We start from the raw sequence: 226,112 nt of genomic DNA, 5'->3' as shown, positions 1-226,112 counted from the left end.
CGGAAGTCCAGCGGCCCCTAGCTACCGTTGTAATCGGGGGAATACTGTCCTCAACTGCGTTGACCCTACTTATACTTCCTGCGTTATATCACTGGGCACACCGTAAAGATGAAGAGGCAGACAGCGAAAAACAAGAAATAGTATAGCAGTTTGTTTTTAAAGCCCGCTGCTGATCCTCATTAGCGGGCTACTTATATCAATGATGACGGATATGTAATCTTAATGCCACCGTATTGATAGCTTCGTATTGATACTCTAATGCCAGTATTTAATATGAGGTGTCGAAATGAAAATCGCACAAATTTACGCTCTTGTAGGAGCATTGATTCTTTCTTCCACTGCATTGGCTGAGGGTGGTGGAGACCGGACTTTTGCTAGAGCTACTCAAGCTACCGAGCAGGCTATGGAGAAGTTTTTAGCCAAAGAGCTGAAAAAAACTCCTCCGAAAATGTCAGGCGGTGATAAGGGCCAGATTAGTAAGTAAATGTAGTGGTGCTACACATAAGCCCCGCCCCGATTCCGGTTGCGGGGTTTTTATTGACATGTGAGGTGCAAAAAGTGAAGACTATTAATTCTGTGATTTTTATTGTGGTCGCTGCGATCTCTTCAAGCGTATTTGCTAAAGATAGTGACAAGGTTTTTGAAAAAAGAATGAGTGCCAACTCCGTAGCTATGGAGCAGTATGCGATTAGGCATGGAAAAAATATTCCCGTAGCTAAGCAATATAAATACGGAATGAAATTAGATGTTGTGAATGTAGTTAGCATGGTGCGACCAGCGGAAGGGTGCGGGGTGATGCCCGCAGCTATGACATACGAAGACTCTGAAGGAGTACTGAATACAGTCAGATACACAGTGGCCGGAACATGCCGTAAAGGTGGTTAGCCTCTACGCTCTTGGCATAGGGGCTCATCTTTTTGACGTGCGTCATAAGACATAAAATGTGGGGGGGTGTTTACGGCAGGCATAAAAAAGACGCCCCGAAGGGCGTCTTAAAATACATCGTATTTAGATGAGTAATCTAAAAGTGGATGCGGAGCTTCAACTTGACAGCAGTGAGCTTCAGGTTTTTGCAAGGGTGTTACTTACCTGTAGCAATCTGGCCAGATGCGCTAGCAGATTGCTATAAACTCCAGTTTACTATAAGTTACTTAAGCTAACAGGAAGATGATTGAAAAATTACATTTTTGAAATTTTTCAGCAAAAACGTAATGTTCGTCTAGGATGATTCATCCTGCGCAGATCTTAAAGAATAGCTAATGGATACTCAATAATCACACGAACCTCATCCAGATCCGACTCAAATGTGGTTGCACGAGTATTAGCTTGCCGTAGGCGCAAAGACATATCTTTCAAGGTGCCTGTCTGAACGACATATTTTACTTCGATGTCACGCTCCCAACGTTTCTGGTCGGTAAGTGGGTTTCCATCCGCATCGCGTCTCATGTACGTCGTATTAGCGTTAGAGTAATCAGCATCAGTGCCACGACCGTAACGCGTCATAAACGACAAGCCAGGCACACCATACGATGTCATGTCGAGGTCGTAGCGAACCATCCAAGAGCGTTCTTTAGGTGAGTTAAAATCACTGTACTGAATTGAGTTATCAAGAAAGATCGAGTCCGACTGACGCAGGTAATCGAAGTCATTATTGCCATTATTTCGCTGATGGGATAGTGCAAGTGTGTGTGCGCCATACTTCACGCCTATTTTCCCGCTCCATATGTTATTGTCGAAATCGCCAAGTAATTTTTTCCCTTCGTCGACTGCTTTATAATAGTTAAGGCCTCCGAATACGGAAAGCTCATTTGACAATGAGTAGTTTAGCCCGGTGCCAGCATAGTATTGATTCCAAGCGTCCTTGAGGCGACTGGAATAAAGACTAAGGGTGACGTTTTTGTTTAAGTTATAATCACCACCAAAGTAGCCTACCCAAGGCGAGTTAACAGGCCCGGCATAGAAGGTCGCAAAGTTGTCGCGCATGTTGCTCGAAACTGGCTGGCTCATGGCATGTAGGCGACCGCCCTGAACGGTCAAGCCTTCAATGCTAGTATTTGTTGCTGTGACACCAGTGAAACTTTCCGGTAGTAGTCTTGAGTCGCCAGCAGCCACAACTGGGGTGGATGGGAATACGTCGCCGACTTTTACTACGGTGTCAAAGGCGCGAATTTTTGCCGCACCTCCCACTTTTGTATATTCGTCCCTTGCCTCTCCGTTGCTATTTACTGGAAGGACATCAAATGAACTACGGCCGCCATTACGGCCGCCACCCGTGTCGAGTTTTATTCCAATCATAGCAAACGCATCCACTCCGACACCGATTGTGCCCTGGGTAAATCCAGACTCGAATTTAGTAATAATAGCGTTTGCCCATGCTTCGGAATATCCATTGCCTGTAGGGCTTGACTCACCGTTACGATGTTCGCGATTGAAGTAGTAGTTGCGGTTAAGAACGGTAAGACTACTATCCTCTATAAAGCCGCCGTTTTTTTCTTCCGCATTCACCATGGACGGCACAGAGCTGACAACCATTGCCATAGCGGCTATCGAAAATTTTGTATTGTTAATCATTAATCACTCCTTCGGTTCGGCAGAACTAGAAAGCTCTTCGGCTGGAATTGTTGTTTGAAGGAAGCTGGTCGCGCCTCCTGTATCATCGCCGAGTTGTATCGTTGCAATCTGTAGATAACGGGGGCATGTCTGAGAAATTACAATTTTGTAATATTAGGCGGCTTTCTTGAAATGTTGACGCGCGTACCGTGCGATCAACCGTTTACGGTTCTCAGTTTTTACAATGCTAGTTGCTACACCGTGCTCACTTAGCGACCAGAAATCTCTAATTCGCACGTGAGAGGTGCGGATGCGCGGTGCTCGACCAGCTATAAGCGCATGGATAAAATTAGTTTAGCCCCCCAGCCTTGGAGCCAGCACTAAGTAAGGAATCAAGGAAGTGTTGGATGAATGATTTACCTGAGACTTATCGTAGTCTTTCCTTACGGCTGGCCCAGCCGTAATGCCCATCGTCTTCATGGGGCACGGCTTTGTCGATGCCTGAACTCCCGCCATCCCGCTGAGAGGAAGCGCTAAGGGAAACTCCGAACAAGTCCTTAGATGTGCTGAAATACAGCCTCACCACCTGACCCGAGCCACGCATGAGCCAGATGAGCTATTCCGACTTTGAATACGCCGGCAAGCGCAAGCAAACCCGCCGTGAACGCTTCCTTGCCGAAATGGATCAGGTGGTGCCCTGGTGCGGTTTGTTGGAGTTGATCCAACCGTTTTACCCGAAGGCTGGTGGTGGCCGTAAACCTTATCCGCTGGAGACCATGTTGCGCATCCATCTGCTGCAAAACTGGTTCTCGCTGAGCGACCCGGCCATGGAAGAAGCGCTTTATGAAATCACTCCCATGCGTCAGTTCGCCCGTCTTACATTAAGCGCGCCGATCCCTGAAGACACCACGATCATGAACTTCCGGCACTTGCTGGAGAAACATAAATTGGCGCCTGCGATCCTGGCTGTCATCAACGGTTATTTGCAGGAAAAAGGTCTGTCCCTGCGCCAGGGCACCATCGTCGATGCCACGATCATTCATGCTCCCAGCTCAACCAAGAACGAGGAAGGCAAGCGTGATCCTGAGATGCATCAGACCAAAAAAGGTAACCAATACTACTTTGGAATGAAGGCTCATATCGGCGCTGATGTGGAATCAGGGCTGGTTCACCACGTCCACGGCACAGCCGCGAATGTGGCCGACGTAACCCAAGTTGCGGAGCTGCTACATTGCGAGGAAAACGCAGTCTATGCGGATGCCGGTTACACCGGCGTCGAGAAGCGTGATGAGCACAAAAATCGTGAAGTGATCTGGCAGATCGCGGCGCGACGTAGCACTTATTCACGACTGAATAAACGCAGCATTCTCTACAAGGCCAAGCGCAAGATCGAGTACTGTAAAGCCCAGACGCGGGCCAAGGTCGAACATCCATTTCGGGTGATCAAGCGCCAGTTTGGTTATGTGAAAGTGCGCTTTCGTGGGCTGATGAAAAACACCGATCAACTGACCACGCTGTTTGCTCTGTCGAACCTTTGGATGGCTCGAAAACAGCTGATGGGTATGGGCGTGTAACGCGGGGAGCGGGGCTGAAAAGCCCCGGCGAAGCAATGCAGAGGGCCTTTCTGCGCTAAGCAGCGCTGAAAGTCGTTGTCGTTTCGACTAACAGCCCGCACACCGCGAGTTGATCGGAGTTTCCTAAGCTGATCATGAATATGATGCAAAACCGCAGATAGTGTTTCATGGGCTGAAGTGTAGCCGGTGAAAATGCACCCAACAATTCACCCTTGGGTCTTCTTTGTTGGCTGCCACTAACCCCTATTCCGCGCTCATTTCCATTACCGGACTTAAGGTGCCTAGCCACGCGACGAGGCAAATTATGACGATCGCCATTGTAAATTCCAGCGTCATGCTGCGGCGCAATGCATTAACTGCAACAGAATATTCTCCGTTGCGAACTGACTTTTCTAGTGCCGGGCTTAAGTGGAAGCGGTTGAGCGCGGCTAACACGATCATTCCGGCAAAGAGCAAGATTTTCAAAAATAGAAGTTGGCCATAAGTACTGAGCATCACTTCATCGAGGTTTGGTCCAACGATAAATAGGTAATTGACTATTCCAGTGATGCTTATGATTGCCACAATCACTCCGCCGGCCGACTCAAAGCCAGTCAATACCCGAGCAAGAATTTGTGCTTCCTGCTCGCTTTTGAGCGATTTTAAACGCAGTAGTAGGGCAAATGCCGCTAGAGCACCTAACCATCCACCGGCGGCCAAAAGATGGAAAATATCACTGATAAAATGCCAGTAGCGTCGACTGCCCTCATCCATGGCACCGTGCCCTGTCCATGCTAACGTCGCCAACGCAATCGCTCCGCATACAGTGACCATCCAGAGACTGAGTGTCGGAAATCTTTTATTCAGCGCTACGCCAATAATTGCCATAACCAAGGCAGCTATGCGGACCATCCAGGTCAGTCCGACGTCAGTCCCCATGAGGACCATTTGAAAAATATGGTGATGTAGTTCCATGAACCCCGATACACCGCTCATTGCTTTCGCAAGCAACAACATTGCTGCAAGGGATAGAGCTACACCTACAACAGAAGTACCGTAAAGAAGCGACTCAAAATTCAAGACCGTGCCCGATACTCTTTCTTTTCCCCTAAGGCTGTACAAGCCGAAAATTGCCAATCCGAATAACAGCATCAGGTCTAAATAAAGAGCAAAGCGAACCACAATATTTATTGAGTCGCTCATGAATCATTTCACTTTGAATGAGAAGTTACCGGTGATCGGATGAGTGTCCGAGGAGACGGCACGCCATTCGACTTTGTAGGTGCCTGTGGTCAAAGGTGCTGCCGGTGTAATCACCATCGTTTTCGGATCACTGCCACCAGCGACGCTGGCCTTAACACCCATCGGGGAGTTCGGCATCCCAGGCATATCGGTCATGATCAGTTTTGCACCTGAAAACTGAGTAGTTAGATTTTCAGAAAAGTGCAGCTCAATTTTCGAAGGGGCCGCCGCATCCGAGCCTTCTACCGGAGTAGAAGAAAGGAGCTTTGGATGTGCTTGAACTACAGCACTCAGAAGTAAGCCCGCAGTAAGTGCAACAGCTACGGTCGTAGTTTTAAGGAATGACATGCAGACTCCTCACAGCAAGAGCTGTTGGTTCGAGGTTTGTTTGGGAATATCTAGTTTTTTACTTTTCGACGCTTGTTAAAACCACTGGCGAATACCTAGCAGGTTCAGTGTCCTATGGCGGAACGAACAGGAGGAGCTCACAAGAATCTCCACGTCACAGCGCAAGTACACGATGCCACATGAATGTAATCTGTTCGATTACATTTCAGTCAGCTTGGGGCGGGTTTTTGGCTACTGGATGGCGCGGATAATGGGCCTAAATACGCCCCCTCTTCGAGGCGTATCAAGAGCTCTAACTCATTCAAAAAAGGGCCTTTAAGCTAATCCCATACTGCGTGGTTGAATATCTGCAGCTTGTTGCGTAATTGCATGGAATTGACCACCTATTTGCATTCGACTTGACCAGTTGTTTGCATGGGATCTGACCAGCGCACGGGGAAGTCCTGATCGGCAGAAATCGGCCAAAAGCAGACTGTCCTCCATCGCGGGAGTAGTTCAAAAGCATGTCGAAAACCTTGGCGTAGATTTCAGCATTTCATAAGCCCAAAGCCTAGCTAGCCTGATCATCCTTTTTCATGGGTATAGTAGAGGAGCAGCCGTGTCGCGAACCGGCGAGGCACTTCTGCTTCTGCACGTAAGCTTGAGCAAGACAGGCCGATTTGCTGAGAAAAAGCACAACATACATGCACTACCAGTCTATCTAGCACTACATGTTGTATTTGCCCGTTTCGATGCTACCTTCTACTAGGCAGGCAACTCACTAGTAGAGGTGTTCCATGGCAGGCAAAAATCAGCACGTCGTGAAACGTGATGAAGGCTGGGCGGTTCGGGGTGAGGGGAATACTAAAGACACCTCCCACCATCGGACTCAAAAGGAAGCTGCTGACGCGGCTCGTCAGATAGCTCAAAACCAAAAAAGCGAGGTGCTCATCCACGGCCGGGACAACCTGATCCGTGAACGAGACTCCTATGGCAACGACCCCCATCCTCCCAAGGGCTGATTACGACCTCATAGCGTCTCCGGAAGGAGGCGCATCCTGGGCTTCAATAAGGTATTCGGTATGAAGATCGTAACGGTGGTTCACGTGCACCTGAACCGAATCGGTTCTACCCGTGGCGGGTTTGGAAGTCATAAGCGACTGACCACCTATGCAGAAACATCTGATGCAGAAATCGAAACCCTTCGAGATCTAGTGATTTCGATTGCCGAACAAAATGGTGAGGCACCTGGGTCTCTGAACGACCTTCGCCATGAACGGCAAAGCGGCCACCCTCCCCAGGTTAAGGTCTTCAACATTCATTCGCCCAGCACTTTATTCAGCGAGCCCTATGCATATTGCGAAGCCTTTCCAGCGCTCAAGGCTGACAACCGGATCTTCAAGCTAGAAGAACTGCCAAGCTGAGACACGAAGGGTTCATTGTTGCTTATCCTCCATCCGCCTGCTGGCCACGCTCAATTCTTAGGAAAGCTTGCGCCCGATTCGGAACAAAGCGTCCTCCAGCCACTGGTTGAAAACGCCCTGTGACGCTGGAATCAGCAGTTTTCTTTCCTCAATGTTTTTCTCACTGCGGTACGGCATGGACATCGACGATGCCGGGGTGGTTGGCGGCTCGGCGTAAACTTGGTGAGAAATTCCGTAGATCCCCAGCTGGAACCAGCCTCCCTTACCTCGGCTAATCAAACTAAAAGCTTCTTCCGCAAAGCGTTTTAGCCGGCTGGGCGAGATGTAGTAGGAGGCAAAATATTCGCCGTCCTTTGCTGGGGCTGCCAGAGGAATAGAGAGCCAGCTCATCCCATTATCGTGATGCCGCCAAGAGGCCTCCGCATCGAGGCCGGTGATGTCTCCCTCGTTAAATGACTTGTAACCACCCTTGATAGAAACCAAGCCCGCCTGAGAAAGCTTGAGGAAGAATTCATCATGCTGGGAGTGTATGGAACGCAACGTACCCGAGAGAATGGGCTGCGGCAGAAACACGAGCTCAAGGCGATCTTCACGAGGCCGGCTATTCCAATTTCGGCTGTTGCTACGATTCTGCAGGTGCTGAACGAACTCCTGTTCGGAAATGGCGCTGCGACTGGCTGCAAGTTGGCTTAGCCCCTGGATGATTTTGTCTGAGAGATCGCGATCACCTGTGAAGGTGGAACGGAAAAGGCCGTCGACGTAATCGGAAACCTCCCAGTGAAAGCGCTTTTGATCATCCTCGACCGGAACCTCTTCCAGAAAAGCCAGGATGGGTTTATTGGCAGCTTTGGCGCGATGGAACTCCTGCTGAGTGACGGACTCACCTGTGTGGGTTTTGAAGCCGAAGTCCGCGCCAAGAATCAGCACCACTACGTCGGCCTGGTCAACCTCAGTCATGCATGCGACTTCAGAGGAATAGGGTCTTGCACCAAAATCCTCACACATCACCGGGATGTGCCCCAACAGAGAAACTGCTTTTTTGGCGGCCGCACGATAGTGCTCAAAATTACGTACTACAGAGCTGATAAACACGTTCATAGCAGTCCTCATCACTTAGGCCACATCCGTTTCGCCTCATCATACCGGCCGCTTTGCTCGAAATGACAGTAGCCGAAAAAAAGCTAGCCGCTTAATAGCCCCCCGATTCCGTAGATACTGACTGCTTTTGGCCGATTGTGTTGAAAAAGTCGGTTTTCTGAAATGGCTAGAAGATTGACCGGTGAAAGCACCTTCCCAGCGCGCTGCTACGTGAAATCTGAGTCCGCTAACCTCAGCCGAAAGCGGAGATTTCAATCACAGACGCATGCTTTTCTGCTGCGAAAACTATGGCCGATTTCTGCCGGTCAAGGCCCACCCCGTGGGCTGGTCAAAACTCATGCAAACAACTGGTCAAGTCGAATGCAAATGGCTGGTCAAGAGGAATGCAATTCGCCAGCTTGTCTCAGGCCTTTTTTTCGTCTGCACTAGGAAGCTCTATATGGAATGCCGTTTTCCCATTAGATGACGTACACCATATCTTTCCGTCATGCGCCTCGATTATCGATCGGGTGATCGATAAACCTAGCCCGGCGTTGCTTGGGCTCCCTTCTCTACGCGCAGGGTCCACTCGATAAAATCGATCGAAAAGCTTTTCAAGATGCTCAGGCGCAATGGACTCTCCAGGATTTTCCACTACGACCAATACCGACGTTCCTTTTTGTTGGATATCGACATTGATGCACTTCCCTTCAGAGGTATACCTGAGCGCATTTGATAGCAGATTAGAGATGGCTCGGTGCAGCATTAGAACATCGCCTCGGACGCTACCCCGCCCTGAAACCGTGAGGCCAATCCCTCGCTCATCAGCTAGTAGAGAGTAGTACTCCTGTAATTTCTCCACTATCTCTACTAGGTCTATCGGTTTCTTCTCGTGTGAAATCAGACCGTTGTCTGATTTTGCCAGAAAAAGCATGTCATCAATCATCCGACTCATACGCTTCAAGTCATCAAGATTTGAATACAAATTGTCTTCGTAGTCCTCAATATTTCTTTTTCTAGAAAGCACTACTTCTGTGTGGGTCATCAAATTGCTGACCGGCGTCCGTAACTCGTGAGCGATGTCCGCGGAAAAATTCGATAAACGGACAAATGCATCATCCAGCCTGGATAACATTGCGTTGAACGACAGCACCATCTGCTGAAGCTCTTTAGGAACAGATGCTAAGGGAATGCGCTCCTTAAGGGATTTAGCTGACATTGAAGCAGTGACCCGAGTGACTTGACGTATAGGCCGCAGACCACTGCTCGCGACCATCCAACCCAAGGCAGCACTGATCAGTGCGCTGATCACCAGCCCTATCCAAAACCACCGCTCAAGTGTCTCGAAGAAAGACATATGCTGAGTCACATCAAAGATCAACATAACGGTTAATGGCCTGTCTTGCCCCGTCACGATCACTTGTGCAGTCACTCCACGGAACATTTTCTCCTGCTCCCGCCACTCCCAGACGTTGCTGTTCGGGATCGTACGAAATTCCTCTGGAACATCGATCGAGCCGGGATCAGCAAACAGTAACTTCCCGTCACCATCGATTATTATGGCAGTCAAATCACGGTGAGCACCAAGCAGCGCCTCCAGCTCAGGCTTAACATCACTGAATTGATCGATGCTATTCAATCCAGTCAAAATTCTCTGAGTAGAATGGAGCTTTTCGCTTAGTGCCTGTTGATCCAGCATCTTGAAGTGATGCTGGCTAAGGTTATTGAAGCTGAGGCCGGCAATAGTGAGCACCGCCGTTACAGCCAGCATGAACATCAGACTCATACGGCTCGTCAGAGACATTCGCTTCATTTCGACTCCGAATCAGGAGAGTCGAGCATGTAACCCATACCTCGCGAGGTATGAATCAGCTTGACCTCAAAATCGTCATCGATTTTGGCTCTCAGTCGCCTGATCGCCACCTCGATAACGTTGGTATCGCTATCAAAATTCATGTCCCAAACTTGGGAAGCGATAAGCGATTTTGGCAGCACCTCTCCTCGACGACGCAGCAACAGCTCAAGCAAAGCAAACTCTTTAGCTGTCAGATCTATACGTTTACCTCCACGGATGGCCCGACGCTTAAGCAGGTCCACTTCCAGATCGGCCAATTTCATATAGGTTTGCGAGGGAGCGCTGCTACCCCTACGCAGCAGCGTTCTAACGCGAGCCAAAAGCTCAGAAAAGGCGAAAGGTTTGATCAGGTAATCATCTGCCCCGAGTTCAAGGCCCTTCACTCGATCTTCGACGCGGTCTCGCGCCGTGAGGAAGAGCACGGGAACATCCTTCCCGGATGCACGTACCTTCTGGAGGACTTCCCAGCCATCCAGCCCAGGCATCATGACGTCGAGAATCAGCAGGTCATAGGCTTCGCTCAAGGCGTGCTGAAGTGCCTCTTTGCCATCGGTAAACCGATCAACATTGAACCCCGCCTCGGTGAGTCCTTGCTGCAAATAGATGCCTATTTTTGGTTCGTCTTCAGCAACAAGAAGTCTCATAGGAGTGGCTCTCAAGTAATTATGAAACGGAGTCTGCAACGAAAAACACAAGCCAAGCAGCAACTGACAGAAAAGTAATATTGGCTTCAGGTATATGTCAGCGACCGCTGTCTATGGTCAAAAATGAGCATTTCCCTAATGCTCAGCCGACTCTTCAGCATGAAACGTATTTGGAGCCGGAAAACAATTCCAAAAGGAGCGGCACCATGAATCGCTTAAAAGTTCTTATTCTTGTGAGCTCGCTACTCGTCTCGTCTTCTCTATGGGCTGAAAGTGGCGGAGACCGGGTTGTCGAGCGTATGGAAAACCTGCGCAACAAGGCTGAAGCTGTGCTTATACAAGCTGAAAGAGCTCCTGAAGGGCAGCGTCATGTCCACATGGCCGAGCATATGAATATGCTTGGGGAGATCATGAGTCAGCTCCATCAAGATCACCCAGACGCATCGATGTCACCTCAGCAGCACCTCGCTTGGATGGAAAAGCACGACAAAATAGTTGATGACGTTTTGAGCCAAATGCAGCGTGAGCACAAATTGATGCTTTCTGAAAACCATCAGTGACCAACCGAGTCTCATTGGGGGTTTGTTAACCGCTCCGCTGAACACGGCGTTACCTGGGCGCCGTGTTTTCTTTTGAAAACTGACAGAAATGTAGTGTTCAGGTCAGTTAACTAGCAGCTCATCCCCTTTAGCATAGCCAGTGATTCCCTCTTACTCTCGAGGTCACCATGAAAGCTAAGCTCATTACCCCTGTTATTGCGGCAATCACCCTAATCTTCGGTGCTACGGCGATCGCCAGTGTTGGTCATGGTAAAGAGGACATCGGCCAGCCCGGTGTCTCTTCTAAGGTTACCCGTACGGTGGAAGTGGAGATGGGTGATGTTTTCTTCAAACCTAAAAGCATCGACGTCAAACCGGGTGAAACGGTCCGATTCGTCCTTCGCAATGAGGGTTCGCTGCTGCACGAGTTCAACATCGGCAAAGCCGCTGCTCATGCGGCACACCAAAAAGAAATGGCGAACATGTTCCAGAACGGGGCGCTAAGCCCCACCGGGGCCGGGAAAATGATGAGCGACATGGGCCATAGCATGGGAGGGATGAAGATGGTCGAAATGGAACACAACGACCCGAACAGCGTGCTGATCGAGCCAGGCGCAACCAAGGAGCTGATCTGGACCTTCAACAACACCACTGGGCTTCAATTTGCTTGCAACGTGCCGGGGCATTATCAATCAGGGATGGTCGGTCAGATTGACCTGAAGTAGGCCATAGTTGGCTGCAAACCACGCGTCGACGAAAGCGTTGACGCGTGATAATCAACCGGCGCTCGATCCGCGCAGATCACGTTACCCTGGAAGAGTTGCGGGCCCCATTGGAGGCCATAGTGAGGAGGCGCTGAATTAGACTGGTCGAAACTCGATCGTCAGATGGCTGACCTCGTGAACCGACTTGAGACGTTCACGAATGCTGTCGGCATTCGCAGTGGCCTCACCAAGGACGCTGACGATTGCCGCATGGGCTTGCGGCCCAATCTGCCAGACGTGTAAGTCCGTAATGGTGGCATCCCCCGGTGTCTCAACCAGTTCACGGATTTCCTCGGCAACGTGTGCATCGGTCTGATCCAGCAGTACACCTGCAGTGACTCCCATCAAGGTCCATGCCCACCGCGCAATAACGATGGCGCCGACGATGCCCATGACCGGGTCCAGCCACACCCAGCCGAGATAACGGCCGGCGAGCAGTGCCACAATGGCCAGAACCGAAGTCAGCGCGTCCGCGATGACGTGGACGTAGGCCGATTTCAGGTTGTTGTCGCTCCCGTGATGGGCATGACCATGATCATCATGAACGTGCCCATGACCCAGCAGCAGGGCGCTGGCAATGTTGACGATCAAACCGGCAATCGCGATGAGCGTAGCGGTGCCGAACTGCACGTCCGTTGGCTGGAAGAGGCGCATGACAGACTCAGCGCCAATTCCCAGGGAGACCATGCCGAGAATCAACGCCGAGGCAAACCCGCCCAGGTCTCCAACTTTTCCGGTACCGAAGCTGTAGCGCTGGCTGAAAGCGTGGCGTTTTGCATATCTGTAAGCAACGGCCGCTATGCCCAATGCCACGGCATGGGTTGCCATATGAAAGCCATCGGCCAGCAACGCCATCGAGCCAGTGATATAACCGGCGGTGATCTCGCCAACCATCATCACAACGGTAAGAGCCACAACCCAAAGCGTACGCTTGGCATTATCGTCGTGTGCTGAGCCAAGGAATACGTGGTCGTGGGTGTGTTTGATGTTGATGCCGCTCATGAGTGATTCCTGAAGGCGTTTACTTGGAGTAACGGCGAATGGCTTCAAGAAGCTCTTCCACGCCCTTACTACGCTCTTCCTCACTGAGAGCAGGGTTCGCAACATGCTCACGCGCATGCTCCTCGATGATTTCCTCCATCAAGCCGTTCATGGCACCGCGAGTGGCGGCAACAAGATGCAGTGTTTTGGCGCAATCGAGATCCGATTCCAACGCTCGCTCAACCGCTTGAAGTTGTCCGGCGATACGTTTTACACGCTTGAGAAGATCATCTTTGTTTGCTGCGATATGGCCCATGGGATACCTCTCCTACCTATACGTCGCACATGATAGGCATACCCCCTATACCTATACAAGGTTCACAGGCGTATGGGGCATTAAAAAACAGTGACAGGAAAGAGAGGTTCAAATCTGAGTGATGAAGCAGAGGGCCTGAAATGTTTACTTCTGGCCGCTCTCTGCCGGCCATGGCCTAGATGCGTACTGGTCGGACCCGATACAAATCGGCTGCTTAGGTCAAATGAAAACGGTTGGTCAAGTCTGTGTAATTATCCATCAATGACGCTCACAATTTGAAACAGACAACTATTGACATTGCCATAGTGTCAACCTTGATGCTGCCGGTGCGGTGAAAAGAGACCGCTCAGCACGAGAGGAATAACCATGTTCATCTTAGATGTATCAGGCATTGGTTGCGGCGGTTGCGTCAGCAAAATCACTAAAGCAATTCAGTCATTGGACAACAAAGCTACGATTTCCGTGGATCGGTCCGCCGGAAAGGTGAGTGTTGAAAGTAGCGAAAGCTCAGAGCAAATTCGTAAAGCTGTCGAGGCGTTAGGTTTTCCTTCCCAAATCAGCACTTGAATGCTGACACCTACCCTTGGCCCATAGTCAGCGCCCCTTATGCAGATGGCTCACAAGACCCTGCGCTACTAATCTCCTCGCAGAGCTTTGAGCAAACCTTTGAATGCACCATTCAAACGAGTAAAAGCGGCATCGAAACGTATCCCATTTCCTGTGTATTTTGCGACCTCAACCTGCTGATCGACAGTATTTTGATCGATGGCAGGTTGAACCGGAGTGCTGTAAAGCAAACCGCTTCCGTAAATATCACTTGCTGAATCTTTTCCGGCAATATGTTTTACATTTGGCGTTTTCATAGAAAACGTATTAGCAAGGTTTTCTCTATTCTGACTTGCAAGCACAGTAGAGAAGTCCACATCTCGAGCCTTGAAGTTCGGCGTATCGGCGTTTGCGATATTATTACTCAGGATTTCAGCTCTTTGACTACGATAAAATAACGCTCTTTCTGATGTGCCAAGTGCTTTCTCAAAGTTAATGCTCACACTCAATCACCCTTGATGGCTCAATTTTTTTCCAGGAACAACTAATACTTTGATTTTGCCGCAGTGCATCTAGGTTCATACACGAAGCTCCGGCATAGAAATCTAAAAACGACTTCACCTTGAAAGCACCTAAACCAAATCAATTACCCACCTAAAGCTGAGGCTAAATAAACAGCCGTGCGACTCGAAAAGATCGATACTTTACGTATTGAATAGCGTATTCCTCAAGAGAAATATGCCAACCTGACACAACTGTAATATTCAGCTAAGGCTTCTGACAGGGCATGAGCTTTATAGTCCTATTGAGCCTTAAGCTCTCCCCTAAGAATCATCGTTTGATGTGGATTTAGGGATTACCAATACTCCCAGAGGACACTAAAATGAAATCCATCAAAGCTTTGTTCATCATTGCAGCCCTAACCGTCTCTTCTTTTGCTATGGCTGAAGGCGGTGGTGATCGGACGTTCGCCCGCATGGAAGTAGCTAGGAATAATTCAATGGAATCGTATCAAGTAGCCCAACAACAGAGCACCCAGCCCCCGATCGCAGAAAGCAAAGTCAAAGCGATGGGCCACAAGAATTGCTGAATAGCTTACTGCGCATCAAAACTGACAGAAATGTAATCACTGTGATGGTTCAAATGTGGCAATTTCTGAGCTCGCTTGCCGTAAACACTCGTTTTTAGTGACGGCGAGCTAAGCTCATTCGGGCGCATCCCCCCCGAGAGAGTTCCTTCAACCTGTTGAGCAACTCATTGGTTGTTTCGCACGGCTTCCCTTTTTCACTGATCGGACGTAAACGGCATGAATTCCAAAACCTCTAGGCGGACATTCGTTAAAGGCCTGGCCGCTGGTGGCGTTCTCGGCGGCCTTGGTCTGTGGCGCACTCCTGTATGGGCAGTGACCAGTCCTGGTCTGCCGAGCATTCTCACCGGTAACGAATTTGATCTGTTTATTGGTGAAACCCCTGTAAATATTACTGGCTCGCCGCGCACAGCCATGACCATCAATGGTTCGTTGCCCGGACCTTTGCTTCGTTGGCGCGAAGGCGAAACGGTCACACTGCGTGTGAAAAACCGCCTAGACCAAGACACGTCGATTCATTGGCACGGGATCATTCTGCCCGCCAATATGGACGGTGTACCGGGGTTGAGTTTCCATGGCATCGCGCCCGACGGGATGTACGAGTACAAATTCAATGTGCATCAAAACGGCACATACTGGTACCACAGCCATTCAGGCTTGCAGGAACAGGCAGGCGTATACGGTCCAATTGTCATCGACTCTAAAGAGCCTGAACCTTTTCAATACGATCGCGACTATGTGGTGATGTTGACTGACTGGACCGATGAAGATCCTAGTCGTGTCATGGCCAAGCTCAAGAAGCAATCGGACTACTACAACCACCACAAACGTACCGTGGGCGACTTTATCGGCGACGTCAGCAAGCAAGGTTGGTCTGCTGCTGTGGCCGACCGCAAGATGTGGGCTGAAATGAAAATGAACCCCACTGATCTCGCAGACGTCAGTGGGGATACTTACACCTATCTCATGAATGGCCAAGCGCCTAACGGTAACTGGACCGGTATTTTCAAGCCGGGCGAGAAGCTGCGCCTGCGCTTTATCAACGGTTCAGCTATGAGCTATTTCGACGTTCGCATCCCTGGTTTGAAAATGACCGTTGTGGCGGCTGACGGTCAACATGTCAAACCAGTCAGCGTCGATGAATTCCGCATCGCCGTGGCAGAAACGTATGACGTGATCGTAGAACCTACCAGCGAAGAGGCTTACACCATCTTTGCCCAGTCCATGGATAGAACCGGTTATGCACGTGGAACCTTGGCAGTTCGCGAAGGTTTGAAAGCACAGGTACCTGCGATCGATCCTCGGCCGCTTTTGACCATGGATGACATGGGTATGGGCGGTATGGAGGGCATGGACCATGGCGGCATGGCTGGTATGGGCGGCGATATGAAGCAAGGTGAAATGTCAGGCATGGCTGGCATGGATCACAGCAAGATGACGGGGATGAACCAAAGCGACATGACCGGCATGGACAGCGGTGACATGTCTAACATGGCCGGCATGGATCACAGCAAGATGGCGGGAATGGACAAAGGCGACACGTCCAATATGGCCGGCATGGACCACAGCCAGATGGCTGGGATGAGCGATATGAGTGGCGAAATGCAGGCCCATCCAGCATCCGAAACCAACAACCCCTTGGTTGATATGCAAGCCATGAGCCCTACGCCAAAGCTAAACGACCCTGGCATAGGTTTGCGGAATAATGGTCGTCGAGTCCTCACCTACTCTGATTTGAGAAGCACTTTCCAAGACCCTGACGGCCGCGAGCCCAATCGCACTATTGAACTTCATCTGACCGGTCACATGGAGAAGTTTTCGTGGTCCTTCAACGGAATCAAATTTTCAGACGCAGAGCCGCTTCGTCTGAAGTATGGGGAGCGTCTTCGGATCACCCTGGTGAATGACACCATGATGACCCATCCCATCCACCTTCACGGCATGTGGAGCGATCTTGAAGACGAAAATGGCAAGTTCATGGTGCGCAAGCACACAATTGACATGCCACCAGGTACTAAGCGCAGTTATCGAGTCACCGCTGATGCCTTAGGTCGCTGGGCCTATCACTGCCACCTACTTTTCCATATGGAAATGGGCATGTTCCGTGAAGTACGGGTTGATGAGTAAAGGAGACGATCTGTGAGCACATACGTAAATCGTAATAAATCGCTGGTGGGTTGCCTCTTTGCCGTTGGTCTGATGGGCGGACTCTCTTCTGTGGTGATGGCAGGAGAAGATAGTAGTGATCATTCATCTACTGCGAAAGCAACTAACAAACCTGCAACTACGGCAAACGAAACTAAGCCCGATCACGGTTCAATGGACCACAGCAAGATGGGGTCTATGGATCACAGTAAGATGAGCATGGACGACGGGGAAATGGAAGGTATGGAAAGCATGGATGGAGGAGCGACCGCCACGAGTCGAACCCCGATCCCTGTACTTACCGACGCTGACCGTGCAGCCGCCTTTCCAGATGTGGCAGGTCATGGTGTCCACGACAAACAACTCAACTCCTTCATGCTGCTGGATAAGTTTGAGTACCAGGATGCTGATAACGGTAGTGCACTGGCTTGGGATGCGAAAGGATGGATCGGCGGTGACGTTGACCGATTGTGGTTGCGCTCGGAAGGCGAACGTACCAATGGTGTAACGGAAAGCGCTGAACTCTCCGCACTTTGGGGACACGCCATCGGTCCGTGGTGGGATGTCGTCACCGGCGTACGGCAAGACTTCAAGCCCGGGTCGCCACAAACTTGGGGAGCGCTCGGTATACAGGGCATGGCCCTGTATAACTTTGAAGCCGAAGCCACTGCCTACATCGGTGAGAACGGTCAGACCGCTGCTCGATTTGAGGGCGACTACGACATTCTGCTGACCAATCGCCTGATCTTGCAGCCTACAGCCGAAGTAAATTTATACGGGAAAAATGATCCTCAGCGTGGCATTGGGTCTGGATTGGCTAACACCGAAGTAGGGTTGCGATTGCGTTACGAGATTGTTCGCCAATTTGCCCCCTACATTGGAGTTAGCTGGAACCGCTCCTACGGCAAGACGGCCGACCTGGCGAGCGATGAAGGAGAAAGGACCAGCGAGGCTCGATTTGTTGCCGGTATTCGGATGTGGTTCTGAGTGCATGACATGAAAAACATTGACCTCTGCTGGTGTGTTCGCCGCAATAGTAGCTGCCGGTAAGGTGCTCCCTCTGGATATCTTCATGCAGATGCAGCCGAAGAGGTAACCGAAGCAGAGGACCATCATGGCGAGAGACAGCGACTACGGTGAGGTAGCAGCACCTTCTCAGGATGAAAGTACCCAACATACCCATCCTTAGGGGGGCGAGGCTTCACATGACGCGTCTTCAACTCCGACCGCTTAGCCAAAAAATCATACCCATGCTGATGGGAAGGAACATACCCATGCGAAATAACATTTTTCGTCCTGGTCGGGCACTGCGCCTCGCTGCACTCTCGGTTCTGTTTATCAGTTCCGCAGGTCATGCCACAGAATTGCTGACGATCAACGTCCATCGTGACGCTAACTGTGGATGCTGCAAGAAGTGGATGGAGCACCTTGACGCCAACGGTTTCACCGTCGTTGATCATGTAGAAACCAACATGAGCAGAGTCAAGAAAGACTTGGGTGTTATTCCGCGTCTCTCGTCATGCCACACCGCTATGATCAACGGAAAATTTGTTGAAGGCCATGTACCTGCAGAGCAAATAGTTGCTTTGATCAAACGCGACGACCTTATCGGGATTGCTGTACCTGGCATGCCGACAGGCTCACCTGGCATGGAGGTCGGTGGAAAGAAGGATGCTTATCAGGTCATTGGCCTGAGCAAAACAGGTATTAACCAAGTGATTGCCGAATACCCGGCAAACTAGTTTTCAAACTTTCCTTAATTCTTGCGTGGTCACTGCCCTTGATCATGCAAGTGACGGAGTGCTTACTCTAATGAGCTATCAAAATTGAGACGGACTCCTCACTGGCTATAACCACCCACCTGTAAGTTGGCAAAAAGCTATTAAGCATTTGTAGTCGTATGGGTGACACACCATAAAAAAGGCGCCACTAGGGCGCCTAAACCATCTCCACAACCAAAGGAGAAACACAGAGATGGGGTGTATCTGGTAAGCGAACATTTGTTGCTAGCTAGTGTTCGTTAATGGAGTGGCAGTGGTTACTCAACAACAAATCGAACCTAATCCAAATAAGATTCGAAAATGTCTGCACTCGTCGTTACTTGGCAACCATTAAACACATGCGCTCCAGAGAACCTACCATGGCTACCTTAGTCTATCCTCCGCGTGGGCAGTTAGTACCCATAACCCTGTACTCTACAGTGTTGAGCTTGCCAGCCGAATCTTCAAAGGTCATACGCGAAGGCGCAACAGCACAGTTTATATTAGCTTGCGTTATACTGACGACCTTATGAATATCTAGGTCCATACCATATTTATAATGAACAATTTCAGGGTTAGACTTCCCGTTTTTCAAGGCGTACTGCTCCATCGCCTGTTGGTTTTCTTGCATCATCCGACCGTAAACGCGATCACCACCTCCTTCAGCTATTGCCAAAGACGACAAGGCCAATATTGAAATGGTAAAAAATGCTTTAAATACTTTCATGATTGTCTCCTAGTGCTCACTTACTTCTGACTAGAGGATAACGAATCATACCTTTCAGAAAGCTGCCGCGAATATTACTTATGTGTCAGGCATTGTGAGCCCGGCTCCTGGCTTGCAAGGTGTCTAGAGAATCCGGGGCGATTCAGACAGTTGCTACCGCACCGGTGGGTAGAGCTCCATCGCATTGATCAAATGGGCGTAACCCACTAGATTTCCCATTTTTTCCCCTGTCGCTGACTAGATTTTCTTAACCGCGCCAAGATTTTCTTAAAATGTGCGCCGAACACTCAGAAAATATTAACCGAAAATGGCCGCGCAACCACTATTTTGGGGCTTTCCGCTTATTGGCGGTAAGCGTCCCGCAATCACACCTTACCGCATTGCGCTTTCTGGACGACCTGGGCTTTGAACGTTTTGGGATAAGAGCTACGTTGGCGCATGGAAATCCTAGCGATAAGGGTGATTGCGTTCGCTTAAAAATACGCGGACACAATCGCCCTTAATGCTGGAGTTCGGTAGGTGAGTTCGCCGGACGGTTACTGCTATGGGGCATCTCAGCCAGAACGCAGTCACTGAGTGCGAGCTACCCAACTGAGCTGGGAGTTGAACTGCTGAAAAGCACGGTTATTGGTAGAAGGCTGCCGACCCGTAGAACTCAAGTGGAGTATAATCTTCCTCTTTCCTTCGAAGCTGACGGATTAAATCAAATTCTCTTCCAGTTTTGGAGGCAAGGTCGTCTGCGATCTCTAATGTAGACCTCCTAATTGCAAGCATCGCCATCTTATAGGCGTCGAAATAAGAGTTCCCAGCCGCCAAATTGAAAGCTAGATAAGCTCCGAACGCTGCTGCTGGATAACCCATGACAGGCCATAGATGGGAAATTGTCGCTTGATCTGCGCTCGCTAAACCTGGGGCTATACCGATTTTTGGTAGAAAACCGCGTTCCTCAAATCGCGCTCCGTCACAAATGTTTAGAAATGCTAATCGCCGTTTATCCATGACTGGAGCCTGCTCCCATAGATCCTCAAGCGAAACGGATAAATTATCCCCGATGTGCATTTTCACATGTTTAGGAGACCAGTGATCAAACTCGCCGTGGGATGCGACCCAAATAATATCGTACTTAGGGTCTTTATAAGCGTCGATGAAGCTTTGTTGCGTGGCTTCGGTGAAGCAGACCACTTTTACGGTGGCTCCGGCAGATTCAAAGATGTGCTTAATTACTTCGGCCTCAAGTTCTTCTGTAAGACTTCCGCCACCACACCAAATCAAAACATTTTGCGGTTTTCTGTCAGATTTTGGAGTGGATAACGATGAGGTTAGCGGCCATGTTTCACCCCACACTTTGAGCTGTATCGCTTGCAGCGGGGTACACTCAGTATCAAGAATCAACTGGTATAAAGGTTTGGCGTTGAACGGAAATGGAGAAAAGCAATAGCTTCTAGTTAGGGCTGTTTCGTATTCTGTAGAATTCCCATACTTAGGGATTCCTATTCTATTTGGAATTGTTAGACCAGAGTTGTCGGAATAAGCGATGGTTTTTGCCACGCCTAAAAAATGGTTGCTCGATTGTACCAGTTGCTCGATAAAGGTCTGAGTATCACGCTCAATGAATATTTTCTCGTCGCCTAAAGCTGCGAGATAGCCATGCTCACCGAACGGAATAGATATGTACAGATCTTGTGCATTGATATTGGAATTGGCTGTCAGTAACTGGTGCCACAGCAGTAAACCGTCAAGCGTGACGTGGGTTTTACCGGCGTTCAAGCTGTTGACGACAAACGGCAAAATTGAGCCGCTCCGCATTGCTGCATCACGAAAGAAATTAATTCCGTCAAGCTTTGACTTATAGAAACCTTGGACAAGGTTTATCTTTCTGAGAAGTGCGGATGGGTCTCCATCCTTATTGCCTGCATAGATAGTGGCTAGCAGTTGCAGCTTATGCGGCTCAGCGAGGTTTTCATTGAAGTCGGCGAGTGCCTTTGCTGCCCACTCATGCGATGCTTTGCTTGAGAACGCACTTGCTGTAGTAGACAAGGTGTAATAATGAACGGCACGGACTTCATCTGGTAGAGTATTTTTGCCAGCGACAGACTCTAGGTATGGAACGAAAGTCTTGGCCAAGTCAGGCGCTTCTTTTGCTGCCCAGCATGCCATTTGACTTCCAAGATTTGCTTCGTCAATGTAAATGTATTCCGCAGGCAGATTCATCGTGTCTGCAAAAGTCGATGCGGCGAAGGGCCATAGCTCGCGTGCTATATTGTTCATGGCTGTTCGCTCGCGAGCGTAGTAGTAGAAGGCGCTGAAAAATTTCACCATCACCGGCACAAACCCTGGCCAGGTTCTTACCACCGCTGATGAATAGAAGTCAAAGATTCTCCCCAGATGTAAATTTTTTGAGTGACTGTCTCTGGTGTCTTCTGATAACGCCCATCCAATCCAGCTCCCCATATCAGTTAGTTCATATATACGGTATGACGCGTGAAGTGTTTCGGTAGCAAAAATGAACTGGTAATAGTGGGACAATAGTCTGTCTTCGGCAGGGGCACTATTTTGCTGATCAATTATAAGGCAGATTATGCGTCGGACTTCTGCATGCGAGATGGATGAAGCTAAAGTGGCGTCACGGAAAACTTTGTCAAAGTGCTCATGCAGAATCGCTAGGCTTTGTTCGAGGTTCAATACATTGCTTCCTTCTAGTCTGCATTGATCAATTTATGTATCCGTTGGCCTCAGTCGGACTGCTCCTCTCTATGGGCACTGTCAATGTCGAGCGCCTAAACTGGCTGTGGATGTTTTGGCCGCTGTCAATCCTACCTGCAATCGGCAGGATTTATGTCAACCTTTGCCCCAATCATTGACAGTCAATCCAGTTCTGTAAGTATCGGGCGGTAGCCCCGGTTTCGCGGGGGATTTCGGTGTCAATGGTGATTGGACATAGGTGATATAAGGCACTACTGGCCCGACGACCCGTTGGTGGCCGAACCGACAGCCCGGATCAAACCGCGTAAACCTTGAAGCTCGGCCCCTGACCCCATAGATGCGAGCTGTTGTCTTTAAAAGCTCGCTCCTACAGATGCAGATATAGGGGCGCTCAATCAATCGGTAACAGAAGCCGTCCCAGCACCGGCAGGTGGTCGGAAATGGTCAGGGTATCTTCCTGGCGCACATAGCCTTCGATGCGTTGCAGTTTCGGGCTGTAGAACAGGTAGTCCAGGGTGCGGTCAGGGGCTTCGGCACGCGGGTCGTTGGGGAAATGGGTCAGCCACAGTTCACGGTCGATGCCGGTGGCTTCAGGGTTGCTGGGGATCATCGGGTACTTTTCCCACAGCAAGTGCAATTCACTGTCCGGCGAATAACCCGCTCGCAGTTCGGCGGGCAGGCGCAAAAACTGGCCAATCGGCAACAGGTTGAAATCACCGCCAATCAGCCAGGGCGTGCCCTGGCTTTCGAATTTGTCGAGCAACACACCGGTGGCCTGCATTTGAAGGAGCAGGTTGCTGTTGTCCAGGGTCGGGGCATCGAACTGGGTGTTGATGGCAACAATTTGCCCGCCGTCGTTAAGCGGCAGGTAGTTAACCAGCAGCGCAGGTTTTGGCTGGAACTGACGGCTGATGATATTGGCTTCGGCCACGGGCAGTTGCAGGCGCTCGGCGTGTTCGATCTGGTAACGGCTGAGGGTGACCAGTTTGCGCCCGACACTCCCCAGAATATGCCAGTCGGGGACGAAGTCGGCCTTCCAGGTAAAGGCCTGGGTGCTGCAGGGGTATAGATCGACCAGGCGCTCCTGCAGCAGCGCGAGCTGGTCTTGATAGCCACTGGCCTTGGCGTTTTCATCGAGCTCTTGCAGCAGTACCAGATCGGGCTGCTCATCGCGTATCACCCGCGACACTTCATCCAGGCTGAAAGCCATGTCTTCACGGGTCGGGCGCAGGTCCGGACCGCTGCCATCAACCAGGTTGTACCAGAACACATAACGTTTGCCTGCCAGGTACTGGACATTCCAGGTCATAACCTTGAGCGCCTGGCCCGGTACTAGCACCGGGGCTGTGGCCGGGCAGACGAGTGCCAGCACCTCTTTGGCATCGGGTCGCCACGTAACGCTGTAAATCAGACTCGCCAGCGCGGCTGCAAGCAGCAGCAAACCTGACAGGATGGGGCGTAATAAACGTGGCATGGGCTCGGCTTAAGACGTAGCGGGAATTGCCGAGGATACCGGACAGCAGTCCGGCACCCAAGGAGAGGTATATAGCGAATCGTCCCTCTTACTTGTCGGATGGTTCGCCGATGAGCATAAACAAGCGATACAGCACGACAGACAAAAACAGCTGCAAAAAGCTGTTGGCACTTTCCAGGGCCAGAGCGAGCAACGGGTTATCGTCCTTTTGGAACAGCGAGAAGCTCAGCTCCTTGAGCATCATCAACGGCCCGAGTACCGCCAGCAAGCAGACAAAAATCCGCCAGAAGTGCCCGCGGCTCATGGCGAAGCTCGATTTCAGGGCGGCCAGTGGTGGATCACCGCGCAATACCAGGCGGTATTCGGCAAACGCAAACACCACGGTCAGAAAAATCCCGGGAACGAAAAACATCGATAGCCCGAGCACAATCAGCAATGTGCTGATGGCCGCGAGCAGGGCGAATCTGGGCCACAGCGTCAGTGCCTGGGCCAGCAGCTCACGATTGCGCGGGCTTTCGCCACGGCTGCGGGCGTCGAGAAACAGAATCAGCGCGCCGGTGTACAGCGGATACAGAAGCAAACCCACGAGCAGGCCATAGCCGGGCGATGGGTCGGGGCCCACGGCGTTATCCACCATGAGCTGCAGCACGGCCTCAAGGATCACCAGCGGCAAGCACAGCGTCACGATTTGTCCCAGATTGCGCTGGAAGAAGTACAGGGAGTCGCGAATAACAGTCAGCGGATTCATTGTCAGGTATCAGCAGTCAAAAGCGGTGCGTCACTTTAACCGATGCCAGGCGATGGAGAGCAAATGTAAACGTTCTTGTTACGACCCGCCCGGTGTTTGTGAGCACGCCGGGCGGTTTATCCGCGCAAGTCCTCGACAGGCTGGCATACTGCGGCCTTGTTTTTCAGCAGCTGCCCGATTGCCTGGGCACCATGGGGTTTGCCGGTGAAAAGAATTGCGGTCTTCGCAGATGTGCAGAACCTCTATTACACAGTTCGCCAGGCTTATGGCTGCCACTTCAATTACGCGGCGTTGTGGGCTGACATCAGTCAGCGCGGTGAAATCGTCGAGGCCTATGCCTATGCGATCGACCGGGGTGACAGCAAACAGCAGCAGTTTCAGCAGATCCTGCGCAACCTCGGTTTCACGGTAAAACTCAAACCCTACATCCAGCGCAGCGATGGCTCGGCCAAGGGCGACTGGGACGTGGGTATCACCATCGACATCATGGATGTTGCGGCCAATGTCGATGAGGTGGTGCTGGCTTCGGGTGACGGTGATTTCGATCTGCTGCTCGAACGCATTGCCAGCAAGCACGGGGTTGAAACCGTGGCTTATGGGGTGCCTGGCCTTACCGCCAATTCATTGATTCGTGCTGCTGGCCGTTATGTACCGATAGAAGGCAGCTTGCTGCTCAAGTAATTTCCATTTTTTACAGGATTGACCCGGTTTGGAACGCATCGCCGTAATTGACTTTGAAACCACAGGTATCTCCCCGAGCAGCAGCTGCCGGGCGACCGAAATTGCGGTGGTGATTCTTGAACAGGGGCGCATTGTCGAGCGTTACCAGAGCCTGATGAACGCGGGTGTGCGGGTGCCGGGCTTCATCGAGCAACTGACCGGCATCAGCAACGCCATGTTGCGCACGGCGCCATCTGCGCAGCAGGTGATGAACGAGGTCAACGAGTTCGTCGGCACCACGCCTTTGCTGGCCCACAACGCCGCGTTCGACCAAAAATTCTGGGACTTCGAGATGGGGCTCATCAAGCGCACCCGCTTGCAGAACTTTGCCTGCTCGTTGCTGCTGGCCCGGCGTTTGATGCCGGCGGCGCCCAATCACAAGCTGGGCACCCTCACCACCTTCGCCCAGTTGCCCCATACCGGCCAGGCTCACCGGGCCATGGCCGATGCCGAAATGGCAGCCAACCTCACGACCCATCTGGCTGAGCAACTGCGTCAAAAGCACGGCCTGCGAGAGTTGAGCCACGATCTGTTGCGCAGCCTGCAAAAAATTCCTGCCGCCAAAATCAACGAACACCTCAAGCGCTGTCGCGGGTTCTGAAGACCAGGGCCTGTGTAGGCGCGAGCTTGCTCGCGAGCCTTTAGCAGCGGCCCTGTCGCGGCCAAAAGTGTACGGCCACTTTTGGCCGGTTCTGTAACTTAATATTGCCCCCGGCTTTGGCTAAACTCCTCCATCCCCTGCCTTTGCCTTCGAGCTGCCTCCATGCCTGCCGCACGTCGTTTCCCGCTACAACTGATCGGTGCCTTTTTTGCGTTGTATGTGATTTGGGGTTCGACCTATCTGGTCATCCGTATCGGCATCGAGTCCTGGCCGCCGCTGATGATGGCCGGGGTCCGCTTTCTGGTGGCAGGCAGCTTGATGTACGGCTTCATGCGCTGGCGCGGGGCGCCCGCACCGACCTTCGTGCAGTGGCGCGCAGCCGGCATGATCGGTTTTCTGTTACTGGCGTGCGGCAACGGCGGGGTGACGCTGGCGGAACACTCCGGGGTCGCTTCGGGCGTCGCGGCGCTGGCCGTGGCCACCGTGCCGTTGTTTACATTGCTGTTCGGTTATTTCTGGGGCGCCCGCAATACCCGTCTGGAATGGGCCGGGATTGCCCTGGGACTGATCGGTATCGGCATGCTCAACCTGGGTTCCAACCTGCAGGCCAGCCCGATAGGCGCCGCGATGATTTTGTTTGCCGCAGCCGCCTGGGCATTCGGTTCGGTGTGGAGCCGGCACTTGCCGCTGCCGGCCGGGCCCATGGCCAGTGCCGCCGAAATGCTGGTGGCGGGCGCCGTGCTCTTGATTGGCAGCCTGTTGAGTGGCGAGCGCATGACCCAGATGCCCACTGCCGCAGGCTGGGGCGCATTGCTCTATCTGGTGTTCTTCGGTTCGATCATTGCCTTCAGTGCCTACATGTACCTGCTGAAAAACGTACGCCCGGCGGCGGCCACCAGTTACGCCTACGTCAACCCGGCCGTGGCGGTGATGCTGGGCATCGCATTCGCCGGCGAGACCATAGGTTTCGAGGAGTGCCTGGCGATGGCGGTCATCATCAGCGCCGTGGTGTTGATCGGTTTGCCGCAGTGGCGCAAGCAGAAACCGGTCTGAATTAGGGTAAACTGCGCGCCATTGCAACTTATGCACCCCTGCGCTGACCTTTTTCGACGGTATCCCCATGACATTCGCCACCCTTGGCCTGATCGAACCCTTGCTGCGCGCTCTTGAGACGCTCGGCTACAAGACCCCAACCCCGGTTCAGGCCCAAGCGATCCCCGCAGTGCTGGCTGGCCGCGACCTGATGGCCGCCGCCCAGACCGGCACCGGCAAAACGGGCGGTTTCGCCCTGCCGCTGCTGCAGTCGCTGACCATGGAAGGTCCGAAAGTTGCCAGTAACATGGTGCGCGCCCTGGTACTGGTGCCAACCCGCGAACTGGCCGAACAGGTTCACGAGAGCATCCGCCAGTACGCCGAGCATTTGCCGTTGAGCACCTATGCGGTCTACGGCGGCGTCAGCATCAACCCGCAAATGATGAAAATGCGCAAAGGGGTTGATGTCCTGGTGGCCACTCCGGGTCGTCTGCTCGATCTCTATCGGCAGAAGGCGATCAAGTTCACCCAGCTGCAAACCCTGATCCTCGATGAAGCGGATCGCATGCTCGACCTGGGCTTCTCCGAAGAGCTGCGGGATATCTACCGCGTATTGCCGAAAAAGCGCCAGACCCTGCTGTTTTCGGCAACCTTTTCTGATGCCATCCGCCTGTTGGCCGAGCAGATGCTCGACAACCCGCTGAGCATCGAAGTCAGCCCGCGCAACGTAGCGGCCAGCAGCGTCAAGCAATGGATCATTCCGGTCGACAAAAAGCGCAAGCCGGAGCTGTTCCTGCATTTGCTGCGCACCCAGCAATGGAAGCAAGTGCTGGTGTTTGCCAAGACCCGTAACGGTGTCGATGAACTGGTGGGCAAGCTGCAAGGCCTGGGCATCAACGCCGACGGCATTCATGGCGACAAGCCGCAGGCCACGCGTCAGCGTGCGCTGGACCGGTTCAAGGCCAGCGAAGTGCAAATCCTGGTCGCGACCGATGTTGCCGCCCGTGGTCTGGATATTGAAGACCTGCCGCTGGTGATCAACTTCGACATGCCGATCGTGGCCGAAGACTACATCCACCGCATTGGCCGCACTGGCCGTGCCGGTCAGAAGGGCGAAGCGATTTCGTTTGTCTGCGCCGATGAAGTGAACATGTTGTCGGCGATCGAGATGCTGACCCGTCAGACCTTGCCGCGCCATGAACAACAGGACTTCGAGCCGGAGCACCGCGTGCCCGAGACTGATGCAACCGGTCAGGTGATCAAAAAGCCGAAGAAGCCGAAAAAACCGAAAACCTCAGGCGGTGGCGGCAAGCGCAACCTGGGTAAATGGGTCGACAGCGGCGAAGCTGCACCGGTTGAACCTTCGGTCAAACCCGTGCGTAAAGTCCCTGTGTTCAATACCGGCCCGCGCAAGCGCAAGCCGTAAGCCAAACCCGCTTGTCCGCGACGCCATCGCGGGCAAGCTCGCTCTCGCAAGCGTCAGGCTTTGAGCCAGCTCAAAAGCCCCAACCCTGCGGCCCTGCCACTGGCAAAACAGCCTGTGAGCAAATAGCCGCCGGTGGGGGCTTCCCAATCGAGCATTTCCCCCGCGCAGAACACCCCCGGGATGGCTTTAAGCATCAGGTTTTCATCCATCGCTTCAAACCGCACGCCTCCCGCGCTGCTGATGGCTTCGTCCAGTGGACGGGTTTTTATCAGGTTCAGCGCCAACCCCTTGATTGCCTGAGCCAGCCTCTGCGGGTCGGCAAAGCACTCGGCCGGCGCCAATTCGCGCAGCAGCGCGGCTTTCACCCCGTCTATCCCCAGTTGACTGTGCAGATGCTTGCTCATGGAGCGCGAGCCGCGAGGTTTGGCCAGTGCTGCGGCAACTTTATCCACAGGCTTGCCCGGCAGCAGATCGATCAGGATGGTGGCCACCCCCTGTTGATTGATCGCCTCACGAATCGGCGCCGACCAGGCGTAAATCAGGCTGCCTTCAATGCCGCTGGCGGTAATCACGCACTCACCCAGACGCGGGGTGCTGTTTTGCAGGGCAATCGCGATGTTCTTCAGGGGGGCTCCGGCAAACTTGCTGCGCAGCACTTCACTCCAGCCCGCCACATCAAACCCGCAGTTGCTCGGCTGCAGCGGCGCCAGTTCCACCCCGCGCCCGGCCAGAAGCGGCATCCACGCCCCGTCCGAGCCCAGGCGAGCCCAACTGCCGCCGCCCAGCGCCAGTAACACCGCATCAGGCTTGAGTTGCTGCTCACCTGTCGGGCTGTCGATCCTTAACTGGCCATCGGCATGCCAGCCCAGCCAGCGATGGCGGGTGTGGATAACTACCCCGGATTCGCGCAGACGCTTGAGCCAGGCGCGCAGCAATGGCGCGGCTTTCATATCGGTGGGAAATACCCGGCCTGAACTGCCGACAAAGGTTTCGATGCCCAGGTCGTGAATCCACTGGCACAAGGCCGTAGCATCGAAGGCCCGCAGCAGCGTAGCCATTTGCGGGGCGCGCTCGGCGTAACGTGACAGGAATGCCGGGTAGGCTTCGGAATGAGTGATGTTCATGCCGCCGACACCGGCCAGCAGGAATTTGCGTCCGACCGAGGGCATGGCGTCATACAGATCGACCCGCACCCCGGCCTGGCTCAGCACTTCAGCGGCCATCAGGCCTGCGGGCCCACCGCCGATAATGGCGACGTGGCGGGAAGGGGAGGTGGTGGGCTCTGTCATGGCGGGGCTGCAAATCGGCGAAATAAGTCGCGCATTCTACCTGACTAATGTCCATATGCCCTGCAAGACCGCTGCCCCTGCAGGGGTTGGGTTGGCCTTGTGGGCGCTGGCTTGCCAGCGATGGCATCGATGCCGGGATAGAGCCAATTGCGTCGCCTGCATGGCTGGCAAGTCGGCGCACACAGAAGATGGATGTTGTCTGTATGAAAAACATACAGCTCTCTGCAGCCCATAGACTACGTGGCCTGCAAGAGCTTTCACTCAGGTTATCCACAGGCAGTTCCACAGGCATTGTGGGTAATTAGTAGCAGCCGGAAGACAGCCAGACCTTTTGTGCACTGTGGTGCAGGATCCCGTGGCGTCGGGCCAGGGCTTTGCGATCTTTGCTGTAACCGCCGCCTATAACACCGACGACTGGAATATCCCGTCCCAGGCAGTGGCGCATCACGCTCTCATCGCGCGCGGCGACGCCGGCATCGGTCAGCTTCAAATAGCCCAGGGCATCGTCCTTGTGCACATCGACACCGGCGTCGTACAGCACCAGATCGGGCTGATACAGCGCCAGCAGGTAATTGAGCGCGTCATCGACCACTTGCAGATATTCGGTATCCCCCATGCCCATGGGCAGGCCAATGTCCCAGTCGCTTTGTGCCTTGCGTGCCGGAAAATTCTTTTCGCAGTGCAGGGAAACGGTAATTGCATCCGGCGTATGTTCAAGAATCCGCGCCGTGCCATCGCCCTGGTGTACATCGCAATCGAAGATCAATACCCGGTTTACCCGGCCGCTTTCCAGTAGATAGCGGCTGATGACTGCCAGATCATTGAAGATGCAGAAGCCCGCGGGGTGGTCGTAGTGGGCGTGATGAGTGCCACCTGCCAGATGACAGGCCAGCCCGTGCTCAAGGGCCTGTTCGGCCGCCAGCAACGAGCCGCCGACCGCGCGGATGGTGCGGCGTGCCAGCGCTTCACTCCAGGGCAGGCCCAGGCGTCGCTGGTCTTCGCGGGCCAGTTCACCGGCCATGTAACGCTCGATGTAGGCGCGGTCATGGGCGAGGGCGAGGATATCCACAGGGCACAGTTCGGGGCGCAACAAATCGGCGTCGCGGGTCAGGCCGGACTGGACCAGGTGATCGCGCAGCAGGCGGAACTTGTCCATCGGGAAGCGATGTTCCGCCGGGAACTCAGGGCTGTAGTCATCGTGGTAAATCAGAGGTAAAGGCATGGGATTTCGCACCGAACGAGCGTTTGATATTAACAGCGCTGTACACTGCGAGGTATTCGAAAAGCCCGGTAACAAATCGGAGATAACAGATGGAGCAGATTAAAGAGCTCGAAAGTGCCCGTTTGCGGTTACGCCCGTGGCGTGACACAGATTTGCCCGAGTTCGCTGCGATGTCTGCCGACCCTCAGGTGATGCGCTATTTTCCTGCGCCCTTGAGCCGTCTGGAAAGTGCCGCGCTGATAGGCCGGATTCGTGGTCACTTTGCCGAATACGGCTACGGATTGTGGGCGCTGGAGCGCAAGGATACCGGGGCCTTCATCGGTTTCACCGGGTTGTTCAATGTCAATTTTGCTGCACCTTTCACGCCGGCCGTGGAAATTGGCTGGCGCCTGGCCCCGGAACACTGGGGCCTGGGCTATGCCAGCGAGGCGGCCTGGGCGGCGCTGCGGTGCGCCTTTGACCGATTGGCACTGGATCAGGTGGTGTCATTTACCAGCCAGTTGAACCTGCCGTCGCAAAAGGTCATGCAGGCGATCGGCATGCAGCACGATCCGGACGGTGACTTTGAACATCCCCGGCTGCCTGAAGGGCATCCGCTAAGGTCACATGTGCTGTATCGCATTACGCGGGCACAGTGGCTGGAAACCCTGCACGGCTAGGCAGGCCGAGAGCGGCGAAAGCCAGAATTTTGTTGTCCGGCGTAGCCAAGGCTACCCCGGTATTGCTCTGTGTGAGGAGAATCCGAATGAGCCAAGTGTTGGAAGATCTGGTCAATTTACTGACCCTGGAACCGATCGAAGAGAACCTCTTTCGCGGTAGCAGTCAGGACTTGGGCTTTCGCCAGTTGTTCGGCGGTCAAGTGCTCGGACAATCGTTGTCGGCCATGAGCCAGACAGTCGAAGATGCGCGGCACGTGCACTCGATGCACGGCTACTTTTTGCGCCCGGGGGATGCCGGGTTGCCGGTGGTCTATCAGGTGGACCGGGTGCGCGATGGCGGCAGTTTCAGCACGCGCCGGGTGACCGCGATCCAGAAGGGTCAGCCGATTTTCACCTGTAGCGCTTCATTCCAGTACGACGAAGGCGGCTTTGAGCACCAGACTCCGATGCCCGATGTGGTGGGCCCGGAAAACCTGCCTTCGGAACTCGAAATGATTCGTCAGCGTGCGCATCTGATCCCCGAATCGATGCGTGAAAAGTTGCTGTGCGCCAAACCCATCGAATTTCGTCCGGTGGTGGGCGAAGACCCGTTCAACCCCAAGATCACCGACCCGATCAAGTACGTCTGGTTTCGTGCCGATGGCGCACTGGCTGACTCGCCGGCGCTGCACAAATACCTGCTGGCCTATGCCTCGGACTTCGGTTTGCTGACCACCTCGCTGCTGCCCCATGGCAAAGGCGTGTGGCAAAAGGACATGCAGGTAGCCAGCCTTGATCACGCGCTGTGGTTCCACCAGGACCTGCGTGCCGATGACTGGTTGCTGTACGCCATGGACAGCCCGTGGGCGGGAAATTCACGCGGGTTTTCCCGGGGTAGCGTCTTTAACCGCGCCGGCCAGCTGGTTGCGTCTGTCACACAAGAAGGTTTGATTCGTCATCGTAAGGACTGGGCATGACACTCAAGGAAGTAAAACACTGGGTTTTTGATATGGACGGTACTTTGACCGTCGCGGTGCATGACTTTGACGCGATTCGTCGGGCGCTGGACATCCCTGTGCAAGTGGATATTTTGACCCACCTCAACGGCTTGCCTGCCCACGAGGCGCAAGCCAAGCACGCCTGGTTGCTGGAGCACGAGCGTGAACTGGCACTGGCCTCAACCCCGGCACCCGGGGCGGTAGAGTTGGTGCGCGAGCTGGCGGCCCGCGGTTGTCGCCTGGGAGTGCTGACCCGCAATGCCCGGGAGCTGGCGCATATCACCCTGGAGGCCATTGGTCTGGCCCCGCTTTTTGCGCCGCAGGATGTTCTGGGTCGCGACAATGCTGCGCACAAACCCGACCCCGACGGCCTGTTGCAACTGGCCCGGGCATGGGAGGTGGATCCGTCACAGATGGTGATGGTGGGGGATTATCGTTTTGACCTGGATTGTGGTCGTGCGGCGGGCAGTAAAACAGTACTGGTCAACGTGCCCGAAAATCCGTGGCCGGAACTGACCGACTGGCATGCGCGGGACTGTTTCGAACTGCGCAAGCTTATCGCCTGACCCTGTAGAAGCGAGCTCTTCGCGGCCTCGTTGAAAAGCTCGCGAGCAAGCTCGCTCCTACAGATGCAATTGCAGCCTCCTGCATGGGGTGCCTTCCGGTCTGGACGGTGAGGGCTGGGATCTGCCGCATGTTTGCACTGCACAACCCCTGTAGGAGCGAGCTTGTCTCGCGAGCTCTTCGCGGCCGCGTTGAAAAGCTCGCGAGACAAGCTCGCTCCTACAGATGCAATTGCAGCCATCTGCATGGGGTGCTTTCCGGTCTGGAGGGTGAGGGCTGGGATCTGCCGCATGTTTGCACTGCACAACCCCCCCCTGTAGGAGCGAGCTTGCTCGCGAGCTCTTTGCGGCTTGAAAAGCTCGCGAGCAAGCTCGCTCCTACAGATGCAATTGCAGCCATCTGCATGGGGTGCCTTCCGGTCTGGAGGGTGAGGGCTGGGATCTGCCGCATGTTTGCACTGCACACCCCCCTGTAGGAGCGAGCTTGCTCGCGAGCTCTTTGCGGCTTGAAAAGCTCGCGAGACAAGCTCGCTCCTACAGGTGCAATTGCAGCCATCTGCATGGGGTGCTTTCCGGTCTGGAGGGTGAGGGCTGGGATCTGCCGCATGTTTGCACTGCGCAACCCTTGTCTCGCGAGCTCTTCGCGGTTACAGGTTTATGGGGAGGAAGATTGCTCGCCGAACAACACCTTCTGCCCATCGGGGGAGGTGAACATCCGGTCGCCGTTGTGCCCGACCCCGGGCACTTCTATCAGTCGCTGATTGAGCCCCTGCGGATGGCGCTGGGTCAGATACTCGAAGTAATTCTTGCCCCGCACCAGCCTGAACGCGCCCTGGGCCTCGGCCTCGCAACCCTTGTCGAGGGCCGGGTGGTTGGGGTCGATGTCTTTGGCTCCGAGCAAGTAGGTAATCTCACGTCCGACATAGGCCTGTTCCAGTTGCTCGGGGCTTTCTCTCCGGGCGTAGGCTGGCAGGTGCTGGAGCCCGTATTTCCAGCTATTGAAACCCGGGCAACTGGCCGGATCGAAGGTGGGGATCGGTCGCTGCGCATTGAAATAGGCGTAGGACGAAGGGTTGGCAATCACATAGCGCAGCTTGATCCCGTGCTCCTGCAACGCTTTGCCAGCACGGGTTGTCAGTGCGTAGCGCTGCACCACTTGCGCGCCTCCCGAGTGTCCGGCGACCACTATCTCGCGCAGGGCCGGATAGCGTTTACCATCAGCAAGACGCTCCAGGATCTGATCCAGCGCCGCATAAGAACTGAGGGGCGCAGGACTTGTGGCGGGTGCGCCGGCCATCCAGTCATTGGCGTGCCAGCGCAATATATCGGCGGGCAGGCTATGGCGGGCAGTGTCGCTTTCATTCAAAAACTGCGGGGCGATGATCAGGGTTGTGGATAACTGTCCGGCCCGGGTCGCCGCCTGTTCAACGCTGTGCAGGTAGGTCTGGGCATTGCGCAAACGGCCATGGATCACAATCAGGGCCCGCTGCACCTGGGGGAGCGGCTGTTGCCAGTCCTGGCTCAAGCCCAGCGCCAGTTGTGCGGTGCCGATTTGCAGATGCTCGGGGCTCAGTTCCCTGACCCCCTGTTCTGCAGCCCGTGCCGCCGTGCAGACCAGCAGCAGCCCGAGCATCGAAACCATCAGGCGCGAGCCCATTTACAGCCTTGCTGCCGAAAAGGTGTCGCACTGGTTGATATCACCTTGGGCGAAACCGGTCTTGAACCACTTCACCCGTTGCGCCGACGTGCCGTGGGTAAAGGAGTCCGGCACTACACGGCCCTGGCTTTGTTGCTGCAGGCGATCGTCGCCGATGGCATTGGCGGCGTTCAGGGCTTGCTCGACATCCCCCGGCTCCAGCCAGTTCAGGCGCTTTTGCGCATGGTTGGCCCAAACCCCCGCCAGGCAGTCGGCTTGCAGTTCCTGGCGCACCAGCAATCCACCTGCACCCTCCATGCGCTGGCCTTGTTGACGGACCATTTGCATTTTTGACGAGATACCCAGCAGGGTCTGCACGTGATGGCCTACCTCGTGGGCGATCACATAGGCCTGGGCGAAGTCGCCACCGGCCTTGAAGCGCTGGGACATTTCCTGGAAGAAACTCATGTCCAGGTAAACCTTTTGGTCCGCCGGGCAGTAAAACGGCCCGGTGGCTGCCGAAGCAAAACCGCAGGCTGAATTCACCTGGCCGCGAAACAGCACGAGGGTCGGGTCTTTATAGGTACGACCGGCCTGTTGAAAAATCTGACGCCAGGTGTCCTCGGTATCGCCCAGCACCGCGCGCACGAAGTCGGCCTGTTGATCATTGGCCGGCGGCGCATGCCCGGCTTGCTGGGTGACCTGGGGCGAGGATTGCTCGCTGAGCTGGCCACTGAGTTGCCCAAGGATTTGCATCGGGTCCTGGCCGGTCAACAAGCCGAACCCGACAATCACCACCACCGCCATCAGGCTCAGGCCTTTGCCGCCGCCAATGCGCATCCCGCCGCCCCCGGTGCTTTGATCGCGCACGTCTTCCACGTTGTCGCTGCGTCGGCCTTTTTTCCAAAGCATGGGGCAATCCTCTGATAAATCCTGTTGATAGTGTTGTTGCTGAGCCGGGGCTTCGCCAGACCGGTTGTCAGACGCCTTTCAAGAGCGCAAGGAGTATGGCAGTTACCGCGCCAGGCAAGGTAAAAGCAGGTGTCGGCACGGGTGACAGATTAGCCCGGCCCGGCAAAAAGACCGCCAGTGCCTGAATAGAGTTCCGGGCCCCGCGCTGAAGTGGTTGAATACCGCCTGTCCTCGCCCCGGAGTTGTCAGCCCTGTGAACATTGATACCCGCATCAAATACCGGCACCTGGTGTGCTTTCTGGAGATGGCACGTCAGGGCAGTCTGGCGCGGGCGGCGGATGTGCTGGCGGTGAGTCAGCCGGCCATGTCAAAAACCCTCAAGGAGCTGGAACAGCTACTGACGGTCAGCTTGTTTGTGCGCAGCAAAACCGGGGTCAGCCTGACCGAAGCCGGTGTGGCCTTCCTGCGCTATGCGACGCCCTCGGTGCAGGCCCTGCGCGAAGGGGTGAATGCCTTGCGCGGGGGCGAATATGCGGGCGGGACGGTACGCCTTGGCGTGTTGTCGACCGTTGAAAGCCTGCTGATACCCGAACTGGTGAGCCGCCTGCATGCGCGGCACTCGTCGCTGGTGGTGAGTGTGGTGACGGGGCCGAGTGCCTACCTGTTATCGCAACTGCGGGTGGGAGATGTCGATCTGGTGGTGGGGCGGATGACAGATAGTCCGGAAATTCAGGGGATGAATTTCGAACACCTTTACAGCGAATCCATGACCCTGGTGGTGCGCGCCGGCCATCCGCTTACGCAATTGCCGCTGGATCGCAGTCGGCTGGAACACTATCCGCTGGTACTGCCGCTGGCCAATACCACCATCCGCGCCTTTGCCGACAGCCTGTTCGTACAGTGCGGTATCAGCCAGTCCCGTCAGCGTCTGGAGACCCTGTCGATTACCCTGAGCCGGCGTTATGTGCTGCACAACGATGCGGTCTGGATAGCGCCGCTGGACGCTGTGCGCCTGGATCTGGCGAGTGGTGAACTGCAAGAAGTCGACCTCGGCCAGCGCGAACCCGGGGGCTCGATCGGTATTTGCAGCAACGCCCATGTACCAATGTCGGTGGCGGCACAGGGCTGTGTCGAGGTGCTGCGGGAGCTGGGGCAGGCCTACTGCGAGGGTATTTATCCATAACCGTATGGTTATGGGTTGAGTCTGGCTTTTCAGTAGTCCTTGCCTGCCTGTTGTTTGAAAATGACCACTATATGCCTGCCCCCCGCCCTGGCTTTTGTCGGAGCGAGGGAGGGGCCTGGCCTTTATAAAAACAACAGGAGATCGACATGTCTGATGCAGACAGCCGGCGTTTTGTCATCCGTGACCGCAACTGGCACCCCAAAGCCCTGACCCCCGATTACAAAACCTCCATTGCCCGTTCGCCGCGGCAGGCGCTGGTGAGCATCCCGCAATCGGTCAGTGAAACCAGTGGCCCTGACTTTTCCCACCTGCAACTGGGCAAGTTCGACAACGACCTGCTGTTGAACTTCAACAACGGCGGTTTGCCGGTGGGCGAGCGGATTCTGCTGGCGGGTCGGGTATGCGACCAGTATGGCAAGCCGATTCCCCACACCCTGGTCGAGCTCTGGCAAGCCAACGCCGGTGGCCGTTATCGCCACAAGAATGACCGTTACCTGGCACCCCTTGACCCCAATTTTGGTGGCGTGGGTCGTACCCTCACCGACAGTCAGGGCTACTACAGCTTCCGCACCGTAAAACCGGGGCCCTATCCTTGGCGTAACGGCCCCAATGACTGGCGTCCGGCGCATATCCACGTTTCCATCAGTGGCCCTTCCATAGCGACGCGCCTGATTACCCAGCTGTATTTCGAGGGTGATCCGTTGATCCCTATGTGCCCGATCGTCAAGTCGATTGCCAATCCTGACGCCGTGCAAAGCCTGATTGCGCGGCTGGACATGGGCGCGGCCAATCCAATGGATTGCCTGGCGTATCGCTTTGATATCGTGCTGCGCGGTCAGCGCAAGACTCACTTCGAAAACTGCTGAGGAGCCCGTCATGCCTATCGAACTGCTGCAGGAAACCCCATCGCAAACGGCTGGCCCTTATGTGCATATCGGTCTGGCACTGGCCGCGGCCGGCAACCCGGCACGGCCCGTGGAAATCTGGAGCGAAATGGCCAAGCCCGGCGCCCCGGGCGAGCACATCTTGCTGCTGGGCAACGTGCACGATGGCAATGGCCACCTGGTGCGCGACTCCTTTCTGGAGCTGTGGCAAGCCAACCATGAAGGGGTCTACGACGAAGACTTTGACTCGGAAAAGGCCTTCAACAGTTTCGGCCGTACCGCCACCACCTTTGATGCCGGTGAGTGGACGCTGAACACCATCAAGCCGGGGGTGGTGAACAACGCAGCCGGCGTGCCCATGGCGCCGCACATCAACGTGTCGTTGTTTGCCCGGGGCATCAACATCCACCTGCAAACCCGCCTGTACTTCAGCGATGAGCCTGAAGCCAATGGCAAATGCCCGGTGCTCAACCTGATTGAGCAACCGCAACGTCGCGAAACCCTGATCGCCCGGCGCTGCGAAGTGGACGGCAAACCGGCCTACCGGTTTGATATCTACTTGCAGGGGCCAAACGAAACGGTGTTTTTCGACTTCTAAGGCCCGGTAAACAACACACTCCCTGCAGGAGCGAGCTCTTGAAAGCCCGCTCCTGCACAATAGTGTTCAGGCCCGTGTGCGACGTTGCTGCAAGGCAGCTGCCAGACCGCTGATGCAGATAATAGCGATGCCGATACGGGTGGTGAAGTCTGGCGTGTGATCAAAAAGCAACCAGCCCAATATTCCGGAAAACACGATCTGGCAATAGCTGAATGGCGCCAGCAGTGCCGGGGCGGCGACGCGAAAAGACTGGGTCAACAGCAAGTGCGCGGTCATGCCGAATGCGCCCAGGGCAAGCATTTGCAGGCCGTGGGCCAGAGTCGGGGTATGCCAGAAGAACGGCACCAGCGCACTCATCACCAGCACATTGAATAGCCCGGCAAAGAAATTACTGGTGGTGGGGCTGTCGTACAGGCTGAGTTTGCGGGTGAGAATCTGATAGCAGCTGAAGCACAGCGCTGCCGCCATAGGTAATAACACCGCAGGGGTGAACAGCTCACCGCCTGGATGAATAATGATCACCACCCCGATAAATCCGCAAACCACGGCCAGCCATTGGCCGAGTGAAACTTTCTCCCCCAGCAGGGGCCCGGACAATGCTGCCACCAGCAGCGGCGCCAGAAAGTTGACCGCGGTGTTTTCGGCCAGTGGGATATACAGCAGGCCGTAGGTGAAAAACAGCCCTGAACCCAGCAGGCATATCGCCCTTAGAACCTGAAGCGAAGGGCGCTTGCTGCGTAAGACCCGCAGCCCCGACTGCGGCAGGAAAATCCCCGCCATCAGCAGGGTGTGCACTAGATAACGGGCCCACACCACCATCACTACCGGGTAAAAGCCACTGAGGTATTTGGACAGTGCATCGTGACTGGAGAACAGGGCCGTGGCCGCCACGATCAGCAAGATGCCTTTCAAAGGCTGGTTAACCCCTGAAAGGGGGGTGGGCATTGTCATCGAATACCTCAAGGTGGTGCTGGGTGTGGAGGTCTGGCCCGCTTTTTATACTTGTGGGATTTTTCGCGGAGCCATGAAGTACATCCACACTAACGCAATGAAGTACATCGCCGGAATCATAGTGAACAACAATGTGTAATTGTTGTTGGTGACGGTCAGTACATAGCCGACGAACTGGGTCATGAACATGCCGCCGATGGCGGCACACATCCCGCCAAAGCCGAACACTGTGCCCATCATGTGTTTCGGCGTGTAGTCCATCACCATGCTCCACACGTTGGCCGTCCAGGCCTGGTGTGCGCCGAGTGCCAGGGCAATCGCGCCGACAGCCACCCACAGCTGGCTGGAGCCTGCGGCCATCACCACGCCAATGATGGCGATCGCACATAACAGCATCGACACCAGGCGCGCCTTGACCGCCGCCATGCCGCGCTTGATCAGCACCGAAGACAGAATCCCGCCACCGACGCTGCCGAAGTCAGCAGTGATGTAAATGATGATCAGCGGGATACCCATCTGCGTGACGCTGATCCCCAGATTGTATTGCTGGTTCAGGAAGGGCGGCAGCCAGTACAGGTAGAACCAGAACACTGGGGCCGTCATGGCGTAGGACAGGGCGAATGCCCAGGTGCCACGCATCTTGAGGATGGTGGCAAAAGAAACGGTGGTCTGTTCAGGCTCTTTTTCTTGCTGGATGTAGTTCAGTTCCTCTTTGGACACAGTCGGATGATCTTCAGGGTTGTAGTACTTCAACCCCCAGAAGATCAGCCAGATGCCACCCAGTGCGGCCATGCACAAAAAGGCCGCTTGCCAGCCCCATACATGCAATACCAGTGGCAGCATCATCGGGGTGAACATGGCGCCGACGTTGGTCCCGGCATTGAAAATGCCGCTGGCCACCGCCCGCTCGCTGGCCGGAAACCACAGGCGCGTGGTCTTGACGCAGGCCGGATAGTTGGCCGCTTCGGTCAAGCCGAGAATAAAGCGGCAGATCATGAAGCCGGCAGCCGAGGTGGCCAGGCCATGGGCGCCAGTGGCCAGGCTCCAGAGCAGTACCGCGCAGAAGAACACCCGCTTTACGCCCACCCGGTCAATCAGCCGGCCTTGCAGGACGAAGCCGATGGCGTAGCCCACCTGAAACCAGAAGTTGATGTTGGCGTAGTCCATCGCCGTCCAGCTCATTTCTTTGGCCAGAATCGGTTGCATCACACCCAGGGCGGCGCGGTCGATGAAGTTCAGGGTGGTGGCGAAAAACACCAGCGCGAGCATGCCCCAGCGGGTCTTGCCGATCGCCATGGTGCCGCGGATCTTGTCGCCGATACCCGCGTGTGGACCTTGGGCAGGCTTGGTACGTGCAGTCTGAGAAGGGACCATGGTTGTTTATCCGTTTCTTGGAATTGTTATGTGGTGAAGCTGGAGCAGCAGATTGATGGTGGCGACTGGACAAAAAGTCGTCAATTCGAGATAGGCCATAGTGTTCGATAATCGCCCGCAAAACTAACCGTTTAGTACACAGTGATTGCTCAATAATAGGGCGCCCTTAATAATCAGGCTATTAAGAAATGCTGTCGTTTGCAGGCTGTGCCAATTCAGGGAGTAAAAAATGAAGCGTTCGATTGCCACCGTTTCTTTGAGCGGCACCTTGCCGGAGAAACTGGACGCCATTGCGGCGGCAGGTTTTGACGGGGTCGAGATCTTTGAAAACGACCTGCTTTATTATGACGGCAGTCCGCGCGAGGTGCGCCAAATATGTGCCGACCTGGGCCTGGCCATCAGCCTGTTTCAACCCTTTCGTGACTTTGAAGGCTGCCGCCGCGATCGTCTGGCCCGCAACCTTGACCGCGCCGAACGCAAATTCGATTTGATGCAGGAACTGGGCACGGACCTGGTGCTGGTCTGCAGCAATGCCGCTGCTGACGCCCTGGGTGAGCCGCAGATTCTGCTGGATGACCTGAGCCTGCTCGCCGAACGTGCCGGCGCGCGCAATTTACGCATCGGCTACGAGGCCCTGGCCTGGGGCCGTCACGTCAATACCTGGCAACAGGTCTGGGACCTGGTACGGCAGATTGATCATCCGAACCTGGGGGTGCTGCTCGACAGCTTCCACACCCTGTCGCTCAAGGGCGATCCGAGTGCCATCGCGCAGATCCCGGGAGACAAGATCTTCTTCGTGCAGATGGCCGATGCGCCGGTGCTGGCGATGGACGTGCTGGAGTGGAGCCGGCATTTCCGCTGCTTCCCGGGGCAGGGCGAATTCGACCTGCCAGGCTTTTTGGCGCCGATCATTGAGAGTGGCTACACAGGTCCCTTGTCGCTGGAAATCTTCAACGACGGTTTTCGTGCCGCGCCTACCCGGGCCAATGCCGCCGACGGCTTTCGCTCGCTGCTGTATCTCGAAGAAAAAACCCGTGAGCGTCTGGCTCGCCAGGCCGAACCGGCAACTCTGCTGGAGCCGTTATTCGCGCCGCCAAAGGCGAGCGACTACGACGGCATCGAGTTTCTCGAATTTGCCGTGGATGACAGTCAGGGCGCCCAGTTGACGCAATGGCTTGAGCGTCTGGGGTTCTCCAGGGCCGGTCAGCACCGTTCGAAAAATGTGAGCTTGTTGCGCCAGGGCGATATCAATCTGATTCTCAACGCTGAGCCTTACTCCTTTGCCCACAACTTCTTCGAGGCCCACGGGCCGTCGTTGTGCGCCACGGCGATACGGGTACAGGACAGCACCAGCGCGCTGGCCCGGGCCGTGGCCTACAAAGGTCAGCCCTATCGCGGCCTGGTCGGCCCCAATGAGCTGGAGCTGGCGGCCGTACGGGCGCCGGATGGAAGCCTGATTTATCTGGTGGACCAGGACGCCGCCGGCAACCCCTTGTACCAGTCGGACTTCAACCTCACGCCTGCCCGGGCCGCGTCGGGCGGACTTAAACGCATTGACCACATGGCAATGGCGTTGCCTGCAGACAGCCTCGACAGCTGGGTGCTGTTCTATAAAAGCCTGCTGGACTTCGAAGCCGATGACGAAGTGGTACTGCCTGACCCCTATGGCCTGGTAAAAAGCCGGGCCTTGCGCAGCCGCTGCAGCTCCATTCGCTTGCCGCTGAATATTTCCGAGAACAGAAACACCGCTATCTCACATGCCTTGTCGAGCTATCGCGGTTCCGGCGTACATCACATTGCATTCGAGTGTGACGACCTGTTTGCCGAAGTCAGTCGTGCGAAAGACGCAGGGGTACCGCTGCTGGATATCCCGCTCAACTACTATGACGACCTGGCGGCGCGCTTTGATTTTGATGATGAGTTCTTGAGCGAACTGGCCTACTTCAACGTGCTGTACGACCGTGACGCCCAGGGCGGTGAGTTGTTCCACGTGTACACCGAGCCTTTTGCCGGGCGCTTTTTCTTTGAGCTGTTGCAGCGTAAAAACGGCTATGCCGGTTATGGCGCAGCCAACGTTGCAGTTCGCCTGGCAGCGATGGCCAAATCCCGCAGTGGCGCGGCACGTCAGGCCAAGTTATAGGCCGGGCGACTTCCTTCGACGAACGGGGCAGCCCATAATCGCGGGCATTCCCTGATGGCCGTGAGCCTTTAATGACCCAGATTCCAGAAGTCGACAGCGGTGCCACGGCCCCGGCTGTCGAGCCGCGTAAAAGCCGTAAAAACAACCCGGAGAAGACCCGCGAGAATATTCTGCACGAAGCCCTTGCCGAGTTCGTGGAGCAGGGGTTGGCGGGGGCCCGGGTGGACGCGATCGCGGAGCGTACCAACACCTCCAAGCGCATGATCTATTACTACTTCAGCAGCAAGGAGCAGCTCTACGTCGAAGTGCTGGAGAAGCTCTACGGTGAGATCCGGCACATTGAGGGCCAGTTGCATCTCGAAGAGCTGGCGCCGGTGCCGGCGATTCGCAAACTGGTGGAATTTACCTTCGATCACCATGACCTTAACGCGGACTTTGTACGCATGGTCAGCGTCGAAAATATTCACAAGGGCGAGTACATCAAGCGCTCGTCAGGTATCAAGGCCTTGAACGACACAATCGTGCATGCGCTGGAGGATATCTTGCAGCGCGGGGTTGAGCAGAAAGTGTTCCGTGCGGGGCTCAATGCGCTCGACGTGCATTTGCTGGTGAGTTCTTTCTGTTTTTATCGGGTGTCGAATCGCTACACGCTGGGTGAGATTTTTCAGATCGATTTGTCTGACAGCCAGATAAAACAGCGCCAACGCGAAATGATTACTGACTCGATTTTGCGCTATCTGCAGGCGTGATCGCCGGGCATGCCCGGCAGACTATTGGTAGCCCCTGCCGGGGGGCAGGGGCTACCAATGAGTGATGTAGGCGGTTACCGGCGAACCAGCAATACGCCCGATTCCATGTGGTGGGTCCAGGGGAACTGGTCGAACACGGCGCAACGTTCGATACGGTGGGTATCGTGCAGCTGGGCGATGTTTTCCGCCAGGGTGGCCGGGTTGCAGGAGATGTACAGGATGTTGTCGAAGCGTCGGGTCAGCTCGCAGGTGTCCGGGTCCATGCCCGCACGTGGCGGGTCGACGAAGACGCTGCCGAACTCGTAGCTTTTCAGGTCGATGCCCTGCAAGCGGCGGAACGGACGTACTTCGTTCAGGGCCTCGGTCAGCTCTTCGGCCGACAGTCGCACCAGTGTCACGTTATCCACAGCGTTGTCGCGCAGATTGTTCAGCGCGGCATAGACCGAGGTCTTGCTGATTTCGGTAGCCAGCACCTTGCGCACGCGGGTGGCCAGCGGCAGGGTGAAGTTGCCGTTGCCGCAATACAGCTCCAGCAGATCATCCTGACGTTCGCCCAACGCTTCGTATGCCCAGTTGAGCATCTTCTGGTTGACCGTGCCGTTTGGCTGGGTGAACGCACCTTCGGGCTGTTGATAAGTGAAGGTACGGCCTGCCACTTCCAGCTGCTCGACCACGTGATCACGGCCGATCACAGCGCGTTTACCTTTGGAGCGGCCAATCACGCTGATATCCAGGTCTTTGGCCAACTGCTCGGCAGCGGTTTGCCAGTGCTCGTCCAACGGGCGGTGATAGCACAATGTGACCATCGCATCGCCGGACAGAGTGGTCTGGAACTCTACCTGGAACAGCTTGTGGCTCAAGGCCGAGCTGGCTTTCCAGGCGGCCTTGAGCTGCGGCATCAGTTGATTGATGCGCAGGCTGGCAATCGGGAAGTCTTCGATCAGGATCGGCGTGCGCTTGTCATCCGGCGCAAACATGGCGTAGTGACGTTCGCCCCCTTCGCGCCACAGGCGGAATTCGGCCCTCAGGCGAAAGTGCTTGAGGGGCGAGTCGAACACCTGGGGTTCAGGTGCATCGAAGGGCGCCAGCAGCTCGCGCAGGCGATTGGCCTTGGCTTCGAGCTCAATGGCGTAGGTAGCAGAATCGAACGGCAAAGCACTCATGCGTTAAACCAACCCAGCTTGATCACAAACAGAATCGACAGAATGATCAGCGGTGCATTGAGCTCGCGCGCGCGGCCCGACAGCAGCTTGATCACGGTCCAGGAAATAAAGCCGAAGGCGATGCCGTTGGCGATGGAATAGGTGAACGGCATCGCCAGCGCGGTGATCACCACCGGAGCGGCAACGGTGATGTCGTCCCAATCGATTTCGGCCAGGCCGCTCATCATCAATACGGCGACGAACATCAGCGCAGGGGCGGTAGCGAATGCCGGAACGCTGGCGGCCAGTGGCGAGAAGAACAGCGCCAGCAGGAACATGATGCCGACCACGATGGCGGTCAGACCGGTACGGCCGCCGGCGCTCACGCCTGCTGCCGATTCGATGTAGCTGGTGGTGGTCGAGGTACCCAGCAACGAACCGGCCATGGCCGCGGTGCTGTCGGCGATCAGGGCGCGGCCCATTTTCGGCATGTGCCCGTCTTTGCCCATCAGGCCGGCACGCTTGGCAACGCCGATCAGGGTGCCGGAGTTGTCGAACAGATCAACGAACAGGAAGGCGAAGATCACGCTGATCAGACCGATGTCCAGTGCGCCTTTGATGTCCAGTTGCAGGAAGGTCGGGGCCAGGGATGGCGGCATCGACACCACGCCACCAAATTCGGTGACACCCAGTGCAATCGAAGCAATGGTCACGGCCAGAATGCCGATCAGTACCGCACCGCGCATTTTCAGGGCTTCAAGGCCTACGATCAGGGCAAAGCCCAGAGAGGCGAGAATCACTTTGGGCTGGCTCAGGTCGCCCATGCCCACCAGGGTGGCTTTGTTGGCGACGACGATACCGGCGTTACCCAGCGCAATCAGCGCCAGGAACAGGCCGATGCCGGCGGCAATGGCCGAGCGCAGCGGCAGCGGGATGCTGTTGATGATCCATTCGCGGATACGGAAGATCGACAACAGGAAGAACAGCACCGCCGAAATGAATACCGCCCCCAGCGCCACTTGCCAGGTGTGGCCCATGTGCAGGACCACGGTATAGGTGAAGAAGGCGTTCAGGCCCATGCCCGGAGCCAGGGCAATCGGGTAGTTGGCGATGATGCCCATGGTGGCCGAGCCGATGGCGGCTGCCAGACAGGTGGCGACAAATAACGCGCCTTTGTCCATTCCCGTTTCGCCGAGGATGCTCGGGTTCACGAAGAGAATGTAGGCCATCGCCAGGAAAGTGGTGATACCCGCAAGAATCTCGGTACGCACATTGGTGTCGTGTGCTTTGAGTTGAAACAGCCTTTCCAGCATGCCAGTCCCCGTGGCGCCAAATGCGCCGTGATTAAATCGTTTTCAACAGCAAAGCACAGATTAGGGATCTGTTGATCCTTGGCTGTCGTCCCCTCGGGGCGCGTGTCATGACCAAGCGTCAACAGACCCTGATAGCCTGAGAATTTCTGTCTGTCGGAAAAAGCCGCGCATCATACCAGCAGCTCGGACGTCTGGCTGCTTTGGATGCCCTGCGGCGTCATGTTTTGTTACCTCAAGTGCACAGGCATACTGCGTGCCAGTTATCGGGGGCAAGCCATGAAGTGCACGATCAAACCTGTTTTTGTCTGTTTTAGCCTGTTGCTCAGTGCTGCGTTGAACGCCGCACCGGCGATGCCCTTGAGCCGCGTCGAAATACTCAAGGTGGTATCCGCTTCCTGCGCCGTAGAGGATGTGTCCGATGGTCGCGAACAGACCAAATGCGACCATCAGGCTCCCGGCATCAAGGTGTACGTGCTTGAACGCGGTTATGGCGGCCAGCCCAATGTGAGCCTGGACGGCCAGGAAGTGGATGGCGTTCGCACCCCGGTGTGCAATCAGGGTGAAGGGCTGGTGACCTGTAATGGTGCCGGTACTACGGTGGGCTACCTGTACAGCTTCGATCTGGGTAACCGGCAGGGCGGCTGGTTCCAGTTCAGCAACACCTCCCTGACGCCCCCGCACAATCGGCTTGGCGCCAGGCTGTATATAAAGTAGCCAGACCCATGGCGGCGAAGCTGACCTAAGCTGATAGCTCCTCTGTGCGAGAAAGCCTATGACCTATAGAGCCCTGATTCCTGTCGCTGAAGGTGTCGACGACCTGCAAACCGTGACTTTGATCGATGTTCTGCGCCGTGCCGAGGTCGAGGTGGTGGTGGCCAGTGTCGAGGGCCGGCGCATGTTGACCTGTGCCCGAGGCACGCGCCTGACAGCCGACGGCATGCTGGTTGACCTGTTGGCCCAGGCTTTCGACCTGATTGTGTTGCCCGGTGGTGCGGTGGGCTGCGAGCACCTGGCGGCCCACCAGCCTTTAATGCAAATGCTGGCCGATCAGGCCCGGGCCGGCGGTTTTTACGCCGCCATTGCCGAGGCGCCTGCCCTGGTGCTGCAGCCTGCCGGGGTACTCAAGCAGCGGCGCATGACATGTCTGCCATCGGTCAGTGACCGGCTTTCGGGGTGCAACTTTATTGACCAGCCAGTGGTGGTGGATGGCAACTGCATAACCGCCCAGGGTTGCGGGGCGGCTTTGGCATTTGCTCTCGCGCTGGTCGAGCAGCTCTGCGGCAAGGCGCGATGCAATGCGCTGGCGGCCCGGATATAGGGGTGGCGCCCCAGGTATCAGGGCTGAGCAGGTGGTTTGTCTTCCACCATCCGGTCGCGGTTGGCCAGGCCGGGGAACAGTTTTATCCACAGCCCCGTGACGACCAGGGTGCCGACTCCGCCCAGCACCACCGCCGGCACGGTGCCCAGCCAGTGCGCTGTAGCCCCTGATTCAAATTCGCCCAACTGGTTGGACGCGCCAATAAACAAGCCATTGACGGCACTGACGCGCCCGCGCATTTCATCCGGGGTTTCCAGCTGCACGAACGAGGCACGGATCACCATGCTGATCATGTCGGCCGCGCCCAGTACCACCAGCACCAGCATCGAAAACCAGAACGAGGTCGACAGCCCGAACGCGATGGTGGCGACACCGAATACCCCCACGGCAGTAAACATGATGCGCCCCACCTTGCGCTCGACCGGGAACCTGGCCAACCACAGTGACATCAGCAAGGCCCCGACCGCAGGCGCCGAACGCAACATGCCCAGGCCCCATGGGCCGGTGAGCAGGATGTCTTTGGCAAACACCGGCAGCAAGGCGGTGGCGCCGCCCAGCAACACCGCGAACAGGTCGAGGGAGATGGCGCCGAGGATGTCCGGGCGGCTGCGAATAAAACGAATGCCGGCCAACAGTGAGTCCAGGGTGGCCTTGCCTTTGTTCAGTGCAGTCTGGCGCGCGGGCAGGTTGCTCATCAACAGCGCGGCTATGAGGTACAGCACCACCGTGGGACCGTAGACCCAGACGCTGCCAAACGCATAGAGCAATCCGCCCAGCGCCGGTGCGACGATGGTGGCCGACTGCTGGGCTGCTTGAGCGGCCGCCACGGCCCTGGGGAACAGGGCGATAGGCACGATTGAGGGCAGCAATGCCTGGGTGGTGGGCATTTCAAATGAGCGGGCGCCCCCCAGTAGAAAGGCCAGGACAAAGATCAGCTCGCGGCTGATATGGTCGGTTGCACTGCTGATGGCCAGGGTCAGGGCAATCATGGCTTGCAGCGTCTGGCACAGGGCTGCCACCCGGCGCCGATCATAGCGATCGGCCACATGCCCGGTGTGCAGCATGAACATCACCCGCGGTGCGAACTCGATCAGCCCGACCCAGACCAGATCCATCACATTGCCGGTGAGTTGGTAGACATTCCAGCCAATGGCCACGGTCAGCATTTGAAAGGCGCTGGCGGTGAAGATGCGGGCGAACCAGAAGGCCACAAATGGCCGGTGATGACGTAGCAGGAGCGTTTGACTGGTCATTGAAAGGGTCGGGGCAGAGGGCTGGGGAAATTGAGATTATCATCATTGTGTAACAAATAATGACTCGAATTGGCCAGGCGAAGGGGGCTTGAAACTCTGTTGTCCGGGGCTTTTTCGAGAAAACATTCAATTCCTGCAAGGGTGTATTACTGGCCCTGGGACATCATGTCACGCGGCAACAAACCACATTAGCGCCCTGATGGGAATGGACTACTCTTTCAGCAATGTTTGATCCAGGTCAAAACCCGTTGCGGTTTATCTGGATGGCCAGCCGGCCAGACCCCTTGCGTGGTGGATGAAAAAGCGGACACCGATTCGCTGAGGCCATTATCGGCAGGGAAGTTGGATACAGGCGCCGCTTCTGTGTCCTGAACCACCTGATACCTGATAGAGGAAGACTTATGTTCGGTTTGGAGGCTCTGGATCTCGCCCGAATTCAGTTCGCGTTTACCGTGTCGTTTCACATCATCTTTCCCGCCATTACCATCGGTCTTGCCAGTTATCTCATGGTGCTCGAAGGCATGTGGCTGAAAACCCGTGAGGACACCTACCGCGACCTGTACCATTTTTGGTCGAAGATATTTGCCGTCAACTTCGGGATGGGCGTGGTGTCCGGGCTGGTCATGGCCTATCAGTTCGGCACGAACTGGTCGAGGTTCTCTGACTTCGCCGGAGCCGTTACCGGCCCCTTGCTGACTTATGAAGTACTCACCGCATTCTTCCTTGAGGCCGGTTTTCTGGGGGTCATGCTTTTCGGCTGGAACCGGGTCGGTCGCGGCATGCATATGTTCTCCACGGTGATGGTGGCCCTGGGTACATTGGTTTCGACCTTCTGGATTCTGGCGTCCAACAGCTGGATGCAGACGCCGCAAGGCTTCGAAATCATTGATGGCCGGGTTATTCCGGTGGACTGGCTGGCAGTTATTTTCAACCCTTCCTTTCCTTACCGTCTGGCGCACATGGCCACGGCTGCCTTTTTGGCCACGGCGTTCTTTGTCGGCGCTTCGGCAGCCTGGCACCTGCTGCGCGGCCGAAACACCCCCGCCATTCGCCGCATGCTCTCGATGGCGATGTGGATGGCACTGGTGGTGGCACCGGTGCAAGCCTTTATCGGCGACGCCCACGGCCTGAATACCCTTGAGTATCAACCGGTAAAAATCGCTGCGATCGAAGGTCACTGGGAGAACAAACCCGGTGAAGCGTCGCCGCTGATCCTGTTTGGCATCCCGAACATGAAAACCGAGACTACGGACTACAAGATCGAAGTGCCGTACCTGGGCAGCCTGATCCTGACCCACAGTCTGGACAAACAGATCCCGGCAATGAAGGACTTCCCGGCCGCGGACCGTCCGAACTCGACCATTGTGTTCTTCACATTCCGGATCATGGTTGCGCTGGGCATGCTGATGATCTTTATCGGCTTGTGGAGCCTGTGGCTGCGCAAGACCGGGACACTGTACGAGAACCGCTGGTTCCTGCGTCTGGTGTTGTGGATGGGGCCGTCGGGTCTGGTGGCGATTCTGATGGGCTGGTTTACCACTGAGATAGGTCGCCAGCCGTGGGTGGTGTACGGGCTCATGCGCACCGCCGACGCGTCGTCCAATCACAGCGTTACGCAAATGAGCATCACGCTGGTCCTGTTTGTGCTGGTGTACTTCGCGCTGTTCGGTGTGGGTCTGGGCTACATGATGCGTCTGGTACGCAAAGGCCCGATTACCCATGAAGGCGATACACACAACGAAGGTGGTCCAGGCCAGCCACGCACGCCTGCCCGTCCTCTGTCTGCTGCCCACGAGGGTACGGATGAAGGCCACAGCGACAGCCTGACTAAGGGGAATTGAGTCATGGGTATTGATCTGCCACTTATCTGGGCAATCATCATCATCTTCGGGATCATGATGTACGTGATCATGGATGGCTTCGATCTCGGGATCGGCATCCTCTTCCCCTTTATCAAGGGCGAAAGTGACCGCGATGTGATGATGAACACTGTTGCTCCCGTCTGGGACGGCAACGAAACCTGGCTGGTGCTGGGCGGCGCGGCATTGTTTGGCGCTTTCCCGCTGGCCTATGCGGTCGTATTGTCAGCCTTGTACCTGCCTTTGATCCTGATGCTGCTGGGCCTGATCTTTCGCGGTGTGGCCTTTGAGTTTCGCTTCAAGGCCAGGCCCGAGAAACGTCATATATGGGACAAGTCGTTCATTGGCGGTTCTCTGGTGGCTACGTTTTTCCAGGGGGTGGCACTGGGGGCCTTCATTGACGGCATACCGGTAGTCAACCGGGAGTACGCCGGGGGCGGCATGGACTGGCTCTCTCCTTTTACCGTGTTCTGCGGCCTTGCACTGATCGTGGCCTATGCCCTGCTGGGGTGTACCTGGCTAATCATGAAAACCCAGGGCGACCTGCAACAGCAGATGCACAAACTGGGGCGCCCGCTGGCCCTGGCAGTACTGGTGTTGATGGGCATCGTCAGCCTGTGGACACCCTTGGCCCATTCTGAAATTGCTGCGCGCTGGTTCACCCTGCCAAATCTGTTCTGGTTCCTGCCGGTACCGATTCTGGTGTTGCTCACGATGTTCGGTTTGTTCAAAGCGATTGCCCGCAACGCCAACTACACGCCGTTTCTGTTGACCCTGGTGTTGATTTTCCTGGGCTACAGCGGTTTGGGCATCAGCCTGTGGCCGTACATCATCCCGCCATCAATCACGATCTGGGAAGCTGCCGCACCGCCGCAGAGCCAGGGCTTTATGCTGGTGGGCACCTTGTTCATCATCCCGTTCATTCTGGGTTACACCTTCTGGAGCTACTACGTGTTCCGCGGCAAGGTCACCCACGAAGACGGTTATCACTAGTTAGAAGTGCCGCTGCGGCCTGATGGTCGCAGCCTTTTCCCGAGAGGAGGCCGCAACATGGCTGGCAAGGACTATCTACATGAGGTGCAAGAGGCCGAGAAAAAGCCGTTATGGCAACGGGTCGGCTGGCTGCTGGTGATCTGGACCGCCAGTGTGGCGTCATTAGGCGTATTCGCCTGGCTGATCCGACTGTTCATGACCGCTGCGGGCATGAAAAGCCACTGATGGTCGCCACTCATAAAAAACCCCTCTCCGGAGGGTTTTTTTGTTTGTGGGTAATTCTCTGGCCCGGCCCGGAGTAGGAGCGAGCTCTTTACCAGGCCCATATTGATCACAGAGTGAGCGCGGCCTTCTTGAACAGCGCGCGAGCAATTGAGTGTGGCACGGCTGCTCCCGCTGGGGGCTGTGCTTACTTGCGCGCCTTGAGAATGACGAACTTGGGCGTAGCCGCCACTTGTTCAACACCGCGAAACAGTTTGGCCAGCTTGCTGTGATAACCCAGATGGCGATTGCCGACGATATACAGCGCGCCGCCGACGACCAGGGCTTCCCGGGCTTGTTGAAACATGCGCCAGGCCAGAAAGTCGCCCACCACTTGCTGCTGGTGAAAAGGCGGGTTGCACAGCACGACGTCCAGCGAATCAGGTTCTTGCCCTGCAAGGCCGTCTGCGGCACGCACTATTACCTCACGCTCCCCCAGCGCTGCCTGCCAGTTTTCGCGAGCGGACTGCACGGCCATAAACGACTCATCGACCAGCGTGTACTGCGCATCCGGGTTATTCAGGGCACTGGCGATGGCCAGCACGCCATTGCCGCAACCCAGATCTGCCACCCGGGCCGAGCCCAGGTTTTTGGGAAGGTGGGGCAGGAATGCACGGGTGCCGATGTCCAGCCCTTCACGGCAGAAGACGTTGGCATGGTTGAGCAGCTCGATGGCCGGTTCGTCCAGTAAGTAGCGCGAAGGGTAGGGCGAGGTAAACGGCTCTTTGGCTTCAGGGGTGGCCATCAGCAAGCGGGCTTTTTTCACGGCCAGCGAAGCCTGGACCGGGCCGATATAACGCTCCAGCAAATCACCTGCCGCACGGGGCAAATGCTTGATCATCGCGCCGGCAATCACCTGTGCCCCCGGGGCCAGCTGGCCTTGCAACCGAATGAGTTGCTCTTCGAGCAGGGCCAGGGTTTTGGGTACGCGCACCAGCACACAATCGAAAGGGCCAACCAGAGGCTGGCTGGCGGGGATGACCGTGACGGCATCGAACGCCTGGCCATTGCGCACCAGATTTTTTTCCAGGGCCTGGATGGCGAGGAACGAGTCGCTGCTGCTGGTGACCTGCATATTGGCCACCAGACTGATCGCCAGAGCCCCGAAACTGTCATTGAGCACCAGAACCCGGCTGTTGGCGGGCAGACCCTGTTCGGCCAGATGGTTAAGCAAATACTCGTCCGCAGCGTCGAAAGCCTGTAGCGGCTCGTTTTGCTGTTCTGGTTGGCGGATCAAGCGGAGTTGGGCGAAAGGGCTTTCGAGCACAGGCATTTTTACAAACTCTGGGGAATCAACAGTGGCAACCGGGCCGCAGGGCCACTTCGCAGCACTGGCGTCCGTGGGTTTTACAGATGCAGGCGATTTTACTTTTTTTTGCCGGGGATTACCTGATGCGTTTACCCGGCGGGCAACATCCGCCTGGCAGTGGGTGCAAAGCCAGCACAAACCGTCGGTGTTCCTGTGTCTGTCTTTGCGCGACACTACTGCACTAGCCAATGGAGTGCGACATGACTGCCAGTGCAGAAAAATTTACCCGCCAGACGCTGCTTGAGGTTACCCCGCTGACCCCCGGTCTTTTCACGTTGCGTACCACCCGCGACCCGGGTTTTCGTTTCACTGCGGGTCAATTCGCCCGTCTGGGCGTGACCAAGGCCGATGGCAGCACGGTGTGGCGGGCCTATTCAATGGCGTCCTCACCCCATGACGAGTTCCTGGAGTTCTTCTCCATTGTCGTGCCGGGAGGCGAGTTCACCAGTGAGCTCAGTCGTCTGGAAGTTGGCGATACCCTGCTGGTCGAGCGCCAGGCCTATGGTTTTTTGACCCTGGACCGCTTTGTTGACGGGCAGAATCTGTGGATGCTGGCGACCGGGACCGGCATCGCGCCATTTCTGTCGATCCTGCAAGACTTTGAAGTATGGGAAAAGTTTGAGCATATCGTGCTGGTTTACAGTGCGCGGGAAACCAGAGAACTGGCCTATCAGGCCTTGATTGCCGGTCTGGTTGAGCGTGATTACTTGTCGGAATATGCACATAAATTTACCTATGTGCCGATTGTCACGCGCGAGCAGCATGAGGGGGCTTTAAGCGGGCGAGTTACCACATTGATTGAAAATGGAGCACTTGAAGAGCGGGTGAAGATCAGCCTGACGCCCGAACATTCAAGGGTGATGTTGTGTGGCAATCCGCAAATGATCGATGACACCAGAAAGTTGCTCAAAGCGCGGGGGTTGCAACTAAGCCTGAGTCGCCGTCCCGGGCAAGTAGCGGTTGAAAACTACTGGTAACCGGCCGGCCATAAAAAACGGCGCCCGCAGGCGCCATTTTTTTATCGGATCGTTAAGGTCGATCGTGTTGCGCCTTGAGCAGATCGCGAATTTCGCTCAGCAGCACTTCTTCGGCAGTCGGTACGGGCGGTGCGCTTGGAGCCACAGCCTCTTCACGCTTCAGGCGGTTGATCGCCTTGACGCCCATAAAGATGGCGAACGCGACGATGATGAAGTCGATCACGCTCTGGATGAACTTGCCATACGCCACAACCACGGCAGGTGCATCACCAACGGCGGCTTTGAGGGTAATGGCCAGGTCACTGAAGTCCACACCTCCGATCAACAGACCCAGAGGTGGCATGACTACATCGCCAACGAAGGATGAAACGATTTTGCCGAATGCCGCGCCGATAATGATACCGACGGCCATGTCGACCACATTCCCTTTGACCGCGAAGGCCTTGAACTCACTTATCACGCCCATAGGTTATTCCTTGTTACATATGAAGTTGGTGAGTGCAGTGTAAGTCAGCCTTGCTGATCTTGCCTGCTGTGATGCTTATTGGCTGTTTAATCGACCGGCTCAAGTGCCGATAGTTTTCTAAAAAGCGCGGAAACTTGCGGTCGATACCCCCTCAGATGCCTTAATGCCAGACTTTTATTTCAATCAGGTAGTTGCGACCTTTCTATTTAGAATTTGCTCCCCGGCCCTCTAGCCTTTGGCCAGCGCCCCGATGCGCACCTAATAATCAGAGGACTTACCCATGACCATCCCCCTAGGCTCTGGAGCGTTTTCACAGCGTCGCCTGCTGTGTGTTTTGAGCGCCAGCCTGCTGTCGGTTTCAGTACAGGCCGCCACCTTGACTCGCGACAACGGTGCCGCAGTCGGCGATAACCAGAACTCGCAAACGGCAGGGGCAAACGGCCCGGTATTGCTGCAAGACGTGCAGTTGCTGCAAAAACTTCAGCGCTTTGACCGCGAACGCATCCCGGAGCGTGTGGTGCATGCCCGCGGCACCGGGGCTCACGGCACCTTTACAGTGACCAGTGACATGAGTGATCTGAGCAAAGCCAAAGTATTTGCCGCGGGTGAAACCACGCCGGTGTTTGTCCGTTTTTCGGCTGTGGTGCACGGCAACCATTCGCCGGAAACCCTGCGTGATCCACGGGGTTTCGCCACCAAGTTTTACACCGCCGACGGTAACTGGGACCTGGTAGGCAACAACTTCCCGACCTTCTTTATCCGCGATGCGATCAAGTTTCCGGACATGGTGCATGCCTTCAAGCCCGACCCGCGCACCAACCTTGACGACGACTCACGGCGCTTCGACTTCTTCTCCCATGTACCCGAAGCCACCCGCACCCTGACCGAGCTGTACTCCAACGCAGGTACGCCGGCCAGCTATCGCCAGATGGACGGTAATGGGGTACACGCCTACAAACTGGTGAACGCCAAAGGTGACGTGCGCTATGTGAAATTCCACTGGAAAAGCCTCCAGGGCCTCAATAATCTGGATCCCGCACAGGTCACCCGGGTTCAGGGCCGTGATTACAGCCACCTGACCAACGATCTGGTGGCCCATATCAACAAGGGCGATTTCCCCAAGTGGGATTTGTACGTGCAGGTACTCAAGCCGCAAGATCTGAAAACCTTCGATTTTGACCCGCTGGATGCAACCAAAATCTGGCCGGGGGTACCTGAGCGCAAAGTCGGGCAGATGGTGTTGAACCGCAACCCGGCCAATGTGTTTCAGGAAACCGAGCAGGTCGCTATGGCCCCGGCCAATCTGGTGCCGGGTATCGAGCCTTCCGAAGACCGTCTGCTGCAAGGCCGGGTGTTCTCCTATGCCGATACGCAGATGTACCGCCTTGGTGCCAACGCCATGCAGTTGCCGATAAATGCCCCGCGCAATGGTGTCAACAATGGCAACCAGGACGGTGCGATGAATATCGGTCATACCGTCACCGGGGTGAATTATCAGCCGAGCCGCCTGATGCCGCGCGAAGAGCCGCAAGCTGCGCGTTACAGCGAAATGCCAGTGTCGGGCACCACCCAGCAAGCGAAGATTCAGCGTGAGCAAAACTTCAAACAGGCGGGGGATCTTTACCGTTCCTTCAGCAAAAAAGAGCGTCAGGATCTGATTGAAAGTTTCGGTGAGTCTTTGGCGACAACAGACGATGAGAGCAAACACATCATGCTGTCGTTTCTGTACAAGGCCGACCCTGAATACGGCACCGGCGTGACCAAAGTGGCCAAGGGTGACCTGGGCCGGGTCAAGGCACTGGCCGCCAGACTGGTCGACTGACTTAGTTACCAATCCTGCAGGAGCGAGCTTGTTCGCGAGCACGCTCGCTCCCACAGGGCGGTTAAGGTATGAACCTATGAGAACGCTTTTATCCCTGACTCTGCTTATTGTCAGCGGGCTTGCCCTGGCCGCCGAACCCGATGTACAGGCCGAACTCCGGAACTATTACTTCGATGCGGCGCGCCGTGGTGACGTGGCCATGCTCGATACCTTTATCGAGTCCGGCTACAGCCTCAATGTGCAAGACAGCAAGGGTTATACCGCGCTCATCCTTGCGGCCTACAACGGTCAGGGCGAGGCGGTTGAGCACTTGCTGAAGGCTGGCGCAAACCCCTGTGCCCAAGACTTGCGCGGTAATACAGCCCTGATGGGCGCGATTTTCAAGGGCGAAGTCCGGATTGCCCGCCGTTTACTGGGCACTGATTGCAACCCCGATCAGCGCAACGGCGCGGGGCAGACCGCTGCCATGTATGCAGGCCTGTTTCAGCGGGCCGAATTGCTCAGGGATTTGTCGCGCAAGGGGGCGGACCTGAATGCCGAAGATGCACAGGGCAATAGTGCCGCCCGGCTGGCCGATGGCGAAATCCGTATGCCGCGATCGCACTAATACGGGTGTGCTGGGCTATCATCGCGGTTTTTCCGTGGAGTTCAGATGGCCAAGCCCAAGCGCATATACGGCTGCACCGAGTGCGGCGCAACTTTCCCCAAGTGGGCCGGGCAGTGCGGTGAGTGCGGCGTCTGGAACACCCTGGTCGAAACCATTGTTGAAAGTGGTGCTGCCGCGCCACCCAGCGGGCGCACCGGCTGGACCGGGCAACAAGCCCAGATCAAAACCCTGGCCGAGGTCAGCATTGCTGAAATCCCGCGCTTCTCCACCGCCTCGGGCGAGCTGGACCGGGTGCTCGGTGGCGGTCTGGTGGACGGCTCGGTGGTGCTGATCGGCGGCGATCCCGGTATCGGTAAATCGACCATTCTCCTGCAAACTTTGTGTCATATGGCCTCGCGCATGCCTGCGCTGTATGTCACCGGCGAGGAATCGCAGCAGCAAGTAGCCATGCGCGCCCGCCGTCTGGGCTTGCCCCAGGATCAGCTCAAGGTCATGACCGAGACCTGCATCGAAAGCATCATCGCCACCGCCAAGCTGGAAAAACCCAAGGTCATGGTGATCGACTCGATCCAGACCATCTTCACCGAGCAGCTGCAATCGGCCCCGGGTGGCGTGTCGCAAGTGCGTGAAAGTGCGGCATTGCTGGTGCGCTATGCCAAGTCCAGCGGCACCGCGATCTTCCTTGTGGGCCACGTCACCAAAGAGGGCGCGCTGGCCGGGCCCCGGGTGCTGGAGCACATGGTCGACACCGTGCTGTATTTCGAGGGCGAGTCCGACGGTCGTTTGCGTTTGTTGCGGGCGGTAAAAAACCGCTTCGGCGCAGTTAACGAACTGGGCGTGTTCGGCATGACCGACAAGGGCCTGAAAGAGGTCTCCAACCCGTCTGCGATTTTCCTCACCCGGGCCCAGGAAGAAGTGCCCGGCAGTGTGGTCATGGCCACTTGGGAAGGCACACGCCCGATGCTGGTAGAGGTGCAGGCACTGGTGGATGACAGCCACATGTCCAATCCGCGCCGGGTCACCCTGGGCCTGGATCAAAACCGCCTGGCCATGTTGCTGGCCGTCCTGCATCGCCACGGTGGAATTCCGACCCACGATCAGGATGTATTCCTCAACGTGGTGGGCGGGGTCAAGGTGCTGGAGACCGCGTCCGACCTCGCACTGATGGCCGCCGTGATGTCCAGCCTGCGCAATAAACCGCTGCCCCACGATCTGCTGGTATTTGGCGAGGTGGGGTTGTCGGGTGAAGTACGACCAGTGCCCAGCGGTCAGGAACGCTTGAAAGAGGCGGCCAAGCACGGTTTCAAACGGGCCATCGTGCCTATGGGCAACGCCCCCAAAGAGTCGCCGCCGGGTCTGAAGGTAATTGGCGTGACCCGTCTGGAACAGGCGCTGGATGCATTGTTTGAGTAGCGCTTCAAACAGCGGCAAGCACCGCGCAGGCCTGACTGCGCAAACGGATCAATAGCCAAGCATAAAACCGTAAAAGAAGGCTCTAGACCAAGGTAAGGGGGTGGTCTTTAGAGCTGGGGGCGCTAAACTCCGGTGGCAGTCTTTCTTGTCCAACTGGCCGGAATATAAAAATGAATAATAAAAATAGCCTGCTACGCCACATCCCGTGGCTGGTGCTGGCAATTGTAGGAGCCTGCGCCCTTGGCGTAGTGGCCTTGCGCCGAGGCGAGGCGGTCAACGCCTTGTGGATCGTAGTGGCAGCCGTTGCCATCTACCTGGTCGCTTACCGTTATTACAGTTTGTTTATCGCCACCAAGGTGATGCAACTGGACCCACTGCGGGCGACACCGGCGGTGGTCAATAACGACGGTCTGGACTATGTCCCGACCAACAAACACATTCTTTTCGGTCACCACTTTGCAGCCATCGCCGGCGCCGGGCCTCTGGTTGGGCCGGTACTGGCTGCGCAAATGGGCTATCTGCCGGGCACGCTCTGGCTGATTGCCGGGGTAGTGCTGGCCGGTGCAGTACAGGACTTCATGGTCCTGTTCATGTCCGTTCGTCGCAACGGTCGCTCCCTGGGCGACATGGTGCGCGAAGAGATGGGCAAGGTGCCTGGCACCATCGCGCTGTTTGGCTGCTTCCTGATCATGATCATCATCCTCGCGGTGCTGGCGCTGATCGTGGTCAAAGCCTTGGCCGAGAGCCCGTGGGGCATGTTCACAGTGATGGCCACCATCCCGATCGCGATGTTCATGGGCATTTACATGCGCTACATCCGCCCGGGCCGTATCGGTGAAATCTCGATTGTCGGCGTGTTGCTGTTGCTGGGTTCCATCTGGCTGGGGGGCCAGATTGCGGCCAGCCCGGAGTGGGCGCCGATATTTACCTTCACCGGTACGCAAATCACCTGGATGCTGATCGGCTACGGCTTTGTGGCGGCGGTGCTGCCGGTGTGGCTGGTACTTGCGCCCCGTGACTACCTGTCCACCTTCCTTAAAATCGGCACCATCGTGGCCCTGGCGATCGGCATTCTGGTCACCATGCCCGAGCTGAAAATGCCGGCCCTGACCCAATTCGTCGACGGCACCGGTCCGGTGTGGAAAGGCGGTCTGTTCCCGTTCCTGTTCATCACCATTGCCTGCGGGGCGGTGTCGGGTTTCCACGCACTGATTGCCTCGGGTACCACGCCCAAACTGCTGGATAACGAATGCAACTCCCGTTATATCGGCTACGGCGCGATGCTGATGGAGTCATTCGTGGCCATCATGGCAATGGTTGCCGCGTCGGTCATCGAGCCTGGTGTGTACTTCGCCATGAACAGCCCGGCCGCCATTGTCGGCGGTGATGTGGTGACTGTGGCGCAAACGGTGAGCAGCTGGGGCTTTGCAATTACCCCGGACGCACTGACGGCACTGGCCCATGACATCGGTGAAACCACGGTTCTGGCCCGTGCCGGCGGCGCACCGACCCTGGCAGTGGGGATCGCGCAGATCCTGCACAACGTGCTGCCGGGCGAAAACACCATGGCGTTCTGGTATCACTTCGCCATTTTGTTTGAGGCGCTGTTCATTCTGACCGCGGTCGACGCGGGCACCCGTGCCGGTCGCTTCATGTTGCAGGACTTGCTTGGCAGCTTCGTGCCAGCCCTCAAGCGCACCGAGTCGTGGCCAGCCAACGTGCTGGCAACCGGTCTTTGTGTGGCGATGTGGGGTTACCTGCTGTACCAGGGCGTAATCGACCCGCTGGGCGGCATCAACACCCTGTGGCCGTTGTTCGGTATTTCCAACCAGATGCTGGCGGGGATTGCGCTGATGCTGGCCACTGTCGTGCTGATCAAAATGAAGCGCCAGCGCTACATTTGGGTAACCATGCTGCCAGCGGTCTGGCTGCTGATTTGCACCACCTACGCCGGTTTCATCAAGCTGTTCGACGCCAACCCGGCGGTCGGTTTCCTGGCCCTGGCGAAAAAATACAGCACCGCACTGGATGCCGGCCAAGTGATTGCCCCGGCGAAAAACATCGATCAGATGCAGCACGTGATCATCAATGCCTACACCAACGCCGGTCTGACCGTGCTGTTCCTGTTCGTGGTGTTCAGCATTCTGTTCTATGCCGTTAAAGTCGGTGCCGCGGCCTGGGGGCGTAAAGAACGTACGGATAAAGAAGCGCCGTACCACTCCCTACCGGATGCATGACAGAGGATTGCAAACATGTTCAATGACCTGAGTCGCCTCGGTAAATACCTCGGTCAGGCCGCGCGCCTGATGGTCGGCATGCCCGACTACGACAATTACGTCGAGCATATGCAAACCAAACACCCGGACAAGCCGGTAATGACCTACGAAGCGTTCTTTCGGGAGCGCCAGGAGGCGCGTTACGGCGGCAAGGGCGGGCCCAAGTGCTGTTAATCCGCTAAGGGCGGGTTGTATCTGACTGTGGGAGCGGGTTTGTCCGCGAGGGCATCGACTGTCGATACCTTCGCGGGCAAGCCCGCTCCCACATTTTTTTGTGTTCAACAGGAGACCCGACATGACCTCTCCAATCCCCGTCACCATCCTCAGCGGATTTCTCGGTGCCGGTAAAACCACCTTGTTGCGTCATCTGCTCAAGGCCGAGCACGGGCTGAAAATCGCCGTGATTGAAAACGAATTCAGCGATGCCGGAATCGACACCCAGTTGTTGGGCGATGAGCCGGTGCAAGTCATGACCCTGTCCAATGGCTGTGTGTGCTGCACCATTTACACTGATCTGACCAAGGCGCTGTACCTGTTGCTTGAGCGTCTGGACAGCGGTGAAATCACCTTCGACCGGCTGGTCATCGAATGCACCGGCCTGGCTGATCCGGCGCCGGTGGCACAAACCTTCTTTATTGACGAAGAACTGCGTGAGCGTTATCTGCTGGACGGCATCATCACGCTGGTGGATGCCGCCCACGCCGAGGTTCACCTGAGCCAGACCATCGCCCAGGCGCAAATCGGCTTTGCCGACCGGCTGTTGGTGAGCAAGCGTGATCTGGTGGATGACACCACATTTGATGCGCTGTGCCAGCGCCTGACCCGGATCAATCGCCGGGCGCCGATCCGGGTGGTGGAGCACGGCAAGATTGATCTGGCCGAGCTGCTGGATGTGCGCGGGTTCAACCTGAATGCAGATCCAGGTGGCGGTCTGAATTTGCGCCCGGTACAGCCTGCGGCTTCTGCGGACCGTATTTCCAGCATGGTGCTGCGCACCGAAAAACCGCTGGATATCGACAGCCTCAGCACCTTTATGAACGAGCTGCTGGAAGAGCACGGTAAACAGCTGCTGCGTTACAAGGGTGTATTGAATATTGCCGGTGAAGACCGGCGCCTGGTGTTTCAGGGTGTGCTCAAGCTCTACGGTTTTGATTGGGACACCGAATGGGCCGAGGGCGAGCTGCGCGAAAGCGTGATGGTGTTTATTGCCGATGAATTGCCGGAGGCCACCATTCGCGAAGGGTTTGCACGGCTCTGATCCATCACCGCCGTATATCTGTAGGCGCGGGCTGTTTATGGTTTGAAGAAGCTCGCGAGCAAGCTCGCTCCTACAGGGCGTATCCGCAGAGCGCCCAGAAAAAAGCCCGGCTAGAAAGCCGGGCTTTTTTTCAGCTGTTTGCTATCAGTTGCCGTAAACAGGCAGCTTGGCGCAAATGGCTTTGACCTTCTCGCGAACGGTATCAATAACGGCTTCGTTGTTGATGTCGTCAAGGATGTCGCAGATCCAGCCTGCCAGCTCACGGCATTCTTCAACCTTGAAGCCGCGGGTGGTGACAGCCGGAGTACCGAAACGCAGACCCGAGGTAACGAACGGGGAGCGTGGATCGTTCGGTACGGAGTTTTTGTTCACGGTGATGAAGGCTTTGCCCAGAGCGGCGTCAGCATCTTTACCGGAGATGTCCTGCTTGATCAGCGACAGCAGGAACAGGTGGTTTTCAGTACCGCCCGAGACCACGTCAAAACCGCGCTCGATGAACACCGAAGCCATGGCCTGAGCGTTCTTGACCACTTGTTGCTGGTAAGCCTTGAACTCAGGCTGCAGCGCTTCCTTGAAGCACACGGCCTTGGCCGCGATAACGTGCTCCAGCGGACCGCCCTGGGAACCCGGGAAAACAGCCGAATTCAGCTTCTTCTCGATGTCGGCGTTGGCTTTGGCCAGGATCAGGCCGCCACGTGGACCGCGCAGGGTTTTGTGGGTAGTGGTGGTCACTACGTCAGCATAAGGAACCGGGTTCGGGTAAACGCCCGCTGCAACCAGACCGGCCACGTGTGCCATGTCGACGAACAGGTAGGCGCCGACTTTGTCTGCGATAGCGCGGAAACGCGGGAAGTCGAGGATCTGCGAGTAGGCAGAGAAACCGGCCACGATCATTTTTGGCTTGTTCTCAACGGCCAGACGTTCAACTTCGTCGTAGTCGATCAGGCCATTGGCGTCGATACCGTACTGGATGGCGTTGTACAGCTTGCCCGAGGACGAAACGCTGGCGCCGTGGGTCAAGTGACCGCCGTGGGCCAGGCTCATGCCCAGAATGGTGTCACCGGCCGACAGCAGGGCCAGGTATACAGCGCTGTTGGCCTGGGAGCCGGCGTGCGGCTGAACGTTGGCGTAATCGGCGCCGAACAGTTCTTTTGCACGGTCGATGGCCAGTTGCTCGACGACGTCGACGTATTCGCAGCCACCGTAGTAACGCTTGCCCGGATAACCTTCGGCGTACTTGTTGGTCAGAACCGAGCCTTGAGCTTCCATGACCGCTGGGCTGGTGTAGTTTTCCGAAGCGATCAGCTCAATATGTTCTTCCTGGCGCTGAGCTTCTTGCTCCATGGCGGCAAAAAGGTCGGCGTCGAACTTGGCAAGTGTCAAATCACGGCTGAACATGGCGGTCCTCAAGGATCGGGGGCAGAAAAGGAGGGCATTCTAACCCAATGGGTTTTATCTGGCATATGAAAGCGATTCACGGCGTTCCTGATCAAACTGCAAGCAGGTAACGGCCGCTTCAAATGGGTAATTCATCACTGGCAGTGTGCCGCTGCTTGGCCAGTAACTGTTTCTCTAACTGGTGTGCCGGCAGCGGTCGTCCCAGCAGGTAGCCCTGGACTTCGTCGCAGCCGTGCTCGCGCAGGAAAACCAGCTGTTCGTGGGTCTCGACGCCTTCGGCGATGACCGCCAGGTTCAGGCTGTGGGCCATTGCAATAATGGCCCGGGCAATCTGGGCGTCCTGCTCGCCACAGGGCAAACCGTCGACAAAGGTACGGTCGATTTTCAGTACGTCGATCGGGAATTGCTTGAGGTAGTTGAGCGATGAATAGCCGGTGCCGAAGTCGTCGACGGCAATGCTCAGGCCGAGATTTTTTAGGCTGGCCAGAATTTGCAGCGCCTCGCTGACTTCGCGCATCAGGATGCTTTCGGTCAGCTCGAGCTCAAGACACGCCGGGGGCAGGCCCGTTTCCTTGAGGATGTTGGCAATCCGGTTGCCCAGCTGGCCGTCCGAAAACTGGCGCGCCGAGATATTGACCGAGACTATGGGCACCCGCACCTTGGCCTGATGCCAGTGTTTGAGTTGGCGACAGGCTGCGGCCAGCACCCAGTCACCGACGTCGACCACCAGGCCCAGCTCTTCGAGCACCGGGATAAAATCCCCGGGCGGCACCAGTCCGCGGCGCGGGTGATTCCAGCGCAACAGTGCTTCAACCCCGGTCAGGCGTTTGCCGTCGCCACTGAATTGCGGCTGGTAATAGAGTACGAATTCTTCCTGTTCCAGGGCATGGCGCAAATCGCTCTCCAGTTCCAGGCGTTCCAGGGCGCTGGCGTTCATGTCGGCCTGATAGAACTGGAAGTTGTTCTTGCCGCGCTCTTTGGCGTGGTACATCGCCGTATCGGCGTTTTTCATCAACTGGCTGAGTTCGTTTCCGTCTTGCGGGCTCAGGGCTATGCCGATACTGGCCGTGACGAAGAATTCACGGCTTTCGAGGACAAAGGGTTGTACCAGGCTGGCGAGGATCTGTTCGGCCACGCTGATGGCCCGGTTCAGGGCCATTTGACGGGTTGCCCGTGGTTGCAGGAGCAGGGTGAACTCGTCCCCGCCCATGCGCGCCACGGTATCGTCGTCGTCAACACAGGCCAGCAGGCGGGTCGCCATGTCTTTGAGCATGCGGTCGCCGGCGGCGTGCCCCAGGGAGTCATTGATCGGTTTGAAACGGTCGAGGTCGAGGAACATCAGGACCACCCACGACTTGTTCCGGTCGCCCTGTTGCAGTGCGGTGTGCAGGCGATCCTGAAACAGTGTCCGGTTGGGCAGGTGGGTCAGGGCATCGTAATAGGCCAGGCGGTGGATCCGCTGCTCACTGGCCTTGCGTTCGCTGATGTCACTGAAAAAACACACGTAGCTGGCCAGGTCACCTTCATCGTCCAGCACCGCGGTGATCCCGACCCATGCCGGGTAGTGTTCGCCGCTGCGGCGTTTGAGCCACACCTCGCCCTCCCATGAACGGTGCTGATTGAGTTGCTTGATCACGTAACGCAGATGCGCCTGTTGCTGTTCATCCACGGTCAGCATGCTTGGCAACTGGTCGAGCACTTGCGCTACGGCGTAACCGCTGACCCGGCTAAAGGCCTCATTGGCCTGGACGATATAGCCGGCCGGGTCGGTTATCAGGATCGCCGAGGTCGAGTGTTCGAATACCGTAGCCGCCATTCGCAGGTCTTTTTCTGCGTTGCGCTGCTGACTGATATCGCGGCCAACGCCGAGGATGCCCTCGAACGTATTGCTCTCGTCCCACACCAGTACCAGACGCAGCTCGATGGGGATTTTGCGTCCGTCAGCCCGCAAGCAGTCGAGCAGGAACACCTGGGTTTGCACTTGAGTGCGCAGGGGCGCCAGTTGCTCGGGGGTGTCCAGTGCAGCGCTGACCCGCGCCAGCAGGCTGTAGATACCCGCCAGTTGTTGCGGATTGGCGATGGTCGATTGCCAACCATTGTTGAACACCCATTGCGCGTCGTAGCCCAGCACAGTCTGTACCGACGGACTGACGTAATTCAGGCATAACCTGCTGTCGGTGGAGAAAATCACATCACTGATGCTTTCCGCCAGCATCCGGTAGCGCTGCTCACTGTCGCGCAGCGATTCGCTGGCCTCGATCTGGTCGGTGATGTCTTTGGCAACCCCGACAATCCGCGTTACCTGCTCCCCGGTACCCAGGGCCAGAGCCTGTTCGCGAATCTCAAAACTGCGCCAGACGCCACTGCGATGACGAAAGCGCAACTGGCATTGCAACCGGCGCACATAGTTGCCGTGACGTTGCTGGTGGCGCAGTTCGTGATAGTGCCCGGCGTCGTCGGGGTGCAGCAGCAGCTCCCAGAAATAAGCGCCCATTTGCTTGAGCTCGGCGGCGTTGTAGCCCAGGGTGTGGCCCAGATGGTGATTGCTGAAAATCATCATCTGGCTGGTGACATCCTGCACATACAGGTGGTCCGGCACGGTGCGTACCACGTCGGACCAAAAGCTTTCGCGCTCCTGCAAGGACAGCTCGATCAGCTTGCGGTTGGTAATGTCGGTAATGCTCAGAATGACCGCGTGATAGTCCAGGCGGGTATCGGGCAGACGCAGCACCAGCCATAAATGCTGGTCCCGCCCCCCGGCGTCGGCCAGTTTGATTTCCAGCTCCAGTTGTTGCAGCCGGTTGAGCACGGCCTCGACCAGTTGATAACCAATGGCCGAGCCGGCTTGCGGGGCGCCGCTGATCAGTTTTGACCAGGCGCCGTCCTCGGATTCGACCTCCAGCAACTGCATGGCGACCTGGTTCACTTCGGTGATGCGCAATTGTTCAAACAGCTGGCGCCGATGCTGCGGCTGGTTGTTCAGCCATTGTTTGAGGGCATGGCTGTCCTGGATTTTTTCGCGCTCAAGAAAGCCAGGCAGGCTGGACAGGTCGAGTACGCAAAGCGCGACGCCGGTGCCTTCAAAAATATCGTGATAACGACGCCGGCCTTCGTGCAGCTGGCGCTGGCGGCGGCGCATATTCAAAAGTGCGACCACCGGCAGCATCGAGAACAGCAGGCCGAGCAAGCATTTGCCAATCAGTCCGGGTAGCAGCTGTTGCGTCGCCATCTGGTCATTGAACAGCCCGCGCAACTGCCAGTCGCTGTTGCGCAAGGGGGTCAGCAGTACTGTGTCATCCATGTCCCGGGGATCGGAGCTTGATAGCCGGGTGACAGGAGCGGTACTGGTGCTGAGCACCTGATCCGTCAGGGTGTTTTCGACCTGCCATTGGGGGCGGTTGCTGTTCAGGGTCTGGCGCGTGAGGTTTTGCAGCAGATCCGGGGTCATGCGCAGCAGCCAGTAACCGTTGGTCGTGTCGCCGGTCTGGCGCAACAACAGATAAGCAACGCTGGCATCCCTGTTGTTGCCATAAAAATACCCGGCTGTGCGGCTGTACAACCGGATGTTTTTTATCCAGTCGGCCAGGTAGGCCGCATCGGGGCTGATGCCCGTGCTGTCGAGCAGCACTTCTCCGGCTGGACTCAATAAAGCCAGGCTTTGCAGGGGCGGCAAGGTTTGGCGCAGCCGTTCGAGCAGCTCCTGTAGCTGGAGCGAATCTTTGGGGGGGGCATAGGCAGGCAGCAGGTTGAGGGCGGTTTCGGCCCTGAGTTCCATACTCAGGTTGATGTGGTCGGCCAGGTCTGCGCTGTAATTGATGCTCGACAGGCGCTCCTGCTGGATCGCGTTCCGGAACTGTTCAATCAATAGCCAGAACAGCATTGCCAGCAGCAACAGGACCAGGGTTGCCAGTGCGCCTTTTAACGTGCCGCGCACAGGTGTGCCAAGGAGTTGGCCTGGTTTGCGGGGCAGTGTTGGCGGGGTGACATTGGGCAAGCTGTGATCCTGCGGTTTGGCAAACAAGGCGCGCGCGCACTATAAGCCGGACGCCCAGAGGGCGCCTAGCATGCCTTGGGTTGTGGCAAAGTGCCAGCCCTGTGCTGTGCTCTGGTTTGCCCTGATCAACGCATTCAGGTAGCTTTGCCGGTTATTCGAGCGCCTACACTCAGGCATATACTGTCAGCAGGTATTGATGCATATCAGTCCCTGACTTTTTCCTATTGCCTGATCCGGCAATGCTCGCGCCTTATTCATCAGTCACTGACGCTAGGTTCTCCATGGCTCAATACGTATTCACCATGCATCGGCTGAGCAAAGTTGTTCCGCCGAAGCGGGAAATCCTGAAAAACATCTCCCTGTCGTTTTACCCGGGCGCCAAGATTGGCGTGCTCGGTTTGAACGGTTCGGGTAAATCCACCCTGTTGAAAATCATGGCTGGCGTGGACACCGAGTTCGACGGCGAAGCACGCCCGATGCCGGAATTGAACATCGGCTACCTGCCCCAAGAGCCGCAGCTGGACCCGAACAAAACCGTACGTGAAGTGGTTGAAGAAGCCGTTAGCGTAATCAAGGATGCGCAAGCGCGTCTGGATCAGGTTTACGCTGAATACGCTGACCCGGATGCCGACTTCGACAAGCTGGCTGCAGAACAGGCCAAGCTCGAATCCATTCTGCAGGCAAGCGACGGTCACAACCTGGAGCGCCAGCTGGAAGTCGCTGCCGATGCACTGCGTCTGCCGGCCTGGGATGCCAAGGTTGAACACCTGTCCGGTGGTGAGAAGCGTCGTGTGGCCTTGTGCCGCCTGCTGCTGTCGGCCCCGGACATGCTGCTGCTCGACGAACCGACCAACCACCTGGACGCTGACTCCGTGGCCTGGCTGGAACACTTCCTGCACGATTTCCCGGGTACCGTGGTTGCGATTACGCACGACCGTTACTTCCTGGATAACGTGGCTGGCTGGATTCTGGAGCTTGACCGCGGTGCGGGCATTCCTTACGAGGGCAACTATTCGGGCTGGCTTGAAGCCAAGTCCGATCGTCTGGCTGCCGAATCCAAGCAGCAGTCGGCCCATGAAAAGGCCATGAAAGACGAGCTGGAATGGGTCCGTAAAGGCGCCAAGGCCCGTCAGTCGAAATCCAAGGCCCGTCTGCAACGTTTCGAAGAACTGCAATCGCAGGAATTCCAGAAGCGCAGCGAAACCAACGAAATCTACATCCCGGCCGGTCCGCGCCTGGGTGACAAGGTTATCGAATTCAAGAACGTGTCCAAGGGCTACGGCGATCGCGTGCTGATCGACAACCTGTCGTTCTCCATGCCTAAAGGCGCCATCGTTGGCGTGATCGGCGGTAACGGTGCCGGTAAGTCGACCCTGTTCCGCATGCTGATGGGCAAAGAGCAGCCGGACTCCGGCAGCATCGAAATCGGCGAAACCGTGCAGCTTGCCTGTGTGGATCAGAGCCGCGACGACCTGGATGGCAGCAAGACTGTGTTCCAGGCCATTTCTGATGGTTCTGATGTGATCCGCATTGGTAACTACGAAATCCCGTCGCGTACCTATGTAGGCCGTTTCAACTTCAAAGGTGGCGATCAGCAGAAGTTCGTCAAGGACCTGTCCGGCGGTGAGCGTGGTCGCTTGCACCTGGCCCTGACCTTGAAAGAGGGCGCCAACGTGCTGCTGCTCGACGAACCGTCCAACGACCTTGACGTTGAGACCCTGCGTTCGCTCGAAGAAGCGCTGCTGGACTTCCCGGGCGCTGCCATTGTGATCTCTCACGATCGGTGGTTCCTTGACCGCGTCGCGACTCACATCCTGGCGTACGAAGACGACTCGCAAGCGGTCTTCTTTGAAGGCAACTACACCGAGTACGAAGCTGATCGTAAGAAGCGTCTCGGCGAAGCGGCCAACCAGCCGCACCGTGTACGTCACAAGAAGCTGGCCCAGTAAGGCCGGTTTGCAAGAAACAACGGAGCCCCTCGGGGCTCCGTTTTTTTTGTGCAGACAGGCATGATTTCCGTAGTTGCCTACGAGGAACGAAGGTTGCGCCTGGGGGCGGGTTCCAGTTGGTGCAAAACTGGGTACAAGAATCACTTTTATGGTGCGCAATGACTGCTTTAACTGGACTAATTTATATAAAAGCACCATTTAAATTCATAACTGCGACATTTTGCGCTGTCGCGGTGCTTCATGAGTTGATAAGGTTCTGGGCAATCAGCTTCTAACGACAACAAATTTGCCGAGACTTTTCCATGATCGAATCCGTCGACCACTTCCTTGCCCGCCTGAAAAAACGCGACCCTGACCAGCCTGAGTTCCATCAGGCCGTAGAAGAAGTTCTGCGCAGTCTGTGGCCGTTTCTTGAAGCCAATCCGCACTATCTGACTTCAGGCATTCTCGAGCGCATTTGTGAACCCGAGCGGGCGATTGTGTTCCGCGTGTCGTGGGTCGATGACGAAGGCAAAGTGCGGGTCAACCGCGGTTTCCGGATCCAGATGAACAGCGCCATTGGCCCTTACAAGGGCGGGTTGCGTTTCCACCCGTCGGTGAACCTGGGGGTTCTGAAATTCCTGGCCTTTGAGCAAACCTTCAAGAATTCCCTGACCTCGTTGCCAATGGGCGGCGGTAAAGGGGGCTCGGATTTCAATCCAAAAGGTAAAAGCGATGCTGAAGTAATGCGCTTCTGCCAGGCCTTCATGAGTGAGCTGTACCGCCACATCGGTTCCGATGTTGACGTTCCGGCAGGCGACATCGGTGTGGGGGCACGTGAAATCGGCTTTATGTTTGGTCAGTACAAACGCCTGAGCAACCAGTTTACTTCGGTGTTGACCGGCAAGGGCATGAGCTACGGCGGCAGCCTGATCCGTCCGGAAGCCACCGGCTTCGGTTGCGTGTACTTCGCCCAGGAGATGCTCAAGCGCAGTGGCCAGCGCATTGATGGCAAGCGTGTAGCGATTTCCGGATCCGGCAACGTGGCCCAGTATGCGGCCCGCAAAGTCATGGACCTGGGTGGCAAGGTGATCTCGCTGTCGGATTCCGAAGGCACGCTATTTTGCGAAGCCGGCTTGAGCGAGGAGCAATGGGAGGCGTTGATGGAGTTGAAAAACGTCAAGCGCGGGCGTATCAGCGAACTTGCCGGCCAGTTTGGTCTTGAGTTCCTGAGCGGCCAGCATCCGTGGAACCTGGCCTGTGACATCGCGCTGCCATGCGCCACCCAGAACGAACTGGACGCCGATGCGGCCCGCACTTTGCTCGGCAATGGCTGCGTCTGCGTCGCTGAAGGCGCGAACATGCCCACCACCCTCGAAGCGGTCGACATGTTTATCGAAGCGGGTATTTTGTTTGCCCCGGGTAAGGCTTCCAATGCCGGAGGCGTGGCAGTGAGCGGTCTGGAAATGTCACAGAACGCCATGCGCCTGCTATGGACGGCGGGTGAGGTGGACAGCAAGCTGCACAACATCATGCAGTCGATCCACCATGCCTGTGTGCACTACGGTGAAGAGAACGGCCGGATCAACTACGTGAAAGGCGCCAACATTGCGGGCTTCGTCAAAGTTGCCGACGCGATGCTGGCCCAGGGCGTGGTTTAAGCCGGATCAATCCTGATGATTTCGACCTGCAGATCCCCTGCGGGCCGAAACCACAGCACTTCATCTCCGAGTTGCGCGCCCAGCAGCGCGCGACCCAGGGGCGAGCCCCAATTGATCAGCCCCTGGCCTGCATCGGCCTGATCCTCGCCCACCAGTTGCACCCGTTGTTCATTGCCCGATTCTTCGGCAAAGGTTACCCAACTGCCAATCTGCACCTTTTGCGTTGATGTCGCAGGGGCGACCACGTGGGCGCTTTGCAGCCGCTGGCTGTAGTAGCGCAGGTCGCGCTCAATCTCGGCTAACCGCTGTTTGTCGGCGTCATCGCGGCGGGCGGACTCGGCACTGTGCTGGCGCTGCAATTCGTTGACTTTGGCTTGCAACTGGTCAAGGCCGGCAGCGGTGACATAGTTGGGCTGGTCGCTGATCTGGCGCTCAATCGGCGTATTGGCCTGCTCGGCGGCGGTGTCTTCGTTGACAAATGCGCGGCTCATGGCGGTGTCCCTCCGGGGCTGTAGGCTTTAGAGCCTGCGCCGGAATCAGGGTTCAGACTGGTTTGCCAGGAAACCTGTAGGAGCGAGCTTGCTCGCGAGCTTTTTCAATCCAGCAGCGAACAGCTCGCGAGCAAGCTCGCGCCTACAGTTTTATTTAGTCAGCCAGCTGCAACGCTGCATGCTCTGCCAGCTCCTGCTGGATAAAAGCAGCAATCATGGCGCGGTAGACGCTTTCGGTGACATCGGGGTTGGCTCCCAGCTTCTCTGCCAGGGCGCGGGCCTTGGCGATAACCTGTTCAACCCGCTGTGGCGCTTTCACCGCTGCACTGTCTTTCTTGAAGCCTGCGGCCTGGGAGACATAGGCTCCGCGTTCGGCGATCAGGCTGACGATCTGGCGATCGAGGCGGTCGATCTGCCCGCGCACTTGTTCAAGGGAATCACAGGTGACTGCCATGTTTTTAAACTCCATTCAGTAGTGATACCACTTCAGTTCCAGCATGACTTCGTTCACCGGGGAGCTGAGGTGGCTGAACTCACGTTGTGCGGTCAATCGCAGCCCGAGGTTGCGTGACACTTCCCATTGCTGGTTCAGGCTCAGGCTGCGGCGGATTTCGCCGTTGGTGAAGTAGTCGCCTTTGGCTTCCAGGCTCAGGTTGCCCAGCGGATTGCGCCACAACACACCGGTGTTGAAGCCCGCCGCTGGCGACACAAAGGCCGCGAAGTCGTTGTTGTGCTCTACGCGCAGGGTGCCCAGGGCGAATCCCAGCATATTTTCGCCCAATTGCCAGGTGCCGCCTGCGCCGCCATTGACGTGGCTAACCAGGTTTTCGTCGCCATGCTTGCCGAGGACGCGCTCGAGCCCGCCACCTACTTGCCAGGACCAGGGCTGCAGCAAGTCGTTGCGTGGGGTCAATGAACGGATATTGGCCAGGTCCAGCTGCTGGACCTGCCAGTGATTACCCTCGTACTGACGCAGCTTGAGTTGCAGAATTTCAATCTGGGCACCCAGAGGAAATCCCGGAGCGTTGTCGTTCAGGTCGTGATAGGCCATGCGCAGGCCGTATTCGGCAAACGCCTTGTCGTCCCGGCTACCGGCGCCCAGCTGCCAGGTGCGCGACTCGTGGCCGTTTTCGGGCAGTTCGGGTTTTTCGACCTCAAGCCCGGGCGCGGGATTCTGGTTAATGGCCCGCAGCAGTTCGAAGCTGCGCTGTGAGCGCTCGGTGTCCCGCTCAAGGCCATTGGCCCGGTAGCGTTCAAGGCGATAAGCCGCGTCGATAATCAGCGCCTGACGCTCTTTGGGCAGCGCCTTGAATTGCGGGTTTTGCAGCTGGGCCTGATCGGCGCTGACCTGCAGTACCCATTGCTGTTCTTCAGGATCCAGCACCTTGGCGCGATCCAGCAGTTCACGCTCGCGGGACGGGCGATATTCGATGCTTTCCACCAGCCCGGCTTCCTTTACCGCTTTCACGGTGTCGGTGGGGATCGCGGTCAGCGGGAACTGGCTGGTCAGTTGCAAGCCGGGGCGCGCTACTTGCAGCAGTTCAAGCAAGCGGTATGAACAGTTTTCGTCGAAGAAGAAATAGTCGAACTGGATTTGTTTGAGTTCCCACACATGTTCGACCATGCGCTGGGTTTCTTCGGGTGTCAGATTCAGGCGGTATTCCCACAGGTCGCGGTTCTCGAGACTGCGGTATTCCGAGAGCTTTTCCTGGTAGGGCACCAGGGCAAACAGGCCGGGATAGCCGCCGGCCAAACCTTTCCAGGCATACAGAATACTGTTGTCGGAACCTTCAATGTAGGCGCCGAAGTTGATCGCATAGCTGAGCAGCGCGGTCTTGTTGCTCTGCACGTCGGCCTGGTCGATACGCAACAGGGTGTGGCCGAACATCGACGACGGGCTGTTGAGGTAGGCCGCCGGGAAAATCATCACCGTGCTGTCGGGAGCCACATCTTTAAACCACTGGCTGAACTCTGCGCACTCGGCCTTGGGCAGGTCGGTCAGGTTCAGCTGGGCCTTGAGCCAGCGGGTGCGTGCCGGGTATACGCATTGCGGGTGCTTGTCTCCCAGGTTCAGGGGGGCATACAACGCCGTCAGGGTCGCGCGCAGTTCGGCATCCGGATGCTCGGCGCCGTCTTTGGCGAGAAAGAATTTGTCATCGCTGACATAGCTGCGCCAGCCGCCCAGTTTGCGGGCTTCATAATGGCCCAGGGAGATCCAGAACGGATCGTTGGCCAGCTGCTGCACTCGTTGATCGTCAATATGAGGTGCGGCATACAGCGGGGCGCAGGCACAGAGCGCCAGGTAGGCAAGGCGTTTGAGCATGGTGGGCAACTGTTGTCAGACAAATAGAAGTGAAGCTGGAGAATACCCGCTCCGGGAGGAGCGGGCGGTGCTCATTTGTTACGCAGCAGTTGCGTATTTCGCCAGGCGTGCGTCGCCTTTGAGGATGGCCAGAGTGTTGGTGTGTACATCGTCAGCGGTTACGTCGGCTTTGCTGAAGATTTGCTGGAAGTGCTCGTGGGTAACAGCTGCGAAATGATCGCGGTCTTCAGGGGCCACACCCAGTACCACCGCATAGGTGGTCAGTGCTTCGCCATTGCCTTTGGCCATGTCTTCGGACAGTTCGTTCATCATGCCGTTCATGGCAATCCACGATTTGCCGCCGTAAGTCAGGGCATCCTTGGTCGTACAGCCGTTGGTCCCGGAAGTCATACCGAAGGTAGCGTTACCGGAGGTGCCGTTGGTGGTTGATGCGAGGAAGTGAGCCGGTGTGCCGCGCTGACCTTCAAACAACATGTTGCCCCAACCGCAGTTCGGGCCACCCGGTGCTTGCGCCATGGCATTGAGGGAAACAACAGTAAAGAGAGTACCAAGAAGAATCCGTTTCATAAGCTTTGTTCTCTATGAGTGTGCAACCAATGGACAAGGGTGTCTGGCCCAGAAGCGCCAGAACGGGCCGGTTATTAATCCAGCCGCGTAACAAGTAGGAGTCTAGGCACGATCGGACGGTTCCGTGAAATTTTGTAAAACAATCTTCGATCGGGCACATTTTCAGCCTGTAAATACCGGGCCCTGATTTTTCAAGTGCTATGCGCCTTGCCAGTGGGATACAGCCAGCGCCAGAATGCGTTCATCTGCCCCGCCCGATGTAAGGAAGCCCGATGCCTGATCCTGTAGCTGCCAGCTTGCGTCTAGCGCCTGACGCGCTAACCCGTCCGTTCTCCGCTGAACAGTTCAGCTTCTCCAACACCAATGATCTGGAGCCTTTTCGCGGCATTCTCGGCCAGGAGCGAGCGGTCGAAGCCCTGCAATTTGGCGTGGCCATGCCACGTCCGGGTTACAACGTATTTGTCATGGGCGAGCCGGGTACCGGACGCTTTTCGTTCGTCAAACGCTACCTCAAGGCCGAGGGCAAACGCCTGAAGTCACCCAGCGACTGGGTCTATGTCAATAATTTCGACGAGCCGCGCGAGCCGCGCGCACTGGAGCTGCCTGCGAGCACCGCCGGTGCGTTCATCAGCGACATCAATGGTTTGATCGACAACCTGCTGGCGACCTTTCCGGCGGTGTTTGAACACCCGACTTACCAGCAACGCAAGAGCGCCATCGATCGCGGTTTCAATCAGCGTTACGACCGTGCCCTGGATGTGATCGAGCGTCTGGCGCTGGAAAAAGGCGTGGCGCTGTATCGCGACAGCAGCAACGTGGCCTTTACCCCGATGAGCGAGGGCAAGGCGCTGGACGAGGCCGAGTTTTCGCAATTGCCCGACGAAGAGCGTGAGCGGTTCCACGAGGATATTTCCGGGCTTGAGGAGCGGCTGAACGAAGAGCTTGCGAGTCTGCCGCAGTGGAAGCGTGAATCGAACAATCAGCTACGCCACCTGAACGAAGAAACCATCACCCTGGCGCTGCAACCTTTGCTGGCACCGTTGTCGCAAAAGTACGCCGAAAATGGTGCGGTCTGCGGTTATATGCAGGCCATGCAGGTGTACCTGCTGAAGACTGTGGTCGAGCAACTGGTCGACGACAGTAAAACCGATGCCCAGGCCCGCAAGTTGCTCGAAGAGCAGTACCTGCCGAGCCTGGTGGTGGGCCAGCCCATGAGCGGCGGCGCACCGGTGGTGTTTGAGCCGCACCCGACCTACGACAACCTGTTTGGCCGCATCGAATACAGCACTGACCAGGGGGCGCTGTACACCACGTATCGGCAGCTGCGTCCCGGGGCACTGCACCGGGCCAATGGCGGCTTTCTGATTCTTGAAGCCGAGAAAATGCTCAGCGAACCCTTTGTCTGGGATGCTCTCAAGCGTGCCCTGCAGTCGCGCAAGCTGAAGATGGAGTCGCCGCTGGGCGAGATGGGCCGCCTGGCCACCATCACCCTCAACCCGCAAGTGATTCCGTTGCAGGTCAAGGTCATCATCATCGGTGCCCGCCAGTTGTACTACACGCTGCAGGATCTGGATCCGGACTTCCAGGAGATGTTCCGGGTGCTGGTGGACTTCGATGAAGACATCCCGATGGTCGACGAGAGCCTGGAGCAGTTCGCCCAGTTGCTCACCACCCGCACCTCGGAAGAGGGCATGGCGCCGTTGACCGCTGATGCCGTTGCGCGTCTGGCGACCTACAGCGCACGTCTTGCCGAGCATCAGGGGCGTTTGTCGGCGCGTATCGGTGATCTGTTCCAGCTGGTCAGCGAGGCAGACTTCATTCGCCATCTGGCCAACGACGAGATGACGGATGCCGGACACATCGAGCGGGCGCTCAAAGCCAAGGCCACCCGTACCGGCCGGGTTTCGGCGCGGATTCTTGACGACATGCTGGCCGGGATCATTCTGATCGACACCGATGGGGCGGCGGTCGGCAAGTGCAATGGCCTGACGGTACTTGAAGTGGGGGACTCGGCCTTCGGTGTGCCTGCGCGGATTTCCGCCACGGTGTACCCGGGGGGCAGCGGCATTGTCGACATCGAGCGCGAGGTTAACCTCGGGCAGCCGATTCACTCCAAGGGCGTGATGATTCTGACCGGTTATCTGGGCAGCCGTTATGCCCAGGAGTTCCCGCTGGCGATCTCGGCCAGTATCGCGCTGGAGCAGTCCTACGGTTACGTCGATGGTGACAGTGCCTCGCTGGGTGAGGCCTGTACGTTGATTTCGGCGCTGTCCAAAACGGCCCTCAAGCAGTGCTTTGCGATCACCGGTTCGATCAACCAGTTTGGCGAAGTGCAGGCGGTGGGCGGGGTCAACGAGAAGATCGAAGGCTTCTTCCGTCTGTGCGAGGCGCGTGGTCTGACGGGCGAGCAGGGCGCTATCATCCCGCAAGCCAACGTGGCGACCTTGATGCTGGATGAAAAGGTGTTGCAGGCGGTACGTGATGGCAAGTTCCACGTTTACGCGGTACGCCAGGCGGATGAGGCGTTGAGCCTGTTGGTCGGCGAGCCGGCCGGTGAACCGGATGCCGAAGGTCAGTTTCCGGAAGGCAGCGTAAATGCCCGGGTGGTTGAAAGATTGCGGGCGATTGCCGAGATGATCAACGACGAGGACCTCAAGGAAGCCGAAAAGGAACTACTTGCCGAGGCGCTGGCGGCTAAAAAGCCGGCCTGACGCTGGGTCAACTGTAGAAGCGAGCTTGCTCGCGAGCCTTTCACGGCTTGCACAAGCTCGTTCCTGCAGCGGCCAGGGCATCCGTTTGTCATGGCAGCCTCTCCTGTCAGATTCTTCCTCTATTCTCAATGCAGGACTTCCACTGTCGTCACTGGAATGATGCAGCCCGTAGTGCGTGGCTGATGACAGAATTTACCGAGGGTCGCCGCCATGTCGCGCAACCTTTGTCTTACCCGCCAATGCCTGGGTCTGGTCACCCGTATTGAATGCAGCATTCGTCCGCTGGCAGGCAATACCGGGATGTGGACGCTGTTGTTTGCTGCCGGTCTGGCAGGCGAGCAGCCGACTACGATCAAAGCCCAGGGTCCGTTCCCCGGTCCTTTCGTGGCCGAAACCATTCTGGAATCAATCGTTGAAAGCCTGACGCTGCATGGCTATCGGCTTGCCGATGACCCGCAGATCTGGTGCCTGCACGTGCAGGCCCAGTTGCGCCAGATCAACGGTGGACGCTGTCACGCCTCCCGCTAGACCGCTGAATCAGCGGGGCGGGGTGACTTCGGGGACTTTGTCGAGCTTGACTTCAAATCCGTACTCGACAGGCAGCAGGTCTTTGCGGGCATAGCTTTCGAGCTGGGTGGGCTGTCCATAGAAATAATGCACGTCAAACAGCGCCGGGCCATTGGGTTCGGCGCTATGGCTTACGGCGAGCACTTCCTTGAGGTAGTTGCCGGTGTCGTCTTTGGCGTAAAAGCGCCAGGCCTCGGACGGGAACAGTTTCTGATCAACAACCAGTGCGTTGCCTTTGAGTTCGAGGCCTTTGGGCAGTTGAGCCGTGTTCAGGGGCTGTTTGTCGATGGCGGCGATAAACATGGGCATCGAGCCAATCGCGTAAGCCGGAGTTTCGGGGAACAGATTTAGGTCATAGGTGATGACCCCGGTATGCGGGTCAACATCGAAGGCTTCGATGGGCAGCTCCAGAGGCTCGCTGCGCTTGCCGTTGTCGTCTTCGGCGAAGAAGGTGACAGGTGCGTCAGCCGTATCGGGCAAAGCGCCCAGCAGCTCGTCATTGAAGGTTTGCGGGTGACTGAACTCAAGGGTGGCGGCGCTGGCGTCATCTACGGTCTGGCTGATGACGACGCTTTTTATCAGTTGCTCAGGCTCAAGGCTCGCGTCCTTGAGGTAGTTGACGGCCTGATCGTCATACACCACCACCGACAGCGGCAGGGGTTGAATGTCTTTGCCCACTACCGTCTTGTCGAGCCGGCGCACAGGCAGGTCGAGGTTTTTGCGGGTGATATTGGCCGTGGAGAAGTCGAGCACGCTGATGTCGAGGTTTTCGATATTTCCGTTGAAATACACCTTGCTGTAGTGATGGGTGTGTTTCTGGTCAAAGTCCTGCTGCTCGTTATCCAGCTGTTGTCCGAATGCTTCGCTCCACGCGGTTTGCTTGAGCATCTGCGCCAGTTGCTGCTGATAGAACGCCAGTTGCTCGGCGTTCTCATTGATCGAGCCTGAGCGCGACAGGAACTGCCCGCTGTGGTCGCGGGCCTGGATGATCAGCGGATTGAGCGGTGTATCGCGTACCTCTTCGGCCAGCTCGGCGCTGTTGTTGATATCGACTTCGGCGAAGTTTTTGCCCAATGCCATCAGGGTCACACTGATCGTGCCCTCGGTGCTGGTTTTGCCCACATCCTTGCTGCTCAGGTTGAAGTGGACCACTTTGCCGGGCGCGATCACCTCGACCTTGCCGTGCAGCATCAGGGGCTGAGGTTGCTGAATGTTTTCAGTTTCAATCCCGTCGATATAGGGGTAGGTGACCGTGAGATCGTCCGGGTTGCTCAGATTGGCGCTGGAAGGGCTGAGCTGGATGCCGGGATCGGTTTCAGACCACTCGGTCTGGAAGGGCACCTCTTGCTTGTTGCTCAGGGTTACGGATTGCCATTCAAGTGCATGGGGGAACGGAAACTCGGAATCGCTGTTTGCCGGGAACGGGAACACGGGCTCAAGGTCGGTCAGATAATCGGAGCTGGAGTTTTTACGCACCACAAACAGACCATTGATGTAGGTGTCGCTCAGGGCCTGGCTGCTGGGGTAGTGCTTGAGCAGCGCCAGGTCGTCATCGCCATATTCGGTTTCAATCGGTTTCTCCTCGAGCTTGACCCGGGCCCGTTCGAGCAACAGCAACGAGCCACCCAGATCGGCTACCGCATCCTTGAGTTGTTGGTCCTGAATGGTATCGAGGCTCTTTTCGAATGCGGCGCTGCGCTCTTCCAGGCTGGCCTGCTGGTGTTTGTCGTCAGGCGAGCAGCCACCCGTGATGAGCAAAGCAATTGAAAGCCCGAGACAACCCAAGGGAAATCGCAGATCCATTGTTCAGTTTTCCTGTCCGAAAGCGGTGCTGAGGAGGTCGACACTAGCAGATAATTTATTTAACAGGCTGTTTCAAGGGCTTTATCTCTGACGATTTGTCACTGATATACTCGCGCCCATTTTTTTACTTCCTGTGAGTTTCAATGGAACGCTTTATCGAAAACGCAATGTACGCCTCGCGCTGGATTCTGGCGCCGATTTACTTCGGGCTCTCGCTGGGCTTGCTGGCCCTGGCGTTGAAATTCTTCCAGGAAGTGTTTCATGTAATTCCCAACGTGTTCGCGCTATCTGAGTCGGACTTGATCCTGGTCATCCTGTCGTTGATCGACATGGCCCTGGTGGGAGGGTTGCTGGTAATGGTGATGATTTCGGGCTACGAGAACTTCGTCTCCCAGCTGGACATCGATGACCACAAGGAGAAGCTTAGCTGGCTGGGTACCATGGACTCGACTTCGCTGAAGATGAAAGTCGCAGCGTCGATCGTGGCCATCTCCTCGATCCACCTGCTGCGGGTGTTTATGGATGCACGCAACATCGAGCCGCAGTATCTGATGTGGTACGTGATCATTCATATGACTTTCGTGGTGTCGGCGTTTGCCATGGGCTATCTCGACAAGCTGACCAAGCATTGATTGGTGTCGTGGCGCGCGTTACATGAAGGCGGGCTGCGAAGGCTTTGGGGGCTGTGGTAGTCTGCTCGCCCTTTTTTGGTTCTGGGCGGTTGAGGAACGGCTGTTTTTGCAGCTGGTATTTCTGAATTGCCCTACAGCGGAGCAGTGTTATGTCCGAAGTAAATCTGTCGACCGACGAAACCCGCGTTAGCTACGGCATTGGCCGTCAGCTGGGTGACCAACTGCGCGACAACCCGCCACCGGGCGTTAGCCTGGACGCAATCCTGGCTGGCCTGACCGATGCTTTCGCCGGTAAAGAAAGCCGTGTAGGTCAGGAAGAACTGAGCGCCAGCTTTAAAGTTATCCGCGAGCTGATGCAAGCTGAAGCAGCTGCCAAGGCAGAAGCTGCAGCGGGCGAAGGCAAGGCTTTCCTGGCTGAAAACGCCAAGAAGGACGGGATCACCACCCTGGCTTCGGGTCTGCAATTTGAAGTTGTGACTGCAGGTGAAGGCGCCAAGCCATCCCGTGAAGACACTGTACGTGTTCACTACCACGGCACCCTGATTGACGGCACTGTGTTCGACAGCTCCTACGATCGTGGTCAGCCAGCCGAATTCCCGGTCGGCGGCGTAATTGCCGGCTGGACCGAAGCCCTGCAACTGATGAACGCCGGCAGCAAATGGCGCATCTACGTGCCGAGCGAATTGGCCTACGGCGCCCAGGGCGTTGGCAGCATCGCTCCGCACAGCGTGCTGGTATTCGACGTTGAGCTGCTGGAAGTTCTGTAAGACTTCGGTGCTTTAACGGTGACCGCGGGTTTGCACGCAAGCCTGCGGTCACACAAGGCGCTTCATATTTCCAGTTTGGCGTGATGCTCGTGAGCATCGGTCGTGCCGATCGGGCGCAATGCCCGGGCATAGCAAAACAGAAACAGATTTCGCACCAGTTCTTTGAGCACCACCGGTTCACTTGAGTTGAGTCCGTTGAAATCCAGGTCGCCCTGATCCTGTAGCTCGTTGAGCGCTTCTTCTTCCAGCACCGCACAGACTTCCCCGGTTTCCCGATGCAGGATTCGCAGATAGGGATGTGGACGGTCCAGCCAGGCATCAATTAAATAAGTCATGGTCGTCATCTCCTTGATGAATACCAATGAGAATAATTCTTATTCAATTAATAGCAAGTGCCTATTGGCGGATTTGTTTTCTTTGTGGGTAAAAGCTGCTGCGGGTCAAAGTTGATGGCTTTTTGATGTTGCGCGGAAGTTTTGCGAGGGGAGTGGCACCTTCCTGCGCGGAACGCAGGAAGGAATACAGCAGGATCAGACCTTGCGCACGAACTCTGACTTGAGTTTCATCGGGCCGATACCGTCGATTTTGCAGTCGATATCATGGTCGCCATCGCACAGGCGGATGTTTTTGACCTTGGTGCCGACCTTGACCACCAGGGAAGTACCCTTGATTTTCAGGTCCTTGATCACGGTGATGGTGTCGCCGTCGGTCAGGACAGTGCCTGCGGAGTCTTTGTAGACTTTTACATCGCTGGCTTCTTCGGCGTCGCCGCTGGCGGACCACTCATGGGCGCATTCCGGGCAGATCAGCTGGACGCCGTCTTCGTAGGTGTATTCGGAATTGCATTTTGGGCAGGGTGGCAACGTGCTCACTAAAGCTCCTTAAGAGTCCGGATGGCTAAAAGGCACGCATTATATAGGGTTTTGTTGGTGCGCGGTGGTTAGGGATGTGACGAACCTGTGGGAGCGGGCTTGCCAGCGATTGCATCACCTTGCCATCACTGATGGCTCGAGGTGTATGCATCGCTGGCAAACCAGCTCCCACAAGGTTTAGTGCGTGCGGGCGACCGCGAACTCGCTCAGCTCAACCAGTGCGTCGCGGTATTCGCTGGGCGGCAGGCTTTCAAGGCAGGCAATTGCACGGGCTACATAATCACGCGCCAGTTGTGCGGTGTATTCCAGTGAGCCGGACTCCTCCACGGCAACGCGAATGCTCTCCAGGTCTTCAATGCCACCTTTTTGAATCGCTTTACGAACCAGAGCGGCCTGTTCGGCCGTGCCTTCGCGCATGGTGTAGATCAGTGGCAAGGTCGGTTTGCCCTCTGCCAGATCGTCGCCCACGTTTTTGCCCAGGGTTTCGGCATCGCCACGGTAGTCGAGCAAGTCGTCTACCAGCTGGAACGCCACGCCCAGGTGATCGCCAAAGGTACGCAATGCTTCGCTCTGTTCAGGCGTGGCACCGGCCAGGGCCGCAGCGCTGTGGGTCGAGGCCTCGAACAGCATCGCGGTTTTGCCGCGAATCACTTCCATGTAGGTTTCTTCGGTGGTGCTGGCGTCGCGCACTTTGGACAGTTGCAGGACTTCGCCTTCGGCAATGATGCGGGTGGCTTGCGACAGGATTTTCATCACTGGCATCGAGCCCAGCTCGACCATCATTTCGAAGGAGCGCGAGTACAGGAAGTCGCCGACCAGTACGCTTGGGGCATTGCCCCAGGTTGCATTGGCGGTCTTGCGGCCGCGGCGCATGCCGGACATGTCCACAACATCGTCGTGGAGCAGGGTCGCGGTGTGCAGGAACTCAATGGTCGCGGCCAGCAAGCGCAAGTCGTCGCCTTCGCGGCCCAGGGCCTTGCCGCACAACAACACTAATAAAGGACGAAGGCGTTTGCCGCCGGCCGAAGTGATGTAGTCGCCGATTTTTGAGACCAGCGGGACGCGTGAAGTCAGCTGCTTCTTGATGATGTCGTCGACGGCGCTAAAATCGTCCGCCACCGCGCGGTAGAAAGCTTGGGGTTGCATCAGCGACAGTTGCTCCAGAAGGGTTGCGCGGCATGCTAGGTCGGGGGGCTGGGCCTGTCAAGGCGTGATGGGCGGCCCCTTGCAACCCTGACGTGGCTTGCGTACAATCGCGCACCCTGAACTTCCTGGGCAGCACCTGCCTTACGCAATTGCACTTGGGCCGTTCCAGCCCCATGCAGCCATGCCAGCCAATACCTTTACCTATAAAGAGCTGGGTGAGCAGGATTATCGGAGAAATACCATGTCGTACGCAGTAATCGTTACTGGTGGCAAGCAATACAAAGTAGCACCAGGTGAATACCTGAAGATCGAGAAACTGGAAATCGCCACTGGCGAATCCGTAACTTTTGATCGCGTTCTGTTGGTCGCCAATGGCGACGACGTTAACATCGGCGCTCCAGTTGTTCCTGGCGCCACTGTTGTTGCTGAAGTGATTTCCCAAGGTCGTCACGACAAGATCCGCATCATCAAGTTCCGTCGTCGTAAGCACCACATGAAGCGTATGGGCCACCGCCAGTGGTACACCGAGATCAAAATCACCGGTATTCAGGCTTAATTTCAGCCTAATTCCTCACTAGGAGAATTGACTCATGGCACACAAAAAAGCTGGTGGTAGTACCCGTAACGGTCGCGACTCAGAAGCCAAACGCCTTGGCGTGAAGATGTATGGCGGCCAGGCTATCATCCCGGGCAACATCATCGTGCGTCAGCGCGGCACTCAATTCCACGCTGGCTACGGCGTTGGTATGGGTAAAGATCACACCCTGTTCGCGAAAGTGGAAGGCGTGATCAAGTTCCAGGTTAAGGGCGCCTTCGGTCGTCGCTATGTAAGCATCGTTCCGAAGACTGCAGTCGTCGCGGCGTAAAAGCTTGGTAGCTGGAAGAGCCCTGTCTTGCGACGGGGCTTTTTCGTTTGTGGGGTGAGTCTCTTGCAAAACTGTTTGTATGGGCTGCCGGCGCTGGATTTAACGGTCGTTGATTGAGGTCGCTGCGCTCATTTTTGCAAGAGTCTTATGTCTTGGTTTTTATCGGCTCGTCCTGATGACGAGAGGCGCGTTTTGTTATGAAGTTTGTTGATGAAGTATCGATCAAAGTAAAAGCTGGCGACGGTGGTAACGGTTGCATGAGTTTCCGTCGCGAAAAATTCATCGAGAACGGTGGTCCGAACGGTGGTGATGGTGGTGACGGCGGCTCGATCTATATGGTCGCTGACGAAAACCTCAACACCCTGGTTGACTACCGTTACACGCGTCACTTTGACGCTCAGCGCGGTTCGAATGGCGGTAGCGCCGATTGCACCGGCCGTAAAGGCGAAGACATGATTCTGCGGGTTCCGGTCGGTACGACCGTGATTGACGCAGGCACCCAGGAAATCATCGGCGACCTGACCAAGGCCGGCCAGCGTTTGCTGGTTGTGCATGGCGGCTGGCACGGTCTGGGTAACACCCGTTTCAAATCCAGTACCAACCGGGCTCCGCGCCAGACCACTCCGGGCAAGCCGGGTGAGCAGCGCGACCTGAAACTGGAATTGAAAGTACTGGCTGATGTCGGTTTGCTGGGCTTGCCGAATGCGGGCAAAAGTACCTTTATCCGTTCGGTATCTGCAGCCAAGCCTAAAGTGGCGGATTATCCGTTCACCACCCTGGTGCCAAACCTGGGCGTAGTCAGTGTCGATCGCTGGAAGAGCTTCGTGATCGCGGATATTCCCGGTCTGATCGAAGGTGCTTCCGACGGTGCCGGCCTGGGGATTCGCTTCCTCAAGCACTTGGCGCGTACGCGTTTGTTGCTGCACCTTGTGGACATGGCGCCAGTTGAAGGCACCGACAGCGCTGCAGATACTGCTGAAGTCATCGTCAACGAGCTGACCAAGTTCAGCCCGTCGCTGGCTGAGCGTGATCGCTGGCTGGTGCTGAACAAGTGCGATTCGTTGCCTGAAGAAGAGCACGATGCGCGGGTCAAGGAAGTTGTGGATCGCCTTGAGTGGACCGGTCCGGTGTATGTGATCTCGGCCATTGCCAAGATTGGCACCGAGAAGCTTTGCCACGACATCATGCGTTATCTCGAAGATCGTGCCGATCGTCTGGCCAATGACCCTGCCTACAAGGCTGAGTTGAGTGAGCTTGATCAGCGCATCGAAGATGAGGCGCGTGCCCAGTTGCAGGCGCTGGATGATCAGCGTGCCCTGCGCCGCAGCGGCGTGAAGAGCGTCCACGACATCGGTGAAGATGACTGGGACGAAGAAGATGTTGATGATGAAGATGGTCCGGAAATCATTTACGTCCGCGACTGATTCCTTGCAGTAAACTGAAGCGCCGCTCAATCGAGCGGCGTTTTGGCATCTACGAAACGGTAATCAAAATAATTCCATGGGCAGCGCTCGGTCGTGCTGCTCTCAGGCATAGGTTGGATGATGATGCGGAGCAAGGTGACGGGTGCGCGGCGTTGGGTCGTAAAGATCGGCAGCGCATTGCTGACAGCGGATGGCAAGGGTCTGGATCGCGCGGCGATGGGCGTCTGGGTCGAGCAAATGGTGGCCCTGCACGAGGCAGGCGTGGAGCTGGTGCTGGTATCTTCCGGTGCGGTAGCGGCCGGGATGAGTCGCCTCGGCTGGACAGTCCGACCCAGTGCGATGCATGAGCTGCAGGCGGCTGCGGCCATTGGTCAGATGGGGTTGGTGCAGGCCTGGGAGTCGAGCTTCGCCGAGCATTCCCGGCACACCGCGCAAATTCTCCTGACCCATGATGACCTGTCTGACCGCAAGCGTTACCTGAATGCCCGCAGTACGTTGCGCGCGTTGGTCGAGCTGGGTGTGATCCCGGTCATCAATGAAAACGACACCGTGGTTACCGATGAAATCCGCTTTGGTGATAACGATACGCTGGCGGCGCTGGTGGCCAATCTGGTCGAGGCTGATCTGCTGGTCATTCTGACGGATCGTGATGGCATGTTTGATGCGGATCCACGCAACAACCCGGATGCCAAAATGATCTACGAGGCGCGTGCCGATGATCCGGCGCTGGATGCCGTGGCGGGCGGTACGGGCGGTGCGCTGGGGCGTGGCGGCATGCAGACCAAGTTGCGGGCGGCGCGTCTGGCGGCCCGTTCCGGGGCGCACACCATTATCGTCGGCGGTCGTCTGGAGCGGGTGCTAGACCGCCTGAAGGCTGGGGAGCGCCTGGGTACATTGCTGTCTCCAGAGCGCGGCATGCTGGCTGCGCGCAAGCAGTGGCTGGCCGGGCATCTGCAGACCCGTGGCACGCTGGTGCTGGATGATGGCGCTGTGTCTGCGTTGTCCCAGGGTAATAAAAGCTTGCTCCCTGTGGGTGTCAAAGCGGTGCAGGGCGGCTTCCGTCGCGGCGAAATGGTGGTGTGCGTGGCGGCGGACGGTCGAGAGATTGCCCGTGGTCTGGCCAACTACAGTGCGGGCGAAGCGCAGAAAATAATCGGACAGTCGTCAGATGCGATTGTCGGTTTGTTGGGGTATATGGCGGAACCTGAACTGGTTCATCGCGATAATCTGATCCTGGTCTGATTTTGAGGTGTGGCATGCGCTTGATTAGCGGTTTGTTGGGGGTGATGTTGGCGATGCCGTTGCTGGCTTCTGCCGAAGAAATCGGCACGGTGTCGACGGTGTTCAAGTTTGTCGGGCCCAATGACCGGATTGTGGTCGAGGCTTTCGATGATCCCAAGGTTGACGGGGTTACCTGCTATCTGTCGCGTGCCAAGACCGGCGGCATGAAGGGTGGGCTGGGGCTGGCCGAGGATCGTGCCGAGGCCTCCATTGCGTGTCGTCAGACGGGCGCTATCAGCTTCAAGGGTGACTTGAAGGATGGTGAGGAGGTATTCAAGGAGCGTACATCGCTGGTATTCAAGACCATGCAGGTGGTGCGATTCCTCGACAAAAAGCGCAATACACTGGTTTACCTGGTGTATAGCGACCGCCTGATCGAAGGCAGTCCGCAGAATGCGGTGACGGCGATCCCGATTTTGCCGTGGCCGCACGAGTAACGGCTCTCAATAAAAAAGCTGCGACGGGGTAAAGCCTTTCGCGGCTTTTTTTGTGCCTGCGCAATGCTGGGGCTGTGGTGGTTCTGTAGGTGCTGACGAACGCAGCAGCCGTATATCTTGCGGGCGCTGTGCGCTCGATCGCAGTCTCGCGCAGCTCCTGCAGGCCGGGTCGCTCTGGCATAAAGCGCAGGCGATAAAAAACCGACCCGGAGGTCGGTTTTTTAAAAAGCTTATCGCTTAAGCGGCTGTCGCAAGGTTCAGTGCCTTGACGTGGCCATTCAGGCGGCTCTTATGGCGAGCAGCTTTGTTCTTGTGGATGATGCCTTTATCGGCCATACGGTCGATAACAGGGACAGCCAGAACATAAGCAGCTTGCGCTTTAGCAGCGTCTTTTGCGTCGATGGCCTTAACTACATTCTTGATGTAGGTACGAACCATGGAACGCAGGCTGGCGTTGTGGCTGCGACGCTTCTCAGCCTGTTTTGCACGTTTTTTGGCGGAAGGTGTGTTGGCCACCGTCGAGCTCCTCGAAAGACTTTTGGGAAATAACAAACAAAATAGGCCGCGAATCATGCCGATGACGACAACTCTTGTCAAGGGCGATTGATACGATCCGCTGAGTGGTGGATCGAGGGAGACGGGAGATTTATTTCCGGCGCTTGACCTGTAAACTCGCGAGCTTGGCTCTGTGCTGTTGCGGCGCGCAGTATCGCATAAGTGGGCGCTTTGTTCGCCTGCTCTTTCTCTATAGGCAAAAACTCTTTCAATGAATTTGCTCAAATCGTTAGCGGCCGTCAGCTCTATCACAATGATTTCAAGGGTTCTGGGCTTTGTTCGTGACACCATTATTGCGCGCACCTTTGGTGCCGGAATGGCCACGGATGCGTTCTTTATTGCCTTCAAATTGCCCAATCTGCTGCGCAGGATCTTCGCCGAGGGGGCTTTTTCCCAAGCCTTTGTGCCGATTCTGGCCGAATACAAAAGTCAGCAAGGCGAGGAGGCGACACGTACATTTGTTGCTTACGTGGCCGGACTGCTGACATTGGTACTGGCGATCGTGACCATTTTGGGGATGATCGCCGCGCCTTGGGTGATCTGGGCTACGGCGCCGGGTTTTGCCACCACCCCGGAAAAGTTCGAGCTCACTTCCGATATGTTGCGGGTTACGTTCCCTTATATATTGCTGATCTCGTTGTCATCGCTGGCAGGGGCGATCCTCAATACCTGGAACCGGTTTTCGGTGCCGGCCTTCGTGCCGACTTTGCTTAACGTCAGCATGATTATTTTTGCCCTGTTTCTGACGCCATACTTCGATCCGCCGGTCATGGCCCTGGGGTGGGCGGTACTGGTCGGCGGTTTAGCCCAGCTGTTATTTCAGCTACCGCACCTGAAGAAAATCGGCATGCTGGTGCTTCCGCGGCTCAACCTGCGGGATACCGGGGTGTGGAGGGTCATGAAGCAGATGCTGCCGGCCATTCTGGGGGTCTCGGTCAGTCAGATTTCGCTGATTATCAACACGATTTTTGCCTCCTTTCTGGTCGCCGGATCGGTGTCCTGGATGTACTACGCAGACCGTTTGATGGAGTTGCCGTCTGGCGTGCTGGGTGTGGCGCTGGGTACGATTCTGTTGCCGACGCTGTCAAAAACCTACGCCAACAAGGATCGCCATGAGTATTCGCGAATCCTCGATTGGGGGCTGCGCCTGTGCTTTGTGCTGGTATTGCCATGTTCCCTGGCGCTGGCCATCCTCGCAGAGCCGTTGACCGTGTCGCTGTTTCAATACGGCCAGTTCACTGCACTGGACTCGGCCATGACCCAGCGTGCCCTGATTGCCTACTCGTTCGGACTGCTCGGGATTATTTTGATCAAAGTCCTGGCGCCGGGGTTCTACGCCCAGCAGAACATACGCACGCCGGTAAAAATCGCAGTATTCACTCTGGTCATCACGCAATTGCTCAATCTGGTATTTATCGTGCCGTTGCAGCATGCAGGCCTGGCGCTGGCGATCAGTGTCGGTGCCTGTATCAATGCCGGCTTGCTGTTTTGGCAGATACGCAAACAGAAGTTGTTTGTCGCTCAGCCGGGCTGGGGCAAATACCTGTTCAAGCTGGTGCTGGCCGTGGCCGTGATGTGCGCTGTTCTGTTGGGGCTGATGCAACTGATGCCGGCCTGGGACCAGGGCCATATGCTGGAGCGCTTCATGCGTTTGGGCGGGTTGGTGGTTGCGGGTGTACTGGTTTATTTCGGCATGTTATTGCTGCTGGGCTTGCGTTTGAAAGATTTCGCCCGCAAGTCTCTTGTGTGAGGTAATTGCAGGTCAGACGTCTATTTTGTCGATTTGACCTGATTTGCCTTGCGCTGTTGCCTGTCGTACAGGGCTGGGTGTGGTTATAATCGGCCACTTTATGAGCAAGAAGCGCGTTATGCAGCTGGTTCGAGGCCTTCACAATCTGCGGCCCCAACATCGGGGCTGTGTCGCCACTATTGGCAACTTTGACGGTGTACACCGTGGTCACCAGGCTATCCTGGAGCGGCTGCGTGAACGTGCACTGGAGTTGGGCGTGCCCAGCTGCGTGGTGATTTTTGAGCCGCAGCCGCGCGAATTTTTTGCCCCTGAGACCGCTCCGGCGCGTCTGGCCCGGCTGCGCGACAAGCTGCAGCTATTGGCTGACGCCGGGGTAGATCGGGTGCTGTGCCTGGCGTTCAATCAACGTCTGTGCGAACTCAGTGCTGCCGAGTTTGTCGACACGATTCTTGTCGACGGTCTGGGTGTACAGCACCTGGAGGTCGGTGACGACTTCCGTTTTGGCTGTGACCGGGTCGGCGACTTTGATTTCCTGCAACAAGCGGGTGTCATGCAAAACTTTACCGTCGAAGCGGCGCAAACCGTTGAACTTGATGGTGTACGTATCAGCAGCACCAAGGTGCGTGATGCCCTGGCCGGTGCTGACTTCGGTCTCGCAGAGCGCTTGCTGGGCCGTCCGTTTCAAATTGCTGGCAGGGTATTGCACGGGCAGAAGCTGGCGCGCCAGCTGGGTACGCCGACTGCCAATATCCAGCTCAAGCGTCGTCGCGTTCCGTTGACCGGGGTTTATCTGGTGAGCGTTGAAATCGACGGGAAAACCTGGCCGGGCGTCGCCAATATTGGCGTCAGGCCAACCGTTGCAGGGGATGGCAGCGCCCATCTTGAAGTACATCTGTTGGATTACGCCGGCGACTTGTATGGTCGGCGTTTGACCGTGGCATTCCACCACAAGCTGCGTGATGAGCAGCGTTTCGCCTCCCTTGAGGCGCTCAAGACGGCGATCAATGCGGACGTCGCCGCCGCCCGAGCCTATTGGCTGGGTCAACCGCTTAAAAAGAGCCTGAAATGACCGACTACAAAGCCACGCTAAACCTTCCGGACACAGCCTTCCCAATGAAGGCCGGCCTGCCACAGCGCGAACCGCAAATTTTGCAGCGCTGGGACAGCATTGGCCTGTACGGGAAGTTGCGCGAGATTGGCAAGGATCGTCCGAAGTTCGTACTTCACGACGGTCCTCCGTACGCCAACGGCACGATTCACATCGGTCATGCGCTGAACAAGATTCTGAAGGACATGATCATCCGCTCGAAAACCCTGTCGGGTTTCGATGCGCCGTACGTGCCGGGCTGGGACTGTCACGGACTGCCGATCGAGCACAAGGTGGAAGTGACCCACGGTAAAAACCTGAGCCCGGATAAAACCCGCGAGCTTTGCCGTGCCTATGCCACCGAGCAGATCGAAGGCCAGAAGTCCGAATTCATCCGTCTGGGTGTGCTGGGTGATTTTGCCAACCCGTACAAAACCATGGACTTCAAAAACGAAGCCGGTGAAATCCGTGCTTTGGCCGAAATCGTCAAAGGCGGTTTCGTGTTTAAAGGCCTCAAGCCTGTGAACTGGTGTTTCGACTGTGGTTCGGCCCTGGCTGAAGCGGAAGTCGAGTACCAGGACAAAAAATCCGCGGCCATCGATGTTGCATTCCCGATTGCCGATGAAGCCAGGCTGGCCGAGGCCTTTGGTCTGGCGACATTGAGCAAGCCGACCTCGATCGTGATCTGGACCACCACTCCGTGGACCATCCCGGCCAACCAGGCGCTTAACGTGCACCCCGAGTTCACCTATGCGCTGGTCGACGTGGGCGACCGGTTACTGGTACTGGCTGAAGAGCTGGTCGAGTCGAGCCTGGCCCGCTACAACCTGCAAGGTTCGGTCATCGCCACCACCACCGGTACTGCGCTTGAACTGATCAACTTCCGTCACCCGTTCTACGACCGTCTGTCGCCAGTCTATCTGGCCGAGTACGTTGAGCTGGGCGCAGGCACCGGCGTGGTTCACTCCGCCCCGGCTTACGGCGTAGACGACTTCGTGACCTGCAAAGCCTATGGCATGGTCAACGATGAGATTATCAACCCGGTTCAAAGCAACGGCGTTTACGTACCGTCGCTGGAATTCTTTGGTGGCCAGTTCATCTGGAAGGCCAACCAGAACATCATCGACAAGCTGATCGAAGTCGGTTCGCTGATGTTCACTGAAACCATCAGCCACAGCTACATGCACTGCTGGCGCCACAAAACGCCGCTGATCTACCGCGCTACCGCGCAGTGGTTTATCGGTATGGACAAGGAGCCGGTTGTCGGCGACGCCTTGCGCACCCGTGCGATCAAGGCCATCGAAGACACCCAGTTCGTTCCGGCCTGGGGCCAGGCCCGCCTGCATTCGATGATCGCCAACCGTCCGGACTGGTGCATCTCGCGTCAGCGCAACTGGGGCGTGCCAATACCGTTCTTCCTGAACAAGGAAAGCGGCGAGCTGCACCCGCGTACCGTCGAAATGATGGAAGAAGTGGCCAAGCGCGTCGAAGTCGAAGGCATTGAAGCCTGGTTCAAGATGGATGCTGCCGAGCTGCTGGGCGACGAAGCGCCGCTGTACGACAAGATCAGCGATACTCTGGACGTCTGGTTCGATTCGGGCACCACGCACTGGCATGTTCTGCGCGGCTCGCACCCTATGGGCCACGAGACAGGTCCGCGTGCCGACCTCTATCTTGAAGGTTCCGATCAGCATCGTGGCTGGTTCCACTCGTCGCTGCTGACCGGTTGCGCCATCGACAACCACGCGCCGTACCGCGAACTGCTGACCCACGGTTTCACCGTGGATGAGGCCGGGCGCAAAATGTCCAAGTCCCTGGGCAACGTGATTGCACCGCAAAAGGTCAACGACACCCTGGGTGCAGACATCATGCGTCTGTGGGTTGCTTCGACTGACTACTCGGGGGAAATCGCGGTTTCTGACCAGATCCTGCAGCGCAGTGCGGACGCCTACCGGCGTATCCGCAACACCGCTCGCTTCCTGCTCTCGAACCTGAGCGGCTTCAACCCGGCTACCGATATCCTGCCGGCCGAAGAAATGCTGGCCCTGGACCGTTGGGCGGTTGACCGCGCACTGCTGCTGCAGCGCGAGCTGGAGCTGCATTACGGCGAATACCGTTTCTGGAACGTGTACTCCAAGGTGCACAACTTCTGCGTGCAAGAGCTGGGCGGCTTCTACCTCGACATCATCAAGGACCGTCAGTACACCACTGGCGCCAACAGCAAGGCCCGTCGTTCGTGCCAGACCGCGCTGTTCCATATCAGCGAAGCGCTGGTGCGCTGGATCGCGCCGATCCTGTCGTTCACTGCTGACGAGCTGTGGCAATACCTGCCGGGCGAGCGCAACGAATCGGTGATGCTCAATACCTGGTACGAAGGCCTGAGCGAGATGCCGGAAGGCACCGAGATGGATCGCGCCTACTGGGAGCGAATCATGGCGGTCAAGGTTGCAGTCAACAAAGAAATGGAAAACCTGCGCGCGGCCAAGGCCATTGGCGGCAACCTGCAGGCGGAAGTTACCCTGTTTGCCGAAGATGATCTGGCTGCAGACCTGTCCATGTTGAGCAACGAACTGCGTTTCGTACTGATCACCTCTACCGCCAGCGTTGCGCCGTTTGTCCAGGCACCGGCGGATGCAGTAGTCACCGAAGTCGCGGGCCTCAAGCTCAAAGTGGTCAAGTCAGCACACGCCAAGTGCGCCCGTTGCTGGCATTGCCGCGAAGACGTCGGTGTGAATCCGGAGCATCCGGAAATCTGCGGTCGTTGTGTCGACAACATCAGCGGCGCCGGCGAGGTACGTCACTATGCCTAATACCAGCAATGCCGGGCGCTTCGGGCGCCTGGGCTGGCTCTGGTTGACGTTGCTGGTCCTGGTCATTGACCAGGCCAGCAAGACCTACTTCGATGGCGCCCTGCAGATGTATCAGCGAATCGTGGTGATCCCCGATTTCTTCAGCTGGACCCTGGCCTATAACTCGGGTGCTGCCTTCAGCTTTCTGGCTGACAGCTCCGGCTGGCAGCGTTGGCTGTTTGCCCTGATTGCCGTGGTCGTCAGTGGGGTCCTGCTGGTGTGGCTCAAGCGTCTTGGACGTAACGACACCTGGCTGGCCATCGGGCTTGCACTGATCCTGGGCGGTGCGCTGGGCAACCTGTATGACCGCATCGCCTACGGGCATGTGATCGATTTCATTCTGGTGCATTGGGAACATCGACTGTTCCCTGCGTTCAATGTCGCAGACAGTGCGATTTGTGTCGGAGCAGTAATGCTGGCACTGGATATGTTCAAAAGTAAGAAGTCCGGAGAGTCAGCTCATGACTGAGCAACGTATTGGCCAGAACACAGAAGTCACCCTGCATTTCGCTTTGCGTCTTGAAAATGGCGACACCGTCGACAGCACGTTCGACAAGTCGCCTGCCACTTTCAAGGTCGGTGATGGCAGCCTGTTGCCAGGTTTTGAAGCCGCTCTGTTCGGCTTCAAGGCCGGTGACAAACGCACTCTGGAGATCCTTCCGGAAAACGCCTTTGGCCAGCCAAACCCGCAAAATGTGCAGATAATTCCACGTTCGCAGTTCAAGGACATGGAGTTGTCGGAAGGCTTGCTGGTGATCTTCAACGACGCGGCCAACACCGAGCTTCCGGGTGTGGTCAAAGTTTTTGACGATGAGCAAGTGACTATCGATTTCAACCACCCGTTGTCAGGCAAGACCCTGACGTTCGACGTGGAAATCAAAGACGTAAAAGCGCTGTAATTCAGTGCCCGGCGCAAGCCGGGCCTGATTGGCATTATTTTTCTGCGCGTCCCACGAGGCCCAGCATGCATATCAAACTCGCCAACCCCCGTGGCTTCTGCGCCGGGGTGGACCGGGCGATTGAAATCGTCAATCGCGCTCTGGAAGTATTCGGTCCGCCTATCTATGTTCGCCACGAAGTGGTGCACAACAAATTTGTCGTCGAAGACCTGCGCTCCCGTGGCGCAATCTTTGTTGAAGAGCTGGACCAGGTGCCGGACGATGTAATCCTCATTTTCAGTGCCCACGGTGTTTCCCAGGCTGTGCGTACCGAGGCTGCAGGCCGTGGCCTTAAAGTGTTCGATGCCACCTGTCCGCTGGTTACCAAGGTGCATATCGAAGTAGCCCGCTACAGCCGTGACGGCCGCGAATGCATCCTGATCGGCCATGCCGGTCACCCGGAAGTCGAAGGCACCATGGGTCAATACGATGCCAGGAATGGCGGCGCCATTTACCTGGTCGAAGATGAAAAAGATGTCGCCAACCTGAATGTGATCAACCCGGAAAAACTGGCGTTTGTTACTCAGACCACCTTGTCGATGGACGATACCAGCCGGGTGATCGACGCTCTTCGCGCGCGTTTTCCGGCAATTGGCGGTCCGCGCAAGAATGACATCTGCTACGCCACGCAAAACCGCCAGGACGCCGTCAAGCAACTGGCTGACGAGTGTGATGTGGTGTTGGTGGTGGGCAGCCCCAACAGCTCCAACTCCAACCGTCTGCGTGAGTTGGCCGAGCGCATGGCAACCCCGGCGTACCTGATTGATGGTGCCGAAGACCTGCAGCAAAGCTGGTTTGAAGGGGTCGAGTCGATTGGTATCACGGCGGGTGCTTCGGCGCCTGAAGTGCTGGTTCGCGGCGTGATACGCCAATTGCATGCCTGGGGCGCAACGGGTGCCGATGAATTGGCCGGTCGCGAAGAGAACATTACATTCTCCATGCCTAAAGAGCTGCGCGTTCGCTCGCTGCTTTAAGCGCATAAATCTTGCGCCGCCTGATTGCGGCGCAAGCTGATACGCCCACTTTTTGCCAGTACCACTTGATAGTGACTCAGGGCTGTCTGTGCCTGGCAAACATGCAACGTCCCGGCCTGAAACGCTCCGCCGATCAGCAAAGGTTCACCCAGCGGGTTGAACCGGACGTAGCTCTTAACGGGCGTATTACCGGCAATCGGTACCTGAAAGCTGCCTTGCCTCTCGGCCAGCACCGGATTGTCCGGATCGAGATGGCCCTGGCCGCTCAGATCCAGAATGGTCTTCCAGCCTCGGCTCCAGTCTTGTTCCTGTGCCTGTACGATCACGTATTGATGGCGTACCAGCGCCTCGCTGCGGGCATTGCGCAGGCTGCCGGCCAGTTGCTCCGCCATGCCCAGGCGCCGTTGCTGTTCTATAAGTGTGTTGTAGACCGGGCTCGCGAACTGGGCGGTCAGCGCAACGATCAACAGCGTGAATGACAGTTGGATCAGGCTCATGCCTCGTTGCTTCATGATGTCCTCCGTGACCATGCGCAATCCTTGCGCCCTTTGATGTATAGATCAGAAAAAAGACGACCTGGCCGGGCAACGGTTTCATCATGTTTAAGCTGTATTGCCTGTCCCATGGCGTACTTGATCAGACGAACTGTCCTCGCGCGTCTTAGGCGCACTCCTACATGTAGAACCATCTCGCCAGACTAGGCTCTGGTTATGGCGACGCAGGACGTGGCGCCAGGAAAATGCTCAGGGATGGCACACATGTTTCGATCTGAAAAAAACCGTCAAACCGGAATGACCCTGATCGAGGTTCTGGTCGCGACGTTGATTTTATCCGGGGGCCTGCTGGGGGGCGCCGTGGCTCAGCTCAATGCCCTCAAACACACTGACAGCGCAATGATGAGCACCCAGGCCAATTTTATTGCCTACGACATGCTCGATCGGATTCGTGCCAACGCTGGCGCGGACTACAGTTTTTCAGGGGCGGACCTGCAGCAGGGGGTTGCCGGCCCGGGGAGCGTGCTGGGGCAGGATCTGAATGATTTCAAACGCAATATTCTTCAGTTCGGCGGTGCAAGTGCCAAGGGAGCCATCGCGCTCAGTGGTCAGCAGGTGACCATCACCCTGGAGTGGGATGACTCGCGCGCCAGCAATAGCCCCGGTTCGCTTCGAACCTTTACGCTGACCAGTCGAGTGGCAGCAGATGCCATTGAGCGTGCGTCGTGAGGCGTCCTGAAGCGGGGTTTGGCCTGATTGAGCTGATGCTGTCGCTGGGGTTGGGTTTGCTGGTGGTGCTGGGGCTGACCGAAGTTTTTTTAAGCGCGCGCGAAACCTACGCCAGCCAGCGATCATCCGCGTCGCTACAAGAAGACGCGCGCTACGTGCTGAGCAAAATCGCTCAGGAAGTTCGTATGGTCGGCATGTTCGGGTGTCTGTCGACTGATCGCATCATTGATGCACCTTCCGCTTTTCAGAGACCTATCTCCTGGCAGGGGCCGAAGGGATCCAGGTCGTTACATATGATCAGCGCTGACATAGGCCTTCAGGGGGCAAAGCCCGACTGGACCGTCATATCCGACTGTACGACGTTCGCGCAGGCATACAGCGGGGCGCGACTGTCTCTGGCGCCCGGTGAAATAGCCTTTGCCCTGCGTGAGCTGCATTACCGTTTTGAAAACGGGCAATTGAAGTCCGGGGCCAATAATGCCGTGTTGCTGGACAATGTGGCCGCGTTTGACGTGAGCTTTGGGGTGGCCGATTCCTCGAGCACGCAGTCAGTTTTGCGCTATGAAGACAGTCCTGCCGATGTGGCCGGTATCCGCAGCGTGCGTATCGCCCTGGTCTTGCGAGATCCCGGGGGGCGGGTAAAAGATCAGGGCTATAACGTGTTGGTGGCTCTACGTAATCGACTGGCGTAGGGCGCGTCATGTGTTTTTCTTCGAGCACGCAACGCGGCGTGGCGCTATTGGCCAGTATGGTTTTCTTGCTGTTACTCACTCTGCTTGGCCTGACCGCCATGGAGACTGCAGTGCAGCAGGAGAAAATGACCGGCAGCGTCCAGCATGCCAATCATTCATTTCAGGCTGCCGAAACTGCACTGCGCAGCGGTGAGTCCTGGGTGGCTCTGCAGTGGTCCGCAATCGCGGTCTGCAGCTCACCTGCAAGATGCGCCCCGCCAGCAGAGGTGCGCACTCAGCTATCACCCGGAATACACCCGGTATCCGCAGTTCACTGGATAGGCGCTGCGGATGGGCTCTACGGTGTCCAGAACCTTGGTTTGAGCATTGCCCCGGCAGATTTTCCTGCGACCACTTTGACCCGTTTGTACCGCGTCACGGGCATTGGCCTGTACGGGCAGTCACGTACCGTCCTGGAGAGTGTTTATGCGCATTATCAGGACGTGGATGCCGAAGAGGGTGGGGCAGGCTCCCGGCAATTGAGCAGGATCATGTGGCGGCAAATCCAGTAGGAGGGCGTGATGCGCAGGCACGGGGCAGGCTTTACCCTGATCGAACTCGTTATCGTGGTGGCAATCGTCGGTTTTCTTGGGGCAGTGGTTTATCCGGTTTACAGCGGCTCGGTCCAGCGTGCCTACCGCGCTCAAATAGTGGTCTTGTTGTCGGAGCAATCCCAAAGTCTGGAGCGTTTTTATACGAAAAAAGGTTTATACAGTGGGGCGGAAAATCTTGGTTCGGGCAACGAGCACTATCTGATTACCCACGACCTCGCTGATCATGCCTTCTTGCTGACGGCTACCCGCAGAGCGGGCTCGTCCATGGCGGACGATGCGTGTGGGAATTTCACCTTGGCCCATACCGGTTTGACCGCAATTACCCAGGCCGCTCCGGACCTGACAGTGCGGCAGTGTTGGGGGCGCTAACAATTTATTTTCATTTTGGGCTGAGTTGATTGATGGCTAAGCAACAACGCGTAGTGATTGTAGGGGGCGGCGTTATCGGGCTGCTGACAGCGTTCAATCTGGCAGCCGAAGTCGGGCAGGTAACCCTTCTTGACCAGAGTGCTGTAGGGCAGGAGTCCTCCTGGGCCGGTGGCGGGATCGTTTCTCCGCTTTATCCCTGGCGCTACAACCCGGCTGTTACAGCCCTGGCTCACTGGTCGCAGGACTTTTATCCACAGTTGGCAGAACGTTTGTTTGCCGCTACAGGTGTTGATCCTGAAGTTCACACCACCGGTTTGTACTGGCTTGACCTTGAAGACGAGGCGCAAGCCCTGGTGTGGGCCAAGCGTGAAGGCCGGCCCTTGAGTACGGTCGAAATCTCTGCGGTTGAAGGGGCGGTACCGGTATTGGGGGGCGGTTATTCAAGGGCCATTTACATGGCCGAAGTGGCCAATGTGCGTAATCCGCGGCTGGTTAAATCACTGAAGGCCGCGTTGCAAGCCATGCCCAATGTCACCATCCATGAGCAGTGCGAGGTTCTGGGGTTTATCCGTGAGGGCGAGAATGTCTGCGGCGTGAGCACGGCTCAGGGGGACATTCGCGGCGATGAGGTGGTGCTGGCGGCAGGTGCCTGGAGCGGTGAACTGCTCAGTAGTCTGGGCCTTGAATTGCCGGTAGTGCCTGTCAAAGGGCAGATGATTCTTTACAAGTGCGCACCTGACTTCTTGTCCTGCATGGTGCTGGCCAAAGGACGCTACGCGATTCCGCGGCGTGACGGGCATGTCTTGATTGGTAGCACCCTCGAGCACGAAGGTTTCGATAAAACCCCGACCCGAACAGCCCTGGAAAGCCTGCAGGCGTCTGCGATCGAGCTGATTCCGGCTCTGGCCGGTGTGCAGCCGGTGGGGCATTGGGCGGGATTACGGCCGGGCTCGCCTGAGGGAATTCCATATATTGGCCGGGTCGCAGGTGTTGGCGGGTTGTGGCTTAACTGCGGGCACTATCGCAATGGGCTGGTACTGGCTCCGGCGTCCTGTCAGTTGTTCGCCGACTTGCTGCTGGGGCGTGAACCGATCATCGATCCGGCGCCCTATGCACCGCAAGGACGCATCCAGAATATCGCTTGAAGCCTGTGGGAGCCCGCAATTGGCGGCTATTGCCGGCAAGCCGGCTCCCGCAAGTCCGGGGTGCTGGCTTTAATCCCGGGGCTTTGGTCCTTGTTCCAGATGGTTTTGCGTGCAATACCACTCTTGCTGCTGGTGCAGGGCGCGATCGCGGGGCAGGTGAACTCCGCAGTGGGCGCAACGAACCATGGGTTGAGCACCCGGGTCGACCGGGTTCTTAGTGGTTGCCAGCCCGGCTTTGTACTTGCGCCAAAACCACACGCCAGCAGCAATCAAAGCAGCCCAGATCAGTAAACGAAGCATGGTTATTCGCTATTCGAGAAAAGATGCGCCAGTTTAGCCAAGCTATTGGCAGGCGCACAGGACCAAATCGAACATAAAAAAAGAGCCCCGCAGGGCTCTTTTTACATGGGCTGGACGATTAGTCGAACAGACCCAGGGTCATGTAGCTGAACCAGGAGCGGCTTGGACCTTCCGGCTCAGGGTCCGGAATGACATTGCCGTCAGCATCTTTAGGCTTCAGATCAGACGGGATCGCGTCTTTGGCATCCTGATACTGCTTCTTGATATCCAGGTTGGCACGGGTTTCACCCGGTGGCAGCGGTGTGCTGGATTCGATCAGGCCCAGTGTGGCCTTGCTCAACCAGGAGCGGTTATCCGAGTCGGAAACCTGTGGCACAAACTGACCGTCAACCAGGCTTGGGTGGTTCGGGTAGTTGTCTTTCAGTACTTCGAGGCTGGTGTTGGCCAGTTGATCGAGGTGCATGCGCTGATAGGACTCAACCATCACCGCAAGCCCGTCGCCGACTGCAGGGGTTTCCTGGAAGTTTTCGACCACATAGCGACCACGGTTGGCAGCAGCTACATAGGCCTGGCGGGTCAGGTAGTAGTCGGCTACGTGGATTTCATACGCAGCCAGCAAGTTACGCAGATAGATCATGCGTTGCTTGGCGTCGGGAGCGTAGCGGCTATTCGGGAAGCGGCTGGTGAGCTGGGCAAACTCGTTGTAGGAGTCGCGTGCAGCTCCAGGGTCGCGCTTGGTCATGTCCAGCGGCAGAAAGCGGGCCAGCAGGCCTACGTCCTGGTCAAACGAAGTCAAACCTTTGAGGTAATAGGCGTAATCAACGTTTGGATGCTGTGGGTGCAGGCGAATGAATCGCTCGGCAGCGGACTTGGCAGCTTCCGGTTCGGAGTTCTTGTAGTAGGCGTAGATCAGTTCGAGCTGGGCCTGATCGGCATAGCGTCCGAACGGATAGCGCGACTCTAAAGCCTTCAGCTTGGCGGTAGCACTGGTATAGCTGTGGTTATCCAGGTCGGCCTGCGCCTGCTGGTACAGCTCGACTTCGCTCAGGTTGTCGTCCACGACTTCTTTTGTCGACGAGCAGGCGGCGGTCAGTGCGAGGATGGCGATCAGCAGCAGGTGTCTCACTTGCATGGCGGCTTGCGTCCCTATGACGGCCGCTGTCTTGGGCGGGTCCGTCCTGTTATGATGAGCGCCCCGTGAAAAGCCTCGGGGCAAAAGACGCCGTATTTAACCACAAGCGCGCAGCCGAAACCAAAGGCTTGGCGCGGTCCTGATGAGCATGTCCGAGAAAATTCAACTTCGCGAAGAGGTGCCGTCCGAACTGGGTGGCCAACGCCTCGATCAAGTCGCCGCACAATTATTCGCTGAGCACTCGCGCTCGCGCCTTTCCGCCTGGATCAAAGACGGCCGCCTCACTGTGGACGGAGCGGTCATCCGCCCCCGTGACATCGTGCATGGTGGCGCCATCCTGGAGTTGACTGCCGAGCAGGAAGCCCAGGGTGAGTGGGTCGCCCAAGACATTCCTCTGGATATCGTTTACGAAGACGATGACATCCTGGTTATCAACAAGCCTGCCGGCTTGGTGGTACACCCGGCTGCCGGGCATGCCGACGGTACTTTGCTCAATGCGTTGCTGCATCACGTACCGGACATTATTAATGTACCGCGTGCGGGGATCGTGCACCGTCTGGACAAAGACACCACCGGTCTGATGGTGGTCGCCAAGACCATCCAGGCGCAGACGCAACTGGTTACACAGTTGCAGAGCCGCAGTGTCAGCCGAATCTATGAGTGCATTGTCATTGGTGTCGTTACTGCCGGGGGCAAGATCGATGCGCCCATCGGCCGTCACGGCCAGCAACGCCAGCGTATGGCGGTAATGGAAGGCGGCAAGCAGGCGGTGAGTCATTACCGTGTGCTTGAGCGTTTCCGTTCCCACACCCATGTGCGGGTCAAGCTGGAAACCGGTCGTACGCACCAGATTCGTGTGCATATGTCCCACATCAACTTCCCGTTGGTCGGAGACCCTGCCTATGGCGGTCGCTTCCGTATCCCGCCGGCAGCCAGTGTGACGATGGTCGAATCCCTGAAAAACTTCCCGCGTCAGGCTCTGCACGCGCGCTTCCTTGAGTTGGATCATCCGACGACCGGTAAGCGCATGAGCTGGGAATCGCCACTTCCGGACGATTTTGTCTGGCTGTTGACGTTGCTCAAGCAAGACCGAGAGGCATTTGTCGGGTGAACACCTTCCTGATTCCTGACTGGCCAGCGCCGGCAGGCATCAGGGCCTGTGTGACCACCCGTGCGGGCGGCGTCAGTCTGGCGCCGTTCGACAGCTTCAACCTGGGCGACCATGTCGACGACGATCCCGTAGCCGTTGCACATAACCGCCAGCGCCTGACCCATGTTTTCGACGTACAGCCCGCTTGGCTCAGCCAGGTTCACGGGGTTGTGGTCGTGCCTGCCAATCCTGAACGTATCGTCGAAGCGGACGGCAGCTGGACAGCCACGCCCGGTATTGCCTGTACGGCGATGACGGCAGATTGCTTGCCCGTGCTGTTCTGCGATCGCGCCGGAACCCGGGTTGCTGCCGCCCACGCCGGTTGGCGCGGGCTGGCAGCAGGCGTACTTGAAGCAGCAGCCCTGAGTCTCAATGTTGAGCCCCGGGAGATTCTGGTATGGCTGGGCCCGGCGATTGGCCCCAAGGCATTTGAAGTCGGTGCCGAGGTGCGGGAAGTCTTTATAAATGACCTGCCCGATGCTGATGCCGCCTTTGTGCCCAGCATCAATCAAGGTCGTTTTATGGCCGATATCTATGAGCTGGCGCGCCTGCGTCTGGCTCGCATGGGGATTGGCGCGGTCTACGGCGGTGGTTTTTGCACCGTGAGCGACCCGCGTTTTTACTCCTACCGGCGCAGTCCTCGTACTGGCCGTTTCGCATCTCTGGTCTGGATCGAAAAGACCGCCTAGCTGATCTACGTCACTTCCTTCAGGCTTGAAACTCCCGGAATTGCCCGCATCTACTATGGTATCTGGCAGGTTTCTTCATTCAGGAGTTTCCATCCCTCCGGCCTGCTCATAAGGAAGGTGACGAATGCGTATAGATAGATTAACCAGCAAGTTGCAATTGGCCTTGTCCGATGCTCAGTCATTGGCTGTAGGCCTTGACCATCCGGCCATTGAGCCGGCGCACTTGATGCAGGCATTGCTGGATCAGCAGGGCGGTTCGATCAAGCCGCTGCTGATGCAAGTCGGTTTTGATGTAAACAGCCTGCGTAAAGAGCTGACCAAAGAGCTCGATCAGTTGCCAAAAATCCAGAATCCTACTGGCGACGTGAATATGTCGCAGGATCTGGCTCGTCTGCTGAATCAGGCAGACCGTCTGGCCCAGCAAAAAGGCGACCAGTTCATCACCAGTGAAATGGTGTTGCTGGCGGCGATGGACGACAACAGCAAACTGAGCAAGTTGTTGCTGGGGCAGGGCGTGAGCAAGAAAGCCCTGGAAAACGCCATCAACAACTTGCGCGGCGGCGAAGCGGTCAACGACCCGAACGTCGAAGAGTCGCGTCAGGCGCTGGATAAATACACCATCGACCTGACCAAGCGTGCCGAAGAAGGCAAGCTCGATCCGGTGATCGGTCGTGACGATGAAATTCGCCGCACCATTCAGGTGTTGCAGCGCCGGACTAAAAACAATCCGGTCCTGATCGGCGAGCCTGGTGTGGGTAAAACTGCCATTGCCGAAGGCTTGGCGCAGCGGATCATCAATGGCGAAGTGCCTGATGGTCTCAAGGGCAAGCGCCTGCTGTCGCTGGACATCGGTGCATTGATTGCCGGTGCCAAGTTTCGCGGTGAGTTTGAAGAGCGTCTGAAAGCGCTGCTTAACGAACTGTCGAAGCAGGAAGGGCAGATCATCCTGTTTATCGACGAGCTGCACGTGATGGTCGGTGCCGGTAAGGGTGAAGGCGCAATGGATGCGGGCAACATGCTCAAGCCTGCGCTGGCCCGGGGCGAGTTGCATTGCGTGGGTGCGACCACGCTCAACGAATACCGCCAATATATCGAGAAGGACGCGGCTCTTGAGCGCCGCTTCCAGAAAGTGCTGGTTGAAGAGCCGAGTGAAGAAGACACCATCGCAATTTTGCGGGGTCTGAAAGAGCGCTATGAAGTTCACCACAAGGTGGCTATCACCGACGGTGCAATCATTGCCGCGGCCAAACTCAGCCATCGCTATATCACTGATCGCCAATTGCCGGACAAGGCGATTGACCTGATCGACGAGGCTGCCAGCCGTATCCGCATGGAGATCGACTCCAAGCCGGAAGTGCTGGACCGTCTGGAGCGTCGCTTGATTCAACTGAAAGTTGAAGCTCAGGCGCTGAAGAAAGAAGAGGATGAGGCGGCGAAAAAACGTCTCGAGAAATTGCAGGAAGAAATCGAGCGCCTTGAGCGCGAGTATTCCGACCTGGAAGAAATCTGGACCTCGGAAAAAGCCGAAGTGCAGGGTTCTGCCCAGATCCAGCAAAAGATCGAGCAAGCGCGTCAGGAACTCGAAGTGGCGCGCCGCAGCGGCAACCTCAACCGCATGGCCGAGTTGCAGTACGGGGTTATTCCCGATCTGGAGCGCAGCCTGCAGATGGTCGACGAGCACAGCAGCAAAACTGAGAATCAGTTGTTGCGCAGCAAAGTGACCGAAGAGGAGATCGCCGAGGTCGTGTCGAAGTGGACCGGTATTCCGGTATCCAAGATGCTCGAAGGTGAGCGCGACAAGCTGATGAAGATGGAAAGCTTGCTGCATGAGCGTGTAATTGGTCAGGACGAGGCTGTTGTGGCCGTGTCCAACGCGGTTCGCCGTTCCCGTGCCGGCTTGAGCGACCCGAACCGTCCAAGCGGCTCGTTCATGTTCCTGGGCCCGACCGGTGTGGGTAAAACCGAGTTGTGCAAGGCGCTGGCAGAGTTCCTCTTTGATACTGAAGAGGCGATGGTGCGGATCGACATGTCCGAGTTCATGGAGAAACATTCCGTGGCTCGACTGATTGGTGCGCCACCAGGCTATGTGGGCTACGAAGAAGGCGGATACTTGACCGAAGCTGTACGGCGCAAGCCTTACTCGGTAATCCTGCTGGATGAAGTCGAGAAGGCCCACCCGGATGTGTTCAACGTGCTGTTGCAAGTGCTTGAAGACGGTCGCCTGACTGACAGCCACGGTCGTACAGTGGACTTCCGCAACACGGTGATCGTGATGACCTCCAACCTGGGCTCTGCACAGATCCAGGAGCTGGTGGGTGATCGCGAAGCACAACGGGCTGCGGTAATGGATGCGGTGAGTACCCACTTCCGTCCGGAGTTTGTGAACCGGATCGACGAAGTGGTGATCTTCGAGCCTCTGGCCCGTGATCAGATCGCCGGCATTGCCGAGATCCAGTTGAGCCGTCTGCGCAGTCGTCTGGCAGAACGCGATCTGAGTCTGGAGCTGGACAAGGATGCTCTGGAAAAACTGATCGCAGTAGGTTACGACCCGGTATATGGCGCACGGCCACTGAAACGTGCGATCCAGCGCTGGATCGAAAACCCGCTGGCACAACTGATTCTTTCGGGTCAGTTCATGCCTGGCACCACTGTGACAGCGAGCGTAAAAGACGACGAAATCGTCTTCGCGTAAGCTCCGGCGCCAGTGTTTTAAGGAAGGCCTCGCATTGCGAGGCCTTTTTTTACTTAGGGTGTTGATCTGTAAGGAAAACGCTTGTAAGATGCGCCCCGCAGTAAGTCACCCGCAACGGCAACTTGGCCCAAACCAAGAAGCCCGCTAGAAGAGCTAAATCATTGTCTTCTAACGAAAAATAAGGGTTGACAAGGGTTTGAAAGGTTGTAGAATGGCCCGCCTCAGAGACGCCAACGTAGAGATACGCTGAAGTCAACGAGGGTTGCAAAGAGTCACAATGTTGTAGATTGAAATATGTAGTTCCGCGATAGCTCAGTTGGTAGAGCAAATGACTGTTAATCATTGGGTCCCTGGTTCGAGTCCAGGTCGTGGAGCCATTTTCAAACCGGGGTATAGCGCAGTCCGGTAGCGCGCCTGCTTTGGGAGCAGGATGTCAGGAGTTCGAATCCCCTTACCCCGACCATTTTTGGGTCGTTAGCTCAGTTGGTAGAGCAGTTGGCTTTTAACCAATTGGTCGTAGGTTCGAATCCCACACGACCCACCATTTTTGGCTTCAGTTAGTTCTGGAGCTAGATCTTAAGATCAGAGGCCAAAAGCACTGATCGCAGAAGGCGCCTCTAGAAGGTGCCTTTTTTTTACCGGGGTATAGCGCAGTCCGGTAGCGCGCCTGCTTTGGGAGCAGGATGTCAGGAGTTCGAATCCCCTTACCCCGACCATTTTCAGCCCAGCAGTAGCGGGTGCGAAAATAAGGCACTGATGACATTCTCATCAGCGGCCAATAAAAAAAGCGACCTTCGGGTCGCTTTTTTTATGCCTGCGAAAAACTGGACGGGTTGGCATGGGGCTTTGTGGGAGCTGACTTGCCAGCAATGAAGACACCTGGTCAGGCCGGCTCCCACATATTCGGCGTGCAACAAGCCGGCGCAGTTTGTGGTGCGTAATTATGCTCTCTGAGCATCAGCCGCCCCTGTAGGAGCGAGCTTGCTCGCGAGCTGTTCGAAAATGCCCCGAGCAAGCGCCTGCAGGTTTAGTGGTGATCAGTGCAGTTTCAGCCGTGGCTCGGTACCGCGTCCGATCCTGCTCTGTAGGAGCGAGCTTGCTCGCGAGCTGTTCGAAAATGCCCCGAGCAAGCGCCTGCAGGTTTAGTGGTGATCAGTGCAGTTTCAGTCGTGGCTCGGTACCGCGTCCGATCCTGCTGCCGAGCATCAGCATCAAGGTGCGGAACGTACCGTACAGCGCCATTTGGTGCATGCGGTACAGCGAGATGTAAAACATCCGGGCCAGCCAGCCTTCCAGCATGACGCTTCCCATCAGGCTACCCATCAAGTTACCCACAGCCGAGAAGCTCGACAGTGAAATGAGCGAGCCGTAATCACGGTAGTGGTAATCAGGCAGTTGCGACTTGCCTTCAATCCGCAGTTTCAGCGACTTGGCCAGCAGCGAGGCTTGCTGGTGGGCAGCCTGGGCGCGAGGTGGGACCATCTTGTCGGTACCCGGCTGCGGGCAGGCAGCACAATCGCCAAAGGCAAAAATGTTGTCGTCGCGGGTGGTTTGCAGCGTAGGGCGAACCACCAGCTGGTTGATGCGATTGGTTTCCAGCCCTGCAATTTCTTGAAGAAACCCCGGTGCGCGGATCCCTGCCGCCCAAACCTTCAGGCTCGCAGGAATGACCTGACCGTCCTTGGTGATCAAGCTGTCAGCAGTCACTTCGCTCACCGCTGAGTTGGTCAGAACGGTGACCCCGAGCTTCTCCAGGGTTTTATGCACAGGGCCGCCAATGCGTTCCGGCAACGCGGGCAAAACCCGTGGCCCGGCTTCAATCAGGGTGATGTGCATGTTTTCCGGCTTGATGCGGTCCAGGCCATATGCGGCCAGTTCATGTGCCGCGTTATGCAGTTCGGCGGCCAGCTCGACACCGGTCGCGCCGGCGCCGACGATGGCCACACTGATCTGCTCGACCACATCGGTTTGCCCGGCATGGGCGCGCAGATAATGGTTAAGCAATTGCTGATGAAAACGCTCGGCTTGCTTGCGGGTATCCAGAAACAGGCAATGCTCAGCCGCGCCCTTGGTCCCGAAGTCGTTGGTGGTGCTGCCCACCGCAATCACCAGCGTGTCGTAGCCCAGCTCGCGGGCGGGCACCAGTTCCTGACCATTTTCGTCGAGAGTTGCCGACAATGAGATCTTTTTCTGCTCACGATCCAGCCCGCTCATACGGCCCAGCTGAAATTCGAAATGGTTCCATTTGGCCTGGGCGACGTAGTTGAGCTCGTCTTCGGAGGAGTTCAGCGACCCTGCCGCAACTTCATGCAGCAGCGGTTTCCAGATGTGGGTCAGGTTGGCATCGACCAGCATCACGCTGGCTTTGCCGCGTTTGCCCAGGGTCTTGCCCAGGCGGGTAGCCAGCTCCAGACCGCCGGCACCGCCGCCGACGATAACAATACGATGGTTCATAGGTATCACTCACAAGGCTTGAAAAATTCTGTGTTGCAACGATCCGGGCGAGCGCAATGCAGCTCATAGCGCCAGATAACTCAGGAGGCGGCTCAAAAAGCCCATGCCAATGACCACGATCACCACCACACCAAGGAGCAGCAAGGGCCTGAAAGGCCGGCGCTCAACCTGGTTTTGTGGCAGTTGCAGGTACTCTTCGACATGCTTTTGATCATCTGGGTTCAGGCGGCTGGACATAATTGTGGCCTCGTCAGATAGACGTTGCGGGAGGTGTAAAAGCTACAGCGGTGATTCAACCGGGATTAAAAGGAGCATAGCCGCTGGGCTGCAATGGCTCGACCCGCAGTTCGTCGTCTAGACGAATGATCCCGCTTTCGATTACCCGGGCCGTGATTCCGCCATGGCCACGCACTGCCTGGAAAGTGCCTGGGCCCAGCCGCTGCTCCAGTCGGGCACAGGGCTGGCACCAGCCGGTGGTCTCAAAAATGGCCTGGCCAATCCTGAAGCGCCTGCCTTTAAGGCTGAACAGATTGATCCCGCTGATCACCAGATTGCGTCGCAAATCCGGGGCCAACAGCGGCTGATCTTGCGGGCGCCCCATCAGCGAGTTGATGACGGCCAGATGCTCCCATTGAATCAACGTCACTTGCCGGGCATTGCGGGGCCCCGGGCGCGCATGATCGCCAGTCAGCCCGGCTTCGCGGCGGGCTTCCACGGCGTCGAGTTCCAGCATGTCTGCACGGGACTCGGGGCGTACGCCGATCCAGCGCACGCGGCCGGTTTGCGGTACCTCGGCAAGCAGTTCCTGCAGCGGGCTCACAGGCTGATCCCGACATCGAAAATAATGCTGCGCCCCAGGTTATTGCGTAAAAAGTCCGGCGCATCCGGTTGCGCGAACAACACCCGGGCAAAGGTAGGGCCCACCAGTGACAGCGAGCGCCAACCCATGCGCAAGTATTCGGTAGGGGGCGGGAAGTGGCTGTTAAGGTCCAGAACTTCGCGCTTGAGGCTGGAGAAGGCAATGATGTCCAATTGACTTAAATCGATATCGCGTTCGCGGTAGTTGGTAGCTTTTTTGTGCAGGGTAGGGCCCAGTCGTTGCAGTAGCTTGCTCGCCGGAATTCGTTTGGGTCGTGCCTCGCGACGTACCAGCTGGCTCAGCGAATAGGCGCTGCGGCGGCGCTGGAGCTCTTCACGCCATTCATCATTCAAGCGTCGGCCTTCATCAAGTACAAAGAACACTTCAAAGCGGGCCTCGCCAAACAATACATCCGGAGGTTCCTGGCTGGGCTGGGTGAAGTCTTCGGAGTGATACGGAATATTCAGGCCCTGGAGCAGGCGCTGGCAGACCCAACGCTCACGCTCCCACTTGCGGGCATTGGATAAAAAGGCATTGGCCTGTTCGGCCTGAATGGTGAGCAGGCGCAGATAATCAGAGTCGTCCATGGACGCAGCTTAGCCTTGAAACAGGTGTTCCTGAAAGTCTGCGGTGTAGACTCGTGTGCATCACCAACAGGGGCATCAAGCACGGAGGGTTGAGCGGTGTGCTTTAACAGGATGAGGACGCGAACATGATCAGTGCCGCAGTGTTGTCCACTGAAACGATGTTGACCGGCTGGATGCTCTATGTGCCCGTGGTGGTCTGGGCGATCTGGCGAGCGCCGTGGGTTGAGCTGTTTGCCGACCCGCGCCGCCAGCACTTGCTGTTCGGGACTGTATTCGGACTGTTCTTGCTGTGGCTGGTGCGACGTGATTTCGATACGGGTGTGTCGTATCACTTTATTGGCCTGACAGTGGTCACGTTACTGCTCGACTGGCCGCTGGCCGTTATCGGTGCGCTTATGGCGCAAGGAGGGCTGGTGCTGCTGGGGCGACAGGACCTGGCCGCGATGGGCGTCAATGGCATGCTGCTGATTGTGTTGCCCATTGCAGTGACGGAATGTTGCGCGCGACTGGTTGAGCGTGCGCAACCGCGTAATCCCTTCGTGTATATCTTTTGCTCAGGCTTCTTTGCGGCGGCGCTGGCGGCGTTGTTGTGTTTGCTGGCAGTGCTTGGCGTGTTGTGGCTGGACGGGATCTTCGTCATGGCGCAGTGGCTGGAAGACTTTATTGGCTATCTGTGGCTGATCATCTTTCCGGAAGCGTTCATCAACGGGATGCTGGTCACTGCACTGGTAGTGTTTTGTCCTGAATGGCTCGAGACCTTCAACCGTACCCGTTACCTGGCCGCCCCCTGGAAGGATGAAGACCCCAGGTGACGGTCAGGCGCTGGCCTGCCAGCGCTACAAAGGGCGCTGTAATCGCTGACGAGCCGGCTGGCGCAGGGGGAGTTAATGCAGGCGGTCTGGCAAGTCCTCGGAAAACAGGTCGTCCTCTGCATCCGGGCTTACCGGGATTTTGTGTTCTTCGCTGGCCCAGGCGCCCAAATCGATCAGTTTGCAGCGGTCCGAGCAGAATGGCCGGAACGCGTTGGTGGTTTTCCATTCCACGGCGGTGCCACAAGTCGGGCAGTCTACGGTCATAGGTTTGGTCATGGTTGGCCTCCACGCAAAGTTAAGTAAAAGTGATGCAGGCGCTCGACTTCAGTCTGGAGCGTCTTCAGGTCGCTATCGTTGACCAGGATGTCATCAGCGTGACTCAGGCGTTCTTCGCGGCTGGCTTGAGCCTTCAGAATGGCCTGTACTTGCTGTTCGCTGGTGTTGTCGCGCAATAACGTGCGCTCAATCTGCAAGGCTTGCGGGGCGTCGATCACCAGTACGCGCTGGGTGGTTGCGTACTGGCCGGACTCTATCAGCAGTGGCGAAACCAGAATGGCGTAGGGCGATTTTGCCTGGGCCAGGTTGAGCGCGATTTCTTCCCGAATCAATGGGTGCAGCAGGGCTTCGAGCCAGCGCCGAAGTTCAGGGTCGCTAAAGATCAGGCTGCGCAAGGCGCTGCGATCGAGCTGTCCATCGGCCTGCAGCACGGCATCGCCAAAGTGTTCGGCGATTTTCGCCAGCGCCGGGCGCCCGGGCTCAACCACCCAGCGTGCCGCATGGTCGGCGTCCACCACATGAACACCCAGGGCGGCGAAGTGCTCGGCAGCGGCGCTTTTACCACTGCCAATGCCGCCGGTCAGGCCGAGGATCCAGGGTCTGGAAGATGAGGTATTCATTTCAAACCGAAAGCTACCAATAGAAGGCGGTTATTTGACCACCCCAGAGCAATCCAATCCAGCCGGCAATTGCCAGATAGGGGGCAAAGGGAATCGGGGTGGAGGTTTTGGCCTGGCGTAATGCCAGCAGGCTCAGGCCTGCGATCGCACCCATCAGTGACGAGAGCACAATGGTCAAGGGTAATACTGCAATGCCGCCCCAGGCTCCGAGCATCGCCAGCAGCTTGAAGTCACCATAGCCCATGCCGTCCTTGCCGGTGAGCAGCTTGAAGATCCAGAAGATCGACCACAGGCTTGCATAGCCCAGCGCTGCGCCCCATACCGCTTGTGACAGGCTGGTAAAAGTATCGAAGCTGTTGAGCAGCAAGCCCATCCAGAGCAGGGGCAGCACCAGAACATCGGGCACGATCTGGTGCTCGGCATCGATCAGGCAAATAGCCAGCAGCCCCCAGGTCAGCACCAGCATCCAGCCCGCCTGCAGGCTCAGGCCGAAATGCCAGGCTATAAACGCCGACAATAATCCGCAAGCCAGTTCGGTCAGGGGGTAGCGCGGGCTGATAACGGTCCTGCACCGGGAGCACTTGCCACCCAGTAGCAGGTAGCTGAGCAGCGGAATCTTTTCCCACAGGCGCAACGGGTGCTGGCATTGCGGGCAGTGGGAGCGGGGCAGCATCAAGTTATACACAGGCACTTTTTCGGCTGCGGGCAACTCCAGCAATTCCCTGGCCTGTGCTCGCCAGTCCTGCTCGAGCATCCTGGGCAAGCGCCAGGCCAGGACATTGATAAAGCTGCCCACCAACAAGCCGAGGATCAGGGCGCAGACGATAAAAGCGTCGGGGTGGCGGGTGAAAAATTCAATCATGCTCAAATCACTTGGCCCAATTTGAAAATCGGTAAATACATGGCGATCACCAGTCCGCCAACCATGACGCCGAGTACCACCATGATTGCCGGCTCCATCAATGCTGTCAGGTTATCGACCAGAGTGTCGACCTGGCTCTCATAATAGGTGGCTACGTGGTTGAGCATCTCGTCCAGTGTGCCGGACTCTTCGCCAATTGCTGTCATCTGGATCACCATGCCCGGGAATACTCTGACATCGCCCATGGCAACATGGATCTGACTGCCTGTTGCCACCCGCTGCCTGAGTTGCAGTACCGCGTCTTTGAACAGGCTGTTGCCCGTGGCTCCGGCGACTGCGTGCAGCGCTTCAAGCAATGGAACTCCGGCGGCAACGGTGGTGGACAGCGTGCGGGCAAAACGGGCGATGGCCGAAAAATGCAGCAGGTTGCCCAGCACCGGGAGTTTCAACAGCCAGCGATCAAGGCGCTGACGCAACGCCGCGCAGTGTTTGTAGCGATAGCCCAGAGCCGCACACCCCAGGCCGGCCCCGGCGAGCAGCCACAGGCCGAACTGTTGCAGCGCCTGGGAGACAGCGATTACCCAGAGCGTGAAGAGTGGCAGTTGGGCGTCAAAAGAGTCGAACACGCGCTGGAACTGCGGCACCACTTCAATCAATAAAATTGCGCAGACCCCTGATGCCACCACCAGCACGGCTATGGGGTAGGTCATGGCCTTTTTGATTTTGTTTTTCAGAGTTTCGGTTTTTTCCTTGTACGTCGCGATCCGCTCCAGCAACACATCCAGTGCCCCGGCCTGCTCGCCAGCCTCGATCAGATTGCAGAACAATGCATCGAACTGTGCCGGCCTTTTTCGCAACGCACTTGCCAGGCTGATACCTGCATTGATGTCCTGCTGCAGATCATTCACCAGCTTGCCCATGGCCTGATGTTCCAGGCCGTTGGCAATTACCTCCAGCGCTTGCAGCAGCGGGATGCCGGCTCTGATCAGCGTGGCCAACTGGCGAGTGAAAAGTGTGATCTGTACGGCTTTGACGGGTTTGCCTGCGGGGGTGTCGCGGTCTGTATGCCGGCGAATTTTACTAACGGTAATACCTTGTCGGCGTAACCGGGCCCGGATCATTGCCTGGCTGTGGCCAGTGCTTTCACCACTGGCCGGAGCGCCTTGGCGATCAGTGCCTTGCCACCGATAAACACTGGTTTTATCTGCCTGTGCTGGCATTTTTTCCATCCCTGAATAGTTGATTGCTTTGTTGTGCTCCTGGCCTCAAAGGCTAGATGGCCCAAAGTCGGGACGGCCATTGGAGCGTTTCCACAGATGTCAGCCATGTAGTTGTGGAGCAACCGCCCGCTAACCTTGATAGCCTGTGCGCACTTTTTGGGCGGCTCAGTACTGCTTTGGCGTTTGGCCACAGGGCCGCGTCCCACTTTTGGAGATTTCATGTGAAACAACAAAAAGGCTTCACCCTGATCGAGTTGATGATTGTGGTTGCGATCATTGGCCTGATCGCCTCTTTTGCATTGCCGGCTTACAACGAACACACCATGAAGGCCCGTTTTGCCGAGGTGAACTCAATCAGCAACAGCTACAAGACCGCCGTCGCCCTGTGTTACAGCGAGAGTAATGATTTGACTGTCTGCGATGCGGGCAGCCACGGCATTCCAGGCCCGGCCGCAGCCACTGACAACCTGGCAGCGGGCATGACAGTGGTAGATGGCGTGATCAGCATGACCGGCACCCAGGCAGCGGGTGGCTGGACCAGCGTGATGACGCCTGCCTTGAACGGCAGCACACTGGTGTGGACCCAAACCGGCACCTGTCTGCAAAGCGGTGCCTGTAAATAGTCAGGGTTCTGCAGGAGCCAGGCCGGCTCCTGCAATGTGAGATGCCGGAAAAAATGCCAGCCAGGGGCAATCTGATCAAACCCTCTGCCGGGCGCAGATGATTGCCGCTCATGCAGTACGGCCAGGGCGACGGTGCGGGCATTGGGGTGTGCAACCCCTCTCCAGAACCCGCTGATCGACGGCCGACATTGAGGTCCGAAAATGGCGAGAATCAGCCATGACCCAGTGCTATTGTGCGCTCCATGAACACACACAACAGCCTTCTTGCGCCCAGCACCGCCGCCTGCGAAATCGCCCGGTTAAGCCGTGATGCGCGTTTTGACGGGGTGTTTTTTACGGCGGTGCTCAGCACCCGGATCTACTGCCGGCCGGTATGCCCGGCGCGCCCGCCAAAGCCCGAAAACGTGGTGTATTACCCCAGCGCGGCGGCTGCTCAGGCCCAGGGTTTCAGACCCTGTTTGCGCTGTCGGCCAGAACTGGCGCCGGGCAATCTGCTGTGGCTGCATGGCGAGCATCTGGTGTCCCGTGGTTTGAAGTTGATCAATGAAGGTTTCCTGGCCGATCACTCGCTGGAGATGCTGGCCGATCGTCTGGATATCGGTGCCCGGCAATTGCGGCGCCTGTTCGTCAAGCACCTGGGCGCCCCCCCGATAGCGGTACACGCGACTCAGCGTTTGCTGTTTGCCAAGCAGCTCCTGAGCGAAACACACCTGTCGATCACCGAAGTAGCCATGGCCTCCGGCTTTGGCAGCTTGCGGCGCTTCAATGCCGCGTTTGCCGAGGCCAATCATGCGCAGCCCAGAGACTTCAGGCGCAGCCCGAAAGCCCGGGCCGACAAGGCATTGGTGCTGCGTCTGGGCTATCGCCCGCCTTACGATTTCAGCGCGTTACTGGGCTTTGTGCAGACTCGGGCCCTGCCAGGCATCGAACAGGTGGACGCCCACAGTTATCAGCGGGTATTTGGTGCCGGCGATGCCCCCGGCTGGTTGCGGGTCAGTGCCTGGCCGGGTGAGCAGCATGCGCTGCAACTTGAACTGTTGAATGTGCCGCCGAGCCAGATGCTTGGTGTGGTCACCCGGATCCGGCGGATGTTTGATCTGGATGCCGATCCTCTGGCAATAGCTCAGACCTTGAGTAGCAGTGCGCTGCTGGCGCCGCTTGTCGAACGCTATCCGGGCCTGCGGTTGCCCGGTGGCTGGGATGGATTTGAAGTGGCGGTGCGGGCGGTACTGGGCCAGCAGGTCAGCGTGGCAGCTGCACGGACCCTGGCCAGCCGCATAGTGCACCGCTACGGCATTGCGATTGAGAGCCCGCCAGGGGCAGGGCTTGATCGTCTATTCCCGGGGCCCGAGCAACTGGCAGAGGCCGATCTGGGGCAGATGGGCATTACCCAGGCGCGGATAGACACAATCAAGGGTATCGCCCGCGCCCTGATCGAAGGCCGGGTGGATTTTGCCGTCGAGCAACCGTTGCACAGCTTTATCCAGCGCTGGGTACAGCTGCCGGGAATCGGCGAGTGGACCGCACATTACATCGCCATGCGGGTGCTCAAACACCCCGATGCATTCCCGGCGGCGGACCTGATACTGCGCCGCGAAGCCAATCCCCACGATACGCCGTTGAGTACCCGGGCCCTGCAAACCCTGGCCGAAAGCTGGCGTCCGTGGCGGGCCTATTCAGTAATGTATTTATGGCGTGCGGCCACTGACTCGGCCGCCGCCCGCAAGGAGTCAACATGACCCGGATTTACTACGATCAAATGCCGTCACCCATTGGCCCGCTGTTTCTGGTGGCCGATGACGAAGGGTTGCGCGAAGTGCGTTTTGAACTGGATCGTCGGCCCCATACGCCACTGGCGGGCTGGGTGCATTCAGCGCCAAAACTGGCTGAAGCGCGGCGTCAGCTCGAGGAGTATTTTTCGGGTACACGGCTGGTTTTCGATCTGTCGCTCAAGCCTGTGGGCACGGCGTTTCAACAGTCGGTTTGGGGGGCGCTGACCACCATTCCCTACGCGGCCACCACCAGCTACGGGCAGATCTCGCAACAAATTCTTCGGCCCAAGGCATCGCGGGCGGTGGGGGCGGCGAACGGGCGTAACCCGATCCCGATCATCATTCCGTGTCATCGCGTGATTGGCAGCAATGGCACGCTGACCGGCTTTGGCGGCGGCCTGGCGGCCAAGCAATGGCTACTGGAACATGAGGTGAAGTGTCAGGGCTTTGTATTGTCCTGACTGCAACCCTGAGGGAGCGAGCTTGCTCGCGACTCAGGCAACGTGCAGTTCCGGGCTGACTGCGCTGATGCCGTCGCGAGCAAGCTCGCTCCTGCAGGTGCGGGTTTTTTACAGGCTCAACCGCATCGACAGATCCACCGCTTTGACATCCTTGGTCATGGCGCCGATCGAGATGTAGTCAACGCCGGTTTCGGCGATCGGGCGCAAGGTGGCATGGTTGATGCCGCCACTGGCTTCCAGCTTGGCTTTGCCTGCATTCAGGCGCACCGCTTCACGCATGTCGTCCATGCTCAGTTCGTCGAGCATGATGATATCGGCCCCGGCTGCCAGCGCTTCCTTGAGTTCGGACAGGCTCTCGACTTCGATTTCCACCGGTTTTCCCGGAGCGATCTTGTGCGCGGCACTGATCGCCTGGGCAATGCCGCCGCAGGCCGCAATGTGGTTTTCCTTGATCAGGAATGCGTCGTACAGGCCTATGCGGTGGTTGTGGCAACCGCCGCAGGTCACCGCGTATTTTTGCGCCATGCGCAGGCCCGGCAGGGTTTTGCGTGTGTCCAGCAACTTGACCCCGGTATCCGCCACTTGATCGGCCAATGACTGGGCGTGGGTGGCTACCCCCGATAACAGTTGCAGAAAATTCAGCGCGCTACGTTCACCACTGAGCAGTGAGCGGGCCGGCCCTTCGAGGTGAAACAGCACTTGATTGGGGCTCACGCGCTCGCCGTCGACCACTTGCCAGTGCACTGCAACGCGTGGATCAAGCTGGCGAAATACACAGTCGACCCAGGCCGTACCACTGATGACAGCGGCTTCGCGGGTAATGATTGAGGCAGTGGCCAGACGTTCGGCCGGGATCAGCCGTGCAGTAATGTCGCCACTGCCAATGTCCTCGGCTAACGCACGGCGTACGTTGGCTTCGATTTCGGCGGTGAGGTCGGCCAGGCATAAATTCGGCATAACGGGCTCCACAAACAAAGTGCGCCGATTATAGGGCCATGCTGGCGGTGAACCCAAGGAGCGTGCGGGGTAACTGCCGGTTCTCTGCAACTGTGCGGCTTTTGGCACTTTCGGGATTAATTTGCCGGCGCACAGACTGAAATGCAGAGTCTGCTGGCACAAGCGACAGCTTTTACAAGATAATCCGCCTTCTATTTGGCGTCATGAGTTTGACGTCCAGCGCTGGAGGCCGGGATGCACATTGACGGGAAAGCGGGGGCTGACCACAGGTCCTCAATCGAGCTGGCGATTCACTCGCCTCTCGCCCGCCTGCCTGTGATCCTGTTGCAGGTCCATGACAAGGCCGCACAGCAGCTCAAGTCCCACTTGCAAGTACTGTTCGATAACGCCGATGCAACCCTGTTCGAAATGGCCGACAAGGCCCGCAGCGACGCAGAACAGAGCCTGTTTTTTGAAGCCATGCGCGATGTACGGCTCAAGCGCAAAAACATCGAGCGCAGTTTTCTCGAGCGGTTGCTCTACGCATTTATCAAGTTGACCCAACCCGCTGCCAGTGACTCCACGCTGTTGATGGCAACCCCCGCGCAGGGCGTGTTTTCGCTGTTGGGCAACGACCTTGAGCGCGCCCAGGTCATCAATGCCATGGTGGCGAAGGTGCTGGTACGCGATCAGTCGGCCCTGTGCCACTTGAGCACTCGCCTCAATACGTTGAGCCGGGTCGTGCTCAATGAGCAGAACAACCCGCTGGGGCCGGCCATGCTGTGCGAATACTTTTTGCAGGCCGAGCGTGATCAGGGCATCGAGATCAAGGTCAAGTTGATCATGCTGCAACTGTTTGAAAAGTATCTGCTCAGCCATACCGGGCAATTGTATGCCGATGCCAACCAGCTGCTGATCGCCACTGGCGCGCTGCCCGACCTGGTGTCCGCAACGTCCTGCTGCTCCGCACAACCGCCCGGGCACCCGCAGCAATCCCCTGAAACGGGTGAATATGCGGGCAACCTGGTGGAGTTGTTATTCGATTACATCCGCGGCGATCGCAACCTGTCGGCGCCGTTGCAAAACATCGTCGGCCAGTTACAGGCGCCGATGTTCAGAATTGCGCAGATGGATCAGAACTTTTTCAGCTGTGATAGCCACCCGGCGCGCCGTTTGCTCAATGCAATCGCCAGTGCTGCCATCGGTTGGGACTCCAGTGTCGATTGCCGTAGCCATCCGTTGCACCGGCAAATCAGTCACGTGGTTCAGCAACTGGCGAGTTACTCGGGGCACGATCCCGGTCTGCTCGAGTCCTGGTTGCACGACTTTTTGATGCTTACCCAGACCGAACATGACCGTGTTGAATTGCTTGAACAACATATCCGCGACAACGAACTGGCGACACATCGCCAGCTGCAGGCAATCAGGCCGTGGCTGGTGTCGTCATTGCCTCTGCCCGTCCTCGACGAACAGGACCATTTAGGGCTGCTGCTGGTCAGCCAGTTGCGAATCGGTACCTGGATCGACCAGCAGGACGATCAGGGTTCGCATCTGCGCTGCAAGCTGATCGCGATAGTCGAACCCGAGGGCAGGTATGTTTTTGTTAATCGCAGTGGCATCAAAACCCTGGAAAAAAACCGTTCCGAATTAATTCGCCAACTGCGTTGCGGCACGATATTGCTGCTCGACGACAGCCTGCTGTTCGACCGGGCACTGGCCTCGGTGATTGAGAGCCTGGGTCAATCCGCCGCGCAGTAATACGCGGCGTTACAGATTGCTCCCCATCGGCCTGCGCATCGCGGCATACTGGGCCTTTCGTTTTTCCCGTTGAAGGAGCCTGTATGCAGCTGGACCCCGCGAGCGGTTGGTGCCAAGGCGTATGCCATTGTCCGTCACCCAACTTCAATGCGCGCCCGAACGGCGAAGTCTCCTTGCTGGTTATCCACAACATCAGCCTGCCACCGGGGCAGTTCGCTACCGGCAAGGTTCAGGAATTTTTCCAGAATCGCCTGGATGTCACAGAACATCCCTACTTTGAAGGCATCAGTGAGTTACGGGTCAGCGCGCACTTTCTGATTGAACGTGACGGCAAAATCACTCAGTTTGTGTCTTGTCTGGATCGTGCCTGGCATGCAGGTGTCTCGAGCTTCGAGGGGCGTGAGACCTGCAATGACTTTTCGCTGGGGATCGAGCTTGAAGGCACCGACGACCTGCCGTTCAGCGATGCGCAGTATCAGGCGCTGATCGGGTTGACCCGGCAATTGCAAGCGGCTTTTCCCGCCATTACCCTGCACCGGATATGTGGCCACAGTGACGTGGCCCCCGGGCGCAAGACTGACCCTGGCCCGGCTTTTGACTGGGCGCGCTTTCGCGGCGCGTTGCAGCACACAGGAGAGATGCAATGAGTTTTGTGGTGTTACTGCTGGCGATACTGATCGAGAAACTCTCGGGTTTGCGTCAGCGTCTTCAGTGCGATGGCGGCTGGCTGCGCGAGCTGCACAAGCTGGAGTCCAGCCCCGGGCTCGGGCGCAGGCCATGGTGGGTACTGGCTATCCTGATTCTGTTCCCGGTGGCTGTATTGGGGCTGCTGCTATGGGTGCTGGAACCTGTGGCCTATGGCTTGCTGGTGCTGCCGGTGCATTTGCTGGTGGTGATTTACAGCTTGGGGCGAGGCGACTTGCTGGCCGGGCTCGGACCGTTCCGGGATGCCTGGCGCCGTGGTGACTTGCAGGCCTGCGCCCATGTTGCCGAGCGCGATCTGGGCGAAACCGCCGACAGTGGCGAGCAATTGCTGGAAAGGGTGCAGAGCCATTTGTTATGGCAGGCGTATCAAAGTTTCTTCGCCGTGATTTTCTGGTACTTCCTGCTGGGGCCGGTCGCCGCCTTGAGCTATCGCCTGCTGGCGCTGGCTGCCGAGCATGGCAACAACCCGGAACTGGTCGAGCGTGCACAGCAGCTGCGTCACGCTTTTGACTGGTTGCCGGTTCGGTTGCTGGGGGCAAGTTTTGCGCTGGTGGGCAACTTCGCGGCCGTCAGCCGGGTGATGTTGCATGAACTGCTGAGCTGGGACATCAGCGCCGAACAGTTGATCAACAAGGCTGGCTGTGCCGCCGCTGAAATCCCCGCCCCCCAGGCCGGCCCTGAAGGCGTCGCCAGCCTTGATACCCTGTGGGCGCTGCTGCTGCGGGCTGCCGTGCTGTGGTATGCAGGTTTTGCGGTATGGACATTGTTGCTCTGATGGCCATTTAAAACCCTTGCGAGCAGGCTCGCTCCTACACCGGCAGCGTCCAGCCAAACACTTCACAGGCATTGGCTGTTGAAGCCTTGGCCAGTTGCTCCGGGTGCAAGCCCATCACTTCGGCCAGTGCCCGGCAAATGTCCGGCAAATGTTCGGGGCTATTGCGCTGGTTGGGGTACATGGCCGGGGCCATGTCGGGGGAGTCGGTTTCCAGCACTATTGTGTCCGGTGCCAGGTCGGCAAGCACTTTGCGCAGGCGCAATGCCTGTGGCCAGGTCGCCGCACCGCCCAGGCCCAGCTTGAACCCCAGCTTCAGGTATTCACGCGCCTCTTCCCGGCTACCCGCAAACGCATGAATGATCCCGCCGCGCTGGAGCCGGAAACGCTTGAGCGTGGCGATCACTTGCGCATGGCTGCGGCGAACGTGGAGCAGGGCCGGGAGCTGGAAGTCCGACGCCAGCTTCAGCTGCGCTTCAAACAGCTGTTGTTGAGCGTCGCGGTCAAGTTCGGGAAGGAAGAAGTCGAGGCCGATTTCGCCTACGGCGCATAGCTGCGGATGCCCGGCAAGACGGTTCAGCCATTGACCCAGTTCAGTCACATGCTCAGGTCGATGCCGGTCGAGGTACACCGGATGCAAACCCAAGGCGGCATATAGCTGACTGTCTGTTTGCACCAGATCCCACAACCGCTGCCAGGTATTCTGCTCAACCCCCAGCACCACCATCTGCTCAACCCCCAGTGCTCTACTGCGTGCCAGCAACGGCAGGCGGTCGGCGTCAAAGTCCGGGAAATCGAGATGGGTGTGGCTGTCGATCAGTTGCATGCTCAGGCCTGATGGATGCGCTGTTTGAACACTCGGGCAATGGCATGAATGCCGGGCTCATAGTGCTGCTCTTCAATCGCCGACAAGGCCAGGCTCAGGGCTTTTTCGGCAATCAGCCTGTGTTGCTGGCCCATGGCATTGACCGGCAATGGCAGGAAGTCCAGCAGTTGAGTGTCGCCAAAGGTGGCAAGACGCAACGGCGGACGCTGGCTCGGGTGCTCCAGCAGTGCATCAAACATCCCTTGCAGCAGAACGTATGAGGTCGTGATCAGCGCCTCGGGGAAGTGCCCCTGGCGAGCCAGCAGATCATCGATGATCCGGCGTCCGCATTCGCGGCTGAAGGCAGCACCATGCTCGATCAGGATTTCGCCGTCGAAATTTTCCAGGGCTTGCTTGAACCCCGCCGCCCGGGCCTGGCTGATACTCAGCTCGGGGCGTGCGCCGATCAATGCAATTTGCCGTGGCATCGGTTGTAACAAACTGCGGGTCAATTGCAGACTGGCTTCGCAGTCATCGCTGATGACCGAGCAAAAGCGCGAAGGCTCCAGGGTCCGGTCAATCGCAATGATCGGCATGCCCAAGTCTTGCAGTTGACGGTAGCTGTCATCGTCCGCAGGCAAGCAACTGGCGACGAACAGGGCGTCACAGCGGCGGGCGCGAAACAGTTTGAGCAACTGGCGCTCACTGTCCGGCGCATCGTCCGAGCTGGCGATAAGCAATTGATAGCCGCGGGCCCGGGCCCCTTGTTCCAGTTGCTTGGCCAGGCGCGCATAACTCGGGTTTTCGAGGTCCGGGAGGATAAAGCCCAGGGTGCGCGTGTGCCGGCTGCGCAGCCCTGCGGCTTGCGGGTTGGGGGTAAAACCATGCTCTTCGACCACCGCGCGGACACGCTCGACTGTGCTGCTGCTAATGCGCTGCTGTTCGGCCTTGCCATTGATGACGTAGCTGGCGGTGGTCACGGAAACACCTGCCAGTTGAGCGATATCACTGAGCTTCACGCCGGAAATTCCTTATTTTTTGTAGTACATGTCGACATTTTGGCCAATCCTAACCGATAAAGGCAGTCGATCTTCGTCTGCCTTGTCGGCATCTGGTTTTTTTGCAAGCCCGGCCGTTTTGCATTGATCAATACAACAAGTTGGGCTTCAAGCGCGGGCAATTATGCAGTAACGTGCCGGACATTCTTGATTAAACGTTTCAGCAAGCGTGTTTTATGGATCTTTACCCCGCAGAGCAATGTGCTTGCCACACATGACTCAGGCCTTCGGGGGGAGCTATCTACGCTGACTTAATTCAAAACAATACCTGGTGCCACGGAGCGCCGGAAAAGGAGAACGCATGCTCGAGCTCACCATAGAGCAGATTTCCATGGGCCAGACGGCTGTGGATAAGTCTGCGGCGCTGCATTTACTCGCCGATAAGCTGGTCGCCGATGGTTTGGTGGCCGAAGGTTATCTGAAAGGCTTGCAAGCGCGTGAGGCTCAGGGCTCGACCTTCTTGGGTCAGGGAATTGCCATTCCCCACGGCACTCCTGAAACCCGCGACCTGGTGTATGCCACGGGCGTGCGTTTATTGCAGTTTCCCGATGGAGTGGACTGGGGCGACGGTCAGATCGTGTATCTGGCGATCGGCATTGCGGCCAAGTCCGACGAGCATTTGCGCCTGCTGCAACTGCTGACCCGGGCTTTGGGCGAAACCGATCTGGGCCAGGCATTGCGTCGTGCCAGTTCCGCCGAAGCCTTGCTCAAATTGCTCCAGGGCGCGCCACAGGAACTGGCACTGGATGCGCAGATGATCGGCCTCGGTGTCTCCGCCGATGATTTCGAAGAACTGGTCTGGCGCGGTGCCCGCCTGCTGCGTCAGGCCGATTGTGTGAGCAACGGCTTTGCAGCGGTGTTACAACAGGTGGACGCATTGCCCCTGGGTGATGGTTTGTGGTGGCTGCACAGCGAGCAAACAGTCAAGCGCCCGGGCCTGGCTTTTGTGACCCCGGATAAGCCGATGCGCTATCTGGGCCAGCCACTGAGCGGGCTGTTCTGCCTGGCAAGCCTGGGAGAAGCCCACCAGGCATTGCTTGAACGCTTGTGTGCGCTGCTGATCGAAGGTCGCGGGCATGAACTGGGACGCGCCACCAGCAGTCGTGCAGTACTTGAAGTGCTGGGCGGCGAATTACCGGCTGACTGGCCGAGTGCCCGTATCACTCTGGCCAACGCCCACGGCTTGCACGCCCGTCCGGCGAAAATACTCGCGCAACTGGCGAAGAGCTTTGATGGCGAGATCCGTGTACGAATTGTTGACGGCCAGGAGTCGGCGGTATCGGCCAAGAGCCTGAGTAAATTGCTCAGCCTGGGCGCACGTCGCGGCCAGGTGCTGGAGTTTGTCGCCGAACCCGCAATTGCCGGTGATGCATTGCCGGCGATACTGGCCGCCATTGAAGAAGGCCTGGGCGAAGAAGTCGAGCCGCTGCCGCTGCTGGCCGAGTCAGCAGCACCCGTGGCCGACATCGCCACGCTGCTCACAGCCCCGGCTGACGGCAGCGTGATCCAGGCCATCGCCGCCGCGCCCGGAATTGCCATCGGCCCGGCACACATTCAAGTGCTGCAAATTATCGATTACCCGCTGCGTGGCGAATCAGCGGCGATTGAGCGTGAACGTCTGAAAAAAGCTTTGGCCGAGGTACGTCAGGACATTGAAGGCCTGATTCAGCGCAGCCAGTCCAAGGCCATTCGCGAGATTTTTATCACCCATCAGGAAATGCTCGATGACCCGGAGCTGACGGATGAGGTCGATACCCGGCTCAAGCACGGCGAAAGCGCCGAGGCCGCGTGGATGTCGGTCATCGAGGCGGCTGCACGTCAGCAAGAGTCGTTGCAGGATGCATTACTGGCCGAGCGCGCCGCGGATTTACGTGACATCGGGCGCCGTGTTCTGGCGCAGTTGTGTGGCGTGCAAACCCCGGCCGAACCTGATCAACCCTATGTACTGGTGATGGACGAAGTGGGCCCGTCCGACGTGGCGCGTCTTGATCCGGCACGGGTTGCAGGCATTTTGACGGCCCGTGGTGGCGCCACCGCGCACAGTGCGATTGTCGCCCGGGCCTTGGGAATTCCTGCATTGGTCGGAGCTGGCGAAGCGGTATTGCTGCTGGCGCCCGGCACTCAACTATTGATTGATGGCCAGCGTGGCCGCCTGCATGTCGCACCGGATGCCGACGCCCTGCAGCGCGCCACTTCTGAGCGTGACAGCCGCGAACAGCGCTTATTGGCTGCCTCCGAGCAACGTCATGAACCGGCCGTTACTGTGGATGGGCACGGGGTCGAAGTGTTTGCCAATATCGGCGAGAGCAAGGGTGTGGCCAACGCGGTCGAGCAGGGCGCCGAAGGTATAGGCCTGCTGCGCACCGAGCTGATTTTCATGGCCCACAGCCAGGCGCCGGACGAAGCCACCCAGGAAGCCGAGTACCGTCGGGTGCTCGATGGCCTGGACGGGCGGCCTCTGGTGGTACGCACCCTGGACGTGGGCGGCGACAAGCCGCTGCCGTACTGGCCGATCGAGAAAGAGGAAAACCCGTTTCTTGGAGTACGGGGTATTCGTCTCACCTTGCAACGTCCGCACATCATGGAAAGCCAGTTGCGGGCGCTGTTGCGCTCAGCGGATAACCGCCCGCTGCGCATCATGTTCCCGATGGTTGGCAGCGTGGCCGAATGGCGCGCCGCCCGTGACATGACCGAACGTCTGCGCCTGGAAATCCCGGTGGCTGACTTACAGCTGGGGATCATGATTGAAGTGCCGTCCGCCGCCTTGCTGGCCCCGGTGCTGGCCAAGGAAGTCGATTTTTTCAGCGTCGGCACCAACGACCTGACCCAGTACACCCTGGCCATCGACCGGGGCCACCCGACCCTGTCGGCACAGGCCGACGGTTTGCATCCGGCGGTGTTGCAATTGATCGACATCACCGTGCGTGCCGCCCATGCCCATGGCAAATGGGTCGGCGTATGCGGCGAGCTGGCGGCCGATCCGCTGGCGGTGCCGGTGCTGGTTGGCCTGGGGGTGGATGAGTTGAGTGTGTCTGCGCGCAGCATTCCCGAGGTCAAGGCGCGGGTTCGCGAATTGAGCATGGAGCGTCTCAAGACCCTGGCTACCCAGGCCTTGAGCGTCGGTAGCCCGGAAGAAGTCCGGGCCTTGGTGGAGGCGCTCTGATGGCCAGAATCCTGACCGTAACCCTTAACCCGGCCCTGGACCTGACCGTGCGCCTGTCCCATCTGCAACCGGGGCAAGTCCACCGCAGCCAGGCTTTGCTGAGCCATGCCGCGGGCAAGGGGGTGAATGTCGCACAGGTGCTGGCCGATCTGGGTCACAGCGTCACCGTTAGCGGTTTTCTCGGTGAAAACAATCAAGCGCCGTTCAACGCCTTGTTTGCCAGCCGCGGTTTTGTCGACGCCTTTATCCGCGTGCCCGGTGACACCCGCAGCAACATCAAGCTGGCTGAAGACGATGGCCGCGTAACCGACCTCAACGGGCCGGGGCCACAGGTCAGTGAGCTGGCGCAACAGGCCTTGCTCGACAAGCTCGATCAGATTGCCGCCAGCCATGACGCGGTGGTGGTGGCTGGCAGCTTGCCCCAAGGCATCAGCGCGCAGTGGTTGTGTGAATTGCTGCGACGTCTGAAGTCCCTTGGCCTGAAAGTGGTGCTGGACACCAGCGGCGAAGCCTTGAAGCAAGGTTTGAGTGCGGGCCCCTGGCTGATAAAACCCAACACCGAAGAACTCAGCGCCGCGCTGGGGCACGACATTGCCAGCCTTGAGGCGCAGACCGCGGCTGCCGCGCAATTGCAGGTCCGGGGCGTTGAGCATGTGGTGATTTCCCACGGTGCTGAAGGGGTGAACTGGTTCAACCCGGCATTTGCCTTACAGGCGCGGCCGCCCAAGGTTCGCGTCGCCAGCACCGTGGGTGCCGGCGATTCACTGCTGGCGGGCATGCTGCATGGCCTGCTCAGCGGCCACACCCCCGAGCAGACCTTGCGCACCGCCACCGCCATCGGGGCGCTGGCGGTCACTCAAATCGGTTTTGGCATCAGCGATGCGGTGCACCTGGCGACGCTTGAAAGCGGTGTCAGCCTTTGCCCCCTGACACAAGAATAAGAGGACTGCACATGAAATTAGCCATTGTCACGGGCTGCCCCAACGGCATGGTCACCAGCGTGCTGTGCGCCCGATTGCTGGACGCAGCGGCGCAACGTCAGGGGTGGAGCACCAGTGTCGAAGTGCATGACCCCAAGCATCCGGAACGCCAGCTGTCCCAGGCAACCATCGATCAAGCGCAATGGGTCCTGGTGGTCAGCAGCACGCCTCTGGACATGCAGCGCTTTGTTGGCAAACCCGTGTTCCAGAGCACCCCGGCCCAGGCCCTGCAAGATGTCGAAGCGATACTGCAGCGCGGCGCCCAGGAAGCCCGGGTGTATGTCGCTCCAGCAGTCTCTACCGAGGCTGAGAGCCCGCAGCACGGGCCGAAAATCGTCGCCATCACCGCCTGTCCGACCGGGGTGGCGCACACCTTTATGGCCGCCGAAGCATTGCAGCAGGCGGCCAAGCGTCTGGGCTACGAGCTGCAGGTCGAAACCCAGGGCTCGGTCGGTGCGCGCAATCCGCTGAGCCCGCAGGCCATCAGAGAAGCCGATGTGGTGCTGCTGGCGGCTGATATCGAAGTACCGACCGAGCGTTTTGCCGGCAAGAAGATTTACCGCTGTGGCACCGGCATCGCCCTCAAGCAAGCCGAAGCCACCCTGAACAAAGCCTTGAGCGAAGGCCGGGAAGAGACGGCAGCGGCTGATGGTTCAGCACCGGCCAAGCAAGAGAAAACCGGGGTCTACAAGCATTTGCTGACCGGCGTGTCGTTCATGTTGCCAATGGTGGTGGCGGGCGGCTTGCTGATTGCCCTGTCATTCGTGTTCGGGATCACGGCCTATAAAGAGCCCGGCACGCTGGCGGCGGCACTGATGCAGATCGGTGGCGATGCAGCGTTCAAACTGATGGTGCCATTGCTGGCGGGCTATATCGCCTACTCGATTGCCGATCGCCCGGGCCTGGCGCCGGGGATGATTGGCGGGCTGCTGGCCAGTACCCTGGGTGCCGGGTTTATCGGCGGGATCATTGCCGGGTTTATCGCCGGTTACTGCGCCAAGGCGATCAATCGCTATGCGCGATTGCCGCAAAGTCTGGAAGCGCTGAAGCCGATTCTGATCATCCCGTTGTTTGCCAGCCTGTTTACCGGCCTGGTGATGATCTATGTGGTCGGCAAGCCAGTGGCCGGCATGCTCGAAGGCCTTACCCACTTCCTCGACAGCATGGGCACCACCAACGCCATTTTGTTGGGCGTTCTACTGGGCGGCATGATGTGTGTCGACTTGGGCGGGCCGATCAACAAGGCGGCCTACGCGTTTTCGGTGGGGCTGCTGGCTTCGCAGAGTTACGCGCCGATGGCCGCCACCATGGCTGCCGGCATGGTGCCGCCGATCGGCCTGGGGATTGCGACCTTTATTGCCCGGCGCAAATTTGCCCAGACCGAACGCGAGGCGGGCAAAGCCGCGTTGGTGCTGGGACTGTGCTTTATCTCCGAAGGTGCGATTCCGTTCGCCGCCAAAGACCCGCTGCGGGTGATTCCGGCGAGCATTCTGGGGGGCGCCTTGACCGGTGCACTGTCGATGTACTTCGGCTGCAAGCTGATGGCACCGCACGGTGGCTTGTTCGTGCTACTGATCCCGAATGCGATCAACCATGCGCTGCTGTACTTGCTGGCGATTGTCGCCGGTAGCCTGGTGACGGCAGTGGTGTATGCCGTGATCAAACGTGCGGAACCGGCGGAAATGGCGCTGGAGACTGCCAAGGCCTGAGGCCTTGACTCAAACCGCCCGCGAGCCCTTGAACCGCTCGCGGGCAAGCCCGCTCCTGCAGGGGGGCGGGCATCGGTTCAATACACATCCCGCCGATAACGCCCTTGCTCGATCAGTGCTTGCAGCGCTGGCTCGCCCAGCAGGTCGATCAAGGCCTGATCCACACCCGCCGCCATCCCTTGCAGACTGCCGCAGATATAAATAGCGGCGCCGTCTGCCAGCCATCTGCGTATTTCATCAGCCGACTCGCGCAAGCGATCCTGTACATAAATCTTCTGTGCCTGATCCCGTGAAAACGCCAGATCCAGCCGCGCCAGATCACCACTGGCCAGCCAGCCCTGCAGTTCTTCGCGGCAGTGGAAGTCATGGGCGGCATTGCGTTCACCAAAGAACAGCCAGTTACGCTGCTGGCCCTTGGCAATGCGCGCTTTGAGCAGGCTGCGCAGCCCCGCCAGTCCGGTGCCATTGCCCAGCAAAATAAGCGGACAAGGTTCGGCGGGCAGATGGAAACCACTGTTGCGCCGTACCCTCAGGCTGATGGCAGAACCCACATTTGCGTGTTCCGTCAGCCAGCCCGAACCCAGGCCCAGGCTGCCATCGGCATGGCGCTCCTGACGCACGATCAATTGCAGCAGGCCATCTTCGGGGATCGAGGCAATGGAGTATTCACGCATGTGCAGCGGGATCAAGGCGTCGACCAATGCCTGTGCATGCATGCCCACCAGATGCCCGCGATTGTCCGGCAGCTGACGCCCGCCCAGGGCCTGGGCCAGGGTTTCTTGCAGACCATCGAGCTGTACCCGGGTGTCTGCCGACAGACCCAGACCTTGCAGGAAATGCTCAATCGCTGCCGGGGACTGCCGTGGCATGACTTCAACCAGATCACCTGCCTGCCATGAATCGCTGGCATGGGGGGCCTTGAGCCCCAGCAGGTAAACCCCGGAGCCGCTGCTGCCAGGGTTGAGCAGTTGGCGTTGTTCAAGGGTCCAGTTGTTGTAACCCGGTGCCTGCCAGTTGGCCGCCGGCGCAGTACCGGTCAGTTGACCGAGCTGTTGCTGCCAGTGCTGCAGCGCCTCGGGGTCGCCGCTGTCGACCTGGACCGGAGTGAACAATGATTGTGCGCCACGCTCGTTCAGCCATTGCTGAACCCGGGTCGCAAAGCCGCAGAAGTGCGGGTATTGGCGATCGCCCAGGGCCAGCAACGAATACTTGAGACTGCTCAGGGCCAAAGGCTGGTTCAGGACTTTGCGTTCAAAGCCACGGGCACTGTCGGGGGCTTCACCATCGCCAAAGGTACTGACGACAAACAGTGCATGGCTGGCCTGCTGCAAGTCCTGCTCGCTGAGCGCTGCCAGCGGTTGCACTCGTACTGCAAATCCGGCGGCCTGCAATTGTCCGGCGCTCTGCCAGGCCAGTTGTTCGGCCAGACCGCTCTGGCTGGCAAAGCCGATCAACCAGGGCGATGCATCGCTGTGCGCCGTGGACAAACCCTGGCGCGCCTGTTTGATCTGACGCTTTTTACGGCGCCGGTCCAGGTACAGCAACCAGCCGGTAATAAAGAACAACGGCATGCTGAGGCTGGCGATGGTCACCAGGATGCGCCCGGGAAGGCCCCAGTAACTGCCCACGTGAAGCGCGTAAATGCTGGTCAGCAATTGCGCCTTGTAGCTTTTGTCTGCGTAGCGCTGGTGTTGTTTGATTACGCCAGTGACCGGGTCGAGCACGATCTGATTGAAGGCCCGCTCATGGGGCGAGTCGCTGCGCAGATAAAAAACCGTGGCCGGCTGCCCGGCCACCGGTGGCATCCGCACGTTGTACAGGCTCAGTTGCGGCCCTGCAGCCTGCTGGATAGTGGCCCAGATGGCATCGTAATCGGCTACAGGGGCCGGCCCCGCAGGGCCGGGCTGACCGCGACCGCCTTTGCGCTGCTGGCTGTTGGGGCTGTCCGAAAACAGTTTTTGCAGGCCTTTGTTGTACCACTCGTAGGACCACGACAAGCCGGTCAGGGCGGCCAGCAGGTAAAAAATCATGCACCAGGTACCCGCCACGGAATGCAGGTCCCAGTTGAAGCTGCGGCCTTTTTTTGCCCAGTCCAGGGTCAGCCAGGCACGCCAGTTCAGTGCCTGGCGCGGCCAGCGCAGGTAGAGGCCCGAGAGGCAGAAGAAAATCAGCATCAGGGTGCAGGCACCGGTGATCTGGCGACCGGTTTGGCCCATGGCCAGAAAGCGGTGCAGTTGCAGCATCAGATCGAAGAAGCCCTGGCCGCTGGCGTCGCCCTGATAGGTGCCGGTGTAAGGGTCGACATAGCGCAGTTGACCGCGGCGCTCCCCCGGCGGCGGGGTGAAGAAAATCCGTGCGGCACTGTCGCTGTCCACCCCGACCCAGAGCATGGACACCTGTTTGCCTTCAGTGGCCTCGACCCGGCGTACCAGTTCGGCGGGCGCCAGGGTGCCGCTGTCGAGTTTCTCGACCTTGAGCACCGAGGGGTTGAGCAAGTTCAGCAGTTCGTCCTGGAACGACACCGTCGCGCCGGTAATCCCCATGAGGGCCAGGACCAGCCCTGCGGTGATCCCGAAAAACCAGTGCAGCTGAAAAAGGGTTTTCTTAAACACGACGACCGCCTTGCTCGCTCAATTGAATGCTTCACGGCGCAGTTTGCCGTGCAGGTTGTTTACACACAAAAGCCCCGACCATCGTTGGACAGGGCTTTGCGCTAAAGCTGTGGCATCTCTGTGTGGGCGGCTGGCTTGCCAGCGATTGCAGCTGCGCGGTTTAACGGTAAAACCGTATCGCTTGCATCGCTGGCAAGCCAGCTCCCACCAGTGATCATTACCAGGTTGGCATCAGAAATGAACGCTGGTGGTCAACAAGGCTGTACGGCCCGCCGCCTGGTTGGCGAAGTGGGTCGAAAAGGCTTTGTCGTAGTAAGTCTTGTCGGTCAGGTTCTGTACGTTCAGTTGCAGATCAACGTTTTTGGTCAGCTTGTAGCTGGCCATTGCGTCGTAGCGGGTGTAAGCCGGAACGTAAGTCGAGTTGGCGACGTTACCGAATACTTCATCCACGTAGAACGCACCGCCGCCGATGGTCAGCTTGGGTGTGATCGCATAAGTGGTCCACAGGCTGGCGCTGTTTTTCGGGGTGTTGGGCAGCTGGTTGCCATCGGTAGCCTTGTTCAAAGGGCCGCCATCGCGCTGCTTGCCGTCCAGATAGGTGTAGCCCGCAAACACTTGCCATTGCTCGGTGATTTTACCGGAGGCAGACAGTTCGATGCCGTCGACGCGGGTTTTGCCGGCGTTCTCGTAGGTGTCAGCGTCTGTCTGGACCCGGGTGTTCTCTTTTTCGGTGCGGAAGATGGCTGCCGTCAGAGACAGGCGGTCGTTGAACACATCCCACTTGGTACCGAGTTCATAGTTGGTGGTTTCTTCCGGTTCCATGTCGCTGGCCAGAATCTTGCCGGTGCGATCCGGAGTACCGCTCAACGGGTTGGTTTCATTGCTGTCCAGCATCGAGCCCGGCGGGGTGGCCGAGGTGGCGTAAGACACGTAGACGCTGCCGTTAGGCTGGACTTTCCACACCAGGCCGAGCTGGCCGGAGAAGAAGTCACTGGTGTCAGATCCCTTGTAAGTGGTCGCTCCGGCGGCCGTGTACGATTTGTACTTGGTCTCGAAGTGGTCGTAACGCAGACCCATGTTCAGCAGCCACTCAGGTGACAGTTCCAGCGTGTCCATCGCATAAATAGCGCGTGTGGTGTTGGCGCTGTCAGTACCGGCATAGTTGCGTGCGATCGAGCCGTTCCATGGATCATTGGCATTCGGGTTGCCCAGGGATGTGCAGTTCCAGTCGCTTGGGGCGCCGATCATGCCCGGAGTGCAGTTAGTGCCGCCAGCGGTACCCGGGGTGGTGCTGGTATTAACGGTATAGGACGACTTGCTGCTGGTCTCGCGGCTGAGTTCGATACCGGTGGAGTAGCTGTTTTTGAAGCCGGCGATATATACGTCACCAAACAGATCGGTCTGGTTGGTGGTGGTGGCGGTGTTGCTCACGCGGGTGTTGGCCCGGCGCCAGACGCTGCCGTTGTTGACGTTGCCTTTACTGTCGTCCGGCTGGGTCAGGATGTAATCCTGCAGGGTGTTGCCGTGGCGCAGGGTGTTCTTGACGTGCAGGTCTTCGCTGAAGTCGTGTTCAAACGAAAAAGTAGTGATATCGGCGCGGGTTTTGCGGAAATCACGATCTTTCAGGCCGTAGAAATTGCTGCTGTCACCGCCGTCGTTCGGCTTGTCCGGGCTGTCTGCGGTATGGGTTTTGCCCACCGAGAAACCGTAAGGAATACCCGAATCCGGCAGGTCGTTACTTTCCATGTGGTAGTAATCGACGTTGACCCGGGTATCGGTGCCCAGGCCAAACGCCAGGGAAGGAGCAATACCCCAGCGGTCGTAATTGACATTGTCGCGACCGGCCACATTGCTTTCGTGGCTCATCAGGTTCAGACGACCGGCAACGGTATCGCTGAACTGATAGTTACCGTCCAGGGTATAGCGTTGGGTCTGGTCCGAGCCCCAGGTGTAGCCGCCATCAAACGAATTACCCAGATGGGCTTTTTTGCTGACCATGTTGATGGTGCCGCCGGCTGCACCGCGACCGCCGAAGGCCGAGTTCGGGCCTTTGGCGACTTCAATCGATTCTACGGCGAAAATCTCGCGGGTCTGGGCGCCGGTATCGCGTACGCCGTCCAGATAGGTGTCGCCCTGGGCGTCAAAGCCGCGAATGAACGGCCGGTCGCCTTGCGGGTTACCGCCTTCACCTGCGCCGAAGGTAATGCCTGGAACGGTGCGCAATGCGTCTTGCAGGGAAGTTGCGGCCGTATCCTTGATCAGTTGTTGCGGGATCACGGTGATCGAGCGGGGCGTATCAATCAGGGGCGCGGTGTACTTCGGGGAGTCGGCTTTTTCAATCTGGTAGGACTGCTCGTTCTGCTCGCCTGAAACCGTGGTCGCGCCAAGGGAAATACTGTTGCCCTGTGCTTTGCTGTCCGTGCTTTCGGCAGCCTGAGCCATATGGGCTGCAGAGGTCGCGGTAATCGCGACACCGATAGCCGAAGCCAGTAAACGCGGTGAGCTGACAGGTATTTTTATAAGTTGGCGCGACATGTGAAGATCCCTTGCCCCAGAATTTGAGCCGCGAAATATAGTGCAAACAATTCCTTGTATCAATTGAGATCAATTACTATTAGCCTAAATTTACAATCTTTACAATTTCCCTTTACGGTTTTTTCACACTCATTCGTCTCCGGTGTCCTAACAGGGTTTTACACGAACAATAAGAATCAATACCATTGCCGTCCCTTCGCTAACTGGTATCGCGCCATGCTGTTGCATATTCCCGGCTTGTTTTCCCGTGAAGAGGTGCAGCGCATTCGTGAGGCGCTGGAGCAGACCGAGTGGGCTGACGGCAAAATCACCGCCGGCTTTCAGTCCGCCAGGGCCAAGCACAACCTGCAGTTGCCTGAAGGGCACCCGTTGGCGAAGGAAATTGGCGCGGCAATGATTGACCGGCTGTGGCAAACCCCGTTGTTCATGTCGGCTGCCTTGCCGCACAAAGTCTTCCCGCCGCTGGTCAATTGCTACACCGGCGGTGGCAGTTTCGATTTTCATATCGACAACGCCGTGCGCCAGCCCAAGGGCAGTCCCGAGCGGGTGCGGACTGACTTGTCGGCCACCCTGTTTTTCAGCGACCCCGATGACTATGACGGTGGCGAGCTGGTGATTCAGGACACCTACGGTGTGCAGCAGGTCAAATTGCCTGCTGGCGACATGGTCCTGTACCCCGGTACCAGCCTGCACAAGGTCAATGCGGTCACCCGTGGCGCACGCTATGCCTCGTTCTTCTGGACCCAAAGCCTGGTGCGTGAAGACAGCCAGCGCACCTTGCTGTTTGAAATGGATAACGCCATTCAGCAGCTGACCCGCGACGTACCCGATCACCCCTCGTTGATCCGGCTCACGGGCACTTATCACAACCTGTTGCGGCGCTGGGTTGAGGTTTAGGGATGCCATTTCAACTGCGTCGTGAAGAAGTACTCGACGGTGAGCAGCTCAAAGCCATGCTCGCTGAAAACCCGGCGCGGGCAGCGCAGGCGATTTTGCTCGCGGCCCGCCAGGGCATCGTCGACGGTCAGGCCTTGCTGGGGCAGATTCTGCTGGACGGGCAGGGGATTGAGCGCGACCCGGCTCTGGCCAGACGCTGGTTTCAGATTGCCGCCAATGCTGATCACCTGATGGCGCGCAACATGTTGGGGCGCTGCTGGGAACTGGGCTGGGGCGGGCCTGTGGACTGGACCCTGGCCAGCCTGGAGTATCGTCAGGCGGCTGAAGCCGGGCTGGACTGGGCGATGTACAACTACGCCAACTTGCTGGCCACCGGGCGCGGCGTGGCTGAAGACCAGATCACAGCTCAGTTTTATTACCGTCGGGCGGCGCAGTTGGGGCACGCCAAATCCATGAACTTGCTGGGGCGTTATCTGGAGGAGGGTGTGCATTGCCCTGCCGATCAAGAGGCAGCATGCCTGTGGTACCGGCGCTCGGCTGAAGCGGGGGACTTTCGTGGGCAGTTCAGCCACGCCTCGGTGCTGGCCGAGTCGGGGGAAATCGATCAGGCGTTGATCTGGTTTGAGCGCGCGTTGGCGGGGGGCAATCTTAAATTTCTCAAGGTCGCGGCCCTGACCTTATTGAATGCCGGGCACCCGCAAATCCGGGCATTGGCCACGGCTTACCAGCAGCGGGCAGCCGAGATTCTGTAGGCGCGAGCTCGCGCCTACAGGCTGCGGGCATAAAAAAACCCATGACAGGTCATGGGTTTTTTTAGGGGCTGCGTTTACAGGTAGAAGGATTTCAGCGGCGGAAAGCCATTGAATTCAACTGCGCTGTAGCTGGTGGTGTAAGCACCGGTGGACAGCCAGTACAGGCGGTCACCGATCGCCAGGTTCAGCGGCAGGCCGTATTTGTAGTTTTCATACATGATGTCGGCGCTGTCGCAGGTCGGGCCGGCGATGACCACTTCTTCCATCTCGCCTTTCTTCTCAGTCCAGATCGGAAACTTGATGGCTTCGTCCATGGTTTCGATCAGGCCCGAGAATTTGCCCACATCGGTGTAAACCCAGCGCTCGACAGCGGTACGGGATTTACGCGCAACCAGCACCACTTCACTGACCAGGATCCCGGCGTTGGCAATCAGCGAACGGCCAGGTTCAAGGATGATTTCCGGCAGTTCGTCACCGAAGTCTTCCTTGAGGAAACGGATGATCTCTTCAGCGTAGGTTTCCAGGCTGTTGGTGCGGGTGATGTAGTTGGCCGGGAAGCCGCCGCCCATGTTGATCAGCTTGAGAACAATGCCGTCTTCTTCCTTGAGGCGCTCGAAGATCACTTTGACCTTGGCAATCGCCGCGTCCCACACGCTGATGTCCCGTTGCTGCGAGCCCACGTGGAACGAAATGCCGTAAGGCACCAGGCCCAGATCGCGGGCAAGGATCAGCAGATCCATGGCCATATCGGTCTGGCAGCCGAATTTGCGCGACAGTGGCCAGTCAGCTGTAGTCGAGCCTTCGGTGAGGATGCGCACGTAGATTTTCGAACCCGGGGCGGCCTTGGCGATGTTGCGCAGGTCAGCTTCGGAGTCGGTGGAAAACAGGCGCACGCCCTTCTCGTAGAAGTAGCGGATGTCCTTGGACTTCTTGATGGTGTTGCCGTAGCTGATGCGATCCGGGGAAACGCCCCGATCCATCACTTTGTCCAGTTCATAGATCGACGCGATGTCGAAGCTTGAGCCCTTGTCGCGCAGCAGGTCGATGATTTCGACTGCCGGGTTGGCCTTGACCGCGTAGTACACCTTGGCGAACTCGAAACCTGCGCGCAGGTCATCGTAAGCCTTGCTGATCATGGCGGTGTCGATCACCACGAACGGGGTTTCCTGGGTGTCGGCAAAAGCCTTCATTTTGTTGAAGGTTTCGCGCGCGTAATAGTCTTCGACCTGAATCGACATGAGGAGGGACTCCAAGTGGCAAACGTCATAGATAAATGGGTGCAACTGAACATCCTCCGTATCCCCACTTTGGTTCGCCTACTTCCCAAGGCATGTCCGCCGAAAGCAAAAAAGGTAAATGGACCTTGCTGTCTCGTCGTCAGTACTTGAGCCGGATGGATCGTTTCCAGCATGGATGTTCGGCGCGAACTTTAGGGCGTGATTGCCCTTTGATCAACTAAAAATGTCGCGTATTTGCACGAATTCGTCGGGGGTTCAATTTCGGCTATTTAAGTAACCGACCTTGATGACAGTGTGATGTTCCCGCAGAAGGGGATTTGAAGGGGAGCGATGAGTTGTGCCCTGCTGCGCGAGCCTGGCTTGCCAGCGATGGCATCTGCACGGTCTGTCAGTAAAACCGCGTAGTTTGCATCGCCGCCAAGCCAGGCTCCCGCAGGATCGGTTATCTAGGCAGTGGCCATATCAGCCGGTGAAACAATGCTGGTCTTGGCCCCGCGGGAGCGGCCGGAGCTCAAGTAGGCAGCGATGGATTCCTGGGTCACTTCACCGAGGAATACCCGTTCGGCATCCATTACCGGCAACCATGAGCGGTTGAACTCGTACATGCGCGACAGCAGGATGCGCAAGTGTTCGTCGGAGGCTGCAGTGGCGGTGAACTCGCGCAGGTACTGGCCGCAAGTGCCGGTCTGGCGATGCAGGTCGCGACGGCGCACATAGCCCAGGGCCTTGTTGTCGGCACAGGTGACGACGACGTAGCGACGGTCCAGTTCGTCCATCAGTTCCAGTGCTTCGGCCACCGGTGTCTCCGGGCTGACCGACGGCGCGTTGTCGGCCGCGTCTTCAGCCTTGACCAGCAACAGGCGCTTGAGGGTGCTGTCCTGACCGACAAAGTTGCTGACAAAGTCGTCGGCCGGGTGGGCGAGCAGAGTGTCCGGGTGATCCATCTGCAGCAGCTTGCCGCCGCGGAAGATGGCGATTTTGTCGCCCAGCTTGATCGCTTCGTCAATGTCGTGGCTGACCATGATCACGGTCTTGTTCAGCGCGCGCTGCATCTCGAAGAATTCGTTCTGGATCATTTCACGGTTGATCGGGTCGACCGCGCCGAACGGCTCATCCATTAATAGCAGCGGTGCGTCGGCGGCCAGGGCGCGAATCACGCCGATGCGCTGTTGCTGGCCACCCGACAGTTCACGGGGGTAGCGGGTCAGGTACTGCTTGGGCTCAAGCTTGATCATGCTCATCAGTTCGCGGGCACGGTCATGGCACTTTTGCTTGTCCCAGCCCAGCAGGCGCGGAACGATGGTGATGTTCTCCTCGATGGTCATGTTGGGGAACAGACCGATCTGCTGGATCACATAACCGATATTGCGGCGCAGGGTGACCGGGTCGAGGTCGGTGGTGTCTTCGCCGTTGATCAGGATCTTGCCGGAGGTTGGCTTGATCAGGCGGTTGATCATTTTCAGCGTGGTGCTTTTACCGCAACCCGAAGGCCCGAGGAACACGCAGATTTCGCCTTCGTTGACGGTCAGGCTTACCGAGTCCACGGCTTTTACATCTTTGCCGTTGCTTTGGAAGGTCTTGCTGAGGTTTTGAAGTTCGATCATTTGAGTAATCCTTTTGGAGTCAGCGTGCGTTGCAGCCATTGCAAAAGCAGGTCGGCGAAGATGGCCAGAAGACTGACCAGTACCGCGCCGACGATCAGCATCGACATGTCGCTACGGCTGATTGCAGCAAGAATAAGTACACCCAGACCGCCGGCACCGATGGTGGCAGCAATCGTCATTACACCAATGTTCATCACCACGGCGGTGCGCACACCGGCCAGGATCACCGGTACCGCGATCGGCAGTTCAACCATGCGCAGGCGCTGGGCGAAGGTCATGCCGATACCGCGGGCGGCTTCACGTATGCCCGGTTCCACGCCGGTCAGGGCAAGGAAGGTGTTACGCATTATCGGCAGCAATGAGTACAGGAACACGGCGGTGATGGCGGGCATCGGGCCCAGGCCCTGGCCGAACTTGGAATAGAACGGCAGCAGCAGGCCGAACAGGGCAATCGAGGGGATGGTCAGCAACACGGTGGCGCTGGCCTGCATGGGGCCGGCCAGTGACGGGAAGCGCGTCATCAGTACGCCCAGCGGTACGCCAACCACAATGGCCAGGGTCACGGCGATCCCGACCAGAGCAATGTGTTGCAGGGTCAGGTGCATGACCTGATTCCAGTCCATGTTGGAAAAGGCGTTTAGAAATTCCATGTCTTTTCCTCCGGGTCAGTTAGCTAAAAGCTGTGGGTGCTGGCGCAGGAAGTCTGCGGCCACCTTGGACGGGCTTTCGTGGTCGACGTCGACCCGGGCGTTGATTTGGCGCATGGTTTCGTCGTCAAACAGATCCGCCAGTGGCTTGAGCAGGTCAGCCAGATCCGGGTGCTGGTCCAGGTAGGCTTTGCGTACTACGGGAGCGGCGGTGTAATCCGGGAAGTAATGCTTGTCGTCGTCGAGCAACTTGAGGTTGAAAGCGCTCAGGCGACCGTCAGTGGTGTAGACCAGCCCTGCAAACACCTGGCCGTTTTTCAGCGAGGTATAGACCAGGCCAGCGTCCATTTGCCGGATGTTTTTGCGGGTCAGGTCCATGTCATACAGCTCGGCCATGCCGATCAACCCGTCGGAGCGATTGGCGAACTCGGTATCCAGTGAGACCAGGGCGCCTTTATTCGCCGGGTCGCGCAGGGCCTTGTTCAGATCGCTGATGCTGTTGATTTCCGGGTGTTCCTTGGCCACGTTTTCTGGCAGCGCCAGGGCATAGGTGTTGCTGAACTTGGACGGGTGCAGCCAGACCAGGCCTTTTTTACCGTCGAGCTCTTTGACCCGCTCGAAGGATTGCTCGCTGTCGAGTTTTTCGGTCACGTGGTTGTAGGCCACCAGTGACACGCCGGTGTATTCCCAGATCAGGTCCAGCTGCCCGGACTCCTGGGCGCTGCGCGCCAGGCTGCTGCCCAGCCCGCCGGTTACCTGAGCGTTGTAGCCCTTGCTCTTGAGGTATTGCGAGGTGATTTCAGCGAGCAGGGTTTGCTCGGTAAAAACCCGCGCCCCAATCCGGACCAGGGGTTTTTCTGCGGCCTGGGCAATTCCTGCGAACAGCAGGATGCAGCCTAAAAACAAGCTTAATTTTTTCATGCGTATTCCTTTGCTCAGCCAGACCTTATGCAGGTCGTAGACCGCGTTCCAGCCAGCGGCGGCTGATGAAGATCACCAGGCCGTCGAGCAGCAATGCCAGCAGCGCGGTACAGGCTGCGCCGAGGATGAGTTGCGGCTGATTATTGAGGGCGATACCAGGGAAAATCAGGCTGCCCAGGCTGTTGGCGCCAATCAGGAACGCCAGGGGGGCGGTGCCGACGTTGATCGCCAGTGCGACCCGTACGCCACCCATGATGATGGGTACGGCGTTGGGCATTTCGACTCGCCACAGCACTTGGCGCGGGGTCATGCCGATGCCGACGGCGGCTTCTTTGAGTGAACCCTGAACGTTTTTCAGGCCTTCATAGGTGTTGCGCACGATGGGCAGCAACGAGGCGAGAAACAGGGCGAAGATGGCAGGGCCGCTACCGATCCCCAGAAAGCCAAGCGCAATGGCCAGTACGGCCAGCGGTGGCACGGTGTTGCCGATGTTGAAGACTTGCATGAAGCGTTCCGCACGTCCGGCCATACTTGGTCGGCTGAGGAAAATGCCCGCGGGGATCCCTACAAGGAGGGCGGCAAACATTGAAACGAGTACGAGGTACAGATGGGCTTGCAGGTAGAACAACAGATCATCTTGATAGTGTTCGATAGTGCTGATGCCGATCCAGTGGACCAACAGGGCCAGGAGTGCGAGAACAATCACACCTCCTATAAGCCCTTTTCCATAGCGATTAGCCACAGGCGGACTCCTTTTTTTTCTTGGTCGGCGAACACATTGTCGTGTGGCAATGCCATTCCTGGCTGCCGACGATGAGTTCGCGAAGAGCAACGGGTGGGGGGCGAAAATGCGCCGCCATCACCTGTCATTAGCGCAGCCTCGTCAGGCTAACTTGCTGATATTTCAGCACCTGACGGTTTGTCGTATCAGGAGAGTGGACGCCTCCACTGCACAAAAGGTTCACATTTTTTACGGCAGATTGCCACCCTTGTCCGACGAGCCATGGCACCAACGGTGGCTGCATGGGCCTAATTTGAGCTATAATCCGCGCCCTTTTTTGAATCAATCGTCAGGCGATTTCCCATGACCAACCAGGCCGCCGAAGTCGCGAAACGCCGCACTTTCGCCATTATTTCCCACCCCGATGCGGGTAAGACCACCATCACCGAAAAGCTGTTGCTGATGGGTAAGGCGATTGCGATCGCCGGTACGGTGAAATCGCGAAAGTCCGACCGCCATGCCACCTCCGACTGGATGGAAATGGAGAAGCAACGGGGTATTTCGATTACCACGTCGGTCATGCAGTTCCCGTATCGCGACCACATGATCAACCTGCTCGACACCCCGGGCCACGAAGACTTCTCGGAAGATACTTACCGCACCCTGACCGCGGTCGACTCGGCCTTGATGGTGCTCGATGGCGGTAAAGGTGTTGAGCCCCGGACCATCGCCCTGATGGACGTTTGTCGTCTGCGGGACACGCCAATCGTCAGCTTTATCAACAAACTCGACCGCGATATCCGTGACCCGATCGAGTTGCTGGACGAGATTGAAGCTGTCCTCAAGATCAAGGCCGCGCCGATCACCTGGCCGATTGGTTGCTACCGCGATTTCAAGGGTGTTTACCACCTGGCCGATGACTACATCATTGTCTACACCGCCGGTCATGGCCATGAGCGCACTGAAACCAAAATCATCGAGAAGCTCGACTCCGATGAGGCCCGTGCGCACCTGGGTGACGAGTACCAGCGCTTTGTCGACCAGCTGGAGCTGGTCCAGGGTGCCTGCCATGAATTCAACCAGCAGGAGTTCCTCGACGGCCAGCTGACACCGGTGTTCTTCGGTACGGCACTGGGCAACTTTGGTGTCGATCACGTGCTCGACGCGGTGGTCAACTGGACTCCGGAGCCGTTGCCCCGGGTGGCCAACGAGCGCACGGTGGAGCCGACTGAAGAGAAGTTCAGCGGTTTCGTGTTCAAGATCCAGGCGAACATGGACCCCAAGCACCGTGACCGTATCGCTTTTATGCGTATCTGCTCGGGCAAATACGAAAAGGGCATGAAAATGCGCCACGTGCGCACCGGCAAAGACATCCGTATCGGCGACGCCCTGACGTTCTTCTCTTCCGAGCGTGAACAGCTGGAAGAGGCGTTTGCCGGGGACATCATCGGCTTGCACAACCACGGCACGATCCAGATCGGTGACACCTTCACCGAAGGTGAGAGCCTGAGCTTTACCGGTATTCCGCACTTCGCCCCGGAGCTGTTCCGTCGCGTCCGTCTGCGCGATCCGCTCAAATCCAAGCAGCTGCGTCAGGGTTTGCAGCAACTGGCCGAAGAGGGCGCCACCCAGGTGTTCTTCCCGGAGCGCAGCAACGACATCATTCTGGGTGCCGTTGGTGTGCTGCAGTTCGACGTGGTCGCCAGCCGCCTGAAAGGCGAATACAAGGTGGAATGCTCCTATGAGCCGATCACCGTGTACTCGGCGCGCTGGATTGATTGCGACGATAAGAAGAAGCTTGAGGAGTTCAAGATCAAGGCAGTGGAAAACCTGGCGATTGACGGCGGTGGTCACCTGACCTACCTGGCGCCGACCCGGGTTAACCTGGCGTTGATGGAAGAGCGCTGGCCAGATGTGAAATTCCGCGCCACCCGTGAGCATCACTAAGAGCCACGGAGTTCTGGTTAAAAAAGCGAAGCCTGCGGGCTTCGCTTTTTTTTGCCCGTAAATCCTCGAACCTCGGGTTACAAAAGCCCATAACAATTTCGGTCGGGTAAGTCCAAATAGATCTATTGCGGGCAAAAGCTTTTCGGGAAAAAGCGCCGCAGGCGGACTAGGTTTAAATCGTATCTTTCCTACGACAAGGTGGAGTTCGCGATGAGGCTTTTTCAACGCATGGTGTTGTTGCTCAAAGTATTGGTCTTGCTGACGGTGAGTGCTTCAGCCGCATGGGCGAGCAATCCGCTGACGCTTCCGGGAGTCGGGGCTTCGGCCACTGGTGTCGCTGGCCCCACGGTGCATGCCATCTACAAGTCTGACTCTGAACCTGGTGATCAGGGGCAGGGCGGAAGTTCGGGGGATGATGATCAAACGGACGGTGATGGTGGCGCGGATGGCGGTGGCGACAACGGCGACAACGGTGATGAAGGCGACGAGGGGGACAGCCAGTCCTGACAGTCAGAATCCGGCTTTGTCCCTGCTCCCCGGCCCGGTGACAGGATGCAGGAGCTGGATGTTACATGGCCCGTGGGAGCTGGCTTGCCAGCGATAAGGGTGCCCGGCTCCCACAGGTTGTTTGTCGGTGTTAAACGCTCAAGAACTGCTCCGCGTGATGGCAGGCAACCTGGCGGTTGTCCAGCAGGCGCAGGGCAGGTTCCTCTGTACTGCACAGCTCGGTCGCATAGGGGCAGCGCTTGTGGAAGGCGCAGCCCGACGGCGGGTTCAACGGGTTGGGCAACTCGCCGACGATTTTGATTTTCGGCTTGTTCGGGTCCGGGTGGATGGTCGGTGTGGCCGACAGCAGCGCCTGGGTATAGGGGTGCAACGGGCGGGTGTAGATCTCCTCCTTGGGCCCCATTTCTACCGGGCGGCCGAGGTACATCACCAGGACCTGATCGGCGACATGCCTGACCACCGCCAGGTTGTGGGAGATGAACACGTAGGCGGTGTTGAACTCCTGCTGCAAATCCATGAACAGGTTGAGCACCTGTGCCTGAATCGATACGTCGAGGGCGGAGGTCGGTTCGTCGGCCACCAGCACCTTGGGTTGCAGCATCATGGCGCGCGCCAGGGCGATCCGCTGGCGCTGGCCACCCGAGAACATGTGCGGGTAGCGATGGTAATGCTCAGGGCGCAAACCCACTTGCTTCATCATCGCCTGCACTTTATCGCGGCGTTCGCTGGCGCTCAGGCTGGTGTTGATCAGTAATGGCTCGGCCAACTGATCACCGACCTTTTGCCGCGGGTTGAGCGAGGCGTAAGGGCTCTGGAACACCATCTGAACGTCTTTGCGCAGTTGCTTGCGTTCAGCCTTGTTGGCCCCGGCGACTTCCTGGCCGGCGATTTTCAGCGAACCTGAAGACGGCTCTTCGATCAGGGTCAGGGCGCGGGCCAGGGTGGATTTTCCGCACCCGGACTCGCCAACCACGGCGAGGGTTTTGCCTGCCTCCAGTTCAAAGGATACGCCGTTGAGGGCGCGTACCAGGGCGTGGCCCTTGAACATGCCGCGGGACACTTCGTAGTGACGGGTGAGGTCACGGGCGGTAAGAACGACAGTCATTACGCCACCTCCTGGTTCAAGGGGAAGAAGCAGCGTACCTGGCTGTGAGCCCTGGGCTCCAGCGCCGGACGTTGCTGGCGGCAGGTGTCTTGTACATAAGGGCAGCGCGGCGACAGCAGGCAGCCCTGGGGACGGTCGTAACGCCCCGGCACGATGCCGGGCAAGGTCGCCAGACGGGAAGCCCCCATGCTGTGTTCCGGGATCGCCGCCAGCAGGGCTTCGCTGTAAGGGTGAGCCGGTACGTCAAACAACCCTGGCACGCTACCGACTTCGACCGCCTGGCCGGCGTACATCACGCACACCCGTTGCGCGGTTTCGGCAACCACCGCCAGGTCGTGAGTGATCAGCACCAGGCCCATGTTTTGCTCACGTTGCAGATTGAGCAGCAAATCCATGATCTGGGCTTGAATGGTCACGTCCAGCGCAGTGGTCGGTTCGTCGGCGATCAGCAGTTTCGGTTCGCCGGCAATCGCCATGGCGATGGCTACGCGCTGGCTCATGCCGCCCGAAAGTTGATGCGGGTAGGCTTCCATGCGGCTGGCCGCGCCGGGAATTTCGACCTTTTCCAGCAGCTCGATGGCGCGTTTGCGTGCTTCTTTCTTCGACATCTTCAGGTGCAGGCGCAGGACTTCTTCGATCTGGAAACCCACGGTGTAGCTGGGATTGAGCGCGGTCATCGGGTCCTGGAATACCATGGCCATGTCCTTGCCGACGATTTTCCGGCGTTGACGGGCGCTGAGGGTCAGCATGTTTTTGCCGTCGAAATTCAGCGCGTCGGCAGTGACGATACCCGGATGCTCGATCAGGCCCATCAGCGCCATCATGGTCACGGATTTACCGGAACCGGATTCGCCGACAATGGCCAGAACTTCGCCTTTATCCACAGACAGGCTCAAACCGTCGACCACAGGCACAGCCTTGGCGTCGCCAAAACGGACGTTGAGATTCTTGATTTCTAAAAGTGACATGGGAATCTCCTCAGGCGGCGTTCTTGAGTTTCGGGTCCAGCGCATCGCGCAGACCGTCGCCCATCAAGTTGATTGCCAGCACGCTGAGCAAAATGGTCAAACCGGGCAGACTGACGACCCACCAGGCGCGTTCGATGTAGTCACGGGCCGAGGCCAGCATGGTGCCCCATTCAGGGGTTGGCGGTTGTACGCCCAAACCGAGGAAGCCCAGAGCCGCAGCGTCGAGAATCGCCGAGGAGAAGCTCAGGGTGGCCTGTACGATCAGGGGAGCCATGCAGTTGGGCAGTACGGTGACGAACATCAGGCGCGGCAAGCTGGCACCGGCCAGGCGGGCAGCGGTCACGTAGTCGCGGTTCAGTTCGCCCATCACCGCAGCACGGGTCAGACGCACATAGGACGGCAATGAAACCACGGCAATTGCGATCACGGTGTTGATCAGGCCAGGGCCGAGGATGGCGACGATTGCCACCGCCAGCAGCAAGGACGGCAGGGCCAGCATGATGTCCATCAGCCGCATGATGCCCGGGCCGAGGATGCGCGGGAAGAACCCGGCAAACAGGCCCAGAATCACGCCGGGGATCAGGGAAATGACCACCGAGGACAAGCCGATCAGCAGTGACAGGCGCGAACCTTCGATCAGGCGTGACAGCAGGTCGCGGCCCAGTTCGTCGGTGCCCAGCAGAAATTGCCATTGGCCGCCTTCCAGCCACACCGGCGGGGTCAGCAGGAAGTCGCGGTATTGCTCACTCGGGTTATGGGGTGCGACCCAGGGGGCAAACAGGGCGCAAAACACAATCAGGCACATGAACATCAGGCCGGCAACGGCCCCTTTGTTCCTGGAAAAGGCGTGCCAGAATTCTTTGTAAGGCGAGGGATAAAGCAGGCTTTGATCCACTTCGGTAGCGTTGGTCGATGTACTCATGGTCAGAATCTCAGCGCTGGTGGCGAATGCGTGGGTTGGCAAAGCCGTAGAGGATGTCCACTACGAAGTTGACCAGAATCACCAGGCAGGCGATTAACAGGATGCCGTTTTGCACCACGGGATAGTCCCGGGCACCAATGGCTTCGATCAGCCACTTGCCGATGCCGGGCCAGGAGAAGATGGTTTCGGTCAGGACGGCGCCGGCCAGCAGGGTGCCGACTTGCAGACCCACGACGGTCAGTACCGGGATCAGCGCATTGCGCAGGCCGTGCACGAATACGACCCGGGCAGGTGACAAGCCTTTGGCGCGGGCCGTGCGGATGTAGTCTTCGCGCAGCACTTCGAGCATGGATGAACGGGTCATCCGGGCGATCACGGCCAATGGAATGGTGCCGAGCACGATGGCCGGCAGAATCATGTGGTGCAGCGCGTCCCAGAAAGCTTCTGGCTCGTCGCTGAGCAGGGTGTCGATCAACATGAAACCGGTTCTCGGCTCAATGTCGTAAAGCAGGTCGATGCGTCCGGAAACCGGGGTCCAGCCCAGGGTTACCGAGAAGAACATGATCAGAATCAGGCCCCACCAGAAGATGGGCATCGAATATCCCGCGAGGGAGATGCCCATCACCCCGTGGTCAAATAGCGAGCCTCGTTTGAGTGCTGCAATGACCCCTGCCAGAAGCCCGAGGATGCCGGCGAACAACAGCGCGGCCATCGACAGTTCAAGGGTGGCCGGGAACAGCGCTGAAAACTCGGTCCATACGCTTTCACGGGTTCTCAGTGATTCACCCAGGTCACCGTGGGCGAGCTTGCCGATGTAGTCGAAATACTGCTCATAGAGCGGCTTGTTCAGGCCAAGCCGTTCCATGGCCTGGGCGTGCATCTCAGGGTCAACCCGACGTTCACCCATCATGACTTCGACCGGGTCGCCCGGAATCATGCGGATCAGGGCAAAAGTCAGCAAGGTAATGCCGAAGAAAGTGGGTATCAACAACCCCACTCGGCGGGCAATAAAACTAAACATCGTGTGGTGTACCTCATCAGCCGGTTAGGCAGGTCCGCCAGAGCCCGGGTGGGCAATGGCGGGTGTTTTTATTGTTCTACTTCACCCGGGTGGTGGCGAAGTTGTTGTTGGTCAGGGGGCTAAGGATGTAGCCCTCGACGTTTTTGCGCATGGCGGTAAAGAGCATTGGGTGTACCACGTTAATCCAGGGTTGATCCTGATGGAATATCACCTGTGCCTGCTCATAGAGTGCAGCGCGCTGCTCGGGTTCAGTGATGTTGCGGGCCCTGGTGATCAGTGCTTCGAAGTCCTTGCTGCACCAGCGGGCGTAGTTTTCGCCGTTTTTGGCCGCCTCGCAACTGAGCAGTGGGGTCAGGAAGTTGTCCGGGTCGCCGTTATCTCCGCCCCAACCGGTGGAGACCAGATCATGTTCGCCACTTTTTGCACGCTTGAGCATTTCGCCCCATTCCATGACCCGGATGTCGAGTTTGATCCCGATCTTCTGCAGGTCGGACTGTAACAGCTGCGCTCCGAGCATCGGGTTGGGATTGGTCGGACCGCCACCATTGCGGGTGAAGAGGGTGAGTACCGTACCTTCGGGAACGCCTGCTTCCTTGAGCAGCGCCCGGGCCTTGTCCAGGTCCCGGGGCGGGCTTTGCATGTCCTTGTTGAAGCCAAGCATGGTCGGCGGGTAGGGGTTGATGGCAACCAGAGCATTGCCTTCACCGTGCACGGTGTTGAGGTAGGTCTGTTTGTCGAAGGCCATGTCTATGGCTTTGCGCACCCGCACATCGCTGAGGTATTTGTGGCTGGAGTTCATGGCGATGTAACTGGTCATCAGTGCGGCCAGTTCATCCACCTTGAGGTTCGGGTCCTTGCGGATGTTTTTGACTTCATCGGGCTTGGGGTACAGCGCGATCTGGCACTCGTTGGCCTTGAGTTTCTGCAGGCGCACGTTGCTGTCGGTGGTGACGGCGAAGATCAGTACGTCGCTGGGCGGCTTGCCACGGAAGTAATCCGGGTTGGCCTTGAAGCGCACCTGAGCGTCCTTGTTGTAGCGCACAAAAATGAACGGCCCGGTGCCGATCGGCTTGCTGTTCAGCTCTGCGGTTTTACCGGCCTTGAGCAACTGGTCGGCGTACTCGGCAGAGTAGATAGAGTTGAACGGCATGGCGATGTCCCGCAGAAACGGCGACTCGGCGTGGTTGAGGGTGATCTTGACGGTCATGTCGTCAACTTTGTCGACGCTCTTGAGCAGGTCTTTAAAGCCCATGCTTTCAAAGTAGGGGTAGCCGACCAGGGAAAGTTTGTGCCACGGGTGATTCGGGTCCAGCTGGCGCTGAAAGCTCCAGAGCACATCATCGGCATTGAGGGTGCGGGTCGGTTTGAAATAGTCGGTGCTGTGGAACTTCACGCCGGGGCGCAGATAGAAGGTGTATTCGAGTCCGTCGGGGCTGATGTCCCAGCGTTCGGCCAGGGCCGGTTCTACATCGGTGGTTCCGGGGGCGAAGTCGACCAGGCGGTTGAGCACGGTTTCCGCAGAGGCGTCGGCCGTCACGGCAGTGGTGTACTGAACGATATCAAACCCTTCCGGGCTGGCTTCGGTGCAGACCACCAGGTTTTTCGCCGAAACACTGACCGCTGTACTGAGCAGTGCCACAGCAAGAGCGGTGCGTAGTGGAAGTCTTTTCATGGCAACCCTTCTCCAATCGCTTGAACCAGCTAGAGGGTTACGGCTGATGCCCGGATCAGCCGTAACCTTGTTTTTTAATCGGGTGATTAAAGGATGTTGAATGGAATGGTTGTTACCAGACGGAACTCGTTGATGTTGCCGTCAGACTGGTTTTTGCTGGCGCGGTGCGTGGTATAGGTCGCGCGGATCGCGGTGGCCTTGAGTGGTCCGCTCTGGATAGCATAAGACGTGCCAACGCTGTACTCGTAGTGGGTTTCGCCGTCCATGTTCTTGACGTCATAGGCGGTGCCCTTGTAATGGGTACCGTCAATGTCCCAGCCACGGGCGTGGTAGGCGTTGAACTTCAGACCCGGGATGCCGTACTGCGCCATGTTGATGCTGTAGGCCAGTTGCAGCGATTTCTCGTTCGGGCCGTTGAAGTCCGAGAGCAAGGAGTTGGCCAGGTAAATGCCGTTGGTTTCGTGCAGGTAGTCGAAGTACTCGTCACCGACGATTTGCTGGAATGACAGCGACAGGGTATGAGCCTGGTGGCTCAGGGCGAAGGCCAGGCTGTAGGCGTCGTTGTTGATGTTGCCCAGGGCCTTGCTGCCGGTGTCGAGGGTCTTGTAGTAGTTGAAGTTGGTGTTCAGGCCCAGTACGGCGCTGTCACCGATGTCGTGCACGGCGCCGAAGTAGTACTGGTTCCAGAAATCTTCAACGTGGGTGGCATACAGCGTGGTTTTCAGATTTTTGAACGGCTGGTAGTTAAGGCCGGCCACACTGGCGCGATCGGTTTCTACGCCGGTGGCGCCGTATTCACTGCGGAACTTGCTCAGGCTTTGCTCGGTCCGTGGCGATACACGATCGAAGGAGCCGGCGTCGAAGGACAGGTTGTTGAACTCTTCACTGTGCAATCCCACGCCCTGGAAGCTGGAGGGCAATGCGCGGTTGCCGATCACGTCGATGGTCGGGCTGCTGAAGTTCTGTCGGCCTACGGTCAGCGTGGTGTTGGAGATGCGGGCGCTGAGGTTGGCCAGGCCCAGCTTGCTCCATTGACCGACAGCATCACCATCGCTGTGGGTCAGGGTGCGGTTGTTCGGTCCGGCGATGTCCTTGGCGTCGCGGTCAAGGGCAACGGCGTTGTAAGCCGCGACCTGGGTGCTGAAACCGACGGTACCCTCAGTGAACCCCGACCGGTAGTCGATGATGGTGCCCTGTACCCAGTTGATCCGGCGCGGAGTGGTTTCCCGGGTGCCATTGTGGTTGTAGGTAAAGCGATCATCACGGCGTTTGAGCTCGTTGGCGTACCAGTTACGCGTGGTACCGCCCAGTGTCTGCTCTTCAACAAAACCCTTGGTTTCACTTTGCGCGCTGGCGCCGGTTTTAAGTTCAGTCGCGATGAATTCTTCAGCAACTGCCATCGAGGCAAGGCCGCTGATGGATAAAGCTAACAATGCGCTGCTTGTGACTTTCATGGTTGAGGCTCCTTGGCTTTCTTTTTTTATTGCCGTTCTTTTTTGTTTGAATCGGCTGTTGTGGAACGTTTTGAAGCATTGCAAACGTTTGCGCTGCGCACGATCGGCGACACTTCAGCGGGCCACTGGAGGTGGCCTGCCGAGGTTGCAGCGAATCGGAGCAGTTAGTCGTTGAGACTCACGCCGGAGAAGGCGTTACGACCAAACGGGCTGACCTGGAAGCCTTCCACCTTGGCGCTGAGCGGCTGGTTGACCGTCGAGTGCGCTATCGGAGTCATCGGCACCTGTTGCTTGATCAATTGCTGGGCCTGTTTGTAGAGCACTGTGCGCTGGTCGCGATCGGTAACGATCTTGGCGTTCTTGACCAGGGTGTCGTACTCCTTGTTGCACCACATGGAGTAGTTGTTGCCGCCGATCGCATCGCAGCTGTACAGGGTGCCGAGCCAGTTGTCCGGGTCACCGTTGTCACCGGTCCAGCCAATCAGGCTGATGTCATGCTCGCCATTTTTGGTGCGCTTGATGTACTCGCCCCATTCATAGCTGACGATCTTGACCTTGAGCCCGATCTTGCCCCAGTCCGACTGCAGCATTTCAGCCATGAGTTTGGCGTTCGGGTTGTACGGGCGCTGTACGGGCATGGCCCACAGGGTGATTTCGGTGCCTTCCTTGACGCCTGCGGCCTTCAGCAGCTCTTTGGCTTTTTCGGGGTTATAAGGTGCGTCGACAATGGTTTCGTCATAGGACCACTGCGTTGGCGGCATGGCGTTGACCGCTTTTTGCCCGGCGCCCTGGTAAACCGCCTTGAGGATGGCGTCCTTGTTGACCGCCATGTCCAGCGCCTGACGCACTTGCAGCTGGTCGAAGGGCTTGTGTTGCACGTTGTAGGCGATGTAGCCCAGGTTGAAGCCCGGCTTTTCGATGACTTGCAGCTTGGGGTCGGCCTTGAGGGCTGCCACGTCCGCAGGGCGCGGGCTAAGGGAAACCTGACATTCGTTTTTACGCAGTTTTTGCATGCGCGCAGACGCGTCGACGTTGATCGAGAAAATCAGGTTGTCGAGTTTGACCTGGTCCGGCTTCCAGTAATCCTTGTTGGCCGCGTAGCGAATGTTCGAGTCTTTTTGATAGCGCTGAAATACGTACGGCCCGGTGCCCACAGGTTTCTGGTTGATGTCGCTGGGCTTGCCGGTCTTGAGCAACTGGTCGGCGTATTCGGCCGACAGGATCGAGGCAAAGCTCATGGCCAGGTTCTGGATGAACGCCGCGTCCACCGAGTTGAGTTTCATGATCACGGTCATCGGGTCGGTCTTTTCGACGCTGGCGATGTTCTTGTCCAGGCTCATCCCGGTGAAATACGGGAATTCGGTCGGGTAGGCCTTACGGAAGGGATGGTCGGCGCTGAGCATGCGGTTGAAGGTGAACAGCACGTCATCGGCATTGAAATCACGGGTCGGGGTGAACCATTTGGTGGTGTGAAACTTGACCCCGTCGCGCAGATGGAAGGTGTAGGTCAGGCCGTCTTCGGAAATATCCCAGCGGGTGGCCAGCGCCGGACCGGCAGCAGTGCCGCCTTTTTCAAATTCGGCCAGGCGGTTGTAAATGGGTTCGGCCGCGTCGTTGTCGGTGGCGGTGGTGTATTGCGCAGTATCAAAACCGGCCGGGCTGCCTTCGGAGCAGAACACCAGGCTGTTGGCGGCGTTCGCGAGCGGGCTGCCGGCAAGTACGCCGGCGCTCAATAGCACAGATAAAACCAGTGGGTTGCGCATGGCGTTCCCAATCCTTTTTTTTGTTTTTGGTCCCTGAACGCGCGCCGTGGGCTGGGCTGTTCAGTGGTTCGGTAGCATCAGCCAGAGAGCCGCACCCTGCGCAATAAACTTGCTGTACCTCGACGTTAGGACGTCGGCCTGCAGCCGTAAATGCGCCAGGCCTGACAATCACGTAGGAAACGTCTCGACGTCCTATAGCCTCTGCGTCAGTACGCAGCAGCTTCAAGATGAGGGGGATTTCCGTTGTCCTGGCAGGCAAGCGAGTGCGCCATTCAGGCCGCACTCGCCAGTGCTTTTATTTGCTGATGCCTACGCCGTAGAAGGACGTCAGGCCAAGGGGGCTGATTTTGAAGTCCTGGACGGTGCTGCGCATCGGTTGATACACCGTCGAGTGGGCGATAGGTGTCATCGGAACCTGCTCTTTGAGAAGGTGCTGCGCCTGTTTGTACAGCTTGGTGCGCTCAGCCACGTCGGTGGTGGCCTTGGCAGTCTTGATCAGCTTGTCGAACTCTGGATTGCACCACTTGGAGAAGTTGTTGCCTTCAATGGCATCGCAACCGAACAGCGTACCGAGCCAGTTGTCCGGGTCACCGTTGTCGCCGCTCCAGCCAATCAGCATCGCACCGTTTTCACCGCCCTTGGAACGCTTGATGTACTCGCCCCATTCGTAGGTCATGATCTTGGCCTTGATGCCAATCTTGCTCCAGTCCGACTGCAGCATTTCAGCCATCAGCTTGGCGTTGGGGTTGTAGGGGCGTTGAACCGGCATGGCCCACAGGGTGATTTCGGTGCCCTCCTTGATGCCTGCTTCCTTGAGCAGCTCTTTGGCTTTCTCAGGGTTGTAGGGCGCGTCCTTGATCGTGTCGTCATAAGACCACTGGGTGGGCGGCATTCCGTTAACCGCCAATTGCCCCGCCCCCTGATATACCGAATCAATGATTTGCTGTTTGTTTACCGCCATGTCCAGTGCCTGTCGCACCTTGAGCAGGGCCATCGGGTTGGGTTCGTTGCTGCCCTTGATCTTGTCCATGACGTTGTAAGCGATATAGCCGACGTTGAACCCAGGCTTTTCGGGCATCTGCAGGTCTTTGTCGGCTTTAAGTGCCGCGAGGTCAGCCGGGCGCGGGTAAATGGTGACCTGGCATTCGTTCTTTTTCAGCTTCTGGATGCGCACTGACGGGTCAGTGGTGATGGCGAAGATCAGGTTGTCGATTTTGACGTCTTCAGGCTTCCAGTAATCCTTGTTGCCGGTGTAGCGGATGTTGGAGTCTTTCTGGTAGCTCTTGAATACAAAAGGCCCGGTGCCGATCGGCTTTTGATTGATATCGGAAGGCTTGCCTTCCTTGAGCAGTTTGTCGGCGTACTCGGCAGAGCCTATGGATGCAAAGTGCATCGCCATGTTCTGGATAAACGCAGCATCAACCGTGTTCAGCGTGAACTTGACGGTCTTGTCATCGATTTTTTCCACCTTGGCGATGTTTTTATCCATGCCCATGTCGGTGAAATAAGGGAATTCGGTGGGGTAGGCCTTACGGAACGGCATGTCTTTATCGAGCATGCGGTTGAAGGTGAAGAGCACGTCATCGGCGTTGAAATCGCGCGTAGGCTTGAAATAAGGGGTGGTGTGAAACTTGACCCCATCGCGCAGGTGGAAGGTGTAGGTCAGGTTGTCCGGCGAAATGTCCCAGCTGGTGGCCAGGCCGGGCTCAACGTTGGTGCCTCCACGTTCGAACTGGCTCAGGCGGTTATAGATGGTTTCTGCTGATGCATCGAAGTCAGTACCAGTGGTGTACTGACCCGGGTCAAAACCGGCCGGGCTGCCTTCGGAGCAAAACACCAGATTGGTCGCCGCCTGGGCGAAAGGTGCACTGGCGAGCAGGCTGGCGCCCACTAGAAACGGAATGACCGCGTGTTTGAACATGGTGACCTCATGATTTTTGTCATTTTTGGTTTGAGGGCGACCTTGTGAGTCGACCCGGCGATACTTATGCACAGCCCATACCCAATGCAATATGCGTAGGCCAACGAACCGATAAAACGTGGAACGATCGTACAAGAATGTCGCTTATGTATAACTTCTGGCGCATTTGATCGTTTGCGTGGCGTTTTTCGACTCATTTAGTTACACGTATGCGACATTTCGGGTGCTGCTCTGCACTGGTATGGAGCGGGCTGTTACTTATCTGGATTTCAGTCGGGAAAAGATGTCAGCCAGTGCTGATTGGGGATGTAGGATTTATCCGATTGTTCATCCGTATGTTCCGGGTGCGGCTCCTGAAAACGCAAAAGCCCTTGCGGCGTGAGCACGGCAAGGGCTTTTGGTGTTGCGTCGGGGACTTATTACATCTGGACTTCAATCACGCCATCGGCGCTCATGCTGACTTCGCTGGTGCCGGCTTCGACATCGGGAGTCGGTGCGGCGTCCATCGCCGGTGCGGCGGCTTTCATCATCATCGCGCTGCGCATGTAGGGTTGCGGATAACCGTTGGTGTTGAGGTTCAGGTTGACGATCTTGTAACCCTTGCCGCCCAGTGCGTCGGTGGCCAGTTGAGCACGGGCCTTGAATGCGTTGACGGCATCCTTGAGCAATGCGTCTTCACTGGTTTTGCGGGTGGCGTTGGCGACGGTGAACTGCATGTTGCCCATTTTCAGGGTTTGCATCAGATCGCCGGTGAGCTTGGACAGTACGGCAAAATCTGTACTCTCCAGGCGTAGCTCGGCGCGCTCGCGCCAGCCGGTGATCTTCTGGGTCTTGTTGTCATAGATGGGGTAGCTGCTGCGATTGCCCTGGCGCAGGGTCACGGCCTTGACTTGCTTGGCCTCGCCAATGGCCTTGTTCATCGCGGTGGTGATTTCTGCGGCCAGCTTGGCCGAGTCGGTGTTCTGGGCTTCGGTGTACAGGGTCACGATCATCAAGTCGCGCGGCACTTCCTGACTGGCTTCGGCACGCAAGGACACCTGATTGTAATGAACCTCTTCAGCCAGGGCTGGCAAGCTGGCAAGTGCGCCGAGGCTCAGGGTCAAAAGGGCAGCGGTGGGCTGGAAAGTAGACATAAAGGCTCCTGGGGTGGGGAACGCAGTCCAGTCGTGCCAGCTGCGTCAGATCCTTAAGACTGTAGAGAGTGGCCATCAGTTCGCCCAGTTACATTTTCAATACATCTTCCAGCCGTATGCAGGAGCGAGCTTGTTCGCGAGTTCTTCGCTGCTGGATCCAGGCTCGCGAGCAAGCTCGCTCCTGCGGGTTGAGGGGCTGTTAGCCTGTTTTCTGACAAATACACTGTGGCCGTTTGCCGCACTTCTGTCTGTCAGGTCGCCTGCTTGGTTATACTCCCGGCGATTCGCCTGCAGCGCTCATCAGGAGAGCTCATGCTCGCCCCCGTACAGTTATTGTCAGAAACACGCCAAAACCTCTGGCGTCTTACCCTTATCCGCACTCTGGTGCTGGCCGCGCAGGCAGGTTCCGTCGGTATTGCCTACGCATTCGATCTGCTGCCGCTGCCCTGGTTCCAGCTGAGTGTGACCCTCGGGTTTTCCATGCTGTTGTGTGCGTTTACCGCTATCCGGCTGCGTACCACATGGCCGGTGACTGAACTGGAGTACGCGTTGCAACTGGCGTGCGACCTGTTTATTCACAGTGCATTGCTGTATTTCTCGGGCGGCTCGACCAATCCGTTTGTCTCGTACTATCTGGTGCCCCTGACCATTGCCGCAGTGACGCTGCCCTGGCGTTTTTCCGTGGTGCTCTCCGGCATCGCCCTGGCGCTGTACACCCTATTGATGATGCAGTCCTACCCGCTGGATGCGGGCGCCTTCTTCCGCGAAAAGCTGCAGATCTACGGCATGTGGCTGAGCTTTGCGTTATCAGCGGCAGTGATCACTTTTTTTGCCACGAAAATGGCCCATGAGCTGCGCCGTCAGGAAGAACTGCGCGCCCTGCGCCGTGAAGAAGGTTTGCGCGACCAGCAATTGCTTGCGGTCGCCACCCAGGCGGCAGGTGCGGCCCATGAGTTGGGGACGCCCTTGTCGACCATGAGCGTGCTGATCAAAGAGATGCGCCGCGATCACCTCGATCCGGAGCTGCAGGATGATCTGAGCGTGCTGCAGGACCAGGTCAAATTATGCAAAGAGACGTTGCAGCAGTTAGTACGTGCCGCCGAAGCCAATCGCCGCCTGGCCATTGAAGAGCAGGATGTTACCGACTGGCTGAACGAAGCCTTGAATCGCTGGCACTTGATGCGCCCGGAAGCGACCTATCGTTTTCACTGCCTGGGACACGCGCCGGTTCCGCGTATGGCACCGCCCCCCGATCTGACCCAGGCATTGCTCAACTTGTTGAACAATGCAGCGGATGCCTGCCCTGAAGGGCTGGAGGTTTGCCTGGACTGGGATGCCGTGGATTTGACGATCAGTATTCGCGACCACGGTCCGGGTGTACCGTTGGCCATCGCCGAGCAAATCGGCAAACCTTTTTTTACCACCAAGGGCAAAGGTTTCGGCCTGGGCCTATTCTTGAGCAAAGCCAGCGTGACACGCGCCGGCGGCTCGGTAAAACTCTACAGTCACGAGGATGGCGGCACGCTCACCGAGCTGCGCCTGCCACGTGTCGCCCGAGGAAACGAAAATGAGTGAAGAAATCCAGGTCGAAGGCGAAGAGCTGCCACATTTGCTGCTGGTGGATGACGACGCCACATTTACCCGCGTCATGGCACGGGCCATGGGCCGCCGCGGATTTCGCGTCAGCACCGCAGGGTCGGCTGAAGAAGGCCTGATCCTGGCACAGCAGGACCTGCCTGATTATGCTGCGCTGGATCTGAAAATGGAGGGTGACTCGGGGTTGGTATTGCTGCCCAAGCTGCTCGAACTTGACCCGGAAATGCGGGTGGTGATCCTCACCGGTTATTCGAGCATCGCCACTGCTGTCGAGGCGATCAAGCGCGGCGCCTGCAATTATCTGTGCAAGCCGGCCGATGCTGACGATGTGCTGGCAGCCTTGCTCTCCCAGCATGCCGACCTTGAAACCCTGGTGCCGGACAATCCGATGTCGGTTGACCGCTTGCAGTGGGAACACATCCAGCGCGTTCTGGGTGAGCATGAAGGCAATATCTCTGCTACGGCCCGCGCCCTGGGCATGCACCGCCGCACGTTGCAGCGCAAATTGCAGAAGCGTCCGGTTCGACGCTGAACCGCAGCTGTAGCCATGGTGTTGCGGCTTGCAACAAAATGGCTGCAGCCCCTAATCTGTATCGAAACGTGTCATAGCGTTACAGGCCGGTTGTCCTGACCGGCCTGCAGAGTGCTCTTTACTCCAACCGAGGCTGAACGATGAATCAGAACGCTGAGGCTTCTGTGGTGAATGATGCTGTGCGTGGAGATTTCATACCTCGGGTCTGGGGCCTCATAACACCCTACTGGCGCAGTGAAGAGCGGGCCAAGGCCTGGCTGTTGTTGATCGCGGTGATTGCCCTGTCGTTGGTCAGCGTGGGCATCTCGGTGTGGATCAACCACTGGTACAAGGACTTCTATAACGCGCTGGAGAAAAAGGACGGCGAGGCGTTCTGGAGCCTGATCGGTTACTTCGGGATCATCGCTGCGGTGGGGATTGTCGGCGCGGTGTACCGGCTGTATCTGACCCAGATGCTGACTATCCGCTGGCGACGCTGGCTGACCGAGCAGCATTTTTCACGCTGGCTCGCCCACAAAAATTATTACCAGCTGGAGCAGGGCGGTTATACCGACAACCCTGACCAACGTATCAGTGAAGACCTCAACTCGTTCACCGACAGCACCCTGACCCTGGGACTGGGCTTGATCCGCACCGTGGTCAGCCTGGTTTCGTTCTCGATTATTTTGTGGGGCGTTTCCGGCAGCATCGAAGTCTTCGGCATCACTATTCCCGGTTACATGTTCTGGTGTGCGTTGCTGTATGCCGCTGTCGGCAGCTGGCTGGCGCACTTGATCGGTCGACGTCTGATCGGTCTGAACAACCAACAACAACGCTTTGAAGCTGACCTGCGTTTTTCGATGGTCCGGGTACGTGAAAACGCCGAAAGTATTGCCCTGTACAACGGCGAACCCAATGAACATGAGCGCCTCAGCACCCGCTTCGACAAGGTCTGGAAAAACTTCTGGACCCAGATGAAGGTGCAAAAACGCCTGACGTTCTTCACCGCGGGCTACTCGCAAATCGCCATTATCTTTCCGTTTATCGTTGCGGCACCGCGCTACTTCGCCGGCAAGATCGAGCTGGGCGAGCTGATGCAAATCAACTCGGCCTTTGGCAACGTACAAGAGAACTTCAGCTGGTTTATCGATGCCTACGTCACCCTGGCCGCATGGCGCGCCACCTGCGACCGTCTGCTGAGTTTCCGGCAGGCCATGACCGACAACGAACAGCGTCCGCCGGCGATTGACCTCGAGACCCGGGGGCATGCCTTGAAGATTGATGATCTGAGCCTGGATCTGGCCGATGGCCGGCATTTGTTGCATGAGGCCAGCCTGCAAGTGGCGCCGGGCGAACGATTGATGCTCAGTGGTCGTTCCGGCAGCGGTAAAAGTACCTTGCTGCGGGCAATGGGAGGCCTCTGGCCGCAAGGCGGCGGGGCGATTCGCCTGCCGGAGGAACGCGGGCTGTTTTTGCCGCAGAAACCTTATTTGCCCATAGGCACTTTGCGTGACGCATTGAGTTATCCACAGACCGGCGACAGCTATCCGTCCGAACGTTATGAGCAAGTGCTGCGTACCTGTCGCCTGGAGCATCTGATTCCCAAGCTGGATGAGCCCAACCACTGGCAGCGCCTGCTTTCCGGGGGCGAGCAACAGCGGCTGGCCTTTGCCCGTGTGCTGCTGTATCGCCCGCAGTGGCTGTATATGGACGAGTCGACCTCGGCGATGGATGAGGAAGATGAGGCCATGCTGTATCAAGCCCTGATTGATCAGTTGCCGGGGCTGAGTATTGTCAGTGTGGGGCATCGCAGTAGTCTGACGCGCTTCCATCCACGGCATGTGCGGATTCAGGACGGGCAGTTGATTGCCCGCTAGGGAGGCGGGCGGGAGGCTGCGAGGGTCTCCCGATGCCCGCAGCCCGCATGCTAGAGTGCGGCTCCCTGCGTTCTGGAGCCCTACATGAGTCTTTTACTTCGCTGTGCTGCTCTGAGCCTGATGCTGGCCAGCCTGCCTCTGGTGGCGGCACCCGCCGCTACACCGCCCCTGCATGGGCAGTTCTTGCCTGCCGATGATCTTCAGCTGCGGGCCGGACAGCCCGAGCAACAGCAGTTGATGCTGGTGACCTCGTATTCCGTGGTGCTGGGCAGTCAGCGCCAGTCCAATCAGCAGCCGATTCCCGTAACGTCTCCCTTGTCGGTGCGATTGAAGGGCAAGCCGATGAGTCAGGGGGCGACCGTGCGCCAGGTGCTGATATCGTTCGATGGCGAAAGCAAAAGCCTGAAAAAGCCTGTGTTTGACAGCAAAACCCGGACCTTGAGCCTTTCCTATCCGCAGTCCCAATACCGGGTGGTGATGGATCTGCTGCGCAACGACACGGTCTACTGTCAGTTTTTGACCTATGCCAATGGCCATGTTTGGGCCGACTTGCACACCGGCAGCGTGCGCGCGCGTTGAGCCTTGGGTAAACTGCGGGCCCCGTGAAGTATCAGCAGGCTGGAGTCGGACATGCGTAAAGATAAGAAACAGTTGATTGGTGACGAGATCGGCGATGAGCAGATCAAATTGTTCCTGGACTTCGAGCCCGTGGACGCCACTTCGCCGTCGCTGCACAAACTGATCAAAGCCTATCGTGGTCTGCGCATCGACGATTTCGAGCGTTTCCTGACCTTCTTCAAGGAAGCCGGGTATGACCTGGATGGCAAGGATGAACAGGGCCAGACGTTCGTCGAAATCATCAAGGATCAGCGCCACGCTGCCGATTACATCGAGCTCATCGACAACGCCCGCGGTTAACCAGACGCGCCGCTGACGAGGTACGAGGCGGCGACCAGGGTGCAGCATTGTCGAAGCAACAAAAAAGCCCGTCCCCCAAAAGGGGACGGGCTTTTTTTCAGGCGCAGAGGTTACGCGATGCTGGTGGTGGTCGGTTCAACCAGTTCCAGCAACTCGGAGTTGCGGGTGCTGACTTCACGGTACAGCTGAGCATCGGTTTCGAGGACCTTCTCCCGGGCCGGGAAAATTTCCTTGAGCTTGGTCGCCCATTCGCCAGCAGCCTTTTGAGGGAAGCAACGTTCGATCAGGTCGAGCATGATCGAGACAGTTACCGAAGCACCCGGAGACGCGCCCAGCAGAGCGGCCAGCGAGCCGTCCCTTGCTGCAACCAGTTCGGTGCCGAACTGCAGCACGCCACCTTTTTTCGGGTCTTTCTTGATGATCTGTACCCGTTGTCCGGCCACTTCAAGACGCCAGTCTTCGGCTTTGGCCTGCGGGTAGAAGCGACGCAGGGAGTCCAGGCGTTGTTCCATCGACTGACGCACTTCGCTGACCAGGTATTTGGTCAGGTCCATGTTGTCCCGTGCCACAGCGAGCATTGGCCCGATGTTGCCCGGGCGAATCGACATCGGCAGATCAAGGAATGAACCGTGTTTGAGGAACTTGGTGGTGAAGCCGGCATAGGGTCCGAACAGCAACGATTTCTTGCCATCCACCACCCGGGTGTCCAGGTGCGGTACTGACATCGGTGGCGAGCCCACTGCCGCCTGGCTGTAAACCTTGGCCTGGTGCAGTTTGACCACTTCAGGGTTATCGCAACGCAACCACTGGCCACTTACCGGGAAGCCACCGTAGCCTTTGCTCTCTTCGATGCCTGAAGCCTGCAGCAACGGCAATGCCGCGCCACCAGCGCCCAGGAATACGAACTTGGCATCGATGTGCCGGGTAGTGCCGCTATTGGTGTCCTTGATGCTCACCGTCCAGCCGCTGCCGTTGCGCTTGAGGCCGGTGACCTTTTTGCTGTACTTGATCTGCGTGTCCGGTGCGCTGCCCAGGTGTTTGAGCAGTTGCTGGGTCAGGGCCCCGAAGTTGACGTCGGTACCCTGCATCACGCGGGTCGCCGAGATGGCCTGGTCCGCAGGGCGGCCCTGCATCATCAACGGCATCCATTCGGCCATTTTGCCTTTGTCTTCGGTGTATTCCATGTCTGAAAACGCGTGGTGCCGGCTCAGCACTTCAAAGCGTTTTTTCAGGAAGGACACGCCTTTTTCGCCTTCGACATAGCTCAGGTGAGGCACCGGGCTAATAAAGGATTTGCAGGAGCCGAAGGTCCCTTTTTGCGCCAGATAGGCCCAAAACTGCTTCGATACCTCGAACTGGGCATTGATATGCACAGCCTTTTTGATATCGATCGAACCATCTGCCGCCTGCGGCGTGTAGTTCAATTCACAAAGGCCAGCGTGACCGGTGCCTGCGTTGTTCCACGGGTTGGAACTTTCCGCGGCACCCGAGTCCATCTGCTCAACAACTTCCAGCTTGAGGCCGGGGTCGAGCTCTTTGAGCAGTACGGCGAGGGTGGCACTCATGATGCCCGCTCCAACCAGTACTACGTCGACTGCTTCGTTATGCGCCATTAACGCGTCTCCAAAATCTACGGCACCAAATTGACGGCATAGCTGCCAGGTCACCCGGGGCATGTTTGAGTCAGGGCCCCGGGTCACTCATGGCCAGGATCGCCATGTCCGATTATTCGCAATTTCTTGCAGCTTCAGCGCACGCTCAGACCAGGGCCTTCAGGGTTCATATGAACGCATTTCAGTACCCGTGAGGCAATTCGACTTAAGGTCTAGAGCGTCCGTTTGTGCAACCAAATCCGTAAGCGGACAGGCTTTCAGTCGTGTGCGCAGTAGCCCGCGACTGTCCTGCTTGGTGAGACTGTTTCAGACGCTAATGGTGCATGTTCAGACGCAAAACTTTTCATTTGCTCGCCACACTCTTGTGAAGTTGTGAAACCCGTTTTTTTTTCACGCTCTTTTGAAGACGTGAACCTCAAAAAAGGGCTGCCGCAAGCCTGGTACCTGACCCGTGAATGGCATGCCGCAAACGGCATAACGGGAAAAAAGCAGTGGCCTGGCCAATGGCAGCTCTGGCAGATCGAGTAAAGGCGGTGGTTTGCGCAGTGAACAGCAAGCTCGCCAGCTTCACATGATCTGTGTGGGCGACTCTCTGTGGGCGGTGCCGGGGAGCTAATACAAGCGCATTAGCGGTGCTGCGAGGCCCGATCAGGAGACGTCCTTATAATCGGGGGGAGATTGTAACGAAGAAACGCGGGCAATTGATCCTGTTAAATGACTTTTATTGGTTCGCCAGTCAAAGACCTAACAGCGGTAGCACCGCCGAACGCGTTGCACGCGAGGGGATACTGGCGCTGGCGGGTAGTACCTGGTGTAACCAGTTGAGGCGGATTTCTTCGATTTCGACCCAGGCATCGCCGACGGGCGGTTGTTTGCATTGCTTGAATGCCTGGCAGCGGCCTGCGCTGTCCAGTCGGGCGAAGCAGCGACGGGGGCGGGTAAAGCTGAGCAGCGACCATAGACTGTTCATGGGCGGGCACCTCGGGAGTCAGTAACGCAAACACTACCGGCATGAGGTGACAGCCCCATGTATCGGTCATGACAAGGGGGTGACAGCAAGCGGCTAGTTAGCAAGTGCAGTGCACCGCTATACTGGCGGCCTGTTTTACCCAGTCCTGGAGAGATGAGCATGTTGCAACGCCTGTTGTTCGGTTTGATTACTGTGACCAGTTTGACCCTGGTCGGCTGTGCCCACAGCCCGCAACAACTCAGCCCGCAACCCAAGCTGACCGCGCAACTGGCGCCAGTGGGACGTGGTCAACCGGTGGTGGTGCGTGTGGTGGACGGTCGTCCGGGGCCGACTCTGGGCACCCGTGGCGGCATGTATCCGGAGACCAGCGCGATCAGCGTCAGCAGCGCAGATCTGATCCCCAAGCTGCAAGCCCAGGCCGAAGCGGCTGTGCGTCTGTTGGGCTACACGCCGACGTCCAATGCGATGAATGCGCCAACCCTGACCGTGACCCTGGCCGAACTGAAATATCAGTCGCCCAAGGACACCATGTACGTGACCGAAGCGACCATCGGCGCAACCTTTCGCTCTGATGTGAAAAACGGCGGCCGTACCTATAGTGGCCGTTACGGCGCGTCGCTGGACCAGCGCTTTGGCATGGCACCGAACCAGGAAACCAACACCAAACTGGTGAGTGAGGTACTGAGTGATGCCCTGACCCGAGTGTTTAAAGACCCGGCTATTGGTCGTTTGCTCGGCGAGTAATGCCAGTAAGACAAAAAGCCTGGACTCTGTGAGTTCGGGCTTTTTTATGGGCAAAGGTATCAGGCGGCTTCGGCATACAGTTCAAGCCGGCTGACGCCGGTCAGCAGGTCCAGCTCGGGCAAGTCGGCATGGGTGTGGCCGCTGAGTGCGCAATAGACCAGCCAATGGTGATCCTGGACGTTGAATGCCAGACCTTCGATCAACGCCTGCTGTTCATCGCTGGGAGTGATGAGGTAGAGGCGGTCCTGGTTTTCTGCGTGCAGCATGACAAGCTCCGTGTCGGTGTCGAGGGGCCATAGAGTGACCTCTCTACATGACGATACGGTGACAGCTGAAATTACCCTGTGCCTGCAGGCGCGAGCTCTTGAAATCTCACGAGCCCGCGCCTGCAGCAGAGAAGGGGTTACAGAGGCAGGCCGGCCTTGACCCGATACTGGTTACGCACCGGCATTGCATACTGCAACACCAGATACGGCCGGTGTTCGACAGGGCAGGCGTCCATGCGGCGTTGCCATTCTTCCTGGGCCTTGGCCAGTTCTTCGGCAGGGAACACTTGCGCAGCCAGTGGAACCTGCAGTTGCGGGTCGGCATCACTCCATTGTGCGTACGCCAGGTAGTGCGCCGGGAACAGGCGATAGCCGCTCAGAATATGCCGGTCCATTTCGCTGGCCAGCAATTTGCTGTCCTCGAATGGCTCGCTGACAGGTGTCGAAAAGTTAACGTGCACACGGCCCTTGTAGCCGGTAATGCCGTTGGCAATGCTGGTGTCGTCTTCGCCCGCAGCCTTGCTGTAAGTGCCCGTGGTGGCGCGTATGTACAGCTCGCGAGCCTTGGCCTGGTCACAGGGGTCGTATTCGTAGCTGATGGACACCGGAGTCAGGTTCAGTGACTGAATAACCTCGGCAAACGGCTCGTTTTTACGGCTCATATGGAACATTTTCAGAATCGCCGAATCAGTACGGTCATCACCGTCCTTGGCGCGGCCTTCAGCCTGTGCAATCCAGATCGACTGGCAGTCGTTGCGAATCGAATGGTTGATATAGGCCGACAGCAACTGATACGCCGCCAGCTTTTCACGGCGGCCGGTGATCGAGCGATGCACGATGAAGCTCTTGTTGAGGCGCATCAGATCGCTGACAAAGGGTTTTTGCAGCAGGTTGTCGCCAATGGCGATCCGCGGTGTTGGCAGGCCAGCGTGATAAACCGCGTAGTTGACGAAGGCCGGGTCCATCACGATATCGCGGTGGTTGGCCAGAAACAGATAGGCATTGCCGGCCTTCAACTGCTCGACGCCGGTGTAGGTCACACCGTCAGTTGCGTTTTCGATGGTGCGGTCGACATAGACTTCGACCTTGTCCTGTAAGGTGGCGACAGAAGTAACGCTGGCGAACTCTTTACGCAGACGATGCGCTATAAGGGGTTTTAACAACCAGCCGAAAGCGCCGGCCAGGCGCGGAAAGCGAAAGTGGGTCAGGATATCTAGAAACGCCTTGTCGCCGAGCAGCCGGGCCAGCACTGCTGGGACTTCTGCGTCGTCGTAAGGTCGGATGGTATCGAATTCGCCCATCATGCTCTCTTGTTGGAAACGGCTAGGGTTAGTACACAGGGCAGGACAAAAATAATAGCCCTGCAAATAGACGGCGATTATACGCACAAGTCACTCTGGAGACCGCGATGCTTGAGACTGAACACTACGATTGCCCGTATTGCGGTGAGGTGGCTGAAGCCGTGCTCGACCTCTCGGGTGGCGATCAGACCTACGTTGAAGATTGCCCCGTGTGTTGCCGGCCGATTGTGTTCCATCTTCAAACCGACGGTCAGGAGTGGATGCTTGATGTGCGTAGCGAGAACGAGTGATCACCATGCGCCGCATCTACGAGCCCCAGAATCTGATGGAAGCCGAGCTATTGCTGGGCATGCTTGCCAGTGAAGGGGTAGAGGCCCGACTGGACGGGGCTGATCTGGTCGGGGGGACCGGCGAGTTGCCGGCGCTCGGGTTGCTGGGGTTGACGGTGGCCGATGATCAGGCGCAATACGCGCGCCAGTTGATCGATGCGTACAATGCGGCGTCACCCGTGGCGGGCGATGAGCCTGAAAGCTTCCCGGATGTACTGATCTGCTGATCAGTGAATATTTTTTTGCATCTATATAGAAGAGTTGTGCTGCCCCATGTGTGGACGTTTTGCCCTGTTTCGCTGGAACCCTGCATTTGCAGCCTTGCCCGGTTTTCCGGCGGATCAGCAGGCCCAGTGGAACATTTCACCCAATGACTCGGTATTGATCCTGCGTGCCGGTGCCGAACCCGGCCAGCGTGAACTGGCGCGGGCACGCTGGGGGCTGACCCCGCCGTGGCTGACTGACCTGTCGCGCACCCCGGCCCATGCCCGGGCCGAAACCGTGGCCGAGCAACCGATGTTTCGCGATGCCCTGCGCCAGCGCCGTTGCCTGATCCCGGCCAACGGTTTTTACGAATGGCGTGGGACCACGCGTAAAAGACCCTACTGGCTGACGCCGGGTGAGGGCGCTTCGCTGTTTTTTGCCGGCATCTGGGAGGCCTATCCGGTCGAGGGGCATGTGTGGCTCAGTACTGCGGTGATTACTCAGGCCGCCGCCAGTCAGCGTCGACCGCTGATTCTGGATGAGGCCGGGCAGCAGGCCTGGCTCGACCCTGAAACCCCGCTGCAGGACCTTCAGGCATTGCTCGCCAGCCCGCAAACGCCATTGCGCGAACGGCCGCTGGCCAATCTGGTCAATGATCCAAAACTTAATGCGCCCGAGTGTCTGACACCGGGTTGAGATACGATGCGCGCCATGTTTATGGAGAGTCATGATGGGTAAGTTAGCGGTAGTGTGCGCGGTGGGCGCCGGGGTATTGCTCGCAGGTTGCCAGGCGGTGAACACCACCAGTGGCGGCGCGGTAGGGGTTGAGCGCAAGCAGTACATGTTCAGCATGCTGTCGAGTCAGCAAGTGGATCAGATGTATGCGCAGTCGTACCAGCAGACTGTCACCGAGGCCAGCAGCAAAGGCGCACTGGACAAAACCAGCGCCAACGCCAAGCGTTTGCAAGCCATTGCCAACCGCCTGGTTGCCCGGGCGCCGTTTTTTCGTCCGGATGCCGCGCAATGGAACTGGGAAGTCAATCTGATCAAGAGCGATGAGCTCAATGCCAACTGCGGCCCGGGCGGCAAGATCATTTTCTATAGCGGGATCATTGATCAGCTCAAGCTCAGCGACGACGAAATAGCCGCCATCATGGGCCATGAAATTGCCCACGCCTTGCGCGAGCACGGGCGTGAATCCATGTCTAAAGCCTATGGCATCGAGATCGCCAAACAGGGCGCGGGGGCGTTGTTGGGCCTGGGCCAGGACAGCCTGCAACTGGCCGATACCGTGGTCAACTACAGCCTGACGCTGCCCAACAGCCGCAGCAACGAAAACGAAGCCGACCTGATCGGCCTTGAGCTGGCTGCCCGGGCGGGTTACAACCCGAATGCAGCGATTACCCTGTGGCAGAAAATGGCCGCGCAAGCGCAAGATGCGCCGCCGGAATTCATGAGCACCCACCCGGCTTCCAGCAGCCGGATTGCAGCATTGCAAGCGGCGATCCCCAAGGTGATGCCGCTGTATGAGCAAGCGCCGAAGACCCAGTAGGGTTCAGAGCGCAGTGTTCCCATAGCCGGCAAGCCAGCTCCCACAATTCAGACCGCCTGGTGGGAGCCTGGCTTGCCGGCGATTGCATTGGCCTGCATCGCAGAGCGTCTGCAGGGATCAGTGGCCGTTACAGCCAGCCGCTGATCACCATCGCCTTGTACACCGCCACTATGGCCAGCACGAAGAACGCGGTCGCGGCCAGTCGGCGAATCAGGGTCAATGGCAGTTTGTCGGCCGCAAAGTTACCCGCCAGCACCACCGGCACGTTGGCAATCAGCATGCCCAGGGTGGTACCGATAATCACCAGCCACAAATCCGGGTATTGCGCCGCCAGCATCACGGTCGCAACCTGGGTCTTGTCACCCATTTCAGCGATGAAGAATGTAATCAGCGTGGTGATGAAGGGGCCGTATTTGCGGGCTGTACTGGCCTCGTCGTCGTCCATCTTGTCCGGGACCAGAGTCCACAGGGCCGTGGCGGCAAAGCTCGCGGCGAGCACCCAGTGCAACATCACATCGGTGAAGAAGGTGCTGAACCAGGCGCCCACGGCACCGGCTGCCGCATGGTTGGCGAGGGTTGCCACCACGATGCCGGCGATGATCGGCCAGGGTTTGCGAAAGCGTGCGGCGAGAATCAGCGCGAGTAGTTGCGTCTTGTCACCGATTTCGGCCAAGGCAACGATTGCTGTAGGAACGAGTAAGGAATCGAGCATCATCAGGTAGTTTTCCAGGGGCGGGTCGACACGGCTATGACACGTACAGCCTTCCCGCCCCGGGTAAGGTGTTCGTGTCATAGGTCTTGTCAAACCCCGGTCCGTCTGTGCGGACACCTGGGTCGCATGCACCATGGTCTGTTGACCAAGTATGTTGACGCATGCCGGACGAGCGCGAGGCTCGTGGGAGACTACTCCCCTAGGACGGAGCGGATTCTGCCTAGGCAAATCCGATCCGGCAAGCCCTTATTGCGCTTTTCTGTCAGCGGCGTTTGGCGCTGTAAATCCGGAAACCCTGACCTTGCGCCTTGACTGTGCAGTGGCCGAACTGCTCTTCGATCAGCGGCTGGTAGCGCAGGAAGCTATTGGCTACAAGACGAAGTTCGCCACCTGTTTTCAGATGTTTGACTGCTTTTTGCAGCAAGTTTTCTGTGGCGTGGTAATCGGTATGAACCCCGACGTGAAACGGCGGATTGCTCAAAATCGAGTTCAGGCCCATGGGCGCCGCATCAATGCCATCGCCGGTAATGACCTCGGCTTCCAGACCGTTTGCGGCAAGGGTCAGACGACTGCTGGCGGTGGCAAAGGCATCGACATCGAGCAGGGTGACGTTGTTATGCGGGTAGCGGCGCTTGACTGCGGCTCCCAGCACCCCGGCACCGCAGCCGAAGTCCAGCACGTGGCCGCTGGGCAGTTTGTCCAGGTGCTCCAGCAACAGGGCGCTGCCCCGATCCAGGCGGCCATGGCTGAACACACCCGGCAGGCTGACGACTTTCAACGGGCCTTCGGCCAGCGGCAGTTCGTAATGCTGGGCGAGGTCGGCGAGCACCGGTGCGGCCGGGGCGTTGACCACAGTGACTTGCCACAGCTGGCAATGACGCGCGCTGTCGAGCTTGCGCGGCTTGCCAAACGGAACCAGTTGCTTGGATGCGCCTTCGATTCCGCCCTTCTTTTCGCCCACCAGAAATACGTCCGCACCGGGCAGGCGAGCCGCCACGGCGTTGAGCAGATAATCAGCCAGTTCCTTGGACTTGGGCAGAAACACCACGGCGGTGTCGAAGCTGCGCTCAGGCAGCTCGATGCCGAAATGCACCCGTCCTTCAAAGCGCGCATCCAGGGTGGCCTGGTCGCCGGCGTGCCAGCACCAGCCGTGGGCATTTGGCAGTTCGCCGAGCAATTCGTCAGCCGGTAATCCTACCAACAGCAACGAGCCCTGAAAGTATTCAGGCTGACGAAGCAGTACTTCACTGCGCGGATCCATAATCTGCTCCTCAAAAAGGGCCGCAGTCTATCAACTGACGACCCGCAGCGCTGTACCGTTAAAGAATGCTTCGGCGTTTTGCGTCAGTTGGCCGACGATCCGCTGGCGCGCTTCACGACTGCCCCAGGCGCTGTGCGGAGTAATGATCAGGCGCGGGATGTCATGGGCCAGCAGCGGGTTGCCGTCGCGCGGCGGTTCGACGCTCAGTACGTCGGTGGCCGCGCCGCCCAGATGGCCGCTGCGCAGCGCATTGGCCAGGGCCAGTTCATCAATCATGCCGCCGCGGGCAGTGTTGACCACAAAGGCCCCCGGCTTGAGCAGTGCCAGTTCACGGGCGCCGATAAAATTGCGAGTGTGTTCATTGAGCGGGCAGTGAAAGGTCAGGGCGTCGACCTGTGGCAGCAACTCATCCAGTGGCAGCCGGTCGGCTCGGGCCGGACGGCCGGGGATCTGGCCCAGCAAGACGCGCATGCCAAAGGCTTCGGCCAGCCGGGCCACGGCGCTGCCCAGTTCACCGTGACCGAACAGGCCCAGGGTCTTGCCTTCGAGTTCGACAATCGGGAAGTCCAGCAAGCAGAACTGCCTGGCCTGTTGCCACTGGCCCGCAGTCACGGCTTTGTTGTAGTCGACAAGGCGGGTGGCCAGTGCCAGCAACAGCCCCAGAGTGTGCTGGGCCACCGAGGGCGTGCCGTAGCCCTGGCAGTTGGCAACGGTAATGCCGCGGGCGCGTGCGGCTTCAAGGTCAACGTTATTGGTGCCGGTGGCCGCCACCAGAATCAGCTTCAGCTCGGGGCAGGCCGCGAGGGTTCGGGCATTGAGCTGGATTTTATTGCTGATGGCCACGCTGGCGCCTTGCAGACGTTCGATCAGGTTATCGGCGTCGGTGTCCGACCACAGCTGCAACTCGCTGAAACACTGGCGCAGAGGGGCAAGGTCGAGGTCGCCCAGATCCAGTGAGGTGTGATCCAGGAATACTGCGCGCTGAGTGTTCGTCATCAACTGTACCTTTTGTGCTGTCGAGTGAAGGCGTAATGTGGCGAGCCTAACAGAAGAAACAATTTGTAATGGAGCCGTGCATGTACTGGACAGAATTTTTGACCGTTGCCCTGATTCACTTGCTGGCCGTCGCCAGCCCCGGGCCCGACTTTGCTGTGGTGGTGCGTGAAAGCGTGACTCACGGCCGTCGCGCCGGGATGTTTACCGCCTTCGGTGTGGGCACGGCAATTTTCGTCCATGTCGGCTATTCGCTGCTGGGGATCGGGATCATTGTCTCGCAGTCGATTGTGTTGTTTAACGCCCTCAAATGGCTGGCAGCTGCCTACCTGCTGTACATCGGGATCAAGGCATTGCGCGCCAGGCCTGCTGATCCGGCAGCCGTGGCTGCTTCTTTGCCGGTTGGCGAGCGCACTGCGCGCGGAGCCTTCACTTCGGGCTTTGTAACCAATGGCCTGAACCCTAAAGCCACGCTGTTTTTCCTGTCGTTGTTTACCGTGGTCATCAATCCGCATACGCCACTGTCCATTCAGGCCGGGTATGGCGTGTACCTGGCGGTCGCGACCGGACTGTGGTTTTGCATGGTTGCGATGTTGTTCAGCCATCAGCGCGTGCGCACCGGCTTTGCACGCATGGGCCACTGGTTTGATCGCACCATGGGCGCGGTACTGGTCGCCCTGGGTGTGAAGCTTGCGTTCACTGAGATGAATTGATTTTTCGTATCGCTCCATGGGCCCACCCCGGCTAGCGGGAACGCTGCAGGGGCTGGCTTGCCCGCAACGCGAGCCAGCCAGTTGGCCACAGGTTTGGCGTTGCGCCACCGGCGATCTTGTCAATTTCTGGTTTTCCTTCATCCTTGCGGCTCATTGTGCGTGCCCTCGGAGAAGTATCGATGTCCTCAGTCAACCGGTTCTGGCGCCAGGTCAAACTGCCACTGGCAGTCAGCCTTGTCTCGACGCTCGCCGGGCCCGCCTGGGGCGTGAGCTTTAACATAGGCGAGATCGAAGGCCAGATCGATTCCGAACTGTCCATTGGCGCCAGCTGGTCCACGGCCAAGGCCGATCGCAAGCTGATCGGCGCCAACAACGGCGGCAAGGGGCAATCGCAAATCTCGGATGATGGCCGCCTCAACTTCAAGCGCGGCGAAACCTTCTCCAAGATTTTTACCGGCATCCACGGGCTGGAGCTCAAGTACGGCGACAGCGGTGTGTATGTCCGGGGCAAGTATTGGTACGACTTTGAACTGCAGGATGACAGTCGTCCCTTCAAACCAGTCAGCGACAGTGGGCGCAAAGCCTCGGCCCAGTCTGCCGGAGCCCAGTGGCTGGATGCCTACGCCTATCACAACTACGCCATTGCCGATCAGCCCGGGGCCGTGCGCCTGGGCAAACAGGTGGTCAACTGGGGTGAGAGCAGCTTTATCGGTGGCGGGATCAATGCCATCAACCCGACAGATGTCGCGGCGTATCGGCGACCGGGCACTGAATACAAAGACGGCCTGGTGCCGGTCAACCTGTTCTACATTTCGCAAAACCTCACCGACAACCTCTCGGCCCAAGCCTTTTATCAACTGGACTGGGAGCAGTCAGAAACCGATAACTGCGGAACATTCTTCTCCCAGTCCGACGTAACCGCCGACGGTTGTGACGGCAATTATCGAGTGATGAGCAAGCGTTCGGCACTGAATGTGGCGGACCTTTCAGCCCTGACGTCGGCGGGTGTCGATGTGAACGGCGAGGGCGTGCTGGTGCGTCGTGGTGCTGATCGCGATGCGCGCAACAGCGGGCAGTTCGGCGTGGCCATGCACTACGTGTTCGAGCCGCTGGACACCGATTTCGGCGCCTACTTCATGAACTACCACAGCCGCGATCCGATCCTCAGCGGGCGTGCGGCATCGCAGTCGGCCTACGACTCGGCCTCGGCTGCAGGCGCTCTGGCGCCGATGATCGTCGCCGGTAACTCCAGTTACTACGTCGAGTATCCCGAGGATATCCGCCTGTACGGCCTGAGTTTCGCCACCACCTTGTCCACAGGCTCGGCATGGAAAGGTGAACTGAGTTATCGGCCCAATGCGCCTGTACAGCTCAACAGCAATGATCTGCTGTACGCCAATGTGACCCTGTTGCCGGGACTGGCCGCTGCATCGCCGCTGAGCGTTACTCCGGGTGCCGATTCCCAGGGCTATCGGCGCAAGGAGATCACTCAGTTTCAGACCTCTCTGACCCATGTCTTCGACAATGCCATGGGAGCTGACCGGCTGACCTTGATCGGTGAGGTTGGCGTGAGCCACGTGGCCGGTCTCGGCGGCAGTTTGCGCTACGGGCGTGATCCGGTATTTGGTAGCGACGGCAACGACGGCTTCACCACGGCTAATTCATGGGGCTATCGCGCACGTGCCGTGTGGGCCTACAACAACGTGTTTAACAGCCTCAACCTGAAGCCGAATCTGGCCTGGTCCCACGATGTCAGCGGCTATTCGCCGGGCCCCGACAATACCTTTGCCGAAGGGCGCAAGGCAGTGAGCATGGGCATTGATGCCGAGTACCAGAACACCTACACCAGCAGCCTTTCGTACACCAATTTCTTTGGTGGGCGTTACAGCACGGTCAGCGACCGGGACTTTATGACGCTGACGGTGGGGGTAAAGTTTTAAGCCGCAGCTCAGAGCCCGTGGAGAAGGGGGTGGCTGGCGCTTTTTGATATAAATATTTTCACTTTGTTGATTTCTGAAATAATACGTGTCATCTATAGCCGCACACAGTCGACGGACTGATCCTGCGCGCCAGCTTGGATGGCAAGTGTTTCTTCACCCCCGAACGCCCTTCAGGAGTCAATAATTTGAACAAGACAGTACTTCTAGGTGCACTGGCCCTGTGCGCTTTCAGCTTTGTGGCCCGCGCCGATGACGCGCCTCTGCGTATTGGTATCGAAGCGGCCTACCCACCGTTTTCGATGAAAACCCCTGAAGGTGAGATCAGCGGTTTTGACTACGACATTGGCAACGCGCTGTGCGAGGAGATGAAAATCAAATGCACCTGGGTGGTCCAGGAGTTCGACGGCATGATTCCTTCGCTCAAAGTGCGCAAGGTTGATGCGGTGCTGTCTTCCATGTCGATTACCGAAGACCGGCTCAAGTCCGTCGATTTCAGCAAAAAGTACTACCACACCCCCGGCAAGTTCGCGATGAAGGCGGGCACTGTGATCAACGATCCGCTGGTGGATCTCAAGGGCAAACGTGTCGGGGTGCAGCGCTCTTCGACCTATGACCGCTTTGCCACCCAAAAGCTTGAGACGGCCGGGGTCGTGGTGGTGCGCTACTCGACCCAGAGTGAAGCCTTCCTCGATCTGGTCTCGGGCCGTCTGGATGCCACGCTCGCCGACATCATCTACACCGATGAAAGCTTTATCAAAACCCCGCTGGGCCAGGGGTACGCCCTGGTCGGGCCGGATATCAACGACCCTGCCTTCTTCGGCCGGGGCGCAGGCATCGCTGTGCGTAAAGGCGACACGGCCAACGCCGAACGCCTGAATGCCGCCATAGATGCAATCCGCGCCAACGGCAAGTACGAACAAGTGATGACCAAGTACTTCACGTACGACATCTACGGTCAAAGGTAAGTCAACCCGTATCCCTGATGCGGCTCCCCCGGTGGGAGTCGCCGGGGCTTGTCTCGCGCGTTTTTTGGCGCTCGCTTGAGGAACTGCATCATGCTCCACGGCTACGGATCGAGCATTCTCGAGGGTGCCTGGCTGACCGTAAATCTGGCTCTGACCGCCATGGCCCTGGCCATTGTCCTGGGCCTGATTGGCGCGACGCTGCGCTTGTCACCGATCAAGTGGCTGGCACGGCTGGGAGAGGTCTATACCACCCTGATTCGCGGTATTCCGGATCTGGTACTGATTCTGCTGATTTTCTATGGCGGTCAGGACCTGATGAACCGCATCGCTATGGCCCTGGGCTCCACGGACTATATCGATATCAACCCCTTTGTCGCCGGGGTCTGCACCATGGGCTTCATCTTTGGTGCCTATCTCTCGGAAACCTTTCGCGGTGCATTTATGGCCATCCCCAAAGGCCAGATCGAGGCGGGGCTGGCGTATGGCATGGGCAGCGCCCAGGTGTTCTGGCGAATTCTGGTGCCGCAGATGGTCCGTTTCGCACTGCCGGGGTTCACCAATAACTGGCTGGTGCTGACCAAGTCCACTGCGCTGATCTCGGTCATTGGCTTGCAGGACATGATGTTCAAGGCCAAAAGCGCAGCAGATGCGACCCATGAACCCTTTACGTTTTTTCTCGCCGTGGCGGGGCTGTATCTGATGCTGACCAGCGTGTCATTGCTGGTGCTGCGCTTTCTGGGACGACACTACTCGGTCGGCATAAAAGCCGCTGAGTTGTGATTGGGAGCACCTCATGATTCTTGATTACAACCTGATCTGGGAAAACCTGCCGCTGTATTTCGGTGGCGCGCTGATAACCCTCAAGGTACTGCTGATTTCCCTGTTCTTTGGCCTGGTGCTGGCGATTCCGCTGGCGCTGATGCGAGTCTCGCGATCGCCTTTGATCAACTTTCCGGCCTGGCTCTACACCTATGTCATTCGTGGCACGCCGATGCTGGTGCAGCTGTTTCTGATCTATTTCGGGCTGGCGCAGTTTGAAGCCGTGCGCCAGAGCGTGTTTTGGCCATACCTGTCCAGCGCCACCTTTTGTGCGTGCATGGCGTTTGCGATCAATACCAGTGCCTACAGCGCGGAACTGCTGGCGGGCAGTCTGAAGTCCATCCCCTATGGCGAGATCGAAGCGGCCAAAGCCATGGGCATGTCGCGAGTGACTTTGTATCGGCGGATTCTCCTGCCTTCGGCCCTGCGCCGGGTGTTGCCGCAGTACAGCAACGAAGTGCTGATGATGATGCAGACCACGAGCCTGGCGTCGATTGTCACCCTCGTCGATATCACCGGGGCCGCCCGAACGGTCAGTGCACGTTATTACCTGCCGTTTGAAGCGTTCATTACCGCGGCGGTTTTCTATCTGGTGCTGACCTTTATTTTGACCCGTCTGTTCAAGCTGGCCGAGCGCCGCTGGCTGGCGTATCTGGCACCGCGCAAATACTGAGGGGCGTGTTATGGAACACATTAAATACCTGTTGCCGTGGAGTGCCTCGGGCACTGAGCGCCACCTGTCCCTGTTTCGTTTTGGCCAGGGCACGCGCAAGGCCTACATCCAGGCCTCGCTGCACGCGGACGAGCTGCCGGGGATGCGCGTAGCGGTGGAGCTCAAGCGTCGCCTGCTGGAGCTTGAGGGGCAAGGCCGGTTGAACGGGGTGATCGAGCTGGTGCCGATGGCCAACCCCATCGGCATTGCCCAGATGTTTCAGGCGACCCACCAGGGGCGCTTTGAGTTTTCCAGCGGCAAGAATTTCAATCGTGACTTCCCAGTGCTGGCAGACGGCGTGGCTGCGCGGGTGACCGGCCAGTTGGGTGGCGATGCCGAGGCCAACACACTGCTCATCCGCCGGGCCATGCTCGATGTGCTGAGTGAGCAGCCAGCCCCGGCCTCGGAGCTCGATGGCTTGCGTTGCCTGTTGCTGCGCCATGCCTGTGACGCCGATGTGGTACTGGATCTGCACTGTGATTTCGAGTCGATCATGCTGCTGTACGCCTTGCCGCAAAACTGGCCGCGCTTGCGCTCGCTGGCCGCGCGTTTGCGCGCCGGGGTGGCCCTGTTGGCAGAGGATGCGGGGGGCAGTGCGTTTGATGAGGCCTGTGCGCTGCCCTGGTTGCACCTGGCCGAGCGCTTTCCCGAGGCTGAGATTGCCCTGGGCTGTATCGCCACCACCATTGAACTGCGGGGCATGGCGGATACCGAGTCGGGGCCATGCGTGGAGAGTGCGGAGGCGATTCTCGGTTATCTCGCCGAGCAAGGGCTGATCAGCGGTGCATGGCCGGACGCCCCGGTTCACAGCTGTGAGGCCATGCCGTTTGCGGGTGCCCAGTACGCCTATGCACCGCACCCGGGGGTTGTGAGCTTTATCCAGCCGCTGGGGGCGCGGGTCAAGGCGGGCGATCCGCTGTTTGAAGTGATGGACCCGCTGACTGATCGCCACAGTGTGGTGCGCGCCAGTACCGACGGCATCCTCTATGCCCGTGAACGCCTGCGCTTTGCCCAGCCCGGTTTGTGGCTGGCCAAAGTTGCCGGCAATACCCTTATTCGCCAAGGTCGCTTGCTTAGCGACTGATCCCGAGAGTGGATGTCATGTACAAACTTGAAGTTCAGGATTTGCACAAAAGCTACGGCTCCCATGAAGTGCTCAAGGGCGTTTCGTTGCAGGCGAAGGCCGGGGATGTGACCAGTATCATCGGTTCCAGTGGTTCCGGGAAAAGTACGTTCTTGCGGTGCATCAACCTGCTGGAGCAACCCAGCGGCGGCAGTATCGTGCTCGACGGCGAACCGCTCAAACTGATCAGTAGCAGGCGGGGAGGGCTTGAGGCGGCAGATCCGAAACAGTTGCAGCGCATGCGGTCGCGACTGTCGATGGTGTTTCAACATTTCAATCTGTGGTCCCACATGAATGCTCTGGAAAACGTCATGGAGGCCCCGGTGCACGTGCTCGGCATGGGCAAGGGCGAAGCGCGGGACAGGGCCGAGCATTACTTGAACAAGGTCGGCGTGGCGCACCGCATGCGCGCCTGGCCGGCCCATATGTCCGGCGGTGAACAGCAGCGTGTGGCGATTGCCCGGGCCCTGGCCATGGAGCCGGAAGTGATGCTGTTCGACGAGCCGACTTCGGCCCTGGATCCTGAGTTGGTGGGGGACGTGCTCAAAGTGATGCAGGATCTGGCGCAGGAGGGGCGGACCATGGTGGTGGTCACTCACGAAATGGGCTTTGCCCGTGAGGTTTCCAACCAGCTTGTGTTCCTTCATCAGGGTGTGGTTGAAGAGCGTGGCGACCCGCGCAAGGTGCTGGCCAATCCTCAGTCTGAACGCCTGCAGCAGTTTCTTTGCGGCAGTTTGAAATAGCCGGCGACCGCTTCGGATACACTTCGGGGCGTCACAAGCCGACGCAGTGTCTACTGCACGGACCGGCTTTGGGCGCCGCCCCTTTTTTATCCACAGGGAATGTTGAGCCGGATATGCCAAGCCCATCCAAAGACACCACGATTTATGCCGCCGCGGTCATGCGCAAGCTGGCAGAGATCGTGCCCGAGTTGCAGCCTTCATTGCGCAAGGTTGCCGATTTTATCCTGCGTCATCCGCTGCGTGCCGCGACCCTGACGATTGAGGAAATGGCCCACGAGACCAGCACCTCGCCAGCGGCGGTCAATCGCCTGGCCAAAGCCCTGAATCTGGGCGGGTACAGCGGCATGAAGGCCGAGCTGGTGGCAACACTGCAACAAGTGGTGTCTCCGGTGGACAAGCTGCGTAACGAACTGGCCCATCGTCCGGACGGGGCGTTTGGCCTGCATGAACAAATTCAAAGTGCCAGCAGCAACCTGGCCACGGCCGCGACCAGCAATCATCCGGACACCTTTGAAGCCTTTGTGAATCACCTGGTCAAGGCGCGCAAGATTTACATCCTGGGCTTCGGTAACAGTGTCTATTTCGCGGGCCTGGCGGCCTCGACCCTGATTCCGTTTTGTGCCGATGCCACGGCTATCAGCATGGAAGGCGGTAACGAAAACGCCGCCTATCGACTGGCTGCGATCACTGATCAGGACGTTTTACTGGCGATCTCTCTGCCGCGGTATTCCATCGACACCCTGCAACTTTCCCGCTTCGCCAGCGAGCGCGGTGCCACGGTGCTGGCCATTACCGACTCACCTGCCTCGCCTCTGAGCAGCATTGCCCGGCATGTGCTGTTTGCCCCGGCTGACCATCCGGTGCTGACCAGCTCCAGCATCGCAGTACTTGCCTTGATCGAAGGACTGGTGGCGGGCGTCATGGCGCGGAACAAGGAGGCGGTCAAACTGGCGACAGAGCTGACAGAGAGTGTCATGTCTTACCTGCATATTCCTGTGGGCAGTAAATTGACTAAAAAGTAATCAGCGATGCCGGTGCGGGCGGGGCATATCTATTTGTGGGCAGGCGATCGGACGACTATCGTTTATGGAACACGAATATTGGCGGCCTGAGGAATTTTTACCGCTGGTCGCGTTCCAACGCCCACAGAGGTCTAATGCCAACGACCTTTGCCTCCAGAAAGACTGACAGGAGCTTCACCATGTTCACCTCGCGTCGTTTGATTATTGCCGCAAGTGCTATCGCCTTGCTGGCAGGCTGCGCCTCGCCCAACCCATATGACAATCAAGGCCAGGCCTCTTCGGGCATGAGCAAAACCGCTACCTATGGTGGTCTTGGGGCGTTGGCCGGTGCCGTTGCCGGTGCTGCCATCGACCATAACAACCGTGGCAAGGGTGCATTGATCGGTGCCGCAGTGGCAGGTCTGGGGGCCGCAGGTTACGGCTACTACGCAGACAAGCAGGAAGCTGCGTTGCGCGCGAGTACGGCCAACACCGGGATTGAAGTTCAGCGTCAGGGCGACAACATCACCCTGGTGATGCCGGGCAACATTACGTTTGCCACCAGCTCGGCGAACATTGCTCCCAGCTTCTATCAGCCGTTGAACAACCTGGCGAACTCGCTGAAGCAGTTCAACAACCAGAACCTGATTCAGATCGTCGGCTATACGGACAGCACCGGGAACTACAACTACAACATGCAGTTGTCCCAGCAGCGTGCGCAAAGCGTGGCGACCTATCTGACGTCCCAGGGTGTCAGCGGTCAGTACCTGTCGGTCAGCGGTAAAGGCCCGGCCGACCCGATTGCCAGTAACGCCACGCCTGATGGCCGTGCTCAGAACCGCCGCGTGCAGATCACCCTGGCACCGATTCCGGGCGTGAACTACCAGCAGCAGGGGCAAGTTCAGCAGTACCCGTAAGACCCAGCTCTTGCAGGTGCCGCAGGCATTTGCTGGCAGCATAAAAAAAGCCCCGTGATCCTTACCGGTCACGGGGCTTTTTGTTGAGCGCTTTACCGGATGAATTACTTCTTCAGGCCGTAATGCTCATCGAGCATGCCGGGGGCGTTCGGGGTTTTTGGCGCGTAGTCCAATGGCGGCTCAGTGCTGTGCGGCGGGGTGATGCGCTCGCGATGCGGTTGAGGGACATCAGAGTGCAGAGCGGCCAGCAGACGTTGGCGAGTTTGCTCGTCCAGGGCCAAACGGTTGGCGCCCTCGGCGAGGTGGTCTTGTACGTCCTGGTAGCTCTGAGTGAGTTTTTTCACCAGATTGGCGGTGCTGTTGAAGTGGGTAACCACTTCACTTTGATAACTGTCAAAACGTTTCTGAATGTCGTCCAGCTGACGCTGCGTGCTGTTAGGCGCGGCATTAGGCAGCAGACGCGCGATCAGAAAACCAATGGCGACACCTGCAACCAGGGCTAGAGTCGGCAATAACCAAATCAAGAGCGAGTGTTCCACGAGTCCTTCCTCTATAAACGGCTTTGCTTTACGTTAACGGCTCGGACCTGCGCTGTATACCGCGATGCACTCGCAAATATGCCAGACAGAATCTATCAGCTAGACGAGTCGACCCAGTTTGAGGTCACGGAGTTCCTTCTTGCTTACCCGCGAAACCCCTGTAGTAATTGATGGCCCTGTGGGCCAACTGGAAGCCTTGTACCTCGATTTGCCTGAGCCAAAAGGCCTGGCGCTACTGTGTCACCCCAACCCGGTTCAGGGTGGGACGATGATGAATAAAGTGGTTTCGACCCTGCAACGTACCGCCCGTGATGCTGGCCTGATTACATTGCGATTTAATTATCGCGGTACGGGAGCCAGCGAAGGCAGCCATGACATGGGCAGCGGCGAAGTCGACGATGCGCTGGCGGTTGCCCTCTGGTTGCGCGCCCGGCACCCGGAACTGCCGATCACCTTGCTCGGTTTCTCGTTTGGCGGTTTTGTGGCAGCCAGCCTGGGCGGTCGCCTTGAAGCCCGGGGCGAGAAACTGTCGCGCCTGTTCATGGTGGCCCCGGCGGTGATGCGTTTGCGCGCCGAAGACGATTTGCCCCAAGCCTGTGCGGTGACCGTAATTCAGCCCGAAACCGATGAAGTGATCGACCCGCAACTGGTCTATGACTGGTCAAACGCGCTGTCACGCCCCCATGAGCTGCTTAAAGTGGCAGAATGCGGGCACTTTTTTCACGGCAAGCTGCCTGAGCTCAAAGAGTTGGTAGCGCCACGCCTTTCGAATTGATTGCAGCCTGATAAGCGATTACCCATGACCACTCGTACCCGTATTCTCACCGGTATCACCACCACCGGCACGCCGCACCTGGGCAACTATGCCGGGGCTATTCGCCCTGCAATCGTGGCCAGTCTGGACAGTAATGCCGACTCGTTTTACTTCCTGGCTGACTACCATGCCCTGATCAAATGCGATGACCCGCAGCGCATTCAGCGCTCGCGTCAGGAAATCGCTGCGACCTGGCTGGCGGCAGGGCTGGATGTCGAGCGTGTGACCTTCTATCGCCAGTCAGATATCCCGGAAATCCCGGAGCTGACCTGGTTGCTGACCTGCGTAGCGTCCAAGGGCTTGCTCAACCGTGCTCACGCTTACAAGGCTTCGGTCGACAAGAACCTGGAAAACGGCGAGGACCCGGATGCGGGCATCACCATGGGGCTGTTCAGCTACCCGGTGCTGATGGCTGCAGACATCCTGATGTTCAACGCCAACAAGGTGCCGGTCGGTCGCGACCAGATCCAGCACGTTGAAATGGCCCGTGATATTGGCCAGCGCTTCAATCACCTGTTCGGCCATGGCAAAGATTTTTTCGCCATGCCGGAAGCGATAATTGAAGAAAGCGTTGCCACCTTGCCGGGTCTTGACGGGCGCAAGATGTCGAAAAGCTATGACAACACCATTCCGTTGTTTAGTAGCGCCAAAGACATGAAAAGCGCGATTTCGCGGATCGTCACCGACTCCCGTGCGCCGGGCGAAGCCAAGGACCCGGACAATTCGCACCTGTTCACTCTGTATCAAGCCTTCTCTACGCCTGAGCAGTGCGCAGAGTTCCGTGGCGAGTTGTTGCAGGGCCTGGGCTGGGGCGAAGCCAAAGAGCGTCTGTTCAAGCTGCTGGACGCCGACCTGGGCGAGTCCCGCGAGCGTTATCACGAACTGATGTCGCGCCCGTCCGATATGGAAGACATCCTTCTGGCCGGAGCCCAGAAAGCCCGCAAAACCGCGACCCCGTTTCTGGCGCAGTTGCGTGAGGCGGTTGGCCTGCGCTCGTTTGTCGGCGCTGCCCAGACGGCCACGACCAGCAAGAAGAAAGCCACCAAGGGCCCGCGCTTCGTCAGCTTCCGCGATGAAGACGGCAGCTTCCGTTTCCGCCTGCTGGCAGCCGATGGCGAGCAACTGCTGTTGTCGCGCAACTTTGCGGATGGCAAAACCGCAGGTCAGGTGAGCAAACAGCTGCAAGCGGGGGGCGTGCTCGATATTCGTCCTCAGGACCTGAGCTTCAGCGTCTGGCTGGATGACGGGTGCGTCGCCGACAGCCCGGCATTCGCCGATAGTGCGACCCGTGACGCGGCAATCGAAGCCTTGCGTGTGGCGCTGGTGCCTGCGCAGGATTAAAAAGTGCGGCGTTTCGACTCAGGGTTGATTGCCATTCCCAAGGGCCGTCGCTACAGTGGCGGCCCGTTTTTGTTGCCTTGCTAACGAATTATGACGCCTCTAGAACGATATCAAGCTGATCTGAAACGCCCGGACTTCTTCCACGATGCCGCGCAGGAAAACGCTGTGCGCCATCTGCAGCGTCTGTATGACGACCTGGTTGCCTCTTCGCAGAGCAAGCCGGGCCTGTTCGGCAAGCTGTTCGGCAAAAAAGAACAGGCTCCGGTCAAGGGGCTGTATTTCTGGGGCGGTGTGGGCCGGGGTAAAACTTACCTGGTCGATACGTTCTTTGATGCGCTGCCGTTCAAACAGAAGGTGCGTACCCACTTTCACCGTTTCATGAAGCGTGTGCATGAAGAAATGCGCACCCTCAATGGTGAAAAGAACCCGCTGACCATCATCGCCAGGCGATTCGCCGATGAAGCGCGGGTGATCTGCTTTGACGAGTTTTTTGTATCGGACATTACCGATGCCATGATCCTCGGCACCCTGATGGAAGAGTTGTTCAAAAATGGCGTGACCCTGGTCGCGACCTCGAACATCGTGCCGGACGGTCTGTACAAGGACGGTCTGCAGCGGGCGCGCTTCCTGCCGGCGATTGCGCTGATCAAGCAGAACACCGATATCGTCAACGTCGACAGCGGCGTCGATTATCGTCTGCGCCACCTGGAGCAGGCCGAGCTTTACCATTTCCCGCTGGATGAGGCTTCCGAGAAGTGCCTGCGCGAGAGTTTTAAAGCGTTGACGCATAACTCTTCCAAGGTGATCGAGAATGACGATCTGGTTATCGAGAACCGGACCATTCGCGCGCTGCGTACCTGTGATGATGTGGCCTGGTTTGATTTCCGCGAGCTGTGCGATGGCCCGCGTAGCCAGAACGATTACATCGAACTGGGCAAGATTTTCAATGCGGTGATCATCAGCGGTGTGGAGCAGATGGACGTCAAGACTGACGACATCGCGCGACGCTTTATCAACATGGTCGATGAGTTCTATGACCGGGGCGTAAAGCTGATCATCTCGGCTGAAGTCGAGCTTAAAGATCTGTACAAGGGCGGGCGCCTGAACTTCGAGTTCCAGCGCACCCTGAGCCGCCTGCTTGAGATGCAGTCCCATGAATACCTGACGCGGGCGCACAAGCCATAGTCGAACGCTGTATCAAAAAAGGCCTGCATTGCAGGCCTTTTTTATATCTCGCGATCCATGCAGGAGTCGGACTTGCAGCCACAGAGCGCCTGGTTGAAGGTCAGGCGGCCTGCTGGAACTGCTGGCGGTATTGATTGGGCGACAGTTCGGTGTGCTGCCTGAACAGCCGTGCAAAGAAGCTGGCGTCGTCGTAGCCCACGTCGTAGCTGATGGTCTTGATGCTCTTGCGGGAGGCCGAGAGCAGGCCCTTGGCGGTCTCTATGCGCAGGCGTTGCAGGTAGTGCAAGGGTTTGTCGCCTGTTGCCATCTGAAAGCGGCGCATAAAGTTGCGGATGCTCATGCCGTGTTCGCGGGCTACGTCTTCAAAGCGGAACTTGTCCGCAAAATGCTCTTCGAGCCAGTGCTGGATTTGCAGGATTATCACGTCCTGATGCAGCTTTTGCCCGCCAAAACCGATACGCCCGGGGGTGTAGTTGCGCTGCACTTCGTAGAGGATGTCGCGGGCCACGGCCTGGGCGATGTTGGCGCCGCAGAAGCGCTCGATCAGATAAATATAGAGGTCGCAGGCTGAGGTCGGGCCGCCGGTGCAGTAGAGGTTGTCGGCATCGGTCAGGTGTTTGTCCTGGTTCAGGTTCACCCGTGGGAAACGTTCGGCGAAGGTGCTGAAAAAACGCCAGTAGGTGGTGGCTTCCTTGCCGTCCAGCAGCCCGGCTTCGGCCAGCCAGAACGCGCCATTGGCTTCTGCGCAGAGAACGGCACCGCGGGCATGTTGTGCGCGTAGCCAGGGCAGGATCTGCGGGTAGCGTTGGCACAGGGTGTCAAAGTCGTCCCAGAAGGCCGGGAGGATGATGATGTCAGTGTCTTCCAGTGCGCCATCGACCGGCAGTACCACGTCGCTGAAGCTGGTGACAGGTTTGCCGTCGGGACTGACCAGTCGGGTTTCGAAGCTGGCGTTGAGGCCCTGGCCCAGTTGTTTGCCATGGCGCAGGCTGGCGAGGTGAAAGAAATCCTTGGCTTGCATCAGGGTCGAGGCAAATACCCGATCGATGGCCAGAATGCTGACGCGCCGCAGGGGCGTGGAGAGATGGTTAGACATGATTTGATTATTCTTATAGGTGAAATTGGTCAACTTACGGCTGGATCGTCTTATTTTTTATCCTGTATGTCTAGGGGGAAGGGGCAGAGGCTAATTCCGTAGCAGCCAAAGGCTGCTACGGAGGCGGGATAGCTAGGGTGCCGGGTTCGGCTGGTCCCTGTGGATGGCTTCAATGCCGGCGAGGACTTCATCCGACAGTTTCAGGTCGAAGCTGCCAATGTTGCTGGCAAGTTGCTCCATCGTCGTCGCGCCGATGATGTTGCTGGTGACGAAGGGCTGTTGCGTGACATAGGCCAGCGCCATTTGCGCCGGGTCCAGGCCGTGTTCGCGAGCCAGGGCCACGTAACGTTCGCTGGCAGCCACTGCCTGCGGGTTTGAATAGCGCGAGAAGCGGCTGTAGAGGGTCAGGCGGCCTTTTGCAGGTTGGGCGCCGCCGTTGTACTTGCCAGAGAGCATGCCGAACGCCAGGGGCGAATAGGCGAGCAGGCCGCATTGTTCGCGAATGGCAATTTCAGCCAGGCCGACTTCAAAACTGCGGTTAAGCAGGTTGTAGGGGTTCTGGATCGAAACGGCGCGCGGCCAGCCACGGCTTTCAGCCAGTTGCAGGAATTTCATGGTGGCCCAGGGTGTTTCGTTGGACAGGCCGATATGGCGAATTTTGCCGGCCCTGACTTGTTCGTCCAGGGCTTCGAGGGTTTCTTCAAGGGGGGTAAAGTCTTCATCGGCGTTGTGCTTGTAGCCCAGTTGCCCGAAAAAGTTGGTGCTGCGCTCTGGCCAATGCAGCTGGTAGAGGTCGATCCAGTCGGTTTGCAGGCGTTCAAGGCTGGCATCCAGTGCCTGGACGATATGATTGCGGTTGTGTTTGAGCTGGCCGTCGCGAATGTAGTCGATGCCATTGCCGGGGCCGGCGATCTTGCTGGCCAGGATCCAGTCGGCCCGATCACCTCGGGTCTTGAACCAGTTGCCGATGTAACGCTCGGTGCTGGCGTAGGTTTCTGCTTTGGGTGGCACCGGATACATTTCGGCGGTGTCGATGAAATTGATCCCGGCGTTTTTCGCGTAATCGATTTGTGCGAAGGCTTCATCCTGGGTGTTTTGCTCGCCCCAGGTCATGGTTCCGAGGGCAATGGCGCTGACTTGCAGATTGGTGCGGCCTAGCTGGCGATAGTCCATCAGTGACTCCTTCGGGTAAAGAATCATAAAAGCAGGTTGTATTTTTTTTCGCAATCTGGATAATTGCCGACCTCTTTCTGCGGTGGAAGTGATGCGCCGCCTGCCGAAGAATCTTGCCGTTGAACGGACGCGCTGACCCGAGCCCCCGATAGCGTCTGTATCCGGCTGCCTTTGACTTGTCAAAGTACGCACTATTCAGTAAGATCCGCCGTCTAATTTACAGGGCGGCCCCTGAGGCTATAAAGAATGAAAACTTTTACTGCTAAACCGGAAACAGTTACGCGCGACTGGTTTGTCGTCGACGCTGCTGGCCAGACACTGGGTCGTCTGGCCACCGAAATCGCGAGCCGTCTGCGTGGCAAGCACAAGCCTGAATACACTCCGCACGTTGACACCGGTGACTACATCGTTGTTATCAATGCCGAGCAGATTCGTGTCACTGGTGCTAAAACCACTGACAAAATGTACTACTCTCACTCCGGTTTCCCGGGCGGGATTAAGTCGATCAACTTCGAAAAGCTGATCGCCAAAGCTCCTGAACGCGTGATCGAGACCGCGGTTAAAGGCATGCTGCCTAAAAACCCGCTGGGTCGCGACATGTACCGTAAGCTGAAAGTATATGCGGGCGCTGCTCACCCTCATACTGCTCAGCAGCCCCAAGAACTGAAGTTTTAACGGAATAGTTCATTATGTCGGCGACTCAAAACTACGGCACTGGCCGTCGTAAAACCGCAACTGCACGCGTTTTCCTGCGTCCAGGTACCGGTAACATCTCGATCAACAACCGCACTCTGGAGAATTTCTTCGGTCGCGAAACTGCCCGCATGGTAGTTCGTCAGCCGTTGGAACTGACTGAGACTGTCGAGAAATTCGATATCTACGTCACCGTGATCGGTGGTGGTGTAAGTGGTCAGGCTGGCGCAATCCGCCACGGTATCACTCGCGCACTGATGCAGTACGACGAAACTCTGCGTGGCGCTCTGCGCAAAGCAGGCTTCGTAACTCGCGATGCTCGTGAAGTTGAACGTAAGAAAGTCGGTCTGCGTAAAGCGCGTAAGCGTCCGCAGTACTCGAAGCGTTAATTCGCAGCTTCGTTCAAAAAAGCCCAGTCTCCTTAGGAGCTGGGCTTTTTTTATGGGTGATGAATTGTTGGTGTGACAACTTGCCACATTCAGCAAATGCCTATACTACAAGGCCTGTAGCCGACCCAGAGCGGTAATTACCTTGTCAGAGTAGGGGCTTTTCATTACCATTCTGCAAAATTTTTATAAGTTCAGATTTTTACTTAGTAGATGCCTGATTTAACAGGCCACAAAGCTGATGGGAGAGGACTGAATGAGCAATGACGGCGTAAATGTCGGCCGGCGTCGCTTCCTCGTAGCAGCCACATCCGTGGTGGGTGCTGCAGGAGCGGTGGGGGCGGCGGTCCCGTTCGTGGGGTCGTGGTTTCCCAGTGCCAAGGCGAAAGCCGCAGGCGCACCGGTGAAAGTGAATATTGCAAAGATTGAGCCAGGGCAGCAGATGATTGCTGAATGGCGTGGTCAGCCAGTATTCATTGTCCGCCGCACTGAGGAGATCCTGGCAAATCTCAAGAAGATTGAAGGGCAGCTCGCTGATCCCGAATCCAATCAATCCGATCAACCTGAAAACTCAAAAAACGAGTGGCGATCCATCAAGCCAGAAGTTTTGGTGTTGATCGGAATTTGCACTCACTTGGGTTGTTCGCCGACTTTCCGCCCCGAGGTCGCTCCTGCTGACCTGGGCAAGGATTGGGTAGGGGGTTATTTCTGCCCTTGCCATGGTTCCCACTATGACCTGGCCGGCCGCGTCTACAAGTCGCAACCTGCTCCATTGAACCTGCCAGTACCGCCTTACTACTATGTTGAGGGCAGTGACAATGTGATTGTCGTTGGCCTTGAAGGGGAGAGCGCGTAATGAGCAAGTTCATGGACTGGATTGATGCCCGCTTCCCCGCGACTAAAATGTGGGAAGAACATCTCAGCAAGTACTACGCCCCGAAGAACTTCAACTTCTTCTATTTCTTCGGTTCTCTCGCATTGCTCGTTCTGGTTAATCAGATTGTCACCGGTGTGTGGCTGACGATGAGCTACACGCCGTCGGCAGAAGAAGCTTTTGCTTCTGTCGAATACATCATGCGTGACGTCGAATACGGTTCCATCCTGCGCTATCTGCACTCAACGGGTGCGTCGGCGTTCTTTGTGGTGGTCTACCTGCACATGTTCCGTGGCCTGCTCTACGGCTCCTATCAGAAGCCGCGGGAGCTGGTCTGGCTGTTCGGTATGATGATCTATCTGGCCCTGATGGCAGAGGCCTTCATGGGCTATCTGTTGCCTTGGGGGCAGATGTCCTACTGGGGTGCCCAGGTGATCATCTCGCTGTTCGGTGCGATTCCGGTTATCGGTAACGACCTGACACAGTGGATTCGCGGTGACTACCTGATCTCCGGCATTACCCTGAACCGCTTCTTTGCCTTGCACGTTGTGGCCTTGCCTATCGTGATTCTGGGGCTGGTGGTGCTGCACGTTCTGGCCTTGCATGAAGTCGGCTCGAACAACCCTGACGGCGTGGACATCAAAAAGCATAAAGACGAAAACGGCGTACCGCTGGATGGCATTCCCTTCCATCCGTACTACACCGTGAAGGATATCGTCGGCGTAGTGGTGTTCCTGTTTATCTTCTGTTCGATTGTGTTTTTCTTCCCGGAAATGGGTGGCTACTTCCTGGAAAAACCGAACTTTGAACAGGCTAACGCCTTTAAAACGCCGGAGCACATTGCGCCTGTCTGGTACTTCACGCCGTTCTACGCGATCTTGCGTGCAATCCCGGACAAGTTGCTTGGCGTCATCGCCATGGGGGCTGCGATTGCCATGCTGTTCGTATTGCCATGGCTTGACCGTAGCCCGGTCAAATCCATGCGCTACAAGGGCTGGCTGAGCAAAATCTGGCTCTGGGTGTTTTGCATCTCGTTCGTGATTCTGGGCGTGCTGGGTGTATTGGCGCCGACGCCGGGTCGTACGTTGCTGTCGCAGGTCTGTACGTTCCTGTACTTCGCCTACTTCATTCTGATGCCGTTCTACACCAGGCTTGAGAAGACCAAACCGGTTCCGGAAAGGGTGACTGGCTGATGAAAAAGCTATTTGCTGTATTGATGCTTGCGGTGATGCCTGTGCTGTCCTTTGCGGCGGAGCAGGGCGTTCAGCTCGACAAGGTCGACATCGATGTTTCTGACAAGGCAGCCATGCAGGACGGCGCACGTACGTTCGCCAACTACTGCATGGGTTGTCACAGTGCCAAGTTCCAGCGTTACGAGCGTGTAGCCGATGACCTGGGGATTCCCCATGAGCTCATGCTCGAGAATCTGGTGTTCACCGGGGCCAAAATCGGCGACCACATGAACATCGGCATGCAGCCGGAAGACGCCAAGGCCTGGTTCGGTGCTGCACCGCCAGACTTGACCCTGGTGGCGCGTGTGCGTGGTACTGACTGGCTGTATAGCTACCTGCGGTCTTTCTATGAAGACCCGTCACGGCCATGGGGTGTAAACAACAAAGTCTTCCCGAATGTGGGGATGCCGAACGTTCTGGCACCGTTGCAAGGTCGTCAGGTGGTAGGCTGCAAGCAAGTTCAGATCGTCGAAGACGGCAAGAAGCAGTATGATCCGCTCACTGGCACGCCTTTGACACATGAAGCATGCGACCAGCTGACAGTTTTGCCTAAAACCGGCACGCTGACTGAAGAGCAGTTCGATGAGAAGATCAAGAACCTTGTGACCTTCCTGGCCTATTCGGCCAACCCGGTGAAGCTGGAGCATCAGCGCATCGGTACCTACGTACTGCTCTATCTGGCCTTCTTCTTCGTATTCGCTTATCTGCTCAAGCGCGAATACTGGAAAGATGTGCACTGATATCGTTACACGCATCGCTGTTAATCGTGCGCGCCCGAGGGTGTCTCTGAAAAGGTAACAGTGCAGGATGAGTGGCGGGCAAGGTCGCAAGGCCTTGCCCGCCCGGGTTCTGCGGTTGCCGGAGACGTTCCTTGGGCGCGTTCGTTTTTCCGCTCCTGATAATTTCAACAAGCGAGGAGGACCGCCATGGGCGTGACCAATCGGTTGGCCTGTTACTCCGACCCCGCCGACCACTATTCCCATCGAGTACGTATCGTGCTCGCCGAGAAAGGTGTCAGCGCCGAGATCATCAGTGTGGAGGCGGGCCGTCAGCCGCCGAAGCTGATCGAAGTGAACCCCTACGGCAGCCTGCCAACCCTGGTCGATCGTGACCTGGCGTTGTGGGAGTCGACTGTGGTGATGGAATATCTGGATGAGCGTTATCCGCATCCGCCGCTGTTGCCGGTTTATCCGGTGGCGCGGGCCAATAGCCGTCTGCTGATTCATCGCATCCAGCGCGACTGGTGTGTGCTGGTGGACCTGATTCTCGATTCGCGTACCAAGGAGCCGGCTCGGGTCCAGGCGCGTAAAGAGCTGCGTGAGAGTCTGACAGGCGTGTCTGCATTGTTTGCAGACAAACCTTTTTTCCTCAGTACAGAGCTAAGTCTGGTCGACTGCTGTCTATTGCCGATACTCTGGCGCTTGCCCATTTTGGGTATTGAATTGCCGCGGCCGGCCAAGCCGCTGCTTGACTATATGGAGCGCCAGTTTGCGCGTGAGACCTTCCGGGCAAGTTTGTCTGGTGTCGAACGCGACATGCGCTAAGGCTTTAGGAGCCCCTTGATGAATTCAAGTCGACCTTATCTGGTGCGTGCGCTCTATGAGTGGATTGTTGATAACGATTGCACTCCGCACATGCTGGTTAACTCTGACTACCCGAAGGTGCAAGTGCCCCAGGGTTTTGCCAGTGACGGGCAGATTGTCCTGAATGTTTCGCCAACCGCCGTGCGTCAATTGCACATGGACAACGAAGCAGTGAGCTTTGAAGGGCGTTTTGGTGGTGTGCCGCACACGTTGTACGTGCCTATTGCGGCCATTCTGGGGGTTTACGCCCGTGAGAATGGTCAGGGTATGGTGTTTGACCTGGAAGAGCCTATGGACGGCGATGACGAGGTTGAGCCGGATGACGATGGGCCGCCGCCAGGTACTGAGCCGCCAAGACCTACGGGTCGGCCTAGCCTGAAAGTGGTCAAGTAACAAAAAAAGGCGACCTGCAAGGGTCGCCTTTTTTGTGTCCGGGCTGCAGGAGCGAGCTTGTCAGTCGATGTACTCAAACAGCTTCACGATTTTCTGTACGCCGGAAACACTTTGCACCAGATTGGTTGCGCGGGTGGCTTCCTGTTTGGTCACCAGGCCCAGCATGTAGACAATGCCGTTCTCGGTAACGATTTTGATCCGTGAGCCCGGGATCTGGCTGTCGGTCAGCATCTGGGTCTTGATCTTGGTGGTCAGCCAGGCGTCGTTGTTGCGGGCGAGGATCGAGGACGGAGCCATGACCTGCAACTCATTGTTGACCTTCTTCACCCGTTGAACCGCGGCGGCAGCCTGCTCGGCCTGGGCCTTGAGCTCGGCGCGGGGAGTCTGGCCGGCCAGTAATACGATGCCGTTGTAGCTGGTGACGACGATATGCGAGCCGGTGTCCAGGTCGGGGCTGGCTTTGGCCACGTTCACGGCGACCTTGGTTTCAATCAGCGAGTCATCGATCTTGCTGCCGAAAGTGCGGGTGCCGCGATCATCTTCAATAGGCGTATCGCGGGTAGCTGTCAGCACCGAGCTGCAGCCGGCAGTCAGGCCCAGGCACAGAGTCAGTGCCACAAGGCTAAGGCGTTTAAAGGTCATTCTTCACTCCCGAACAGTTGGCTGTCGATCAGGTCGCACAAGCAGTGGATCGCCAGCAGATGGACTTCTTGAATACGTGCAGTGACATTGGACGGGACGCGAATCTCCACGTCCTCGGGCAGCAGCAGCGAGGCCATGCCGCCGCCGTCGCGGCCAGTCATGGCAACCACGATCATTTCGCGGTCGTGGGCCGCCTGGATTGCCTGGATGATGTTGGCCGAGTTGCCGCTGGTGGAAATGGCCAGCAATACATCCCCGGGCTGGCCAAGGGCGCGAATCTGCTTGGAGAAAATCTCGTTGAAGCTGTAGTCATTGGCGATCGAGGTGATCGTCGAGGTGTCGGTGGTGAGTGCAATGGCGGGCAAGCTGGGGCGCTCGCGCTCAAAGCGATTGAGCAGCTCGGATGAAAAGTGCTGGGCATCGCCTGCCGAGCCGCCGTTACCGCACGAAAGCATTTTTCCTTCATTGAGCAGGGCATTGACCATCACTTGGCTGGCTTGCTCGATGTGGGGTGCAAGAACGTCCATCGCCTGCTGCTTGGTGTCGATGCTGGCCTGAAAAAGCTGGCGAATCCGGGATTGCATGTCCATCTATGTGACCTTAAGTAGGGCGGCTGGTCGAGCGTGATCCAGGTGTTCCTGGGTGACTTCCCGGCACAAGAATGTGCAGCCCGCAAAGCAAAGCAAAATCGTTTAATAAAAGGGTGCTGGAATCGGCCTGACAGCGGGTCAGCTGTCAAAGGCATTCCGTAGCCAGTTCAAGTGAGGTGTTGCGCTGTCCATTGTTACGACATCAAAGCGGCAGGGATGATTGGCCCAGCGCGACTCGCGTTGCAAAAAGTACTGAGCTGCAAGTATCAGCTTTTGCTGCTTGCGTGCGTCAATGCTGGCCAGTGCGCCACCCCATTGCGCGTGTTGCCGGTAACGAACTTCGACGAATACTACTGTATCGCCGTCAAGCATGACCAGATCCAGCTCGCCGCGCTTGCAAAGCCAGTTCTGTGCCAGCAAGCGTAAACCCTGTTGCTCAAGATGCCGCAGCGCCAGGCGCTCGGCATCCTTGCCTGTTTGCAGGCTTGAGCGCTCGGGCATCAGTTGGGAGTATCGGGCAGGCGTTGAATCTGGCCATTAACGAACTCGGCCCACGGTAGCTGACGCTCGACATGTTGTGTCGGGCTCATGCTGAGGCTGCCCGACAAGCCGTCGATCCGGCTGTCTGGCAGAGCCTTGAGCTGGCCCAGGCGCGATGCCAGGGTGTAAGCGTCAACGCCCATGGCGTACAGGCGGCCCATGCTGCTTGAAGCCTGTGGCCATTGTGCAGCCACTTGCTGGCGTAGCGGGTTGCCGGGCTCCAGCAGCCATGGGGTCTCGCAGAAGCGCACGCCATTCATGTCTTTGTACTGGTCCTGATTGCCGCTGGCACTGAAGACGTGGGACGTGGCGTAAACCGGCAGATCGCCTGCGTATTGGTAGTTCAGGGTCGGCTTGATCTGCTGGGCTTGCTGGGGCGTAGCGGCGAGGAACAGGAACTGCAGCGGCTCGGCGGCGTTTTTACGCAGTTGCACCAGATCGCCGACCTGCTGGGCCAGGGCTACGGGTTTGTCGATGTACTCGATACCCACGATGGAGCCGCCGTGGGCGACCCATTCCTGACGGAATGCATTGAGTACGCGCTCGCCCCATTCGCCTTTCGGAACCATGGCGCCGGCGTGGGTCAGGCCGTCGGCGCGTGCGCGGCGAGCCACTTCACGGGCTTCGTCTTCAGCGGCGAGGCCAAACTGAAACAGCTGGGCCGGGCCATGTGCGCTTTCGCTGTAATTGAGGGCCAGTGTAGTGATGGGCAGCTGCGGGCGAGCACTCAGCTGCTTGACCAGTGATTTCTCCAGCGGGCCGATCACCAGTTGCACGCCATCGGCTTGTGCCTTGTTGTAGAAGTCGTCCAGGGATACCAGGCGCGAGCTGTCATAAAACTGGATGCTTGGCGGGTTTTGCCCGGCCTGCTGAGCTTGATAGTGAGCAGCCATGAAGCCGTCGCGCAATGCCTTGCTCACAGAGGCCAGCTGGCCGTCCTGAGGCAGTAGCAGGGCGATTTTGGTCAAAGGCTGGCTGGCCAGCTCCTTGAGTTTGATCAGTGGAGCGGGTAGCTGGATGGCAGCGGGGTGATTCGGGTTTTGCGCACGCCACAGGTCTATGGCGTTTTGCTGGTCCTGAACGGTGCCGGCGCTCTTCACGGCCAGGGCCAGGGACATCCATCCGCCCAGAACATCGTTGCTTTGTGCCTGCAGTTGCTCCACCGGCAATGCGGCAACCAATGTCCAGATGGCGTCATTGTTGCTGTTGGCAGCATCGCCGGTCAGGATCGGGCTCATCGCTACACGTTCGCGTGCTGCGGCCAGTGTTTGCCCGTCTGCTTCAAGGGCACGGGCGTGCACGGTATGGGTGCGTACTTGCAAATCGTTCGGTAGCTCGCCGATGCGCGACACGCTTGGATGATTCAGGGCGGCCACGGCAGCCTTGGGATCATTGCGCTTCATTGCCAGTTCGGCTGTCAGCGTGCTGGCAAAGACTTGCTGTGCTGGCTTGAGCTGATCCAGCGGGACCTGGGCCAAAATCTGCGCGGCGCGCTGATCATTGTTCTGGCCCATGGCCAGATCAGCCGCGGACAGGCGCAGCAAGGCGGCCTTTTCCGGATTTTTGGTTTCGGAGGCCTGCTGCAGCAACTGCTCAAGGCTGGCATCCGGGGTTCGGGGGAGTTCGCCAAGGCTGGACGAGGGCGAGCTGGCGCAAGCCGCCAACAGGGCAGCAAGGCAGAGGGCAGTGAACAGCCGCAGGCAAGCGATCATGTAGTGTTCCTGTTACTCGAACAAAAGAGCGGGAATTGTACCCAAGCACTGGCCGGGGCGCGATGTTACAGGCGATAAAGCCTGAATTTAGATGAGTTCTGCGGGTTGTGGCGGTGAAATTTTTGCGAATAAGCACTCTGCAGTCTGACTGGAAGGTGCGTTCAGGAGGGGTCTACGCGCTACAATGGCGCCTTTAACTCTCATGAGGTGTGCGTTTTGACTGCTCCAGGTGCTATGAATTCCGTTGTCGGGTCGCTTTATGTGGTGGCGACGCCCATCGGGAACCTGGACGACATCAGTGCGCGTGCGCTCAAAGTGCTGCGTGACGTGTCGCTGATTGCGGCCGAAGACACGCGTCACTCCCTGCGTTTGATGCAGCATTTTGGCATCACCACTCCCCTGGGTGCCTGTCACGAACATAACGAACGTGATGAGGGTAGTCGCTTTATTCAGCGCTTGCTGGCTGGCGAAGATGTCGCCCTGATCTCCGATGCCGGGACGCCGTTGATCTCCGATCCGGGGTATCACCTGGTACGCCAGGCACGCGCGGCCGGGGTCAAGGTGGTGCCTGTGCCGGGTGCCTGCGCCCTGATTGCGGCGTTGTCAGCTGCGGGCTTGCCTTCCGACCGATTTATCTTCGAAGGATTTCTTCCGGCTAAAGCTGTTGGGCGCCGTACGCGCCTTGAGTTGCTGAAGGAAGAGCCGCGCACTCTGATTTTTTACGAGGCGCCACATCGTATCCTTGAGTGCCTGCAAGATCTGGAGCTGGTATTTGGTCCGGACCGCCCGGCCTTGCTGGCGCGGGAACTGACCAAGACCTTCGAAACCCTCAAGGGTTTGCCATTGTCCGAGTTGCGCGCCTTTGTCGAGGGCGACAGTAACCAGCAGCGTGGCGAGTGCGTGGTGCTGGTTGCAGGGTGGACTGCGCCTGAAACAGACGAAGCAGTCAGCAGTGAAGCGATGCGCATTCTCGACTTGCTGCTAAAAGAAATGCCGCTAAAACGCGCGGCCGCACTTGCAGCTGAAATAACCGGCGAGCGAAAGAATGTGTTGTATCAAGTGGCGCTGGAAAAACAAAAAGTTGATTAAGGCCTCTGTTTAAGTAGTGGCCTTTTGCTATTTTTTTGTTGTCCGGGCTGGCAGGCAAAGGCTTTGCGCAGGGTGAATGAAACTGCCATCTGGCTTTTAACGCTTGTTCTATACGCTCTGTACAGTTAATCTTCGCGCCGGAGAGTCGATTGGACAGTCGCTGCCCTCTATGAAAATTAGGGGGGGGAGGAAAGTCCGGGCTCCATAGGGCGAAGTGCCAGGTAATGCCTGGGAGGCGTGAGCCTACGGAAAGTGCCACAGAAAATAACCGCCTAAGCGCTTCGGCGCCGGTAAGGGTGAAAAGGTGCGGTAAGAGCGCACCGCACGACTGGCAACAGTTCGTGGCTAGGTAAACCCCACTTGGAGCAAGACCAAATAGGGTTCCAAGGCGTGGCCCGCGCTGGAACCGGGTAGGTTGCTAAAGATGTCCAGTGATGGCCATCGTAGACGAATGACTGTTCACGACAGAACCCGGCTTACAGATCGACTCTCCACCTTTTTTCTTCTGCTTGCGCTGCAGGCAGATTGCCACAAGAAACAAGCGCTCCATCTCCCCCGATGTATTCGCAAGAAAATCTGCCGAGTAATGCCAAAAAGTTCTTACTCTTAACAAACTACTTTAAGTTTGAAGTCCAGGGCTTTGAGTTTGTTGCACTTCGCGAGTCAAAAAATCCCTCCGGTTATTGCTGCACGTCTGTTTACCCTCCTAAATCTCAGTTATGTAAGGATTTTCCTTCGGGCCGCTCCTTGACGGTGTGGTGGGCGCATTCCTATAGTGTGCGCAAGTGGCGAAAAGTGGCATAAAGTGGGTTTTTTAGACGTAAAACGCTAATTTTGGGAGTGACGCCTCGTGTTTCGCGGAGCTAACGCAATCAGTCTCGATGCCAAGGGCCGTCTCGCAATGCCGAGCCGGTACCGTGACGAGTTGATTTCGAGAAGTTCCGGGCAACTGATCGTGACCATTGATGCGGTAGATCCCTGCTTGTGTGTGTACCCCCTCGACGAGTGGGAGCTGATTGAAACCAAGCTTCGGGCGTTGCCTTCGTTGCGTGAAGAGAACCGCCGTTTGCAACGTCTGTTGATTGGTAACGCCGTCGACCTAGAGCTCGATGGCAGTGGTCGTTTTCTGGTGCCGCCGCGTTTGCGTGAATATGCCAGGTTGGATAAGCGCGCGATGTTGGTAGGCCAGTTAAACAAGTTTCAACTGTGGGACGAGGATGCCTGGGAAGCTGTTTCTGCCGCTGACCTTGCAGCTATTCAACAACCGGGCGCGATGCCTGAAGAACTGCGTGATTTAATCCTGTGACTATAGATAGCGACTTCAACCACATCACCGTACTGCTCGACGAAGCCGTAGAGGCTCTCGCCGTACGTCCTGATGGATGCTATCTGGATGGCACCTTCGGTCGCGGCGGACATAGCCGCCTGATACTCCAGAAGCTTGGCCCTGAGGGGCGTTTGCTCGGGTTTGATAAAGATCCCCAGGCGATTGCCACCGGGCAAGCGCTAGCGGCCGAAGACGGCCGCTTTGTCATTGTGCAACGCAGCTTTGCCGAGATGGGCTCCGAGATCGCCGCCCGCGGCCTGGCCGGAAAGGTCAGCGGTGTTCTCCTCGATCTGGGGGTTTCTTCGCCACAGCTCGACGATCCTGAGCGCGGCTTCAGTTTCATGAACGACGGCCCGCTGGACATGCGCATGAACCCTGATGAAGGGATCAGCGCGGCTGAGTTTGTAAACACCGCATCCCAGGACGAAATTGCCCGCGTATTCAAAGAATATGGCGAAGAGCGTTTTTCCGGGCGTATGGCCCGCGCAGTGGTTGAGCGCCGGGCAATTACCCCGTTTGAACGCACGGGCGATCTGGCTGAAGTGCTGAAAGTGGCCAACCCGGCCTGGGAAAAGGGCAAGCACCCTGCAACCCGCACCTTCCAGGGCCTGCGCATCCACGTCAATAACGAGCTGGGTGATCTCAAGGCCGGCCTCGAAGCGGCACTTGAATCCCTGGAAGTCGGCGGTCGCCTGGTGGTGATCAGCTTCCACTCCCTGGAAGACCGCATCGTCAAATTGTTCATGCGTGACCTGGTCAAAGGTGAACCCGACAACCTGCCCCGCGGCCTGCCGGTTCAGCACACCAGTTTCGATCCCATTATAAAAATCCATGGCAAGGCCCAGTTCGCATCTGAAGCGGAGCTCAAAGCCAATCCGCGCTCGCGCAGCGCTGTCATGCGCGTCGCGGAGAAGCTTCGTTGAACAAGCTCTTCGCCAAACCACTTCCCGGCGGAAGTTTTTTCATGCTGCTGCTGTTTATTGCCGTATTGGTTTCGGCAGTGGGCGTTTCCTATAGCGCCCACTGGAACCGCCAGCTGCTCAACACCCTGTACGGGGAGCTGAGTGTGCGTGACAAGGCCCAGGCCGAGTGGGGGCGTCTGATCCTCGAACAAAGCACCTGGACTGCCCATAGCCGTATCGAAACCCTGGCCAGCGAACAACTGAAAATGCGCATCCCGGGCGCAGCAGAAGTTCGGATGGTGGCGCCATGATCAAACTCGAAGGCGCACTCTATCCGTGGCGTTTTCGTGTAGTGCTGGCATTGCTGGCACTGCTGGTAGGTGCGATTGCCTGTCAAATTGTCTACCTGCAGGTGATCGACCATGACTTCCTCAAGGGGCAGGGCGATGCCCGCAGTCTGCGTCACATCCAGATCCCGGCACACCGCGGCCTGATTACTGACCGTAATGGCGAGCCGCTGGCCGTCAGTACCCCGGTGACCACGTTGTGGGCCAACGCCAAGGAAATGCAGGTGGCCAAGGATCGCTGGCCGGCCCTGGCCCACGCGCTTGGGCAAGATCCCAAGGTGCTGACGGCGCGTCTTGAACAGCAAGCCAATAAAGAATTCATCTATCTGGTCCGCGGCTTGACACCCGAGCAGGGCCAGCTGGTGCTCGACCTTAAAGTGCCGGGTGTATATGGCATCGAAGAGTTCCGTCGTTTTTACCCGGCGGGTGAAGTGACTGCGCACATGGTCGGCTTTACCGATATCGACGATAAAGGCCGCGAAGGTGTTGAGCTGGCCTATGACGAGTGGCTGGCCGGCGTGCCGGGCAAGCGACAGGTGATCAAGGATCGGCGCGGTCGTCTGATCAAAGACATTCAGGTTACAAAAAACGCCAAGGCAGGGAAGACCTTGGCGTTATCGATTGACCTGCGCCTGCAGTACCTGGCCAACCGCGAACTGCGCAATGCGCTGGTCGAAAACGGTGCCAAGGCCGGCAGCCTGGTAATTATGGATGTGAAGACCGGCGAGATTCTGGCCATGGTCAACCAGCCGACCTACAACCCGAACAACCGTCGCAACCTGCAGCCGGCGATGATGCGTAACCGCGCCATGATCGACGTGTTCGAGCCGGGCTCAACGGTAAAGCCGATTTCGATGAGTGCTGCGCTGGAAACCGGACGCTGGAAACCCACCGATAAAGTCGAGGTGTATCCGGGCACGCTGCAACTGGGCAAATACACCATTCGCGACGTATCGCGCACTGAAGGCCCGATCCTTGATCTGACGGGCATTCTGATCAACTCCAGTAACGTCGGCATGAGTAAGGTTGCCTTCGATATCGGTGGTGAAGCGATTTTCCGCCAGATGGCCAAAATGGGTCTGGGTCAGGACACGGGCCTGGGCTTCCCGGGTGAGCGCGTCGGCAACCTGCCGAACTACCGCGAGTGGCGCAAGGCTGAAACCGCGACCCTGTCTTATGGCTACGGCGTTTCGGTGACGGCGATCCAGCTGGTACACGCATTTTCGGCGCTGGCCAACAACGGCAAGCTCGCCCCGCTGACCCTGCTCAAGGCCGACAAGCCGGCGCAGGCCGCGCAAGTCATGCCCGAGCAGGTCGCCAAGACTGTTCAGGGGATGCTCCAGGAAGTTATCGAGAACCCGCGCGGCGTCTGGCGGGCCAAGGTGCCGGCCTATCACGTGGGCGGCAAGTCCGGTACTGCGCGTAAAACATCCTCGGGTGGCGTCAAGGGTTATGCCGTCAACTCGTACCGCTCCCTGTTTGCCGGGTTTGGCCCGATGAGCGATCCGCGTTACGCAATCGTTGTGGTCATCGATGAGCCAAGCAAGGCGGGCTACTTCGGTGGTCTGGTTTCGGCTCCAGTATTCAGCAAAGTAATGTCCGGCACCCTGCGCCTGATGAACGTGACGCCGGATAACTTGCCGACGGCCGCGGAGCAACAAGCAGCCGCGACCGCTGCAGCAGCCAAAGGAGGGCGCGGCTAATGTCCCTGAGCCTGAACAAGATTTTCCCTCACGCAGGTCACGATCTGTTGATCCGTGAGCTGACCCTCGACAGCCGCAATGTGCGAGCCGGGGATCTGTTCCTCGCGGTACCGGGTGGCAAGCTCGATGGTCGTGAACATATCGCTGACGCCCTGCAACGTGGCGCAGCGGCCGTGGCCTATGAAGTAGAAGGCGCGGACGTATTGCCGATCACCGCCGTACCGCTGATCCCGGTCAAGGGGCTGGCGGCGCAACTGTCGTCTATCGCAGGGCGTTTTTATGGTGACCCGAGCCACCACGTGAACCTGGTGGGCGTTACCGGTACCAACGGCAAAACCAGCGTTACCCAGCTGGTTGCGCAAGCGCTGGACCTGCTGGGGCAGCATTGCGGCATTGTTGGCACCCTGGGCACGGGCTTTTATGGCGCACTGCAAAGCGGTCGCCATACCACCCCGGATCCGATTGCCGTACAGGCCATGCTGGCTGACCTGAAGAAAGCCGGTGCCAAGGCCGTGGCGATGGAAGTGTCGTCCCACGGGCTGGATCAAGGCCGGGTCAGTGCTCTGGCGTTTGATGTTGCCGTCCTGACCAACCTGTCCCGCGACCATCTGGATTATCACGGCACCATGCAGGCGTATGCCGAGGCCAAGGCCAAGCTGTTTGCCTGGCCTGACCTGGGTTGCCGCGTGCTTAACCTTGACGATGACTTCGGTCGCCAGCTGGCGGCAGAAAAACATGATTCGCGCCTGATCAGCTACAGCCTCGAAGACAGCAGCGCCTACCTTTACTGCCGCGAAGCGACCTTCGACGACGATGGCGTGCGCGCCACACTGGTCACGCCACAGGGCGAGCACCATTTGCGCAGCAGCCTGCTGGGTCGTTTCAACCTGAGCAACGTACTGGCTGCGGTCGGCGCCTTGCTCGGCCTGGACTACGCGCTGGATGAAATCCTCGCCGTGTTGCCAAAGCTTGAAGGCCCTGTGGGGCGCATGCAGCGTCTGGGCGGCGGCACCAGACCGCTGGTAGTCGTTGATTACGCCCACACGCCGGATGCCCTGGAAAAAGTCTTGCTGGCCCTGCGTCCTCACGCCAAAGGCCAACTGCTGTGCCTGTTCGGTTGCGGCGGCGATCGCGATCGCGGCAAGCGCCCGTTGATGGCCGAAGTGGTTGAACGCTTGGCGGACGGGGTTTTGGTTACGGACGATAACCCCCGTTCGGAAGCACCTGGACAAATTTTCGACGACATCCGCGCAGGCTTCGTTACGCCCCAGAGCGTCACCTTCGTCGCCGGTCGCGGTGAGGCCATTGCCCGATTGATTGCAGGTGCCAACGCCGAAGACGTCATTGTGCTGGCCGGTAAAGGTCACGAGGACTATCAGGAAATCAATGGCGAGCGCCATGACTTCTCTGATCTGGTGCAAGCCGAGAAAGCCCTGAATGCCTGGGAGGCCGCCCATGCTTAAGCCTCTGTTACTGAGCGAAGTTGCCGCTGCCCTGGGTGGTCGGCTGGTCGCTGCCGACAGCCTTTTCAACGGTGTCAGCATCGACAGCCGCGGGATCACCAAGGGCCAGCTGTTTATTGCCCTGACCGGCCCGCGTTTCGATGGCCATGATTATTTGAATGAAGTGGCGGCCAAAGGTGCGGTTGCGGCACTGGTCGAACGCGAAGTGCCCGAGTCGGCATTGCCGCAGCTGGTGGTCAAGAATGCCCGGGTGGCATTGGGTCAGCTGGGTGCGCTCAATCGTGCCGGCTACCACAAGCCGGTTGCCGCGATTACCGGTTCCAGTGGCAAAACCACAGTTAAAGAAATGCTCGCCTGCATCCTGCGCACCCGTGGTCCGGTGCTGGCGACCAAAGGCAACTTGAACAATGACCTGGGCGTGCCGCTGACGTTGCTCGAACTGACCCAGGAACACACGGCGGCAGTGATTGAGCTGGGTGCTTCGCGCCTGGGTGAAATTGCTTATACCGTCGGCATGACCAAGCCCCATGTTGCCGTGCTCAACAATGCCGGAACCGCCCATGTTGGCGAATTCGGCGGGCCGGAAAAAATCGTCGAGGCCAAGGGCGAAATTCTCGAAGGGCTGGACGCTGATGGCGTCGCGGTTCTGAACCTGGATGACAAGGCTTTTGGTATCTGGCAGGCCCGGGCTGCTGGCCGCAAGGTACTCAGCTTTGCCCTGACAAACCCTGAAGCAGACTTTTACGCCAGCAATCTGGCCCGCGATGCACGGGGTTGCCCCGGGTTCGATTTGCACTGCCCTTTGGGTGTTGCCCGCGTTCAGCTCAACCTGCTGGGCACGCATAACGTCGCCAATGCCCTGGCCGCAGCAGCTGCTGCCCATGCTCTGGGCATCTCGCTGTTTGGCATAACCAGCGGCTTGCAAGCCGTGCTTGCGGTCAAAGGTCGCGCAGTGGCGCAACTGACCGCTGGCGGCCTGCGAATTATTGATGACACTTACAACGCAAACCCCACCTCAATGTGCGCTGCCGTTGATATACTCGCCGCCTTTTCCGGCCGCACCGTCCTGGTGCTCGGAGATATTGGCGAGTTAGGTGAGTGGGCGGAGCAAGGACATCGTGAAGTAGGCGCTTATGCCGCCGACAAAGTTTCAGCGCTCTATGCGGTGGGACCCATGATGGCTCATGCCGTCACTGCATTTGGACACCATGCTCGTCACTTCGCCAATCAGGCTGACCTGATCCAGGCGCTTCGTGCTGAGCACGAAACAAACACCACTATTTTGATCAAGGGCTCGCGCAGCGCAGCGATGGAAAACGTCGTTGCGGCTTTGTGCGGTTCCAGCGGGGAGAAACATTAATGCTGCTGCTTCTAGCGGAGTATCTACAACAGTTCTACAAGGGCTTCGCAGTCTTCCAGTACCTGTCCCTGCGCGGGATTCTTGGGGTGCTCACCGCGTTGACCTTGTCCCTGTGCCTGGGGCCGTGGATGATCCGCACCCTGCAAAACCGTCAGATCGGCCAGTCGGTGCGTAACGATGGTCCGCAATCGCATTTGTCCAAGTCCGGTACGCCAACCATGGGCGGCGCGCTGATCCTGTCGGCGATCACCATCAGCACCCTGCTTTGGGCTGACCTGAGCAACCGCTATGTGTGGGTCGTGATGATTGTGACTCTGCTGTTCGGTGCAATTGGCTGGGTCGATGACTACCGCAAGGTGATCGAAAAAAACTCTCGCGGCCTTCCTAGCCGCTGGAAGTATTTCTGGCAATCGGTGTTCGGTCTGGGCGCGGCGATCTTTCTATATATGACGGCACCCAGCGCAGTCGAAACCACGCTGATTCTGCCCATACTCAAAGACGCCAGCATTCCGCTGGGTATCGGCTTTGTGGTGCTGACCTACTTCGTGATCGTAGGCTCGAGCAACGCAGTCAACCTTACTGATGGCCTGGACGGTCTGGCGATCATGCCGACCGTTATGGTTGGCGGTGCCCTGGGTATCTTCTGCTACCTGTCGGGTAACGTGAAATTTGCCGACTACCTGTTGATCCCGTATGTCCCGGGCGCAGGCGAACTGATTGTGTTCTGCGGCGCACTGATCGGTGCCGGTCTCGGATTCCTGTGGTTCAACACCTACCCCGCACAAGTCTTCATGGGCGACGTTGGCGCACTGGCGCTGGGCGCAGCCCTGGGCACCATTGCCGTGATCGTGCGTCAGGAAATCGTGCTGTTCATCATGGGCGGTGTGTTCGTGATGGAAACCCTGTCTGTGGTGATCCAGGTAGCGTCTTTCAAGTTGACCGGCAAGCGGGTGTTCCGCATGGCGCCGATCCATCACCACTTTGAACTCAAGGGCTGGCCTGAGCCACGCGTGATTGTCCGTTTCTGGATCATCACCGTGATTCTGGTACTGGTCGGCCTTGCCACGCTGAAGCTGAGGTAGAACCTGTGTCTCTGATCGCTTCTGACCACTTCCGCATCGTTGTCGGCCTCGGCAAGAGCGGCATGTCCCTGGTGCGCTTTCTGGCGCAGCAGGGCGTGTCCTTTGCTGTGGCGGATACGCGGGAAAATCCGCCGGAGCTGGCCACGCTGCGCCGTGACTACCCCCAGGTGGAGGTGCGTTGTGGCGAACTGGATGTCGAGTTTCTGTGCCGCGCCGATGAGCTCTACGTGAGCCCCGGCCTGGCATTGGCAACTCCGGCACTGCAGGCAGCGGCTGCCCGTGGCGTGAAGTTGTCCGGTGATATCGATCTGTTCGCGCGTAACGCAAAGGCACCGATCGTGGCAATCAGCGGTTCCAACGCCAAGAGCACCGTGACCACCCTGGTGGGTGAAATGGCCCTGGCTGCCGGCAAGCGCGTTGCAGTCGGCGGCAACCTGGGCACGCCGGCGCTGGATCTGCTCAGTGATGACATCGAGCTGTACGTCATGGAGCTGTCGAGCTTCCAGCTGGAAACCACCAACCAGCTGGGCGCAGAAGTGGCCACCGTGCTCAATGTCAGCGAAGACCACATGGACCGTTACAGCGGTCTGCCGGCCTACCACCTGGCCAAGCACCGGATTTTCCGCGGTGCCAGGCAGGTGGTGGTCAACCGTCAGGACGCCTTGACCCGGCCGCTGATGAGCGAAGGGCTGCCGTGCTGGACCTTCGGTTTGAGCGCACCCGACTTCAAGGCTTTCGGCCTGCGTGAAGAAAACGGCGAAAAATATCTCGCCTTCGAATTTGAAAACCTGATGCCGGTCCGTGAGCTGAAAGTGCGCGGCGCCCACAATCAGGCCAATGCCCTGGCGGCACTGGCGCTGGGGCATGCCGTGGGCCTGCCGTTCGACGCCATGCTGAGCGGCCTGCGCAGCTTCACCGGTCTTGAACATCGCTGCCAGTGGGTACGCGAGTTTGAGGGTGTGAGCTACTACAACGACTCCAAGGCCACCAACGTGGGGGCCGCACTGGCCGCCATCGAAGGCCTGGGAGCGGACATGGACGGCAAGCTGGTACTGATCGCCGGCGGTGACGGCAAGGGTGCAGACTTCAGTGGCCTGCACGACTCAGTGGCCAGGTACTGCCGCGCAGTGGTCCTGATGGGCCGCGATGCCGGCCTGATCGCCGACGCCTTGGGCGATAGCGTGCCCCAGGTGCGCGTCAGCTCCCTGGACGAAGCCATTGCCCAAAGCCGTTCGCTGGCCCGCCCGGGTGACGCGGTATTGCTGTCGCCGGCCTGCGCCAGTTTCGACATGTTCAAAAATTACGAAGAGCGTGGCCATCTGTTTGCGCGTGCAGTGGAGGCCCAGGCATGATTTTCGGCATTCTCAAACCTTACCCTTCGCCGTTGATCACGGGCCGTGGCATTGACCTCGACTTCCCGTTTCTGGCCGGTTGCATGGCCTTGCTCGGCCTGGGCCTGGTGATGATCACCTCGGCATCGTCTGAAGTAGCCGCCCTGCAGTCGGGCAACACCCTTTATCACATGATCCGCCACCTGTTTTATATCGTGCTTGGCCTTGTTGCATGCGTGCTGACCATGATGGTGCCGATTGCTACCTGGCAGCGCCTGGGCTGGTTATTGCTGATCGGTGCGTTCGGCTTGCTGGTGATGGTTCTGCTGCCGGGCATTGGCCGTGAAGTGAACGGCTCGATGCGCTGGATCGGCTTCAGCTTCTTTAACGTACAGCCCTCGGAAATCGCCAAGGTTTTCGTGGTGATCTACCTCGCCGGTTATCTGGTCCGTCAGCAGAAGGAAGTCCGCGAAAGCTGGATGGGCTTCTTCAAGCCTTTCATCGTGTTGCTGCCGATGGCCGGTCTGTTGCTGATGGAGCCTGACTTCGGTGCCACCGTCGTAATGATGGGGGCAGCGGCAGCGATGTTGTTCCTGGGCGGTGTCGGCCTGTTCCGTTTCGCCCTGATGGTGGCGCTGGCAGTCGGTGCGGTCTTCGTGCTGGTGCAGGCGCAACCTTATCGTATGGCCCGCTTGATCACCTTTACCGACCCGTGGTCCGACCAGTTCGGCTCCGGTTATCAGCTGACCCAGGCCCTGATCGCATTCGGTCGTGGCGAGTGGTTCGGGGTCGGTCTGGGCAACAGCGTACAGAAGCAGTTCTACCTGCCGGAAGCGCACACCGACTTCGTATTCTCGGTACTGGCTGAAGAGCTGGGTGTGGTTGGCTCCTTGCTGACCGTGGCCCTGTTCGTTTTCGTCTGCGTGCGCGGCATGTACATCGGCATGTGGGCCGAGCGGGCCAAACAGTATTTCGCCGCCTACATGGCGTACGGCTTGTCGTTCCTGTGGATCGGCCAGTTCCTGATCAATATCGGGGTGAACGTCGGCCTGTTGCCAACCAAGGGCCTGACCTTGCCATTCCTCAGTTATGGCGGCAGTTCCCTGGTGATTTGCTGCGTATGTATGGGTCTGCTGCTGCGAATCGAGTGGGAGAGTCGAACCCACCTGGGCAGCGAAGAGACTGATTTCAAAGAAAGTGATTTCGCAGAGGAGCCGAACAATGGGCGCTAATGTGCTGATCATGGCGGGCGGTACCGGCGGACACGTGTTCCCTGCGCTGGCCTGCGCCCGTGAGTTTGAAGCCCGCGGCTACAGCGTGCACTGGCTTGGAACCCCGCGCGGGATCGAGAACGAACTGGTTGAACCTGCCGGTTTTACCCTGCACCGGATCAACGTCACCGGCCTGCGTGGCAAGAGCAAGCTGTCGTTGTTCAAGGCGCCGTTTGTATTGCTCAAGGCCATGTTTCAGGCGCGCAAAATCATTCGCCAGCTCAAGCCGGTCTGCGTGCTCGGGTTTGGTGGCTATTTGACCGGGCCTGGTGGTCTGGCAGCCAAAACCTGCGGTGTGCCGGTGATCATTCACGAGCAAAACGCCGTGGCCGGTACTGCCAACCGCTTGCTGGTGCCGATGTCGAGTCGTGTGTGCGAAGCCTTCCCCGGAACCTTCGCGGTATCGGACAAGCTACGCAGTACCGGTAACCCGGTCCGCCCTGAATTGTTCAGCCTGGCGCCACGGGCCGCACTCGAAGGCCGCAAGGCGCGCCTGCTGGTGCTGGGCGGCAGTCTGGGTGCCGAGCCGTTGAACAAGTTGTTGCCTGAAGCACTGGCCAAAGTACCGGTTGAGGTGCGTCCTGAAGTGTTTCACCAGGCCGGCAAACAGCACGACCAAATTACCGCCGAGCGCTATGGCGCGGTCGGCGTCGAGGCTCAAGTGCAGCCTTTTATCAAAGACATGGCCCAAGCCTATGGCTGGGCCGACCTGGTGGTTTGTCGCGCAGGCGCGCTGACCGTCAGTGAACTGGCTGCGGCCGGTCTGCCATCGCTGCTGGTGCCGTTGCCCCACGCGATTGATGACCATCAGAGCCGTAATGCCGACTTTCTGGCTCGCGAAGGTGCTGCCTTCCTGATGCCGCAAGCGACAACTGGCGCAGCCGAACTGGCCGCACGCCTGACAGAGGTTTTGATGCAACCGGAACGACTGAACAGCATGGCGACCAATGCTCGCCGCCTGGCCAAACCTGATGCAACCCGCAACGTTGTAGATATCTGCCTGGAGGTGGCCAATGGTTGAGAATCAGAAAGCCATGCCGCAACCGGAAATGCGCCGTATCCGTCGTATCCACTTCGTCGGCATCGGCGGCGTGGGCATGTGCGGTATTGCCGAGGTGCTGCTGAACCTGGGTTATGAAGTGTCGGGTTCCGACCTGAACGCATCGCCAGTTACCGAGCGTCTTGAGTCGTTCGGTGCGCACATCTTTATCGGTCACCGCGCCGAGAACGCTGCCACTGCCGATGTATTGGTCGTGTCGAGTGCGGTCAACACCTCCAACCCTGAAGTCGCGACTGCCCTGGAACGCCGTATTCCGGTGGTGCCGCGGGCTGAAATGCTGGCCGAGCTGATGCGTTATCGCCACGGCATCGCCGTAGCCGGTACCCACGGCAAGACCACCACCACCAGCCTGCTGGCCTCGGTGTTCGCAGCCGGTGGCCTCGATCCGACGTTCGTGATCGGTGGCCGACTGAATGCAGCGGGCACCAATGCACAACTGGGCACCAGCCGTTACCTGATTGCCGAAGCTGACGAAAGCGATGCCAGCTTCCTGCACCTGCAGCCGATGGTTGCGGTGGTGACCAACATCGACGCCGACCACATGGCGACCTATGAGGGTGACTTCAACAAGCTGAAGAAAACCTTCGTCGAGTTTCTGCACAACCTGCCGTTCTACGGCCTGGCCGTGCTGTGCCTGGATGATCCGGTGGTGCGTGAAATCCTGCCTCTGGTCAAGCGTCCCACCGTCACCTACGGCTTCAGCGAAGCCGCCGATGTGCGTGCGATCAATGTTCGCCAGCAAGGCATGCAGACCTTCTTCACGGTGCTGCGCCCCGATCGCGAGCCGCTGGATGTGTCGGTGAACATGCCGGGTAACCACAACGTGCTGAACGCTCTGGCGACCATCTGCATCGCATCTGATGAAGGCATCAGCGATGAGGCCATTGTTCAGGGTCTGTCCGGCTTCGAGGGTGTAGGCCGACGCTTCCAGGTCTACGGCGAGCTGCCGGTTGAAGGCGGTCACGTGATGCTGGTTGACGATTACGGTCACCACCCGACCGAAGTCGCGGCCGTGATTAAAGCAGTGCGCGGTGGCTGGCCGGACCGTCGTCTGGTCATGGTTTATCAGCCCCATCGCTTCAGCCGTACCCGCGATCTGTACGACGATTTCGTGCAGGTGTTGGCCGACGCCAACGTACTGCTGTTGATGGAAGTCTACCCGGCCGGCGAAGAGCCGATTCCGGGCGCCGACAGCCGTCAGCTGTGCCACAGCATCCGTCAGCGTGGCCAGCTGGACCCGATCTACATCGAGCGTGGCGTTGAGCTGGCGCCGATCGTCAAGCCGCTGCTGCGTGCCGGCGACATCCTGTTGTGCCAAGGGGCGGGCGATATCGGCCGTCTGGCACCGCAACTTATTAACAGTCCACTATTCGCCGGTGCCGTTGTCGCAGCCAGCGGGGGGAAGTTGAAATGACCGCTGCCTACGCCAATCTGTTCTCCACCATTGCCCCTGCCGACTTCGGTCGCGTTGCCGTATTGTTCGGCGGCAAAAGCGCTGAGCGCGCAGTGTCCCTGAAGTCGGGCAATGCCGTGCTTGAAGCACTGCAAAGTGCCGGCGTGAATGCCTTCGGGATCGATGTCGGCGACGATTTCATCGCCCGCATCACCCACGAAAAAATCGACCGCGCCTTCATCATTCTCCACGGTCGTGGCGGTGAAGACGGCAGCATCCAGGGCCTGCTCGAATACATGGGCATCCCTTACACCGGCAGCGGCATCCTTGCCTCGGCGCTGGCAATGGACAAATTGCGCACCAAGCAGGTGTGGCACAGCCTGGGTATTCCAACCCCGCGTCATGCCGTGCTGACCAGCGAAGCCGATTGTATTTCTGCGGCGAAGGAACTGAGCTTCCCTTTGATCGTCAAACCGGCACATGAAGGTTCAAGTATCGGTATGGCCAAAGTGAACAGCGCTGACGAGTTGATCGTTGCGTGGGCAGAGGCCAGTAAGTACGACTCGCAAGTGTTGGTTGAGCAATGGATCACCGGTCCCGAGTTCACCGTCGCCACCCTGCGTGACCAAGTGCTGCCACCTATTGCACTGGGCACCCCGCATTCGTTCTACGACTACGACGCCAAGTACCTGTCCTCGGATACTCAGTATCGGATCCCGTGCGGGCTCGATAGCACCAAGGAGCAAGAACTCATGGACCTCACGGCTAAAGCCTGTGAGGCGATAGGTATCGCCGGTTGGGGCCGTCTGGACGTGATGCAGGACACCGATGGCCAGTTCTGGCTGCTCGAAGTCAACACCGCTCCGGGCATGACCGATCACAGCCTGGTGCCGATGGCGGCCCGTGCTGCCGGTCTGGATTTTCAACAGCTGGTGCTGTCGATTCTGGCAGCCAGCGTCGAGGCTCGAGGTTAAAAACATGCAAGGCGCATCGCTTCGTCATCAGCAACCCGTTCCCGGCCGCAAGCCGGTGCCTCGGGGCGCAAGCCGGATGGTGGCTAAAGAGCCGATGTCAGTGCGTCTGCCGAAAGCCAATTTTGGCTTCCTGAAAGTGTTGTTCTGGCCCGTGTTGCTGGTGGTGCTGGGGTACGGCACGTACGAAGGTGCGCAGCGCCTGATGCCGTACGCCGACCGGCCGATCACCAACATCAACGTGCAGGGTGATTTGACCTACATCAGCCAGCAGGCCGTGCAGCAGCGCATTGCCCCTTACATGGCGGCGAGCTTCTTCACCGTCGACCTGGAAGGCATGCGTACCGAGCTGGAACAGATGCCCTGGATTGCCCACGCCGAAGTCCGGCGCGTATGGCCTGACCAGGTGGTGATCCGTCTCGAAGAACAGTTGCCGGTAGCCCGCTGGGGTGATGAAGCGCTGTTGAACAACCAGGGCCAGGCATTCACCCCGCGTGAGCTGGCCAATTACGAACACTTGCCGCAGCTGTTCGGCCCACAACGGGCTCAGCAGCAAGTGATGCAGCAGTATCAGGTGTTGAGCCAGATGCTGCGTCCGATGGGCTTCTCCATTGCCCGGCTGGAATTGCGTGAACGCGGTAGCTGGTTCCTGACCACCGGAGCCGGAAGTGCAGGGCCCGGGATCGAGTTGCTGTTGGGGCGCGATCACCTGGTAGAAAAAATGCGTCGCTTCATAGCCATCTATGAAAAAACGCTGAAAGAACAGATTACAAACATAGCGCGCATCGATTTGCGTTATGCCAACGGATTGGCCGTCGGCTGGCGGGAACCTGTGGCACCGACGATAGCCCAACCCGCTGTCGCGAAGAATTAAGAAGAGGCAGGACCCATGGCAAACGTGCAAAGCGGAAAAATGATCGTCGGTCTCGATATCGGCACCTCCAAGGTGGTGGCGCTGGTGGGCGAGGTCGGGGAAGACGGCACCATCGAAATCGTCGGTATTGGCACGCATCCGTCCCGTGGCCTGAAGAAAGGCGTGGTGGTGAATATCGAGTCCACCGTGCAATCGATCCAGCGCGCCATCGAAGAAGCGCAGCTGATGGCCGGTTGCCGGATTCACTCGGCGTTTGTCGGTGTTGCCGGCAACCACATCCGCAGCCTGAACTCCCACGGCATCGTGGCAATTCGGGACCGTGAGGTCAGCTCCGCCGACCTTGAGCGCGTGCTTGACGCTGCTCAGGCCGTCGCGATTCCGGCAGACCAGCGCGTGCTGCACACTTTGCCCCAGGACTACGTGATCGATAACCAGGAAGGCGTTCGTGAGCCACTGGGGATGTCGGGCGTACGTCTGGAAGCCAAGGTGCACGTAGTAACGTGCGCAGTGAATGCAGCACAGAACATCGAGAAATGTGTGCGCCGCTGTGGCCTTGAGGTGGACGACATCATCCTCGAGCAACTGGCGTCGGCTTACTCGGTGTTGACCGATGACGAGAAAGAACTGGGTGTGTGCCTGGTCGACATCGGCGGCGGTACCACCGATATCGCGATCTTCACCGAAGGCGCCATTCGCCACACGGCGGTGATCCCGATTGCCGGTGACCAGGTGACCAACGACATCGCGATGGCGTTGCGCACACCGACCCAGTACGCCGAAGAAATCAAGATCCGTTACGCCTGCGCCCTGGCCAAGCTGGCCGGCGCCGGTGAAACCATCAAAGTCCCGAGCGTAGGCGACCGTCCACCGCGCGAACTGTCCCGTCAGGCCCTGGCCGAAGTGGTCGAGCCGCGTTACGACGAGCTGTTCACCCTGATTCAGGCCGAGTTGCGTCGCAGCGGCTACGAAGACCTGATCCCGGCCGGCATCGTGCTGACCGGCGGTACCTCGAAAATGGAAGGTGCGGTCGAACTGGCCGAAGAAATCTTCCATATGCCGGTTCGCCTGGGCGTGCCGCACAGCTTCAAGGGCTTGTCCGATGTTGTGCGCAATCCGATTTACTCCACCGCTGTGGGCTTGTTGCTGTACGGGCTGCAAAAGCAGTCAGACGGCATCTCCATGTCGGGTATCAGCAACCGCGACAACTACAGCAGTGATGAACAAAAAGCCCCTGTGCTTGAGCGCCTGAAGCGCTGGGTCCAGGGCAACTTTTAAAGCTTGAGCAGTAAAAGATTCAAAGCAGTAGAAGTAGGCGAAAAAACTAGAGAAATGAAAGGAGAGGGAAAATGTTCGAACTCGTAGACAACATCCCGCAAAGCCCGGTAATCAAGGTTATCGGTGTTGGTGGTGGCGGTGGCAATGCTGTTAATCATATGGTTAAGAGCAACATCGAAGGCGTGGAATTCATCTGCGCCAACACTGACGCGCAAGCGCTGAAAAGCATCGGCGCCCGAACCATCCTGCAATTGGGCACCGGTGTGACCAAAGGCCTGGGTGCGGGTGCAAATCCTGAGGTCGGTCGTCAGGCCGCTCTGGAAGACCGAGAGCGCATCGCTGAAGTGCTGCAGGGCACCAATATGGTGTTCATCACCACGGGCATGGGCGGAGGTACCGGTACCGGTGCAGCGCCGATCATTGCCGAAGTGGCCAAGGAAATGGGGATCCTCACCGTTGCGGTGGTGACCCGTCCGTTCCCGTTTGAAGGCCGCAAGCGCATGCAGATCGCTGACGAAGGTATTCGTCTGCTGTCCGAAAGCGTTGACTCGTTGATTACGATTCCGAACGAAAAACTGCTCACCATCCTGGGCAAGGACGCCAGCTTGCTGTCGGCTTTCGCCAAGGCCGATGACGTACTGGCCGGTGCCGTTCGCGGTATCTCCGACATCATCAAGCGTCCGGGCATGATCAACGTCGACTTTGCCGACGTACGTACCGTGATGAGCGAAATGGGCATGGCGATGATGGGCACTGGCTGCGCCAGCGGTCCGAACCGTGCACGTGAAGCAACCGAAGCGGCGATCCGCAACCCGTTGCTCGAAGACGTGAACCTGGAAGGTGCACGCGGCATCCTGGTGAACATCACCGCCGGTCCTGACCTGTCCCTGGGTGAGTACTCCGACGTGGGTAGCATCATCGAAGCCTTCGCTTCCGAGCACGCCATGGTCAAGGTCGGTACCGTTATCGATCCGGACATGCGCGACGAACTGCATGTGACCGTGGTTGCGACCGGTCTGGGCGCGAAAATCGAGAAGCCGGTCAAGGTTATCGACAACAGCGTTCAAGCCTCTTACGCAGCCTCTTCGGCACACGCAGCTTCTACTCGTCAGGAAGCACGTACCGAGCGTCAGGAACAGCCAGTGGTTAACTACCGTGATCTGGACCGCCCGACCGTGATGCGTAATCAGGCCCAGCAAGGCGCGACTACCGCTGCCAAGCTCAACCCGCAAGACGATTTGGATTATCTGGATATCCCGGCTTTCCTGCGTCGACAGGCTGATTAATGAAATCAATCAGGGGGATTAAGGTGATTGGTATTCAGCAAAGGTTCGGTCTGCTATTATCGCCAGCCTTTGTTGATACCAGTTCGCAATTTGCGCTGAAGCGGCCAATGCCATGATTAAACAACGCACCCTGAAAAATATTATCCGTGCCACAGGTGTCGGCCTGCACTCCGGTGAGAAGGTCTACCTGACCCTCAAGCCTGCGCCTGTGGATACCGGCATCGTGTTTTGTCGTGCAGACCTTGACCCTGTTGTGCAGATTCCTGCCCGCGCGGAAAACGTCGGCGAGACAACGATGTCGACCACGTTGGTCAACGGCGATACCAAAGTAGACACGGTAGAGCACTTGCTCTCGGCCATGGCTGGCCTGGGGATCGATAACGCCTACGTCGAACTCTCCGCGTCTGAAGTCCCGATTATGGACGGTAGCGCCGGACCTTTCGTGTTTCTGATTCAATCTGCCGGCCTGGAAGAACAGGACGCGCCGAAGAAGTTCATCCGTATCCTGCGTGAAGTGACAGTGGAAGATGGCGACAAGCGCGCCACTTTCGTCCCTTTCGAAGGCTTCAAAGTGAGCTTTGAGATCGATTTCGATCACCCGGTTTTCCGTAACCGTACCCAAAGCGCAACCGTGGATTTTTCCAGCACTTCGTTTGTAAAAGAAGTCAGCCGCGCGCGTACTTTCGGTTTCATGAGTGACATCGAGTACCTGCGCAAGCACAACCTCGCACTCGGCGGTAGCGTTGAAAACGCGATCGTGGTCGACGCCAATGGTGTACTGAACGAAGACGGCCTTCGCTACGAAGACGAATTCGTGAAGCACAAGATTCTCGACGCTATTGGTGACCTCTACCTGCTGGGCAATAGCCTGATTGGTGAGTTCAAGGGCTTCAAGTCTGGCCATGCACTGAACAACCAGCTGCTTCGCAAGCTGATTGAACAGAAAGACGCGTGGGAAGTCGTGACCTTTGAAGACGCCAGCACAGCACCGATCTCGTACATGCGTCCGGTTGCAGCAGTTTAAGTAAAACTTCTTTCTCTAGTTTTTGAAGGCCACCCCCGGGTGGCTTTTTTTTGCCCTGAAATTGGTGGGGGCTGAACAAGTTCTGTCGGAGCGAGCTCTTGGCGGCCTGGTTGAAAAGATCGCGATCAAGCCAGTTCCTGCAAAATCTGCTGCCGCTGGGGAAGTCTTCAGGCCTCCGGCTTCGGCTGCAGCGCGTTCAGTCCCGTTTCATTGATGCAAACCACCCGGTTGCGCCCGCCTTTTTTGGCCTGGTAAAGCGCCTTGTCGGCCGTGCTGATCAGGGCTTGCTGGTCATCCCCGGGCTTTGCGTAGCGGCTGCAGGCGCCCAGGCTGATGGTCAGTTTCCTGTGCTCGGCAACAGGCTCCAGCTGCTCCACTGCGCAGCGAATCTTCTCGGCCAGTAGGCGTGTACCTGTTGCCTCGGTCTCGGTCAGTATCACGGCGAACTCTTCACCGCCATAGCGGGCGGCCAGGTCGGCGGGGCGACGGGTGTGGGACTTGATCACCTGGGCAACCCGCCGTATGGCTTCATCCCCGGCTTGATGGCCGTAGCAGTCATTGAAAGCCTTGAAATTATCTATATCAATCATGACCAGGGATACAGGATTGCCCGAGCGCTGCGCCCGGCGCCATTCCAGATCCAGGGTTGTGTCCAGGGTACGGCGATTGGCCAGTCCGGTCAGGGGGTCGGTTGCGGCGAGCTCGGCCAGCACCCGCTCGGCCTTGTGCCGCAAGCGCAGCTCCCGCGTCAGCAGCCAGGTGAGCCACAGCAGGCCCAGGCAGAGCAGGAGGGTGGCACTGCCGATCAACAGGGCGGTATGCCACCAGTTGTCGAAAATACTCGAGGTGGAGATGGCGACCACCACCACCAGCGGCAACTCGCCCACCTGAGCGAAGTTGTACAGACGCTCCTGATGATAGACCCCGGACATGGCAGTAAAGCTGCCATGTCGTTCTTCCAGGAAGCGAATGAAGTTAGGGGTCCGGCTAAGGTCCTGGCCGATACTGACGCGGTTTGTCCCGGGATATTGGGTCAACAGAATTCCGTCAGCGCTGACCAGACTGATGTTGCCGGTAGGCCCTATGTCCAGACCGCGGAACATGCTCTGGAAGTAGCTCAATTTGATCTGGCCCACCGCAACCCCCCGGAAATCGCCTTCCGGGCCTGAGACTCTGCGGCTAAGAATAATATTCCAGTCATTGGCGCCCTGGCCGGCGAGAAATGGGCGGCTGATGAAGATTTTGTCGTCTGCCGCACCGAGGTGGGCCTTGAACCACGGCTGCTGGCTGGCCTGGTCCGGCACGGGCATACCCGGTGCAGAGCTGGCAATCAGTTGGCCCGCGGCATCCAGAACGAAGAATCCGGCATTGGACGGGGCTTCATTGGCCCTGGCAAAGAGCAGCGACTGTCGGGTTGCAGAGGGAAGGGTGGAGAGCTCCCGGCTTTGCAGAAAATCGATCAGGCTGGTGAGCGCGGAGTCATAAATCGAAAAGGTGTTACGAATGTCGCGATTGATCAGTTGCACCAGGTTCAGGGCTGAACGCGTGGCATCCTGCTCGGTATTGCGATACTCCCTGACCAGCAAATAGCCAACGATGCCGAGGATGGCAACCACTGACAGCGTTGTTGCCCTGATCAGCATGCGCCGGGTAATGAAGGATGTGCGGCGGGAATGTGGAATGGCCTTGACCTCACTGATGCGTTTGGTGCCCAGACCTAAGGTTACGCCATATTGGCATAAGGCCAGCTGGGATGCTGGCCTTATGGTCATTGTTTAGAACACATCGATAGGATAGTCGATGATCACGCGGTATTCGTCTACATCGTTGTCCACCGTCCGGTAGGCATCGTTGCCGCGGTTGGTTGCCCAGCGCAGGCTAACCGCCAGATCCTTGGCCTTGCCATCCTGAACCACATACTTCAGAGCCATGTCGCGCTCCCAGTGATGGGCATTCTTGCCCTGTGGGTTGTACCAGTTACCGTAACCGATACTGTTGGTGCTCGCCTTGGTCAGGTCCAGTTCGCCGCGCGAATACGAGATGCTGGAAGTCAGACCGGCGATACCCAGACCGGCAAAGTCGTATTCATATTGCAGCTTCCAGGAGCGCTCGTTGGGCCCGTTGAAGTCCGAATATTGCTGCGAGTTGTCGAGGTAAACGCTGTCGCCCTGATTGATGTAGTCAAACGGCGTGTTGCCATTGACCTTTTGCAGCACGGTGGTGAACTTGTGGCCGGCCATGGCAAGCGCAAGGTGCAGGCTGAAGGTGTTGTTGTTGATATCCCCCAGCAGTGCTTTGCCGCTGTCGCGGGTGTGATAGTAATGCAGCCCCGGGTTCAGGCTGATGCTGTCAGACAGGGCGTAGGTGTAATCCAGATCGTAGTAGTACTGATCCCACACATCCTTGAGCTGGGCGGCATACAGGTTGCTGGTGATCTCGGGAATGGCGCTCCACGACGCGCCGGCCCAGGTCAGGTGTTTGCTGGTCTGGTCGTCAAGGTTGCCGTAGGTGGTCGTCAGGCGACGCATACCGCTCTGGTTGTAGGGTTTGTTGAAGCTGGCCTGGCCGCCCTCGAACATCCAGCCGTCGAAACTGTGGTTGGTCAGGCTGACGCCACGGAAGGTCTGCGGCAGCATGCGGGTTTCGCCGCCGGCGATGACCGGGTTGGTCAAGAACAGATCACCGGCTTTGAGCTCGGTATCAAAGGCGCGGATTTTCAGCGCCGCACCGGCTGATGAAAAGGCAGTAGGCGCTTTGCCATTGCCATCACTGACCGGCAGGATGCTGCTGCCATCGGTGCCGCCACCGCCGTCCAGTTTCAGGCCGAGCATGCCGTAGGCATCCAGGCCAAAGCCGACTACACCCTGGGTGAAGCCCGACTCAAATTTCCCCACAAAGCCCTGGCCCCATTCCTTGCTGTCATCGGCATGGGGGCTACGGATATCGTGGTTCATGTAATAGTTGCGGGTATGAATCTTGAGGCTCGAGCCTTCAATAAAACCGTCTTTGGACGCTTCGTCGTCTGCGTGGGCGAAAGCGGGGATCGTTGCAGCCAGGGCAATGAATAAAGGACTGAGTTTGAGTGAATGCTTCACCGGTTTGGAGCTCCTTTTTAGTGCTGAAAATTGTTGTAATTCTCGATGAATCCGGTGCCCGGCATAGGGCGCCAAAGGAGCAGGCGCCTTAATTAAAGACCAAAAAAAAGCCGCTATGATAGCGGCTTTTGAAACAGTTAGTCACATCTGTAACGAGTGACCAACTGGGTCGGGAAGTTTTCAGGTGTCTGTTCAGCTGTCTTCAGACTCATCAGAAATGCTGTGTTTTGCCTGTGTTTGCTGGGGCTTGGCGTCGCTGTCGGGACGTGCTGCCAACTCTGTTCGAGCCTGATCAAAAGAAGCTGCGCGGGCTGCATTTTGTGCGACAAACGCGGGTGACTCTTCCGCCATGGCCATAGGCGACAACAACAAAGACGACAAAACGAAAACGCTGGCCATACCCATACTGCTGGACATTTCAAAGACCTTCTTGCTGAGCAAGTTCTGTGTGGTGTCAGCAATTTATAGCGATCCTGACCAGTGAAAAAGCCCTGTTTCATACAAGGACTTTTGCGTTTGGGGTAACAAACCCGGGGAGGTGCTGGGTAGACACATTGAGTGTTCAGGCACTGCTGAGTCTTGTGGGAGCCAAGGGGCTGCTGAGTCTTGTGAGAGCTAAGGAGCTGCTGAGTCTTGTAGGAGCTGGCTTGCCAGCGATGGCCTCACCTCAGTGACACCAATGTGCCTGTATCGCCAGCAAGCTGGCTCCCACAGCAGGCCTGTATTCAGGCACTGCTGAGTCTTGTGAGAGCTAAGGGGCTGCTGAGTCTTGTAGGAGCTGGCTTGCCAGCGATGGCATCAAGTCAGTGAAACCAATGTGCCTGTATCCCCAGCAAGCTGGCTCCCACAACAGGCCCGGGCCTCAAGCCGGTAAAAACAGGCCAAAGGTATTGCGCCCTTCGGCGCTGCGCACAAAGACATCCCCGCCATGCATCTGCGCAATGGCTTTGACGATGGCCAGCCCCAGACCATGATTGGCTCCGCTGTTGTGACGCGAGGCATCCACGCGATAAAAACGCTCGAACAGCCGCGGCAGGTGCTCGTCGGCAATCGGCTCGCCCGGGTTGCTGATGCCGATGGTCACGCCCCCGGCGCTTTGATCGATCTGTACCTCAATCCGTTGCCCGGCTTCGGTGTGCTGTACGGCATTGCTCAGCAAGTTGATCAACGCCCGGCGCAGGTGGGGCTTTTCGATATTGACCTGGGCATCGCCGTTGACCTGCACCTCGACCCGCGCGTCTTCAAGAATGAACTCCAGATACTCCAGGGTCGTCGCCACTTCATCCGCCAGTGAGGCACGGGTCAGCTTGCTGGCCTTGCTGCCTTGATCGGCGCTGGCCAGAAACAGCATGTCGTTGATGATGCTGCGCAAGCGCTCCAGCTCCTCCAGGTTGGACTGCAGCACCTCAAAGTAGTGTTCGGCAGAGCGCCCCCGGGTCAGCGCCACCTGAGTCTGGCCAATCAGATTGGTCAGCGGCGAACGCAGTTCATGGGCCACGTCGGCATTGAACGACTCCAGTCGCGTATAAGCCTGCTCGACCCGCTCCAGGGTTGAATTGAAAGCGCTCACCAGTTGATCCAGTTCCGGCGGCAGTGGCGACAAGTGCAAGCGCCCGGACAGGCGTGGCGGGGCCAGTTTCAGCGCTTCTTCAGAGAGCTTGATCAAGGGTTTAAGGCCGATTCTGGCCACCCAGTAACCCAGCAGTGAGGCCAGGACCACACCAATAGATGCCAGGCTGATCAACGCCACCAGCAAGTGGTGCTGGGTCTGGCGGAAGGTTTCGGTATCGATGGCGGTCAGGAAGCGCAGGGCCGGTCGTTGTTCCTTGGCCGGGATCTGGCTGATCAACACCTTGAGCGGGTAGGTCTGGCCGGGCAGATACAGGTCGCGGATCCCGGTCGGGCCCCTGGCAAACTCACGTACCGGCGCCTCGGGATTGCCGTACTCATACTCCGGGTCGCCACTGATGGCCCAAAACCGCAGGCGCTTGTCTTCTTCACTGAGCAGCTTGAGTTTGGCGCTGATCTTGGCCCAGTGCTCGGGGGTTCCATAGCGATTGATCGAGGACTCAAGCACGCTGAAGCGCGCATCCAGCTCGGCCTCTGGCAGACGGCCGATACCCTTGTCGACCTGCTGGTACAGCGCCCAGCCGATCAGCACGAACACCAGCAGCGCCACCAGGGTGAACATCGCGCTCAAGCGCAGGGCGATGGAGTTCAGGCGACCGGGCCGCTTAAACACTGCGCCGCTCCAGTACGTATCCCATGCCGCGAATGGTGTGCAGCAGCTTGTGCTCAAAGGGGCCGTCGAGCTTGGCGCGCAGGCGTTTGATCGCGACTTCGACCACGTTGGCGTCGCTGTCGAAGTTAATGTCCCAGACCATTTCGGCGATGGAGGTTTTGGACAGAATCTCCCCCTGACGCCGCGCCAGTACGCTGAGCAGCGAGAACTCCTTGGCGGTCAGGTCCAGGCGGCTGCCGGCGCGGGTAGCCTTGCGGCTGATCAAATCTATCCACAGGTCATCGACCGTTACCTGCACCGGTTCGTGGCCGCCGCTGCGCCGGGTCAGGGCCTGCAGACGGGCTACCAGTTCCAGAAATGAAAACGGCTTGCCCAGATAATCGTCGGCGCCTTCGCGCAAGCCGCGAATCCGGTCTTCGACCCGCTCGCGGGCCGTCAGCATGATCACCGGCGTCTGCTTGCGCGCGCGCAGTGCCCGCAGCACGCCGAAGCCATCCAGGCCGGGCAGCATCACATCGAGCACGATCACGGCGTAATCGCTCTCCAGCGCCAGGTGCAAACCCTCGATCCCCTCCCGCGCAACATCCACCGTGTAGCCTTGCTCGGTCAGGCCGCGATGCAGGTAATCGGCGGTTTTTTCTTCATCTTCAATTATCAGGACTCGCATAACCCGCCTCAGTGATTCGTCGCCAGCAAGCTGACGGGTTTGGAACGCTGGAACAGTCGTTCCAGCCACAAGTATATGACCGGCGTGGTGAACAGCGTCAGCGCCTGGCTCACCAGCAACCCGCCGACCACGGCGATCCCCAGCGGCTGGCGCAGTTCGGCACCGGTGCCATAGCCGAGCATCAGCGGCAGGGCGCCGAGCAAGGCGGCGAGGGTGGTCATGATGATCGGCCGGAACCGCGTCAGGCAGGCTTCATAGATCGCTTCTTCCGGGCTTAGCCCGCGAGTGCGTTGTGCGTCGAGGGCGAAGTCGATCATCAGGATGCCGTTTTTCTTGACGATGCCGATCAGCAGTACCAGCCCGATCAGCGCCATGATCGAAAAGTCCTGGCCGCAGATCCATAGCATCACCAGCGCCCCCAGGCCTGCGGAGGGCAGGGTGGAAATGATCGTCAGCGGATGCACGAAGCTTTCGTACAGCACCCCGAGAATGATGTAGACCGCCACCAGCGCCGCCAGAATCAGCCACGGCTGGCTGGCCAGCGAGCTCTGGAAGGCTTGCGCCGCGCCCTGGAAGTTGCCGCTGATGGTGCTTGGCATGCCGATTTCATTTTTCGCCTGATTGAGCATCAGTACGGCATCGCCCAGGGCTACGCCGGGGGCAAGGTTGAATGACAGGTTGGCCGCCGGGAACATGCCGTCATGGCTGATCGACAGCGGACCACTGACTGGCGCATCGACTTTGGCCACGGCCGACAGGGGCACCATCTCGCCCGTCAGCGGCGAGCGCAGGTAGAAATAATTCAGGCTTTCGGCCTTGCCACGCTGCTGCGCGTCGACCTCCAGAATCACGTTGTACTGGTTGGTCTCGGTCTGGAACTCATTGACCTGACGCTGACCAAAGGCGTCATACAGGGCTTCGTCGACATCGGTGGCGGTCAGGCCGAAGCGGGCGGCGGCGTTCCGGTCGATGCTGATAGGGGTGATGCTGCCGCCCAGTTGCAGATCGTTGGACAGGTCGCGGAATGCCGGATTGGTGCGCAGTTTTTCGGTCAGACGCTGGGTCCAGGTATTGAGCGTTGGCCCGTCATTGCTCTTGAGCACGTACTGATACTGGCTGCGGCTGGGGCCCGAGCTGAGGTTGATGTCCTGGCCGGCGCGCAGGTACAGGACGATGCCCGGGACTTTGGCCAGCTGCGGGCGAATCCGGTCGATAAATTCACTGGCCGACACATCGCGGTCGCTGCGGTCCTTGAGGGCAATCCAGAAGCGACCGTTGGCGATAGTCTGGTTGCTGCCGGTCACCCCCACCGAATGGGAGAACGCCTGCACCGCCGGGTCGGCACTGATGATGTTGGCCAGTTGCAGATGTTTTTTGCGCATGTCGGCAAATGAAATATCCGACGCCGCTTCGCTGGTACCCAGCACGAAACCTGTGTCTTGCACCGGGAAGAAGCCCTTGGGGATCAGTACGTAGCCGGCAATGGCCATCGCCAGCGTCACCGCGAAAACCCCCAGCATCAGCCGTTGGTGGGCCAGTGCCCGCTTCAGGCCCTTGTCATACAGCGCCAGCAGGCGTTCACCAAAACCGGGGCGGGCATCGGCGTGGTGCACTGGCGAGCGCATGAACAGCGCCGCCAGGGTGGGCGCCAGGGTCAGGGATACCAGCACCGAAATCAAAATGGTCGAGGTCGCGGTCAGGGCGAACTCCTTGAACAGCCGACCCACCACTCCGCCCATGAACAGCAGCGGAATAAAGGCGGCCACCAGCGACAGGCTGATCGAGACCACGGTGAAGCCAATCTCGCTGGAGCCCTTGATCGCCGCATCGCGCATGCTCTGGCCCGCTTCGAGATGACGGTGGATGTTCTCCACCACCACAATCGCATCGTCGACCACAAACCCCACGGCCACCACAATCGCCACCAGCGTCAGGTTGTTGAGGCTGAAGCCGAGCACATACATCAGGGCAAAACTGGCAATCAGCGACACCCCCAGTACCGCCGAAACGATCAGGGTTGCCGACCACTGGCGCAAAAACAGCGCCATCACTGCGATCACCAGCAGCACCGCAATCAGCAGGGTAATTTCCACTTCGTGCAGCGAGGCCCGAATGGTTTTGGTCCGGTCGCTGAGGACCGTGACTTGCACCGAAGCCGGGAGCATGGCCTGCAGGGCGGGGAGGGCGGCCTGGATGCGGTCCACCGTTTCAACAATGTTGGCCCCCGGCTGGCGCGAGATCACCAGGTTCAGCCCCGGCTGATGCCCGGACCATGCCTGCACGTAGTCGTTCTCGGAGCCGTTGATCACCCGCGCCACGTCGCGCAACTGCACCGGGGCGCCGTCCTTGTACGAGACGATCAGCTGGCCGTACTCGTCGGCATCGAACAACTGGTCGTTGGTCGACAGGGTGGAAATGCTCGAGGGGCCGTACAGCGCACCTTTGGCCAGGTTGAGGCTGGTTTGCTGAATCGCCAGGCGGATATCGGCCAGGGTCAGGCCGATGGCCGCCAGCTTGTCGGCTGAGGCCTGGACCCGGATCGCCGGACGTTGCTGGCCGGTGATGTTGATCAGGCCTACACCGTCGATCTGGCTGATCTGGCGTGCCAGCAGGGTTTCGACGTAATCGCTGAGTTCGGTGCCGGGCATCTGCATCGAGCTGATGCTCAGAATCAATACCGGGCTGTCCGCCGGGTTGACCTTCCTCCAGGTCGGCAGAGTGGGCATGTCTTTGGGCAACTTGCCGGACGCGGTATTGATTGCCGCCTGTACCTCCTGGGCGGCGGTATCGATGCTTTTATCGAGGGTGAACTGCAAGGTCAGGGTAGTGGAGCCCAACGCGCTGCTGGAGGTCATTTGGGTCATGCCGGGGATGGCGCTGAATTGCACCTCCAGCGGTGTGGCCACCGACGATGCCATGGTGTCGGGGCTGGCGCCGGGCAGTTGCGCCGACACTTGAATGGTCGGGAACTCCGCTTCGGGCAAGGGGGCGACGGGCAGCCGCGGGAAGGCGATCAGCCCCAGCAGCACCAGGGCAAAGGTCAGCAACACCGTGGCGATCGGGTGATCGACACACCAGGCTGACAGTGAACGACCGTTATTCATGGTTGCACCGATTGGGCGCTGGTCAGCGCTGGCTCGCTCAAGACTTCAACCCGTGATCCCGGTTTGAGACGCGACTGACCATCGCTGACCAGGGTGTCCCCCGGGTTGACGCCGCTGATGATGTTGAGTCCGCTGTCCTGATACAGCATCTGTACCGGCACGGTTTCGACCTTGTCGCCCACGATGCGATACACAAAATAATTATCCAGGCCGCGCTGCACCACCTGGGGCTGTACCACCAGTGCGTTTTGCGAAACACCGGTCTGAATCTCGACATTCACCAACTGGCCGGGCCACAGGTTGTGGTCGGGGTTGTCGAACCGGGCTTTGACCTTGATCGTACCGGTGCTGGCCGACACCTGATTGTCGATCAGGCTCAGCCGGCCTTCGCCCAGTGCCGTGCCGCTGTGGCTGGAGTCGCCAAGGAATGCTTTGACCAGTGCCGGGTCTTTGGCGCCGAGCAACTTATGCAAAGTGGGCAGGAGCTGCTGGGGGAGTGAGAACTCCACGGCAATCGGATCGATCTGGGTGACGGAAAACAGCCCCTGGGTATCACTGACCCGCAGGAAATTGCCCGGGTCGACAGCGCGAATCCCTACTCTGCCGCTTACCGGCGAGTGAATCCGGGTGTACGACAATTGCACCTGCGCCGCTGCAATCGAAGCCTGATTACCTTGTGCGGTGGCTTTGAGCTGATTGACCAGGGCCTGTTGCTGGTCGAGGGTTTGTTTGGACACGCCGTTGTCGACACTCAGCAACTGATAGCGTTTGAGGTCGATCAGAGCGACTTGCAGCTGGGCCTGGTTTTGCCCCAATTGGGCCTTGGCCTGATCGAGGCTGGCCTGGATCGAGCGGTCATCCAGGGTTGCCAGCAGGTCACCGGCCTTGACGGTCTGGCCTTCCTTGACCAGCAGTTGGGTGAGGATGCCGTCGATTTGCGGACGAATCATCACACTGTGCAGCGACAGCACAGCGCCTATGCCGCTGACATAGTGCGGCACATCTTGCCGGGCCACCTGAACCACCCGGACCGGAACCGCCACACCGGCGGTCGATTTAACGGGGGTCGGGCGAGCCGCCCACCAGGCGCCGCAACCAATCAGGGCTACCATAAGCATGCCCAGCAGGATTTTTTTTGTTTGAGTGCGCATGCCGGGTAAACGCCGTGTACGTGGAATTAGGGGACGCTAAGGTTATAGCAGGTCAACCGGGTCAATAAAGTGACCGCAAACTGACATTACCGACAGGCAGATAAAAATAGTGTTCTGGTGGTCAAGTAAACCGCCCCGGCGTCGATAGTTCTTTAAAGGGAGCACTTACGCGTTCCCATTCAAGGGGCGGTCATTATGAAAAACCTGGCGTTGGGTTTTGCAGCTTGCTCGATTTTCCTCCTTTGTCAGCCGACTCAGGCTCAGACCCTGATCGGCAGTGGCCAGATTCAGTTCCATGGCGCTATTGTCGAGCCGGCCTACGAGCTGGGGCTGGCCAGTAATGTGGACTACGGCGAGTCCGGCCAACTGATTGAAGTCGCGCCGGGTGTGGTCATCGCCATGAATATGGCCTTGCGCAAAGGCCGTGGCAGCGAGCCTCTGTATTCCATGTCTTTCACCGAGCTGAAAAATCCGCCAAACCCCGGCGCAAGCCTGTCGTCGGGGAAAAAAGGCGTGGTGACTATTTCCTACCGCTGATTGCTCCGCGGGGAAGGTCAGGCAGGTATACTGCGCGGTCTTGCGCCACCCGGCCTGATCATTTCCCCCGTATTACGGAGCTTTCATGACTACTCCTACACCAACGACCGCTCCTGATGCCGTGGGCACTGAGCAGGTTGACAGCGAAACCGGCCTCGACACCCCGAAAAAACCGGTCATTCCAGCCTTCACCTTTCCGTTCAAGCCTTCGGAGTTTGCCAAGGCCAAGGCCGAAGGTCAGGCCTACTACCAGAAAAGCGGCCTGGGCGGTCACGATAAAACCCCGGGCGCTCCGCCCCACGGTACCCGTCGCACCATGGGCAAGCGCTGATTTCAGGTTCTACAGTGCCAGCCGTTGAACCTGGCGCATGCCGTGTTTGTGGTACAGGCGCAAGGCCCGCTGATTGTGCTCCATGACTTTAAGGTCAACCCAGGCTTCATTGCGTTGCCGGAACACTGCAAACACATGGCGCAATAGCGTGCCGCCCAATCCTCGGCCCTGCTGCCGGGGATGCACCACCAAATCCTTGAGGTAGGCGCTGGTCCAGGCCTGGGCAACTGCCGCCACCTCGCCTTCGAGCAGCACCACAAAGCACAGTTGCGCATCGTATTCGGCGTCATGCTGCAGGCAGTCTTGCCACTCTTGCAGCGACGGGACACTGCCCTCGCCCTGTCCGTAGCCCTGAACCAGCAAGTCATGGACGGGTTGCAGCAGCGCTTCGTTGAGCGTCACCAGAGTTACTCCCCGGGGCCACTGTACAGGCTCCGGCGGCTGGTTCAGGTCTTTGCGCAACAGCAGGCAATACTCGCTCATTGAATTCAGTAACCCTGCTCGGCAACCGTGCGCGCGGCCTTGATCAGGCACTGGGTCAGCTCCGGCGACGAGAACTTGGTCAGCACTGCGTTGGCTCCGGCCAGGCGTGCTTTTTCGCTGTTCATGGCACTGTTCAGCGAGGTGTGCAGCAGCACATAAAGATGAGCAAAGTCCGGGGTTTCGCGCACGGTGCGGGTGAAGGCATAGCCATCCATCTCGGACATTTCGATGTCTGACACCAGCACATTGATTTGCTCCGGCGTTCCCTGCAGCTCCAGAAGTCGCTCGATGGCCTCCTTGGCGCTGCGGGCCGTGTGGCAATGCAGCCCCAGGTTGCGCAAAGTAATCACCGACTGTTGCAGCGCGACCTGACTGTCATCCACCACCAGAATCCGGGCCCCGGCCAGCAGTTTGCTGTCTTCGCGGCTGAGGGCCTCGGGGAGGTCTTCGATCCGGGCGGGGGCGATGCCATGAATCACTTTTTCGATATCCAGCACCTGCACCAGCGCCCCGTCGACCTGGGTCACCCCGGTGATATAAGAGCGCTTGCCCGAACCGTAGGGTGGCGGGCGAATGTCGGTGCTCAGGCAGTGCACGATTTTGCTTACCGCCTGTACGTGAAGCCCCTGTTTGGAGCGACTGACGTCGGTGACGATCAGGCAGCCGCCGTCAGGATCAAGCAGCGGTTGTTCGCCGATGGCGCGACTGAGGTCGATCACCGCCAGGGATGCGCCGCGCAATACCGCCACCCCTTTCACGTGGGGGTGCGACTCGGGTATTTTGGTCAGCGCCGGGCAGGGAATGATTTCACTGACCTTCAGCAGATTGATTGCCATCAGCTTGCCGCTGCGCAAAGTGAACAGCAGAAGCGAAAGTGAATCTGCGCGAGCGTTGTTCGATGACATAAAAACCTTCTGGAGGGGCAGTGATACAGGGTTATCGACCTGGAACCGGAATTCTGTAATCGCCGCAGCCCCGTTCCTCGTCAGCGACTACGTTTATTTCAACCCCAGCCGCCTGGCCATCCGCCCGAGGTTGGCCCGGTCCAGCCCCAGCTCCCGGGCCGCACTGGCCCAGTTATGTTGATGGCGTTCAAGGCAGGCACTGATGAGCTGGCGCTGATAATTTTCGGTGGCCAGGCGCAAGTCACCCACGGCGTCCGGTACGGCCTCAGGCTTGGCCATTGCCGGAACAACAGTGGTTGTGGGCAACTGCAGATCGGCCGCGGTCAATGTCAGGATCCGTGGCCGCGGATGGCAGCGGCCCAAGGCCTTGAGCGCGCTGCGACCAATCAGGTGCTCCAGTTCGCGCACGTTGCCCGGCCAGTCGTAATGCAGCAGGGCGGCCTGGGCGTCCGCGCTCAGACGCAAGCTGCCAAGCCCCATACGTGAACGGTTCTGCTCCAGAAAAAAACCGCTTAACAGCAGCACATCACGGCCACGCTCACGCAGGGCGGGGACCTTGAGCGGGTAAACGCTCAGGCGATGATAAAAGTCGGCGCGGTAACGGCCGGCGCGCACTTCTTCTGCAAGATCACGGTTGGTGGCTGCGATCAGCCGCACATCAACCTGATGCTCCTGATCCGAGCCCAGGCGCTGCAACTGTCCGCTTTGCAGCACCCGCAGCAGCTTGGCCTGCACCGTCAGGGACAGCTCGCCCACCTCATCCAGAAACAGGGTGCCACCATTGGCCAGCTCGAACTTGCCCCGTCGATCATGGGTTGCGCCGGTAAAGGCACCACGCACATGGCCGAACAGCTCGCTCTCCACCAGGGTGTCGGGCAGGGCGGCGCAATTGAGGCTGATCAGCGGTTTTTCAGCCCGGGGCGAAGCGGCGTGAATCGCCTGGGCCACCAGCTCCTTGCCGACCCCGGTTTCACCGGTGATCAGCACGGTCAGATCGCTGCCGCCCACCAGAGCGATTTCTTCGAGCAGGTGTTTGTGGGCTTTGCTTTGCCCTATCAGTTCTTTATTCGGGGTGCCGTGGGCCTGTCGATAGAGCTCGGCTTTTTGCTGCTCGTCTTCAACCCGTAACGCCAGACGCTCGATGCGCCGGGCCACGTTGACCGTGGCGGCGGCCAGGCTGGCAAAGGCTTGCAGGTCGTCCAGATCGATGGGTTCGAAGCGCTTGGGGTCAAGTGCATCGAGGGTCAGCAACCCCCACGGCCGCTCTTCGACAAACAGCGGGCAGCCCATGCAGTCGTGCACTTCGAGGTGCTCGGCCAGTCCGTCGACCAGGCCGTCATAGGGGTCGGGCAGCTCGCAGTTGCCGGGAAAGCGCGTTGGCCCCGGACTGCTGAGCAGCGCTTCAAAGCGCGGGTGTTCACTGATTCGGAAACGTCGGCCCAGGGTGTCGAGACTCAAGCCGTCAACGGCCAGCGGCACCAGCCATTCGCCGTCCAGCCGCAACAGGGCCGCAGCGTCGCAGGGCAACACGGCGCGCAGCGCTTGCAACAGGCGGCGAAAGCGTTCGCTGTCTGGCAGATCCCGGGACAGGTCGGCCACCAGCGGCAGCAGGGCAGTGAGTAGGGGTTTTGCAGTCATTTTGACCTCATCTAGTCGATATGACTCTAAATCAGGGCGAGTCAAAATGACAATAATGTTTTTATCTTATTGATTTTAAAGGTTTTTATACTTGGCACGAATACTGATAAGTAAAGGGTAATAGTCAAGTCTATGTACTCAGGAGTCACCCTATGCTTACTGCCCAGGACCGTGCCATCGTCAAATCCACCGTGCCATTGCTCGA

General features: G+C 57.9%; 214 protein-coding genes, 4 tRNA genes, 1 other RNA gene and 1 riboswitch (2 of these 220 running past the window's edge). Of the genes, 130 read left to right on the top strand and 89 right to left on the bottom strand.

Annotated elements, in window-relative coordinates:
* From JQ845_RS16600 to JQ845_RS16590, 3 genes are all read left to right on the top strand, one after another.
* On the top strand, nt 1-146 hold the final stretch of the coding sequence (locus JQ845_RS16600; RefSeq protein WP_048401433.1) for a CusA/CzcA family heavy metal efflux RND transporter. The gene continues 3,019 nt to the left of window position 1, outside the view; the window shows 146 of its 3,165 coding nt (coding positions 3,020-3,165); the start codon falls outside the window, past its left edge; the stop codon is at nt 144-146.
* A gap of 140 nt (nt 147-286) precedes the next feature.
* Nucleotides 287-484: a co-regulatory protein PtrA N-terminal domain-containing protein gene (locus tag JQ845_RS16595; protein ID WP_048401431.1), complete on the top strand. Its 198-nt coding sequence runs from the start codon at nt 287-289 to the stop codon at nt 482-484.
* 74 nt (nt 485-558) lie between these two features.
* Nucleotides 559-885, top strand: coding sequence for a DUF2790 domain-containing protein (locus JQ845_RS16590; protein ID WP_048401567.1), 327 nt, complete (start codon nt 559-561; stop codon nt 883-885).
* A 360-nt stretch (nt 886-1,245) separates the two neighbouring features.
* On the opposite strand, the gene JQ845_RS16585 is transcribed toward JQ845_RS16590, so the two are convergent.
* Nucleotides 1,246-2,571, bottom strand: a complete 1,326-nt coding sequence (locus tag JQ845_RS16585) for an OprD family porin (RefSeq protein WP_048401430.1) — start codon at nt 2,569-2,571, stop codon at nt 1,246-1,248.
* Between the two features lie 581 nt (nt 2,572-3,152).
* Here JQ845_RS16585 and JQ845_RS16580 point away from each other — a divergent pair.
* A complete protein-coding gene (locus JQ845_RS16580; protein WP_048401429.1) occupies nt 3,153-4,124 on the top strand; it encodes an IS5 family transposase in 972 nt (323 codons plus the stop codon).
* 243 nt (nt 4,125-4,367) lie between these two features.
* Here the strand turns inward: JQ845_RS16580 and copD are convergent, their stop codons facing one another.
* Both copD and copC read right to left on the bottom strand, forming a co-directional pair.
* A complete protein-coding gene (gene copD, locus JQ845_RS16575; RefSeq protein WP_048401428.1) occupies nt 4,368-5,306 on the bottom strand; it encodes a copper homeostasis membrane protein CopD in 939 nt (312 codons plus the stop codon).
* A gap of 3 nt (nt 5,307-5,309) precedes the next feature.
* A complete protein-coding gene (gene copC / locus JQ845_RS16570) occupies nt 5,310-5,693 on the bottom strand; it encodes a copper homeostasis periplasmic binding protein CopC (RefSeq protein ID WP_203009271.1) in 384 nt (127 codons plus the stop codon).
* A 776-nt stretch (nt 5,694-6,469) separates the two neighbouring features.
* Between copC and JQ845_RS16565 the strand changes: the two genes are divergently transcribed.
* Both JQ845_RS16565 and JQ845_RS16560 read left to right on the top strand, forming a co-directional pair.
* Complete coding sequence (locus JQ845_RS16565) at nt 6,470-6,694, top strand: DUF2188 domain-containing protein (protein ID WP_017136943.1); 225 nt, start codon at nt 6,470-6,472, stop codon at nt 6,692-6,694.
* Nucleotides 6,695-6,754: 60 nt separating this feature from the next.
* Nucleotides 6,755-7,096, top strand: coding sequence for a hypothetical protein (locus JQ845_RS16560; RefSeq protein ID WP_048401426.1), 342 nt, complete (start codon nt 6,755-6,757; stop codon nt 7,094-7,096).
* 57 nt (nt 7,097-7,153) lie between these two features.
* On the opposite strand, the gene JQ845_RS16555 is transcribed toward JQ845_RS16560, so the two are convergent.
* From JQ845_RS16555 to JQ845_RS16545, 3 genes are all read right to left on the bottom strand, one after another.
* Nucleotides 7,154-8,194, bottom strand: a complete 1,041-nt coding sequence (locus tag JQ845_RS16555; protein ID WP_082149374.1) for a DUF4062 domain-containing protein — start codon at nt 8,192-8,194, stop codon at nt 7,154-7,156.
* 403 nt (nt 8,195-8,597) lie between these two features.
* Nucleotides 8,598-9,986, bottom strand: a complete 1,389-nt coding sequence (locus JQ845_RS16550) for a heavy metal sensor histidine kinase (RefSeq protein WP_048401425.1) — start codon at nt 9,984-9,986, stop codon at nt 8,598-8,600.
* On the bottom strand, nt 9,983-10,672 hold the full coding sequence (locus tag JQ845_RS16545) for a heavy metal response regulator transcription factor (RefSeq protein WP_010655513.1): 690 nt from the start codon (nt 10,670-10,672) through the stop codon (nt 9,983-9,985). Before JQ845_RS16545 ends, JQ845_RS16550 begins: the two co-directional genes overlap by 4 nt.
* 206 nt (nt 10,673-10,878) lie before the next feature.
* Between JQ845_RS16545 and JQ845_RS16540 the strand changes: the two genes are divergently transcribed.
* On the top strand, nt 10,879-11,232 hold the full coding sequence (locus JQ845_RS16540) for a co-regulatory protein PtrA N-terminal domain-containing protein (RefSeq protein ID WP_048401424.1): 354 nt from the start codon (nt 10,879-10,881) through the stop codon (nt 11,230-11,232).
* 167 nt (nt 11,233-11,399) lie between these two features.
* Nucleotides 11,400-11,936 carry a cupredoxin domain-containing protein gene (locus tag JQ845_RS16535; protein ID WP_048401423.1) on the top strand — a complete coding sequence of 179 codons (537 nt, stop codon included), beginning with the start codon at nt 11,400-11,402 and terminating at the stop codon, nt 11,934-11,936.
* Nucleotides 11,937-12,071: 135 nt separating this feature from the next.
* On the opposite strand, the gene dmeF is transcribed toward JQ845_RS16535, so the two are convergent.
* Both dmeF and JQ845_RS16525 read right to left on the bottom strand, forming a co-directional pair.
* The gene (dmeF, locus tag JQ845_RS16530; RefSeq protein WP_048401422.1) at nt 12,072-12,977 is read right to left on the bottom strand and encodes a CDF family Co(II)/Ni(II) efflux transporter DmeF; all 906 of its coding nucleotides are present in this window, start codon (nt 12,975-12,977) and stop codon (nt 12,072-12,074) included.
* Nucleotides 12,978-12,996: 19 nt separating this feature from the next.
* Entirely contained in the window at nt 12,997-13,272 is a 276-nt protein-coding gene (locus tag JQ845_RS16525) for a metal/formaldehyde-sensitive transcriptional repressor (protein WP_010655517.1), read from the bottom strand.
* A 366-nt stretch (nt 13,273-13,638) separates the two neighbouring features.
* Between JQ845_RS16525 and JQ845_RS16520 the strand changes: the two genes are divergently transcribed.
* Nucleotides 13,639-13,839, top strand: a complete 201-nt coding sequence (locus tag JQ845_RS16520) for a heavy-metal-associated domain-containing protein (RefSeq protein ID WP_010655518.1) — start codon at nt 13,639-13,641, stop codon at nt 13,837-13,839.
* A gap of 68 nt (nt 13,840-13,907) precedes the next feature.
* On the opposite strand, the gene flgB is transcribed toward JQ845_RS16520, so the two are convergent.
* Entirely contained in the window at nt 13,908-14,321 is a 414-nt protein-coding gene (gene flgB / locus JQ845_RS16515; RefSeq protein ID WP_082149373.1) for a flagellar basal body rod protein FlgB, read from the bottom strand.
* Between the two features lie 380 nt (nt 14,322-14,701).
* Here flgB and JQ845_RS16510 point away from each other — a divergent pair, with 380 nt between their 5' ends.
* The 4 genes from JQ845_RS16510 (at nt 14,702) to JQ845_RS16495 (ending at nt 18,792) form a co-directional block, all read left to right on the top strand.
* Nucleotides 14,702-14,908, top strand: coding sequence for a co-regulatory protein PtrA N-terminal domain-containing protein (locus JQ845_RS16510; RefSeq protein WP_048401421.1), 207 nt, complete (start codon nt 14,702-14,704; stop codon nt 14,906-14,908).
* A 216-nt stretch (nt 14,909-15,124) separates the two neighbouring features.
* Nucleotides 15,125-17,032 (top strand): copper resistance system multicopper oxidase, encoded by a 1,908-nt coding sequence (locus tag JQ845_RS16505; RefSeq protein ID WP_010655521.1) that lies wholly within the window; start codon nt 15,125-15,127, stop codon nt 17,030-17,032.
* Between the two features lie 72 nt (nt 17,033-17,104).
* Nucleotides 17,105-18,037 (top strand): copper resistance protein B, encoded by a 933-nt coding sequence (locus JQ845_RS16500; protein ID WP_082149386.1) that lies wholly within the window; start codon nt 17,105-17,107, stop codon nt 18,035-18,037.
* A 287-nt stretch (nt 18,038-18,324) separates the two neighbouring features.
* Nucleotides 18,325-18,792: a DUF411 domain-containing protein gene (locus tag JQ845_RS16495; protein ID WP_048401419.1), complete on the top strand. Its 468-nt coding sequence runs from the start codon at nt 18,325-18,327 to the stop codon at nt 18,790-18,792.
* A gap of 412 nt (nt 18,793-19,204) precedes the next feature.
* Here the strand turns inward: JQ845_RS16495 and JQ845_RS16490 are convergent, their stop codons facing one another.
* The 4 genes from JQ845_RS16490 to JQ845_RS16475 all read right to left on the bottom strand — a co-directional run bounded on the left by JQ845_RS16490 (nt 19,205) and on the right by JQ845_RS16475 (nt 24,462).
* Entirely contained in the window at nt 19,205-19,537 is a 333-nt protein-coding gene (locus JQ845_RS16490) for a DUF2790 domain-containing protein (RefSeq protein ID WP_048401418.1), read from the bottom strand.
* 624 nt (nt 19,538-20,161) lie between these two features.
* Nucleotides 20,162-22,219, bottom strand: a complete 2,058-nt coding sequence (locus JQ845_RS16485; protein WP_236010219.1) for a CHAT domain-containing protein — start codon at nt 22,217-22,219, stop codon at nt 20,162-20,164.
* 412 nt (nt 22,220-22,631) lie between these two features.
* A complete protein-coding gene (locus tag JQ845_RS16480; RefSeq protein WP_203009270.1) occupies nt 22,632-23,714 on the bottom strand; it encodes an endonuclease/exonuclease/phosphatase family protein in 1,083 nt (360 codons plus the stop codon).
* A gap of 88 nt (nt 23,715-23,802) precedes the next feature.
* Nucleotides 23,803-24,462, bottom strand: coding sequence for a YciC family protein (locus JQ845_RS16475; protein ID WP_003444039.1), 660 nt, complete (start codon nt 24,460-24,462; stop codon nt 23,803-23,805).
* 204 nt (nt 24,463-24,666) lie between these two features.
* Here JQ845_RS16475 and JQ845_RS16470 point away from each other — a divergent pair, with 204 nt between their 5' ends.
* The 4 genes from JQ845_RS16470 (at nt 24,667) to JQ845_RS16455 (ending at nt 28,241) form a co-directional block, all read left to right on the top strand.
* Nucleotides 24,667-25,143 (top strand): NYN domain-containing protein, encoded by a 477-nt coding sequence (locus JQ845_RS16470; protein ID WP_003444036.1) that lies wholly within the window; start codon nt 24,667-24,669, stop codon nt 25,141-25,143.
* Nucleotides 25,144-25,171: 28 nt separating this feature from the next.
* Nucleotides 25,172-25,783, top strand: coding sequence for a 3'-5' exonuclease (locus JQ845_RS16465; protein ID WP_003444033.1), 612 nt, complete (start codon nt 25,172-25,174; stop codon nt 25,781-25,783).
* A 162-nt stretch (nt 25,784-25,945) separates the two neighbouring features.
* Nucleotides 25,946-26,836 carry a drug/metabolite exporter YedA gene (gene yedA / locus JQ845_RS16460; RefSeq protein ID WP_003444031.1) on the top strand — a complete coding sequence of 297 codons (891 nt, stop codon included), beginning with the start codon at nt 25,946-25,948 and terminating at the stop codon, nt 26,834-26,836.
* A gap of 67 nt (nt 26,837-26,903) precedes the next feature.
* A complete protein-coding gene (locus JQ845_RS16455; protein ID WP_003444029.1) occupies nt 26,904-28,241 on the top strand; it encodes a DEAD/DEAH box helicase in 1,338 nt (445 codons plus the stop codon).
* Nucleotides 28,242-28,294: 53 nt separating this feature from the next.
* Here JQ845_RS16455 and JQ845_RS16450 read toward each other — a convergent pair whose 3' ends face one another.
* Together JQ845_RS16450 and JQ845_RS16445 are read right to left on the bottom strand one after the other, a co-directional pair.
* Nucleotides 28,295-29,530, bottom strand: a complete 1,236-nt coding sequence (locus JQ845_RS16450; RefSeq protein ID WP_203009269.1) for a TIGR03862 family flavoprotein — start codon at nt 29,528-29,530, stop codon at nt 28,295-28,297.
* A 301-nt stretch (nt 29,531-29,831) separates the two neighbouring features.
* Nucleotides 29,832-30,752: a histone deacetylase family protein gene (locus tag JQ845_RS16445; RefSeq protein WP_010655530.1), complete on the bottom strand. Its 921-nt coding sequence runs from the start codon at nt 30,750-30,752 to the stop codon at nt 29,832-29,834.
* A gap of 89 nt (nt 30,753-30,841) precedes the next feature.
* On the opposite strand from JQ845_RS16445, the gene JQ845_RS16440 reads away from it, so the two are divergent.
* The 3 genes from JQ845_RS16440 (at nt 30,842) to JQ845_RS16430 (ending at nt 32,954) form a co-directional block, all read left to right on the top strand.
* The gene (locus JQ845_RS16440; protein ID WP_010655531.1) at nt 30,842-31,411 is read left to right on the top strand and encodes a GNAT family N-acetyltransferase; all 570 of its coding nucleotides are present in this window, start codon (nt 30,842-30,844) and stop codon (nt 31,409-31,411) included.
* Nucleotides 31,412-31,497: 86 nt separating this feature from the next.
* Complete coding sequence (gene tesB, locus JQ845_RS16435) at nt 31,498-32,367, top strand: acyl-CoA thioesterase II (RefSeq protein WP_003444021.1); 870 nt, start codon at nt 31,498-31,500, stop codon at nt 32,365-32,367.
* Complete coding sequence (locus JQ845_RS16430; protein WP_127196883.1) at nt 32,364-32,954, top strand: HAD family hydrolase; 591 nt, start codon at nt 32,364-32,366, stop codon at nt 32,952-32,954. Before tesB ends, JQ845_RS16430 begins: the two co-directional genes overlap by 4 nt.
* A 652-nt stretch (nt 32,955-33,606) precedes the next feature.
* Here JQ845_RS16430 and JQ845_RS16425 read toward each other — a convergent pair.
* Entirely contained in the window at nt 33,607-34,608 is a 1,002-nt protein-coding gene (locus JQ845_RS16425) for an alpha/beta hydrolase (RefSeq protein ID WP_203009268.1), read from the bottom strand.
* Complete coding sequence (gene ypfJ, locus JQ845_RS16420; protein ID WP_203009267.1) at nt 34,609-35,499, bottom strand: KPN_02809 family neutral zinc metallopeptidase; 891 nt, start codon at nt 35,497-35,499, stop codon at nt 34,609-34,611.
* Nucleotides 35,500-35,752: 253 nt separating this feature from the next.
* Here ypfJ and pcaQ point away from each other — a divergent pair, with 253 nt between their 5' ends.
* The 3 genes from pcaQ to pcaG all read left to right on the top strand — a co-directional run bounded on the left by pcaQ (nt 35,753) and on the right by pcaG (nt 38,164).
* Nucleotides 35,753-36,682, top strand: a complete 930-nt coding sequence (gene pcaQ / locus JQ845_RS16415) for a pca operon transcription factor PcaQ (RefSeq protein WP_003444011.1) — start codon at nt 35,753-35,755, stop codon at nt 36,680-36,682.
* A gap of 146 nt (nt 36,683-36,828) precedes the next feature.
* Nucleotides 36,829-37,548, top strand: coding sequence for a protocatechuate 3,4-dioxygenase subunit beta (pcaH, locus tag JQ845_RS16410; protein ID WP_003444009.1), 720 nt, complete (start codon nt 36,829-36,831; stop codon nt 37,546-37,548).
* Between the two features lie 10 nt (nt 37,549-37,558).
* A complete protein-coding gene (pcaG, locus tag JQ845_RS16405) occupies nt 37,559-38,164 on the top strand; it encodes a protocatechuate 3,4-dioxygenase subunit alpha (RefSeq protein WP_003444007.1) in 606 nt (201 codons plus the stop codon).
* Nucleotides 38,165-38,230: 66 nt separating this feature from the next.
* Here pcaG and JQ845_RS16400 read toward each other — a convergent pair whose 3' ends face one another.
* Nucleotides 38,231-39,115 carry a DMT family transporter gene (locus JQ845_RS16400; RefSeq protein ID WP_203009266.1) on the bottom strand — a complete coding sequence of 295 codons (885 nt, stop codon included), beginning with the start codon at nt 39,113-39,115 and terminating at the stop codon, nt 38,231-38,233.
* Nucleotides 39,116-39,160: 45 nt separating this feature from the next.
* The gene (locus JQ845_RS16395) at nt 39,161-40,489 is read right to left on the bottom strand and encodes an MFS transporter (RefSeq protein WP_003444003.1); all 1,329 of its coding nucleotides are present in this window, start codon (nt 40,487-40,489) and stop codon (nt 39,161-39,163) included.
* A 229-nt stretch (nt 40,490-40,718) separates the two neighbouring features.
* Between JQ845_RS16395 and quiC the strand changes: the two genes are divergently transcribed.
* Nucleotides 40,719-42,629 carry a 3-dehydroshikimate dehydratase QuiC gene (gene quiC / locus JQ845_RS16390; protein WP_203009265.1) on the top strand — a complete coding sequence of 637 codons (1,911 nt, stop codon included), beginning with the start codon at nt 40,719-40,721 and terminating at the stop codon, nt 42,627-42,629.
* A 71-nt stretch (nt 42,630-42,700) separates the two neighbouring features.
* A complete protein-coding gene (locus tag JQ845_RS16385) occupies nt 42,701-43,378 on the top strand; it encodes a TetR/AcrR family transcriptional regulator (RefSeq protein WP_003443999.1) in 678 nt (225 codons plus the stop codon).
* A 74-nt stretch (nt 43,379-43,452) separates the two neighbouring features.
* Here JQ845_RS16385 and trmA read toward each other — a convergent pair whose 3' ends face one another.
* Together trmA and JQ845_RS16375 are read right to left on the bottom strand one after the other, a co-directional pair.
* Nucleotides 43,453-44,541 carry a tRNA (uridine(54)-C5)-methyltransferase TrmA gene (gene trmA / locus JQ845_RS16380; RefSeq protein ID WP_010655535.1) on the bottom strand — a complete coding sequence of 363 codons (1,089 nt, stop codon included), beginning with the start codon at nt 44,539-44,541 and terminating at the stop codon, nt 43,453-43,455.
* A complete protein-coding gene (locus tag JQ845_RS16375; RefSeq protein WP_003443995.1) occupies nt 44,538-45,833 on the bottom strand; it encodes an NCS2 family permease in 1,296 nt (431 codons plus the stop codon). Before JQ845_RS16375 ends, trmA begins: the two co-directional genes overlap by 4 nt.
* Nucleotides 45,834-46,109: 276 nt before the next feature.
* Here JQ845_RS16375 and JQ845_RS16370 point away from each other — a divergent pair, with 276 nt between their 5' ends.
* Nucleotides 46,110-46,547: a DUF4879 domain-containing protein gene (locus tag JQ845_RS16370; protein WP_037001613.1), complete on the top strand. Its 438-nt coding sequence runs from the start codon at nt 46,110-46,112 to the stop codon at nt 46,545-46,547.
* 58 nt (nt 46,548-46,605) lie between these two features.
* Complete coding sequence (locus JQ845_RS16365; protein ID WP_003443991.1) at nt 46,606-47,151, top strand: DJ-1 family glyoxalase III; 546 nt, start codon at nt 46,606-46,608, stop codon at nt 47,149-47,151.
* A 17-nt stretch (nt 47,152-47,168) separates the two neighbouring features.
* Here the strand turns inward: JQ845_RS16365 and JQ845_RS16360 are convergent, their stop codons facing one another.
* Nucleotides 47,169-48,404: an MFS transporter gene (locus JQ845_RS16360; protein ID WP_203009264.1), complete on the bottom strand. Its 1,236-nt coding sequence runs from the start codon at nt 48,402-48,404 to the stop codon at nt 47,169-47,171.
* A gap of 401 nt (nt 48,405-48,805) precedes the next feature.
* Between JQ845_RS16360 and JQ845_RS16355 the strand changes: the two genes are divergently transcribed.
* From JQ845_RS16355 to JQ845_RS16345, 3 genes are read left to right on the top strand one after another with little or no spacing between them, the layout of a single operon-like run.
* Entirely contained in the window at nt 48,806-50,245 is a 1,440-nt protein-coding gene (locus tag JQ845_RS16355; protein WP_003443987.1) for a cytochrome ubiquinol oxidase subunit I, read from the top strand.
* 3 nt (nt 50,246-50,248) lie between these two features.
* Complete coding sequence (cydB, locus tag JQ845_RS16350) at nt 50,249-51,256, top strand: cytochrome d ubiquinol oxidase subunit II (RefSeq protein ID WP_003443985.1); 1,008 nt, start codon at nt 50,249-50,251, stop codon at nt 51,254-51,256.
* A gap of 57 nt (nt 51,257-51,313) precedes the next feature.
* Complete coding sequence (locus tag JQ845_RS16345; RefSeq protein ID WP_003443983.1) at nt 51,314-51,481, top strand: DUF2474 domain-containing protein; 168 nt, start codon at nt 51,314-51,316, stop codon at nt 51,479-51,481.
* Nucleotides 51,482-51,665: 184 nt separating this feature from the next.
* Here JQ845_RS16345 and JQ845_RS16340 read toward each other — a convergent pair whose 3' ends face one another.
* Complete coding sequence (locus tag JQ845_RS16340) at nt 51,666-52,790, bottom strand: methyltransferase (RefSeq protein WP_003443981.1); 1,125 nt, start codon at nt 52,788-52,790, stop codon at nt 51,666-51,668.
* Between the two features lie 236 nt (nt 52,791-53,026).
* Here JQ845_RS16340 and JQ845_RS16335 point away from each other — a divergent pair, with 236 nt between their 5' ends.
* Nucleotides 53,027-53,803, top strand: a complete 777-nt coding sequence (locus JQ845_RS16335; RefSeq protein ID WP_203009263.1) for a ferredoxin--NADP reductase — start codon at nt 53,027-53,029, stop codon at nt 53,801-53,803.
* Nucleotides 53,804-53,855: 52 nt separating this feature from the next.
* On the opposite strand, the gene mscL is transcribed toward JQ845_RS16335, so the two are convergent.
* Nucleotides 53,856-54,269 carry a large-conductance mechanosensitive channel protein MscL gene (gene mscL, locus JQ845_RS16330; protein WP_003443977.1) on the bottom strand — a complete coding sequence of 138 codons (414 nt, stop codon included), beginning with the start codon at nt 54,267-54,269 and terminating at the stop codon, nt 53,856-53,858.
* A gap of 280 nt (nt 54,270-54,549) precedes the next feature.
* On the opposite strand from mscL, the gene katB reads away from it, so the two are divergent.
* From katB to yjiA, 6 genes are all read left to right on the top strand, one after another.
* A complete protein-coding gene (gene katB, locus JQ845_RS16325; RefSeq protein ID WP_003443975.1) occupies nt 54,550-56,091 on the top strand; it encodes a catalase KatB in 1,542 nt (513 codons plus the stop codon).
* 76 nt (nt 56,092-56,167) lie between these two features.
* A complete protein-coding gene (locus JQ845_RS16320) occupies nt 56,168-56,698 on the top strand; it encodes an ankyrin repeat domain-containing protein (RefSeq protein ID WP_003443973.1) in 531 nt (176 codons plus the stop codon).
* A gap of 45 nt (nt 56,699-56,743) precedes the next feature.
* Nucleotides 56,744-58,111, top strand: a complete 1,368-nt coding sequence (gene radA, locus JQ845_RS16315; RefSeq protein WP_003443972.1) for a DNA repair protein RadA — start codon at nt 56,744-56,746, stop codon at nt 58,109-58,111.
* A gap of 170 nt (nt 58,112-58,281) precedes the next feature.
* A complete protein-coding gene (locus tag JQ845_RS16310; RefSeq protein WP_003443970.1) occupies nt 58,282-60,348 on the top strand; it encodes a carbon starvation CstA family protein in 2,067 nt (688 codons plus the stop codon).
* A gap of 15 nt (nt 60,349-60,363) precedes the next feature.
* Nucleotides 60,364-60,561: a YbdD/YjiX family protein gene (locus JQ845_RS16305; RefSeq protein WP_003443968.1), complete on the top strand. Its 198-nt coding sequence runs from the start codon at nt 60,364-60,366 to the stop codon at nt 60,559-60,561.
* 121 nt (nt 60,562-60,682) lie between these two features.
* The gene (yjiA, locus tag JQ845_RS16300) at nt 60,683-61,645 is read left to right on the top strand and encodes a GTPase (protein WP_202210264.1); all 963 of its coding nucleotides are present in this window, start codon (nt 60,683-60,685) and stop codon (nt 61,643-61,645) included.
* A 144-nt stretch (nt 61,646-61,789) separates the two neighbouring features.
* Here the strand turns inward: yjiA and glyA are convergent, their stop codons facing one another.
* The gene (gene glyA, locus JQ845_RS16295; RefSeq protein ID WP_203009262.1) at nt 61,790-63,043 is read right to left on the bottom strand and encodes a serine hydroxymethyltransferase; all 1,254 of its coding nucleotides are present in this window, start codon (nt 63,041-63,043) and stop codon (nt 61,790-61,792) included.
* Nucleotides 63,044-63,161: 118 nt separating this feature from the next.
* On the bottom strand, nt 63,162-67,037 hold the full coding sequence (locus JQ845_RS16290) for a sensor domain-containing protein (RefSeq protein WP_203009261.1): 3,876 nt from the start codon (nt 67,035-67,037) through the stop codon (nt 63,162-63,164).
* 281 nt (nt 67,038-67,318) lie between these two features.
* Between JQ845_RS16290 and ettA the strand changes: the two genes are divergently transcribed.
* Nucleotides 67,319-68,986, top strand: coding sequence for an energy-dependent translational throttle protein EttA (gene ettA, locus JQ845_RS16285; RefSeq protein ID WP_003443957.1), 1,668 nt, complete (start codon nt 67,319-67,321; stop codon nt 68,984-68,986).
* Between the two features lie 302 nt (nt 68,987-69,288).
* On the top strand, nt 69,289-70,626 hold the full coding sequence (gene gdhA / locus JQ845_RS16280) for an NADP-specific glutamate dehydrogenase (protein WP_003443954.1): 1,338 nt from the start codon (nt 69,289-69,291) through the stop codon (nt 70,624-70,626).
* On the opposite strand, the gene JQ845_RS16275 is transcribed toward gdhA, so the two are convergent.
* The 4 genes from JQ845_RS16275 to JQ845_RS16260 all read right to left on the bottom strand — a co-directional run bounded on the left by JQ845_RS16275 (nt 70,623) and on the right by JQ845_RS16260 (nt 74,007).
* On the bottom strand, nt 70,623-71,117 hold the full coding sequence (locus JQ845_RS16275) for a GreA/GreB family elongation factor (RefSeq protein ID WP_127196767.1): 495 nt from the start codon (nt 71,115-71,117) through the stop codon (nt 70,623-70,625). The two genes, gdhA and JQ845_RS16275, sit on opposite strands and share 4 nt — an antisense overlap.
* A gap of 154 nt (nt 71,118-71,271) precedes the next feature.
* Nucleotides 71,272-71,571 (bottom strand): chorismate mutase, encoded by a 300-nt coding sequence (locus JQ845_RS16270; RefSeq protein ID WP_203009260.1) that lies wholly within the window; start codon nt 71,569-71,571, stop codon nt 71,272-71,274.
* Between the two features lie 15 nt (nt 71,572-71,586).
* The gene (locus JQ845_RS16265; protein WP_127196768.1) at nt 71,587-73,440 is read right to left on the bottom strand and encodes an Lnb N-terminal periplasmic domain-containing protein; all 1,854 of its coding nucleotides are present in this window, start codon (nt 73,438-73,440) and stop codon (nt 71,587-71,589) included.
* 78 nt (nt 73,441-73,518) lie between these two features.
* A complete protein-coding gene (locus JQ845_RS16260; RefSeq protein ID WP_003443943.1) occupies nt 73,519-74,007 on the bottom strand; it encodes a DUF3015 domain-containing protein in 489 nt (162 codons plus the stop codon).
* A 272-nt stretch (nt 74,008-74,279) separates the two neighbouring features.
* Between JQ845_RS16260 and JQ845_RS16255 the strand changes: the two genes are divergently transcribed.
* Both JQ845_RS16255 and JQ845_RS16250 read left to right on the top strand, forming a co-directional pair.
* Nucleotides 74,280-76,718 (top strand): Lon protease family protein, encoded by a 2,439-nt coding sequence (locus JQ845_RS16255; protein ID WP_003443940.1) that lies wholly within the window; start codon nt 74,280-74,282, stop codon nt 76,716-76,718.
* Nucleotides 76,719-76,928: 210 nt separating this feature from the next.
* Complete coding sequence (locus JQ845_RS16250; protein WP_003443937.1) at nt 76,929-77,246, top strand: PA4575 family protein; 318 nt, start codon at nt 76,929-76,931, stop codon at nt 77,244-77,246.
* A 9-nt stretch (nt 77,247-77,255) separates the two neighbouring features.
* On the opposite strand, the gene JQ845_RS16245 is transcribed toward JQ845_RS16250, so the two are convergent.
* Nucleotides 77,256-79,088 carry a hypothetical protein gene (locus JQ845_RS16245; RefSeq protein WP_203009259.1) on the bottom strand — a complete coding sequence of 611 codons (1,833 nt, stop codon included), beginning with the start codon at nt 79,086-79,088 and terminating at the stop codon, nt 77,256-77,258.
* A gap of 143 nt (nt 79,089-79,231) precedes the next feature.
* Between JQ845_RS16245 and JQ845_RS16240 the strand changes: the two genes are divergently transcribed.
* Together JQ845_RS16240 and JQ845_RS16235 are read left to right on the top strand one after the other, a co-directional pair.
* Nucleotides 79,232-79,720, top strand: a complete 489-nt coding sequence (locus tag JQ845_RS16240) for a TIGR00645 family protein (RefSeq protein WP_003443930.1) — start codon at nt 79,232-79,234, stop codon at nt 79,718-79,720.
* Between the two features lie 149 nt (nt 79,721-79,869).
* Nucleotides 79,870-80,487 carry an FKBP-type peptidyl-prolyl cis-trans isomerase gene (locus tag JQ845_RS16235; protein ID WP_003443927.1) on the top strand — a complete coding sequence of 206 codons (618 nt, stop codon included), beginning with the start codon at nt 79,870-79,872 and terminating at the stop codon, nt 80,485-80,487.
* Between the two features lie 62 nt (nt 80,488-80,549).
* On the opposite strand, the gene JQ845_RS16230 is transcribed toward JQ845_RS16235, so the two are convergent.
* From JQ845_RS16230 to JQ845_RS16220, 3 genes are all read right to left on the bottom strand, one after another.
* Nucleotides 80,550-80,822 (bottom strand): PA4570 family protein, encoded by a 273-nt coding sequence (locus JQ845_RS16230; RefSeq protein ID WP_003443924.1) that lies wholly within the window; start codon nt 80,820-80,822, stop codon nt 80,550-80,552.
* A 195-nt stretch (nt 80,823-81,017) separates the two neighbouring features.
* On the bottom strand, nt 81,018-81,359 hold the full coding sequence (locus tag JQ845_RS16225) for a zinc ribbon domain-containing protein YjdM (protein WP_003443921.1): 342 nt from the start codon (nt 81,357-81,359) through the stop codon (nt 81,018-81,020).
* Nucleotides 81,360-81,536: 177 nt separating this feature from the next.
* Nucleotides 81,537-82,505, bottom strand: coding sequence for a polyprenyl synthetase family protein (locus tag JQ845_RS16220; protein ID WP_003443918.1), 969 nt, complete (start codon nt 82,503-82,505; stop codon nt 81,537-81,539).
* 241 nt (nt 82,506-82,746) lie between these two features.
* On the opposite strand from JQ845_RS16220, the gene rplU reads away from it, so the two are divergent.
* The 5 genes from rplU (at nt 82,747) to JQ845_RS16195 (ending at nt 86,513) form a co-directional block, all read left to right on the top strand.
* Complete coding sequence (gene rplU / locus JQ845_RS16215; protein ID WP_003443915.1) at nt 82,747-83,061, top strand: 50S ribosomal protein L21; 315 nt, start codon at nt 82,747-82,749, stop codon at nt 83,059-83,061.
* 34 nt (nt 83,062-83,095) lie between these two features.
* On the top strand, nt 83,096-83,371 hold the full coding sequence (gene rpmA / locus JQ845_RS16210; RefSeq protein WP_003443913.1) for a 50S ribosomal protein L27: 276 nt from the start codon (nt 83,096-83,098) through the stop codon (nt 83,369-83,371).
* A 197-nt stretch (nt 83,372-83,568) separates the two neighbouring features.
* Nucleotides 83,569-84,795 (top strand): Obg family GTPase CgtA, encoded by a 1,227-nt coding sequence (cgtA, locus tag JQ845_RS16205; protein WP_003443910.1) that lies wholly within the window; start codon nt 83,569-83,571, stop codon nt 84,793-84,795.
* A 123-nt stretch (nt 84,796-84,918) separates the two neighbouring features.
* Nucleotides 84,919-86,037 carry a glutamate 5-kinase gene (gene proB / locus JQ845_RS16200; RefSeq protein WP_003443907.1) on the top strand — a complete coding sequence of 373 codons (1,119 nt, stop codon included), beginning with the start codon at nt 84,919-84,921 and terminating at the stop codon, nt 86,035-86,037.
* A gap of 14 nt (nt 86,038-86,051) precedes the next feature.
* On the top strand, nt 86,052-86,513 hold the full coding sequence (locus JQ845_RS16195; RefSeq protein WP_203009258.1) for a CreA family protein: 462 nt from the start codon (nt 86,052-86,054) through the stop codon (nt 86,511-86,513).
* A gap of 237 nt (nt 86,514-86,750) precedes the next feature.
* On the opposite strand, the gene rpsT is transcribed toward JQ845_RS16195, so the two are convergent.
* Nucleotides 86,751-87,029, bottom strand: coding sequence for a 30S ribosomal protein S20 (gene rpsT / locus JQ845_RS16190; protein ID WP_003443902.1), 279 nt, complete (start codon nt 87,027-87,029; stop codon nt 86,751-86,753).
* 250 nt (nt 87,030-87,279) lie between these two features.
* Between rpsT and murJ the strand changes: the two genes are divergently transcribed.
* The 6 genes from murJ to ispH all read left to right on the top strand — a co-directional run bounded on the left by murJ (nt 87,280) and on the right by ispH (nt 94,666).
* Nucleotides 87,280-88,818, top strand: coding sequence for a murein biosynthesis integral membrane protein MurJ (gene murJ, locus JQ845_RS16185; RefSeq protein WP_003443899.1), 1,539 nt, complete (start codon nt 87,280-87,282; stop codon nt 88,816-88,818).
* Nucleotides 88,819-88,936: 118 nt separating this feature from the next.
* A complete protein-coding gene (gene ribF, locus JQ845_RS16180; protein ID WP_161719091.1) occupies nt 88,937-89,887 on the top strand; it encodes a bifunctional riboflavin kinase/FAD synthetase in 951 nt (316 codons plus the stop codon).
* Nucleotides 89,884-92,715: an isoleucine--tRNA ligase gene (gene ileS / locus JQ845_RS16175; protein ID WP_203009257.1), complete on the top strand. Its 2,832-nt coding sequence runs from the start codon at nt 89,884-89,886 to the stop codon at nt 92,713-92,715. The genes ribF and ileS overlap by 4 nt, the downstream gene beginning before the upstream one ends.
* On the top strand, nt 92,708-93,223 hold the full coding sequence (lspA, locus tag JQ845_RS16170; RefSeq protein WP_003443891.1) for a signal peptidase II: 516 nt from the start codon (nt 92,708-92,710) through the stop codon (nt 93,221-93,223). The genes ileS and lspA overlap by 8 nt, the downstream gene beginning before the upstream one ends.
* Entirely contained in the window at nt 93,216-93,653 is a 438-nt protein-coding gene (gene fkpB / locus JQ845_RS16165) for an FKBP-type peptidyl-prolyl cis-trans isomerase (protein WP_003443888.1), read from the top strand. Before lspA ends, fkpB begins: the two co-directional genes overlap by 8 nt.
* A gap of 65 nt (nt 93,654-93,718) precedes the next feature.
* Complete coding sequence (ispH, locus tag JQ845_RS16160; protein ID WP_003443885.1) at nt 93,719-94,666, top strand: 4-hydroxy-3-methylbut-2-enyl diphosphate reductase; 948 nt, start codon at nt 93,719-93,721, stop codon at nt 94,664-94,666.
* On the opposite strand, the gene JQ845_RS16155 is transcribed toward ispH, so the two are convergent.
* Nucleotides 94,663-95,178, bottom strand: coding sequence for a GspH/FimT family pseudopilin (locus JQ845_RS16155; RefSeq protein ID WP_236010218.1), 516 nt, complete (start codon nt 95,176-95,178; stop codon nt 94,663-94,665). The two genes, ispH and JQ845_RS16155, sit on opposite strands and share 4 nt — an antisense overlap.
* 237 nt (nt 95,179-95,415) lie before the next feature.
* Here JQ845_RS16155 and pilV point away from each other — a divergent pair, with 237 nt between their 5' ends.
* From pilV to thiO, 5 genes are read left to right on the top strand one after another with little or no spacing between them, the layout of a single operon-like run.
* A complete protein-coding gene (gene pilV, locus JQ845_RS16150; protein ID WP_003443879.1) occupies nt 95,416-95,889 on the top strand; it encodes a type IV pilus modification protein PilV in 474 nt (157 codons plus the stop codon).
* The gene (locus tag JQ845_RS16145; RefSeq protein WP_003443878.1) at nt 95,886-96,581 is read left to right on the top strand and encodes a hypothetical protein; all 696 of its coding nucleotides are present in this window, start codon (nt 95,886-95,888) and stop codon (nt 96,579-96,581) included. Before pilV ends, JQ845_RS16145 begins: the two co-directional genes overlap by 4 nt.
* Before the next feature lie 8 nt (nt 96,582-96,589).
* On the top strand, nt 96,590-97,132 hold the full coding sequence (locus JQ845_RS16140) for a pilus assembly PilX family protein (protein ID WP_127196774.1): 543 nt from the start codon (nt 96,590-96,592) through the stop codon (nt 97,130-97,132).
* 9 nt (nt 97,133-97,141) lie between these two features.
* A complete protein-coding gene (locus JQ845_RS16135; RefSeq protein WP_203009255.1) occupies nt 97,142-97,543 on the top strand; it encodes a type IV pilin protein in 402 nt (133 codons plus the stop codon).
* 32 nt (nt 97,544-97,575) lie between these two features.
* A complete protein-coding gene (gene thiO, locus JQ845_RS16130; protein ID WP_003443872.1) occupies nt 97,576-98,688 on the top strand; it encodes a glycine oxidase ThiO in 1,113 nt (370 codons plus the stop codon).
* 69 nt (nt 98,689-98,757) lie between these two features.
* Here the strand turns inward: thiO and JQ845_RS16125 are convergent, their stop codons facing one another.
* Nucleotides 98,758-98,988 (bottom strand): PP0621 family protein, encoded by a 231-nt coding sequence (locus tag JQ845_RS16125; protein ID WP_003443869.1) that lies wholly within the window; start codon nt 98,986-98,988, stop codon nt 98,758-98,760.
* Between the two features lie 118 nt (nt 98,989-99,106).
* Nucleotides 99,107-100,120: an outer membrane protein assembly factor BamD gene (locus JQ845_RS16120; RefSeq protein WP_203009254.1), complete on the bottom strand. Its 1,014-nt coding sequence runs from the start codon at nt 100,118-100,120 to the stop codon at nt 99,107-99,109.
* Nucleotides 100,121-100,268: 148 nt separating this feature from the next.
* Here JQ845_RS16120 and rluD point away from each other — a divergent pair, with 148 nt between their 5' ends.
* The 7 genes from rluD (at nt 100,269) to JQ845_RS16085 (ending at nt 105,367) form a co-directional block, all read left to right on the top strand.
* Nucleotides 100,269-101,231: a 23S rRNA pseudouridine(1911/1915/1917) synthase RluD gene (rluD, locus tag JQ845_RS16115; RefSeq protein WP_003443864.1), complete on the top strand. Its 963-nt coding sequence runs from the start codon at nt 100,269-100,271 to the stop codon at nt 101,229-101,231.
* Entirely contained in the window at nt 101,228-101,959 is a 732-nt protein-coding gene (gene pgeF, locus JQ845_RS16110) for a peptidoglycan editing factor PgeF (RefSeq protein ID WP_203009253.1), read from the top strand. The genes rluD and pgeF overlap by 4 nt, the downstream gene beginning before the upstream one ends.
* A 124-nt stretch (nt 101,960-102,083) precedes the next feature.
* Complete coding sequence (clpB, locus tag JQ845_RS16105) at nt 102,084-104,651, top strand: ATP-dependent chaperone ClpB (protein ID WP_003443858.1); 2,568 nt, start codon at nt 102,084-102,086, stop codon at nt 104,649-104,651.
* Between the two features lie 301 nt (nt 104,652-104,952).
* Nucleotides 104,953-105,028, top strand: a tRNA-Asn gene (locus JQ845_RS16100).
* A 9-nt stretch (nt 105,029-105,037) separates the two neighbouring features.
* Nucleotides 105,038-105,114: transfer RNA gene (locus JQ845_RS16095), tRNA-Pro, on the top strand.
* A 5-nt stretch (nt 105,115-105,119) separates the two neighbouring features.
* Nucleotides 105,120-105,195 (top strand) — tRNA-Lys (locus JQ845_RS16090).
* A gap of 95 nt (nt 105,196-105,290) precedes the next feature.
* Nucleotides 105,291-105,367: transfer RNA gene (locus JQ845_RS16085), tRNA-Pro, on the top strand.
* A gap of 436 nt (nt 105,368-105,803) precedes the next feature.
* Here JQ845_RS16085 and JQ845_RS16080 read toward each other — a convergent pair.
* From JQ845_RS16080 to JQ845_RS16065, 4 genes are all read right to left on the bottom strand, one after another.
* Nucleotides 105,804-107,105, bottom strand: coding sequence for an NAD(P)/FAD-dependent oxidoreductase (locus JQ845_RS16080; RefSeq protein WP_003443854.1), 1,302 nt, complete (start codon nt 107,103-107,105; stop codon nt 105,804-105,806).
* Nucleotides 107,106-107,168: 63 nt separating this feature from the next.
* Entirely contained in the window at nt 107,169-107,342 is a 174-nt protein-coding gene (locus JQ845_RS16075; protein WP_003443851.1) for a DUF3094 family protein, read from the bottom strand.
* A 55-nt stretch (nt 107,343-107,397) separates the two neighbouring features.
* Complete coding sequence (locus tag JQ845_RS16070) at nt 107,398-107,925, bottom strand: MOSC domain-containing protein (protein WP_003443848.1); 528 nt, start codon at nt 107,923-107,925, stop codon at nt 107,398-107,400.
* Nucleotides 107,922-108,551: a DUF1780 domain-containing protein gene (locus JQ845_RS16065; RefSeq protein ID WP_127196777.1), complete on the bottom strand. Its 630-nt coding sequence runs from the start codon at nt 108,549-108,551 to the stop codon at nt 107,922-107,924. The genes JQ845_RS16070 and JQ845_RS16065 overlap by 4 nt, the downstream gene beginning before the upstream one ends.
* 125 nt (nt 108,552-108,676) lie before the next feature.
* Between JQ845_RS16065 and JQ845_RS16060 the strand changes: the two genes are divergently transcribed.
* Nucleotides 108,677-109,363, top strand: coding sequence for an energy-coupling factor ABC transporter permease (locus JQ845_RS16060; RefSeq protein WP_003443841.1), 687 nt, complete (start codon nt 108,677-108,679; stop codon nt 109,361-109,363).
* Between the two features lie 72 nt (nt 109,364-109,435).
* On the opposite strand, the gene yacG is transcribed toward JQ845_RS16060, so the two are convergent.
* Genes yacG through JQ845_RS16040 form a run of 4 tightly spaced genes read right to left on the bottom strand, consistent with a single transcriptional unit; the run spans nt 109,436 to nt 112,341 of the window.
* Nucleotides 109,436-109,639: a DNA gyrase inhibitor YacG gene (gene yacG, locus JQ845_RS16055; RefSeq protein WP_003443840.1), complete on the bottom strand. Its 204-nt coding sequence runs from the start codon at nt 109,637-109,639 to the stop codon at nt 109,436-109,438.
* Complete coding sequence (gene coaE / locus JQ845_RS16050) at nt 109,636-110,259, bottom strand: dephospho-CoA kinase (RefSeq protein ID WP_003443839.1); 624 nt, start codon at nt 110,257-110,259, stop codon at nt 109,636-109,638. Before coaE ends, yacG begins: the two co-directional genes overlap by 4 nt.
* Nucleotides 110,260-110,272: 13 nt before the next feature.
* Nucleotides 110,273-111,121: a prepilin peptidase gene (locus JQ845_RS16045; RefSeq protein ID WP_328823180.1), complete on the bottom strand. Its 849-nt coding sequence runs from the start codon at nt 111,119-111,121 to the stop codon at nt 110,273-110,275.
* 2 nt (nt 111,122-111,123) lie between these two features.
* A complete protein-coding gene (locus tag JQ845_RS16040; RefSeq protein WP_203009251.1) occupies nt 111,124-112,341 on the bottom strand; it encodes a type II secretion system F family protein in 1,218 nt (405 codons plus the stop codon).
* A gap of 221 nt (nt 112,342-112,562) precedes the next feature.
* On the opposite strand from JQ845_RS16040, the gene JQ845_RS16035 reads away from it, so the two are divergent.
* The 3 genes from JQ845_RS16035 to JQ845_RS16025 all read left to right on the top strand — a co-directional run bounded on the left by JQ845_RS16035 (nt 112,563) and on the right by JQ845_RS16025 (nt 115,197).
* A complete protein-coding gene (locus JQ845_RS16035) occupies nt 112,563-112,964 on the top strand; it encodes a pilin (RefSeq protein WP_003443834.1) in 402 nt (133 codons plus the stop codon).
* A gap of 242 nt (nt 112,965-113,206) precedes the next feature.
* The gene (locus JQ845_RS16030) at nt 113,207-114,703 is read left to right on the top strand and encodes a DNA-3-methyladenine glycosylase 2 (RefSeq protein WP_127196780.1); all 1,497 of its coding nucleotides are present in this window, start codon (nt 113,207-113,209) and stop codon (nt 114,701-114,703) included.
* Nucleotides 114,700-115,197, top strand: a complete 498-nt coding sequence (locus tag JQ845_RS16025; RefSeq protein ID WP_003443830.1) for a methylated-DNA--[protein]-cysteine S-methyltransferase — start codon at nt 114,700-114,702, stop codon at nt 115,195-115,197. Before JQ845_RS16030 ends, JQ845_RS16025 begins: the two co-directional genes overlap by 4 nt.
* A gap of 108 nt (nt 115,198-115,305) precedes the next feature.
* Here JQ845_RS16025 and nadC read toward each other — a convergent pair whose 3' ends face one another.
* Nucleotides 115,306-116,154 (bottom strand): carboxylating nicotinate-nucleotide diphosphorylase, encoded by an 849-nt coding sequence (gene nadC, locus JQ845_RS16020; RefSeq protein WP_010655557.1) that lies wholly within the window; start codon nt 116,152-116,154, stop codon nt 115,306-115,308.
* Nucleotides 116,155-116,388: 234 nt separating this feature from the next.
* Between nadC and JQ845_RS16015 the strand changes: the two genes are divergently transcribed.
* The 3 genes from JQ845_RS16015 (at nt 116,389) to ampE (ending at nt 119,371) form a co-directional block, all read left to right on the top strand.
* Complete coding sequence (locus JQ845_RS16015; RefSeq protein WP_161719081.1) at nt 116,389-117,891, top strand: DUF1631 family protein; 1,503 nt, start codon at nt 116,389-116,391, stop codon at nt 117,889-117,891.
* A gap of 83 nt (nt 117,892-117,974) precedes the next feature.
* On the top strand, nt 117,975-118,538 hold the full coding sequence (gene ampD, locus JQ845_RS16010) for a 1,6-anhydro-N-acetylmuramyl-L-alanine amidase AmpD (protein WP_161719079.1): 564 nt from the start codon (nt 117,975-117,977) through the stop codon (nt 118,536-118,538).
* Nucleotides 118,535-119,371 (top strand): regulatory signaling modulator protein AmpE, encoded by an 837-nt coding sequence (ampE, locus tag JQ845_RS16005; RefSeq protein WP_003443823.1) that lies wholly within the window; start codon nt 118,535-118,537, stop codon nt 119,369-119,371. The genes ampD and ampE overlap by 4 nt, the downstream gene beginning before the upstream one ends.
* Nucleotides 119,372-119,405: 34 nt before the next feature.
* Here the strand turns inward: ampE and JQ845_RS16000 are convergent, their stop codons facing one another.
* Nucleotides 119,406-120,194 carry a TatD family hydrolase gene (locus JQ845_RS16000; protein WP_003443820.1) on the bottom strand — a complete coding sequence of 263 codons (789 nt, stop codon included), beginning with the start codon at nt 120,192-120,194 and terminating at the stop codon, nt 119,406-119,408.
* Nucleotides 120,195-120,196: 2 nt separating this feature from the next.
* Complete coding sequence (gene cra, locus JQ845_RS15995; RefSeq protein ID WP_010655559.1) at nt 120,197-121,192, bottom strand: catabolite repressor/activator; 996 nt, start codon at nt 121,190-121,192, stop codon at nt 120,197-120,199.
* A 340-nt stretch (nt 121,193-121,532) separates the two neighbouring features.
* Here cra and ptsP point away from each other — a divergent pair, with 340 nt between their 5' ends.
* Genes ptsP through JQ845_RS15980 form a run of 3 tightly spaced genes read left to right on the top strand, consistent with a single transcriptional unit; the run spans nt 121,533 to nt 127,083 of the window.
* Nucleotides 121,533-124,394: a phosphoenolpyruvate--protein phosphotransferase gene (gene ptsP / locus JQ845_RS15990; protein ID WP_203009250.1), complete on the top strand. Its 2,862-nt coding sequence runs from the start codon at nt 121,533-121,535 to the stop codon at nt 124,392-124,394.
* A complete protein-coding gene (gene pfkB, locus JQ845_RS15985) occupies nt 124,394-125,335 on the top strand; it encodes a 1-phosphofructokinase (RefSeq protein ID WP_203009249.1) in 942 nt (313 codons plus the stop codon). The genes ptsP and pfkB overlap by 1 nt, the downstream gene beginning before the upstream one ends.
* An 11-nt stretch (nt 125,336-125,346) precedes the next feature.
* Complete coding sequence (locus tag JQ845_RS15980; RefSeq protein WP_010655562.1) at nt 125,347-127,083, top strand: PTS fructose-like transporter subunit IIB; 1,737 nt, start codon at nt 125,347-125,349, stop codon at nt 127,081-127,083.
* 77 nt (nt 127,084-127,160) lie between these two features.
* Here the strand turns inward: JQ845_RS15980 and JQ845_RS15975 are convergent, their stop codons facing one another.
* Both JQ845_RS15975 and JQ845_RS15970 read right to left on the bottom strand, forming a co-directional pair.
* Nucleotides 127,161-129,695 (bottom strand): PepSY domain-containing protein, encoded by a 2,535-nt coding sequence (locus JQ845_RS15975; RefSeq protein WP_203009248.1) that lies wholly within the window; start codon nt 129,693-129,695, stop codon nt 127,161-127,163.
* A gap of 231 nt (nt 129,696-129,926) precedes the next feature.
* A complete protein-coding gene (locus tag JQ845_RS15970) occupies nt 129,927-132,230 on the bottom strand; it encodes a TonB-dependent receptor (protein ID WP_127196786.1) in 2,304 nt (767 codons plus the stop codon).
* A 216-nt stretch (nt 132,231-132,446) separates the two neighbouring features.
* Between JQ845_RS15970 and JQ845_RS15965 the strand changes: the two genes are divergently transcribed.
* Both JQ845_RS15965 and JQ845_RS15960 read left to right on the top strand, forming a co-directional pair.
* A complete protein-coding gene (locus JQ845_RS15965; RefSeq protein WP_003443806.1) occupies nt 132,447-133,127 on the top strand; it encodes a Fe2+-dependent dioxygenase in 681 nt (226 codons plus the stop codon).
* Between the two features lie 2 nt (nt 133,128-133,129).
* A complete protein-coding gene (locus JQ845_RS15960) occupies nt 133,130-133,879 on the top strand; it encodes a tetratricopeptide repeat protein (RefSeq protein WP_003443804.1) in 750 nt (249 codons plus the stop codon).
* A gap of 74 nt (nt 133,880-133,953) precedes the next feature.
* Here the strand turns inward: JQ845_RS15960 and JQ845_RS15955 are convergent, their stop codons facing one another.
* From JQ845_RS15955 to JQ845_RS15935, 5 genes are all read right to left on the bottom strand, one after another.
* The gene (locus JQ845_RS15955; RefSeq protein WP_003443803.1) at nt 133,954-135,117 is read right to left on the bottom strand and encodes a type III PLP-dependent enzyme; all 1,164 of its coding nucleotides are present in this window, start codon (nt 135,115-135,117) and stop codon (nt 133,954-133,956) included.
* Nucleotides 135,118-135,563: 446 nt separating this feature from the next.
* Nucleotides 135,564-136,721, bottom strand: a complete 1,158-nt coding sequence (locus JQ845_RS15950) for an osmoprotectant ABC transporter ATP-binding protein OsmV (protein ID WP_003443800.1) — start codon at nt 136,719-136,721, stop codon at nt 135,564-135,566.
* Nucleotides 136,718-137,371: an ABC transporter permease gene (locus JQ845_RS15945; protein ID WP_003443798.1), complete on the bottom strand. Its 654-nt coding sequence runs from the start codon at nt 137,369-137,371 to the stop codon at nt 136,718-136,720. The genes JQ845_RS15950 and JQ845_RS15945 overlap by 4 nt, the downstream gene beginning before the upstream one ends.
* A 15-nt stretch (nt 137,372-137,386) precedes the next feature.
* Nucleotides 137,387-138,289 carry a glycine betaine ABC transporter substrate-binding protein gene (locus JQ845_RS15940; RefSeq protein WP_203009247.1) on the bottom strand — a complete coding sequence of 301 codons (903 nt, stop codon included), beginning with the start codon at nt 138,287-138,289 and terminating at the stop codon, nt 137,387-137,389.
* A 25-nt stretch (nt 138,290-138,314) separates the two neighbouring features.
* A complete protein-coding gene (locus JQ845_RS15935; RefSeq protein WP_029612199.1) occupies nt 138,315-139,031 on the bottom strand; it encodes an ABC transporter permease in 717 nt (238 codons plus the stop codon).
* Between the two features lie 342 nt (nt 139,032-139,373).
* Here JQ845_RS15935 and JQ845_RS15930 point away from each other — a divergent pair, with 342 nt between their 5' ends.
* Together JQ845_RS15930 and JQ845_RS15925 are read left to right on the top strand one after the other, a co-directional pair.
* A complete protein-coding gene (locus tag JQ845_RS15930) occupies nt 139,374-140,957 on the top strand; it encodes a peptide chain release factor 3 (RefSeq protein WP_003443795.1) in 1,584 nt (527 codons plus the stop codon).
* 210 nt (nt 140,958-141,167) lie between these two features.
* On the top strand, nt 141,168-141,464 hold the full coding sequence (locus JQ845_RS15925) for a hypothetical protein (RefSeq protein WP_003443794.1): 297 nt from the start codon (nt 141,168-141,170) through the stop codon (nt 141,462-141,464).
* A 130-nt stretch (nt 141,465-141,594) separates the two neighbouring features.
* Here JQ845_RS15925 and JQ845_RS15920 read toward each other — a convergent pair whose 3' ends face one another.
* The 9 genes from JQ845_RS15920 to JQ845_RS15880 form a co-directional block, all read right to left on the bottom strand.
* Nucleotides 141,595-142,569 (bottom strand): peptide ABC transporter ATP-binding protein, encoded by a 975-nt coding sequence (locus tag JQ845_RS15920; RefSeq protein WP_003443793.1) that lies wholly within the window; start codon nt 142,567-142,569, stop codon nt 141,595-141,597.
* Nucleotides 142,569-143,537, bottom strand: coding sequence for an ABC transporter ATP-binding protein (locus JQ845_RS15915; RefSeq protein WP_003443792.1), 969 nt, complete (start codon nt 143,535-143,537; stop codon nt 142,569-142,571). The genes JQ845_RS15920 and JQ845_RS15915 overlap by 1 nt, the downstream gene beginning before the upstream one ends.
* 10 nt (nt 143,538-143,547) lie before the next feature.
* On the bottom strand, nt 143,548-144,459 hold the full coding sequence (locus JQ845_RS15910; protein ID WP_003443791.1) for an ABC transporter permease subunit: 912 nt from the start codon (nt 144,457-144,459) through the stop codon (nt 143,548-143,550).
* Nucleotides 144,460-144,469: 10 nt separating this feature from the next.
* The gene (locus JQ845_RS15905; RefSeq protein ID WP_003443789.1) at nt 144,470-145,480 is read right to left on the bottom strand and encodes an ABC transporter permease subunit; all 1,011 of its coding nucleotides are present in this window, start codon (nt 145,478-145,480) and stop codon (nt 144,470-144,472) included.
* A gap of 76 nt (nt 145,481-145,556) precedes the next feature.
* Nucleotides 145,557-147,152 (bottom strand): ABC transporter substrate-binding protein, encoded by a 1,596-nt coding sequence (locus JQ845_RS15900; RefSeq protein ID WP_010655566.1) that lies wholly within the window; start codon nt 147,150-147,152, stop codon nt 145,557-145,559.
* A gap of 86 nt (nt 147,153-147,238) precedes the next feature.
* Nucleotides 147,239-148,606 (bottom strand): OprD family porin, encoded by a 1,368-nt coding sequence (locus tag JQ845_RS15895; RefSeq protein WP_003443785.1) that lies wholly within the window; start codon nt 148,604-148,606, stop codon nt 147,239-147,241.
* Nucleotides 148,607-148,770: 164 nt separating this feature from the next.
* A complete protein-coding gene (locus JQ845_RS15890) occupies nt 148,771-150,369 on the bottom strand; it encodes an ABC transporter substrate-binding protein (RefSeq protein ID WP_203009246.1) in 1,599 nt (532 codons plus the stop codon).
* A gap of 295 nt (nt 150,370-150,664) precedes the next feature.
* Nucleotides 150,665-152,290: an ABC transporter substrate-binding protein gene (locus JQ845_RS15885; protein ID WP_003443773.1), complete on the bottom strand. Its 1,626-nt coding sequence runs from the start codon at nt 152,288-152,290 to the stop codon at nt 150,665-150,667.
* A 419-nt stretch (nt 152,291-152,709) separates the two neighbouring features.
* Entirely contained in the window at nt 152,710-153,423 is a 714-nt protein-coding gene (locus tag JQ845_RS15880) for an SIMPL domain-containing protein (RefSeq protein ID WP_203009245.1), read from the bottom strand.
* 312 nt (nt 153,424-153,735) lie between these two features.
* Here JQ845_RS15880 and JQ845_RS15875 point away from each other — a divergent pair, with 312 nt between their 5' ends.
* The 5 genes from JQ845_RS15875 (at nt 153,736) to JQ845_RS15855 (ending at nt 158,325) form a co-directional block, all read left to right on the top strand.
* Complete coding sequence (locus JQ845_RS15875; RefSeq protein WP_203009244.1) at nt 153,736-154,998, top strand: ATP-binding protein; 1,263 nt, start codon at nt 153,736-153,738, stop codon at nt 154,996-154,998.
* A complete protein-coding gene (locus JQ845_RS15870) occupies nt 154,991-155,551 on the top strand; it encodes a response regulator transcription factor (protein ID WP_003443770.1) in 561 nt (186 codons plus the stop codon). The genes JQ845_RS15875 and JQ845_RS15870 overlap by 8 nt, the downstream gene beginning before the upstream one ends.
* Nucleotides 155,552-155,691: 140 nt before the next feature.
* A complete protein-coding gene (locus tag JQ845_RS15865; RefSeq protein WP_003443768.1) occupies nt 155,692-157,407 on the top strand; it encodes an ABC transporter ATP-binding protein/permease in 1,716 nt (571 codons plus the stop codon).
* An 84-nt stretch (nt 157,408-157,491) separates the two neighbouring features.
* Nucleotides 157,492-157,986, top strand: coding sequence for a hypothetical protein (locus JQ845_RS15860; RefSeq protein ID WP_003443766.1), 495 nt, complete (start codon nt 157,492-157,494; stop codon nt 157,984-157,986).
* A 51-nt stretch (nt 157,987-158,037) separates the two neighbouring features.
* Nucleotides 158,038-158,325: a PA4642 family protein gene (locus JQ845_RS15855; protein ID WP_003443763.1), complete on the top strand. Its 288-nt coding sequence runs from the start codon at nt 158,038-158,040 to the stop codon at nt 158,323-158,325.
* A 110-nt stretch (nt 158,326-158,435) separates the two neighbouring features.
* On the opposite strand, the gene mqo is transcribed toward JQ845_RS15855, so the two are convergent.
* Together mqo and JQ845_RS15845 are read right to left on the bottom strand one after the other, a co-directional pair.
* Nucleotides 158,436-159,938, bottom strand: a complete 1,503-nt coding sequence (gene mqo, locus JQ845_RS15850) for a malate dehydrogenase (quinone) (RefSeq protein WP_003443760.1) — start codon at nt 159,936-159,938, stop codon at nt 158,436-158,438.
* 736 nt (nt 159,939-160,674) lie between these two features.
* The gene (locus tag JQ845_RS15845; RefSeq protein WP_203009243.1) at nt 160,675-160,908 is read right to left on the bottom strand and encodes a hypothetical protein; all 234 of its coding nucleotides are present in this window, start codon (nt 160,906-160,908) and stop codon (nt 160,675-160,677) included.
* 159 nt (nt 160,909-161,067) lie between these two features.
* On the opposite strand from JQ845_RS15845, the gene JQ845_RS15840 reads away from it, so the two are divergent.
* Nucleotides 161,068-161,652, top strand: coding sequence for a YajG family lipoprotein (locus tag JQ845_RS15840; RefSeq protein ID WP_203009242.1), 585 nt, complete (start codon nt 161,068-161,070; stop codon nt 161,650-161,652).
* 59 nt (nt 161,653-161,711) lie between these two features.
* Here JQ845_RS15840 and JQ845_RS15835 read toward each other — a convergent pair whose 3' ends face one another.
* Nucleotides 161,712-161,918 (bottom strand): hypothetical protein, encoded by a 207-nt coding sequence (locus tag JQ845_RS15835; protein ID WP_003443751.1) that lies wholly within the window; start codon nt 161,916-161,918, stop codon nt 161,712-161,714.
* 137 nt (nt 161,919-162,055) lie between these two features.
* Nucleotides 162,056-163,219: a 1-acyl-sn-glycerol-3-phosphate acyltransferase gene (locus tag JQ845_RS15830; protein WP_203009241.1), complete on the bottom strand. Its 1,164-nt coding sequence runs from the start codon at nt 163,217-163,219 to the stop codon at nt 162,056-162,058.
* A 107-nt stretch (nt 163,220-163,326) separates the two neighbouring features.
* On the opposite strand from JQ845_RS15830, the gene JQ845_RS15825 reads away from it, so the two are divergent.
* Genes JQ845_RS15825 through JQ845_RS15810 form a run of 4 tightly spaced genes read left to right on the top strand, consistent with a single transcriptional unit; the run spans nt 163,327 to nt 165,304 of the window.
* Nucleotides 163,327-163,509 (top strand): CPXCG motif-containing cysteine-rich protein, encoded by a 183-nt coding sequence (locus JQ845_RS15825; RefSeq protein WP_003443745.1) that lies wholly within the window; start codon nt 163,327-163,329, stop codon nt 163,507-163,509.
* A gap of 5 nt (nt 163,510-163,514) precedes the next feature.
* Entirely contained in the window at nt 163,515-163,775 is a 261-nt protein-coding gene (locus JQ845_RS15820) for a putative signal transducing protein (protein ID WP_003443742.1), read from the top strand.
* A gap of 46 nt (nt 163,776-163,821) precedes the next feature.
* Nucleotides 163,822-164,448, top strand: coding sequence for an SOS response-associated peptidase (locus JQ845_RS15815; RefSeq protein ID WP_003443741.1), 627 nt, complete (start codon nt 163,822-163,824; stop codon nt 164,446-164,448).
* Nucleotides 164,449-164,482: 34 nt separating this feature from the next.
* Nucleotides 164,483-165,304 carry a M48 family metallopeptidase gene (locus tag JQ845_RS15810; protein ID WP_127196807.1) on the top strand — a complete coding sequence of 274 codons (822 nt, stop codon included), beginning with the start codon at nt 164,483-164,485 and terminating at the stop codon, nt 165,302-165,304.
* A 127-nt stretch (nt 165,305-165,431) separates the two neighbouring features.
* On the opposite strand, the gene JQ845_RS15805 is transcribed toward JQ845_RS15810, so the two are convergent.
* The 3 genes from JQ845_RS15805 to JQ845_RS15795 form a co-directional block, all read right to left on the bottom strand.
* Nucleotides 165,432-166,016 carry a TMEM165/GDT1 family protein gene (locus JQ845_RS15805; RefSeq protein WP_003443736.1) on the bottom strand — a complete coding sequence of 195 codons (585 nt, stop codon included), beginning with the start codon at nt 166,014-166,016 and terminating at the stop codon, nt 165,432-165,434.
* A 91-nt stretch (nt 166,017-166,107) separates the two neighbouring features.
* A riboswitch (yybP-ykoY riboswitch) is annotated at nt 166,108-166,229 on the bottom strand.
* A gap of 49 nt (nt 166,230-166,278) precedes the next feature.
* Nucleotides 166,279-167,277 carry a class I SAM-dependent methyltransferase gene (locus JQ845_RS15800; protein ID WP_003443734.1) on the bottom strand — a complete coding sequence of 333 codons (999 nt, stop codon included), beginning with the start codon at nt 167,275-167,277 and terminating at the stop codon, nt 166,279-166,281.
* A gap of 30 nt (nt 167,278-167,307) precedes the next feature.
* On the bottom strand, nt 167,308-168,273 hold the full coding sequence (locus JQ845_RS15795; RefSeq protein ID WP_003443731.1) for a 2-hydroxyacid dehydrogenase: 966 nt from the start codon (nt 168,271-168,273) through the stop codon (nt 167,308-167,310).
* A gap of 80 nt (nt 168,274-168,353) precedes the next feature.
* On the opposite strand from JQ845_RS15795, the gene JQ845_RS15790 reads away from it, so the two are divergent.
* The 9 genes from JQ845_RS15790 to JQ845_RS15750 all read left to right on the top strand — a co-directional run bounded on the left by JQ845_RS15790 (nt 168,354) and on the right by JQ845_RS15750 (nt 177,203).
* Nucleotides 168,354-168,983 carry a LysE family translocator gene (locus JQ845_RS15790; RefSeq protein WP_003443728.1) on the top strand — a complete coding sequence of 210 codons (630 nt, stop codon included), beginning with the start codon at nt 168,354-168,356 and terminating at the stop codon, nt 168,981-168,983.
* 179 nt (nt 168,984-169,162) lie between these two features.
* Nucleotides 169,163-170,923: a DUF1302 domain-containing protein gene (locus JQ845_RS15785; RefSeq protein ID WP_003443726.1), complete on the top strand. Its 1,761-nt coding sequence runs from the start codon at nt 169,163-169,165 to the stop codon at nt 170,921-170,923.
* 185 nt (nt 170,924-171,108) lie between these two features.
* The gene (locus tag JQ845_RS15780; protein ID WP_003443724.1) at nt 171,109-171,888 is read left to right on the top strand and encodes an ABC transporter substrate-binding protein; all 780 of its coding nucleotides are present in this window, start codon (nt 171,109-171,111) and stop codon (nt 171,886-171,888) included.
* Between the two features lie 90 nt (nt 171,889-171,978).
* Nucleotides 171,979-172,668 (top strand): ABC transporter permease, encoded by a 690-nt coding sequence (locus tag JQ845_RS15775; RefSeq protein ID WP_010655572.1) that lies wholly within the window; start codon nt 171,979-171,981, stop codon nt 172,666-172,668.
* Nucleotides 172,669-172,681: 13 nt separating this feature from the next.
* Nucleotides 172,682-173,380, top strand: coding sequence for an ABC transporter permease (locus JQ845_RS15770; protein ID WP_003443719.1), 699 nt, complete (start codon nt 172,682-172,684; stop codon nt 173,378-173,380).
* 10 nt (nt 173,381-173,390) lie between these two features.
* Nucleotides 173,391-174,503, top strand: a complete 1,113-nt coding sequence (locus JQ845_RS15765) for a succinylglutamate desuccinylase/aspartoacylase family protein (protein WP_203009240.1) — start codon at nt 173,391-173,393, stop codon at nt 174,501-174,503.
* Nucleotides 174,504-174,520: 17 nt separating this feature from the next.
* Complete coding sequence (locus tag JQ845_RS15760) at nt 174,521-175,285, top strand: ABC transporter ATP-binding protein (RefSeq protein ID WP_003443714.1); 765 nt, start codon at nt 174,521-174,523, stop codon at nt 175,283-175,285.
* A 113-nt stretch (nt 175,286-175,398) separates the two neighbouring features.
* On the top strand, nt 175,399-176,307 hold the full coding sequence (locus JQ845_RS15755) for a MurR/RpiR family transcriptional regulator (protein ID WP_003443711.1): 909 nt from the start codon (nt 175,399-175,401) through the stop codon (nt 176,305-176,307).
* A gap of 179 nt (nt 176,308-176,486) precedes the next feature.
* The gene (locus tag JQ845_RS15750) at nt 176,487-177,203 is read left to right on the top strand and encodes an OmpA family protein (RefSeq protein WP_003443708.1); all 717 of its coding nucleotides are present in this window, start codon (nt 176,487-176,489) and stop codon (nt 177,201-177,203) included.
* Nucleotides 177,204-177,307: 104 nt separating this feature from the next.
* On the opposite strand, the gene JQ845_RS15745 is transcribed toward JQ845_RS15750, so the two are convergent.
* Complete coding sequence (locus tag JQ845_RS15745; RefSeq protein ID WP_003443705.1) at nt 177,308-177,742, bottom strand: Z-ring associated ZapG family protein; 435 nt, start codon at nt 177,740-177,742, stop codon at nt 177,308-177,310.
* A gap of 139 nt (nt 177,743-177,881) precedes the next feature.
* On the opposite strand from JQ845_RS15745, the gene JQ845_RS15740 reads away from it, so the two are divergent.
* From JQ845_RS15740 to zapE, 3 genes are all read left to right on the top strand, one after another.
* Nucleotides 177,882-178,517 (top strand): alpha/beta hydrolase, encoded by a 636-nt coding sequence (locus JQ845_RS15740; RefSeq protein WP_203009239.1) that lies wholly within the window; start codon nt 177,882-177,884, stop codon nt 178,515-178,517.
* A 24-nt stretch (nt 178,518-178,541) separates the two neighbouring features.
* Entirely contained in the window at nt 178,542-179,897 is a 1,356-nt protein-coding gene (locus JQ845_RS15735) for a tryptophan--tRNA ligase (protein WP_010655574.1), read from the top strand.
* A gap of 90 nt (nt 179,898-179,987) precedes the next feature.
* Entirely contained in the window at nt 179,988-181,082 is a 1,095-nt protein-coding gene (gene zapE, locus JQ845_RS15730; RefSeq protein ID WP_003443696.1) for a cell division protein ZapE, read from the top strand.
* Between the two features lie 100 nt (nt 181,083-181,182).
* Here the strand turns inward: zapE and JQ845_RS15725 are convergent, their stop codons facing one another.
* The gene (locus JQ845_RS15725; RefSeq protein WP_178105514.1) at nt 181,183-182,103 is read right to left on the bottom strand and encodes a GlxA family transcriptional regulator; all 921 of its coding nucleotides are present in this window, start codon (nt 182,101-182,103) and stop codon (nt 181,183-181,185) included.
* 207 nt (nt 182,104-182,310) lie between these two features.
* Nucleotides 182,311-183,351 carry an NADP(H)-dependent aldo-keto reductase gene (locus tag JQ845_RS15720; protein ID WP_161719048.1) on the bottom strand — a complete coding sequence of 347 codons (1,041 nt, stop codon included), beginning with the start codon at nt 183,349-183,351 and terminating at the stop codon, nt 182,311-182,313.
* A 246-nt stretch (nt 183,352-183,597) separates the two neighbouring features.
* On the opposite strand from JQ845_RS15720, the gene rplM reads away from it, so the two are divergent.
* The 7 genes from rplM (at nt 183,598) to JQ845_RS15685 (ending at nt 188,512) form a co-directional block, all read left to right on the top strand.
* Complete coding sequence (gene rplM / locus JQ845_RS15715; RefSeq protein WP_003443674.1) at nt 183,598-184,026, top strand: 50S ribosomal protein L13; 429 nt, start codon at nt 183,598-183,600, stop codon at nt 184,024-184,026.
* Between the two features lie 14 nt (nt 184,027-184,040).
* On the top strand, nt 184,041-184,433 hold the full coding sequence (gene rpsI / locus JQ845_RS15710) for a 30S ribosomal protein S9 (protein ID WP_003216038.1): 393 nt from the start codon (nt 184,041-184,043) through the stop codon (nt 184,431-184,433).
* A 253-nt stretch (nt 184,434-184,686) separates the two neighbouring features.
* Nucleotides 184,687-185,286 (top strand): ubiquinol-cytochrome c reductase iron-sulfur subunit, encoded by a 600-nt coding sequence (gene petA / locus JQ845_RS15705; RefSeq protein WP_003443673.1) that lies wholly within the window; start codon nt 184,687-184,689, stop codon nt 185,284-185,286.
* Nucleotides 185,286-186,497 (top strand): cytochrome b, encoded by a 1,212-nt coding sequence (locus JQ845_RS15700; protein ID WP_203009238.1) that lies wholly within the window; start codon nt 185,286-185,288, stop codon nt 186,495-186,497. Before petA ends, JQ845_RS15700 begins: the two co-directional genes overlap by 1 nt.
* On the top strand, nt 186,497-187,276 hold the full coding sequence (locus JQ845_RS15695; protein ID WP_003443669.1) for a cytochrome c1: 780 nt from the start codon (nt 186,497-186,499) through the stop codon (nt 187,274-187,276). Before JQ845_RS15700 ends, JQ845_RS15695 begins: the two co-directional genes overlap by 1 nt.
* Nucleotides 187,277-187,462: 186 nt before the next feature.
* The gene (locus JQ845_RS15690; RefSeq protein WP_010655575.1) at nt 187,463-188,080 is read left to right on the top strand and encodes a glutathione S-transferase N-terminal domain-containing protein; all 618 of its coding nucleotides are present in this window, start codon (nt 187,463-187,465) and stop codon (nt 188,078-188,080) included.
* Between the two features lie 18 nt (nt 188,081-188,098).
* Nucleotides 188,099-188,512, top strand: coding sequence for a ClpXP protease specificity-enhancing factor (locus JQ845_RS15685; RefSeq protein WP_003443662.1), 414 nt, complete (start codon nt 188,099-188,101; stop codon nt 188,510-188,512).
* A gap of 60 nt (nt 188,513-188,572) precedes the next feature.
* On the opposite strand, the gene JQ845_RS15680 is transcribed toward JQ845_RS15685, so the two are convergent.
* The 4 genes from JQ845_RS15680 to JQ845_RS15665 form a co-directional block, all read right to left on the bottom strand.
* Complete coding sequence (locus JQ845_RS15680; RefSeq protein WP_003443659.1) at nt 188,573-189,154, bottom strand: BON domain-containing protein; 582 nt, start codon at nt 189,152-189,154, stop codon at nt 188,573-188,575.
* Nucleotides 189,151-189,744: a phosphoheptose isomerase gene (locus JQ845_RS15675; protein WP_029612203.1), complete on the bottom strand. Its 594-nt coding sequence runs from the start codon at nt 189,742-189,744 to the stop codon at nt 189,151-189,153. The genes JQ845_RS15680 and JQ845_RS15675 overlap by 4 nt, the downstream gene beginning before the upstream one ends.
* 138 nt (nt 189,745-189,882) lie before the next feature.
* Nucleotides 189,883-190,245, bottom strand: a complete 363-nt coding sequence (locus JQ845_RS15670; RefSeq protein ID WP_127196795.1) for a YraN family protein — start codon at nt 190,243-190,245, stop codon at nt 189,883-189,885.
* The gene (locus JQ845_RS15665) at nt 190,245-191,996 is read right to left on the bottom strand and encodes a penicillin-binding protein activator (RefSeq protein ID WP_203009237.1); all 1,752 of its coding nucleotides are present in this window, start codon (nt 191,994-191,996) and stop codon (nt 190,245-190,247) included. The genes JQ845_RS15670 and JQ845_RS15665 overlap by 1 nt, the downstream gene beginning before the upstream one ends.
* A gap of 234 nt (nt 191,997-192,230) precedes the next feature.
* Here JQ845_RS15665 and rsmI point away from each other — a divergent pair, with 234 nt between their 5' ends.
* The 18 genes from rsmI (at nt 192,231) to lpxC (ending at nt 211,754) form a co-directional block, all read left to right on the top strand.
* On the top strand, nt 192,231-193,085 hold the full coding sequence (gene rsmI / locus JQ845_RS15660) for a 16S rRNA (cytidine(1402)-2'-O)-methyltransferase (RefSeq protein WP_003443648.1): 855 nt from the start codon (nt 192,231-192,233) through the stop codon (nt 193,083-193,085).
* A 141-nt stretch (nt 193,086-193,226) separates the two neighbouring features.
* Nucleotides 193,227-193,580: RNase P RNA component class A (rnpB, locus tag JQ845_RS15655), an RNA gene on the top strand.
* A 355-nt stretch (nt 193,581-193,935) separates the two neighbouring features.
* Nucleotides 193,936-194,391, top strand: coding sequence for a division/cell wall cluster transcriptional repressor MraZ (gene mraZ, locus JQ845_RS15650; protein ID WP_003443645.1), 456 nt, complete (start codon nt 193,936-193,938; stop codon nt 194,389-194,391).
* Nucleotides 194,388-195,335, top strand: a complete 948-nt coding sequence (gene rsmH, locus JQ845_RS15645) for a 16S rRNA (cytosine(1402)-N(4))-methyltransferase RsmH (RefSeq protein WP_003443642.1) — start codon at nt 194,388-194,390, stop codon at nt 195,333-195,335. Before mraZ ends, rsmH begins: the two co-directional genes overlap by 4 nt.
* On the top strand, nt 195,332-195,625 hold the full coding sequence (ftsL, locus tag JQ845_RS15640) for a cell division protein FtsL (protein WP_003443637.1): 294 nt from the start codon (nt 195,332-195,334) through the stop codon (nt 195,623-195,625). Before rsmH ends, ftsL begins: the two co-directional genes overlap by 4 nt.
* The gene (locus tag JQ845_RS15635) at nt 195,622-197,364 is read left to right on the top strand and encodes a peptidoglycan D,D-transpeptidase FtsI family protein (protein ID WP_003443632.1); all 1,743 of its coding nucleotides are present in this window, start codon (nt 195,622-195,624) and stop codon (nt 197,362-197,364) included. The genes ftsL and JQ845_RS15635 overlap by 4 nt, the downstream gene beginning before the upstream one ends.
* Nucleotides 197,364-198,827: a UDP-N-acetylmuramoyl-L-alanyl-D-glutamate--2,6-diaminopimelate ligase gene (locus tag JQ845_RS15630; protein WP_003443629.1), complete on the top strand. Its 1,464-nt coding sequence runs from the start codon at nt 197,364-197,366 to the stop codon at nt 198,825-198,827. Before JQ845_RS15635 ends, JQ845_RS15630 begins: the two co-directional genes overlap by 1 nt.
* A complete protein-coding gene (locus JQ845_RS15625) occupies nt 198,820-200,187 on the top strand; it encodes a UDP-N-acetylmuramoyl-tripeptide--D-alanyl-D-alanine ligase (RefSeq protein WP_160626779.1) in 1,368 nt (455 codons plus the stop codon). Before JQ845_RS15630 ends, JQ845_RS15625 begins: the two co-directional genes overlap by 8 nt.
* Nucleotides 200,187-201,269: a phospho-N-acetylmuramoyl-pentapeptide-transferase gene (gene mraY / locus JQ845_RS15620; RefSeq protein ID WP_003443623.1), complete on the top strand. Its 1,083-nt coding sequence runs from the start codon at nt 200,187-200,189 to the stop codon at nt 201,267-201,269. The genes JQ845_RS15625 and mraY overlap by 1 nt, the downstream gene beginning before the upstream one ends.
* Nucleotides 201,270-201,274: 5 nt before the next feature.
* Nucleotides 201,275-202,621, top strand: a complete 1,347-nt coding sequence (murD, locus tag JQ845_RS15615; protein ID WP_003443619.1) for a UDP-N-acetylmuramoyl-L-alanine--D-glutamate ligase — start codon at nt 201,275-201,277, stop codon at nt 202,619-202,621.
* Nucleotides 202,618-203,832 carry a putative lipid II flippase FtsW gene (gene ftsW / locus JQ845_RS15610; protein WP_003443615.1) on the top strand — a complete coding sequence of 405 codons (1,215 nt, stop codon included), beginning with the start codon at nt 202,618-202,620 and terminating at the stop codon, nt 203,830-203,832. Before murD ends, ftsW begins: the two co-directional genes overlap by 4 nt.
* Nucleotides 203,822-204,892, top strand: a complete 1,071-nt coding sequence (murG, locus tag JQ845_RS15605; protein WP_003443612.1) for an undecaprenyldiphospho-muramoylpentapeptide beta-N-acetylglucosaminyltransferase — start codon at nt 203,822-203,824, stop codon at nt 204,890-204,892. The genes ftsW and murG overlap by 11 nt, the downstream gene beginning before the upstream one ends.
* Nucleotides 204,885-206,345 carry a UDP-N-acetylmuramate--L-alanine ligase gene (murC, locus tag JQ845_RS15600; RefSeq protein WP_003443610.1) on the top strand — a complete coding sequence of 487 codons (1,461 nt, stop codon included), beginning with the start codon at nt 204,885-204,887 and terminating at the stop codon, nt 206,343-206,345. The genes murG and murC overlap by 8 nt, the downstream gene beginning before the upstream one ends.
* Entirely contained in the window at nt 206,342-207,298 is a 957-nt protein-coding gene (locus tag JQ845_RS15595; protein ID WP_010655578.1) for a D-alanine--D-alanine ligase, read from the top strand. The genes murC and JQ845_RS15595 overlap by 4 nt, the downstream gene beginning before the upstream one ends.
* A 4-nt stretch (nt 207,299-207,302) precedes the next feature.
* Nucleotides 207,303-208,169: a cell division protein FtsQ/DivIB gene (locus tag JQ845_RS15590; RefSeq protein ID WP_037001571.1), complete on the top strand. Its 867-nt coding sequence runs from the start codon at nt 207,303-207,305 to the stop codon at nt 208,167-208,169.
* Between the two features lie 15 nt (nt 208,170-208,184).
* Nucleotides 208,185-209,444, top strand: a complete 1,260-nt coding sequence (gene ftsA, locus JQ845_RS15585) for a cell division protein FtsA (protein ID WP_003443600.1) — start codon at nt 208,185-208,187, stop codon at nt 209,442-209,444.
* Between the two features lie 71 nt (nt 209,445-209,515).
* The gene (gene ftsZ / locus JQ845_RS15580; RefSeq protein ID WP_003443576.1) at nt 209,516-210,730 is read left to right on the top strand and encodes a cell division protein FtsZ; all 1,215 of its coding nucleotides are present in this window, start codon (nt 209,516-209,518) and stop codon (nt 210,728-210,730) included.
* Nucleotides 210,731-210,842: 112 nt separating this feature from the next.
* Complete coding sequence (gene lpxC, locus JQ845_RS15575; RefSeq protein ID WP_003443572.1) at nt 210,843-211,754, top strand: UDP-3-O-acyl-N-acetylglucosamine deacetylase; 912 nt, start codon at nt 210,843-210,845, stop codon at nt 211,752-211,754.
* Nucleotides 211,755-211,921: 167 nt separating this feature from the next.
* Here the strand turns inward: lpxC and JQ845_RS15570 are convergent, their stop codons facing one another.
* From JQ845_RS15570 to JQ845_RS15540, 7 genes are all read right to left on the bottom strand, one after another.
* Nucleotides 211,922-213,526 (bottom strand): sensor domain-containing diguanylate cyclase, encoded by a 1,605-nt coding sequence (locus JQ845_RS15570; RefSeq protein WP_003443569.1) that lies wholly within the window; start codon nt 213,524-213,526, stop codon nt 211,922-211,924.
* Nucleotides 213,527-213,529: 3 nt separating this feature from the next.
* Entirely contained in the window at nt 213,530-214,849 is a 1,320-nt protein-coding gene (locus tag JQ845_RS15565) for an OprD family porin (protein ID WP_010655581.1), read from the bottom strand.
* Between the two features lie 192 nt (nt 214,850-215,041).
* Nucleotides 215,042-215,266 (bottom strand): hypothetical protein, encoded by a 225-nt coding sequence (locus tag JQ845_RS15560; RefSeq protein ID WP_203009236.1) that lies wholly within the window; start codon nt 215,264-215,266, stop codon nt 215,042-215,044.
* A gap of 445 nt (nt 215,267-215,711) precedes the next feature.
* A complete protein-coding gene (locus JQ845_RS15555) occupies nt 215,712-217,091 on the bottom strand; it encodes a heavy metal sensor histidine kinase (RefSeq protein WP_003443565.1) in 1,380 nt (459 codons plus the stop codon).
* Complete coding sequence (locus JQ845_RS15550) at nt 217,084-217,758, bottom strand: heavy metal response regulator transcription factor (RefSeq protein WP_003443564.1); 675 nt, start codon at nt 217,756-217,758, stop codon at nt 217,084-217,086. The genes JQ845_RS15555 and JQ845_RS15550 overlap by 8 nt, the downstream gene beginning before the upstream one ends.
* Before the next feature lie 8 nt (nt 217,759-217,766).
* Entirely contained in the window at nt 217,767-220,862 is a 3,096-nt protein-coding gene (locus tag JQ845_RS15545) for a multidrug efflux RND transporter permease subunit (RefSeq protein ID WP_010655583.1), read from the bottom strand.
* Nucleotides 220,859-222,013 (bottom strand): efflux RND transporter periplasmic adaptor subunit, encoded by a 1,155-nt coding sequence (locus tag JQ845_RS15540; RefSeq protein ID WP_203009235.1) that lies wholly within the window; start codon nt 222,011-222,013, stop codon nt 220,859-220,861. Before JQ845_RS15540 ends, JQ845_RS15545 begins: the two co-directional genes overlap by 4 nt.
* A gap of 195 nt (nt 222,014-222,208) precedes the next feature.
* Here JQ845_RS15540 and JQ845_RS15535 point away from each other — a divergent pair, with 195 nt between their 5' ends.
* Entirely contained in the window at nt 222,209-222,550 is a 342-nt protein-coding gene (locus JQ845_RS15535) for a hypothetical protein (RefSeq protein ID WP_127196803.1), read from the top strand.
* 85 nt (nt 222,551-222,635) lie between these two features.
* Nucleotides 222,636-222,881 carry a hypothetical protein gene (locus JQ845_RS15530; protein ID WP_029612219.1) on the top strand — a complete coding sequence of 82 codons (246 nt, stop codon included), beginning with the start codon at nt 222,636-222,638 and terminating at the stop codon, nt 222,879-222,881.
* 9 nt (nt 222,882-222,890) lie between these two features.
* Here the strand turns inward: JQ845_RS15530 and JQ845_RS15525 are convergent, their stop codons facing one another.
* The 3 genes from JQ845_RS15525 to norR form a co-directional block, all read right to left on the bottom strand.
* A complete protein-coding gene (locus JQ845_RS15525; protein ID WP_203009234.1) occupies nt 222,891-223,364 on the bottom strand; it encodes a GNAT family N-acetyltransferase in 474 nt (157 codons plus the stop codon).
* Nucleotides 223,365-223,369: 5 nt separating this feature from the next.
* Complete coding sequence (locus JQ845_RS15520) at nt 223,370-224,269, bottom strand: chemotaxis protein CheV (RefSeq protein WP_203009233.1); 900 nt, start codon at nt 224,267-224,269, stop codon at nt 223,370-223,372.
* Nucleotides 224,270-224,362: 93 nt separating this feature from the next.
* Entirely contained in the window at nt 224,363-225,907 is a 1,545-nt protein-coding gene (gene norR, locus JQ845_RS15515) for a nitric oxide reductase transcriptional regulator NorR (protein ID WP_203009232.1), read from the bottom strand.
* Nucleotides 225,908-226,059: 152 nt separating this feature from the next.
* On the opposite strand from norR, the gene hmpA reads away from it, so the two are divergent.
* Nucleotides 226,060-226,112, top strand: partial view of an NO-inducible flavohemoprotein gene (hmpA, locus tag JQ845_RS15510; RefSeq protein ID WP_003443551.1) — the 5' portion only. It continues 1,120 nt past the right edge of the window; only the first 53 of its 1,173 coding nucleotides appear in the window; it begins with the start codon at nt 226,060-226,062; its stop codon lies beyond the right edge, outside the window.

Origin of the sequence: Pseudomonas paraversuta, assembly GCF_904063065.1 — a bacterium.
Taxonomy (GTDB): Bacteria; Pseudomonadota; Gammaproteobacteria; order Pseudomonadales; family Pseudomonadaceae; genus Aquipseudomonas; species Aquipseudomonas paraversuta.
This window is presented reverse-complemented; position numbering and strand designations above follow the sequence as displayed.

Bases quoted from the DNA above. Each gene is read 5' to 3' on its own strand.
- JQ845_RS16595 (WP_048401431.1), top strand. From the start codon at position 287: ATGAAAATCGCACAAATTTACGCTCTTGTAGGAGCATTGATTCTTTCT.
- JQ845_RS16585 (WP_048401430.1), bottom strand. From the start codon at position 2,571: ATGATTAACAATACAAAATTTTCGATAGCCGCTATGGCAATGGTTGTC.
- JQ845_RS16580 (WP_048401429.1), top strand. From the start codon at position 3,153: ATGAGCCAGATGAGCTATTCCGACTTTGAATACGCCGGCAAGCGCAAG.
- copD (WP_048401428.1), bottom strand. From the start codon at position 5,306: ATGAGCGACTCAATAAATATTGTGGTTCGCTTTGCTCTTTATTTAGAC.
- copC (WP_203009271.1), bottom strand. From the start codon at position 5,693: ATGTCATTCCTTAAAACTACGACCGTAGCTGTTGCACTTACTGCGGGC.
- JQ845_RS16565 (WP_017136943.1), top strand. From the start codon at position 6,470: ATGGCAGGCAAAAATCAGCACGTCGTGAAACGTGATGAAGGCTGGGCG.
- JQ845_RS16560 (WP_048401426.1), top strand. From the start codon at position 6,755: ATGAAGATCGTAACGGTGGTTCACGTGCACCTGAACCGAATCGGTTCT.
- JQ845_RS16555 (WP_082149374.1), bottom strand. From the start codon at position 8,194: ATGAACGTGTTTATCAGCTCTGTAGTACGTAATTTTGAGCACTATCGT.
- JQ845_RS16550 (WP_048401425.1), bottom strand. From the start codon at position 9,986: ATGAAGCGAATGTCTCTGACGAGCCGTATGAGTCTGATGTTCATGCTG.
- JQ845_RS16545 (WP_010655513.1), bottom strand. From the start codon at position 10,672: ATGAGACTTCTTGTTGCTGAAGACGAACCAAAAATAGGCATCTATTTG.
- JQ845_RS16540 (WP_048401424.1), top strand. From the start codon at position 10,879: ATGAATCGCTTAAAAGTTCTTATTCTTGTGAGCTCGCTACTCGTCTCG.
- JQ845_RS16535 (WP_048401423.1), top strand. From the start codon at position 11,400: ATGAAAGCTAAGCTCATTACCCCTGTTATTGCGGCAATCACCCTAATC.
- dmeF (WP_048401422.1), bottom strand. From the start codon at position 12,977: ATGAGCGGCATCAACATCAAACACACCCACGACCACGTATTCCTTGGC.
- JQ845_RS16525 (WP_010655517.1), bottom strand. From the start codon at position 13,272: ATGGGCCATATCGCAGCAAACAAAGATGATCTTCTCAAGCGTGTAAAA.
- JQ845_RS16520 (WP_010655518.1), top strand. From the start codon at position 13,639: ATGTTCATCTTAGATGTATCAGGCATTGGTTGCGGCGGTTGCGTCAGC.
- JQ845_RS16510 (WP_048401421.1), top strand. From the start codon at position 14,702: ATGAAATCCATCAAAGCTTTGTTCATCATTGCAGCCCTAACCGTCTCT.
- JQ845_RS16505 (WP_010655521.1), top strand. From the start codon at position 15,125: ATGAATTCCAAAACCTCTAGGCGGACATTCGTTAAAGGCCTGGCCGCT.
- JQ845_RS16500 (WP_082149386.1), top strand. From the start codon at position 17,105: ATGGGCGGACTCTCTTCTGTGGTGATGGCAGGAGAAGATAGTAGTGAT.
- JQ845_RS16495 (WP_048401419.1), top strand. From the start codon at position 18,325: ATGCGAAATAACATTTTTCGTCCTGGTCGGGCACTGCGCCTCGCTGCA.
- JQ845_RS16490 (WP_048401418.1), bottom strand. From the start codon at position 19,537: ATGAAAGTATTTAAAGCATTTTTTACCATTTCAATATTGGCCTTGTCG.
- JQ845_RS16480 (WP_203009270.1), bottom strand. From the start codon at position 23,714: ATGCCACGTTTATTACGCCCCATCCTGTCAGGTTTGCTGCTGCTTGCA.
- JQ845_RS16475 (WP_003444039.1), bottom strand. From the start codon at position 24,462: ATGAATCCGCTGACTGTTATTCGCGACTCCCTGTACTTCTTCCAGCGC.
- yedA (WP_003444031.1), top strand. From the start codon at position 25,946: ATGCCTGCCGCACGTCGTTTCCCGCTACAACTGATCGGTGCCTTTTTT.
- JQ845_RS16455 (WP_003444029.1), top strand. From the start codon at position 26,904: ATGACATTCGCCACCCTTGGCCTGATCGAACCCTTGCTGCGCGCTCTT.
- JQ845_RS16450 (WP_203009269.1), bottom strand. From the start codon at position 29,530: ATGACAGAGCCCACCACCTCCCCTTCCCGCCACGTCGCCATTATCGGC.
- JQ845_RS16445 (WP_010655530.1), bottom strand. From the start codon at position 30,752: ATGCCTTTACCTCTGATTTACCACGATGACTACAGCCCTGAGTTCCCG.
- JQ845_RS16440 (WP_010655531.1), top strand. From the start codon at position 30,842: ATGGAGCAGATTAAAGAGCTCGAAAGTGCCCGTTTGCGGTTACGCCCG.
- tesB (WP_003444021.1), top strand. From the start codon at position 31,498: ATGAGCCAAGTGTTGGAAGATCTGGTCAATTTACTGACCCTGGAACCG.
- JQ845_RS16430 (WP_127196883.1), top strand. From the start codon at position 32,364: ATGACACTCAAGGAAGTAAAACACTGGGTTTTTGATATGGACGGTACT.
- JQ845_RS16425 (WP_203009268.1), bottom strand. From the start codon at position 34,608: ATGGGCTCGCGCCTGATGGTTTCGATGCTCGGGCTGCTGCTGGTCTGC.
- ypfJ (WP_203009267.1), bottom strand. From the start codon at position 35,499: ATGCTTTGGAAAAAAGGCCGACGCAGCGACAACGTGGAAGACGTGCGC.
- pcaH (WP_003444009.1), top strand. From the start codon at position 36,829: ATGTCTGATGCAGACAGCCGGCGTTTTGTCATCCGTGACCGCAACTGG.
- pcaG (WP_003444007.1), top strand. From the start codon at position 37,559: ATGCCTATCGAACTGCTGCAGGAAACCCCATCGCAAACGGCTGGCCCT.
- JQ845_RS16400 (WP_203009266.1), bottom strand. From the start codon at position 39,115: ATGACAATGCCCACCCCCCTTTCAGGGGTTAACCAGCCTTTGAAAGGC.
- JQ845_RS16395 (WP_003444003.1), bottom strand. From the start codon at position 40,489: ATGGTCCCTTCTCAGACTGCACGTACCAAGCCTGCCCAAGGTCCACAC.
- quiC (WP_203009265.1), top strand. From the start codon at position 40,719: ATGAAGCGTTCGATTGCCACCGTTTCTTTGAGCGGCACCTTGCCGGAG.
- JQ845_RS16385 (WP_003443999.1), top strand. From the start codon at position 42,701: ATGACCCAGATTCCAGAAGTCGACAGCGGTGCCACGGCCCCGGCTGTC.
- trmA (WP_010655535.1), bottom strand. From the start codon at position 44,541: ATGAGTGCTTTGCCGTTCGATTCTGCTACCTACGCCATTGAGCTCGAA.
- JQ845_RS16375 (WP_003443995.1), bottom strand. From the start codon at position 45,833: ATGCTGGAAAGGCTGTTTCAACTCAAAGCACACGACACCAATGTGCGT.
- JQ845_RS16370 (WP_037001613.1), top strand. From the start codon at position 46,110: ATGAAGTGCACGATCAAACCTGTTTTTGTCTGTTTTAGCCTGTTGCTC.
- JQ845_RS16365 (WP_003443991.1), top strand. From the start codon at position 46,606: ATGACCTATAGAGCCCTGATTCCTGTCGCTGAAGGTGTCGACGACCTG.
- JQ845_RS16360 (WP_203009264.1), bottom strand. From the start codon at position 48,404: ATGACCAGTCAAACGCTCCTGCTACGTCATCACCGGCCATTTGTGGCC.
- JQ845_RS16355 (WP_003443987.1), top strand. From the start codon at position 48,806: ATGTTCGGTTTGGAGGCTCTGGATCTCGCCCGAATTCAGTTCGCGTTT.
- cydB (WP_003443985.1), top strand. From the start codon at position 50,249: ATGGGTATTGATCTGCCACTTATCTGGGCAATCATCATCATCTTCGGG.
- JQ845_RS16345 (WP_003443983.1), top strand. From the start codon at position 51,314: ATGGCTGGCAAGGACTATCTACATGAGGTGCAAGAGGCCGAGAAAAAG.
- JQ845_RS16340 (WP_003443981.1), bottom strand. From the start codon at position 52,790: ATGCCTGTGCTCGAAAGCCCTTTCGCCCAACTCCGCTTGATCCGCCAA.
- JQ845_RS16335 (WP_203009263.1), top strand. From the start codon at position 53,027: ATGACTGCCAGTGCAGAAAAATTTACCCGCCAGACGCTGCTTGAGGTT.
- mscL (WP_003443977.1), bottom strand. From the start codon at position 54,269: ATGGGCGTGATAAGTGAGTTCAAGGCCTTCGCGGTCAAAGGGAATGTG.
- katB (WP_003443975.1), top strand. From the start codon at position 54,550: ATGACCATCCCCCTAGGCTCTGGAGCGTTTTCACAGCGTCGCCTGCTG.
- JQ845_RS16320 (WP_003443973.1), top strand. From the start codon at position 56,168: ATGAGAACGCTTTTATCCCTGACTCTGCTTATTGTCAGCGGGCTTGCC.
- radA (WP_003443972.1), top strand. From the start codon at position 56,744: ATGGCCAAGCCCAAGCGCATATACGGCTGCACCGAGTGCGGCGCAACT.
- JQ845_RS16310 (WP_003443970.1), top strand. From the start codon at position 58,282: ATGAATAATAAAAATAGCCTGCTACGCCACATCCCGTGGCTGGTGCTG.
- JQ845_RS16305 (WP_003443968.1), top strand. From the start codon at position 60,364: ATGTTCAATGACCTGAGTCGCCTCGGTAAATACCTCGGTCAGGCCGCG.
- yjiA (WP_202210264.1), top strand. From the start codon at position 60,683: ATGACCTCTCCAATCCCCGTCACCATCCTCAGCGGATTTCTCGGTGCC.
- glyA (WP_203009262.1), bottom strand. From the start codon at position 63,043: ATGTTCAGCCGTGATTTGACACTTGCCAAGTTCGACGCCGACCTTTTT.
- ettA (WP_003443957.1), top strand. From the start codon at position 67,319: ATGGCTCAATACGTATTCACCATGCATCGGCTGAGCAAAGTTGTTCCG.
- gdhA (WP_003443954.1), top strand. From the start codon at position 69,289: ATGATCGAATCCGTCGACCACTTCCTTGCCCGCCTGAAAAAACGCGAC.
- JQ845_RS16275 (WP_127196767.1), bottom strand. From the start codon at position 71,117: ATGAGCCGCGCATTTGTCAACGAAGACACCGCCGCCGAGCAGGCCAAT.
- JQ845_RS16270 (WP_203009260.1), bottom strand. From the start codon at position 71,571: ATGGCAGTCACCTGTGATTCCCTTGAACAAGTGCGCGGGCAGATCGAC.
- JQ845_RS16265 (WP_127196768.1), bottom strand. From the start codon at position 73,440: ATGCTCAAACGCCTTGCCTACCTGGCGCTCTGTGCCTGCGCCCCGCTG.
- JQ845_RS16260 (WP_003443943.1), bottom strand. From the start codon at position 74,007: ATGAAACGGATTCTTCTTGGTACTCTCTTTACTGTTGTTTCCCTCAAT.
- JQ845_RS16255 (WP_003443940.1), top strand. From the start codon at position 74,280: ATGCCTGATCCTGTAGCTGCCAGCTTGCGTCTAGCGCCTGACGCGCTA.
- JQ845_RS16250 (WP_003443937.1), top strand. From the start codon at position 76,929: ATGTCGCGCAACCTTTGTCTTACCCGCCAATGCCTGGGTCTGGTCACC.
- JQ845_RS16245 (WP_203009259.1), bottom strand. From the start codon at position 79,088: ATGGATCTGCGATTTCCCTTGGGTTGTCTCGGGCTTTCAATTGCTTTG.
- JQ845_RS16240 (WP_003443930.1), top strand. From the start codon at position 79,232: ATGGAACGCTTTATCGAAAACGCAATGTACGCCTCGCGCTGGATTCTG.
- JQ845_RS16235 (WP_003443927.1), top strand. From the start codon at position 79,870: ATGTCCGAAGTAAATCTGTCGACCGACGAAACCCGCGTTAGCTACGGC.
- JQ845_RS16230 (WP_003443924.1), bottom strand. From the start codon at position 80,822: ATGACTTATTTAATTGATGCCTGGCTGGACCGTCCACATCCCTATCTG.
- JQ845_RS16220 (WP_003443918.1), bottom strand. From the start codon at position 82,505: ATGCAACCCCAAGCTTTCTACCGCGCGGTGGCGGACGATTTTAGCGCC.
- rplU (WP_003443915.1), top strand. From the start codon at position 82,747: ATGTCGTACGCAGTAATCGTTACTGGTGGCAAGCAATACAAAGTAGCA.
- rpmA (WP_003443913.1), top strand. From the start codon at position 83,096: ATGGCACACAAAAAAGCTGGTGGTAGTACCCGTAACGGTCGCGACTCA.
- cgtA (WP_003443910.1), top strand. From the start codon at position 83,569: ATGAAGTTTGTTGATGAAGTATCGATCAAAGTAAAAGCTGGCGACGGT.
- proB (WP_003443907.1), top strand. From the start codon at position 84,919: ATGCGGAGCAAGGTGACGGGTGCGCGGCGTTGGGTCGTAAAGATCGGC.
- JQ845_RS16195 (WP_203009258.1), top strand. From the start codon at position 86,052: ATGCGCTTGATTAGCGGTTTGTTGGGGGTGATGTTGGCGATGCCGTTG.
- murJ (WP_003443899.1), top strand. From the start codon at position 87,280: ATGAATTTGCTCAAATCGTTAGCGGCCGTCAGCTCTATCACAATGATT.
- ribF (WP_161719091.1), top strand. From the start codon at position 88,937: ATGCAGCTGGTTCGAGGCCTTCACAATCTGCGGCCCCAACATCGGGGC.
- ileS (WP_203009257.1), top strand. From the start codon at position 89,884: ATGACCGACTACAAAGCCACGCTAAACCTTCCGGACACAGCCTTCCCA.
- lspA (WP_003443891.1), top strand. From the start codon at position 92,708: ATGCCTAATACCAGCAATGCCGGGCGCTTCGGGCGCCTGGGCTGGCTC.
- fkpB (WP_003443888.1), top strand. From the start codon at position 93,216: ATGACTGAGCAACGTATTGGCCAGAACACAGAAGTCACCCTGCATTTC.
- ispH (WP_003443885.1), top strand. From the start codon at position 93,719: ATGCATATCAAACTCGCCAACCCCCGTGGCTTCTGCGCCGGGGTGGAC.
- JQ845_RS16155 (WP_236010218.1), bottom strand. From the start codon at position 95,178: ATGAAGCAACGAGGCATGAGCCTGATCCAACTGTCATTCACGCTGTTG.
- pilV (WP_003443879.1), top strand. From the start codon at position 95,416: ATGGCACACATGTTTCGATCTGAAAAAAACCGTCAAACCGGAATGACC.
- JQ845_RS16140 (WP_127196774.1), top strand. From the start codon at position 96,590: ATGTGTTTTTCTTCGAGCACGCAACGCGGCGTGGCGCTATTGGCCAGT.
- JQ845_RS16135 (WP_203009255.1), top strand. From the start codon at position 97,142: ATGCGCAGGCACGGGGCAGGCTTTACCCTGATCGAACTCGTTATCGTG.
- thiO (WP_003443872.1), top strand. From the start codon at position 97,576: ATGGCTAAGCAACAACGCGTAGTGATTGTAGGGGGCGGCGTTATCGGG.
- JQ845_RS16125 (WP_003443869.1), bottom strand. From the start codon at position 98,988: ATGCTTCGTTTACTGATCTGGGCTGCTTTGATTGCTGCTGGCGTGTGG.
- JQ845_RS16120 (WP_203009254.1), bottom strand. From the start codon at position 100,120: ATGCAAGTGAGACACCTGCTGCTGATCGCCATCCTCGCACTGACCGCC.
- rluD (WP_003443864.1), top strand. From the start codon at position 100,269: ATGTCCGAGAAAATTCAACTTCGCGAAGAGGTGCCGTCCGAACTGGGT.
- clpB (WP_003443858.1), top strand. From the start codon at position 102,084: ATGCGTATAGATAGATTAACCAGCAAGTTGCAATTGGCCTTGTCCGAT.
- JQ845_RS16080 (WP_003443854.1), bottom strand. From the start codon at position 107,105: ATGAACCATCGTATTGTTATCGTCGGCGGCGGTGCCGGCGGTCTGGAG.
- JQ845_RS16075 (WP_003443851.1), bottom strand. From the start codon at position 107,342: ATGTCCAGCCGCCTGAACCCAGATGATCAAAAGCATGTCGAAGAGTAC.
- JQ845_RS16065 (WP_127196777.1), bottom strand. From the start codon at position 108,551: ATGGACGACTCTGATTATCTGCGCCTGCTCACCATTCAGGCCGAACAG.
- JQ845_RS16060 (WP_003443841.1), top strand. From the start codon at position 108,677: ATGATCAGTGCCGCAGTGTTGTCCACTGAAACGATGTTGACCGGCTGG.
- yacG (WP_003443840.1), bottom strand. From the start codon at position 109,639: ATGACCAAACCTATGACCGTAGACTGCCCGACTTGTGGCACCGCCGTG.
- coaE (WP_003443839.1), bottom strand. From the start codon at position 110,259: ATGAATACCTCATCTTCCAGACCCTGGATCCTCGGCCTGACCGGCGGC.
- JQ845_RS16045 (WP_328823180.1), bottom strand. From the start codon at position 111,121: ATGATTGAATTTTTCACCCGCCACCCCGACGCTTTTATCGTCTGCGCC.
- JQ845_RS16040 (WP_203009251.1), bottom strand. From the start codon at position 112,341: ATGCCAGCACAGGCAGATAAAACCAGTGTTTATCGGTGGCAAGGCACT.
- JQ845_RS16030 (WP_127196780.1), top strand. From the start codon at position 113,207: ATGAACACACACAACAGCCTTCTTGCGCCCAGCACCGCCGCCTGCGAA.
- JQ845_RS16025 (WP_003443830.1), top strand. From the start codon at position 114,700: ATGACCCGGATTTACTACGATCAAATGCCGTCACCCATTGGCCCGCTG.
- nadC (WP_010655557.1), bottom strand. From the start codon at position 116,154: ATGCCGAATTTATGCCTGGCCGACCTCACCGCCGAAATCGAAGCCAAC.
- JQ845_RS16015 (WP_161719081.1), top strand. From the start codon at position 116,389: ATGCACATTGACGGGAAAGCGGGGGCTGACCACAGGTCCTCAATCGAG.
- ampD (WP_161719079.1), top strand. From the start codon at position 117,975: ATGCAGCTGGACCCCGCGAGCGGTTGGTGCCAAGGCGTATGCCATTGT.
- ampE (WP_003443823.1), top strand. From the start codon at position 118,535: ATGAGTTTTGTGGTGTTACTGCTGGCGATACTGATCGAGAAACTCTCG.
- JQ845_RS16000 (WP_003443820.1), bottom strand. From the start codon at position 120,194: ATGCAACTGATCGACAGCCACACCCATCTCGATTTCCCGGACTTTGAC.
- ptsP (WP_203009250.1), top strand. From the start codon at position 121,533: ATGCTCGAGCTCACCATAGAGCAGATTTCCATGGGCCAGACGGCTGTG.
- pfkB (WP_203009249.1), top strand. From the start codon at position 124,394: ATGGCCAGAATCCTGACCGTAACCCTTAACCCGGCCCTGGACCTGACC.
- JQ845_RS15980 (WP_010655562.1), top strand. From the start codon at position 125,347: ATGAAATTAGCCATTGTCACGGGCTGCCCCAACGGCATGGTCACCAGC.
- JQ845_RS15970 (WP_127196786.1), bottom strand. From the start codon at position 132,230: ATGTCGCGCCAACTTATAAAAATACCTGTCAGCTCACCGCGTTTACTG.
- JQ845_RS15965 (WP_003443806.1), top strand. From the start codon at position 132,447: ATGCTGTTGCATATTCCCGGCTTGTTTTCCCGTGAAGAGGTGCAGCGC.
- JQ845_RS15960 (WP_003443804.1), top strand. From the start codon at position 133,130: ATGCCATTTCAACTGCGTCGTGAAGAAGTACTCGACGGTGAGCAGCTC.
- JQ845_RS15955 (WP_003443803.1), bottom strand. From the start codon at position 135,117: ATGTCGATTCAGGTCGAAGACTATTACGCGCGCGAAACCTTCAACAAA.
- JQ845_RS15950 (WP_003443800.1), bottom strand. From the start codon at position 136,721: ATGATCGAACTTCAAAACCTCAGCAAGACCTTCCAAAGCAACGGCAAA.
- JQ845_RS15945 (WP_003443798.1), bottom strand. From the start codon at position 137,371: ATGGAATTTCTAAACGCCTTTTCCAACATGGACTGGAATCAGGTCATG.
- JQ845_RS15940 (WP_203009247.1), bottom strand. From the start codon at position 138,289: ATGAAAAAATTAAGCTTGTTTTTAGGCTGCATCCTGCTGTTCGCAGGA.
- JQ845_RS15930 (WP_003443795.1), top strand. From the start codon at position 139,374: ATGACCAACCAGGCCGCCGAAGTCGCGAAACGCCGCACTTTCGCCATT.
- JQ845_RS15925 (WP_003443794.1), top strand. From the start codon at position 141,168: ATGAGGCTTTTTCAACGCATGGTGTTGTTGCTCAAAGTATTGGTCTTG.
- JQ845_RS15920 (WP_003443793.1), bottom strand. From the start codon at position 142,569: ATGACTGTCGTTCTTACCGCCCGTGACCTCACCCGTCACTACGAAGTG.
- JQ845_RS15915 (WP_003443792.1), bottom strand. From the start codon at position 143,537: ATGTCACTTTTAGAAATCAAGAATCTCAACGTCCGTTTTGGCGACGCC.
- JQ845_RS15910 (WP_003443791.1), bottom strand. From the start codon at position 144,459: ATGAGTACATCGACCAACGCTACCGAAGTGGATCAAAGCCTGCTTTAT.
- JQ845_RS15905 (WP_003443789.1), bottom strand. From the start codon at position 145,480: ATGTTTAGTTTTATTGCCCGCCGAGTGGGGTTGTTGATACCCACTTTC.
- JQ845_RS15900 (WP_010655566.1), bottom strand. From the start codon at position 147,152: ATGAAAAGACTTCCACTACGCACCGCTCTTGCTGTGGCACTGCTCAGT.
- JQ845_RS15895 (WP_003443785.1), bottom strand. From the start codon at position 148,606: ATGAAAGTCACAAGCAGCGCATTGTTAGCTTTATCCATCAGCGGCCTT.
- JQ845_RS15890 (WP_203009246.1), bottom strand. From the start codon at position 150,369: ATGCGCAACCCACTGGTTTTATCTGTGCTATTGAGCGCCGGCGTACTT.
- JQ845_RS15885 (WP_003443773.1), bottom strand. From the start codon at position 152,290: ATGTTCAAACACGCGGTCATTCCGTTTCTAGTGGGCGCCAGCCTGCTC.
- JQ845_RS15880 (WP_203009245.1), bottom strand. From the start codon at position 153,423: ATGTCTACTTTCCAGCCCACCGCTGCCCTTTTGACCCTGAGCCTCGGC.
- JQ845_RS15875 (WP_203009244.1), top strand. From the start codon at position 153,736: ATGCTCGCCCCCGTACAGTTATTGTCAGAAACACGCCAAAACCTCTGG.
- JQ845_RS15870 (WP_003443770.1), top strand. From the start codon at position 154,991: ATGAGTGAAGAAATCCAGGTCGAAGGCGAAGAGCTGCCACATTTGCTG.
- JQ845_RS15865 (WP_003443768.1), top strand. From the start codon at position 155,692: ATGAATCAGAACGCTGAGGCTTCTGTGGTGAATGATGCTGTGCGTGGA.
- JQ845_RS15860 (WP_003443766.1), top strand. From the start codon at position 157,492: ATGAGTCTTTTACTTCGCTGTGCTGCTCTGAGCCTGATGCTGGCCAGC.
- JQ845_RS15855 (WP_003443763.1), top strand. From the start codon at position 158,038: ATGCGTAAAGATAAGAAACAGTTGATTGGTGACGAGATCGGCGATGAG.
- mqo (WP_003443760.1), bottom strand. From the start codon at position 159,938: ATGGCGCATAACGAAGCAGTCGACGTAGTACTGGTTGGAGCGGGCATC.
- JQ845_RS15845 (WP_203009243.1), bottom strand. From the start codon at position 160,908: ATGAACAGTCTATGGTCGCTGCTCAGCTTTACCCGCCCCCGTCGCTGC.
- JQ845_RS15840 (WP_203009242.1), top strand. From the start codon at position 161,068: ATGTTGCAACGCCTGTTGTTCGGTTTGATTACTGTGACCAGTTTGACC.
- JQ845_RS15835 (WP_003443751.1), bottom strand. From the start codon at position 161,918: ATGCTGCACGCAGAAAACCAGGACCGCCTCTACCTCATCACTCCCAGC.
- JQ845_RS15830 (WP_203009241.1), bottom strand. From the start codon at position 163,219: ATGGGCGAATTCGATACCATCCGACCTTACGACGACGCAGAAGTCCCA.
- JQ845_RS15825 (WP_003443745.1), top strand. From the start codon at position 163,327: ATGCTTGAGACTGAACACTACGATTGCCCGTATTGCGGTGAGGTGGCT.
- JQ845_RS15820 (WP_003443742.1), top strand. From the start codon at position 163,515: ATGCGCCGCATCTACGAGCCCCAGAATCTGATGGAAGCCGAGCTATTG.
- JQ845_RS15815 (WP_003443741.1), top strand. From the start codon at position 163,822: ATGTGTGGACGTTTTGCCCTGTTTCGCTGGAACCCTGCATTTGCAGCC.
- JQ845_RS15810 (WP_127196807.1), top strand. From the start codon at position 164,483: ATGGGTAAGTTAGCGGTAGTGTGCGCGGTGGGCGCCGGGGTATTGCTC.
- JQ845_RS15805 (WP_003443736.1), bottom strand. From the start codon at position 166,016: ATGCTCGATTCCTTACTCGTTCCTACAGCAATCGTTGCCTTGGCCGAA.
- JQ845_RS15800 (WP_003443734.1), bottom strand. From the start codon at position 167,277: ATGGATCCGCGCAGTGAAGTACTGCTTCGTCAGCCTGAATACTTTCAG.
- JQ845_RS15795 (WP_003443731.1), bottom strand. From the start codon at position 168,273: ATGACGAACACTCAGCGCGCAGTATTCCTGGATCACACCTCACTGGAT.
- JQ845_RS15790 (WP_003443728.1), top strand. From the start codon at position 168,354: ATGTACTGGACAGAATTTTTGACCGTTGCCCTGATTCACTTGCTGGCC.
- JQ845_RS15785 (WP_003443726.1), top strand. From the start codon at position 169,163: ATGTCCTCAGTCAACCGGTTCTGGCGCCAGGTCAAACTGCCACTGGCA.
- JQ845_RS15775 (WP_010655572.1), top strand. From the start codon at position 171,979: ATGCTCCACGGCTACGGATCGAGCATTCTCGAGGGTGCCTGGCTGACC.
- JQ845_RS15770 (WP_003443719.1), top strand. From the start codon at position 172,682: ATGATTCTTGATTACAACCTGATCTGGGAAAACCTGCCGCTGTATTTC.
- JQ845_RS15765 (WP_203009240.1), top strand. From the start codon at position 173,391: ATGGAACACATTAAATACCTGTTGCCGTGGAGTGCCTCGGGCACTGAG.
- JQ845_RS15760 (WP_003443714.1), top strand. From the start codon at position 174,521: ATGTACAAACTTGAAGTTCAGGATTTGCACAAAAGCTACGGCTCCCAT.
- JQ845_RS15755 (WP_003443711.1), top strand. From the start codon at position 175,399: ATGCCAAGCCCATCCAAAGACACCACGATTTATGCCGCCGCGGTCATG.
- JQ845_RS15750 (WP_003443708.1), top strand. From the start codon at position 176,487: ATGTTCACCTCGCGTCGTTTGATTATTGCCGCAAGTGCTATCGCCTTG.
- JQ845_RS15735 (WP_010655574.1), top strand. From the start codon at position 178,542: ATGACCACTCGTACCCGTATTCTCACCGGTATCACCACCACCGGCACG.
- zapE (WP_003443696.1), top strand. From the start codon at position 179,988: ATGACGCCTCTAGAACGATATCAAGCTGATCTGAAACGCCCGGACTTC.
- JQ845_RS15725 (WP_178105514.1), bottom strand. From the start codon at position 182,103: ATGCAAGCCAAGGATTTCTTTCACCTCGCCAGCCTGCGCCATGGCAAA.
- JQ845_RS15720 (WP_161719048.1), bottom strand. From the start codon at position 183,351: ATGGACTATCGCCAGCTAGGCCGCACCAATCTGCAAGTCAGCGCCATT.
- rplM (WP_003443674.1), top strand. From the start codon at position 183,598: ATGAAAACTTTTACTGCTAAACCGGAAACAGTTACGCGCGACTGGTTT.
- rpsI (WP_003216038.1), top strand. From the start codon at position 184,041: ATGTCGGCGACTCAAAACTACGGCACTGGCCGTCGTAAAACCGCAACT.
- petA (WP_003443673.1), top strand. From the start codon at position 184,687: ATGAGCAATGACGGCGTAAATGTCGGCCGGCGTCGCTTCCTCGTAGCA.
- JQ845_RS15700 (WP_203009238.1), top strand. From the start codon at position 185,286: ATGAGCAAGTTCATGGACTGGATTGATGCCCGCTTCCCCGCGACTAAA.
- JQ845_RS15695 (WP_003443669.1), top strand. From the start codon at position 186,497: ATGAAAAAGCTATTTGCTGTATTGATGCTTGCGGTGATGCCTGTGCTG.
- JQ845_RS15690 (WP_010655575.1), top strand. From the start codon at position 187,463: ATGGGCGTGACCAATCGGTTGGCCTGTTACTCCGACCCCGCCGACCAC.
- JQ845_RS15685 (WP_003443662.1), top strand. From the start codon at position 188,099: ATGAATTCAAGTCGACCTTATCTGGTGCGTGCGCTCTATGAGTGGATT.
- JQ845_RS15680 (WP_003443659.1), bottom strand. From the start codon at position 189,154: ATGACCTTTAAACGCCTTAGCCTTGTGGCACTGACTCTGTGCCTGGGC.
- JQ845_RS15675 (WP_029612203.1), bottom strand. From the start codon at position 189,744: ATGGACATGCAATCCCGGATTCGCCAGCTTTTTCAGGCCAGCATCGAC.
- JQ845_RS15670 (WP_127196795.1), bottom strand. From the start codon at position 190,245: ATGCCCGAGCGCTCAAGCCTGCAAACAGGCAAGGATGCCGAGCGCCTG.
- JQ845_RS15665 (WP_203009237.1), bottom strand. From the start codon at position 191,996: ATGATCGCTTGCCTGCGGCTGTTCACTGCCCTCTGCCTTGCTGCCCTG.
- rsmI (WP_003443648.1), top strand. From the start codon at position 192,231: ATGAATTCCGTTGTCGGGTCGCTTTATGTGGTGGCGACGCCCATCGGG.
- JQ845_RS15635 (WP_003443632.1), top strand. From the start codon at position 195,622: ATGATCAAACTCGAAGGCGCACTCTATCCGTGGCGTTTTCGTGTAGTG.
- JQ845_RS15630 (WP_003443629.1), top strand. From the start codon at position 197,364: ATGTCCCTGAGCCTGAACAAGATTTTCCCTCACGCAGGTCACGATCTG.
- JQ845_RS15625 (WP_160626779.1), top strand. From the start codon at position 198,820: ATGCTTAAGCCTCTGTTACTGAGCGAAGTTGCCGCTGCCCTGGGTGGT.
- mraY (WP_003443623.1), top strand. From the start codon at position 200,187: ATGCTGCTGCTTCTAGCGGAGTATCTACAACAGTTCTACAAGGGCTTC.
- ftsW (WP_003443615.1), top strand. From the start codon at position 202,618: ATGATTTTCGGCATTCTCAAACCTTACCCTTCGCCGTTGATCACGGGC.
- murG (WP_003443612.1), top strand. From the start codon at position 203,822: ATGGGCGCTAATGTGCTGATCATGGCGGGCGGTACCGGCGGACACGTG.
- murC (WP_003443610.1), top strand. From the start codon at position 204,885: ATGGTTGAGAATCAGAAAGCCATGCCGCAACCGGAAATGCGCCGTATC.
- JQ845_RS15595 (WP_010655578.1), top strand. From the start codon at position 206,342: ATGACCGCTGCCTACGCCAATCTGTTCTCCACCATTGCCCCTGCCGAC.
- JQ845_RS15590 (WP_037001571.1), top strand. From the start codon at position 207,303: ATGCAAGGCGCATCGCTTCGTCATCAGCAACCCGTTCCCGGCCGCAAG.
- ftsA (WP_003443600.1), top strand. From the start codon at position 208,185: ATGGCAAACGTGCAAAGCGGAAAAATGATCGTCGGTCTCGATATCGGC.
- ftsZ (WP_003443576.1), top strand. From the start codon at position 209,516: ATGTTCGAACTCGTAGACAACATCCCGCAAAGCCCGGTAATCAAGGTT.
- lpxC (WP_003443572.1), top strand. From the start codon at position 210,843: ATGATTAAACAACGCACCCTGAAAAATATTATCCGTGCCACAGGTGTC.
- JQ845_RS15570 (WP_003443569.1), bottom strand. From the start codon at position 213,526: ATGACCATAAGGCCAGCATCCCAGCTGGCCTTATGCCAATATGGCGTA.
- JQ845_RS15560 (WP_203009236.1), bottom strand. From the start codon at position 215,266: ATGTCCAGCAGTATGGGTATGGCCAGCGTTTTCGTTTTGTCGTCTTTG.
- JQ845_RS15550 (WP_003443564.1), bottom strand. From the start codon at position 217,758: ATGCGAGTCCTGATAATTGAAGATGAAGAAAAAACCGCCGATTACCTG.
- JQ845_RS15545 (WP_010655583.1), bottom strand. From the start codon at position 220,862: ATGAATAACGGTCGTTCACTGTCAGCCTGGTGTGTCGATCACCCGATC.
- JQ845_RS15540 (WP_203009235.1), bottom strand. From the start codon at position 222,013: ATGCGCACTCAAACAAAAAAAATCCTGCTGGGCATGCTTATGGTAGCC.
- JQ845_RS15535 (WP_127196803.1), top strand. From the start codon at position 222,209: ATGAAAAACCTGGCGTTGGGTTTTGCAGCTTGCTCGATTTTCCTCCTT.
- JQ845_RS15530 (WP_029612219.1), top strand. From the start codon at position 222,636: ATGACTACTCCTACACCAACGACCGCTCCTGATGCCGTGGGCACTGAG.
- JQ845_RS15525 (WP_203009234.1), bottom strand. From the start codon at position 223,364: ATGAGCGAGTATTGCCTGCTGTTGCGCAAAGACCTGAACCAGCCGCCG.
- JQ845_RS15520 (WP_203009233.1), bottom strand. From the start codon at position 224,269: ATGTCATCGAACAACGCTCGCGCAGATTCACTTTCGCTTCTGCTGTTC.
- norR (WP_203009232.1), bottom strand. From the start codon at position 225,907: ATGACTGCAAAACCCCTACTCACTGCCCTGCTGCCGCTGGTGGCCGAC.